At 71.1% G+C, this 227,911-nt stretch carries 209 protein-coding genes, 3 tRNA genes and 1 pseudogene (2 of these 213 running past the window's edge); 91 read left to right on the top strand and 122 right to left on the bottom strand.

All coding sequences use genetic code 11. The features are described 5' to 3' along the window. From murJ to trxA, 6 genes are all read left to right on the top strand, one after another. Positions 1-512: the end of a murein biosynthesis integral membrane protein MurJ gene (gene murJ / locus IE264_RS07640; protein WP_032755855.1), read on the top strand. 1,654 nt of this gene lie to the left of the window's left edge; only the last 512 of its 2,166 coding nucleotides appear in the window; its start codon lies beyond the left edge, outside the window; the stop codon is at positions 510-512. A 129-nt stretch (positions 513-641) separates the two neighbouring features. Continuing rightward, a complete protein-coding gene (locus IE264_RS07635; protein WP_015609852.1) occupies positions 642-2,387 on the top strand; it encodes a protein kinase family protein in 1,746 nt (581 codons plus the stop codon). Positions 2,388-2,488: 101 nt separating this feature from the next. Continuing rightward, positions 2,489-3,205: an RNA polymerase sigma factor SigM gene (gene sigM, locus IE264_RS07630; protein ID WP_032755857.1), complete on the top strand. Its 717-nt coding sequence runs from the start codon at positions 2,489-2,491 to the stop codon at positions 3,203-3,205. Next, positions 3,202-4,185, top strand: coding sequence for an anti-sigma factor family protein (locus tag IE264_RS07625; protein ID WP_032755859.1), 984 nt, complete (start codon positions 3,202-3,204; stop codon positions 4,183-4,185). The genes sigM and IE264_RS07625 overlap by 4 nt, the downstream gene beginning before the upstream one ends. Positions 4,186-4,299: 114 nt before the next feature. Then, a complete protein-coding gene (gene trxB, locus IE264_RS07620; RefSeq protein ID WP_032755861.1) occupies positions 4,300-5,271 on the top strand; it encodes a thioredoxin-disulfide reductase in 972 nt (323 codons plus the stop codon). Positions 5,272-5,315: 44 nt separating this feature from the next. Beyond that, positions 5,316-5,648 carry a thioredoxin gene (gene trxA / locus IE264_RS07615; RefSeq protein ID WP_015609848.1) on the top strand — a complete coding sequence of 111 codons (333 nt, stop codon included), beginning with the start codon at positions 5,316-5,318 and terminating at the stop codon, positions 5,646-5,648. 83 nt (positions 5,649-5,731) lie between these two features. Here the strand turns inward: trxA and IE264_RS07610 are convergent, their stop codons facing one another. From IE264_RS07610 to rpmH, 9 genes are all read right to left on the bottom strand, one after another. After that, on the bottom strand, positions 5,732-6,349 hold the full coding sequence (locus tag IE264_RS07610) for a GNAT family N-acetyltransferase (protein WP_015609847.1): 618 nt from the start codon (positions 6,347-6,349) through the stop codon (positions 5,732-5,734). A 320-nt stretch (positions 6,350-6,669) separates the two neighbouring features. Next, positions 6,670-7,749 carry a ParB/RepB/Spo0J family partition protein gene (locus IE264_RS07605; protein WP_015609846.1) on the bottom strand — a complete coding sequence of 360 codons (1,080 nt, stop codon included), beginning with the start codon at positions 7,747-7,749 and terminating at the stop codon, positions 6,670-6,672. Then, on the bottom strand, positions 7,749-8,822 hold the full coding sequence (locus tag IE264_RS07600) for a ParA family protein (protein WP_078618698.1): 1,074 nt from the start codon (positions 8,820-8,822) through the stop codon (positions 7,749-7,751). The genes IE264_RS07605 and IE264_RS07600 overlap by 1 nt, the downstream gene beginning before the upstream one ends. A gap of 317 nt (positions 8,823-9,139) precedes the next feature. Continuing rightward, the gene (gene rsmG, locus IE264_RS07595; RefSeq protein ID WP_015609844.1) at positions 9,140-9,856 is read right to left on the bottom strand and encodes a 16S rRNA (guanine(527)-N(7))-methyltransferase RsmG; all 717 of its coding nucleotides are present in this window, start codon (positions 9,854-9,856) and stop codon (positions 9,140-9,142) included. A 109-nt stretch (positions 9,857-9,965) separates the two neighbouring features. Further along, complete coding sequence (locus tag IE264_RS07590; protein ID WP_015609843.1) at positions 9,966-10,478, bottom strand: Jag family protein; 513 nt, start codon at positions 10,476-10,478, stop codon at positions 9,966-9,968. Positions 10,479-10,492: 14 nt separating this feature from the next. Beyond that, complete coding sequence (yidC, locus tag IE264_RS07585; RefSeq protein WP_031122537.1) at positions 10,493-11,752, bottom strand: membrane protein insertase YidC; 1,260 nt, start codon at positions 11,750-11,752, stop codon at positions 10,493-10,495. Between the two features lie 3 nt (positions 11,753-11,755). Further along, complete coding sequence (gene yidD / locus IE264_RS07580; protein ID WP_015609841.1) at positions 11,756-12,115, bottom strand: membrane protein insertion efficiency factor YidD; 360 nt, start codon at positions 12,113-12,115, stop codon at positions 11,756-11,758. Then, entirely contained in the window at positions 12,112-12,483 is a 372-nt protein-coding gene (rnpA, locus tag IE264_RS07575) for a ribonuclease P protein component (protein ID WP_007447378.1), read from the bottom strand. The genes yidD and rnpA overlap by 4 nt, the downstream gene beginning before the upstream one ends. 19 nt (positions 12,484-12,502) lie before the next feature. Further along, on the bottom strand, positions 12,503-12,640 hold the full coding sequence (gene rpmH / locus IE264_RS07570) for a 50S ribosomal protein L34 (RefSeq protein ID WP_003967884.1): 138 nt from the start codon (positions 12,638-12,640) through the stop codon (positions 12,503-12,505). Positions 12,641-13,021: 381 nt separating this feature from the next. Here rpmH and dnaA point away from each other — a divergent pair, with 381 nt between their 5' ends. The 9 genes from dnaA (at position 13,022) to IE264_RS07525 (ending at position 25,789) form a co-directional block, all read left to right on the top strand. After that, positions 13,022-14,845, top strand: coding sequence for a chromosomal replication initiator protein DnaA (gene dnaA, locus IE264_RS07565; protein ID WP_078657412.1), 1,824 nt, complete (start codon positions 13,022-13,024; stop codon positions 14,843-14,845). Positions 14,846-15,761: 916 nt separating this feature from the next. Further along, positions 15,762-16,892 (top strand): DNA polymerase III subunit beta, encoded by a 1,131-nt coding sequence (dnaN, locus tag IE264_RS07560; RefSeq protein ID WP_015609839.1) that lies wholly within the window; start codon positions 15,762-15,764, stop codon positions 16,890-16,892. 170 nt (positions 16,893-17,062) lie between these two features. Next, positions 17,063-17,947 carry a phosphogluconate dehydrogenase (NAD(+)-dependent, decarboxylating) gene (gnd, locus tag IE264_RS07555; RefSeq protein ID WP_015609838.1) on the top strand — a complete coding sequence of 295 codons (885 nt, stop codon included), beginning with the start codon at positions 17,063-17,065 and terminating at the stop codon, positions 17,945-17,947. Between the two features lie 65 nt (positions 17,948-18,012). Next, positions 18,013-19,143, top strand: coding sequence for a DNA replication/repair protein RecF (gene recF, locus IE264_RS07550; RefSeq protein ID WP_015609837.1), 1,131 nt, complete (start codon positions 18,013-18,015; stop codon positions 19,141-19,143). Then, positions 19,140-19,778: a DciA family protein gene (locus IE264_RS07545; RefSeq protein WP_229887435.1), complete on the top strand. Its 639-nt coding sequence runs from the start codon at positions 19,140-19,142 to the stop codon at positions 19,776-19,778. Before recF ends, IE264_RS07545 begins: the two co-directional genes overlap by 4 nt. Before the next feature lie 419 nt (positions 19,779-20,197). After that, positions 20,198-22,267 (top strand): DNA topoisomerase (ATP-hydrolyzing) subunit B, encoded by a 2,070-nt coding sequence (gyrB, locus tag IE264_RS07540; protein ID WP_032755867.1) that lies wholly within the window; start codon positions 20,198-20,200, stop codon positions 22,265-22,267. A 47-nt stretch (positions 22,268-22,314) separates the two neighbouring features. Beyond that, positions 22,315-24,954 carry a DNA gyrase subunit A gene (gyrA, locus tag IE264_RS07535; RefSeq protein WP_015609834.1) on the top strand — a complete coding sequence of 880 codons (2,640 nt, stop codon included), beginning with the start codon at positions 22,315-22,317 and terminating at the stop codon, positions 24,952-24,954. A gap of 93 nt (positions 24,955-25,047) precedes the next feature. Further along, the gene (locus IE264_RS07530) at positions 25,048-25,644 is read left to right on the top strand and encodes a DUF3566 domain-containing protein (protein ID WP_015609833.1); all 597 of its coding nucleotides are present in this window, start codon (positions 25,048-25,050) and stop codon (positions 25,642-25,644) included. Positions 25,645-25,715: 71 nt separating this feature from the next. After that, positions 25,716-25,789 (top strand) — tRNA-Ile (locus IE264_RS07525). Positions 25,790-25,842: 53 nt separating this feature from the next. Here the strand turns inward: IE264_RS07525 and IE264_RS07520 are convergent. Then, positions 25,843-26,541, bottom strand: a complete 699-nt coding sequence (locus IE264_RS07520; RefSeq protein WP_032755869.1) for a DUF4352 domain-containing protein — start codon at positions 26,539-26,541, stop codon at positions 25,843-25,845. Between the two features lie 166 nt (positions 26,542-26,707). Further along, a complete protein-coding gene (locus tag IE264_RS07515) occupies positions 26,708-27,070 on the bottom strand; it encodes a DUF6344 domain-containing protein (RefSeq protein WP_015609817.1) in 363 nt (120 codons plus the stop codon). Positions 27,071-27,361: 291 nt separating this feature from the next. Between IE264_RS07515 and IE264_RS37870 the strand changes: the two genes are divergently transcribed. Together IE264_RS37870 and IE264_RS07510 are read left to right on the top strand one after the other, a co-directional pair. After that, positions 27,362-27,496 carry a DLW-39 family protein gene (locus IE264_RS37870; protein WP_003958712.1) on the top strand — a complete coding sequence of 45 codons (135 nt, stop codon included), beginning with the start codon at positions 27,362-27,364 and terminating at the stop codon, positions 27,494-27,496. Between the two features lie 384 nt (positions 27,497-27,880). Then, complete coding sequence (locus IE264_RS07510; RefSeq protein ID WP_015609816.1) at positions 27,881-29,197, top strand: hypothetical protein; 1,317 nt, start codon at positions 27,881-27,883, stop codon at positions 29,195-29,197. Between the two features lie 15 nt (positions 29,198-29,212). Here the strand turns inward: IE264_RS07510 and IE264_RS07505 are convergent, their stop codons facing one another. Both IE264_RS07505 and IE264_RS07500 read right to left on the bottom strand, forming a co-directional pair. After that, positions 29,213-30,646, bottom strand: coding sequence for a serine/threonine protein kinase (locus tag IE264_RS07505; RefSeq protein WP_032755871.1), 1,434 nt, complete (start codon positions 30,644-30,646; stop codon positions 29,213-29,215). A 121-nt stretch (positions 30,647-30,767) separates the two neighbouring features. Beyond that, positions 30,768-31,316 carry a helix-turn-helix domain-containing protein gene (locus IE264_RS07500; RefSeq protein ID WP_015609814.1) on the bottom strand — a complete coding sequence of 183 codons (549 nt, stop codon included), beginning with the start codon at positions 31,314-31,316 and terminating at the stop codon, positions 30,768-30,770. A gap of 180 nt (positions 31,317-31,496) precedes the next feature. Here IE264_RS07500 and IE264_RS07495 point away from each other — a divergent pair. Continuing rightward, positions 31,497-31,569 (top strand) — tRNA-Ala (locus IE264_RS07495). Here the strand turns inward: IE264_RS07495 and IE264_RS07490 are convergent. After that, positions 31,543-32,052, bottom strand: a complete 510-nt coding sequence (locus IE264_RS07490; protein WP_078657413.1) for an MMPL family transporter — start codon at positions 32,050-32,052, stop codon at positions 31,543-31,545. The two genes, IE264_RS07495 and IE264_RS07490, sit on opposite strands and share 27 nt — an antisense overlap. A 368-nt stretch (positions 32,053-32,420) precedes the next feature. Between IE264_RS07490 and IE264_RS07485 the strand changes: the two genes are divergently transcribed. Further along, positions 32,421-33,011 carry a TetR/AcrR family transcriptional regulator gene (locus tag IE264_RS07485; RefSeq protein WP_032755873.1) on the top strand — a complete coding sequence of 197 codons (591 nt, stop codon included), beginning with the start codon at positions 32,421-32,423 and terminating at the stop codon, positions 33,009-33,011. Between the two features lie 282 nt (positions 33,012-33,293). Beyond that, positions 33,294-33,512 (top strand): hypothetical protein, encoded by a 219-nt coding sequence (locus IE264_RS07480; protein ID WP_032755875.1) that lies wholly within the window; start codon positions 33,294-33,296, stop codon positions 33,510-33,512. Positions 33,513-33,793: 281 nt separating this feature from the next. Here the strand turns inward: IE264_RS07480 and IE264_RS07475 are convergent, their stop codons facing one another. Next, entirely contained in the window at positions 33,794-34,291 is a 498-nt protein-coding gene (locus IE264_RS07475) for a DUF3515 family protein (protein ID WP_051821775.1), read from the bottom strand. A gap of 218 nt (positions 34,292-34,509) precedes the next feature. Continuing rightward, positions 34,510-35,220: a DUF5324 family protein gene (locus IE264_RS07470; RefSeq protein ID WP_190167597.1), complete on the bottom strand. Its 711-nt coding sequence runs from the start codon at positions 35,218-35,220 to the stop codon at positions 34,510-34,512. Positions 35,221-35,517: 297 nt separating this feature from the next. Between IE264_RS07470 and IE264_RS07465 the strand changes: the two genes are divergently transcribed. Both IE264_RS07465 and IE264_RS07460 read left to right on the top strand, forming a co-directional pair. Further along, entirely contained in the window at positions 35,518-36,045 is a 528-nt protein-coding gene (locus IE264_RS07465) for a peptidylprolyl isomerase (RefSeq protein ID WP_031122520.1), read from the top strand. 146 nt (positions 36,046-36,191) lie between these two features. Beyond that, the gene (locus IE264_RS07460; RefSeq protein ID WP_032755876.1) at positions 36,192-37,097 is read left to right on the top strand and encodes a rhomboid family intramembrane serine protease; all 906 of its coding nucleotides are present in this window, start codon (positions 36,192-36,194) and stop codon (positions 37,095-37,097) included. A gap of 316 nt (positions 37,098-37,413) precedes the next feature. On the opposite strand, the gene crgA is transcribed toward IE264_RS07460, so the two are convergent. Then, complete coding sequence (gene crgA / locus IE264_RS07455; protein ID WP_015609807.1) at positions 37,414-37,668, bottom strand: cell division protein CrgA; 255 nt, start codon at positions 37,666-37,668, stop codon at positions 37,414-37,416. A 143-nt stretch (positions 37,669-37,811) separates the two neighbouring features. Between crgA and IE264_RS07450 the strand changes: the two genes are divergently transcribed. The 6 genes from IE264_RS07450 (at position 37,812) to IE264_RS07425 (ending at position 42,301) form a co-directional block, all read left to right on the top strand. After that, a complete protein-coding gene (locus IE264_RS07450) occupies positions 37,812-38,579 on the top strand; it encodes a DUF881 domain-containing protein (protein WP_015609806.1) in 768 nt (255 codons plus the stop codon). Positions 38,580-38,628: 49 nt separating this feature from the next. Further along, on the top strand, positions 38,629-39,321 hold the full coding sequence (locus IE264_RS07445; RefSeq protein ID WP_032755878.1) for a class E sortase: 693 nt from the start codon (positions 38,629-38,631) through the stop codon (positions 39,319-39,321). Positions 39,322-39,410: 89 nt separating this feature from the next. Then, positions 39,411-39,599: a hypothetical protein gene (locus IE264_RS07440; RefSeq protein ID WP_015609804.1), complete on the top strand. Its 189-nt coding sequence runs from the start codon at positions 39,411-39,413 to the stop codon at positions 39,597-39,599. Continuing rightward, entirely contained in the window at positions 39,596-40,234 is a 639-nt protein-coding gene (locus IE264_RS07435; protein ID WP_015609803.1) for an aminodeoxychorismate/anthranilate synthase component II, read from the top strand. Before IE264_RS07440 ends, IE264_RS07435 begins: the two co-directional genes overlap by 4 nt. Next, positions 40,231-41,544 carry a class E sortase gene (locus IE264_RS07430; protein WP_032755879.1) on the top strand — a complete coding sequence of 438 codons (1,314 nt, stop codon included), beginning with the start codon at positions 40,231-40,233 and terminating at the stop codon, positions 41,542-41,544. Before IE264_RS07435 ends, IE264_RS07430 begins: the two co-directional genes overlap by 4 nt. Positions 41,545-41,569: 25 nt before the next feature. Next, entirely contained in the window at positions 41,570-42,301 is a 732-nt protein-coding gene (locus IE264_RS07425; RefSeq protein WP_015609801.1) for a class E sortase, read from the top strand. A 116-nt stretch (positions 42,302-42,417) separates the two neighbouring features. Here the strand turns inward: IE264_RS07425 and pknB are convergent, their stop codons facing one another. The 6 genes from pknB to IE264_RS07395 form a co-directional block, all read right to left on the bottom strand. After that, positions 42,418-44,412, bottom strand: coding sequence for a Stk1 family PASTA domain-containing Ser/Thr kinase (gene pknB / locus IE264_RS07420; protein WP_032755881.1), 1,995 nt, complete (start codon positions 44,410-44,412; stop codon positions 42,418-42,420). Between the two features lie 173 nt (positions 44,413-44,585). Continuing rightward, the gene (locus tag IE264_RS07415) at positions 44,586-46,043 is read right to left on the bottom strand and encodes a peptidoglycan D,D-transpeptidase FtsI family protein (RefSeq protein ID WP_015609799.1); all 1,458 of its coding nucleotides are present in this window, start codon (positions 46,041-46,043) and stop codon (positions 44,586-44,588) included. Then, on the bottom strand, positions 46,040-47,440 hold the full coding sequence (locus IE264_RS07410) for an FtsW/RodA/SpoVE family cell cycle protein (RefSeq protein ID WP_015609798.1): 1,401 nt from the start codon (positions 47,438-47,440) through the stop codon (positions 46,040-46,042). Before IE264_RS07410 ends, IE264_RS07415 begins: the two co-directional genes overlap by 4 nt. 22 nt (positions 47,441-47,462) lie before the next feature. Continuing rightward, positions 47,463-48,914, bottom strand: a complete 1,452-nt coding sequence (locus tag IE264_RS07405) for a Stp1/IreP family PP2C-type Ser/Thr phosphatase (protein WP_032755882.1) — start codon at positions 48,912-48,914, stop codon at positions 47,463-47,465. Positions 48,915-49,049: 135 nt separating this feature from the next. Next, on the bottom strand, positions 49,050-49,568 hold the full coding sequence (locus tag IE264_RS07400; protein ID WP_015609796.1) for an FHA domain-containing protein FhaB/FipA: 519 nt from the start codon (positions 49,566-49,568) through the stop codon (positions 49,050-49,052). Between the two features lie 10 nt (positions 49,569-49,578). Continuing rightward, the gene (locus tag IE264_RS07395; protein WP_031122512.1) at positions 49,579-50,445 is read right to left on the bottom strand and encodes an FHA domain-containing protein; all 867 of its coding nucleotides are present in this window, start codon (positions 50,443-50,445) and stop codon (positions 49,579-49,581) included. A gap of 319 nt (positions 50,446-50,764) precedes the next feature. Here IE264_RS07395 and IE264_RS07390 point away from each other — a divergent pair. Next, positions 50,765-50,847, top strand: a tRNA-Leu gene (locus tag IE264_RS07390). Between the two features lie 316 nt (positions 50,848-51,163). Beyond that, on the top strand, positions 51,164-51,982 hold the full coding sequence (locus IE264_RS07385; protein WP_015609794.1) for a ScbR family autoregulator-binding transcription factor: 819 nt from the start codon (positions 51,164-51,166) through the stop codon (positions 51,980-51,982). A 133-nt stretch (positions 51,983-52,115) separates the two neighbouring features. On the opposite strand, the gene IE264_RS07380 is transcribed toward IE264_RS07385, so the two are convergent. Continuing rightward, positions 52,116-52,727 carry an FMN-dependent NADH-azoreductase gene (locus IE264_RS07380; protein ID WP_032755883.1) on the bottom strand — a complete coding sequence of 204 codons (612 nt, stop codon included), beginning with the start codon at positions 52,725-52,727 and terminating at the stop codon, positions 52,116-52,118. A 135-nt stretch (positions 52,728-52,862) separates the two neighbouring features. Between IE264_RS07380 and IE264_RS07375 the strand changes: the two genes are divergently transcribed. The 4 genes from IE264_RS07375 to IE264_RS07360 all read left to right on the top strand — a co-directional run bounded on the left by IE264_RS07375 (position 52,863) and on the right by IE264_RS07360 (position 56,268). Continuing rightward, positions 52,863-53,216: a winged helix-turn-helix transcriptional regulator gene (locus IE264_RS07375; RefSeq protein WP_015609792.1), complete on the top strand. Its 354-nt coding sequence runs from the start codon at positions 52,863-52,865 to the stop codon at positions 53,214-53,216. A gap of 120 nt (positions 53,217-53,336) precedes the next feature. Further along, complete coding sequence (locus IE264_RS07370; protein WP_078657414.1) at positions 53,337-54,845, top strand: DUF2252 domain-containing protein; 1,509 nt, start codon at positions 53,337-53,339, stop codon at positions 54,843-54,845. Between the two features lie 99 nt (positions 54,846-54,944). Further along, positions 54,945-55,877, top strand: a complete 933-nt coding sequence (locus IE264_RS07365) for a J domain-containing protein (RefSeq protein WP_032755884.1) — start codon at positions 54,945-54,947, stop codon at positions 55,875-55,877. Between the two features lie 46 nt (positions 55,878-55,923). Continuing rightward, positions 55,924-56,268, top strand: coding sequence for a rhodanese-like domain-containing protein (locus IE264_RS07360; protein WP_015609789.1), 345 nt, complete (start codon positions 55,924-55,926; stop codon positions 56,266-56,268). A gap of 68 nt (positions 56,269-56,336) precedes the next feature. On the opposite strand, the gene IE264_RS07355 is transcribed toward IE264_RS07360, so the two are convergent. The 6 genes from IE264_RS07355 to paaA all read right to left on the bottom strand — a co-directional run bounded on the left by IE264_RS07355 (position 56,337) and on the right by paaA (position 61,197). Then, on the bottom strand, positions 56,337-57,485 hold the full coding sequence (locus IE264_RS07355; protein ID WP_032755886.1) for an acyl-CoA dehydrogenase family protein: 1,149 nt from the start codon (positions 57,483-57,485) through the stop codon (positions 56,337-56,339). Positions 57,486-57,576: 91 nt separating this feature from the next. Continuing rightward, positions 57,577-58,635 carry a 2Fe-2S iron-sulfur cluster-binding protein gene (locus IE264_RS07350; protein ID WP_032755887.1) on the bottom strand — a complete coding sequence of 353 codons (1,059 nt, stop codon included), beginning with the start codon at positions 58,633-58,635 and terminating at the stop codon, positions 57,577-57,579. After that, positions 58,636-59,133 (bottom strand): 1,2-phenylacetyl-CoA epoxidase subunit PaaD, encoded by a 498-nt coding sequence (paaD, locus tag IE264_RS07345; RefSeq protein ID WP_032755888.1) that lies wholly within the window; start codon positions 59,131-59,133, stop codon positions 58,636-58,638. It abuts the gene before it with no gap. Then, positions 59,127-59,843 (bottom strand): 1,2-phenylacetyl-CoA epoxidase subunit PaaC, encoded by a 717-nt coding sequence (gene paaC, locus IE264_RS07340; protein WP_032755889.1) that lies wholly within the window; start codon positions 59,841-59,843, stop codon positions 59,127-59,129. Before paaC ends, paaD begins: the two co-directional genes overlap by 7 nt. Further along, positions 59,840-60,130, bottom strand: a complete 291-nt coding sequence (gene paaB, locus IE264_RS07335) for a 1,2-phenylacetyl-CoA epoxidase subunit PaaB (RefSeq protein ID WP_015609784.1) — start codon at positions 60,128-60,130, stop codon at positions 59,840-59,842. Before paaB ends, paaC begins: the two co-directional genes overlap by 4 nt. Then, positions 60,127-61,197 (bottom strand): 1,2-phenylacetyl-CoA epoxidase subunit PaaA, encoded by a 1,071-nt coding sequence (gene paaA / locus IE264_RS07330; RefSeq protein WP_032755890.1) that lies wholly within the window; start codon positions 61,195-61,197, stop codon positions 60,127-60,129. Before paaA ends, paaB begins: the two co-directional genes overlap by 4 nt. Positions 61,198-61,312: 115 nt before the next feature. On the opposite strand from paaA, the gene IE264_RS07325 reads away from it, so the two are divergent. Genes IE264_RS07325 through IE264_RS07315 form a run of 3 tightly spaced genes read left to right on the top strand, consistent with a single transcriptional unit; the run spans position 61,313 to position 64,166 of the window. Next, a complete protein-coding gene (locus tag IE264_RS07325) occupies positions 61,313-62,131 on the top strand; it encodes a DUF5819 family protein (RefSeq protein WP_180288949.1) in 819 nt (272 codons plus the stop codon). Continuing rightward, a complete protein-coding gene (locus IE264_RS07320; protein ID WP_032755892.1) occupies positions 62,128-63,480 on the top strand; it encodes an HTTM domain-containing protein in 1,353 nt (450 codons plus the stop codon). The genes IE264_RS07325 and IE264_RS07320 overlap by 4 nt, the downstream gene beginning before the upstream one ends. Further along, positions 63,477-64,166, top strand: coding sequence for a TrmH family RNA methyltransferase (locus IE264_RS07315; RefSeq protein ID WP_015609780.1), 690 nt, complete (start codon positions 63,477-63,479; stop codon positions 64,164-64,166). Before IE264_RS07320 ends, IE264_RS07315 begins: the two co-directional genes overlap by 4 nt. On the opposite strand, the gene paaN is transcribed toward IE264_RS07315, so the two are convergent. Beyond that, positions 64,167-65,867, bottom strand: a complete 1,701-nt coding sequence (paaN, locus tag IE264_RS07310; protein WP_032755894.1) for a phenylacetic acid degradation protein PaaN — start codon at positions 65,865-65,867, stop codon at positions 64,167-64,169. A gap of 156 nt (positions 65,868-66,023) precedes the next feature. Here paaN and IE264_RS07305 point away from each other — a divergent pair, with 156 nt between their 5' ends. Continuing rightward, positions 66,024-66,629 (top strand): TetR/AcrR family transcriptional regulator, encoded by a 606-nt coding sequence (locus tag IE264_RS07305; RefSeq protein ID WP_015609778.1) that lies wholly within the window; start codon positions 66,024-66,026, stop codon positions 66,627-66,629. Positions 66,630-66,683: 54 nt separating this feature from the next. Here IE264_RS07305 and IE264_RS07300 read toward each other — a convergent pair whose 3' ends face one another. After that, a complete protein-coding gene (locus IE264_RS07300; RefSeq protein WP_078657415.1) occupies positions 66,684-67,265 on the bottom strand; it encodes an Lrp/AsnC family transcriptional regulator in 582 nt (193 codons plus the stop codon). 239 nt (positions 67,266-67,504) lie between these two features. Between IE264_RS07300 and pdhA (IE264_RS07295) the strand changes: the two genes are divergently transcribed. The 7 genes from pdhA (IE264_RS07295) (at position 67,505) to IE264_RS07265 (ending at position 75,751) form a co-directional block, all read left to right on the top strand. Continuing rightward, on the top strand, positions 67,505-68,662 hold the full coding sequence (pdhA, locus tag IE264_RS07295; protein WP_032755896.1) for a pyruvate dehydrogenase (acetyl-transferring) E1 component subunit alpha: 1,158 nt from the start codon (positions 67,505-67,507) through the stop codon (positions 68,660-68,662). After that, complete coding sequence (locus IE264_RS07290; RefSeq protein ID WP_015609775.1) at positions 68,659-69,690, top strand: alpha-ketoacid dehydrogenase subunit beta; 1,032 nt, start codon at positions 68,659-68,661, stop codon at positions 69,688-69,690. The genes pdhA (IE264_RS07295) and IE264_RS07290 overlap by 4 nt, the downstream gene beginning before the upstream one ends. Continuing rightward, positions 69,690-71,129 (top strand): dihydrolipoamide acetyltransferase family protein, encoded by a 1,440-nt coding sequence (locus tag IE264_RS07285; RefSeq protein WP_032756183.1) that lies wholly within the window; start codon positions 69,690-69,692, stop codon positions 71,127-71,129. Before IE264_RS07290 ends, IE264_RS07285 begins: the two co-directional genes overlap by 1 nt. A 92-nt stretch (positions 71,130-71,221) precedes the next feature. Then, a complete protein-coding gene (locus tag IE264_RS07280; protein WP_032755899.1) occupies positions 71,222-72,121 on the top strand; it encodes an NTP transferase domain-containing protein in 900 nt (299 codons plus the stop codon). Further along, positions 72,118-73,557: a molybdopterin molybdotransferase MoeA gene (locus tag IE264_RS07275; RefSeq protein ID WP_051821777.1), complete on the top strand. Its 1,440-nt coding sequence runs from the start codon at positions 72,118-72,120 to the stop codon at positions 73,555-73,557. Before IE264_RS07280 ends, IE264_RS07275 begins: the two co-directional genes overlap by 4 nt. Then, on the top strand, positions 73,515-74,666 hold the full coding sequence (locus IE264_RS07270; protein ID WP_032755900.1) for a potassium channel family protein: 1,152 nt from the start codon (positions 73,515-73,517) through the stop codon (positions 74,664-74,666). The genes IE264_RS07275 and IE264_RS07270 overlap by 43 nt, the downstream gene beginning before the upstream one ends. A gap of 98 nt (positions 74,667-74,764) precedes the next feature. After that, a complete protein-coding gene (locus IE264_RS07265) occupies positions 74,765-75,751 on the top strand; it encodes an NAD(P)H-quinone oxidoreductase (RefSeq protein WP_015609770.1) in 987 nt (328 codons plus the stop codon). A gap of 81 nt (positions 75,752-75,832) precedes the next feature. Here the strand turns inward: IE264_RS07265 and IE264_RS07260 are convergent, their stop codons facing one another. From IE264_RS07260 to IE264_RS07235, 6 genes are all read right to left on the bottom strand, one after another. After that, positions 75,833-76,381: a bacterial proteasome activator family protein gene (locus IE264_RS07260; RefSeq protein ID WP_078618696.1), complete on the bottom strand. Its 549-nt coding sequence runs from the start codon at positions 76,379-76,381 to the stop codon at positions 75,833-75,835. 121 nt (positions 76,382-76,502) lie between these two features. Then, positions 76,503-79,361, bottom strand: a complete 2,859-nt coding sequence (locus IE264_RS07255) for an FtsX-like permease family protein (RefSeq protein WP_015609768.1) — start codon at positions 79,359-79,361, stop codon at positions 76,503-76,505. Next, positions 79,358-80,167 carry an ABC transporter ATP-binding protein gene (locus IE264_RS07250; protein WP_015609767.1) on the bottom strand — a complete coding sequence of 270 codons (810 nt, stop codon included), beginning with the start codon at positions 80,165-80,167 and terminating at the stop codon, positions 79,358-79,360. The genes IE264_RS07255 and IE264_RS07250 overlap by 4 nt, the downstream gene beginning before the upstream one ends. Before the next feature lie 110 nt (positions 80,168-80,277). Continuing rightward, positions 80,278-80,901: a PadR family transcriptional regulator gene (locus IE264_RS07245; protein ID WP_015609766.1), complete on the bottom strand. Its 624-nt coding sequence runs from the start codon at positions 80,899-80,901 to the stop codon at positions 80,278-80,280. 68 nt (positions 80,902-80,969) lie between these two features. Then, the gene (locus IE264_RS07240; protein ID WP_032755905.1) at positions 80,970-81,677 is read right to left on the bottom strand and encodes a hypothetical protein; all 708 of its coding nucleotides are present in this window, start codon (positions 81,675-81,677) and stop codon (positions 80,970-80,972) included. Between the two features lie 241 nt (positions 81,678-81,918). Continuing rightward, entirely contained in the window at positions 81,919-83,571 is a 1,653-nt protein-coding gene (locus IE264_RS07235; RefSeq protein ID WP_015609764.1) for a protein kinase domain-containing protein, read from the bottom strand. A gap of 338 nt (positions 83,572-83,909) precedes the next feature. Between IE264_RS07235 and IE264_RS07230 the strand changes: the two genes are divergently transcribed. Beyond that, the gene (locus IE264_RS07230) at positions 83,910-85,502 is read left to right on the top strand and encodes a protein kinase domain-containing protein (RefSeq protein ID WP_015609763.1); all 1,593 of its coding nucleotides are present in this window, start codon (positions 83,910-83,912) and stop codon (positions 85,500-85,502) included. 48 nt (positions 85,503-85,550) lie between these two features. Here the strand turns inward: IE264_RS07230 and IE264_RS07225 are convergent, their stop codons facing one another. From IE264_RS07225 to IE264_RS07215, 3 genes are all read right to left on the bottom strand, one after another. Beyond that, the gene (locus IE264_RS07225) at positions 85,551-86,582 is read right to left on the bottom strand and encodes a phosphotransferase enzyme family protein (protein ID WP_032755907.1); all 1,032 of its coding nucleotides are present in this window, start codon (positions 86,580-86,582) and stop codon (positions 85,551-85,553) included. 63 nt (positions 86,583-86,645) lie between these two features. Then, entirely contained in the window at positions 86,646-87,092 is a 447-nt protein-coding gene (locus IE264_RS07220; RefSeq protein WP_032755909.1) for a pyridoxamine 5'-phosphate oxidase family protein, read from the bottom strand. An 89-nt stretch (positions 87,093-87,181) separates the two neighbouring features. After that, positions 87,182-87,841 carry a response regulator gene (locus IE264_RS07215; RefSeq protein ID WP_015609760.1) on the bottom strand — a complete coding sequence of 220 codons (660 nt, stop codon included), beginning with the start codon at positions 87,839-87,841 and terminating at the stop codon, positions 87,182-87,184. A gap of 348 nt (positions 87,842-88,189) precedes the next feature. Here IE264_RS07215 and pdhA (IE264_RS07210) point away from each other — a divergent pair, with 348 nt between their 5' ends. From pdhA (IE264_RS07210) to IE264_RS07200, 3 genes are read left to right on the top strand one after another with little or no spacing between them, the layout of a single operon-like run. Further along, on the top strand, positions 88,190-89,350 hold the full coding sequence (gene pdhA / locus IE264_RS07210) for a pyruvate dehydrogenase (acetyl-transferring) E1 component subunit alpha (RefSeq protein ID WP_015609759.1): 1,161 nt from the start codon (positions 88,190-88,192) through the stop codon (positions 89,348-89,350). Between the two features lie 2 nt (positions 89,351-89,352). Continuing rightward, positions 89,353-90,333, top strand: a complete 981-nt coding sequence (locus IE264_RS07205; RefSeq protein ID WP_032755911.1) for an alpha-ketoacid dehydrogenase subunit beta — start codon at positions 89,353-89,355, stop codon at positions 90,331-90,333. Between the two features lie 13 nt (positions 90,334-90,346). Beyond that, entirely contained in the window at positions 90,347-91,762 is a 1,416-nt protein-coding gene (locus IE264_RS07200; RefSeq protein ID WP_032755913.1) for a dihydrolipoamide acetyltransferase family protein, read from the top strand. A 115-nt stretch (positions 91,763-91,877) separates the two neighbouring features. On the opposite strand, the gene IE264_RS07195 is transcribed toward IE264_RS07200, so the two are convergent. The 3 genes from IE264_RS07195 to IE264_RS07185 all read right to left on the bottom strand — a co-directional run bounded on the left by IE264_RS07195 (position 91,878) and on the right by IE264_RS07185 (position 94,717). Beyond that, positions 91,878-92,777 (bottom strand): D-alanyl-D-alanine carboxypeptidase family protein, encoded by a 900-nt coding sequence (locus tag IE264_RS07195; RefSeq protein ID WP_032755915.1) that lies wholly within the window; start codon positions 92,775-92,777, stop codon positions 91,878-91,880. 151 nt (positions 92,778-92,928) lie between these two features. Beyond that, the gene (locus tag IE264_RS07190; protein ID WP_078657416.1) at positions 92,929-93,390 is read right to left on the bottom strand and encodes a hypothetical protein; all 462 of its coding nucleotides are present in this window, start codon (positions 93,388-93,390) and stop codon (positions 92,929-92,931) included. Between the two features lie 16 nt (positions 93,391-93,406). Next, positions 93,407-94,717 carry an AAA family ATPase gene (locus tag IE264_RS07185; RefSeq protein WP_032756187.1) on the bottom strand — a complete coding sequence of 437 codons (1,311 nt, stop codon included), beginning with the start codon at positions 94,715-94,717 and terminating at the stop codon, positions 93,407-93,409. Positions 94,718-94,852: 135 nt separating this feature from the next. Here IE264_RS07185 and IE264_RS07180 point away from each other — a divergent pair, with 135 nt between their 5' ends. Further along, the gene (locus IE264_RS07180) at positions 94,853-95,536 is read left to right on the top strand and encodes a GntR family transcriptional regulator (RefSeq protein WP_032756189.1); all 684 of its coding nucleotides are present in this window, start codon (positions 94,853-94,855) and stop codon (positions 95,534-95,536) included. Further along, positions 95,533-96,843 (top strand): MFS transporter, encoded by a 1,311-nt coding sequence (locus IE264_RS07175; protein WP_032755919.1) that lies wholly within the window; start codon positions 95,533-95,535, stop codon positions 96,841-96,843. Before IE264_RS07180 ends, IE264_RS07175 begins: the two co-directional genes overlap by 4 nt. Before the next feature lie 68 nt (positions 96,844-96,911). Here the strand turns inward: IE264_RS07175 and IE264_RS07170 are convergent, their stop codons facing one another. Beyond that, the gene (locus tag IE264_RS07170; protein ID WP_015609751.1) at positions 96,912-97,736 is read right to left on the bottom strand and encodes a maleylpyruvate isomerase family mycothiol-dependent enzyme; all 825 of its coding nucleotides are present in this window, start codon (positions 97,734-97,736) and stop codon (positions 96,912-96,914) included. A 211-nt stretch (positions 97,737-97,947) separates the two neighbouring features. Between IE264_RS07170 and IE264_RS07165 the strand changes: the two genes are divergently transcribed. Both IE264_RS07165 and IE264_RS07160 read left to right on the top strand, forming a co-directional pair. Continuing rightward, on the top strand, positions 97,948-98,739 hold the full coding sequence (locus IE264_RS07165) for a carbon-nitrogen family hydrolase (RefSeq protein WP_032755920.1): 792 nt from the start codon (positions 97,948-97,950) through the stop codon (positions 98,737-98,739). Positions 98,740-98,797: 58 nt separating this feature from the next. After that, complete coding sequence (locus IE264_RS07160) at positions 98,798-99,193, top strand: hypothetical protein (RefSeq protein WP_032755921.1); 396 nt, start codon at positions 98,798-98,800, stop codon at positions 99,191-99,193. A 51-nt stretch (positions 99,194-99,244) separates the two neighbouring features. On the opposite strand, the gene IE264_RS07155 is transcribed toward IE264_RS07160, so the two are convergent. Next, positions 99,245-99,736, bottom strand: coding sequence for an LURP-one-related/scramblase family protein (locus IE264_RS07155; RefSeq protein WP_015609748.1), 492 nt, complete (start codon positions 99,734-99,736; stop codon positions 99,245-99,247). Positions 99,737-99,800: 64 nt separating this feature from the next. On the opposite strand from IE264_RS07155, the gene IE264_RS07150 reads away from it, so the two are divergent. After that, positions 99,801-101,618: an NHL domain-containing thioredoxin family protein gene (locus tag IE264_RS07150; RefSeq protein ID WP_032755922.1), complete on the top strand. Its 1,818-nt coding sequence runs from the start codon at positions 99,801-99,803 to the stop codon at positions 101,616-101,618. A 27-nt stretch (positions 101,619-101,645) separates the two neighbouring features. Here IE264_RS07150 and IE264_RS07145 read toward each other — a convergent pair whose 3' ends face one another. From IE264_RS07145 to IE264_RS07120, 6 genes are all read right to left on the bottom strand, one after another. After that, the gene (locus IE264_RS07145; protein ID WP_032755923.1) at positions 101,646-102,356 is read right to left on the bottom strand and encodes a DUF4232 domain-containing protein; all 711 of its coding nucleotides are present in this window, start codon (positions 102,354-102,356) and stop codon (positions 101,646-101,648) included. A 167-nt stretch (positions 102,357-102,523) separates the two neighbouring features. Next, positions 102,524-105,370, bottom strand: a complete 2,847-nt coding sequence (locus IE264_RS07140; protein WP_032755924.1) for an AfsR/SARP family transcriptional regulator — start codon at positions 105,368-105,370, stop codon at positions 102,524-102,526. 168 nt (positions 105,371-105,538) lie between these two features. Beyond that, positions 105,539-105,760, bottom strand: a complete 222-nt coding sequence (locus IE264_RS07135; RefSeq protein ID WP_015609744.1) for a DUF6458 family protein — start codon at positions 105,758-105,760, stop codon at positions 105,539-105,541. Positions 105,761-105,861: 101 nt separating this feature from the next. Then, complete coding sequence (locus tag IE264_RS07130) at positions 105,862-107,160, bottom strand: M18 family aminopeptidase (RefSeq protein ID WP_032756191.1); 1,299 nt, start codon at positions 107,158-107,160, stop codon at positions 105,862-105,864. A gap of 64 nt (positions 107,161-107,224) precedes the next feature. Then, positions 107,225-107,839, bottom strand: coding sequence for a Uma2 family endonuclease (locus IE264_RS07125; RefSeq protein WP_373301907.1), 615 nt, complete (start codon positions 107,837-107,839; stop codon positions 107,225-107,227). Between the two features lie 121 nt (positions 107,840-107,960). Next, complete coding sequence (locus IE264_RS07120) at positions 107,961-109,787, bottom strand: acyl-CoA dehydrogenase (RefSeq protein WP_032755926.1); 1,827 nt, start codon at positions 109,785-109,787, stop codon at positions 107,961-107,963. Between the two features lie 183 nt (positions 109,788-109,970). Between IE264_RS07120 and IE264_RS07115 the strand changes: the two genes are divergently transcribed. The 3 genes and pseudogenes from IE264_RS07115 to IE264_RS07105 all read left to right on the top strand — a co-directional run bounded on the left by IE264_RS07115 (position 109,971) and on the right by IE264_RS07105 (position 112,604). Continuing rightward, positions 109,971-110,429: an SseB family protein gene (locus IE264_RS07115; RefSeq protein WP_015609740.1), complete on the top strand. Its 459-nt coding sequence runs from the start codon at positions 109,971-109,973 to the stop codon at positions 110,427-110,429. A 184-nt stretch (positions 110,430-110,613) separates the two neighbouring features. Next, positions 110,614-111,382 (top strand): annotated as a pseudogene (locus tag IE264_RS07110) (pirin family protein). Between the two features lie 88 nt (positions 111,383-111,470). Further along, complete coding sequence (locus IE264_RS07105; protein ID WP_032755927.1) at positions 111,471-112,604, top strand: AI-2E family transporter; 1,134 nt, start codon at positions 111,471-111,473, stop codon at positions 112,602-112,604. Positions 112,605-112,661: 57 nt separating this feature from the next. Here IE264_RS07105 and IE264_RS07100 read toward each other — a convergent pair whose 3' ends face one another. After that, positions 112,662-114,767, bottom strand: a complete 2,106-nt coding sequence (locus tag IE264_RS07100) for an ATP-binding SpoIIE family protein phosphatase (RefSeq protein WP_032755928.1) — start codon at positions 114,765-114,767, stop codon at positions 112,662-112,664. Positions 114,768-114,930: 163 nt separating this feature from the next. On the opposite strand from IE264_RS07100, the gene aspS reads away from it, so the two are divergent. Further along, positions 114,931-116,730 (top strand): aspartate--tRNA ligase, encoded by a 1,800-nt coding sequence (aspS, locus tag IE264_RS07095; RefSeq protein WP_015609736.1) that lies wholly within the window; start codon positions 114,931-114,933, stop codon positions 116,728-116,730. A 237-nt stretch (positions 116,731-116,967) separates the two neighbouring features. Beyond that, a complete protein-coding gene (locus IE264_RS07090) occupies positions 116,968-117,759 on the top strand; it encodes a L,D-transpeptidase family protein (RefSeq protein ID WP_032755929.1) in 792 nt (263 codons plus the stop codon). Between the two features lie 71 nt (positions 117,760-117,830). Here IE264_RS07090 and metG read toward each other — a convergent pair whose 3' ends face one another. Then, positions 117,831-119,444, bottom strand: coding sequence for a methionine--tRNA ligase (gene metG / locus IE264_RS07085; protein ID WP_015609734.1), 1,614 nt, complete (start codon positions 119,442-119,444; stop codon positions 117,831-117,833). Between the two features lie 183 nt (positions 119,445-119,627). On the opposite strand from metG, the gene IE264_RS07080 reads away from it, so the two are divergent. Continuing rightward, positions 119,628-120,281, top strand: coding sequence for a response regulator transcription factor (locus IE264_RS07080; protein ID WP_032756193.1), 654 nt, complete (start codon positions 119,628-119,630; stop codon positions 120,279-120,281). Continuing rightward, on the top strand, positions 120,278-121,603 hold the full coding sequence (locus IE264_RS07075; protein ID WP_015609732.1) for a sensor histidine kinase: 1,326 nt from the start codon (positions 120,278-120,280) through the stop codon (positions 121,601-121,603). The genes IE264_RS07080 and IE264_RS07075 overlap by 4 nt, the downstream gene beginning before the upstream one ends. Here the strand turns inward: IE264_RS07075 and IE264_RS07070 are convergent. Beyond that, positions 121,537-123,126 carry a VWA domain-containing protein gene (locus IE264_RS07070; RefSeq protein WP_078657417.1) on the bottom strand — a complete coding sequence of 530 codons (1,590 nt, stop codon included), beginning with the start codon at positions 123,124-123,126 and terminating at the stop codon, positions 121,537-121,539. The genes IE264_RS07075 and IE264_RS07070 overlap by 67 nt on opposite strands. A gap of 305 nt (positions 123,127-123,431) precedes the next feature. Between IE264_RS07070 and IE264_RS07065 the strand changes: the two genes are divergently transcribed. Together IE264_RS07065 and IE264_RS07060 are read left to right on the top strand one after the other, a co-directional pair. Continuing rightward, positions 123,432-125,495, top strand: coding sequence for a PhoX family protein (locus IE264_RS07065; RefSeq protein WP_015609730.1), 2,064 nt, complete (start codon positions 123,432-123,434; stop codon positions 125,493-125,495). Positions 125,496-125,560: 65 nt separating this feature from the next. After that, a complete protein-coding gene (locus tag IE264_RS07060) occupies positions 125,561-125,962 on the top strand; it encodes an RNA-binding S4 domain-containing protein (RefSeq protein ID WP_015609729.1) in 402 nt (133 codons plus the stop codon). A gap of 74 nt (positions 125,963-126,036) precedes the next feature. On the opposite strand, the gene IE264_RS07055 is transcribed toward IE264_RS07060, so the two are convergent. Further along, positions 126,037-126,951 (bottom strand): hypothetical protein, encoded by a 915-nt coding sequence (locus tag IE264_RS07055; protein ID WP_051821778.1) that lies wholly within the window; start codon positions 126,949-126,951, stop codon positions 126,037-126,039. A gap of 130 nt (positions 126,952-127,081) precedes the next feature. On the opposite strand from IE264_RS07055, the gene IE264_RS07050 reads away from it, so the two are divergent. The 4 genes from IE264_RS07050 (at position 127,082) to IE264_RS07035 (ending at position 130,164) form a co-directional block, all read left to right on the top strand. Beyond that, positions 127,082-127,489, top strand: a complete 408-nt coding sequence (locus IE264_RS07050; protein WP_015609727.1) for a hypothetical protein — start codon at positions 127,082-127,084, stop codon at positions 127,487-127,489. Positions 127,490-127,599: 110 nt separating this feature from the next. After that, positions 127,600-128,259 (top strand): NADPH-dependent FMN reductase, encoded by a 660-nt coding sequence (locus IE264_RS07045; protein ID WP_229887432.1) that lies wholly within the window; start codon positions 127,600-127,602, stop codon positions 128,257-128,259. Positions 128,260-128,338: 79 nt separating this feature from the next. Continuing rightward, the gene (locus IE264_RS07040) at positions 128,339-129,310 is read left to right on the top strand and encodes an ATP-binding cassette domain-containing protein (RefSeq protein WP_015609725.1); all 972 of its coding nucleotides are present in this window, start codon (positions 128,339-128,341) and stop codon (positions 129,308-129,310) included. Next, entirely contained in the window at positions 129,307-130,164 is an 858-nt protein-coding gene (locus IE264_RS07035) for an ABC transporter permease (protein ID WP_032755933.1), read from the top strand. The genes IE264_RS07040 and IE264_RS07035 overlap by 4 nt, the downstream gene beginning before the upstream one ends. Before the next feature lie 65 nt (positions 130,165-130,229). Here IE264_RS07035 and IE264_RS07030 read toward each other — a convergent pair whose 3' ends face one another. The 5 genes from IE264_RS07030 to IE264_RS07010 all read right to left on the bottom strand — a co-directional run bounded on the left by IE264_RS07030 (position 130,230) and on the right by IE264_RS07010 (position 136,639). Further along, positions 130,230-133,598: an ATP-binding protein gene (locus tag IE264_RS07030; protein WP_032755935.1), complete on the bottom strand. Its 3,369-nt coding sequence runs from the start codon at positions 133,596-133,598 to the stop codon at positions 130,230-130,232. A 94-nt stretch (positions 133,599-133,692) separates the two neighbouring features. Continuing rightward, the gene (locus IE264_RS07025; protein WP_015609722.1) at positions 133,693-134,115 is read right to left on the bottom strand and encodes a universal stress protein; all 423 of its coding nucleotides are present in this window, start codon (positions 134,113-134,115) and stop codon (positions 133,693-133,695) included. A gap of 142 nt (positions 134,116-134,257) precedes the next feature. After that, complete coding sequence (locus IE264_RS07020) at positions 134,258-134,917, bottom strand: FMN reductase (protein WP_015609721.1); 660 nt, start codon at positions 134,915-134,917, stop codon at positions 134,258-134,260. A 5-nt stretch (positions 134,918-134,922) separates the two neighbouring features. Beyond that, a complete protein-coding gene (locus tag IE264_RS07015; RefSeq protein ID WP_032755937.1) occupies positions 134,923-136,035 on the bottom strand; it encodes an LLM class flavin-dependent oxidoreductase in 1,113 nt (370 codons plus the stop codon). Positions 136,036-136,204: 169 nt separating this feature from the next. Beyond that, a complete protein-coding gene (locus IE264_RS07010) occupies positions 136,205-136,639 on the bottom strand; it encodes an alkyl sulfatase C-terminal domain-containing protein (RefSeq protein WP_032755939.1) in 435 nt (144 codons plus the stop codon). 173 nt (positions 136,640-136,812) lie between these two features. On the opposite strand from IE264_RS07010, the gene IE264_RS07005 reads away from it, so the two are divergent. Next, complete coding sequence (locus tag IE264_RS07005; protein ID WP_164711287.1) at positions 136,813-136,953, top strand: DUF6126 family protein; 141 nt, start codon at positions 136,813-136,815, stop codon at positions 136,951-136,953. A gap of 272 nt (positions 136,954-137,225) precedes the next feature. Further along, positions 137,226-138,326, top strand: coding sequence for a tryptophan--tRNA ligase (trpS, locus tag IE264_RS07000; protein WP_032755942.1), 1,101 nt, complete (start codon positions 137,226-137,228; stop codon positions 138,324-138,326). Positions 138,327-138,342: 16 nt separating this feature from the next. Here the strand turns inward: trpS and IE264_RS06995 are convergent, their stop codons facing one another. The 4 genes from IE264_RS06995 to IE264_RS06980 all read right to left on the bottom strand — a co-directional run bounded on the left by IE264_RS06995 (position 138,343) and on the right by IE264_RS06980 (position 148,720). After that, entirely contained in the window at positions 138,343-140,349 is a 2,007-nt protein-coding gene (locus IE264_RS06995; RefSeq protein WP_078657418.1) for an NAD-binding protein, read from the bottom strand. Between the two features lie 30 nt (positions 140,350-140,379). Continuing rightward, positions 140,380-145,389, bottom strand: coding sequence for a DNA repair ATPase (locus IE264_RS06990; protein ID WP_032755948.1), 5,010 nt, complete (start codon positions 145,387-145,389; stop codon positions 140,380-140,382). 284 nt (positions 145,390-145,673) lie between these two features. Then, entirely contained in the window at positions 145,674-147,809 is a 2,136-nt protein-coding gene (locus tag IE264_RS06985) for a flotillin family protein (protein ID WP_032755950.1), read from the bottom strand. A 236-nt stretch (positions 147,810-148,045) separates the two neighbouring features. After that, the gene (locus tag IE264_RS06980) at positions 148,046-148,720 is read right to left on the bottom strand and encodes a hypothetical protein (RefSeq protein ID WP_032755953.1); all 675 of its coding nucleotides are present in this window, start codon (positions 148,718-148,720) and stop codon (positions 148,046-148,048) included. 443 nt (positions 148,721-149,163) lie between these two features. Here IE264_RS06980 and IE264_RS06975 point away from each other — a divergent pair, with 443 nt between their 5' ends. Further along, the gene (locus tag IE264_RS06975) at positions 149,164-150,237 is read left to right on the top strand and encodes a PucR family transcriptional regulator (RefSeq protein ID WP_031122441.1); all 1,074 of its coding nucleotides are present in this window, start codon (positions 149,164-149,166) and stop codon (positions 150,235-150,237) included. Between the two features lie 30 nt (positions 150,238-150,267). On the opposite strand, the gene IE264_RS06970 is transcribed toward IE264_RS06975, so the two are convergent. From IE264_RS06970 to IE264_RS06925, 10 genes are all read right to left on the bottom strand, one after another. Then, a complete protein-coding gene (locus IE264_RS06970; protein WP_015609711.1) occupies positions 150,268-150,723 on the bottom strand; it encodes a tellurite resistance TerB family protein in 456 nt (151 codons plus the stop codon). A 215-nt stretch (positions 150,724-150,938) separates the two neighbouring features. Further along, a complete protein-coding gene (locus IE264_RS06965) occupies positions 150,939-152,216 on the bottom strand; it encodes a cation:proton antiporter (protein ID WP_032755956.1) in 1,278 nt (425 codons plus the stop codon). Between the two features lie 2 nt (positions 152,217-152,218). Continuing rightward, positions 152,219-152,689, bottom strand: a complete 471-nt coding sequence (locus IE264_RS06960; RefSeq protein WP_015609709.1) for a cation:proton antiporter regulatory subunit — start codon at positions 152,687-152,689, stop codon at positions 152,219-152,221. Positions 152,690-152,993: 304 nt separating this feature from the next. Continuing rightward, positions 152,994-153,551 (bottom strand): hypothetical protein, encoded by a 558-nt coding sequence (locus IE264_RS06955; RefSeq protein WP_032755958.1) that lies wholly within the window; start codon positions 153,549-153,551, stop codon positions 152,994-152,996. Positions 153,552-153,751: 200 nt separating this feature from the next. After that, the gene (locus IE264_RS06950) at positions 153,752-154,084 is read right to left on the bottom strand and encodes a hypothetical protein (protein WP_032756201.1); all 333 of its coding nucleotides are present in this window, start codon (positions 154,082-154,084) and stop codon (positions 153,752-153,754) included. Positions 154,085-154,298: 214 nt separating this feature from the next. Beyond that, a complete protein-coding gene (locus IE264_RS06945; protein WP_032755960.1) occupies positions 154,299-154,844 on the bottom strand; it encodes a flavoprotein in 546 nt (181 codons plus the stop codon). After that, positions 154,841-155,293, bottom strand: coding sequence for an NUDIX hydrolase (locus tag IE264_RS06940; RefSeq protein ID WP_032755962.1), 453 nt, complete (start codon positions 155,291-155,293; stop codon positions 154,841-154,843). Before IE264_RS06940 ends, IE264_RS06945 begins: the two co-directional genes overlap by 4 nt. Positions 155,294-155,376: 83 nt before the next feature. Further along, on the bottom strand, positions 155,377-156,291 hold the full coding sequence (locus tag IE264_RS06935) for a hypothetical protein (protein WP_032755965.1): 915 nt from the start codon (positions 156,289-156,291) through the stop codon (positions 155,377-155,379). A 72-nt stretch (positions 156,292-156,363) separates the two neighbouring features. Continuing rightward, complete coding sequence (locus tag IE264_RS06930) at positions 156,364-157,146, bottom strand: aldo/keto reductase (protein WP_032755967.1); 783 nt, start codon at positions 157,144-157,146, stop codon at positions 156,364-156,366. A gap of 55 nt (positions 157,147-157,201) precedes the next feature. Further along, entirely contained in the window at positions 157,202-157,399 is a 198-nt protein-coding gene (locus tag IE264_RS06925; protein ID WP_032755969.1) for a hypothetical protein, read from the bottom strand. Between the two features lie 184 nt (positions 157,400-157,583). Between IE264_RS06925 and IE264_RS06920 the strand changes: the two genes are divergently transcribed. After that, on the top strand, positions 157,584-158,318 hold the full coding sequence (locus IE264_RS06920; RefSeq protein WP_032756202.1) for a DUF6879 family protein: 735 nt from the start codon (positions 157,584-157,586) through the stop codon (positions 158,316-158,318). Positions 158,319-158,345: 27 nt separating this feature from the next. Continuing rightward, positions 158,346-159,188 carry a helix-turn-helix domain-containing protein gene (locus IE264_RS06915; RefSeq protein ID WP_032755972.1) on the top strand — a complete coding sequence of 281 codons (843 nt, stop codon included), beginning with the start codon at positions 158,346-158,348 and terminating at the stop codon, positions 159,186-159,188. A 228-nt stretch (positions 159,189-159,416) separates the two neighbouring features. On the opposite strand, the gene IE264_RS06910 is transcribed toward IE264_RS06915, so the two are convergent. From IE264_RS06910 to IE264_RS06900, 3 genes are all read right to left on the bottom strand, one after another. Beyond that, positions 159,417-161,954, bottom strand: a complete 2,538-nt coding sequence (locus IE264_RS06910) for an ATP-dependent nuclease (RefSeq protein WP_078657419.1) — start codon at positions 161,952-161,954, stop codon at positions 159,417-159,419. Further along, positions 161,954-162,562 (bottom strand): hypothetical protein, encoded by a 609-nt coding sequence (locus IE264_RS06905; RefSeq protein ID WP_032755974.1) that lies wholly within the window; start codon positions 162,560-162,562, stop codon positions 161,954-161,956. Before IE264_RS06905 ends, IE264_RS06910 begins: the two co-directional genes overlap by 1 nt. Positions 162,563-162,922: 360 nt before the next feature. Next, the gene (locus IE264_RS06900) at positions 162,923-163,357 is read right to left on the bottom strand and encodes a pentapeptide repeat-containing protein (protein WP_032755976.1); all 435 of its coding nucleotides are present in this window, start codon (positions 163,355-163,357) and stop codon (positions 162,923-162,925) included. 279 nt (positions 163,358-163,636) lie between these two features. Between IE264_RS06900 and IE264_RS06895 the strand changes: the two genes are divergently transcribed. After that, a complete protein-coding gene (locus IE264_RS06895; RefSeq protein WP_032755978.1) occupies positions 163,637-164,683 on the top strand; it encodes a hypothetical protein in 1,047 nt (348 codons plus the stop codon). Positions 164,684-164,714: 31 nt separating this feature from the next. Here IE264_RS06895 and IE264_RS06890 read toward each other — a convergent pair whose 3' ends face one another. The 4 genes from IE264_RS06890 to IE264_RS06875 all read right to left on the bottom strand — a co-directional run bounded on the left by IE264_RS06890 (position 164,715) and on the right by IE264_RS06875 (position 168,094). Next, on the bottom strand, positions 164,715-165,263 hold the full coding sequence (locus IE264_RS06890) for a DinB family protein (protein ID WP_078657420.1): 549 nt from the start codon (positions 165,261-165,263) through the stop codon (positions 164,715-164,717). Between the two features lie 124 nt (positions 165,264-165,387). Next, positions 165,388-166,827: a flotillin family protein gene (locus IE264_RS06885; RefSeq protein WP_015609696.1), complete on the bottom strand. Its 1,440-nt coding sequence runs from the start codon at positions 166,825-166,827 to the stop codon at positions 165,388-165,390. A 161-nt stretch (positions 166,828-166,988) separates the two neighbouring features. Continuing rightward, entirely contained in the window at positions 166,989-167,498 is a 510-nt protein-coding gene (locus IE264_RS06880; RefSeq protein WP_031122431.1) for an NfeD C-terminal domain-containing protein, read from the bottom strand. Positions 167,499-167,602: 104 nt separating this feature from the next. Next, positions 167,603-168,094 carry a peroxiredoxin gene (locus IE264_RS06875; protein ID WP_032755980.1) on the bottom strand — a complete coding sequence of 164 codons (492 nt, stop codon included), beginning with the start codon at positions 168,092-168,094 and terminating at the stop codon, positions 167,603-167,605. A gap of 186 nt (positions 168,095-168,280) precedes the next feature. Here IE264_RS06875 and IE264_RS06870 point away from each other — a divergent pair, with 186 nt between their 5' ends. Together IE264_RS06870 and IE264_RS06865 are read left to right on the top strand one after the other, a co-directional pair. Beyond that, complete coding sequence (locus tag IE264_RS06870) at positions 168,281-169,027, top strand: serine aminopeptidase domain-containing protein (RefSeq protein ID WP_032755981.1); 747 nt, start codon at positions 168,281-168,283, stop codon at positions 169,025-169,027. A gap of 214 nt (positions 169,028-169,241) precedes the next feature. After that, a complete protein-coding gene (locus IE264_RS06865) occupies positions 169,242-170,942 on the top strand; it encodes a SpoIIE family protein phosphatase (protein WP_106973091.1) in 1,701 nt (566 codons plus the stop codon). A 6-nt stretch (positions 170,943-170,948) separates the two neighbouring features. Here IE264_RS06865 and IE264_RS06860 read toward each other — a convergent pair whose 3' ends face one another. From IE264_RS06860 to IE264_RS06850, 3 genes are all read right to left on the bottom strand, one after another. Then, positions 170,949-171,809 carry a GNAT family N-acetyltransferase gene (locus tag IE264_RS06860; protein WP_032755984.1) on the bottom strand — a complete coding sequence of 287 codons (861 nt, stop codon included), beginning with the start codon at positions 171,807-171,809 and terminating at the stop codon, positions 170,949-170,951. Positions 171,810-171,916: 107 nt separating this feature from the next. Then, entirely contained in the window at positions 171,917-172,168 is a 252-nt protein-coding gene (locus tag IE264_RS06855) for a hypothetical protein (RefSeq protein ID WP_015609690.1), read from the bottom strand. 113 nt (positions 172,169-172,281) lie between these two features. Next, the gene (locus IE264_RS06850; RefSeq protein WP_032755987.1) at positions 172,282-173,757 is read right to left on the bottom strand and encodes a hypothetical protein; all 1,476 of its coding nucleotides are present in this window, start codon (positions 173,755-173,757) and stop codon (positions 172,282-172,284) included. Positions 173,758-173,953: 196 nt separating this feature from the next. Between IE264_RS06850 and IE264_RS06845 the strand changes: the two genes are divergently transcribed. Then, a complete protein-coding gene (locus tag IE264_RS06845) occupies positions 173,954-175,255 on the top strand; it encodes a molybdopterin-dependent oxidoreductase (RefSeq protein WP_032755990.1) in 1,302 nt (433 codons plus the stop codon). A gap of 415 nt (positions 175,256-175,670) precedes the next feature. Here the strand turns inward: IE264_RS06845 and IE264_RS06840 are convergent, their stop codons facing one another. Genes IE264_RS06840 through IE264_RS06830 form a run of 3 tightly spaced genes read right to left on the bottom strand, consistent with a single transcriptional unit; the run spans position 175,671 to position 178,044 of the window. Next, positions 175,671-176,579 carry a class I SAM-dependent methyltransferase gene (locus tag IE264_RS06840; protein ID WP_190167596.1) on the bottom strand — a complete coding sequence of 303 codons (909 nt, stop codon included), beginning with the start codon at positions 176,577-176,579 and terminating at the stop codon, positions 175,671-175,673. Then, the gene (locus IE264_RS06835; protein ID WP_051821779.1) at positions 176,576-177,274 is read right to left on the bottom strand and encodes a TIGR04282 family arsenosugar biosynthesis glycosyltransferase; all 699 of its coding nucleotides are present in this window, start codon (positions 177,272-177,274) and stop codon (positions 176,576-176,578) included. Before IE264_RS06835 ends, IE264_RS06840 begins: the two co-directional genes overlap by 4 nt. Continuing rightward, entirely contained in the window at positions 177,271-178,044 is a 774-nt protein-coding gene (locus IE264_RS06830; protein ID WP_032755995.1) for a glycosyltransferase family 2 protein, read from the bottom strand. The genes IE264_RS06835 and IE264_RS06830 overlap by 4 nt, the downstream gene beginning before the upstream one ends. Before the next feature lie 125 nt (positions 178,045-178,169). Here IE264_RS06830 and IE264_RS06825 point away from each other — a divergent pair, with 125 nt between their 5' ends. The 3 genes from IE264_RS06825 to IE264_RS06815 all read left to right on the top strand — a co-directional run bounded on the left by IE264_RS06825 (position 178,170) and on the right by IE264_RS06815 (position 181,844). After that, on the top strand, positions 178,170-179,069 hold the full coding sequence (locus IE264_RS06825) for a response regulator transcription factor (RefSeq protein ID WP_078657428.1): 900 nt from the start codon (positions 178,170-178,172) through the stop codon (positions 179,067-179,069). Then, positions 179,062-180,168, top strand: coding sequence for a sensor histidine kinase (locus IE264_RS06820; protein WP_015609682.1), 1,107 nt, complete (start codon positions 179,062-179,064; stop codon positions 180,166-180,168). Before IE264_RS06825 ends, IE264_RS06820 begins: the two co-directional genes overlap by 8 nt. A 158-nt stretch (positions 180,169-180,326) precedes the next feature. After that, complete coding sequence (locus IE264_RS06815) at positions 180,327-181,844, top strand: ParB/Srx family N-terminal domain-containing protein (protein WP_032755999.1); 1,518 nt, start codon at positions 180,327-180,329, stop codon at positions 181,842-181,844. A gap of 197 nt (positions 181,845-182,041) precedes the next feature. On the opposite strand, the gene IE264_RS06810 is transcribed toward IE264_RS06815, so the two are convergent. The 5 genes from IE264_RS06810 to IE264_RS06790 all read right to left on the bottom strand — a co-directional run bounded on the left by IE264_RS06810 (position 182,042) and on the right by IE264_RS06790 (position 186,518). After that, positions 182,042-183,151 carry an NAD-dependent epimerase/dehydratase family protein gene (locus IE264_RS06810; RefSeq protein WP_032756213.1) on the bottom strand — a complete coding sequence of 370 codons (1,110 nt, stop codon included), beginning with the start codon at positions 183,149-183,151 and terminating at the stop codon, positions 182,042-182,044. A 133-nt stretch (positions 183,152-183,284) separates the two neighbouring features. Next, on the bottom strand, positions 183,285-183,908 hold the full coding sequence (locus IE264_RS06805; protein WP_032756001.1) for a hypothetical protein: 624 nt from the start codon (positions 183,906-183,908) through the stop codon (positions 183,285-183,287). Then, positions 183,905-185,173 (bottom strand): MAB_1171c family putative transporter, encoded by a 1,269-nt coding sequence (locus tag IE264_RS06800; RefSeq protein WP_032756004.1) that lies wholly within the window; start codon positions 185,171-185,173, stop codon positions 183,905-183,907. The genes IE264_RS06805 and IE264_RS06800 overlap by 4 nt, the downstream gene beginning before the upstream one ends. 132 nt (positions 185,174-185,305) lie before the next feature. Continuing rightward, complete coding sequence (locus IE264_RS06795) at positions 185,306-185,893, bottom strand: toxin (protein ID WP_032756007.1); 588 nt, start codon at positions 185,891-185,893, stop codon at positions 185,306-185,308. 10 nt (positions 185,894-185,903) lie between these two features. Then, complete coding sequence (locus IE264_RS06790) at positions 185,904-186,518, bottom strand: hypothetical protein (RefSeq protein WP_190167595.1); 615 nt, start codon at positions 186,516-186,518, stop codon at positions 185,904-185,906. Between the two features lie 415 nt (positions 186,519-186,933). Here IE264_RS06790 and IE264_RS06785 point away from each other — a divergent pair, with 415 nt between their 5' ends. The 5 genes from IE264_RS06785 to IE264_RS06765 all read left to right on the top strand — a co-directional run bounded on the left by IE264_RS06785 (position 186,934) and on the right by IE264_RS06765 (position 190,289). Further along, complete coding sequence (locus IE264_RS06785; RefSeq protein ID WP_031122413.1) at positions 186,934-187,260, top strand: MerR family transcriptional regulator; 327 nt, start codon at positions 186,934-186,936, stop codon at positions 187,258-187,260. A 311-nt stretch (positions 187,261-187,571) separates the two neighbouring features. Continuing rightward, complete coding sequence (locus IE264_RS06780; protein ID WP_015609674.1) at positions 187,572-187,775, top strand: cold-shock protein; 204 nt, start codon at positions 187,572-187,574, stop codon at positions 187,773-187,775. Positions 187,776-188,023: 248 nt separating this feature from the next. Further along, on the top strand, positions 188,024-189,592 hold the full coding sequence (locus IE264_RS06775) for a DEAD/DEAH box helicase (protein ID WP_015609673.1): 1,569 nt from the start codon (positions 188,024-188,026) through the stop codon (positions 189,590-189,592). An 87-nt stretch (positions 189,593-189,679) separates the two neighbouring features. After that, positions 189,680-190,021: an SCO5918 family protein gene (locus IE264_RS06770; protein WP_015609672.1), complete on the top strand. Its 342-nt coding sequence runs from the start codon at positions 189,680-189,682 to the stop codon at positions 190,019-190,021. 64 nt (positions 190,022-190,085) lie between these two features. Further along, positions 190,086-190,289 carry a hypothetical protein gene (locus IE264_RS06765; RefSeq protein ID WP_015609671.1) on the top strand — a complete coding sequence of 68 codons (204 nt, stop codon included), beginning with the start codon at positions 190,086-190,088 and terminating at the stop codon, positions 190,287-190,289. A gap of 52 nt (positions 190,290-190,341) precedes the next feature. Here the strand turns inward: IE264_RS06765 and IE264_RS06760 are convergent, their stop codons facing one another. Next, positions 190,342-191,427, bottom strand: coding sequence for an acyltransferase family protein (locus tag IE264_RS06760; protein ID WP_032756013.1), 1,086 nt, complete (start codon positions 191,425-191,427; stop codon positions 190,342-190,344). Between the two features lie 9 nt (positions 191,428-191,436). Beyond that, positions 191,437-193,758 (bottom strand): MMPL family transporter, encoded by a 2,322-nt coding sequence (locus tag IE264_RS06755; protein WP_032756016.1) that lies wholly within the window; start codon positions 193,756-193,758, stop codon positions 191,437-191,439. Between the two features lie 218 nt (positions 193,759-193,976). On the opposite strand from IE264_RS06755, the gene IE264_RS06750 reads away from it, so the two are divergent. Both IE264_RS06750 and IE264_RS06745 read left to right on the top strand, forming a co-directional pair. Next, positions 193,977-195,539 (top strand): alpha/beta hydrolase, encoded by a 1,563-nt coding sequence (locus tag IE264_RS06750; RefSeq protein WP_180288945.1) that lies wholly within the window; start codon positions 193,977-193,979, stop codon positions 195,537-195,539. Between the two features lie 37 nt (positions 195,540-195,576). Further along, the gene (locus IE264_RS06745) at positions 195,577-196,803 is read left to right on the top strand and encodes a cation:proton antiporter (protein ID WP_032756022.1); all 1,227 of its coding nucleotides are present in this window, start codon (positions 195,577-195,579) and stop codon (positions 196,801-196,803) included. Between the two features lie 31 nt (positions 196,804-196,834). Here the strand turns inward: IE264_RS06745 and IE264_RS06740 are convergent, their stop codons facing one another. Further along, positions 196,835-197,263 (bottom strand): universal stress protein, encoded by a 429-nt coding sequence (locus IE264_RS06740; RefSeq protein WP_015609666.1) that lies wholly within the window; start codon positions 197,261-197,263, stop codon positions 196,835-196,837. A gap of 1 nt (position 197,264) precedes the next feature. Continuing rightward, complete coding sequence (locus IE264_RS06735) at positions 197,265-198,767, bottom strand: APC family permease (RefSeq protein WP_032756025.1); 1,503 nt, start codon at positions 198,765-198,767, stop codon at positions 197,265-197,267. A gap of 171 nt (positions 198,768-198,938) precedes the next feature. Here IE264_RS06735 and IE264_RS06730 point away from each other — a divergent pair, with 171 nt between their 5' ends. Continuing rightward, a complete protein-coding gene (locus tag IE264_RS06730; protein WP_032756028.1) occupies positions 198,939-199,709 on the top strand; it encodes a peptidoglycan recognition protein family protein in 771 nt (256 codons plus the stop codon). Between the two features lie 15 nt (positions 199,710-199,724). Here IE264_RS06730 and IE264_RS06725 read toward each other — a convergent pair whose 3' ends face one another. The 12 genes from IE264_RS06725 to IE264_RS06670 all read right to left on the bottom strand — a co-directional run bounded on the left by IE264_RS06725 (position 199,725) and on the right by IE264_RS06670 (position 210,401). Then, complete coding sequence (locus IE264_RS06725) at positions 199,725-200,090, bottom strand: PH domain-containing protein (RefSeq protein WP_015609663.1); 366 nt, start codon at positions 200,088-200,090, stop codon at positions 199,725-199,727. 99 nt (positions 200,091-200,189) lie between these two features. Further along, positions 200,190-202,133 carry an ABC transporter permease gene (locus tag IE264_RS06720; protein ID WP_015609662.1) on the bottom strand — a complete coding sequence of 648 codons (1,944 nt, stop codon included), beginning with the start codon at positions 202,131-202,133 and terminating at the stop codon, positions 200,190-200,192. Between the two features lie 82 nt (positions 202,134-202,215). Beyond that, positions 202,216-203,034, bottom strand: a complete 819-nt coding sequence (gene modA, locus IE264_RS06715) for a molybdate ABC transporter substrate-binding protein (protein ID WP_032756031.1) — start codon at positions 203,032-203,034, stop codon at positions 202,216-202,218. A gap of 131 nt (positions 203,035-203,165) precedes the next feature. Further along, positions 203,166-203,561, bottom strand: coding sequence for a TOBE domain-containing protein (locus IE264_RS06710; protein WP_031122401.1), 396 nt, complete (start codon positions 203,559-203,561; stop codon positions 203,166-203,168). A gap of 177 nt (positions 203,562-203,738) precedes the next feature. Then, positions 203,739-204,536, bottom strand: coding sequence for a VOC family protein (locus tag IE264_RS06705; RefSeq protein ID WP_032756035.1), 798 nt, complete (start codon positions 204,534-204,536; stop codon positions 203,739-203,741). A gap of 83 nt (positions 204,537-204,619) precedes the next feature. Beyond that, positions 204,620-204,829 carry a hypothetical protein gene (locus IE264_RS06700; RefSeq protein ID WP_015609659.1) on the bottom strand — a complete coding sequence of 70 codons (210 nt, stop codon included), beginning with the start codon at positions 204,827-204,829 and terminating at the stop codon, positions 204,620-204,622. 73 nt (positions 204,830-204,902) lie between these two features. Then, positions 204,903-205,889: a TerC family protein gene (locus IE264_RS06695; protein WP_015609658.1), complete on the bottom strand. Its 987-nt coding sequence runs from the start codon at positions 205,887-205,889 to the stop codon at positions 204,903-204,905. 373 nt (positions 205,890-206,262) lie between these two features. Beyond that, positions 206,263-207,672 carry a cytochrome P450 family protein gene (locus IE264_RS06690; RefSeq protein ID WP_078657421.1) on the bottom strand — a complete coding sequence of 470 codons (1,410 nt, stop codon included), beginning with the start codon at positions 207,670-207,672 and terminating at the stop codon, positions 206,263-206,265. 126 nt (positions 207,673-207,798) lie between these two features. Then, complete coding sequence (locus IE264_RS06685) at positions 207,799-208,389, bottom strand: GTP-binding protein (protein ID WP_015609656.1); 591 nt, start codon at positions 208,387-208,389, stop codon at positions 207,799-207,801. Next, positions 208,364-208,738, bottom strand: a complete 375-nt coding sequence (locus tag IE264_RS06680) for a DUF742 domain-containing protein (protein WP_015609655.1) — start codon at positions 208,736-208,738, stop codon at positions 208,364-208,366. The genes IE264_RS06685 and IE264_RS06680 overlap by 26 nt, the downstream gene beginning before the upstream one ends. Continuing rightward, positions 208,735-209,139 (bottom strand): roadblock/LC7 domain-containing protein, encoded by a 405-nt coding sequence (locus tag IE264_RS06675; protein WP_015609654.1) that lies wholly within the window; start codon positions 209,137-209,139, stop codon positions 208,735-208,737. The genes IE264_RS06680 and IE264_RS06675 overlap by 4 nt, the downstream gene beginning before the upstream one ends. After that, the gene (locus tag IE264_RS06670) at positions 209,136-210,401 is read right to left on the bottom strand and encodes an ATP-binding protein (protein WP_032756039.1); all 1,266 of its coding nucleotides are present in this window, start codon (positions 210,399-210,401) and stop codon (positions 209,136-209,138) included. Before IE264_RS06670 ends, IE264_RS06675 begins: the two co-directional genes overlap by 4 nt. 400 nt (positions 210,402-210,801) lie before the next feature. Here IE264_RS06670 and IE264_RS06665 point away from each other — a divergent pair, with 400 nt between their 5' ends. After that, a complete protein-coding gene (locus IE264_RS06665; RefSeq protein ID WP_032756042.1) occupies positions 210,802-211,407 on the top strand; it encodes a TlpA family protein disulfide reductase in 606 nt (201 codons plus the stop codon). A gap of 49 nt (positions 211,408-211,456) precedes the next feature. Here IE264_RS06665 and IE264_RS06660 read toward each other — a convergent pair whose 3' ends face one another. Then, positions 211,457-212,581: a LacI family DNA-binding transcriptional regulator gene (locus tag IE264_RS06660; RefSeq protein ID WP_032756045.1), complete on the bottom strand. Its 1,125-nt coding sequence runs from the start codon at positions 212,579-212,581 to the stop codon at positions 211,457-211,459. 135 nt (positions 212,582-212,716) lie between these two features. On the opposite strand from IE264_RS06660, the gene IE264_RS06655 reads away from it, so the two are divergent. Together IE264_RS06655 and IE264_RS06650 are read left to right on the top strand one after the other, a co-directional pair. After that, on the top strand, positions 212,717-213,658 hold the full coding sequence (locus tag IE264_RS06655; RefSeq protein WP_015609650.1) for a carbon-nitrogen hydrolase: 942 nt from the start codon (positions 212,717-212,719) through the stop codon (positions 213,656-213,658). Between the two features lie 150 nt (positions 213,659-213,808). Then, positions 213,809-214,747, top strand: coding sequence for an oxidoreductase (locus IE264_RS06650; RefSeq protein WP_015609649.1), 939 nt, complete (start codon positions 213,809-213,811; stop codon positions 214,745-214,747). 113 nt (positions 214,748-214,860) lie between these two features. On the opposite strand, the gene IE264_RS06645 is transcribed toward IE264_RS06650, so the two are convergent. Both IE264_RS06645 and IE264_RS06640 read right to left on the bottom strand, forming a co-directional pair. Beyond that, positions 214,861-215,613, bottom strand: coding sequence for a permease prefix domain 1-containing protein (locus IE264_RS06645; RefSeq protein WP_032756048.1), 753 nt, complete (start codon positions 215,611-215,613; stop codon positions 214,861-214,863). Continuing rightward, complete coding sequence (locus IE264_RS06640) at positions 215,610-215,957, bottom strand: PadR family transcriptional regulator (protein ID WP_015609647.1); 348 nt, start codon at positions 215,955-215,957, stop codon at positions 215,610-215,612. Before IE264_RS06640 ends, IE264_RS06645 begins: the two co-directional genes overlap by 4 nt. Before the next feature lie 147 nt (positions 215,958-216,104). Between IE264_RS06640 and IE264_RS06635 the strand changes: the two genes are divergently transcribed. Further along, positions 216,105-216,611 (top strand): membrane protein, encoded by a 507-nt coding sequence (locus tag IE264_RS06635; protein ID WP_032756051.1) that lies wholly within the window; start codon positions 216,105-216,107, stop codon positions 216,609-216,611. 36 nt (positions 216,612-216,647) lie between these two features. On the opposite strand, the gene IE264_RS06630 is transcribed toward IE264_RS06635, so the two are convergent. The 10 genes from IE264_RS06630 to IE264_RS06585 form a co-directional block, all read right to left on the bottom strand. After that, positions 216,648-217,964, bottom strand: coding sequence for an LLM class flavin-dependent oxidoreductase (locus IE264_RS06630; RefSeq protein ID WP_051821782.1), 1,317 nt, complete (start codon positions 217,962-217,964; stop codon positions 216,648-216,650). Next, on the bottom strand, positions 217,961-219,370 hold the full coding sequence (locus IE264_RS06625; RefSeq protein ID WP_032756053.1) for an NtaA/DmoA family FMN-dependent monooxygenase: 1,410 nt from the start codon (positions 219,368-219,370) through the stop codon (positions 217,961-217,963). The genes IE264_RS06630 and IE264_RS06625 overlap by 4 nt, the downstream gene beginning before the upstream one ends. A 132-nt stretch (positions 219,371-219,502) precedes the next feature. After that, positions 219,503-220,453, bottom strand: coding sequence for a fumarylacetoacetate (FAA) hydrolase (locus IE264_RS06620; protein ID WP_032756056.1), 951 nt, complete (start codon positions 220,451-220,453; stop codon positions 219,503-219,505). A 61-nt stretch (positions 220,454-220,514) separates the two neighbouring features. Beyond that, positions 220,515-221,813: a pyridoxal phosphate-dependent aminotransferase gene (locus IE264_RS06615; RefSeq protein WP_032756058.1), complete on the bottom strand. Its 1,299-nt coding sequence runs from the start codon at positions 221,811-221,813 to the stop codon at positions 220,515-220,517. 41 nt (positions 221,814-221,854) lie between these two features. After that, a complete protein-coding gene (locus IE264_RS06610) occupies positions 221,855-223,672 on the bottom strand; it encodes an AMP-binding protein (protein WP_032756063.1) in 1,818 nt (605 codons plus the stop codon). After that, positions 223,672-224,802: a Glu/Leu/Phe/Val dehydrogenase dimerization domain-containing protein gene (locus tag IE264_RS06605; protein WP_032756066.1), complete on the bottom strand. Its 1,131-nt coding sequence runs from the start codon at positions 224,800-224,802 to the stop codon at positions 223,672-223,674. Before IE264_RS06605 ends, IE264_RS06610 begins: the two co-directional genes overlap by 1 nt. 53 nt (positions 224,803-224,855) lie before the next feature. Further along, positions 224,856-225,419, bottom strand: a complete 564-nt coding sequence (locus IE264_RS06600) for a type 1 glutamine amidotransferase (RefSeq protein ID WP_015609639.1) — start codon at positions 225,417-225,419, stop codon at positions 224,856-224,858. After that, the gene (locus IE264_RS06595; RefSeq protein WP_032756073.1) at positions 225,416-226,246 is read right to left on the bottom strand and encodes an amino acid kinase family protein; all 831 of its coding nucleotides are present in this window, start codon (positions 226,244-226,246) and stop codon (positions 225,416-225,418) included. The genes IE264_RS06600 and IE264_RS06595 overlap by 4 nt, the downstream gene beginning before the upstream one ends. Continuing rightward, positions 226,243-227,298 carry an N-acetyl-gamma-glutamyl-phosphate reductase gene (argC, locus tag IE264_RS06590; RefSeq protein ID WP_015609637.1) on the bottom strand — a complete coding sequence of 352 codons (1,056 nt, stop codon included), beginning with the start codon at positions 227,296-227,298 and terminating at the stop codon, positions 226,243-226,245. Before argC ends, IE264_RS06595 begins: the two co-directional genes overlap by 4 nt. Then, on the bottom strand, positions 227,295-227,911 hold the 3' portion of the coding sequence (locus IE264_RS06585) for an ATP-grasp domain-containing protein (protein ID WP_015609636.1). The gene runs 238 nt beyond the window's last position; 617 of the gene's 855 nt are visible here — the last part of the coding sequence; the start codon falls outside the window, past its right edge — the gene reads right to left on this strand; it ends in the stop codon at positions 227,295-227,297. Before IE264_RS06585 ends, argC begins: the two co-directional genes overlap by 4 nt.

The raw sequence follows: 227,911 nt of genomic DNA, 5'->3' as shown, positions 1-227,911 counted from the left end.
TCCTGATGGCGTTCGCCCTCGGCCTGATCCCGTACTCCGTGCAGTACGTCGTGCTCCGCGGCTTCTACGCGTACGAGGACACCCGCACCCCCTTCTACAACACGGTCATCGTGGCCGCCGTCAACGCAGCGGCCTCCGCCCTCTGCTACGTCGTACTGCCCGCCCGCTGGGCCGTCGTCGGCATGGCCTTCTCCTACGGTCTGGCCTACGCGGTCGGCGTCGGCGTCGCCTGGCGCCGGCTGCGCAACCGTCTCGGCGGCGACCTGGACGGGGCGCACATCGTGCGGACCTACGCCCGGCTCTGCATGGCTGCCGTGCCGGCGGCCATCATCGGTGGCGGCGTCGGATTCGCGATCCTCGAACTTCTCGGCACCGGCGCTCTCGGATCGCTGGCCGCGCTGATCTGTGGCGGCATCCTTCTCCTGGGCATCTTCTTCGTTGCGGCGAAGAAGATGCGCATCGAAGAGGTCAACGGCCTGGTCGGCATGGTCCGTGGACGGCTCGGTCGCTGAATGAGCGCACGGCCGCACAACCATCGCCGGACGCCGCGTGTCGTGGATAGCGCCGGAGTGTGGGCACAATTGGCGTGACTGTGGCGAGCTGGCTGGCATCGCGCAACGGATGGGGAGGCAGGAACGACGGTGGCGGAACGTAGCACGGCTGCCGTCGACGTGGCCGACAACGGCGGCAACGAGCCGCTGGCCGCCAAGGCGGACGAGGCCACGAACGACGGAACGGCGCAAGCCGAGGACACCGAGGGCGCGAGCCCCGAGAAGCCCGAGAACCCCAAGGGTCAAGACGGCGGGCGGGCACGTTCCGAGGCCGTTCCGGCGACCCCTGATGTGCACAGCGGACACAAACTGGCCGGGCGTTACCGGCTGGAGGAGTGCGTCACCCGTCTGGACGGCTTCAGCAGCTGGCGGGCGGTCGACGAGAAACTGCGTCGCGCGGTCGGCGTTCACCTGCTGCCCGCGAACCACCCCCGGGCCCGCTCCGTACTGGCCGCGGCCCGGTCGTCCGCCCTGCTCGGCGACCCCCGCTTCGTCCAGGTCCTGGACGCCGTCGAGGAGGACGATCTCGTCTACGTCGTCCACGAATGGCTCCCCGACGCCACCGAGCTCACCGCTCTGCTGGCCGCCGGACCGATGGACGCCCACGACGCCTACCAGCTCGTCAGCCAGCTCTCCCACGCGATGGCAGCGGCCCACCGCGAGGGCCTGACGCACCTTCGCCTCACCCCCGGCGCCGTACTGCGCAGCTCCACCGGCCAGTACCGGATCCGCGGCCTCGCGGTGAACGCCGCCCTGCGCGGCATCGCCTCCGAACGCCCCCTGCGTCAGGACACCGAGGCGATCGGCGCACTCCTGTACGCGGCGCTGACCAAGCGCTGGCCGTACGAGAGCGACGCGTACGGCCTCTCCGGACTGCCCAAGGGCATGGGGCTCATCGCCCCGGACCAGGTCCGCGCCGGCGTCCACCGCGGCCTCTCCGAACTCGCGATGCGTGCGCTCGCCAACGACGGGGCCACCGCCTCACGGCAGGAACCGCCGTGCACGACCCCGGACGAGCTGGCGAAGGCGGTCGCCGCCATGCCGCGCGTCCTGCCGCCGGAGCCGACATTCGCCGCCCAGCCCGTCTACCAGCAGCCCGGCTACCAGCGGACGACGTATCAGCAGGGCACCTACGGACGGCCGTCCACCCACCCGTCGTCCGTGCCCCAGCCGGTGCTGGCCGCCCCTCCGGCGCCCCTCCAGAGCCGTACCGGGCGGGTACTCAAGTGGAGCGTCTCGGCGCTCCTCATCGCCGCCCTCGGTCTCGGCAGCTGGCAGCTCGCGGAGACCCTGCTGGACCAGCGCAAGGGCTCCGACGACACCGGAGTCACCGAGACGACCGACGACGAGAAGGAACCGGCACCCGCCCCGCCCAAGCCGCTGACCATCGCGGAGGCCACCGAGTTCATGCCGGACGGTTCGGGGATCCAGCCGGGGGACGTACCGAACGCCATCGACGACGACTCCTCCACGGCGTGGGTCACCCACCGCTACCGGGGCTTCCCCAACTTCGGCAACCTCCCCCAGCGCAGGCAGGGCAGCGGGATCATCGTCGACCTGGGGAAGGTCCAGGACGTCCGCGCCATCGATGTGGACATGTACCGCAGCGGTCAGACGACCGCGGTGTTCGCCGCGGGGCCGAACGCCTCGTCACCCTCCTCGTCGGCGGACTTCCCCCAGCGGATCGTCGAGAAGAAGGTCGCGGGGAAGACGCTCAAGGAAGAGCTGGAGAAGCCCGTCCGGACGCGCTACGTCCTGATCCACATCACGGAGCTGCCCGCGGACGGCACCGGCGGCTATCGCGGCGGGATCGCCGACATCTCCGTACTCGGCTGACCGGGGGCCGGTGCGGAGACTCCGCACCGGCCCCTGATCACCGGGCGCGCGGCCCGTTAATGTGGCACCTGACATCGGATCCGGTTCGGAGGGGGAGCACGGTGGATTCCGTTCCACCCGAGGCACCGAGCGACTCGGACCTGCTCGCCCTCCATGTGGCGGGCGCCACCGACGCCTTCGGTGAGCTCGTACGCCGCCACCGCGACCGGCTGTGGGCCGTGGCGCTGCGTACCCTCGGGGACAGGGAAGAGGCTGCGGACGCCGTCCAGGACGCCCTCGTCTCCGCCTTCCGGGCCGCCCACACCTTCCGCGGCCAGTCCGCCGTCACGACCTGGCTGCACCGCATCACCGTCAACGCCTGCCTCGACCGGGTCCGCAAGGCCGCCTCCCGCAAGACGTCACCGGTGGACGACGCGGACCGGCTCGACCAGCTCCTGGAACCCCACGAGTCGGCCGAGGCCCCCGCCGAACGGCAGGACCTGCACCGCCAGCTCTTCGCCGCCCTGGCCACCCTCCCCGCCGAACAGCGCGCGGCCCTCGTCCTGGTCGACATGCAGGGCTACCCCGTGGCGGAGGCCGCCAGCATCCTGGACGTACCCACCGGCACCGTGAAGAGCCGGTGCGCGCGGGGACGGGCGAGACTCGCGCCCCTGGTCCGGCACCTGCGCGCCGGGGACGGGAACGAGGGCCCCGACGGGGAGAGCCGCACCACCGGAAGGAACCGGACGCCCGGGACATCCGTCCCACCGGCGTCAGGACCGAAGGACGCAGGAGCGAGCGACGCTGCCGCTGCGAAGGGAGGAGGTGGACGCCCGTGACATCCGCGACCGACACGGCTCAGCACCCGGAGGTCTCCGAGATCTCCGATCTTGCCGAGGGGCTGCTCACCGCCTCCCGGGCGGCAGAGGTCCGCCGCCATCTCTCGGAGTGCGAGCTGTGCGCAGAGGTACGGGACTCCCTGGAGGAGATCCGCGGGCTGCTCGGCACCCTGCCCGACCCCGAGCCGATGCCCGAGGACATCGCCGCCCGCATCGACGCGGCCCTCGCCGCCGAGGCCCGTTCAGATGCCGGCGCCGGTGAACCTGCCGACGCCTCCGGGGCCGCCGCTGTTTCACGCGATGCCGATGTTTCACGTGAAACAGAGAACGTGGAGACCAGCGACGCGTCCTCCGTGACGCCCCGCACCGGCTCCTCCCCGGGCCGCCCGGCCGGCCGGCCCCAGGGCGCCACCGGGCCCGGCCGTCGCACCGCCCGGCGCCGCCGCCGGGCGGTGATCCTGGGCACCGCGTGCGGCGCCGCACTCATCGGTATGAGCGTCCTCTTCCTCCAGAACCTCTCGTCGTCCCAGAACGCGTCGGACGCATCGGCCGACCGGGCAGTCAGCGCCTCCGAGAGCGGGGCACACAGCTACTCCCAGGACACGCTCGAAGCCGAGGTCCAGGGTCTCCTGGCCGGCGGAGCGAGCACGGAGAAGTACGACGAACAAAAGCAGTCACCGAGCACGGACGAGCGAGCCGTCCCCGAAGCGGAGACTCCCGACACCACCACCTCCAGGAACCCGCTGAGCGCGCCCGCCGTCGACGTACCCCCGTGCGTGCAGCAGGCGACCGGCCGCACCACACCGGCCCTCGCCCTCGACGAGGGGACCTACCAGGGGACGGATGCCTTCCTCGTCGTCCTCCCGCATCCGAGCGATCCCACCCGCGTACAGGCCTATGTGGTCGCCGCCTCCTGCGTGGACACCGCTCCCGGGTCAACCGGTCGGCTGCTGCTCACAGAGGCCTACGACCGCCCCTGAGGACCGCTACGGCACAGCGGGAATGCATCACCCGTAGGATCCGTTGGGTGGGGTGAGAGTCGTTGAACCGACCCCGTAGGCAGTAGGCAGTCTGCAGAGACGAGGAAGAAACCCGTGAGCGACGTCCGTAATGTGATCATCATCGGCTCCGGACCGGCCGGGTACACCGCCGCGCTGTACACCGCCCGCGCTTCACTGAGCCCGCTGGTCTTCGAGGGCGCGGTCACGGCCGGCGGTGCGCTGATGAACACCACCGACGTGGAGAACTTCCCCGGCTTCCAGGACGGCATCATGGGCCCCGAGCTCATGGACAACATGCGGGCCCAGGCCGAGCGCTTCGGCGCCGAGCTGGTCCCCGACGATGTCGTCGCCGTCGACCTCACCGGTGACATCAAGACCGTCACCGACACGGCAGGCACCGTGCACCGCGCCAAGGCCGTCATCGTGACGACCGGATCCCAGCACCGCAAGCTCGGCCTGCCCAACGAGGACGCCCTCTCCGGACGCGGCGTCTCCTGGTGCGCCACCTGTGACGGCTTCTTCTTCAAGGACCACGACATCGCCGTGATCGGCGGCGGAGACACCGCGATGGAGGAGGCGACCTTCCTCTCCCGCTTCGCCAAGTCGGTCACGATCGTCCACCGCCGCGACACCCTGCGCGCCTCCAAGGCGATGCAGGACCGGGCCTTCGCCGACCCGAAGATCAAGTTCGCCTGGGACAGCGAGGTCGCCGAGGTCAAGGGCGAGCAGAAGCTCTCGGGCCTGACCCTGCGGAACACCAAGACCGGTGAGACCTCCGAGCTCCCCGTGACCGGTCTCTTCATCGCCGTCGGACACGACCCGCGCACCGAGCTCTTCAAGGGCCAGCTGGAGCTCGACGACGAGGGGTACCTGAAGGTCGAGGCGCCCTCCACCCGGACCAACCTGACCGGTGTCTTCGGCGCCGGAGACGTGGTCGACCACACCTACCGACAGGCCATCACCGCTGCGGGCACCGGCTGCTCCGCGGCTCTGGATGCCGAGCGCTTCCTCGCCGCACTGGCCGACGTGGAGCCCGCCGAGCCGGAGAAGACCCCGGCAGTCTGAACTTCTCCACCGCACTCCCACCCCGAGAGACTAAGGAGGCCGCCGTGGCCGGCGACCTGAAGCACGTTACGGACGACACCTTCGACGAGGTCGTCCTCAAGAGCGAGAAGCCTGTTCTGGTCGACTTCTGGGCTGCCTGGTGCGGCCCGTGCCGCCAGATCGCCCCCTCCCTGGAGGCCATCGCGGCAGAGCACGGCGACCAGATCGAGATCGTCAAGCTCAACATCGACGAGAACCCGGCCACCGCCGCCAAGTACGGCGTGATGTCCATCCCGACCCTGAACGTCTACCAGGGCGGCGAGGTCGCCAAGACCATCGTCGGTGCCAAGCCGAAGGCCGCGATCCTCCGCGACCTCGAAGGCTTCATCACCAAGTAGCGGCGCCCCGGCGCGATGTTTCACGTGAAACGGGCCCACCCCCGCACCGGGGGTGGGCCCGTTCTCGTAACGGCCGACTCCGGTCAGAGCGGGCGTAGCACCGGTTCCTTCTGCACTGCTCCCAGGAGCCGGTCGAGAGCCATCTCGACGTCCTCCTTCCAGGAGAGCGTCGTCCGCAGTTCCAGTCTCAGCCGCGGGTACCGGGGATGGGGCCGCACGGTCTTGAATCCGACCGCCAGCAGGTGGTCCGCCGGGAGCACACAGCCGAACTCCTCCGCACGGGCGTCCCCGAACGCCTCGATCGCCTTGAAGCCCCGGCGCAGTACGTCCTTGGCCACCGTCTGCACCATGACGCGGCCGAGTCCCTGGCCCTGGTACCCCGGAACGATCAACCCGGTGATGAGCTGAACGGCGTCGGGGGAGACCGGGCTCGTGGGGAATGCCGTCGAACGCGGGACGTAAGCCGGCGGTGCATAGAGAACGAACCCCACGGCGACATCGTCCACGTAGACCACCCGGCCGCAGGAGCCCCACTCAAGGAGCACCGCGGAGATCCAGGCTTCCTTCTCCAGCTCCGGCTTGCCCGCCTTTACCGCGGCTTCCCCGCTGACCGGGTCAAGCTCCCAGAAGACGCACGCACGGCAGCGCTCGGGGAGATCCTCAAGGTTGTCCAAGGTGAGCGGTACAAGCCGACGCCCCATGGCGGCGATTCCTCACTTCCCTCACCCGCCGCATCGCGTGCGGCCGCCAGCGCGTTCCGTTCGTGGAACAGACTGCCGACGAATCCCCCGACGGCTCCCAGGCCCAGCCCGACCGTCACCAGCCGGCTGCGGCTCACTGTTCGCAAGGTCCCCGCCCTCCTCCGAGGTCGATCACCGTGAAAGCGCCATCCCAGATCGCATCGTATCCACCCAGAGGTGATGCGGATACCGAGAGCGGGCAAAGGGCGGGCCGTGTTCCGGTAACCACCGGACACGGCCCGCCCTTTGCGCGGTCCCCACAAGCGGGGGCCCGGGGGAACTCAGCTCTCGTCGTCCTCGTCGGCCGTCTCGGAGAGCCGGCGCTCCAGCACCTTTCCCTCGCCCGGGGCGAGGGAGCCGAGAATCCGCTCCAGATCCTCCATCGAGGCGAACTCGACGGTGATCTTTCCCTTCTTCTGGCCCAGGTCGACCTTCACCCGGGTCTCGAAGCGGTCGGAGAGCCGGGTTGCCAGGTCGGTCAGCGCGGGGGAGAGCCGCCCACCGGCCCGGGGGCCCTTCGGCTTCGGCGAGCTCGTGGGACGCGAACCCATGAGCGTCACGATCTCCTCGACCGCGCGCACGGACAGACCTTCCGCCACAATGCGGTGCGCGAGCCGGTCCTGCTCCTCGGAGTCGTCCACCGACAGCAGGGCCCGGGCGTGACCGGCCGAGAGAACACCTGCGGCCACCCGGCGCTGCACCGGCGGCGAGAGCCGCAGGAGCCGCAGTGTGTTGGACACCTGGGGCCGGGACCGCCCGATCCGGTCGGCCAGCTGGTCATGGGTGCACTTGAAGTCCTTGAGAAGCTGGTCGTACGCAGCAGCCTCTTCCAGCGGGTTCAGCTGAGCCCGGTGGAGGTTCTCCAGCAGTGCGTCCAGAAGGAGCTTCTCGTCGTCCGTGGCCCGGACGATGGTTGGAATCCGCTCCAGGCCCGCTTCGCGGCAGGCCCGCAGACGACGCTCACCCATGATGAGCTCGTAGCGGTCCGCCCCCACCTTGCGTACAACGACCGGCTGGAGAAGGCCTACCTCCTTGATGGAGGTGACCAGCTCGGCCAGAGCGTCCTCGTCGAACACCTCACGCGGCTGGCGCGGGTTCGGCGTGATCGAACCGATGGGCAGCTCGGCGAAGTACGCACCGGACGCCCCCGCCTCCTGGTCCGGCGCGGACGCCGGCTCCGGCACCACCGGGGACGACGGGAGCGCGGTCACCTTCGCGGCCGCCACGCCCCGCTCCGCCGTCAGAACCGGACCCCCGCCGGGCGCCGAGATACCTCCGGGCGCCGGCACCTGCTTCTCCTGGGGAGCGGCGGGGATCAGCGCACCGAGCCCACGCCCCAGCCCTCTACGTCGCTCACTCACTACATGCCCTCCGAAACGTTCTGCTGGCTGATCTGCGTGCTCGTGTGGGCGTGCTGGGCCTCGTAGTGCACCCCGACACCCCGCAGGGCGATCTCCCGGGCGGCTTCGAGGTAGGAGAGCGAGCCGCTGGATCCGGGATCGTAGGTCAGCACCGTCTGCCCGTAGCTCGGTGCCTCGGAGATACGCACGGACCGCGGGATGCTCGTCCGCAGCACTTCCTTGCCGAAGTGGGTACGGACCTCCTCGGCGACCTGGGAGGCGAGCCTGGTCCTGCCGTCGTACATCGTCAACAGGATCGTCGAGACGTGCAGATCGGGGTTCAAGTGGCCCCGCACCAGGTCGACGTTCCGCAGCAGCTGTCCCAGGCCCTCCAGCGCGTAGTACTCGCACTGGATGGGGATCAGCACCTCGGCCCCGGCCACCATCGCGTTCACCGTGAGCAGGCCGAGGGAGGGCGGGCAGTCGATGAGGATGTAGTCCAGCGGCTGCTCGTAAGCCTGGATGGCCCGCTGAAGCCGGCTCTCCCGCGCCACCAGCGACACGAGCTCGATCTCCGCACCGGCGAGATCGATGGTGGCGGGGGCGCAGAAGAGACCTTCGACGTCCGGGACGGGCTGAACCACTTCGGAGAGCGGGCGGCTCTCCACCAGGACGTCATAGATCGAGGGGACATCGGAGTGGTGATCGATGCCCAGGGCCGTGGAGGCATTGCCCTGGGGGTCGAGGTCGACCACCAGGACACGCGCGCCGTGCAGGGCCAGCGAAGCAGCGAGGTTGACCGTCGTGGTCGTCTTGCCGACCCCGCCCTTCTGGTTGGCCACCACCATGACGCGGGTCCGGTCAGGGCGAGGCAGCCCCTCACCGGCGCGACCGAGGGCCTCGACCGCCAGCTGGGCAGCACGACCGATGGGTGTGTCGTCCATCGGCGGCGGTGTTTCACGTGAAACACCCTCCCCCATGGACTCGGTTCGGGGACCGGGGACCGGATCGGTCATCGGTCCCGCGATGTTGGCGTCGGACCGCAACGATTCACTCTCCTCGACTACAGGCTCGCAATGAGCAGAGCCTGCCATGCTTTCGGGGTCGTGAACCAGCGAGGCCCGCTGTTCTGTGGATGAATCCGCGCGTGTGGACAACTCGGTAACCCGTACGGGCTTCCGATCGCGCGGTGTGGCAGCCGCACGACCGCGGCCGATGATTCCCTGCAGCAGAGAGCGACGTTTCACGTGAAACACGATGCCCTCGCCGGGCAACTACCAGGCCACGACACTCCGCAGGGGGTACAGATGGCTACTTTTCCGGTATTTCCCTGCTAGACGGCAGAGATCACCTGGAAGTAGCCATGACGGATCGCTCCCCGCCGGGTCGTCGCCACTCCACAGGTCGCCCCTCAGCGACGCCGACGGGTGCGCCCCGTGCGGGCGGCCTTGGCCTTCTTTGCGGCGAACCTCACACCGCCCGGGCTCTCGCCCACCACCACACGCACCACCGTGGCCAGCGGATCGACCACGCCCTCACCGACATGGAGCACCTCGGCCTCCAGCACACCCAGCTTGCTGAGTGCGGCCTTGGCGCCGTTGATCTCCTCTTCGGCGGTGTCACCCTTCAGCGCGAGCATCTCCCCGTAGGGACGCAGCAGGGGCACACCCCAGCCCGCCAGCCGGTCCAGCGGCGCCACGGCCCGGGCGGTCACCACATGGACGGGCTGGAGCGTCCCGAGGACCTCCTCGGCCCTCCCACGCACCACCGTCACATGGTCCAGACCCAGCAGTTCGACGACCTCCTGAAGGAAGTTCGTCCGGCGCAGGAGCGGCTCCAGCAGAGTGATCTTGAGGTCGGGGCGCACCAGGGCCAGTGGGATGCCGGGCAGGCCTGCGCCCGAGCCCACATCGCAGACCGTGACGCCTTCCGGCACCACCTCGGAGAGCACCGCGCAGTTCAGCAGGTGGCGCTCCCACAGCCGCGGCACCTCGCGCGGTCCGATCAGGCCACGCTTCACCCCGGCATCGGCGAGCAGCTCCGCGTACCGGACAGCCTCCGGGAAGAGCTCTCCGAATACCGCCCGCGCCTCTTCAGGTGCCTGGGGGAGCTCTGCAGCGTCCGTCACGGGGACCGTCCTTCCGTACCGCACTAGCGCACTGTGGGTGGCTGACTATCAGGCTGACAAAGATCGGCCCCGCCTGCGAACAGACGGGGCCGACAGTACAAGGATCCGGTCAGGCCGGGAGAACGACGACGAAGCGCTGCGGCTCCTCGCCCTCCGACTCGCTCCGGAGACCGGCTGCGGCGATCGCGTCGTGCACGACCTTGCGCTCGAACGGCGTCATCGGGTCCAGCTTGACCGGCTGGCCCGAGGTCTTGACGTCGTTGGCGGCCTTGGCACCCAGCTCGGCGAGGATCTCGCGCTTCTTGGCCCGGAAGCCGCCGATATCCAGCATCAGCCGGCTGCGGTCGCCGGTCTCCCGGTGAACCGCCAGCCGGGTCAGCTCCTGGAGCGCCTCCAGCACCTCACCGTCGCGGCCCACGAGCTTCTGGAGTTCACGCGGAGAGTCGCTGATGATCGAGACCGCGGCCCGGTCCGCCTCGACGTCCATGTCGATGTCGCCGTCGAGATCGGCGATGTCGAGCAGGCCTTCGAGGTAGTCGGCTGCGATCTCCCCCTCCTGCTCCAGGCGGGTCAGGGTGTCGCTGCCCTCAGCGGCGGCCGTGGAGGTGGTGCCTTCCGTCACGGGTGGACTCCTTCTTACTTCTTGGACGGGTGCTTGGGCCGCTGCGGGCCCTTGCGCTGTCCGGACTTGGCTTGGCGTGAGGAGCCGGAGGCGGGCTTGCCCGCCGACGTCGGCTTGTCGTCCTGCGATGCGTCCCGCTTCTCCAGCGAGGTCTTGGAGCCGGCCTCGGGCTCGTCCTTGGCCGCACCGGAGGCGGTGGCAGCCGTCTGGCGCTTCGCCTTGGTCTGGCGCTTGGGCTGCTGGCGCTTGGGAGCCGCGCCGCCCTCGGCTTCGATGACGGCCGTCTCGCTCTTCTGGACGGTGCCGTCCTCCTGAGCCGCGAGCCCCTTCTTGCTCAGCCCGGTGATGAACTTGCGCTCGATGTCGTTGCGGTCGGGGCCCTTGGCCACGATCGCCTTGACGGTCCTGCGCTGCGTCCGGCCACGGACCTGCCCGCGGGAGTCCACGGTCTTGAGCACCCGCTGGAGGTAGGCGTCCTGCGCCTTGCTGCCCGGCGTCGGGTTCTGGTTGATCACGTACATCTGCTGACCCATGGTCCAGACGTTGGTGGTCAGCCAGTAGACGAGGACACCGACGGGGAAGTTGACGCCCATCACGGCGAAGATGACCGGGAAGATGTACATCAGCATCTTCTGCTGCTGCATGTACGGGGTCTTCACCGTCAGGTCGACGTTCTTCGTCATCAGCTGGCGCTGGGTGAAGAACTGCGAGGCCGACATCAGCACGATCATGACGGCGGTGACGACCCGGACGTCCAGCAGCGTGGCGTCCAGCGAGGTGAGCTTGTCGACGCTGTCGGTGAACTTCGCGGCCAGCGGCGCGCCGAAGATGTGGGCCTGACGGGCGCTGTCGAGCAGGTCCTGGTTGATCGCGCCGATCTTCTTGCCCGAGGCGATGGACGACAGCACGTGGTACAGGGCGAAGAAGAACGGGGACTGCGCCAGGATGGGAAGGCACGAGGAGAGCGGGTTGGTGCCCGTCTCCTTGTACAGCTTCATCATCTCTTCGGACTGACGCTGCTTGTCGTTCTTGTAGCGCTCCTGGATCGCCTTCATCTTCGGCTGGAGCACCTGCATGTTGCGGGTCGACTTGATCTGCTTCACGAAGAGCGGGATCAGGCAGATCCGGATCAGCACCACCAGGGACACGATGGACAGGCCCCAGGCCCACCCGGAGTCATCGCCGAACAGCGCTCCGTAGACCTTGTGGAACTGGACGATGACCCACGAGACGGGCGTGGTGATAAAGCTGAACAGACTGGCAATCGTGTCCACTAATCAGGCTCCTTGAGCATTGGGCGAGGTCTCTGTGGCCGGGCTCGGAGGTTCGGAGACCGACCCCCCGGACGGCACATCAGCGGCGGGCTCCCCGCCCTTGCCACCGCGCAGGCCGTTGCGCAGCAGCTCGTGCCACCGCGGACGCTTGCGTGGTGGGACATGGTCCACACCGCCGGGTGACCACGGATTGCATCGCAGGATGCGCCAGGCGGTCAGCGCTGTTCCCTTGATCGCACCGTGCCGGTCGATAGCCGTATATCCATAGTGGGAACACGACGGGTAGTAACGGCAGACAGGCCCGAGGAGTGGGCTGATCGTCCACTGGTAAAGCTTGATGAGGGCAAGCAGCGGGTACTTCATCTCGCGCCCCCTCCTAGCAACCGCTGAAGGGCGGCATCCAGGTCTCGGGCCAGCTGTGCATGGTCGGCGTCGCCCGCACCGGGCAACGCTCGTACGACAACAAGGCTACCGGGGGGCAGCTGCGCCAGCCGGTCGCGGACCAGATGGCGAAGCTTCCGCTTCACCGCGGTGCGGACGACCGCGCCTCCCACTGCTTTGCTGACAACGAAACCCGCACGCGGCGGGGGAACAGTCTCCCCAGTCACGTGCGGGTCCGTGTCACCGCTGCGTAGATGGACGACGAGCAGCGGACGTCCGGCTCGACGTCCTCGTCGTACCGCGGTCGCGAAGTCCTCGCGCCGCCTCAGCCGATTCTCGGTAGGCAGCACGTCATGGACCTGTTAGCGATCAGGCGGACAGGCTGCTGCGGCCCTTGCCGCGACGGTTCGCGAGGATCGCACGGCCGGCACGGGTACGCATGCGCAGACGGAAGCCGTGGGTCTTGGCACGACGGCGGTTGTTCGGCTGGAAGGTGCGCTTGCTCACTCGGGGGCTCCAGAAATGATTCGTGTCTTGGCGGGACATCGCCTGGCTGTCACCGTGCGCCCACGAGGAACTCGCGTAAACGCCTTAGTGCACCGCTTCACAATCACAGATCGTGATCTTTGCCCATCGGAGGCAGGCGGCAGCAGCCATCGACAACTCGACCTGGTCACGGTACGCGCGGCTACGCCATCCGGTCAAACCGGCTCCGAGCGACCCCCCATTGTGCACAGCCTGTGGACAACAACTTGAACCGCGCGGCCCGGCCTGACTACCGTGGCTGAACTCCGGTTCTTTTCCTTCCCGACTGCCGGGCCTCACCCATCCCGACCCATCCCGTCCCGAGAACCACACATTCGTGGGACATGCGAGAGAGCGTGCCTTGTGGCTGACGTACCTGCCGATCTTGCCGCAGTGTGGCCACGCGTGCTGGAGCAACTCCTCGGGGAGGGCCAGCAGGGCATCGAGCCGAAGGACAAGCAGTGGATCGAGCGCTGCCAGCCGCTGGCACTCGTCGCCGACACCGCCCTCCTGGCCGTCCCCAATGAATGGGGCAAGCGCGTGCTGGAGGGCCGGCTCGCGCCGCTCATCAGCGAGACGCTGACCCGGGAGTGCGGGCGACCCATCCGGATCGCGATCACCGTCGACGACTCCGCGGGCGAGCCGCCCTCCCCGCCGACACCCCCGATGCACCAGAGCCAGCAGGGCCACCGCTACCAGGGCCAGCCGCGCGAGGACGCCCACAACGACGGGTACGACGGATACGGTCACCGGCCCTCCGACGACGGCATGCCGACGGCCCGCCCCGCCTACCCCGACTACCAGCAGCAGCGCCCCGAGCCGGGCGCCTGGCCGCGCACCCAGGAGGACCTCTCCTGGCAGCAGCCGCGGCACGGGGGGTACCAGGACCGGGAGCAGCCCTCCTCCGAGAGCTACCGCGAGAGCGAGCCGTACCGCGGCGAGCAGTCCGCCGAGCAGTGGCGCGAGCCGTACAGCACCGGGCGGCCCCAGCACGACTACCGCTCGCAGCCGCCCGAGCGCCAGGGGTACGAGCAGCAGCGCGACCGGCACGACCAGCAGCACCGCCAGGGCGGCCCCGGCCCCGGGCGCACCGGCGGCTCGGTCCCCGGTCCGATGGGCGCCCAGCCGGCGCCCGCGCCGGGACCCGGTGAACCGCACGCCCGGCTGAACCCCAAGTACCTCTTCGACACCTTCGTCATCGGCGCCTCCAACCGGTTCGCGCACGCCGCAGCCGTCGCCGTCGCCGAGGCTCCCGCGAAGGCCTACAACCCCCTCTTCATCTACGGGGAGTCGGGGCTCGGCAAGACCCACCTGCTGCACGCCATCGGGCACTACGCGCGCAGCCTCTACCCGGGGACCCGGGTGCGGTACGTGAGCTCGGAGGAGTTCACCAACGAGTTCATCAACTCGATCCGCGACGGCAAGGGCGACACCTTCCGCAAGCGGTACCGCGATGTCGACATCCTCCTGGTCGACGACATCCAGTTCCTGGCGAGCAAGGAGTCGACGCAGGAGGAGTTCTTCCACACCTTCAATACGCTGCACAACGCGAACAAGCAGATCGTGCTCTCCTCGGACCGGCCGCCCAAGCAGCTGGTGACGCTGGAGGACCGGCTGCGCAACCGCTTCGAGTGGGGCCTGACCACCGACGTCCAGCCGCCCGAGCTGGAGACCCGGATCGCCATCCTCCGTAAGAAGGCGGTGCAGGAGCAGCTGAACGCGCCCCCGGAGGTCCTGGAGTTCATCGCCTCGCGGATCTCGCGCAACATCCGTGAGCTGGAGGGCGCCCTGATCCGGGTGACGGCCTTCGCCTCCCTCAACCGGCAGCCGGTGGACCTCGGGCTGACCGAGATCGTGCTCAAGGACCTGATCCCGGGCGGTGAGGAGTCGGCGCCGGAGATCACCGCGCCGGCCATCATGGCGGCCACCGCGGACTACTTCGGCCTCACGGTGGAGGACCTCTGCGGATCGTCCCGCAGCCGGGTCCTGGTGACGGCGCGCCAGATCGCCATGTATCTGTGCCGGGAGCTCACCGATCTCTCGCTGCCGAAGATCGGCGCCCAGTTCGGCGGCCGCGACCATACGACGGTGATGCACGCGGACCGGAAGATCCGGGCGCTGATGGCGGAGCGCCGCTCCATCTACAACCAGGTCACCGAGCTCACCAACCGCATCAAGAACGGCTGACGCCCACCTCTCGAGCCGTCACAGGGCTCCTCAGCGCGCTCGTAGGGCGCCTCGCAACGACCTCCCGCGGTCCGCGTGAGGCGCCTTTCGTCGTCCCTGCGGTCGTTCCCCGGGCTCTGCCGGCGGCCTCCGGCACCCTGCGCTGTTCGAATAGCCGCTGTTCAGAGGCCCTTCTCCACAGATGTGCGGGAAATCTTCCGTCCACAGCCTGGGGACCGGAAAGTTGTCCATATTGCGTCCACAGGGCGAGCTGCCGATACTCCATCAGGCCAGGTCACGTGGTTGGGGATTTGTGGTCAACCGTGATCCACAGCCTGTGGACAGAATTTTCGTCCACAGGGGGCCCTCGCAGTTGTCCACCGTCGGCCCACAGGCTGGACGGTGTTGTCCCCAGCTTCACCCGGCTTCTCCACACCTCTGTCCACTGTTCGGCAACACGACACCCGCTCTCACCGCCCGGAGTGAAAGGCGTCACACCGAGGTGCCCGAGTGGGCTGTGGGGAACGTGGGTAAAGCTGGGGACAGGGCTGGGGAGAAGTGACCCCCTCCTGTGCATCGGGTGTGCAGAACTTCCGCCCGTCCACAGAAAGCCCCGGTTGTCCACTGGTGCCACCCACAGGGTCGGTGGACAAAAAACAGGCACTGACCTGCGCAAACGACGTTATCCACGGTTTCCACAGGGCCTACTACTACTACCACTCAGAGTTAGCTAGGAATCCGCTTCGAAGTGGGGCCTGTGTACAACTCGACCGGCGACCGCCTCGCACCGTTCTGCTCGACTTGACCCCGAGCAGCAACGACTGTCGGTGCTGTGCGTCAGACTGGACCCCGGAGCCACCCCAGCCGTCGGCAGGGAGCTCCGGTCCAGACGACGAAGGCCAGCAGGGCGAGCGAGCAACAGCAGGAGGCGGTTCCGGTGAAGATCCGGGTGGAGCGCGATGTACTCGCGGAGGCGGTGGCCTGGGTGGCCCGCAGCCTCCCGGCCCGTCCGCCGGCGCCCGTTCTCGCGGGCCTTCTGCTGAAGGCCGAGGACGGAGCCCTCTCCTTCTCCAGCTTCGACTACGAGGTCTCGGCCAAGGTCTCCGTGGACGCGGAGGTCGATGAGGACGGCACGGTGCTCGTCTCCGGCCGGCTGCTCGCAGACATCTGCCGCGCCCTGCCGAACCGCCCGGTGGAGATCTCCACCGACGGTGTGCGGGCCACGGTGGTCTGCGGCTCCTCGCGCTTCACCCTCCACACACTGCCTGTGGAGGAGTACCCGGCGCTGCCGCAGATGCCGACCGCCACGGGCACCGTCCCCGGTGAGGTCTTCGCATCGGCCGCCGCCCAGGTCGCCATCGCCGCGGGCCGCGACGACACGCTGCCCGTGCTGACCGGTGTGCGCATCGAGATCGAGGGCGACACCGTCACCCTCGCCTCCACCGACCGCTACCGCTTCGCGGTCCGCGAGTTCCTCTGGAAGCCGGAGGACCCGGAGGCCTCCGCGGTCGCCCTGGTGCCCGCCAAGACCCTCCTGGACACCGCCAAGGCACTCACCAGCGGTGACACGGTCACCCTGGCGCTCTCGGGCTCCGGTGCCGGTGAGGGGCTGATCGGTTTCGAGGGCGCGGGACGCACGACGACCACGCGTCTGCTCGAAGGCGACCTGCCGAAGTACCGCACGCTCTTCCCCACCGAGTTCAACTCGGTCGCGGTCATCGAGACGGCCCCCTTCGTCGAGGCCGTCAAGCGTGTGGCCCTGGTCGCCGAGCGCAACACCCCCGTCCGGCTCAGCTTCGAGCAGGGCGTGCTGATCCTGGAGGCCGGTTCCAGCGACGACGCACAGGCTGTGGAGCGCGTCGACGCGGTGCTGGAGGGTGACGACATCTCGATCGCCTTCAACCCGACGTTCCTGCTGGACGGGCTGAGCGCGATCGACTCCCCGGTCGCCCAGCTCTCCTTCACCACGTCCACCAAGCCCGCGCTGCTCAGCGGGCGCCCGGCTGTGGACGCCGAGGCGGACGACGCGTACAAGTACCTGATCATGCCGGTGCGCCTCTCCGGCTGATCCGGCCGGCCGCCCGCCGCCCGTAGCGGCCGGGGCGGCACCTTCACAGCGGTTTCGGTGGGCCCGTTCGGCGCGGAGCGGGCCCACCGCCCTGTCGCCGGCCGGGCGTAGGCTCGGTCCCGGGCGGAAAACGCCCCGACGCTATCGCCACGACGCTTAAGGAATCTCTGATGGAGCTCGGTCTCGTCGGCCTCGGCAAGATGGGCGGCAACATGCGCGAGCGCATCCGCCGCGCAGGCCACACCGTCATCGGTTACGACCGCAACCCGGATGTCGCCGATGTCCACAGTCTCGAAGAGCTTGTGGGCAAGCTGAAGGGCCCCCGGGTCGTCTGGGTCATGGTCCCGGCCGGTGCCGCGACCCAGTCCACGATCGACGAGCTCGCCGCCCTGCTCTCGCCCGGCGACGTCGTCGTCGACGGCGGGAACTCGCGCTGGACCGACGACGAGAAGCACGCCGTCGAGCTGGGCATCAAGGACATCGGCTTCGTCGACTGCGGAGTCTCCGGCGGCGTCTGGGGCCTGGAGAACGGCTACGCCCTGATGTACGGCGGCACCGAGGAGAACGTGGCGAAGGTCCAGCCGGTCTTCGACGCGCTCAAGCCCGAGGGCGACTTCGGCTCCGTCCACGCGGGCAAGGTCGGCGCCGGCCACTTCGCGAAGATGGTCCACAACGGCATCGAGTACGCCATGATGCAGGCCTACGCCGAGGGCTGGGAGCTGCTGGAGAAGGTCGACTCCGTCACCGACGTGCGTGAGGTCTTCCGCTCCTGGCAGGAGGGCACGGTCATCCGTTCCTGGCTGCTCGACCTCGCGGTCAACGCGCTCGACGACGACGAGCACCTGGAGAAGCTCCGGGGCTTCGCCGCCGACTCGGGCGAGGGCCGCTGGACTGTGGAGGCCGCGATCGACAACGCGGTGCCGCTGCCCGCGATCACCGCTTCCCTGTTCGCGCGGTTCGCCTCGCGCCAGGACGACTCGCCGCAGATGAAGATGATCGCCGCGCTGCGCAACCAGTTCGGCGGCCACGCGGTCGAGTCCAAGACCGAGAACTGATCGGAACGCCGGCCGCGCGCCGGCGTCACACACCTGCGAAGCACTGTCGCGAGAGGTCGGCCACCATGCACGTCACCCATCTCTCGCTGGCCGACTTCCGCTCGTACGCCCGGGTCGAGGTTCCTCTCGGCCCGGGCGTCACCGCGTTCGTGGGGCCCAACGGGCAGGGCAAGACCAATCTCGTCGAGGCGGTCGGCTATCTCGCCACCCTCGGCAGCCACCGGGTCTCCTCGGACGCCCCCCTGGTGCGGATGGGCGCCGAGCGGGCCGTGATCCGGGCGGCGGTGACCCAGGGCGAACGCTCGCAGCTGATCGAGCTGGAACTCAACCCCGGCCGCGCCAACCGGGCCCGTATCAACCGGTCCTCGCAGGTCAGACCGCGTGACGTGCTCGGGATCGTACGCACTGTGCTGTTCGCGCCGGAGGACCTGGCGCTGGTCAAGGGCGACCCAGGTGAGCGGCGGCGGTTCCTGGACGAGCTGATCACCGCCCGTTCGCCCCGGATGGCCGGGGTCCGCTCCGACTACGAGCGGGTGCTCAAGCAGCGCAACACCCTGCTGAAGTCCGCCGCCATGGCCCGCCGGCACGGCGGCCGGTCCCTGGACCTGTCCACCCTCGACGTCTGGGACGAGCACCTGGGCCGGGTCGGTGCCGAGCTGCTCGCGCAGCGCCTGGACCTGATCGCCACGCTCCAGCCGCTGGCCGACAAGGCGTACGGGGACGTGGCGCCGGGCGGCGGCCCCGTAACGCTGGAGTACCGCAGCTCGGTGGGCGAGGACATCGATCCCGGGCGCACCCGCGAGGAGCTGTACGAGCAGTTGACCGCGGCGCTCGTCGGGGTCCGCAAGCAGGAGATCGAGCGCGGGGTGACGCTGGTGGGCCCGCACCGGGACGATCTGGTGCTCGGCCTGCGGTCCATGCCCGCGAAGGGGTACGCGAGCCACGGGGAGTCCTGGAGTTACGCGCTGGCGCTGCGGCTGGCCAGTTACGAGCTGCTGCGCGCCGAGGGCAACGAGCCGGTGCTGGTCCTGGACGACGTCTTCGCCGAGCTGGACGCCCGTCGCCGGGAGCGGCTGGCGGAGCTGGTGGCCCCGGGCGAGCAGGTGCTGGTGACGGCCGCGGTGGCGGAGGACGTCCCGGGCGTGCTGGCGGGGGCGCGGTACACGGTGTCGGCGGGCGAGGTGGAGCGGGTATGACCGGCCGGAGCAGGAAGCCGGGGGGCGCGGGCGCCTCCCCCGCGGAGGGAACGTCCGGGCCTGCGGCCGCTGCCGGGGGCGCCGGAGCGGCCGGTACGCCGGCGGCTGCCGGGAGCCCGGCCCCGCCTGAGGTGGCCGGGGTCGATCTCGCCCGGGTCGCGCTGCGGGCCGCGAAGGAGCAGGCGCGGGCGCGGGGTGCGGCGGCCCAGCAGAAGAAGCAGGCGAGGCGGGGCGGCGGGCTGCGTTCCGGGGCCCGCTCGGACGGCCGTGATCCGCAGCCGCTGGGCTCCGCGATCAACCGGCTGATCACCGAGCGCGGCTGGGAGACCCCGGCCGCGGTGGGCGGTGTGATGGGGCGGTGGCCGCAGATCGTGGGGGACGATCTGGCCAACCACTGCGTGCCGCTGCGCTACGACGAGGACCCGGCCGCGCGGGTGCTCACTGTGAGCTGCGACTCCACGGCGTGGGCGACGCAGCTGCGGCTGCTGGCCCCTCAGCTGGTGGCCCGGCTCAACGCGGATCTGGGTCAGGGCACCGTACGGATGATCAAGGTGGTCGGTCCGGGGGGCCCGGAGCGCCGGTTCGGGCCGCTGCGGGCGCCCGGCAGCAAGGGGCCCGGCGACACCTACGGCTGAGGCCCTGCTGTCTCCCGGCCGGTGATCGGTCAGCCGCTTCTCGTCCCTGAGCTGCGCTTTTGGCTGAAAATTGTCGTGTCCCTGATGCTCATCGGGGCTGCGCCGGGGGGTTCGGAGCTCCCGGTTCGCCGGGGTTCGTACCGGCGGAAACCGGGGGGTGCGGCCGGAGCGTCCCTCACCGTAGCGGGAGGTTGACAGGCCGAAGCGCTCAATGCCCGTCAGGGCCCCTTGGGGCCCCTCCCTGAATATGGGGAGTCGTCAACCGCCGATTCAGGGCGGCACATGCGTACTGAGGTACCGGCAAACCCCCATTCATGTCAGTGCTACCGGTAGACTGGTGAGTAATCCCGCTACTGAGGCGGGAGTCGTCGATACAAGCCGAACGACGCAGCCGCTCCCGCCTTTCCGGAAGACGGCCTGTGCTGTGCCAGAAAGGGCGCTTCGTGGCCGATTCCGGCAACCCCAACGAGAACATCCCGTCCACAGCCGGTGGGCACGGCGAGGTCACCGCCTCGTACGACGCCAGCGCGATCACCGTGCTGGAAGGGCTGGACGCGGTCCGCAAGCGACCCGGTATGTACATCGGCTCGACCGGTGAGCGCGGTCTGCACCACCTCGTGCAGGAGGTCGTCGACAACTCGGTCGACGAGGCGATGGCGGGCCACGCGGACACCATCGACGTCACGATCCTCGCCGACGGCGGGGTGCGCGTGATCGACAACGGCCGTGGCATCCCGGTCGGCATCGTGCCGTCCGAGGGCAAGCCGGCCGTCGAGGTCGTGCTGACCGTGCTGCACGCGGGCGGAAAGTTCGGCGGCGGCGGTTACGCCGTCTCCGGCGGTCTGCACGGCGTCGGCGTCTCCGTCGTCAACGCCCTGTCCACCCGGGTCGCCGTCGAGGTCAGGACGGACGGCTACCGCTGGACCCAGGACTACAAGCTCGGTGTCCCGACCGCGCCGCTGGCCCAGCACGAGGCCACCGAGGAGACCGGCACGTCGGTCACCTTCTGGGCCGACGGGGACATCTTCGAGACCACCGAGTACAGCTTCGAGACCCTCTCGCGCCGCTTCCAGGAGATGGCGTTCCTCAACAAGGGCCTCACCCTCAAGCTGACCGACGAGCGCGAGTCGGCGAAGGCCACGGCCGGCGCGGACAGCGCGGAGGCCGTCGAGGTTCCCGAGGAGGGGACGACCCGGTCGGTCACGTACCACTACGAGAACGGCATCGTCGACTTCGTCAAGTACCTCAACTCCCGCAAGGGCGATGTCATCCACCAGTCGGTGATCGACATCGAGGCCGAGGACAAGGACCGCCTCCTCTCGGCCGAGATCGCCATGCAGTGGAACACGCAGTACACCGAGGGGGTCTACTCCTTCGCCAACGCGATCCACACGCATGAGGGCGGTACGCACGAGGAGGGCTTCCGTGCGGCGCTGACCTCCCTGGTCAACCGGTACGCGCGCGACAAGAAGCTGCTGCGCGAGAAGGACGACAACCTCACCGGCGAGGACGTACGCGAGGGCCTCACCGCGATCATCTCGGTGAAGCTGGGCGAGCCGCAGTTCGAGGGCCAGACGAAGACCAAGCTGGGCAACACGGAGGCCAAGACCTTCGTGCAGAAGGTCGTCCACGAGCAGCTGACGGACTGGTTCGACCGGAACCCGAACGAGGCCGCCGACATCATCCGCAAGGGCATCGCCGCCTCGACCGCCCGTGTGGCGGCCCGCAAGGCGCGCGACCTGACGCGGCGCAAGGGGCTCCTGGAGAGCGCCTCGCTGCCCGGCAAGCTGAGCGACTGCCAGTCGAACGACCCCACCAAGTGCGAGATCTTCATCGTCGAGGGTGACTCCGCCGGTGGTTCGGCCAAGTCCGGCCGCAACCCGATGTACCAGGCGATCCTGCCCATCCGCGGCAAGATCCTGAACGTCGAGAAGGCCCGGATCGACAAGATCCTGCAGAACACCGAGGTCCAGGCGCTGATCTCGGCCTTCGGCACCGGGGTCCACGAGGACTTCGACATCGAGAAGCTCCGCTATCACAAGATCATTCTGATGGCGGACGCCGACGTCGACGGCCAGCACATCAACACCCTGCTGCTCACCTTCCTCTTCCGCTTCATGCGGCCGCTGGTGGAGCAGGGCAACGTCTACCTCTCGCGCCCGCCGCTCTACAAGATCAAGTGGGGCCGGGACGACTTCGAGTACGCGTACTCGGACCGGGAGCGCGACGCGCTCGTGGCGCTCGGCAAGCAGAACGGCAAGCGGATCAAGGAAGACTCGATCCAGCGCTTCAAGGGCCTCGGCGAGATGAACGCCGAGGAGCTCCGGATCACCACGATGGACATCGACCACCGGGTCCTCGGCCAGGTCACGCTGGACGACGCGGCGCAGGCCGACGACCTGTTCTCGGTGCTCATGGGTGAGGACGTCGAGGCGCGGCGCTCGTTCATCCAGCGCAATGCCAAGGACGTCCGCTTCCTCGACATCTGAGTCGGCCGTACCAGCGACGCCGCAGCTCGAAAGGACTTTGACCAGCAATGGCCGACGAGAACACCCCTGTGACACCTGAACCCGCGACGCCCGAGGAAGTCACCGTCCCCGGTGTGGGCATGCGTGTCGAGCCCGTCGGGCTCGAGACGGAGATGCAGCGCTCCTACCTCGACTACGCGATGTCCGTCATCGTCTCGCGTGCGCTGCCCGACGTACGGGACGGCCTCAAGCCCGTCCACCGCCGGGTGCTGTACGCGATGTACGACGGCGGCTACCGCCCCGAGAAGGGGTTCTACAAGTGCGCCCGCGTCGTCGGTGACGTCATGGGTACGTACCACCCGCACGGCGACTCCTCCATCTACGACGCCCTGGTGCGCCTCGCGCAGCACTGGTCGATGCGCATGCCGCTGGTGGACTCCAACGGCAACTTCGGTTCCCCGGGCAACGACCCGGCCGCCGCCATGCGGTACACCGAGTGCAAGATGATCCCCCTCTCCATGGAGATGGTCCGGGACATCGACGAGGAGACCGTCAACTTCCAGGACAACTACGACGGCCGCAACCAGGAGCCGACGGTCCTGCCGGCGCGCTTCCCGAACCTGCTGGTCAACGGCTCCGCGGGGATCGCGGTCGGCATGGCGACCAACATCCCGCCGCACAACCTGCGCGAGGTCGCCGCCGGTGCCCAGTGGTACCTGGAGCACCCTGAGGCCTCGCACGAGGAGCTGCTGGACGCGCTGATGGAGCGCATCAAGGGCCCCGACTTCCCGACCGGCGCGCTGGTCGTGGGCCGCAAGGGCATCGAGGAGGCGTACCGCACCGGCCGTGGCTCCATCACGATGCGCGCGGTCGTCGCGGTCGAGGAGATCCAGGGCCGTCAGTGCCTGGTCGTCACGGAGCTTCCGTACCAGACCAACCCCGACAACCTCGCGCAGAAGATCGCCGACCTGGTCAAGGACGGCAAGGTCGGCGGGATCGCGGACGTCCGGGACGAGACCTCCTCGCGTACGGGTCAGCGCCTGGTCGTCGTGCTCAAGCGCGACGCGGTCGCCAAGGTCGTCCTGAACAACCTGTACAAGCACACCGACCTCCAGTCGAACTTCGGCGCCAACATGCTGGCGCTCGTCGACGGGGTGCCGCGCACGCTGTCGATCGACGCGTTCATCCGCCACTGGGTGACGCACCAGATCGAGGTCATCGTCCGGCGCACCAGGTTCCGGCTGCGCAAGGCGGAGGAACGGGCGCACATCCTGCGCGGCCTCCTGAAGGCCCTGGACGCCATCGATGAGGTCATCGCCCTCATCCGGCGCTCCAACACCGTGGAGATCGCGCGTGAGGGCCTGATGGGCCTGCTGGAGATCGACGAGATCCAGGCCAACGCGATCCTGGAGATGCAGCTGCGCCGGCTGGCCGCGCTGGAGCACCAGAAGATCACCGCCGAGCACGACGAGCTCCAGGCGAAGATCAACGAGTACAACGCGATCCTGGCCTCGCCCGAGCGGCAGCGCCAGATCGTCAGCGAGGAGCTGGCGGCGATCGTCGAGAAGTTCGGCGACGACCGGCGCTCCAAGCTGGTGCCCTTCGACGGTGACATGTCCATCGAGGACCTGATCGCCGAGGAGGACATCGTCGTCACGATCTCCCGCAGCGGTTATGTGAAGCGCACGAAGACGGACGACTACCGCTCGCAGAAGCGCGGCGGCAAGGGCGTGCGCGGGACGAAGCTCAGGGAAGACGACATCGTCGACCACTTCTTCGTATCGACGACGCACCACTGGCTGCTGTTCTTCACGAACAAGGGCCGCGTCTACCGGGCGAAGGCGTACGAGCTCCCGGACGCCGGCCGGGACGCGCGCGGCCAGCACGTCGCCAACCTGCTGGCCTTCCAGCCGGACGAGAAGATCGCCCAGATCCTGGCGATCCGCGACTACGAGGCCGTGCCGTACCTGATCCTGGCGACGAAGGGCGGTCTCGTGAAGAAGACCGCGCTGAAGGACTACGACTCGCCCCGCTCGGGCGGTGTCATCGCGATCAACCTGCGCGAGATGCCGGACGGCGGTGACGACGAGCTGATCGGTGCCGAGCTGGTGTCGGCCGAGGACGACCTGCTGCTCATCAGCAGGAAGGCGCAGTCGATCAGGTTCACCGCGACGGACGACGCGCTGCGCCCGATGGGCCGTGCCACGTCGGGTGTGAAGGGCATGAGTTTCCGTGAGGGAGACGAACTGCTCTCGATGAATGTCGTCCGGCCCGGTACGTTCGTGTTCACCGCAACCGACGGCGGGTACGCCAAGCGCACCCCCGTCGACGAGTACCGCGTCCAGGGTCGTGGCGGCCTCGGTATCAAGGCTGCCAAGATCGTGGAGGACCGGGGCTCGCTCGTCGGTGCGCTGGTGGTCGAGGAGACGGACGAGATCCTCGCCATCACGCTCGGCGGTGGTGTGATTCGTACGCGAGTCAATGAAGTCAGGGAGACGGGCCGTGACACCATGGGCGTCCAACTGATCAATCTGGGCAAGCGGGATGCCGTCGTCGGCATCGCGCGCAATGCCGAGGCCGGTCGTGAGGCGGAAGAGGTCGATGGGGCCGATGATGCTGATGGCGAGACGGCCGAGGTCCACGCCGAGAGCGTGGTAGAGGGCACTGTCGAGGGCACGGAGCCTTCGACCGGGGAGCACGAGGAGTAGAGCGTGAGTGGAGCCACGGGCGCCGGTTCGGCCGCTTCCGGAGCAGGAGCGAACGGTGCCCGTGGCCCTGCCACGGACTCCCAAGGGGGCACTGTGACAGACACACGAGGGCCTCAGCCCCAGTACGAGGGTTACGCGACCGGGCCGCTGCCCGGCGAGCGTGAGCCCGCACCGGGGCCGTCGGGGCCGTACCACCCGCCTCAGGCGTACCCGTCGCCGGCGGGTGGCACCCAGGGCGGCGGCACGCTCGGCGGTGCGCAGGGCGTGGGCGGCGCCCAGGCGACGCGCAAGCCGCGCACGGGGGCGCGGACCACTCCGCGTACCCGCAAGGCCCGTCTGCGGGTGGCCAAGGCCGACCCGTGGTCGGTGATGAAGGTCAGCTTCCTGCTGTCGATCGCCCTGGGCATCTGCACGGTGGTGGCGGCGGCGGTCCTGTGGATGGTGATGGACGCGATGGGCGTCTTCTCCACCGTGGGCGGCACGATCAGCGAGGCCACCGGCTCGAACGAGAGCAACGGCTTCGATCTGCAGTCGTTCCTCTCGCTGCCGCGCGTGCTCATCTTCACCTCGGTCATCGCCGTGATCGACGTGGTGCTGGCCACCGCGCTGGCGACGCTGGGCGCCTTCATCTACAACCTGTCGGCGGGCTTCGTGGGCGGCGTCGAGCTCACGCTGGCCGAGGACGAGTAGCGCGCCGAGTATCGATTTTGGGACTGGCCCCGACGTGCGCTAATCTTCAGAAGTCAGCGCGACAGCGCGGCGGGGCTATAGCTCAGTTGGTTAGAGCGCATCCCTGATAAGGATGAGGCCACAGGTTCAAATCCTGTTAGCCCCACAGAACGAAGACCCCCAGTCATCAGTGGCTGGGGGTCTTCGCGTTGCGGGAAGTCAGTCCGTGGGGGTGAGCTGGACGAGGTAGCCGGGTTCGACTCCGTTGATGGTCTCCAGCAGGTGGGCGGACGCAACCCAGAGTGTGGTGGGCTTGTCTCCGGCCGGGATCTGGAAGATGCCGTGTTCGGGGCCCTTGCTTCCGGGATTGATACCGGATGACGGATCGGCCTCACCCTGGTCGGACCGGTACTCCTCGTAAGCCTTCGCGAGATCGTTGTCGCTCTGCGTCGGGCTGTACGCGGTGTCGTCGACGTTGAGGGTGGCCGCTCCGTCCGCGCTCCAGTACGCCTCGCCCTTTCCGGTGTTCAGCACCTCCATGGTGACCACGCAGAACTGCTTGCCGTCCTCGGGCGTGGGAGTGGGCGACGGCACGGTCACGGAGTCGGCCGCGTGCGCGAGGACTTTCGGGTCCAGGGGTTCGCCGCACCGGACCTCGTCCACGGTCACCTCGAACTCGTCCAGCTTGGGCGTGTCCGTGTAGCCGATGGTCAGCGTGAACGGCTCCCCGACCCCGGGCCTGCCGAGGATCTCCGCGCCCGGCGGGGCGCCGGCGTCGGGGCTGCTGGTCGCCACCGCAGCCGGTACGGCGCCGGCCGGACCCGATGCCGTGCCCGTGGTGGCCGAGGAGCAGGCCGTGAGGGTGAGGAGCGCGACGGCTGTGCCGAAGGCCGCGAAGGTACTGCCACGAGAACTCATCGAAGGGTCCTTTCGGCGGTGCGCCGGTCCCTTCCATGGTCGTCCGGCTTGCTGCGGGCCGCTCGTCGGCGGTCTTTGGCGCCGTACGGAAGGGCCCCGGGCGCACGGGAAGGGCCCCCGGCCGGTGTGTACCGACCAGGGGCCCCGGAGTGCGGTGGCGCCGGGATCAGGGGGGCGGTGCCGGGGAGTCGCCTTCCGGGGCTGTGTGGTGGGGGCCGGAGGTGCGGGCGGTTGTCGGGTCGGCCGACAGGTGGCGGGTGGCCGGGGAGGAGCCGTGGGCCTCGGCCCGGATGCGCTGCTTCATCGTGGGCGGCAGGGCCCGGTCACGCGGAAGGGTCCATCGGACCGAGGGAGCGAGTGGAGTTGCCGCGGTGGCACCCGTGTGCTCCTGGGTCGTGGCGCTCGGCTGCGTGGCGTTCGTGGCGTTCGTGGCGCTCGCCGTGGCGGTGGCGAGGCCCAGCGACGCCAGCAGGGCGAAGAAGGCGGTGATGAAGGCGGTCCAGATGCTCTTGGGCTTGAAGGTGCTCATGGCCCCTCGCTTTCGGGTGGTCCGGTTGCTGACTTCTCCGATCATGTGGATCCGGGCCGCGTTTTCCGGGATCGACGCCCCCGCTGCGCCGATCTTCGGATTAACACCACTCGTATGGTGCAACCGGGCCTGACGGGCCGTCCGGAACGGGTTACGGGGGTCGATGCGGGCCCCGTCGGAGTGCCGGTGGCGGGCCGCTTTTGGGTTCCAGGCAGGTCACCGATCGGTATCGGCCGGTGTGTATAGTCGGCGGCTGAAGGCCCCTATTCCAAGGAAAGACGAGGTCGCGCGGTGAAGAAGCTTCTCCTGGTCGCACTGGCTGCCATCGGCGGGCTCCTCGTGTACCGCCAGATCCAGGCGGATCGCGCCGAGCAGGACCTGTGGACGGAGGCGACCGACTCCGTGCCCGCAGGTTCGGGTGTGTGAGACGGCACAGTCTGTTACGAAGCCCCGGTCGCCGAGCGGCCGGGGCTTCGTGCTGTCCGGGGCCCCGGATCCGTCGTGCTGTTGCTGGACCGTGACGCCTCGACCTTGAGTTCACCTCAGCAAATTAGTAGCTTGCTGAAGCAAATGGGCTTGGGTCAGGGTCGACGGCGAGGGCGGGAACGCGGACAAGAAGGGTAATCCGGCTGCGGCCGGAGACAGCAGCGGCAGGGGCGGGGCAGGATGGACCGGCATTGCGGTCGCTGCCGGAGCGGGCGGCCCCGGTCATCGTGGCCGGGGGCTCCCCTTCGTACGCAGCCGTCGCAGGGCGGTCATGCGGACGACGAGGGGAAGCGCGTGAAGAGGCAGCGCAACAGGGGCCGGGCGATGGCGGTGGCACTCGCCGCGATGTGCGCGGTGGTGGCGCCGGCGGTGCCGGCGCACGCGGCCGGCCCGCCGGCGTACGCCTTCGCCCCCGACGCGAAGAAGGTGCAGGGCGCGGAGCGCAACGCCGAGGCGTCCGTCCTGGCGGCGGGGGCGGTGTACCGCAGCTCCATCGAGGCGGGCGAGAAGCTCTACTACCGGGTGGTCCTCGACAGTGCCACCGACGCCTATGTCTCGGCGGTCGCGGTGCCCAAGAGCGAGGGCTCGGTGGCGTACGGGGACGGCATCACCGTCAGCATCCGGGACCTCAACGACTCCCAGTGCAGCTCGAACCGGACCACCTTCGGCTCGGGCGAGACCCCCCGGCCGATCTCGGCGTACGCCCACCGGACCGTCGGCAGGGGTGCGAGCACCACCTGCCAGGGGGCCGGGAAGTACGACGTCCTGGTCGAGCGCGAGAGCAAGGACACCTCCAGTCCCGAGGCCTGGGACCTGGAGCTGCGCTTCGAACAGGAGCCCGGGCTGAAGGCCGGCGGGCCCACGGAGACCACCGCGCCGAAGGACTGGCCCTCCAGCACGCCCGCCCCGCCCACGGCCGAGCCGGAGAAGCGTACGGGCGGCAGCAGTTACTACGACGCCACCAGCCTGGAGACCGGCGAGTGGATCGACGCCATCGCCCCGGGGCAGACCCGCTTCTACCGGGTTCCGGTCGACTGGGGCCAGCAGATCTACGCCTCCGCCGTGCTCAGCAACACCACCGGCGACACGACCGAGTTCATCGGCAACGCGCTCACCCTGTCGCTGGACAACCCCGCCCAGGGGCACATCGCGGACACGTCCCTCTCGTACTCCGGAAAGTCCGCGAGTACGGCGCTGAAGCCGCTGCCGCCGGTGGCGTACCGCAACCGGTACGACTACAGCTCCCAGGTCAACACCCTGCGCTTCGCCGGGTGGTACTACCTGTCGGTGACGCTCAGCCCGAAGGTCGCCGAGAGCTACGGCAAGGACCCGATCGTGCTGACGATGTCGGTCCAGGTGAAGAACAAGGCCGGTGCGTCGCCGTACGAGGGCGACCCCGGGATCTTCGCCGTCACCGACAAGGACAAGGAGCTGGCCGAGAGCGGCGACAGCGCTCCGAAGGCCGCGAAGAGCGCGACCATGCAGGTGGTCGCGGCGGGCGCGTTCGGGGCGGGCGCCGTGCTGGTGCTCGGCCTCGGCGCCTGGACGCTGCTGGCCCGCCGCCGCGCGGCCGCCGCGGGCGGTCCCGGTCAGGACCACCACCAGCCGCCGCTCGGGGGGCCGCCGCAGCAGGGCTGGTGACGGCCCCGCCGCCCGTCACATCTGGGTCAGCGCCCAGATACCGACCGCGAAACAGATCAGCGCCACCACCAGCACCGGGACCGCCACCTTCGGGGGCGGTCCCGGCCGCGTCTGCCGTACGGGGGTGGGGGCGTGCCAGGTGCTGCCGCCCTGCACCGGCGTGGGGGCGGCATGGGCTGCGACGGGCTGGTGTTGCTGGTGCTGCTGCTGCTGCTGGGAGGTGTAGGGGCGGGTGGCCGAAGCGTCGTGCGGTACGCCGGAGGTCGGTGCCTGGGAGGGGTCGAGGGCTCCGGCGGCGTACGGGGAGGGGGCTGCGGGCTGGGTCGGCAGCGGGGCCGGGGGCGGCGTGGGCTGGTGGAACTGGGATTGCGGGTGGGGCTGGTGTTGCTGCTGGGGTGGGGGTGCCAGGTGGAAGCTGCCGGTCTCCGACATGGAGACGGGAGGCGGCGGGGGTACGGACGGCTCCTGGGCGGGCGACTGGGAGGGCTGGGCCGCCTGGGGCGTGTGGGGTGTCTGAGAGGCCTGCGAGGTCTGTGAGGCGTGAGGGGCCTGGGGCGGCTGAGGGGCCGTTACGGGGCCGTCCGGGCCGAACCCCGGGGGCAGCGGCCCGATTTGGTCGAACACCTCCACCGGCTCTTCGTCCGGCCCGGCCTCGGGCAGCATCTCGACCGCCGCGGTCAGCGCCTTGCGCGCCCCCGTCGCCGTACGGAACCGGGCCTGCGGGTCGGGCTGCAGCAGCCCGGCGAGAACCTGCCAGAGCGGCTCCGGGATGCCTTCGGGAGCGCCCGGGGTGCCGTGGGCGGCGAAGTGCTCCACCAGCGCCTGGGAGTCGGGCTTCTGGCCCTGGAGGAGGTAGAGGGCGACCAGGCCGACCGCGAAGAGGTCCGCGGGGAAGTCGGGCTCGGCGCCCATCATCTGCTCGGGGGCGAAGTAACCCGGCGTGCCCACCACGTAGTTGGTCTCGGTCAGCCGGGGCTCGCCCTTGCGCATCGAGATGCCGAAGTCGGAGAGGCGCAGATGGGGGCGGCCCGTTCCGGTCGCCTGCATCAGGATGTTGGCCGGCTTGATGTCGCGGTGGACCACCCCTTCGGCGTGCACCGTGGAGAGGCCGGAGAGCAGCTGGTCGAGCAGGAGGCAGACGAAGCGCGGCGGCAACGGGCCGTAGTCGCCTATGACATGGGCGAGCGAGCCGCCGCTCACCAGCTCCATGGTGAACAGGACCTTGTCGTCGTCGGCGGCCCAGCTGGCCGGGGCCAGGACATGCGGGTGCTCGATGCGCAGCGCCTGCTCGCGGACGAAGCGCAGCAGCGTGTGCGCGTCGCTCTGCTGGAGCACCTTGGCCGCCACGTACCTGCGGCGCCGGTGGTCCCAGGCCCGCCAGACGGCGCCGACCCCACCCCGTCCGATCGGATCGATCAGCTCGTACCGACCAGCGAATACCTCACCCATTGCGCTGCGCCCGCTCCCCGTTCCCGTTGTTGCCGCGGCTCCTGCGGGGACCAGGGGCCCCGGCTGTGTGCGAGGCCCTGGTTCCGTCGTCGTACGGCCGTGCCGTCGTGATCCCGATCCGCTAGCTCTGGTGTCCCTCGTAGTGCGCGACCGCGTCCGCGGTGCGGCCCGCTCCGTACACCCGGAGGAACTCTGCCAGTTCCGGGTGGGTCGGGGCGAGGGCGTCGGCGGCATCGATGATGTCGCCGGCCGCCGCGACCGACCTCAGCAGGGACTGGATCTCGCGCACCACGCGGCGGACGGTGGGAGCGCCGCCGGTCGAGGTGGTCTGGCCGGTGCCGGTCAGGACGGACCCGCCCTGCGACTTCTTGATCTCCTCCATCCGGTCGGTGGCCTCGCCCGCGCTGACGCTGCCGTCCGCGACCTGGCTCGACAGCTCCTGAAGCGCCTGCACGCGCTGGACGACCGCGGGGTTCCCGATCTTGGCCCGCTGGCCGCTCATCAGCTGGGAGAGCATGGGGGCGGACAGCCCGAGAACCGCGGCGAGCCGGGCCTGATTCAGGCCGAGATCATCGATCAGCCGACGGAAGAGCGCTCCCAACGGCTCCCCGTACCAACTGCGCTGAAGCTCTCTGGCTCTTGCCGTCGCCTCTTGCTGCGCTGCGTCCATGGCGTCTCCCCTTCGCTGCGGCTTCGCTGCTGCGAACCTCGTCCAGCATCTTACGGAGAGTGGTCGCCCACCGGGAGTCCCTATCCTTTTGCAGGATTGGGGGGAGCACCCGGTACTCTGGTCTGCGACGGTGGCTGTGGCACGGACGTGTTCGGCGCTGTCCTTGTTTGCTGTGTTTTCGGGGCCTTAGCTCAGTTGGTAGAGCGCTGCCTTTGCAAGGCAGATGTCAGGAGTTCGAATCTCCTAGGCTCCACATCAAGAGACCCCCTCCGACCTGTGAGAACTCAGGCTGGAGGGGGTCTCTGCGTGTCCCCGGGGTGGACCGGAGATCACGGTTTCGTTGCGGATCGGCGCTGCCTGCCGGCGCCGTTCCCGGGCCGAGGACGAACACCATCGCCCTGAAGGTTGCGGGGATGGGGCCGCTGTCGGCGACCGTCAGCGCGCCCGGTGGGGTGGCACGGTGAGCGGTGGCCAGGCCGAGGCCGAGCGCGGTGGTGAGGTTGGTGGCGAAGACGGACACCGAGGTGAACTGCGCCACGACCACCAGGATGGCCGGCGATCCCACGACCGAGACACCCGCGACGGCCAGGGGCAGAAGCGCCGCGGCACCGGAGCGGAAGACCAGGATGAGCAGAAGCAAAGGGGTCGGGACAGCGGTCGAATCGGCTGGCAGGAGGTCCTTCTCGACGCTCTCACCGGCCTGCCTGTTGAACTCGGCGTAACCGCTGGACTTCACCTCAAGCTGCCCTGCTCGCCCGTGACCTCAGGGCGATTTCCTCGGCGGTCTTCGCACGTCGATTGGGCGCGGAATTCCGTCGACAGACACTGCTGGAGATGGCTCGCCCGGGAGCTGCATCAAATAGCCGGTCGAATACGGGTGTCAAAGGGCTTGTGCGGATCCGGCGGTGAATTGGCCGTTCGGAGCGGGGGAGAAAGAGTCTGCAGCGGGTTCGGATGAGGACCGTCGGCCGTACCCGCGCGCGGGAGTTGTACGGGCCGGCTCTCGACAGCGGACCAACCGGTGGCCGATACCGGTGAAACGACTCCGACCGGGCGAGACGGTGATGTGTGACAGAGCGCCGCGGCAGGGCTAGACTTAGTCATATGACTAACTCGGTCGATCGGCCAGCCTCGTCACGTGGCCAACGGCGGCGCGAGCAGCTGGTCGACGCCGGCGTGGAGCTGCTGGCGGAGGTCGGCTGGCCCGGCGTGACCACGCGGTCCGTCGCCGAGCGCGCCAACGCCAACCTCGGCCTGATCCACTACTACTGGGGCGGGCTGCCGGGGCTGAAGACGGCCATCGCCCGCCAGGCCGGTGAGCATGCCTTCGACCCGGTGACCGAGGGGCTCAGCAGGACCACGACGGTGGAAGAGGCGCACGCCAAGCTGATCGAGCTGCTGTCCACCCCGCACGACGGCAGGACCGCCCGGCTGACGGTCGAACTGATCGCCGGAGCGGTCCGTGAGCCGCTTCTGGGCGAGGTGCTGCGGGAGGCGCTCGCCGAGACCAGGGACCGGCTGCGTCTGTGGATCAAGAAGGTCCACCCGGATGCGCCGGACGGCAGCGAGACCGTCCTGATCGCCCTCCTCGACGGCATGCTGCTGCACCGGATGCTCGACCCCGACCTGGACAACGGTGAAGCGATCTCAGCCCTGTCGCAGTTCCTGCCGGGCCGTCCCCCCGGGGGCGGATAGGCCCCGGAGACGCGGTCCCGGCGGTCCGGTACATTCCCCGGCCGGGCCGCCGCCCCTCCCCTTGTCGCACTTTCCCCTGCTGCCCGGAGGTTCCACAGTGGAAGCGGCCAAGCCGAGCTGGGCCTTTGGCGCCGGTGCCACCCGCGCCGAGAAGGGACTCGCCTACGCGGTCCCCCTCTTCGGCATCTGCGCGCTGGTGGTCGGTGGGCACGGTCTCGTCCGGGCGGCACCTGGCAGTGGGGGCTGCTCTGGTACGGCTGGGCCCTGGTCGGAGCGGTCGTCGTGGACCGGGCGGAGGAGCGGCTGAAACGGCCGGTCGCCCTCGGCTGTGTCGTCACCCGGATCATGGTGGCGGCCTATGTCGACTCCCCTCCGGGGCTCGAGTGGCTGCCGGCCGTTCTGCTGCTGAAGCTCGTCCTCGCCCATGGGGTGCCGGAGCGTCTCGGCCGGCCCGCCGCCGCAGTCGTGCCGACAGGCGAATCGCGGGACGATGTAGCGTGAAAGTGGATGAGCGTACGCCGTTCGGGTGTCAGATGACGGGCGCCCTGCGGACAACTTGCGTGCATTCGCTTTTTGCTGGGGCGGTATTCCGGCATGGGGGACCAAAGCTAATGCTTCGTCATCTGTTTTCTTCGCTTCGGGGAATCAGCTGCCGGACGGCGTGCGCTCACCCCAACGAGAGTTGGAGCAGTTGCTCACGCGCCATCCGTTGCGAGAGCGGTTCTGCGAACAGCTCCTTCACGTTCACCCTGTAGGGGCGGAGCGCGACGGTGGTCCGGTGGTCACGGAGGCGGCGGGACGTCATCCATGCCGACGCACTTCGTGTACGTCTTCACGGGCTCGACCAGCGCGGACAGGGCGACCAGGACGTCGTCCACGGCGACGACCTCGTCGGAGACCAAGGCCTCCACGGCCGGATCGCGGCCGTAGGTGACGACGACCTTCCCGCCGTCCTTCGAGCGGTCCTCGCGGGAGACCCAGTCCACGCCGTCGACGGTCGCGCACGGGTCGAGGGTCGGGACGGGCAGCTCGACGCCGCAGCGCAGCACGATCGCGCTGTCGCCCCAGACCGCGACCCCGGGTCGGTCGGTGAACGTCAGCTCCTGCCCGCCGAGGCGGTCCGGGTAGCGGTCGGCGAGCTTCCCGCAGGCCGCGTCCCCGGCGTGCGGGGCGGCCGTGACGCCCTCCCCCGGGGAGTCCGCGCACGACGCCAGGACGCCGGCGGTCAGGACGACGGCCACCGCGAGGACGGCCGTCCGCGCCCGGGAGACTCGCACCACAGCAGGACCTTTCGGGGAGAGAGGGGACGGACAGGGGACTATCCGGAGCCTAACCAACGCCCGTTCTGCCGAGGCGCGGGGGACCGGCGGCGGGCCCGGGCAACGAGAACGCCGGTCCGCCACAGACCCGTGAAGGTCTGTGGCGGACCGGCGTTCTCTCCTGCTGTCTGCTGTCTGCTGTCTGCTGCCGGCGTTACGGGCTCCGGGGCCGACTGCCCTCAGGGGCGGTCGTCGAGGCCCGGGGTGTCCCCGTCCGCCTCGGCCTGCTTGGCCTTGACCTCAGGGTCGAGCACGGCCTGCCCGCTGCCGTCGACCGAGCTCAGCGGCGACCGCTCGTCGCCGACCTCGGTGGCGACGGGCGGCTCGACCAGCCAGTCCGGGTTGGCCTGCTTGTCCCACCAGCGCCAGGCGGCATAGGCGCCACCGGCGAGGACACCCAGCACCAGGAGCCCCTTGGTCGCCCGGCCGGCCTTGGCCCGCCGCTCGTGCTTCCTGGCCAGCTTCTGGATCTCCTTGGCCGTGACGTTGCTCCGCAGCGCGGCCAGCGCGGCGGCGCTCCGGGCGGTCGCCTGCTCGGCGACCGGCACGGCCACCGCCCTGGCGTGCTCGACGCGCGGTGCGGTGTAGTCGGCGGCGGTCCGGGCGGCCTTCCGGGTCGAGTGCGCCGCACGCTGCGCGGCCTCGTCGACCTTCGGCGGCACATGGGTCAGGGCCTGTTCGAGACGCGGTGCGAGATGGGACTCGTACTGGACACGGGCCTGCTTGGCGGCCTTCGTCACCTTGGGCGCGAGCTGGACACGGGCCTCGTGCGCATAGTGTGCAGCCTGCTTCTTGGCCGTGTCGGCGTACGGCGCCACCACTTCCGCGGCGTGCTGCGCGCTGTCCCTGGCCGAGTCGGTTGCGGCGCGCACGCTGTCGATGCGGGTCACGGGATCCTCCTCCTTGGTGGCGGGTAGGTACTCCGCCTTTCCGCCCAATTCGAAATCATGCCTGTCACGGCCATGACCGGCACTCGGGACGGGCATCCGGGTCATGATCGCTGTCTCCGTCAAAACGGTACAAGCCGGTAAAACCGTGCAAGTGAAGTGTGCCGACGACAATGCCATGGTTTGGCGGTGAACGCGCCGTTCCGCCAGGCATCCGGCCGTACATTTCCCGGTACGTGGGAGGATTCGGCCGACGTCAGCGAAGGATTGACGTCAGCGAAGGATGAGGGAAGGCAGATCGTGGCCGAGCAGCTTTACGCCACCTTGAAGACCAGCCAGGGCGACATCGAGATCCGGCTTCTGCCGAACCACGCCCCCAAGACGGTCAGGAACTTCGTCGAGCTGGCCACCGGACAGCGCGAGTGGACCAACCCCGAGAACGGCGAGAAGTCCACGGACCGGCTGTACGACGGCACCGTCTTCCACCGCGTCATCAGCGGCTTCATGATCCAGGGCGGCGACCCGCTGGGCAACGGCACCGGTGGTCCGGGCTACAAGTTCGCCGACGAGTTCCACCCCGATCTCGCCTTCACCCAGCCCTATCTGCTGGCCATGGCCAACGCGGGCCCGGGGACCAACGGCTCGCAGTTCTTCCTGACGGTCTCGCCCACCGCCTGGCTGACCGGCAAGCACACCATCTTCGGCGAGGTCGCCGACGAGGCGGGCCGCAAGGTGGTCGACGCCATCGCGGCCACCCCGACCAACCCGCGTACCGACCGCCCCGTGCAGGACGTGGTCATCGAGTCGGTCGTCGTCGAGACCCGCTGACCCGGCTGTTCCGGCCGCCCCCGGCCGCTCACGCCCGGAGCGCCGGGAACCAACCGCCCTGCCCGTCCGTACTGTTACATAGCGGACCAGCGGGGCGGCCGTGTGTGCGGCGCCCGGAGGCGAGACGCGAGAGGCAGGCCGGGCCGATGGACCAGCAGCCGCCGACCGACCGGGGCGGACCGGAGAGCGGTGAGGCCGTGCCGACCTGCTACCGGCACCCCGGCCGGGAGACCGGGATCAGCTGCACGCGCTGCGAGCGGCCGATCTGCACCGAGTGCATGGTCAGCGCCTCCGTCGGCTTCCAGTGCCCCGACTGCGTACGCCAGGGCTCGGGCACCGGCCACCACCCCTCCGCGAGCACCCCCCGCACGCTGGCCGGCGGCACCCTGGCCGCCGATCCGCGGCTGGTCACCAAGATCCTGCTCGGCATCAATCTCGCGGTCTTCATCCTGGTCAAGGTCGCGCCCGAGTCCCTCCTCGACGACCTGGTGCTGCTCGGCCGGGCCTGGGACCCGACACCGCCGCCGGGTTCGGTCGAAGGCGTCGCCGAGGGCCAGTGGTACCGCCTGGTGACCTCGATGTTCCTGCACCAGGAGGTGTGGCACATCGGGTTCAACATGCTGGGTCTGTGGTGGCTGGGCGGACCGCTGGAGGCCGCGCTCGGCCGCGTCCGCTATCTCTCGCTCTATCTGCTGTCGGGCCTCGCGGGCAACGCCCTGATGTACCTGATCGCCGCGCCGAATCAGCCCTCGCTCGGCGCGTCCGGTGCGGTCTTCGGCCTGTTCGGTGCCACCGCCGTCCTGATGCGCCGGATGAACTACGACATGCGTCCGGTGCTGGTGCTGCTGGCGATCAACCTGGTCTTCACCTTCACCATGGGCGGGATCGCGTGGGAGGCGCATGTGGGCGGCCTCGTCGCGGGCGCCCTGATCGCGGTCGGGATGGTGCACGCACCGCGTGAGCGGCGTACGGCGGTGCAGGCCGGGACCTGTGCGCTGGTGCTGCTGGCGTGCGTCGCGGTCATCGTCGCGCGCACGATGTCCCTGAGCTGAGCGGCCCGGGAAGTGCTCTCTGCCCCCAGGGCAAACCCCAGTTGTCCACAGTGAGGCCACGCCCTTGTGCATGGCAAGGGGAACATCTGTGCCCACCGTCGCTGAGCTGGGTTTTTCCGTGGTAGCACACAGTGCAGCCCCCCTCTGGCGAGGGAGGCTGCAGTCACACCGGCGTCAACTTGCGCGGAAGTTATCCACAGATCGTCTGACCTTTTCCCCCGACTGTGGATAACTCTGTGGGTAACTCAGGGCAAGGCTTGCGCGAGGGCGGGCCGAGCGGGGGGAGCCACTTCCACCGTGTGCGGAGCGGGAGGAGCTACTTCCACTGGGTGGAGACGGCGAAGCCACCGGCGATGAAGCCGAAGCCCACGACGATGTTCCAGTTGCCCAGGGCGTCGATCGGCAGATCGCCCTCGGTCACGTAGAACACGACGATCCAGGCCAGCCCGATGAGGAACAGGGCCAGCATCACCGGAGCGACCCAGCTGCGGTTGGTCAGCTTTATCGTCGTTGCCTGCTTCGCCGAGGGCGGCGTGAAATCGGCCTTCTTGCGGATACGTGACTTCGGCACGAGGGACTCTCCTGTCGATGCGCTGCGTGACCGCGCAGGGATCTGTGGCGGGCGCCGGGGCGGGGGGTGCCAGGGGGAATGCTGCCTCCCCCGGGCGTCCGTTAGCGTAGTGCTTCCATGGCGCCCGATGAGATAAGGGTACGTTGAGCAATTCTGCCGACTCCCCCGAAGGCCCGGTCCGGCACACCTCCGCGTGGGCGGTCCGGGGGCTCACCGCTGCTGTTTTCGCCCTGGCCGGACTGATCTTCGTCACCAGCGCCAACACGGCCAAGGGCACCAATCTGCGCAGTGACTCCTCCCTGCTCAAGCTCTCCGACCTGATCAAGGAGCGCAGCGAGAACAACGCGGAGCTGAACGACGCGGTCGCCACCGCCCGCACGGACGTCGACGCGCTCGCCCAGCGCGACGACGGCTCCACCGAGGCCGAGGACGCCAAGCTGAAGGCGCTGGAGAAGGCGGCCGGCACCACGAAGATCACCGGCGACGCCGTCAGCGTCACCCTCAACGACGCGCCCCCGGACGCCACCGCCAACCCCGGCTACCCCGAGCCCCAGCCCAACGACCTGGTCATCCACCAGCAGGACCTCCAGGCCGTGGTGAACGCCCTCTGGCAGGGCGGGGCGCGCGGGATCCAGGTGATGGACCAGCGGCTGATCTCCACCAGCGCGGTCCGGTGCGTCGGCAACACCCTGATCCTCCAGGGCCGGGTCTACTCCCCGCCGTACAAGGTCACCGCCGTCGGCGACCCCGGCAAGCTCAAGCAGGCGCTCAACAACTCCACGGCGATCCAGAACTACCAGCTGTACGTGAAGGCGTACGGGCTCGGCTGGAAAGTCGACGAGGACGACGCGGTGACTCTTCCCGGCTACTCGGGCACAGTGGATCTCCACTACGCGAAGCCTGTGGAGTGAGCCCGAGCTGATCCCCCGGGGAGGCCGTCCGGTGCCGTCACCACTGTCGGTGCGATCGTTACGACTGGTCGTCCGAACGTTCAGCGAACTGTGCATCACCGTGGGCACCCTGATCGTCCTGTTCGTCGCCTACGTCCTGCTGTGGACGGGCGTCAAGGCCGCCGACGCGGCCGACGACGGGATCGCGACGCTCAACAGCCGGTGGGCCCGGCAGCCCGCGGCGCCCTCCGCCGGAGCTCCGTCGGCCCCCTCCGCCTCCCCGTCCCCGTACCGCGACGGAAAGCCGTTCGCGACCATGCGTATCCCCCGCTTCGGCTCCGGCTGGGAGTGGCCCGTCCTGGAGAACACCGAGGCCAGGACCTTGCAGAAGGGCCTCGGCCACTACAGCGGGACCGCCCGGCCGGGGGAGAGCGGCAACTTCGCGGTGGCCGGACACCGCCGGACGTACGGAGACCCCTTCAAGGACTTCCCGAAGCTGCGCCCCGGGGACGCGGTGATCGTCAACGACGGCACGACCTGGTTCACGTACCGCATCGCCAAGGAGCCCTACCGGACCGTGCCCACCGACACGGCCGTCGTCGACCCCGTCCCCCGCCGCTCCGGCTTCGAGGGGCCCGGCCGCTATCTGACCCTCACCACCTGCGAGCCCGAGTGGGGCAGCAGCCACCGGCTGATCGCCTGGGCGCACCTGGACGCGACCCGGCCGGTGAGCGAGGGGAAGCCGCCGGACCTTACCGGCTGACCCGGGCCCGGCCGGGGTTTTCCACAGGCTGACCCACTCTCCGGCCGCGGCACTCTAGTCTGGTGCGGGTACCGAATGGAGGGGTCAGCATGTACGGCTGGATCTGGCGGCATCTGCCGGGCAACGCATGGGTGCGGAGCGTCATCGCACTCCTGCTGGTTCTCGCGGTCGTCTACGCGCTGTTCCAGTACGTCTTCCCCTGGGCGGAGCCGCTGCTCCCGTTCGGTGATGTGACCGTCGACGGCGCGAGCGCCGGTGGGGCAGGAGCCGGGCAGTGAGCGCACGCATCCTCGTCGTGGACAACTACGACAGCTTCGTCTTCAACCTCGTCCAGTACCTCTACCAGCTCGGCGCCGAGTGCGAGGTGCTGCGCAACGACGAGGTGACCACCGCCCACGCCCAGGACGGCTTCGACGGCGTCCTGCTCTCCCCCGGCCCCGGCACGCCCGAGCAGGCCGGGGTCTGCGTCGAGATGGTGCGCCACTGCGCGGACACCGGCGTCCCGGTCTTCGGCGTCTGCCTGGGCATGCAGTCCATGGCCGTCGCGTACGGCGGGGTCGTCGACCGGGCCCCCGAGCTGCTGCACGGCAAGACCTCGCTCGTGGACCACGAGGGCAAGGGCGTCTTCGCCGGGCTGCCCTCCCCCTTCACCGCGACCCGCTACCACTCGCTCGCCGCCGAACCGGCCGCGCTGCCACCGGAGCTGGAGGTGACGGCCCGCACGGCGGACGGCATCATCATGGGGCTCCGCCACCGGGACCGGGCCGTGGAGGGCGTGCAGTTCCACCCCGAGTCGGTGCTCACCGAGCACGGCCACCTGATGCTCGCCAACTGGCTGGAGCAGTGCGGCGACCAGGGGGCCGTCGCGCGGTCGGCGGGTCTCGCGCCGGTGGTGGGCAAGGCCGCCGCGTGACCGCACCCCGCCCCGAGGACGACACCGGACTTCAGGGCCCGTACGAGCAAGGGGCGTACGGGGCCGACGGGGCGTTCGTGGCGGCGGTGGAGGGTCTCGCGGATCCGCTCAACGACCCGCTGCCGGAGCAGCACACCTCCCCGTGGTTCCGGAGCGACACCGCCCAGGACGACACGGGCACCGGTGTGAGCCAGGACGCCGCGCCGGTGGACGGGGCCCGGCCCCAGGCGTACGGGGGCCCTGAGCAGCCGCAGGGGGCCCCGGACGAGTGGTACGACCCCGAGGGGTACCAACGGGACTGGTACGGCGCCCAGCAGGCCCCTGCGCCTGTTCCCGCGGCTGTTCCCGCGCCCGCTCCGGACCCCGGGCCCCGTCGCGTAACGGTGACACCGCCCGTTCCCGACGAGACCCTGGGGCTGCGGACCGCGGACACCAGGCGAATAGTGGCGGAGCCGCACGGCCGCTCCGGGCCGCCCGAAGGACCCGCGCCGACCGAACCGGTCACCGGAGGACGTGCCGAGCGGCGCCGGGCGGCCAAGGGGCGCGGCCGCCGTCCCGCCCCGGCGTCCGCAGCGGCCGCCACACCCGCCGCACCGCTGTCCCGGATGGAGGCGCGGCGCGCGGCGAAGGCCGCCAAGGACAGTCCGGCCGTGGTCGCCAGCCGGGTCGTCGGCGAGGTCTTCATCTCGCTGGGCGTCCTGATGCTGCTGTTCGTCACCTACCAGCTCTGGTGGACCAACGTCAGGGCCGAGCAGATCGCCGGCCGGGAGACGGACAAGATCCAGGAGGAGTGGGCCAAGGGGGCGGGCAAGCCAGGGGTGTTCGCGCCCGGCCAGGGCTTCGCGATCATGCACATCCCCAAGCTGGACGTCGTCGTCCCGATCGCCGAGGGCATCAACAAGGAGAAGGTCCTGGACCGGGGCATGCTCGGCCACTACGGCGAGGGCAAGCTGAAGACGGCGATGCCCGAGGACAAGCAGGGCAACTTCGCGGTGGCGGGCCACCGCAACACCCACGGGGAGCCGTTCCGCTACGTCAACACGCTCACCCCCGGCGACCCGATCGTCGTCGAGACGAGGGACGCGTACTACACGTACGAGATGACCAGCGTCCTGCCGCAGACCTCGCCGTCCAACATCTCGGTGATCGAACCCGTCCCGGTCGGATCCGGGTTCGACAAGCCGGGCCGGTACCTCACGCTGACGACCTGCACCCCGGAGTTCACGAGTACCTACCGGCTGATCGTCTGGGGCAAGATGGTCGACGAACGGCCGCGCAGCGAGGGAAAGCCCAAAGCGCTCGTGGGCTGAACATCATCACGACAGGGGCGGTGCGGTGGCAGCGAGGACCGAGCACGACGAGCGGACCGACGCGTCCACGCCCCCGGCACCCCGCCCCGGCAACAGGCACCCCATCGCCACCGCCGTCAGCGTCTTCGGCGAGCTGCTGATCACCGCGGGCCTGGTGCTCGCGCTCTTCGTCGCGTACTCCCTGTGGTGGACCAACGTGCTCGCCGACCGGGAGGCCGACAAGCAGGGCGACACGGTCCGCAGCAAGTGGGCGGACGGTCCGGGTGCCCTGGACACCAAGGACGGCATCGGCTTCCTGCACGTCCCCGCCATGAAGAACGGCGAGGTGCTGGTCAAGAAGGGCACCGACCCCAAGACACTCAACAACGGCATCGCGGGCTACTACACCGACCCGGTCCCCTCCGCCCTCCCCTGGGACGACGAGGGCAACTTCACGCTGGCCGCGCACCGGGACGGGCACGGCGCCAAGTTCCACAACATCGACAAGCTGAAGAACGGTGACGCGGTCGTCTTCGAGACCAAGGACACCTGGTACGTCTACAAGGTCTACAAGTCGCTCCCCGAGACCTCGAAGTTCAACGTCGATGTGATCCAGCCGGTCCCGGAGGAGTCGGGCGCGGAGAAGCCCGGCCGCTACATCACGCTGACGACCTGCACCCCGGTCTACACGTCGAAGTACCGGTACATCGTCTGGGGCGAGCTGGAGCGTACGGAGAAGGTCGACAAGGACCGTACGAAGCCGGTGGAGCTGCTCTAGCCGCGCCGTCCTCCCCGCGAACACGCGAACACGCGAACACAGCAGGTACGGCGAAGGCCCCGGTCACCATCCACGGTGACCGGGGCCTTCTCCGTACGTCGTGCCTGCTGCGGGCGTTACCTGCCCGACGGGCCTCCGAAGAGGCCGCCGCCGCCCTGGTCCCCGCCGCCGCCCGGGGTGGCGAAGATGTTGACCGCCGAGTTCTTGTCCACGGTCTCACCGACCCCCGGCTGCACGACGGCCACGACGGCGTTGTCGTCCTGCGACCCCTGGATGTTGCCGACCGTCAGGCCCGCCTCCTGGAGCTTCGCCTTGGCCTCGCCGAGCGTCAGGCCCTGGATCTGCGGGACCTGGGTCTTCTCCGGCTCCGGCGGCTCCGCCGGGCCCTTGGAGACCTTGAGGACGATCTGCGCGTCCTTGGCGTGCTTGCCGGGCTGCGGGGTCTGCTCGACGACCGTGTCCTTCGGCTGCTCGCTGTCGATGTCGGTCCGCGAGATGTTCGTGAAGCCGATGCCCCGCAGCTGCTGTTCCGCGGCCGCGAAGGTGCGGGTGCGCATGTCGGGCAGGTCCAGAGCCTCCTTCTTGGCGACCGTGATGGTCACCTCGGAGCCGTCCTCCGCCTCGGTGCCGCCGTCCGGCTTCTGCTTGATCACCGTGCCTTCGGCCTTCTCGGACTCGACCGCGGTCACGTTGACCGTGAAGCCCTTGTCCTCCAGGGCCTTGCGGGCACCGTCCTCGGACTTCTCCAGGACATCGGGCACCTCGATCTTCGGCGCACCGGAGGAGACCATGACCGTGACGGTCCCGTTCTCGTCCATCGTGCCGTCCTTCGGGGTCTGCGAGCAGATGTCGTCCTTCTCCTGCTGCTCGCACGGCTCCTCACCGCCTACCTTGACGACGACCCCCGCGCGTTCCGCGAGCTGTTCCGCCTCCTGGACGGTGGAGCCGACCAGGTTCGGCACGGGGACCTGGCCGTCGTCGCCGGTGTCGCTGAACACGACCCGGCCGATCAGGATCGCACCGATCAGCACCAGGATCCCCGCGACGACCAGCAGGATCGTCGAGGTGTTGCTCTTCTTCTGCGGCTGGCGCCGCCGGCTCGCGCGGTCGTCGTAGCCGTAGCCGCCGTCGTCCGGGTTGACCGGCGGCAGCATCGACGTCTGCGCGTTGTTCGGGTCGGTCGGGTGCAGGGCGGTGGTGGGCTGGTCGGCGTTGTAGCCGTCGTAGCCCCCGTACCCCACGGCGCCCATCGCCGCTGCGGCCGCGACCGGCCGGCCGTCGAGGCAGGCCTCGATGTCGGCCCGCATCTCGTCGGCGGACTGGTAGCGGTAGTCCGGGTCCTTGGTGAGCGCCTTCAGCACGATCGCGTCCATCTCGGGCGTGATCTCGGGGTCGAAGTTGCTCGGCGGCTGCGGCTCCTCGCGGACGTGCTGGTAGGCCACGGCGACGGGCGAGTCCCCGACGAACGGGGGCCGGACCGCGAGCAGCTCGTAGAGCAGACAGCCGGTGGAGTACAGGTCGGAGCGCGCGTCGACCTGCTCGCCCTTGGCCTGCTCCGGGGAGAGGTACTGGGCGGTGCCGATGACCGCTGCGGTCTGCGTCATGGTCATGCCGGAGTCGCCCATGGCGCGGGCGATGCCGAAGTCCATGACCTTGACCTGGCCGTTGCGCGTCAGCATGACGTTGGCCGGCTTGATGTCGCGGTGGACGATCTGGGCGCGGTGCGAGTACTCCAGCGCCTGCAGGATGCCGACCGTCATCTCCAGCGTGCGCTCGGGCAGCAGCCGGCGGCCCGAGTGCAGGAGCTCCCGCAGGGTCGACCCGTCGACGTACTCCATCACGATGTACGGGATGGAGACCCCGTCGACGTAGTCCTCGCCGGTGTCGTAGACGGCGACGATCGCGGGGTGGTTGAGCGAGGCGGCCGACTGGGCCTCACGGCGGAACCGGGCCTGGAAGGACGGGTCACGGGCCAGGTCGGCCCGGAGCGTCTTCACAGCTACGGTGCGGCCGAGCCGGGTGTCGTGGGCGAGGTAGACCTCGGCCATGCCACCACGGCCGAGCACCGAGCCCAGCTCGTACCGGCCGCCGAGGCGACGCGGCTCTTCCATAACTGTTCCAGCCCTCTCCGTCAGTCCTGACCGCACCCGTGTGTGTGGTCCGGCGGTGCGCTGTTCGCGCATACGCTACCGGGCACGCGGCAGGTGATCAGCCCGCACCCGGCAAGCCGATATCCGACCGGTATGCGATGTCCGGTATGGACGGGCGACCGCCGTGACGGGTCTCACTGCTTGCTGTCGATGACCGCCTTCATCACATCGCGCGCGATCGGAGCGGCCAGCCCGCCACCGGAGATGTCGTCCCGGTTGGCGTTGCCGTCCTCGACCACGACGGCGACGGCGACCGGGGAGCCGTTGTCGGTCTTCGCGTACGAGATGAACCAGGCGTAGGGCTTCTCGCTGTTGTTCAGACCGTGCTGGGCGGTACCGGTCTTGCCGCCCACTGTGACGCCGGGGATCTGTGCCCTGGTTCCCGTGCCGTCCTTGACGACGGTCTCCATCATCTGCTGGACCTTCTGGGCGTTCTCGCCGGACAGCGCCCGGCTGAGCTCCTCGGGTTCGGCGGTGTAGACGTCGTCCAGGTTGGGGGCCTGGCGCTTGGCGACCATGTACGGCTGCATCAGCTTGCCGTCGTTGGCGATCGCGGAGGCCACCATGGCCATCTGGAGCGGGGTGGTCCGGTTGGACGCCTGGCCGATGCCGGCCATCGCGTTCTGCGGCTTGTTGTCCTCGGGGTAGATGCTCGCGTCGGCGCGGACGGGGGTGAAGACTTCCTTGTTGAAGCCGAACTTGTCCGTCTGCTCGATCATCTTCTTGTTGCCGAGGTCGTCGCTCATCTTCCCGAAGACGGAGTTGCACGACACCCGCAGGGCCTCGCGCAGCGACGCGTTCTCGCAGGGGATGTTGCCCTCGTTCTGCAGCGGGACGGTCGTCTGCGGCAGCGTCCAGGGCAGCGGCGACTCCGTCTTGGCGTCGATGTCGTCGTAGAGCCCGTTCTCCAGGGCGGCGGCGGCGGTGACGACCTTGAAGGTGGAGCCCGGCGGATAGGTCTCGCGCAATGCCCGGTTGAGCATCGGCTTGTCCTTGTCCTTCAGGAGCTTCTCCCGGGCCGCGGAGTCCTTGTCGGAGTTGCCCGCGAAGACCGAGGGGTCGTACGAGGGGGTGCTCGCCAGCGCGAGGATGGCACCGGTCTGCGGGTCGAGGGCGACGACGGCGCCCTTCTTGTCCCCGAGCCCCTTGAAGGCGGCCTTCTGGGCGGCCCCGTTGAGGGTGGTGACGACGTTGCCGCCCTGCTTCTTCTCCCCGGTGAACATCGACAGGGTGCGGTTGAAGAAGAGCTGGTCGTCGTTGCCGGTGAGGATGCCGTCCTCGAGGTTCTCCAGCTGCGAGGAGTCGAAGGCCTGCGAGGAGTAGCCGGTCACGGGGGCCCACAGGGGGCCGTCCTTCCAGACCCGCTTGTACCGGAAGTCGCTGCCGTTGGCCTCGACGGACCCGGTGACGGCCTTGCCGTCCACGATGATGTTGCCGCGCTCGTGGGCGTACCGCTCGATGCGGATACGGCGGTTCTCGGCGCGGTTGGTCAGCTCGTCGGCGCGGACGTACTGGATCCAGTTGTCCCGGAGGAGCAGGGCGAGCATCAGCAGGCCGCAGAAGATCGCGACGCGGCGCAGGGGCTTGTTCACGGACGGACCACCTGCGTCATTTCGGCATCGGTCGAGGGTGCGGGCGCCGGTGCGGGACGGCGGGCGGTGTCACTGATCCGGATCAGGATGCCGATCAGGGCCCAGTTGGCGATGACCGACGAACCACCGGCCGCGAGGAACGGCATCGTCATACCGGTGAGCGGGATGAGGCCCATCACACCGCCGGCGACGACGAAGACCTGGATGGCGAAGGCGCCGGAGAGCCCGATGGCCAGCAGCTTGCCGAACGGGTCGCGGGCGGCCAGGGCGGTGCGCACACCGCGCTCGACGATCAGCCCGTACAGCAGGAGGAACGCCATCACCCCGGCGAGCCCGAGCTCCTCGCCGACGGTGGCGAGGATGAAGTCGGTGTTGGCCGCGAAGAGGATCAGGTCGGAGTGGCCCTGGCCGAGCCCGGTCCCGAGCGTGCCGCCGGAGCCGAAGGACATCAGCACCTGGGCCATCTGCTCACTGGCCGGGTGCGTTCCCCAGCCGGCGAACGGGTCGAGCCAGGCGGTGACACGGTCCTGCACGTGCGGCTCGAACGAGGCCACACCGACGGCGCCCACGGCCGACATGACCAGACCGAAGACGATCCAGCTGGTGCGTTCGGTGGCCACGTAGAGCATGACGACGAACATGCCGAAGAAGAGCAGCGAGGTACCCAGGTCGGTCTCGAAGACGAGGATCAGGATCGACATGGCCCAGATGGCCAGGATCGGACCGAGGTCGCGTCCGCGGGGCAGGTACATGCCCATGAAGCGGCGGCTGGCCAGTGCCAGGGCGTCCCGCTTCACCATCAGGTAGCCGGAGAAGAACACCGCGATGACGATCTTCGCGAACTCACCGGGCTGGATGGATCCGATCCCGGGGATGGTGATCCAGATCTTCGCGCCGAACTGGGCCGGGAAGAACATCGGCAGGATCAGCAGGACCAGCGCCACCACCATGGAGATGTAGGTGTAGCGCTGGAGGATGCGGTGGTCCTTCAGCAGGAGCAGCACTCCCACGAAGAGCGCGACCCCCATCGCCGAGAAGATCAGCTGCTTGGAGGCGGCGGGCGCGAAGCTGGGGTGGGCGAGCAGCCGCTCCGACTGGTCGAGGCGCCAGATGAGCGCCAGGCCCAGGCCGTTGAGCAGGGTGGCCAGGGGCAGCAGCAGCGGGTCGGCGTACTTGGCGAACCTGCGCACCACGAGGTGGGCGACGCCGCCGAGCAGGGCGAGCCCCGCTCCGTAACCGAGCATGCCGGAGGGCAGTTCGCCGTTGAGGGCGAGGCCCACGTTGGCGTAGGCGAACACCGAGATGGCGACGGCGAAGATGACCAGCGCCAGCTCGGTGTTGCGGCGGCTCGGTGCGTCGATCGCGCCGATGGTGGTCGTGTTGGTGACAACGCTCATGGTGCTGAAGGCCCCCTACGGCTTACTGCTTACCGCACTGCGGGACCAGCTTCTTCTCTTCCTCCGAGAGGCTGGGGCCGGGAGTGGGAGTCGCTTTGGTCGGCTTGGTCCCCGCGGTGGGCGGAGTGGCGGAAGTCTCGGCCTCGGTCTCGGCCGCGCGGCGCTGCGCGTCCTTCTTGCAGGCGGAGGCCTGGGCGGCGAGTTCGTCGACCTTCTTGCGGGCGTCGGTGATGCTGCCCTCGGCGATCGTGGCCTCGACCTGCTTGCGCTGGTACGGCGGCAGGTACTTGAGCTCGATCTCGGGGTGGTTCTTCTCGACCTCGGAGAGCGAGATCCAGGCGAGGTCCTGGCTGATGCCGCGGAACAGCGCCACGTTCTCGTTCTGCGCGCCGACGTAGAACTGGGTCTGCGTCCAGCGGTAGCCGCCGTAGAGGCCACCGCCGATCACGGCCAGCGCCAGCACGGTGAAGACGGAACGCTTGAGCCATTTACGGCCGCCGCGCGGCTTGGCCAGGTCGTCGTCGGTGTAGGAGTCGTACGAACCGTCCGGCATGGAGCCGTAGCCGGCGTCGCCGCTGCCGGGCGGGCCGAAGCCGCCCTGCGGGGCCGGGGCGGGACGGCCGAGCCCGGCCGCGCGCCCGGCGGGGGTCTGCATGGCCCCGCCGTCGCTCAGCTGGGCCGCCTGGTTCTCCGCGACCGCGCCGACGACGACCGGGGTGTCGTTGAGCCGGCCGGCCAGGGTGTCGTTGTTGTCGACGTCCAGGACGTCGGCCACGATGCAGGTGATGTTGTCGGGGCCACCGCCGCGCAGAGCCAGCTGGATGAGCTCCTGGATGGTCTCCTGCGGGCCCTGGTAGCTGGCCAGGGTCTCTTCCATCGTCTGGTGGGAGACCACGCCGGAGAGGCCGTCGGAGCAGATCAGATAGCGGTCACCGGCGCGGACCTCGCGGATGGAGAGGTCCGGCTCGACATGGTCGCCGCTGCCCAGTGCCCGCATCAGCAGGGAGCGCTGCGGGTGGGTGGTGGCCTCTTCCTCGGTGATGCGGCCCTCGTCGACGAGGCGCTGCACCCAGGTGTGGTCCTGGGTGATCTGCGTCAGGACGCCGTCGCGCAGCAGATATGCGCGGGAGTCGCCGACGTGCACCAGGCCGAGGCGCTGGCCGGTCCAGAGCAGGGCGGTGAGCGTGGTGCCCATGCCCTCCAGCTGGGGGTCCTCCTCGACCATGACGCGCAGCTGGTCGTTGGCCTGCTGCACCGCCGTGGCGAGCGAGGTGAGGATGTCCGAGCCCGGTACGTCGTCGTCGAGCTGGACGAGCGTGGAGATCACCTCGGAGCTGGCGACCTCACCGGCCGCCTGGCCGCCCATGCCGTCGGCGATGGCGAGAAGGCGCGGGCCGGCATAGCCGGAGTCCTCGTTCCCCTCCCGGATCATGCCCTTGTGCGATCCGGCGGCGAAGCGCAGGGACAGACTCATGCGCACCTGCCCGGTCGACGCCGCGTCGGGGTACAGCCTGTCTGGAGCCACACTGCCCACCCTCCGGTCGGGAACCGGGCGGCGTCCGTCGTCCAGGCCGCCGCGGCTCGCTCGCTCCGCTCGCTCATTGTCGTACTACTTCCGCAGCTCGATGACGGTCTTGCCGATACGGATCGGCGCGCCCAGCGGAACAGGCGTCGGGGTGGTGAGCCGGGTCCGTTCCAGATACGTGCCGTTGGTGGACCCGAGATCCTCAACGATCCACTGTCCGTCCCGGTCCGGATAGATCCTGGCATGCCTGCTGGACGCGTAGTCGTCGTCCAGCACGATCGTTGAATCGTGGGCCCGGCCCAGCGTGATGGTCTGGCCCTGGAGCGCGACCGTGGTGCCCGTGAGGGTGCCTTCGGAGACGACCAGTTTGGTGGGTGCCCCGCGGCGCTGGCGCCCGGGCTGCTGGCGCTGCTGGGGCGGCGCCGCTTGTTGTTGTTGGCGGCCCTGCTGCGGGCGCGCTTCGGCGGCAGTGCGGCGTGAGCCGCGCTGCGTGACGCGCGTTCCGAACAGGTCGCTGCGGATGACCTGGACGGCCACGATGACGAACAGCCACAGAACAGCCAGGAAACCTAGCCGCATGACCGTCAGGGTCAGCTCTGACATTGCCCCCGCTTCACCCTTCGGCTTGCCGGTAAACGATGGTGGTGCTGCCCACGACGATCCGCGAGCCGTCGCGGAGCGTAGCGCGGGTGGTGTGCTGCCCGTCCACCACGATGCCGTTGGTGGACCCGAGATCCTGGATCGTCGAGGGCGTTCCGGTCCGGATCTCACAGTGCCGGCGCGATACGCCGGGGTCGTCGATCCGCACGTCGGCGTCGGTGGATCGTCCCATCACCAACGTCGGGCGGGAAATCTGGTGGCGGGTGCCGTTGATCTCGATCCAGCGCCGCACCTGGGCGTCCGGCAGCGCGCCGGGCCCGGCCGGCGGGCGCCGGTCGCTCGTGGGGGCCGCGGGCCGTCCGCCGCCCGGCGGCGGGGCCGCGGGCATCGGCGGAGGTGCTGCCGGGGGGTAGCCGTAGCCGCCGGGCGCCTGCGGAGCGGCGGGCCGCCCGGGGGCGGGCCGCTGGGGCTGGCCGTGCTGTCCCGGCTGGTCGGACTGTGACGAACTCGACGCCAGGGTGCGGCTGCGCACCCGGTAGAGACCGGTGTCGAGGTCGTCGGCCTTCTCCAGGTGGACCTTGATCGGTCCCATGAAGGTGTAGCGCTGCTGCTTGGCGTAGTCGCGCACCAGGCCGGACAGCTCGTCGCCCAGCTGGCCCGAGTACGGGCTGAGCCGCTCGTAGTCGGGAGTGCTGAGTTCGACGATGAAGTCGTTGGGGACGACGGTCCGCTCGCGGTTCCAGATCGTCGCGTTGTTGTCGCACTCCCGCTGGAGTGCTCCCGCGATCTCCACCGGCTGCACCTCGGACTTGAAGACCTTGGCGAAGGTGCCGTTGACCAGCCCTTCGAGGCGCTGCTCGAAACGCTTCATGACCCCCATGGGGCACCTCCTCCGGTGTCATCGTCCCTGTACTGCTTACTGATCGTATCCACGCGTCGGGAAATCGGCTGGTTCCCCTTCTCTGCCCTGTGGATGAGTGTCACCCCTCACACGGATCGTAGAGGTGGCCTCCTCACAGTGTCCCGCACACGCGATGCTCTCTGGAGGAGTGGGGGCGATGGCTCCGCGTTCCCGTTTCCCCTCCAGGGATCGGCAAAACAACGGATGTGAATCCACCCTGTCCACCGTGCTAATCTTCCGGATGTCGCCAGGGGAACGCACCGAACAAACGGTGGGAGAGCCTGGAAACACCACTCTTGCGCGAGTGGCGGAACGGCAGACGCGCTGGCTTCAGGTGCCAGTGTCCTTAGGGACGTGGGGGTTCAAATCCCCCCTCGCGCACAACGAGCGGTTGCTTGCAACTGTTCATGTTGATTCGAGAGAACCCCCGCTTCGGAGAGATCCGGAGCGGGGGTTCTTCGTTGTTCCGTCGGCTGTGTCGGCGGGGCGGCGGAAGGGTAAACAGGCAGCGCGGTCGGTATGTCCCGTCGGAGGACGAGACGGTCGTCGGGGCCTCTCCGGTGCGGTTGCTGGAGCGGTTTCCGGACAGACCGATGGTCTGTGGGGCGGCATGCATGCATACGCTGACCGCAGAGGCTGGATCGACGGCTGCTCGGCAGTGAAGGGCTGAGCGCACAGAACGTCCCGGAGGCAGGAAATGGCGAAGCAGGCTCGCGCGGTGCAGACGTGGCGGTCGATCGTGGATGCCGCGGCGAGTGTCTTCGACGACTACGGCTACGAGCGCGCCGCCATCTCGGAGATCCTCCGCCGCGCCAAGGTGACCAAGGGGGCGCTGTACTTCCACTTCGCGTCCAAGGAGGCCATCGCCCAGGCGATCATGGACGAGCAGACCTCCACGGTCGAGTTCGCCCAGGAGGGATCGCCGCTCCAGTCGCTGGTGGACGGCGGCCAGCAGTTCGCCTTCGCCCTGCGCCACAACGCGATGGCGCGTGCCGGTACCCGCCTCTCCATCGAAGGCGTCTTCCTCGGCGGGCCGCACCCCTGGGGCGACTGGATCGATGCGACGGCCCGGATGCTGGAGCTGGGCAAGGAGCGGGGCGAGGTGCTGCCCCATGTCGATCCGATGGTGTCCGCCAAGGTCATCGTGGCTTCGTTCACGGGTATCCAGCTGATATCGGAAGCCGACTCCGGGCGTGCCGATCTGCGGGAGCAGGTGGCCGAGATGTGGCGCCACCTCCTGCCGTCGATCGCCCACCCCGGTGTCATCGCCCACATCAAGCCCGAGGGCCGGGTGGATCTCGCGGCCCAGGCGCGTGAGATGGCGGAGCAGGCGGAGCGTGAGGCCCGGGAGATCGCCGCTGCGGCGGAGGCGGCCCGTGGGTCCGCGGCAGCCGGTCCGCGGAACGGCGGGGGCGGCCAGCGCGGCGGGACCGGTCGCGGTACGCGGGACCAGGCCGAGGAGGAAGGTGCCGACGAACCTGCCGGGGCCGGTGCGACGGCCGGCGGACGGATCTGACCGGAGGCTGTGTTTCGTTTCACGTGAAACGTCCGGTTGGTGATCACCCGGTGGAAGACATGGCAGGGCCGCGGAACTCGATCGAGTTCCGCGGCCCTGTTTTCTTTCTTCCGTTGTGGTGCTGCCCGTCGGGTCAGGCGGCGAGGCGGGAGGCGAGAGCCTTCGCCTTCTCCCGGGCCTCGTCGAACGCCTTGGCACGGGAGGCCTCGGCGAGCGGGATCAGCTCGGCCATCGTCGGCTGCGAGTGGGCGAGGGTCAGCTCCGGAACGATGAAGTCCACCTCGGCGGAGAACATGCTCGTGAGCAGCTTCTCCAAGTAATTCTGGACAAATTCGAAGCCCTCGCGCGGCGTGCCGGGAGCGTACGAGCCGCCGCGGCTGGCGACGACGGTCACCGGGGTCCCGGCCACGGGGGAGTCCGGCCCCGCGTTGTGCCCGACGATGATCACCTGGTCCAGCCAGGCCTTGAGGGTCGAGGGGATCGTGAAGTTGTACATCGGCGCACCGATCAGGACGGCGTCCGCCGCTGCCAGCTCCTCCGCGAGCTCCCGGCGCAGCGGGTCGTCGGCGCCCGCCACCACTGCCGCCGCGTCCAGGTGGGGCAGCGGGTCGGCGGCGAGGTCGCGACGGACGACGGTGCCGTCCGGATTCTGCTCGAGCCAGGCCTGGACGAACGCGGCGGTGACGTCGCGGGACGCGGAGCCCTGGGGAAGGACGGCGGAGTCGAGGTGCAGAAGCGTGGCCATGGGGATCTCCACAGAGAGCGAAGGGGACGGGGCGGCGCCGGATGCCCGAGCGCTGCCCCTTTCCGTACGTAACTACTAATAGCATAGTCCCTTACTTTTCATAAGTGCCCTACTCCGGCGCAGTACTCTAGGGGTATGGCAGATCACAGCGAGCAGACCTGTCGGCGGGTCGATGTGGGCATCAGCCGTGTCTTCGAACTGTTCGGCAAGCGCTGGACCGGGCCGATCGTCTCGGTGCTGCTGCAGAGGCCGGTGCACTTCGCGGAGTTGCGCCGCGCGATTCCCGGGATCAGCGAGCGCATGCTCTCGGACCGGCTGGCCGAGCTCGGGGCGGCCGGTCTGGTGATCCGGGAGGTCGACGAGGGGCCGCCGCTGCGCGTCGCGTACCGCCTCACCGAGGCCGGTGCCGCGATGGAGCCGGCGCTCAAGGAGCTCGGGCAGTGGGCGGACACGTATCTCGCGGAACCGGAGCCGGGTACCGGCTGCTGATCTGCTGCTGGGCCGTCGAGGGTCGCTCCGGAGTTGTCCACAGGGGCGGACGGCCGCGGGGGAACGGCGGTACGGTCTTGCTCGGTCCGAGAGCCGACGAGGTGGGGGAGGCGACGCTCCATGGGCGTCAACGAAGGTACGGGCGTTGGCGGAGGCGTGAGTCCCGTCGGAGGCGTGAGTCCCGGCGAGGGAGCGGCGCCGGAGCAGCGGGCGTCCGGGGCGGAGCAGAGGGGGTCCGGGGCGGACGGCCGTATACCCGTCGTGCCCGGGTTCGCCCGGCGCGGGGAGGCGGGTTCCGCCAAGGACGCGGGCAAGGCGCTCCGCGACCGGGTTCCGCGTTCCGCGCACGGTTCGCTGGTCCTGCCGTCGGGCCGCCCCGACGCGGTGCGGGCCGTCGAGGAGTCCAACCGGGGCCGGGTGCCGGGGCTGGCGCCGATCCGGGTGGGACGGATGGCCGCTTCGCCCTTCGCCTTCCTGCGCGGCTCTGCCGGGCTGATGGCCCACGACCTGACGGGGACCCCCGTCACCGGCGTGGGGGCCCAGCTCTGCGGTGACGCCCATGCCGCCAACTTCGGCCTCTACGGCGACGCCCGGGGCAACCTGGTCATCGATCTCAACGACTTCGACGAGACCGTCTTCGGTCCCTGGGAGTGGGACCTCAAGCGGCTCGCGACCTCGCTCGTCCTGGCGGGCCGGGCCGCCGGGGCGGATGAGGACACCTGCCGCAAGGGCGCCTTCGACACCGTCGGCGCCTACCGGCGCACGATGCGGCTGCTGGCGCGACTGCCCGCGCTCGACGCCTGGAACGCCATCGCGGACGAGGAGCTCGTCTCGCACACGGACGCCCGCGATCTGGTCGGCACCCTGGAGAAGGTCTCGGAGAAGGCCCGCAGGAACACCAGTGCCCGGTTCGCCGCCCGGTCCACGGAGGACTGCCTCGACGGCGGCCGGCGCTTCGTCGACGCCCTGCCGGTGCTGCGCCGGGTGCCGGACGCCGAGGCCGCGGCGGTCGCGGCCGGGCTCGCCGGCTATCTCTCCACGGTGTCCGAGGACCGGGTGCCGCTGCTGGCGCGGTACGCGATCCATGACGTGGCGTTCCGGGTGGTCGGCACCGGCAGCGTCGGGACCCGGTCGTACGTGGTGCTGCTGCTGGACCACCGCGGGGAGCCGCTGGTCCTCCAGGTGAAGGAGGCGCGTCCCTCGGCGCTGGCGCCCCACCTGCCGGACGTCGGCTTCGATGTGCCCCAGGAGGGGCACGAGGGCCGCCGCGTGGTGCTCGGCCAGAAGCGGATGCAGGTCGTCAGCGACATCCTGCTCGGCTGGACGGATGTGGACGGCAGGCCGTACCAGGTGCGCCAGTTCAGGAACCGCAAGGGCAGCGTGGATCCTGCCGCGCTCACCGTCGAACAGGTCGACGACTACGGCCGGATGACCGGCGCCCTGCTGGCCCGCGCGCACTCCCACAGCGCCGACCCCCGTCTGCTCGCCGGCTACTGCGGCAAGAACGACGAGCTCGACGCGGCGGTGGCCGACTTCGCGGTGACGTACGCCGACCGTACGGAGGCGGACCACGCGGAGCTGGAGCGGGCGATCAAGACGGGCAGGGTGGCCGCCGAGCGCGGTATATGAGGGGCCACGGGCCCGGTAGGCCGCCTCACCGGGCCCGGGAGGCCGCTCCACCGGGCCCGGGCGGTACAGGGCGTGCGGCCGTGGCCATACGCTGGACGGGTGACCCACGAAGCCGCCGGGGTGCCTCCCACCCGGAACGATGATGACCGGCAGGACAACGACCGGCCCGCCGAGCCGCAGACCGTGCCGGAGACGCAGGACGCGCCGGCCTCTCCGGCGGGGGATGCCGGGGAGGCCGGAGCCCCGCAGGACGCCGCGCCGCGCCCCGAGGCGCGGCTGGCCAAGGCCGTGCAGGTCGCCGAGCAGGCGCTGATCGAGTTCGAGATCGCGGTGGAGACCTTCCGGGTGGAGGTCGAGAACTTCTCCCGGCTGCACCACCAGAAGCTCGGCCCGATGTACGCGCGCCTCGACGAGCTGGACGCGCAGATCGCCGAGGCGCGGGCCGCGAGGACCGGTGACCCCGAGGACCTGCGCAAGGCCAAGGAGGCGCGGGACATCGTCATGCCGATGCCCGGCGTCGACGAGCTCTTCCACGACTGGATGGACTCCGACGGGCTCTCCCCCGAGGCGTCCGCCATGCTCACCGAGCAGCCGGTGCGGCCGCCGAAGCGGGTCAGGCCCAGTGAGGAGGCCCGCAAGCTCTACCGGGAGCTGGCCCGCAAGGCCCACCCGGACCTGGCCCAGGACGAGCCGGAGCGGGAGCGCCGGGACGAGTTCATCACCCGGGTGAACGCCGCCTACGGGCGCGGCGACATCGAGCTGCTCAAGGAGCTGGCGGCGGAGTGGGCTGCGGGCCCGGTCCAGCCGCTCTCGCCGCTGAGCGAGAGCGAGGAGCTCTACGCCCGCCTGGAGTGGCTCAGCAGGCGCAAGGAGCTGCTCACGGTGCTCGCGGGCGAGCTGGAGGAGAGCGCGATCGGCTCCATGCTCCGGATGGCCCCGGACGACCCGGACCAGCTGCTGGCGGACATCGGGGACCAGTTGCTGGGCGAGGTGGCCAAGCGTGAGGCCGAGCTCGCGGAGATGGTGCAGTAGCGTTCCCGGTGACTCTGCCGCGTCACTACGAGAGAAGGCATGACCCATGAATTTCGCCCCGCTGCCCTCGGTGGACGTCGCGGAGGTGCCGTCGGACGGCCTGATCCTGGACGTCCGCGAGAACGACGAGTGGGCGGCAGGCCATGTCGAAGGTGCGCTGCACATTCCGATGAGCGACTTCGTGGGCCGGTTCGGTGAGCTGACCGAGGCCGCCGGGGACGGCCGGCGCGTCCATGTGATGTGCCGGGTCGGCGGCCGGTCCGCCCAGGTCACGCAGTACCTGGTCCAGCAGGGGATCGACGCCGTGAACATCGACGGCGGCATGCTCTCCTGGGACGGGGCCGGGCGCCCGATGGTTACGGAGAACGGGGCCTCGGCCTTCGTGCTCTGAGGCTCACCGGCCTGTCTCCGCCCGCCCCGGCCCGTCTCCGCTGGGTCGTCGCTCTCCGCCCGGCCGGGTCAGCTCAGCGGGTGGGCGGCCAGCAGGTCGCCCAGCGCCTCCTCGTGGGCCGCCGCCGGGCCGAGGGAGAGCTCGATCTGCTTCGCCCAGGCGTGGAAGCGGTGCAGCGGATAGTCGGTGTCCGCGCCGAAGCCGCCGTGCAGGTGCTGGGCGGTCTGCACGATGCGGCGCACCCCGTCGGAGGCCCAGATCTTCGCCACGGCGATGTCGCCCGCGGCCGGCAAGGGGCCCCCGGCATCGGTGGAGATCCGCCAGGCGGCCTGCCAGAGCGTCACCTCCATCGCCCGCAGGTCGATGTACCGGTCGGCGGCCTGCACCGCCACCGCCTGGAACGTGGCGACGGGGAACCCGAACTGCTCGCGTTTTCCGGTGTATTCGGCGGTCATCGCGAGCACCCGCTCGCCAAGCCCGAGCGCCAGCGCGCAGGTTCCCGTGGTGAGCAGGGCCCGCAGCCGGTCCCAGGCACCGGGCGCGTCGATCAGTTCATGCGCTTCCACGCGTACGGAGTCGAGCCGGACCTCCGCCAGCCGTTCGCCGCTGGTGGAGACCTGGTCCGCGAGGGTGACCCCCTCGCGGGTGGGGTCCACGAGGGCCAGTACGGCCCGGCCCTCGCCGGTGTGGGCGGGCACCGCGATCAGGTCGGCCACCTGCGCCCAGGGGACCGCCGACTGCACGCCGTCCAGCACCCAGCCCGAAGGAGCGGCCCCGGAGCCCTCCGGCCGTGCGGTGACGGCGAGTTCGGCCGGGTCGTGGCCGGTGCGCCCGTTGGCCCCGGCGGTCAGGATCAGCTCGCCCCTGGCGGCGCGGGGCAGCAGCTCCGCCGCGAGGGTGCTCTCCCCGTACCGCTCGACGGCCATCGCCACCGCGCAGCTCTCCAGCAGCGGGACCCTGGCCAGGACCTTGGCCGACTCGCGCAGGACCAGGCAGAGCGCGACCGGGTCGAGCCCGGCGCCCCCGTACTCCTCGGAGAGTGTGAGGCCGAGCAGGTCCGAGCTCGCGAGTTCGCCCCACAGCCGGCGGTCGATGTCCTCGGCCACGGCGCCCGGGGTCAGGGCGGGGCTGGGCACGCTGTCGGGCGCGACGCCGGAGAAGACCGCCCGGGCCGCCTCCACGGCTGCCTGCTGTTCCTCGGTGAAGGTGAAGTCCACTGTTCCGGCCTCCCGTTGGCGGTCCCTGGCGGGCCGTCAAGATAGAACAGGTTCTAGGAGAAGGGAACAGGTTCCACGGGAGGGAACAGCCTCAGCGGTCGAAGTCCAGCTCCACCTCCGGGGTGAGCGGATGCGACTGGCAGGCCAGCACGAAGCCCGCGTCCGTCTCCTCCGGTTCCAGTGCGAAGTTCCGTTCCATCCGGACCTCCCCCGAGACGAGGAACGCCCGACAGGTCCCGCAGACCCCGCCCTTGCAGGCGTACGGAGCGTCCGAGCGGCTCCGCAACACCGTCTCCAGCAGCGATTCCGTCTCCTTCACGGGCCAGCTGCCCGAGCGGCCGTGCAGGGTGGCCGTCAGGGTGGAGTCGGAGGGGGCGGCGACCTTGACCACCGTGACGTCGGACGGGCCGTCGTCGACGTGGAAGATCTCCTGGTGGACCCGGGTCCGGTCGACGCCGAGCGCGCGCAGGGCGCTCTCCGTCCCCCGTACGAGCCCCAACGGCCCGCACAGGAACCAGCCGTCCACGTCCGCCACCGGAAGCACCGCGGGCAGCAGTGAGGTGAGCCGCTCGGTGTCCAGGCGGCCGGAGGGGAGCCCGGCCGACTGCTCCTCCCGGGAGAGCGCGGTGATCAGCTGGAAGCGGTCCGGGTAGCGGTCCTTGAGGTCCGCCACCTCGTCCAGGAACATCGTGGAGGCCGCCGTGCGGTCGCTGCGGATCAGACAGAACCGCGCCTTCTCCTCCTGGGCCAGGAGCGTGGCCGCCATCGACAGCACCGGCGTGATCCCGCTGCCGCCGACCACCGCCGCGAAGAGACCGGGACGCGGCTTCAGGACGAACCGGCCCATCGGAGGCATGGCCTCCACCTGGTCCCCGACGGACAGCTCCTTCAGGGCGTAGGTGGAGAACGCCCCGCCCTCGACCCCGCGGATGCCGACCCGCACGACCGGTGCGGCGGGCTGCTCGGCGGCCGGTGCGCAGATCGAGTAGGAGCGGCGGATCTCCTTGCCGTCCACGCTGTAGCGCACGTTCAGATGCTGGCCGGGGGTGTGGCGGAAGGTCTCGCGCAGCTCGGCCGGCACGGCGAAGGTGACGGCCACCGCATCGTCCGTGATCCGTTCGATCGCGCTGACCCGGAGCGGATGGAACATCTACAACTCCTTGAAGTGGTCGAACGGCTCACGGCAGGCGACGCAGCGGCGCAGGGCCTTGCACGCCGTGGAGGAGAACCGGCTGAGCAGCTCGGTGTCCGTGGAGCCGCAGTGCGGGCAGCGCACCGAGAGCGTCAGGGGCACGGGGCCGCCGTCGGCGCTGTGGGCGCGCGGGGGCGCTATGCCGAACTCGGCCAGCTTGCGGCGCCCTTCGGCGCTGATGTCGTCGGTCGACCAGGCCGGTGCGAGCACCGTGACCACGGAGACCTCCGGCACGCCGTGGTCGTGCAGCACCCGCTCGATGTCGGCGGACATGGTCTCGATCGCCGGGCAGCCGGTGTACGTCGGGGTGAGCCGCACGGTCACCCGGCCCGGGGCCTCCACGTCCACGCCCCGCAGGACGCCGAGCTCGGCCAGGGTCAGCACCGGCAGCTCGGGGTCCGGGACGGAACCGGCGAGGGAGCGCAGCTCCGCCTCCAGGGGGGTGTCGGTCACCATGACGCCCCCGGGTGGCTGCGGTGCAGGTGCTGCATCTCGGCGAGCATCCGGCCGAACGGCTCGGTGTGGAGGCCCTGCCGCCCCGCGCCCGCCGCCCAGGCCCCGGCCCGAGGCCCGGTCGGCAGTGTCAGCGTGGCCCGCTCCACGGTGCCGGTGACGGCGGCGAGCCAGGTGCGCTCCAGCTCCTGCCGGTCGAGGCCGGAGCCGGTGTCGTCCAGCCCTTCGACCGGCTGGAACATCTCTCCGGTGAAGCGCCAGAGCGCCTCCAGGCCGGCCTGCATCCGCTGATGGCTCTCGGCGGTGCCGTCCCCGAGCCGCAGGACCCACTGCTCGGCGTGGTCGCGGTGGTAGGCGACCTCCTTGACGGCCTTCGCCGCGAGGTCCGCGAACTCGCCGCCCCCGACCGCCAGCCGCTCGTACAGCAGGTGCTGGTAGACGGAGAAGTAGAGCTGCCGGGCGATGGTGTGGGCGAAGTCCCCGTTCGGCTGCTCGACCAGCTGGAGGTTGCGGAAGGCCCGCTCCTCGCGGAGGTAGGCCAGCTCGTCCTCGTCACCGACGAGGGAGAGCAGCACCCGCGCCTGCCCCAGGAGGTCCAGCGCGATGTTGGCGAGGGCCACGTCCTCCTCCAGGACGGGGGCGTGGCCCGCCCACTCCCCCAGCCGGTGCGAGAGCACCAGCGCGTCGTCGCCGAGGGCGAGGGCCGCGCTCACAGGTGCTTCACCCCGTCCGGGATCTCGTAGAAGGTCGGGTGGCGGTAGGGCTTGTCGCCGGCCGGCTCGAAGAACGAGTCCTTCTCGTCGGGGGAGGAGGCGGTGATCTGCGTGGAGGGGACGACCCAGATGGAGACGCCTTCGGAGCGCCGGGTGTAGAGGTCGCGCGCGTTGCGCAGGGCCATCTCGGCGTCGGGCGCGTGGAGGCTGCCCGCGTGGGTGTGGGAGAGCCCGCGCCGGGAGCGCACGAACACCTCCCACAGCGGCCAGTCGGTCGAGCTGCTCATGCCGTCTCCTCCACGTGCGGTGCCTGCTGTGCGTGCTGGGTCTGCTGTACGGGCGGGGTGGTGTGCTTGGCGGCGTACGCGGCGGCCGCGTCCCGGACCCAGGCGCCCTCTTCGTGGGCCTTGCGCCGCTGGGTGATCCGCTGCTCGTTGCACGGGCCGTTGCCCTTGAGGACCTCCTGGAACTCCGTCCAGTCGATCGCGCCGAAGTCGTGCTGTCCGCGCTCCTCGTTCCACCGGATGTCGGGGTCCGGCAGGGTGAGGCCCAGCGCCTCGGCCTGGGGCACGCAGATGTCCACGAAGCGCTGCCGCAGCTCGTCGTTGGAGTGGCGCTTGATCTTCCAGGCCATCGACTGCTCGGAATGGGACGACGCGTCATCGGGCGGGCCGAACATCATCAGGGACGGCCACCACCAGCGGTCCACCGCGTCCTGGGCCATCGCGTGCTGGGCCTCGGTGCCGCGGCTGAGGGCGAGCAGCAGCTCGTAACCCTGGCGCTGGTGGAAGGACTCCTCCTTGCAGATGCGGACCATCGCGCGGGCGTAGGGCCCGTAGGAGCAGCGGCAGAGCGGCACCTGGTTGGTGATGGCCGCGCCGTCCACCAGCCAGCCGATCGCGCCGACATCGGCCCAGGTCAGGGTGGGGTAGTTGAAGATCGACGAATAGCGCTGGCGACCGGCGTGGAGCTTGTCGAGCAGCTCCTCGCGGCTGGTGCCCAGCGTCTCGGCCGCGCTGTAGAGATACAGGCCGTGTCCGGCCTCGTCCTGCACCTTGGCCATCAGGATCGCCTTGCGGCGCAGCGAGGGCGCGCGGGTGATCCAGTTGGCCTCGGGCTGCATGCCGATGATTTCCGAGTGGGCGTGCTGGGCCATCTGGCGGACCAGAGTGGCGCGATAGGCCTCGGGCATCCAGTCGCGCGGCTCGATGCGGTCGTCGGCCGCCACGGCCGCGTCGAAGGCCGCGAGGCGTGCCGCGTCCGCCGGGTCCCCGGCCGTGCCCGCCACCGTCCCTGTCGCTTTCGCCGTGCCTGAGGTGCTCTGCGTCTTCTGGTCCGCAGTCACTGCCGCCATCCCGGGCTCCCTACCGACCGATCGTTCGGTTCATTGACTTCAATGGTCGGTCGGAGGCCCGTAGGGTGTCAACCCTGTGGATAACCGAGTGGTGATCGATCGTGAGCGGGGCGGGATGGATGCGGACCACGACGGGAGCTCCGGGCGCGGGGATTCCGGCAGCGTGCACGAGGACGTCCGGCCGCAGGCCGTGAGCCCCGGGCGGGCCGGACCGGACACTCCGGCGCCCGAAGCGGAGGCTCCGGTACCCGCTCCCGGTCCCCCCGGGACCGGTGCGGGCATAGCCGGGCTGTCGTTCGGCTACCAGGTCGTCGCCGCCCTGGCGCTCTCCCTCATCGGGCTCCTGGCCTGCGCACAGGTGGCGATGGTCTTCCTCCACGTCGCCCCGTCCAACACGCTGTCCAAGCAGCACGGGAAGACGGTCGACGACTGGATCTACCCGGAGTTCGAGCAGAACTGGAAGCTCTTCGCTCCCAACCCGCTCCAGCAGAACATCGCCGTACACGTCCGGGCCGAGGTCTCCGGGGCGGACGGGCTCCGCACCACCGACTGGATCAGCCTCACCGAAGCGGACGCCGAAGCGATACGCGGCAGCCTCTTCCCCAGCCATGTGAACCAGAACGAGCTCCGCCGGGGCTGGGACTTCTACGTGAACTCGCACGACAACCAGGACAAGCCCAACGGCCTGCGCGGCGAACTCTCCGAGCGGTACGTCCGGCGCATCGCGATGCTGCGGCTGAGCGAACGCGACCTGGGCGGCACGGTCGAACGCATCCAGATGAGGTCGGCCACCAGCCTGATCGCCCCGCCCTCGTGGGCCCCCGAGAAGGCCGACACCCGCCCCGCCCACCGCGTCCTGCCCTGGTGGAACGTGACCCCCGACGACCTGCCTGCCCCGCGTGACGCGGCGCGCGGCGAGGAGGGGGACAAGTGACCACCACCCCGCCCACCGCACCACCGGCCGGCCGGCCCGCCCATGCCCCGGACCCCGGCACCCCGGACCGGATCGCCGCCGCCGGAGCGGCTCTGGCCCGCGCCCTCCAGCGGATCACCGCCTGTGCCCTCGGCCCGTACCAGAGCGCCGTCATCCGGATCGGCTTCGCCGCCACCTATCTGTTCTTCCTGCTGCGCGAGCTGCCGCACCGCCATGAGCTGTACGGCCCCGACAGCCCGTGGCACTGGGACCTGGCCCGTCGGCTCACCGCCGGGAACGACGCCTTCTCCGTCCTCCTCTGGTCGGACAGCACCCTCTGGTTCGAGGCGGTGTACGCGCTCACCGTGCTCTCCGCCGCCGCCCTGCTCCTGGGGTGGCGCACCCGGACCATGTCGGTCCTCTTCATGGTCGGTGTGCTCTCCGTACAGAACCGCAGCGTCTTCATGGGCGACGGCGGCGACAACGTCATCCACCTGATGGCGATCTACCTCGTGCTGACGCGCTGCGCCCAGGTCTGGTCGCTGGACGCCCGGCGCGCCGCCCGCGACGCGGAGCGCGGCGCGGCGGGCCTGCCGCCCCGGCGGGACGTCGTGGGCCCGGTGCTCTGGGCGGTCCTCGGCCCGGTCCTGCTGGGCGCCACGCTGATGGACGGCCTCGGCGGGACCTGGTGGTTCCCGGTCCTGCTGTGGATCCTCTGGCTCTCCGCCGCCGCCTGGTGGGCCGCCGAGCGCTACGCGCCGCGCGGGCAGCAGCGGGCCCTGCTCGATGTGCTGGCCAACCTCGTCCACAACGCCACGCTCGTCGTGATCATGGTCGAGGTCTGCCTGATCTACGCGACCGCCGGCTGGTACAAGATCCAGGGCTCGCGCTGGCAGGACGGCACCGCGCTCTTCTACCCGCTCAAGCTCGACTACTTCACCCCGTGGCCCGCCCTCTCCGACGTGCTCGCCTCCAGCGGGCTGATGGTGATGGTGCTGACGTACGCGACGGTCATCGTCCAGGTCGCGTTCCCGTTCACCCTGTTCAACCGGCGGATCAAGAACGTCCTGCTGGTCATGATGATCGGCGAGCACGCCGGGATCGCCCTGCTGCTCGGGCTGCCGTTCTTCTCGATGGCGATGATCGCGGCGGACGCGGTGTTCCTGCCGACGGTCTTCCTCGTGTGGCTGGGCGGCCGGGCCGCGCTGGGCCGGCAGCGGCTGCTCGGGTGGCTGCCGCGGCGGTCGCGCTCCCCTGAGGCCGGCGGCCCGCAGCAGGTGCCCACCGCACGCTCGGCGCCGGAGGAACGCGGCGGTACGGGGGAGGCCCCGCCGCACGGCTCAAGTGGGGGCCATACGCTCGTCGGGTGAGCAGCGAGACCGGCAGTACCCCAGAGCCCCCGTCCGAGCCCCTCCAGTACGACGACGGCTACGGCCAGGAGATCGGCGTCGGGCCGCACCCGCTGCCCTGGCCCGAGGGCGAGCGCTACGACCCCGAGCTGCTCGCCCTCGGCGACCGGCGCAACGTCGGTGACGCGTACCGCTACTGGACGCGGGAGGCGATCGTCGCCGATCTCGACCTGCGGCGGCACGACTTCCATGTGGCCGTGGAGAACTGGGGCCACGACTTCAACATCGGCTCGGTGGTGCGGACCGCCAACGCCTTCCTGGCGAAGGAGATCCACATCGTGGGCCGACGGCGCTGGAACCGGCGCGGCGCCATGGTCACCGACCGCTACCAGCATGTGCGCCACCACCCGGACACGGCGGACCTGACCGCGTGGGCGGCGGCCGAGGGGCTGCCGATCATCGGGATCGACAACCTCCCCGGCGCCGTACCGCTGGAGCGGACCGAGCTGCCGCGCCGGTGTGTGCTGCTGTTCGGGCAGGAGGGGCCGGGCCTGACCGAGGAGGCGCGCAAGCACGCCTCGATGGTGTGCTCGATCGCCCAGTTCGGCTCGACCCGGTCCATCAACGCGGGGGCCGCGGCGGCGATCGCGATGCACGCGTGGGTGCAGCGCTACGCCGATGTCCCCGACCCCCGGGACGCCCGCTAGCTACGCCTGGCGGCGCACCTCGACCACCCGGAAGCGGTTGGCGACGAAGGCCGCGTCGCACAGGGCCGCGTTCGCGGCCGGGTTGCCGCCCGAACCGTGGAAGTCGGAGAAGGCTGCCGTCTGGTTGACGTAGACCCCGCCGGTCAGGTTCAGCGAGAGCTGGGCCGACTCGTCCAGGCAGACGTCCTCGATCGCCCGCTCCACCTCGGCGGAGGTGGTGTAGGCGCCGACCGTCATCGCGCCCTTCTCGCGGATCGTGCGGCGGAGCAGCTCCAGGGCGGCGGACGTCGACTCGACCGCCACGGCGAAGGAGACCGGGCCGAAGCACTCCGAGAGGTAGGCCGCGTCCTCGTCGGTCTTGGTGCCGTCCAGCTTGACGACGACCGGCGTACGGACGACGGCGTCGGGGAATTCGGCGTTGGCGACCGTACGCGAGTCCAGGGCCACCTCGCCCAGCTCACCGGCAGCCTCCACCCGGGCCTTGACGTCCGGGTTGACCAGCGCGCCGAGCAGGGCGGCCGCGCGGGCGTCGTCGCCGAGGAGTCCGGTGACGGCCGCCGCGATGTCGTTGACCACGTCGTCGTAGGACTTGGCGCCGTCGTCCGTGGTGATGCCGTCCCGGGGGATCAGCAGGTTCTGCGGGGTGGTGCACATCTGGCCGCTGTAGAGCGAGAGGGAGAACGCCAGGTTGGCGAGCATGCCCCGGTAGTCGTCGGTGGAGTCGACGACGATCGTGTTGACCCCGGCCTTCTCCGTGTAGACCTGTGCCTGGCGGGCGTTGGCCTCCAGCCAGTCGCCGAAGGCGGTGGAGCCGGTGTAGTCGATGATCCGGATCTCGGGGCGGACCGCGAGGGTCTTGGCGATGCCCTCGCCCGGCCGCTCGGCGGCGAGCGCGACCAGGTTGGGGTCGAAGCCCGCCTCGGCCAGCACCTCACGGGAGATCCTGACGGTGAGCGCCAGCGGCAGCACGGCCCTGGGGTGCGGCTTCACCAGCACCGGGTTGCCCGTGGCGAGCGAGGCGAAGAGGCCCGGGTAGCCGTTCCAGGTGGGGAAGGTGTTGCAGCCGATGAGCAGCGAGATCCCGCGGCCGGTCGTGGTGAACGACTTCGTCAGCTTCAGCGGATCGCGCTTGCCCTGCGGCTTCGACCAGTCCGCGGTCTCCGGCGTGCGGACCTGCTCCTGATAGGCGTACGCGACGGCTTCCAGACCGCGGTCCTGGGCGTGCGGGCCGCCCGCCTGGAACGCCATCATGAAGGCCTGGCCGCTCGTGTGCATCACGGCGTGGGCCAGCTCATGGGTGCGGGCGCTGATCCGCGCCAGGATCTCCAGACAGACCAGGGCCCGGGTCTCGGGACCCGCCGCCCGCCAGGCGCTCGTGCCCGCCTGCATCGCCGGGAGCAGGACGTCCACGTCGGCGTGCGGATACTCCACGCCGAGCTCCGGCCCGTACGGCGAGGTCTCCCCGCCCGTCCAGCCGTCGGTGCCGGGCTGTCCGAGGTCGAGCCGGGTGTTCAGCACCGCGTCGAAAGCGGCCTTGCCCTCGGCCGCTCCGAGACTGCCCGGGGCGCCGCCCTCCCCGTACGCCTTCGGGTGCTCGGGGTGCGGCGACCAGTACGCGCGCGTACCGATCGTGTCGAGGGCCTGGTCGAGCGTGGGCCGGTGGGTCTCGGACAGCTGCTGGGGGGTGAGCGCGGCGGCCATGGCGGACCAACTCCTCATCGAGCCGGGCGGGGACGTACGGACGGAGTTAGAGTAACCGAACGATCGGTCGGGACAAGGGGCCCCGGCGAACCTGTGGATAACTTCAGTGGTCCCCGCCTGCGCGGGGACGATCCCTCATGGGGGAGGATCGCGGACATGACCACGGCCAAGCGGGACACGTACACCCCGGAGACTCTGCTCACCGTCGCTGTTCGTGTCTTCAACGAGCGCGGCTACGACGGCACCTCCATGGAGCATCTCTCCAGGGCAGCGGGCATTTCCAAGTCCTCCATCTACCACCATGTGGCGGGCAAGGAGGAGCTGCTGCGCCGGGCCGTGAGCCGGGCGCTCGACGGGCTCTTCGCCATCCTCGACGAGCCGGGGGCGGTGCGCGGGCGCGCGGTCGAGCGGGTCGAGTACGTCACGCGCCGGACCGTCGACGTGCTGATGGCGGAGGTCCCCTACGTCACGCTGCTGCTGCGGGTGCGCGGCAACACGAAGACCGAGCGCTGGGCGCTGGAGCGGCGGCGCGAGTTCGACCAGCGGGTGGCCGAGCTGCTGAAGGCCGCGGTCGCCGACGGCGATCTCCGGGCCGATGTGGACATACGGCTCGCCACCCGGCTGCTCTTCGGCATGGTCAACTCGCTGGTCGAGTGGTACCGGCCGCAGCCGGGCGGCTTCCCGGGGGAGGAGCAGCTCGCCGACACCGTCGTCCAGCTCGCCTTCGAGGGCATGCGGGCGAACGGCGACCGCGGCCGCTGAGCCCGCACCGGCCCGGTCCGCATGATCAGGTCGGCCCGGTCGGGTCGGCCCGGGTCAGGCCAGCTCCGTCGGGCGGTCCGGGCGCGGGCCCAGGTCCGTCTCCTCGAAGACCAGCAGGGTGCGCGTCGAGAGCACCTCGGGGATCGACTGGATCCGGGTGAGGACCAGCTCGCGCAGCGCCCGGTTGTCCGGCGTGTGCACCAGCAGCAGGACATCGAAGTCGCCGCTGACCAGCGCGATGTGCGTGGCACCGGGCAGCGCCTGGAGCTGCTCGCGCACGGTGCGCCAGGAGTTCTGCACGATCTTGAGCGTGATGTACGCCGATGCGCCCTGGCCGGCCCGCTCGTGGTCGACCCGCGCACCGAAGCCGCGGATCACCCCGTCCTCCACCAGCCGGTTGATCCGGGCGTAGGCGTTGGCGCGCGAGACATGGACCCGCTCGGCCACCGACCGTATCGAGGCGCGGCCGTCCGTCTGGAGGATGCGCAGGATGTCGCGGTCGATGGCGTCCAGGGGGCGCGCGGGCGGGGGCGCGGGGGGCGTCGGGCCCGGTGACGGGGGCGGCGTTGACGGCGTGGCCGCGGGCGTGACCTGGCCGGGATCCTCGCCCCTGTCGGCCATTTGTTCAGCTGCCATCAGCCCGCGCCTCCCTGTTATGGACGACCTGCCTCTATCTCAGGCTGTGGAGAACCGTTTGTCCACAGGCTGAAGGTGCCTGTAGCCAAAATGCGCTCGCGACCGAACAATCGGTAGGTGAGGCACACCACACCGGTGCCTCGCCCGACCCGCGACACCCTCGCGACATCTCTTGCCATCACCACACATATCGACACCCTCGATCTCTCGATCTCCATCGATGCCTGGAGGTGCTTTCCATGACGGTCCAAGAGCTGCCCGGCGCGGCCGCCTACCGGCCCACGCCGCCCCCGGCCTGGAAGCCGATCACCGACCCCGCCCCGCTGCTCCCGGACCCGGAGCCCTACCGGGTGCTCGGTACGGACGCGGTCGCCGACGTCGACCCCGAGCTGCTGCTCCGGCTCCACGCCGAGCTGGTCCGCGGCCGGCGGTACAACACGCAGGCCACCGCGCTGACCAAGCAGGGCCGTCTGGCGGTCTACCCGTCGAGCACCGGCCAGGAGGCGTGCGAGATCGCCGCCGCCCTGGTGCTTGAGGAGCGGGACTGGCTGTTCCCCAGCTACCGGGACACCCTGGCCGCCGTGGCGCGCGGGCTCGACCCGGTCGAGGCGCTGACCCTGCTGCGCGGGGACCGGCACACCGGCTACGACCCGCGTGAGCACCGCATCGCCCCGCTCTGCACCCCGCTCGCCACCCAGCTGCCGCACGCGGTGGGTCTGGCCCACGCGGCCCGCCTCAAGGGGGACGACGTCGTCGCCCTCGCCATGGTCGGCGACGGCGGCACCAGCGAGGGCGACTTCCACGAAGCGCTGAACTTCGCGGCCGTCTGGAAGGCCCCGGTGGTCTTCCTCGTGCAGAACAACGGCTTCGCCATCTCCGTCCCCCTGGCCAAGCAGACCGCCGCTCCCTCCCTCGCCCACAAGGCCGTGGGGTACGGGATGCCGGGCCGGCTGGTCGACGGCAACGACGCGGCCGCCGTGCACCAGGTGCTCAGCGAGGCCGTGGCACGGGCCAGGCGGGGCGAGGGCCCGACGCTGGTCGAGGCAGTCACCTACCGCATGGAAGCCCACACCAACGCCGACGACGCCACCCGCTACCGGGTCGACAGCGAGGTCGAGGCCTGGCGGGCGCACGACCCGGTCCAGCTCCTCGAGCGCGAGCTGACCGGCCGCGGGCTGCTCGACGACGAGGGCATCGAGCGGGCCCGGGAGGCCGCCGAGCGCATGGCCGCCGCACTCCGCGACCGGATGAACGCCGATCCGGAGCTGGCGCCGATGGACCTGTTCACCCATGTCTACGCCGAGCAGACCAGCCAGCTCCGGGAGCAGGCAGCCGCCCTCCGCGCCGAGCTGGACGCGGAGCAGGACCACGAGCACAGCGCGGAGGAAAGCCGATGACCACCGCGGCGACGAAAGCCGGCGGACGTACGGCGAAGACGAAACCGGCCACCATGGCGCAGGCCCTCGGGCGCGCCCTGCGCGACTCGATGGCCGAGGACCCCACCGTGCACGTGCTCGGCGAGGACGTCGGCACCCTGGGCGGGGTCTTCCGGATCACCGACGGGCTGGCCAAGGAGTTCGGCGACGACCGGTGCACCGACACCCCGCTGGCCGAGGCGGGTATCCTCGGGGCGGCCGTCGGCATGGCGATGTACGGGCTGCGGCCCGTGGTGGAGATGCAGTTCGACGCCTTCGCCTACCCGGCGTTCGAGCAGCTGATCAGCCATGTCGCCAAGATGCGCAACCGCACCGGAGGAGCAATGCCGCTCCCCATCACCGTGCGCGTGCCCTACGGCGGCGGGATCGGCGGGGTCGAGCACCACAGCGACTCCTCCGAGGCGTACTACATGGCCACGCCGGGCCTGCACGTCGTCACACCGGCCACGGTGGACGACGCGTACGGCCTGCTGCGGGCCTCCATCGCCTCCGACGACCCGGTGGTCTTCCTGGAGCCCAAGCGGCTCTACTGGTCCAAGGCCGACTGGTCGCCCGAGGCCCCGGCCGCGGTCGAGCCGATCGGCAGGGCAGTGGTCCGCCGCCCCGGGCGCAGCGCCACGCTGATCACGTACGGGCCCTCCCTGCCGGTCTGTATGGAGGCCGCCGAGGCGGCCGTCGCGGAGGGCTGGGACCTCGAAGTCGTGGACCTGCGTTCGCTGGTGCCGTTCGACGACGAGACGGTCGCCGCCTCGGTGCGGCGCACCGGCCGCGCGGTCGTCGTCCACGAGTCCCCCGGTTTCGGTGGCCCCGGCGGCGAGATCGCGGCCCGGATCACCGAGCGGTGCTTCCACCACCTGGAGGCCCCGGTACTGCGCGTGGCCGGGTTCGACATCCCTTACCCGCCGCCCATGCTGGAGCGGCACCATCTGCCGGGAGTCGACCGGGTGCTCGACGCGGTCGCGCGGTTGCAGTGGGAGGCGGACAGCTGATGGCCCAGGTGCTCGAATTCAAGCTGCCGGACCTCGGTGAGGGCCTCACCGAGGCGGAGATCGTCCGCTGGCTGGTGGAGGTCGGCGATGTCGTCGCCATCGACCAGCCCGTCGTCGAGGTCGAGACGGCCAAGGCGATGGTGGAGGTCCCCTGCCCCTACGGGGGTGTGGTGACCGCGCGCTTCGGCGAGGAGGGTTCCGAACTCCCGGTCGGTGCGCCGCTGCTGACGGTCGCCGTGGGGGCGACGGACGCGTCTTCCTCCGGGAGTGACGGGGCCGCCGCCGAGGAGCCTTCCGGTGGGTCCGGGAACGTGCTCGTGGGGTACGGGACCGGCGCGCCGGCCGCCCGGCGCCGGCGCATCCGGCCGGAGCGGGTCGGAGCCACTGCTGCGACCGCGACCGCTCCAGCGTCTGCACCTGCGCCTGTGCCCGCTGCGGCTTCCGCCCTCGCTCCCGCGCCGGTTCCGGTCGGTGAGGTGAACGGCCAGGCGAACGGCCAAGTGAACGGTCGTCAGGGGCCCGTGGCCGTGGTCTCCCCGCTCGTACGCCGACTGGCTCGGCAGCACGACATCGATCTGCGGCGGCTGACGGGGTCGGGCCCCGACGGCCTGATCCTGCGGGCCGACGTCGATTCCGCGATCCGGCACGCGGGGGAGGCGACCGAGGCGGAGGCGCGTCCGGCTGCCGAGCCCGTCGCGGCGGAGGCCCCCACGTTCCACGGGGGCGCGGCGGCACCGGCCGCCGAGCGGATTCCGCTGCGGGGGGTGCGCGGGGCGGTCGCCGACAAGCTGTCGCGCAGCCGGAGCGAGATCCCGGACGCCACCTGCTGGGTGGACGCGGACGCCACCGAGCTGATGGTCGCCCGCGCCGCGATGAATGCCGCGTCGGGTCCGTCCGGCGGGCCCAGGGTGTCGGTCCTGGCACTCCTGGCGAGGATCTGCACGGCGGCCCTGGCCCGGTACCCCGAGCTCAACTCCACCGTGGACACGGCCGCGCGGGAGATCGTGCGCCTGCCCGGCGTGCACCTCGGGTTCGCCGCCCAGACGGAGCGGGGCCTCGTCGTGCCGGTCGTCCGGGACGCGCACACCCGCAACGCCGAGTCGATCGGGGCCGAGATCGCCCGGCTGACCGAGCTGGCACGGACCGGGAAGCTCAGCCCGGCCCAGCTGACCGGCGGCACGTTCACGCTGAACAACTACGGGGTGTTCGGGGTCGACGGTTCGACGCCGATCATCAACCACCCCGAAGCGGCGATGCTCGGCGTCGGCCGGATCATGCCCAAGCCCTGGGTGCACAACGGTGAGCTGGCCGTACGTCAGGTCGTCCAGCTCTCGCTCACCTTCGACCACCGGGTGTGCGACGGCGGAACTGCCGGGGGATTCCTCCGTTACGTGGCCGACTGCGTGGAGCAGCCGGCGGTGCTGCTGCGCACCCTGTAGAGCTGCCGTCACGCGTACGTGCCCCTTCCGGACTGGCCTCTTCGGCCACCCCGGAGGGGGCGTCGGCCCCAGGCGCCGCCCATACTCGACGTATGACCGCCTACGACGTGATCGTCCTGGCCGGCGGGGCCGCCAAGCGGCTCGGCGGCGCCGACAAGCCGGCTGTGCGGGTCGGCGGCCGCGCGCTGCTCGACCGGGTGCTGGCAGCCTGCTCCGGTGCGGGCGCCACCGTCGTGGTGGGCGGCCGCAGGCCCACCTCACGGCCGGTCACCTGGACCCGCGAAGTCCCTCAGGGCGGCGGCCCGTTGGCCGCGCTCGGAGCGGGGGTGCGGCTGACGGCGGCGGAGCGGGTGCTCGTCCTCTCCGCCGATCTTCCGTTCCTCGGGCCGACGACGGTCGACGCGCTGCTCGTCGCCGCCGGTGCGGACGGCCGGGAGGGCGCGCTCTGCACCGACCCCGACGGCCGCGACCAGCCGCTCGTCGCCGTCTACCGCTCGGAGCCGCTCCGCCGTGAGCTGGCCCTTCTCGCCACCGAGCACGGCGGCCTCGCCGGTCTGCCGCTCCGGCTGCTGACCGGGGAACTGGACCTGGCCCGGGTCGATGCGGGGCCGCACGCCGCGTTCGACTGCGACACCTGGGACGACATCGCCGCAGCCCGGGCCCGGATCAGGGAGCATGGGGCCGTGCTGGACGAATGGATCACCTCGGTCAAGAACGAACTGGGAATCGAACTCGACGTCGACACCGATGTCCTGCTCGACCTCGCCCGCGACGCCGCGCACGGGGTCGCGCGGCCCGCCGCACCGCTCACGACCTTCCTGGTCGGGTACGCGGCGGCCAGGGCGAGCGCCGACGCCGGGCCGGAGGAAGCGGCGGCGGCGGTCGCCGAGGCCGCTCGCAAGGCCACCGCGCTCGCCCTGCGCTGGGAGGCCGAGGGCGCGGCGAAGGGGACCGGGCCGGATGCGGGCGGCGAACAGGCCGGGACGCCATGACCGGCGACGACGCCGAAGAGCTGGCCGTCGAACAGGCGCTGGCGCTGGTCGGGGGCCGGAACCGGGCGCGTAACCGAGCTGACGATCAGGCGGGCGATCAGGTGCCACGCAACCAGAACCGCAGCGAGCACCAGGACCGCAGAGAGCACCAGGACCCCACCCCGCACCCAACTCCCCCGGTCCCCGTCTCCCCCACCCCGGACCTCCTCTGGGACCGCGCGCGGGCCGTAGCCGCGCGGGCCGGGCGGGGCGGGCCGCTCGCCGTGGTCCGGCTGCCGCTCGACCGAGCCCTGGGCCATGTACTCGCCGAACCGCTCGCCGCCCTCACCGACCTGCCGTCCTTCGACACCTCCGCCATGGACGGCTGGGCCGTCGCCGGGCCGGGCCCCTGGACGTACGAGGAGGGCGTGAGCCTGCTCGCGGGGGTCGGGGAGAGCCCCACCGCCACCCGCCTTCCCGACGGCACCGCCGTACGGATCGCCACCGGAGCCCGCACCCCCGCCGACACCACCGCGGTCATCCGCAGCGAGCACGCCCAGGTCGACGAGGCCAGGGCGCTGGTCTCCACCCGGCGGCCCGTCGTCACCGGCCAGGACATCCGCCCCCGGGGCCAGGAGTGCCGCTCGGGCGACCGGTTGGTCCCGGCCGGCACGGTCGTCACCCCTGCGGTGCTCGGGCTCGCCGCGGCCGCCGGGTACGACGCCCTGCCCGCCGTCCCCCGCCCCCGCGTCGACGTCCTCGTACTCGGCGACGAACTCCTCGCCGCGGGCCTCCCGCACGACGGCCTGATCCGTGACGCCCTCGGCCCCATGCTCGGCCCCTGGCTGCGGGCCCTGGGCGCCGAGGTCTCCGGCCCCCGCCGCCTCGGGGACGACGCGGAGGCCCTGCGTGAGGCCCTCACCTCCTCCGACGCCGACCTGATCGTCACCACCGGCGGGACCGCCTCGGGCCCGGTCGACCATGTGCACCCGGTCCTGGCCGCCCTCGGCGCCGAGCTGCTCGTGGACGGTGTCGCCGTACGCCCCGGCCACCCCATGCTGCTGGCGCGGCTCTCCCCGGACGGGCCCCACCTGGTCGGGCTGCCCGGCAACCCGCTCGCCGCCGTATCGGGGCTGCTGACGCTCGCCGAACCGCTCCTCGCGGGGCTCGCGGGCCGCCCGGCCCAGGACGCGTACCGGGCGCTCGTCCACGCCGACGTGCCCGGACATCCGCACGACACCCGCCTCGTCCCCGTGGTCCACCGCGCGGGCCGTGCGGGCGGCCGGGACCATGTGGCGCCCCTGCGGTACAACGGCCCGGCCATGCTGCGCGGGATCGCCGCGGCGGACGGACTGGCTGTCGTACCGGCCGGCGGGGTACGGTCCGGCACCGAGGTGGAGATTCTGGATCTCCCATGGGCCCCGGCGACGCCGTGGACGGAAGGGTGTTTCACGTGAAACTTCCCGGCCAGGACGCGATGGCCAGGCGGGCCGACGAACATGTCGTACCGACGCGGGTGATGCTCCCCCGCCGGGTCACCCACGGTCCGGCGCGGCAGGTCGGCAAACGGCTGCTGATGGCGCTGCTCGTGCTGGCCGCGACGGTGCTGATCGTCTGGCTCGACCGGGCGGGCTACAACGACAACGCCGACGGCGAGGTCGATCTGCTGGACGCGGTCTACTACGCCACGGTCACCCTCTCCACCACCGGGTACGGCGACATCACCCCGTACAGCGCCGGAGCCCGGCTGATCAACGTGGTGCTCGTGACACCGCTGCGTGTGATGTTCCTGATCATCCTGGTCGGCACCACTCTTGAGGTCCTCACGGAACGGACCCGCGAGGACTTCCGGCTGAAGCGTTGGAGAGCCAACTTGCGTGACCACACCGTCGTCGTCGGCTTCGGCACCAAGGGCCGTTCGGCGATCCAGACACTCTGCGCCACCGGCCTGTCGAAGGAGCAGATCGTCATCGTCGATCCGGCTTCCAAGGTGATCGAGGTCGCCAACGCCGAGGGCTTCACCGGCGTACTCGGCGACGCGACCCGCAGCGATGTGCTGCTGCGGGCCGAGCTCCAGAAGGCGCGTCAGATCATCATCGCCACCCAGCGCGACGACACCGCCGTGCTGGTCGCGCTGACCGCGCGTCAGCTGAACCGCGGGGCGAAGATCGTGGCGGCGGTCCGCGAGGAGGAGAACGCTCCGCTGCTGCGGCAGTCCGGTGCCGACGCGGTGATCACCAGTGCGAGTGCCGCCGGACGGCTGCTCGGTCTCTCCGTCCTCAGCCCGAGCGCGGGCACGGTGATGGAGGACCTGATCCAGCAGGGCAGTGGCCTCGATCTCGTCGAACGGCCGGTGATAAAGGCCGAGGTGGGCAAGAGCGTCCGGGAGACCGACGACCTGGTCGTCAGTGTGCTGCGCGGGCACCGGCTGCTCGGTTACGACGATCCGGCGGCCAGCCCGTTGCAGCTGACGGACCGGGTCATCACCATCGTGCGGGCCACCCCGCCCCCCGGCTCCGGCCCGTCCGGCCCCTCCCTGCCCCACCTGCCGCACCACCGCCCCTGATCCGGGAAGCCGCGCGGCCCCGCTGACCCCGGGGAGCCGCGCGGAAAGCCGCCCCTGAAGCCACGCGGGCGGGCAGCGACGGGAGTAGCCTCGCGGCCATGCATGCGATCACGATCCCCGAACCCGGTGGCCCCGAGGCGCTCGTCTGGGCCGAGGTGCCCGATCCCGTACCCGGCGACGGCGAGGTCCTCGTCGAGGTCGTCTCCAGCGCCGTCAACCGTGCCGATGTCCTCCAGCGGCAGGGCTTCTACGACCCGCCGCCCGGTGCGTCCCCCTACCCAGGTCTGGAGTGCGCGGGCCGGATCGCGGCGATCGGTCCCGGCGTGACCGGCTGGGCGGTCGGCGACGCCGTGTGCGCGCTGCTGTCGGGCGGCGGATACGCGGAGAAGGTCGCCGTACCGGTGGGCCAGCTCCTCCCCGTACCGGACGGCGTCGATCTGGCGGCGGCGGCCGCGCTGCCCGAGGTGACCGCGACCGTCTGGTCGAACGTCTTCATGGTCGCCCACCTGCGCCCCGGTGAGACCCTCCTCGTCCACGGCGGTTCCAGCGGTATCGGCACGATGGCGATCCAGCTGGCGAAGGCGGTCGGCGCCCGGGTGGCGGTCACGGCGGGCAGCCCGCAGAAGCTCGCCGAGTGCGCGGCGCTCGGCGCCGACATCCTCATCGACTACCGCGAGCAGGACTTCGTGGCGGAGCTGGAGAAGGCGACCGACGGGGCGGGGGCGGATGTCATCCTGGACATCGTCGGCGCCAAGTACCTGGACCGGAACGTGAAGGCGCTCGCCGTCAACGGCCGCCTGGCGATCATCGGCCTCCAGGGCGGTGCGAAGGGCGAGCTGAACCTCGGTGCCCTGCTGACCAAGCGGGCCGCCGTCACCGCGACCTCCCTGCGGGGCCGCCCGCTCGGCGAGAAGGCCGCCATCATCGCCGCCGTACGCGAGCATGTGTGGCCGCTGATCGCCGACGGGGTGGTCCGGCCCGTGGTGGACCGTACGGTGCCCATGGAGGACGCCGCCGAGGCGCACCGCGTGCTCGAGTCCAGCTCCCACATCGGCAAGGTGCTGCTGGTCGCGCCGGGCGCGTGAGCAGGGAGAACGTACACAGCGGGGCCCGGCACACACCGTGATGTGTGCCGGGCCCCGCCGGTTCGCTGCGGTCGGATACGGCTACAGGTACGGGCCCGAACGGATCGGACCGTGCGGGTCCCCGCCGCCTTCCTCGTCCTCGTGGGTCATCCCGGGCGGCAGTGCGCGGCGCATCTGCTCCAGCTGTGCGCGGGCCGCCATCTGCTGGGCGAACAGCGCCGTCTGGATGCCGTGGAAGAGGCCCTCCAGCCAGCCCACCAGCTGAGCCTGCGCGATCCGCAGCTCGGCCTCGGAGGGCACCGACTCCTCGGTGAACGGCAGCGAGAGCCGCTCCAGCTCCTCCACCAGCTCCGGCGCGAGGCCGTCCTCCAGCTCCTTGACGGAGCTGGCGTGGATCTCCTTGAGCCGCACCCGGCTCGCCTCGTCGAGAGGAGCCGCCCTGACCTCCTCCAGAAGCTGCTTGATCATGCTGCCGATGCGCATGACTTTCGCGGGCTGTTCGACCATTTCCGTCACCGGGACCTCGCGCGACTCGTCGTCACTGGCACCGCCGCCGATAGCCATTCCGTCCTGGCCCACTACAAGGACCTGCGGGTGCTCCTGCGACCGGTCATTCCTCGGCATTTCCATGCCGCCATTGTCTCGCACACGTGCCGTACACCACGTTGGTGCCCCCGGAAACGGATGATCCACCGTCTCCGGGGGCACCGGAAGCCTCATCGGGGGCACCGGAAGGGTCCAGGGGATGCGGCTACCCCGCGCGTCGGGCCAGCTTCAGCCGGGAGCTGGTGAGTGCGGCGGCGAGCAGCCCGGCCAGCACCGGGACGACCACGGCCAGCAGGGCGATCGTCTCCCAGGGCAGCACGATCGGGGTGTACGCCGACTCCATCGGATCCGCCCGCATGTCCGCCAGGGCTTCGCGCAGGTCGGTCAGGCGCAGCGCGACCGCGGGCACGATCCCCGCCGCCGTCCCCAGCAGCACCCCGGTCAGAGCGACGACCAGGCACTGGAAGCCGGTGAGCGAGCGCCGTACGCCCGGGGGCGCGCCCACCGCGCTGAGCGTGGTGAGGTCGGCCTCCGCGTCGGCCTTGGAGAGACCGGTCGTGATGGCCGCGGCGCCCAGGGTCACGACACCGGCGAAGAGGGCGAGGATCAGCAGGACCGCCTCGTCGTCCCCCTGCCGCTCGGGGTTCGCCGTCATCACGTACGCGCGGTTGCCTGCCTGCTCGATCGCCGCGTCGGCCCCCTGCCGCTCGGCGTCCGTCGGCTCGCGGTTGAGGGTGTAGATGCTGCCGTACTCCTCGGAGTGCAGGCCGAGCCGGTCCGCGGTCCGCTGCGGCATGACCATCCGGATGCCCGGGGTCGACGCGTAGCGGTCCGGGGCGACGTACACCTTCAGCCGGTCCGTGGTGGTGCGGGCCTTGCCGGGGTGCAGGGCGCGCATTTTCTTGTCGCGCTCGTTGTAGGTGTGGACGGCCTTGAGGGTGACCTCGCCGTCCTTCGCGTACGCCGAGTTGAGCAGGACGGGTGTGCCCTCCGCGAGGGCCTTCGCCGCCGCCGGGTCGTCGAGCTTCACGTACGAGGTGAGCAGGGCCGCGTCCCCGATGACGATCTTGTTCTCGTCGGTGCCGAACGCGACCATGGTGGAGCTCTCGTCCACGCAGGCGGGGGAGTTCATCAGCCGCTTGTGCTCGTCGGCCGAGATCCGCAGGGCGAGCTCCTTGGCGCCCTTGCCCTTCAGGGGGCAGGAGTGGGCCTTTCCGGTGGGCTTGACGATGTCGAGGGTCCCGCAGCCGTTCTCCTCCTCGTAGTACACCGAGCAGTCGCTGCCCGCCCAGAGCCGCCCGAGGTCGGTGCGCCCGCCGCTGACGGGGTAGTTCTGCTCGACGGCGGCCCGTGCGCGGGGCAGATCGGCCTTCTTGGTGGTGTCGAAGGTCATCAGCGCCGCGGTGCCCGCGGTGAGGTTGGGCTGGTGGTCGTAGTCGTTCTCGGCGGCGCTGCTGCTGGTGTACGTGGCGATGGCGACGCTGCCCGCGACGGCCGCCATCACGGCGGCGACGGCGGGGGCGGTACGGCCCCGGTTGCGGGCCGCGTCGCGCAGGGCGATGCGGGGCGTCAGCGGCAGCCGGCGGCCGAGCCGGCCGAGGAAGCCGACGATCACCGGGATGCAGCCGAGGAGGCCCAGTTCGGCGAGGACGGAACCGCCCGCGACCAGGGTGGTGTTGCCGCTGACACCTCCGTACACCGCGACGGCGATGCCGCCCGCGAGCACGACGGAGCCGACGATCGGCAGCACCCGGGAGCTGCGGCGGGTGCCGCGGTGCCCGGTGAGCGACTCCAGGATCGACTGGCGGCCCGCCACGATCGCCGGGGCGAGTGCGGCGAGGACACCGGTGACCAGGCCGAGTACGGCGATGGCGAGGATCTCCCAGGGCCGGACGGTCAGTTCGCCGAAGCGGTTGCCGGTGAAGTCCTCGATCATCGGGCGGAACAGAACGGTGAGACCGAACCCGGCCCCGACCCCGGCGACGGCGCCGACCCCGCCGAGCACCGCACCGCCCGCGAGCACCACGGCCCGGACCTGGCCCCGGGTGCCGCCGCACGAACCGACCAGGCCCAGCTGCCGGCGCGAACGGCGGGCGCCCACGGCGAACGCCGGACCGGCCAGCAGCACGATCTCCAGTACGGCCATGGCGGCCACGGTGAGGGCGGCCGCGGTCAGCTCCGCGTTGTCGGTCTCCCAGCCCTGCATGTGCGCGGCCATGGGGACCTCGGAGTCCGGCGGCGGGTCCAGGGCGACCTGACGGGCCCGTACCACCACGCCCTTCTCATTGGCGGCGAGCACGTCCTGCCAGGTCACGCCCGCTCCGGGCGGGCCCTGGACCAGCCACTGCAGGTTGCTCACCTGGGGTGGCAGGATCTCCTTGTCGCCGTCCGAGGTCTTCTGCCACGGGGCGATGACCGCGCCGGGCACGGCGAACAGGGACCTCGCCTCCAGCTCGGCGGGCAGCTCCACCGCACCGGTGAGGGTGTAGACCTGCTCGGGGCCGCGCACGGTGACGCGGTCGCCGATGGAGAGCCCGGACGCCTCGATGAAGGCCTCGGTCGCCGCGATCTCGTCCTTGGCCCGCGGGTAGGCGCCGTCGGTCAGCTCGACCCGGCCGCGCAGCAGCGGGTCCGCGACGCTCAGTTCGGTGATCTGGGTGTCGGTGATGCCGTGGCGGGTCGTCACGGAGGCGGGTACGGACTGCTCGGTGAGGTGGCGCGATCCCTTCGGGAAGGTCGCCGGTACGTCGACGGGCTTCCGCTCGTCGTCGGGGAACGTCTCCGGGGCGTCCTCGGGCGTCTGCCACATGATGCCGTCGGGCATCTGTTCCAGCCGGACCGGGCCCATCCCCTGATCCGTGAAGAGGGCGTCGGCCGCTCCCAGGTCCGCCGTCAGCTCCTCCGCCAGGGTGGGCAGGGCGCTGCGGTACGTCAGGTCGGCGGCGGTCACACCGAGGACCGGCAGGGCGATCATCGCGACGACGAGGGCGCTGCGGCCCTTGGCCCGCACCGCGTCGCGTCTGGCTATGCGGAGGGCGGCGCGCCATCCGGAGAAGAGGCTCACTTGGCGGCCCCGGCGGATCCGGAGGTGCCGGCCGCTCCCGTGGCTCCCGCCGCGAGCAGCGATTCGGCCCCGGTGGTCAGCGTCTGGTCGACGATCGAACCGTCGCGGAGGAAGACGACCCGGTCGGCCCAGGCCGCGTACCGGGGCTCATGGGTCACCATCACCCCGGCCGCGCCCTGGTCGCAGCGGGTGCGCAGCAGGGCGAGGACGGCCTCGCCGGTCTCGGAGTCGAGCGCTCCGGTCGGCTCGTCGGCGAGGACGAGGCGCCGGTCGCCGACGAGGGCGCGGGCGATGGCGACGCGCTGCTGCTGGCCGCCGGACATCTCGTCGGGGAAGCGGTCGGCTATCTCGGTCAGCTTCATCTCGGCCAGTGCGGCGAGGGCTTCCTTGCGGGCCTTGCGCACGGAGACGCCGTCGAGTTCGCGGGGGAGCGCGATGTTCTCGGCGGCGGTCAGGGCGGGGATGAGGTTGTAGTCCTGGAAGACGTACCCGACGCTGCGGCGGCGCAGGGCGGCGACGCCCTTGCGGCCGAGGGAGGCGATGTCCTGGCCCTCGATGACGACCTGGCCGCTGGTGGCGTTGTCGAGCCCGCCGGCCAGGGTCAGCAGGGTGGACTTGCCGGAGCCGGAGGGCCCCATCACGGCGACCAGCTCACCCGGGTAAACCGAGAGGCTGATCCCGCGCAGGGCGTGCACCTCGGCGATGCCGGAGCCGTGGGTACGGGTCAGCGCCCGCAGTTCGAGTACGGGGTCGCCTGCGGGTGTCCCGGGGGACGGCGGCGGCGGTGTGGCGGCGGGCAGGGACATGGTGGGTGGTTCCCCCTAGACGGAAACGCGCTGGTCATGGAGTGCGGAACAGGAAACGCGCGGGCTCGGCGGCGGGCTTTTGTGCGTGCGGCCGGGGACGGCAGGCGGGCTCAGCGGCGGGCCTTCGTGCGGCCGGTCAGGGACCGGGCCGGGCCCCGGGTGGCCGCCGGGCCGGGCTCGGCCGAGGGGTCGGTGGCGGCGGCTTCGGCGAGGCGGACGAGCCGCGACTCGCAGTGGTCGAGCCAGCGGGCCTCGGCCTCCGCCTGGAAGATCAGCTGCTCCACCACGAGGAGCCAGGCGACCTCGTCCCGGTTGGCCGGGACATCGGTGAGGGCCTGGGCCTTGAGCCGGGTGTAGTCCTGCATGGCCTTGAGGGTGTGGTGGCGCTGGGACTGGATGACATCACGGATGTCGACACCCGGTGCCCCCACGGCCATGGCGAGCTTGATGGCCAGTTCGTCGCGGGGCGGGCTGGTGCGGTCCACCGGGGTCCCGAACCAGCTGCGCAGCTCGGCCCGGCCGTCGTCGGTGATCGCGTAGAGGTCGTGCCCGGCCTCGTCGGCCCCCTCCTGCACGACCATGCCGTCGCGCTCCAGGCGGCCCAGCGTCGTATAGACCTGGCCGACGTTCAGGGGCCAGGTGGAGCCGGTGCGCGACTCGAACTCGGTGCGGAGCTGGGAGCCGTAACGGGGCCCCCGCTCCAGGAGGGCCAGTAGCCCGTGGCGGATCGACATACTGAGTATGTATACCGAGTATGTTGCTTCTGGCAAGTCACTGCGGTGGCACCGCTACGGGGAATCCGTCAGTTCACGCGGCGCAAACGGAACGCGAGGAACGCGAGCCCGAGACCCACCAGGGCGATGCCCGTACCGAGCGAGACCTGCTGCACCTGCCGTACGGCGGCGGCGTCCAGGGCACGGGTGGCCTGAGCCCCGGTCTCGCTGAACTCCTCGGGCGGCACGGTGGATTCCGGCAGGCCCACGGCGCTCTGCTCCGGCTCGTCCGGCGGTTCCGGCTCGTCCGGTGTCTCGGCCCGCGCCAGCTCCAGCGGGGTCAGCGACCGCCCGGGACGCACCTTCCCGGCCCCGGCCTCGCGCCCGGCCAGCGGTGCGGTCGACCCCGACACCTCGACGGAAGCGGAACGGCTGGGAGAGGGCGAGGCGGAGGACGCGGGGGCCTCGGCGCCGTCCCCGTACACGAAGTCGGCGGAGGGGCTGCCACCCGGCTCCCCGGCCCCGGAGCTGAGGGCGCCGGACGGGAGGGGTAGGGCCGACGGGCCCACGGACTCCGCGGAGGAAGGGGGGGAGGAGCCGGCGCCCGACGGCAGGGGCGGCGTGGCGGCGGGGCTCGGCGTCCCGGAGGGCGTGGCGCTCACGGAGGGCCCGGCGGACGCCGGTGACGCGTGGGCGGTCCCGCCCAGCGGCCCCGACGGCCCCAGCGCCGCGCCGGCTGCCACCAGCAGACAGACCGCGCACCTCGACGACCACACGGCCGGAAGTCCTGGAGCCATGAGATCAGCGTCACATGGGCTCTTGCATCCGGCATCCCGGACGGGTCAGGAGGAGATATCCGGCCATCCGGGGTCGACTACCGACCCGTAAGGGAGATCAACTGCCCCATAAATGATCAGAGAATCCGCACCTTGATCAGAAGCGATCACCGCGACCGACCGGCCGGAACGGCGGACCAGGCAGGTGCCGCGCACCCCGGAGGGACCCCGGACGGCCCCCGGTCGGCCGCCCCGGCCCCGTTCAGGAAGGCCGGCCCGTGGAGACCTTCAGCTCGAAGTGGGCACCCTGCTCGGCGACGGCCGCACCCGAGGACGGGAACTGCCCGACGACCTGGCCCTCCGCGTACGTGTTGCCGGGCTCCTCGATCTCCTTGATCGTCCAGCCGGCGGCCGCCGCGCAGGCCTTGGCCGAGAGGATGTCCTTGTAGACGAAGTTGGGCGCCTGGACCTTCTGCGGGTCGTCGGAGTCCTCAAGGGCGTCCGTGCACTTGGTGCTCTTCATCGTCCGGTTCCGCTCCGGCGGCCGGTAGCCCTCGTCCGTCGAGGTCTCGCTGGTCCCCGGGTCGCCGCCCTTGCCCGCCTCGTCGTCCTTGCCGCCCCCCTGGAGGGCGAGCGCGGTGATGAGGCCGCCGACGGCGAGCAGCGCGACGACGATCGAGCCGACGATGACCGGCATGTTCCGCTGGGAGGAACCGCCGCCCGTGGTGCCGACGGCCGTCTGGTGCTGCGGGTTGATCGTGTACGGCGGCGGGGTCTGGTGGGCGAGCGGGCCCGGCGTCGGGTAGCTCTGGGCCGCCTGCGGGTACCCGTAGCCCGGCGCGGGCGTCGGGGCCGGCTGGTTGTACGGGCCCGGGTGCTGCGGCTGCTGGTGCGGGTGCGGCTGGTACGGGGTCTGCACGCTCTGCGGCGCGGGGGTGGCCTGGTCGACGGGCGGGAACACCGCCGAGCCGACGCCCGCACCGCTGTTGGCGGGACCGCCCCCGGCGACGATCGCCGGCGCGCCGGTCCGGCCCCCGGAGGCGTTCAGCACCCGCGCGATCTCGTCCCGCATCGCGGCGGCGCTCGGGAAGCGCTCGTTCGGGTTCTTCTTCAGGGCGCGGGCGACGAGCGCGTCCATCGCCGGGGTGACCGACCGGTTGATGCTGGACGGCGCGACCGGCTCCTCCTGCACATGCGCGTACGCGATGGCGAGCGGGGAGTCCGCGTCGAACGGGATCCGGCCGGTGAGCAGCTGGAAGAGCATGATGCCGACCGAGTACAGGTCGGAGCGGGCGTCGACACCGCGGCCGAGGGCCTGTTCGGGGGAGAGGTACTGCGGGGTGCCGACGACCATGCCGGTCTGCGTCATCGAGGTGACACCGGACTGCATGGCGCGGGCGATGCCGAAGTCCATGACCTTCACGATGCCGCGCTTGGTCATCATGACGTTGCCGGGCTTGATGTCGCGGTGGACCAGGCCCATCTCGTGGCTGGTCTCCAGTGCGGCGAGCACGTCCGCCGTCACCTTGAGCGCCTTGTCGGCGGGCATCGCGCCGTACTGCCGGATGTCGGCGGCCAGCACCGAGCCGAGCGGCTGCCCCTCGACGTACTCCATGACGATGTACGGCATCAGCGCGCCGCCGAGCTCGTCCTCGCCGGTGTCGAAGACCGAGACGATGTTGGTGTGCTGGAGCTTGGCGACGGCCTGCGCCTCGCGCCGGAACCGCTCGCGGAACGACTGCTCGCGCCCGAGCTCGGTGTGCAGGGTCTTGATCGCGACCTGGCGGTCGAGTGCGGAGTCGTAGGCCAGGTATACGGACGCCATCCCGCCTTCGCCGAGCAGGTCGCGCAGCTGGTAGCGGCCGCCTGCCACTGCCCCGCCCGCGTAGCGGCCCTGTGCGCCGTCCTGGCTCATGACTTGCATCCCCCTCGGCGGCGCACCGTGCACACGCGATGTTTCTGTATGACGTGGTCGCGTGCGACGCGGTTCCGTTCGACGCGATTACGCGCCAAGTCTGCCCGAGGGGTCCGACACGTCAAGCCGGGTGCCCGTTCCGTGACCCTACGCACAAGAAGCGTCTCGGAAGCGTTACGGGAAACACGGTGGATCGGCAGGGAGGGCGCGCCGTCCGGTCGGATGATCCGTCCGGTGCGGAACCTGGGTGTCCGGTGGAGGCTGTAGCGTGACGTGGCAATGCAGCAAGGCACCGTGAGAACCCGCGGACGCGCGGACAGATACGACGGCGAGGACTGATGGCACCCGATTCCGAAGCAAACGGCGGCGGAGTTTCGGATGGCTCCGACGCCTGGGGTGTCGGCGGCGTCGTCGGTGACGGACGCTACCGGATGACCTACCGGCTCGGCCGGGGCGGCATGGCAGAGGTGTACGCGGCGGAGGACGTCCGGCTCGGACGTACGGTCGCGGTCAAGCTGCTCCGCTCCGACCTGGCCGAGGACCCGGTCTCCAAGGCCCGCTTCACGCGTGAGGCGCAGTCCGTCGCCGGCCTCAACCACCATGCGATCGTCGCCGTGTACGACTCCGGCGAGGACGTCGTGGGCGGCCAGACCGTCCCGTACATCGTGATGGAGCTGGTCGAGGGCCGCACCATCCGCGACCTCCTACTGACCGCCGAGGCGCCCCCGCCCGAGCAGGCGCTGATCATCGTCTCGGGGGTGCTGGAGGCGCTGGCCTACTCGCACCAGCACGGCATCGTGCACCGGGACATCAAGCCCGCCAACGTGATCATCACGGACTCCGGCGCGGTCAAGGTGATGGACTTCGGCATCGCGCGGGCGCTGCACGGCGCCCAGTCGACGATGACCCAGACCGGCATGGTCATGGGCACGCCGCAGTACCTCTCCCCCGAGCAGGCGCTCGGCAAGGCCGTCGACCACCGCTCCGACCTGTACGCCACGGGCTGCCTGCTCTACGAACTGCTCGCGCTGCGGCCCCCGTTCACCGGTGAGACCCCGCTCTCGGTGGTCTACCAGCACGTCCAGGACATCCCGGTGCAGCCGTCCGAGGTCTCGGACGTGGTGCCTCCGGAGCTGGACGGGATGGTGATGCGCTCGCTGGCGAAGGACCCGGACGACCGGTTCCAGAGCGCCGAGGAGATGCGCGGCCTGGTCCAGTACAGCCTGCAGATGCTCCAGGTGCAGGGCGGCCACACCGGTACGTGGAACACCGGCCCGGTCGCGCACCACGAGGGCGGCCGGACCCCGCCGCACGGGATGACGGGCTCCACGCGGGCGATGGGTCACCCGGTGCACGGGGACACCTCGCAGGGCCCGATCCTGCCCCCGCTCAACCCGGACGACGGCGGCTACGACGGCGGACGGAGTGCCGGTGGCCGGCGCGGCAAGATGTGGCTCTTCGTGGTGCTCGCCCTGGTGGCGATCGGCGCCGGAGTGGCCTTCGCCCTCAACGCGGCGCAGGACAACGGCAAGGAGAAGAAGCCGGTCACGCCGTCCACCTCGGTGAGCTCCTCCGAGGAGGAGCCCTCGGAGGAGCCGTCCGAGGAGGAGTCCGAGGAGCCGGAGCAGCCGAGCGACCCGACGGGCGGTCAGACCCAGCCCAACCCGCCGCCGTACACCCCGCCCCCGACGGCCACCCAGCCCTCGCTCACCCCGTCCCCGACCCCGTCGGACAACACGGACGCCGGGACGACGGACGGCAACACCAACGAGGGCACCAGCGGTGAACCGAGCGGCGACCCCACCGACCCGACCACCGACCCGGGCACGCCGGGCGGACCCGGCGGCGGGGAGCCCGCCGGAGGAGCCGGTGGCGGCGACGACGGAGGCACGGGGACGACCCCCGGCGCCTCCGCGGGCCTGACCCCGTAGGGGCCGCGTCGCCATAGAGCGCACGCGTCACCTTCTTAGGGGCACGCGTCACTCCGTGAAGGCCGCGCACACCGCCTCGTACTCACGGGTCCACCACACCGCCAGGGCCGACACCGCAGGGAACTGCGGGTCGGCCCTTCGGTCGTCCAGGCGGTAGCGCCAGCGGAGTATCCAGAAGTCGTTGAGCCGCTCCCACCACACCCGGTGCACGGCGGCGGCCAGTTCGGCCCCTGCCGCCCCCGCCGCACGCCGGTACGCGCGGGCGTACGCCCGTACCTTCGCCAGGTCCAGCTCCCCGCCCGGCTGCACGAAGAAGATGGCCGCCGCCCGGACCGCCTCCTCGGCGCGCGGCTGCACCCCCAGCCGGTCCCAGTCCACGATGGCGACCGGATCGGCGCCCCGGTAGAGCAGGTTGAGCGGGTGGAAGTCCCCGTGCACCCACCCGGTGGCGGGCCCGTCCGGCGTCGGGGGCCGGCGGTGAGCGTGCCGTTCCAGCAGCGCCCGGCGCTCCACGAGGCGGTGCACGGCGAGTTCGTCGAACGCGTCGCGGGGGCTGTCCCGGGGGCGCTGCCCGCGCGCCACGGCCAGCAGTTCGTCGATCAGCGCGAAGGTGTCGGCGGCGTGCGGACTGCCGTAACCGGCCGGTAAGGGCCCGTCGGACGGCTCGGGTTCACCGTCCGCCGGCATGACCTGCTCAAGAGCGGTGTGTACGGCTCCGAGGAGCGTCCCGAGACGCCGGGACTGGTGGGGGGTGAGCTGGGATCCGACCCGGTGCAGGCCGTCGACCCAGGGGTGCAGGGCGTAGCAGCGGTCACCGATCACGGTGACCGTGGTGCCCTCCGCGTCCGTCAGGGGCGGGACGACGGGCACGCCGAGGGAGGCCAGGCGCTGGGTGGCGCGGTGCTGGCGCACGATCGTGGCGCGTTCACCGGTGGCGTCGTCGATGTGCTTCTTGTCGAGATGGTGCTTGAGGAAGTAGGAGCCGCGGGTGGTGGACACGCGGTATCCGTGGTTCAGCAGGCCCTTGGTGATCGGCTCGCAGGCGAGCGGTTCTCCCACGTTTGGGTAGCGGCGCAGCACCTCGCCGACCGGAGGAACTGGTGGGCGGGTTACATATGAGCGCGGCACTTACCAAATGGTAGATCACGCTACGTGGCGGACAAGCTGACTTGCGCCGAAGTCCAGAGTGTGCTCTGTGACGAAGTGCGGATCGACCCGGAGATAGGCCGGAGCGAAGGGTTCCCCGTTGGCGCTGACGGGGGCGGCTCCGAAGAGTTCTGCCTGCTCGGGGCAGGGGTGGACGATCTCGGCGGGCCCGGTGAACTGCACCGACCACAGGTCGTCGCCCTCATCGGCCGAGGCGGCGTTGTAGTTGTCCGCCCCATAGGCGACGACGCTCCCGTCGCACGCCTCGTGGTAGCCGAAACCGCTGTGCATCCGCAGCAGGATCCGGCCGTCGCTCACGATGTGCCGGGCCACCGCCAGGAACGGCAGGGCCCGCATGCTGGTGGCGAGACGGCCGTACGGGACCCGGCCGAGCAGCTCGATCGGCGAGACCGGCGCGGGCGCGGGGGATTCGTCGGAGGGCATACGGTCCACTGTCCGGCACACGTAGGGGCCGGGTAAGAGTCCCCGGCCCCGGGTGGCCCGGGACCAAAGTCCCTCAGGCCCTCCTCAGGTCAGCGGCGCTCGGCCTGGAGCCGCGCGACGTACGCGGCCGCCTGCGAGCGGCGCTCCATGCCCAGCTTGGACAGCAGGCTGGAGACGTAGTTCTTGATCGTCTTCTCGGCGAGGTGCAGCCGCTCCCCGATGACCCGGTTGGTCAGCCCCTCCCCGATCAGGTCCAGGATCTTGCGCTCCTGCTCGGTCAGCCCGGAGAGCTTGTCGTCGCCCTTGGCGGTGCCGCCGTCGCGCAGCCGTTCCAGTACCCGGGCGGTCGCCACCGGGTCCAGCAGGGATTTCCCGGCGGCGACGTCCCGTACGGCATTGAGCAGTTCATTGCCCCGGATCGCCTTCAGTACATATCCCGACGCGCCGGCCATGATCGCGTCGAAAAGGGCCTCGTCATCGGCGTACGAGGTGAGCATCAGGCATTTGATGTTCTCGTCCAGCGAACGGACCTCGCGGCACACCTCCACGCCACTGCCGTCGGGCAGCCGGACGTCGAGCACCGCCACATCGGGGCGCGTCGCCGGGATCCTGACCAGCGCGTCGGCGGCCGTGCCCGCCTCGCCGACCACCTCGATGTCGGGCTCGGAGGCCAGCAGCTCATGGACGCCACGCCGGACGACCTCGTGATCGTCGAGCAGAAATACCGTGATTTTTCCATCTTCGCGCACGATCGCAGTCTCACATACTCGCCTCCGCTCCGCTCTTCCCTGCCGCTGATCCGCGGGATAACGTGCCGTTGTTCCGGCGGCCTGCAAGGCTGTTACCAGTGCTGTGACCAGCAGAGCTTCGCGATTTTTTCGATTTACTTGGAAATCCAAGCAAAATCGCAGGTCAGATAGGGTTTCGCAGTTATGCGATGCACTGGGTAACGTGCCTATGACAGGGCGCTCGCCGGGGCACCTGTCACGCCTGTATCCCGGCCGAGAAGCACCCACCCCGTGCACGGGTCCGGACACAGGCGAGCCGCACTGGTTCCCGGCAGACCCCGGGGGCCGGACCGACGGAGGAGCACGCACGTGACCGTGGAGAGCACTGCCGCCGCGCGTAAACCGCGACGCGCCAGTAAGCGGACCAGCGCCGCGAAGACGCCACAGAGTTCCGAGCCCCAGCTCGTGCAGCTGCTGACGCCCGAGGGCGAGCGTGTCGAGCACCCGGACTACAGCATCGACCTGAGCGCGGACGAGCTGCGCGGTCTGTACCGGGACATGGTTCTGACCCGCCGCTTCGACGCCGAGGCGACCGCACTGCAGCGCCAGGGGGAGCTGGGCCTGTGGGCCTCGCTGCTCGGCCAGGAGGCCGCGCAGATCGGCAGCGGCCGGGCGCTGCGCGACGACGACTACGTCTTCCCGACCTACCGCGAGCACGGCGTGGCCTGGTGCCGCGGGGTCGACCCCACCAACCTGCTGGGCATGTTCCGCGGGGTGAACCATGGTGGCTGGGACCCGACGACCAACAACTTCCACCTGTACACGATCGTCATCGGCTCGCAGACCCTGCACGCCACCGGCTACGCCATGGGCGTCGCCAAGGACGGCGCGGACTCGGCCGTGGTCGCGTACTTCGGTGACGGCGCCTCCAGCCAGGGCGACGTGGCCGAGGCGTTCACCTTCTCCGCGGTCTACAACGCCCCGGTCGTGTTCTTCTGCCAGAACAACCAGTGGGCCATCTCCGAGCCCACCGAGCGCCAGACCCGCGTGCCGCTCTACCAGCGCGCGCAGGGTTACGGCTTCCCCGGCGTCCGGGTCGACGGCAACGACGTACTCGCCTGTCTGGCCGTGACCCGCTCCGCCCTGGAGCGCGCCCGCCGCGGCGAGGGCCCGACCCTGGTCGAGGCGTTCACGTACCGCATGGGCGCCCACACCACCTCCGACGACCCGACGAAGTACCGGGCCGACGACGAGCGGGCCGCGTGGGAGGCCAAGGACCCGATCCTGCGGCTGCGCACGTACCTGGAGAAGGAGAAGCTCGCCGACGAGGCGTTCTTCACCGAGCTGGAGACGGAGAGCGAGACCCTCGGCAAGCGCGTACGCGAGGTGGTGCGGGCGATGCCCGACCCGGAGCCGATCTCCTTGTTCGAGCACGGCTACGCCGACGGCAACTCCCTCGTCGACGAGGAGCGTGCCCAGTTCGCCGCCTACCAGGCATCGTTCGCAGACTCCGCCGAGGAGGGCAAGTAGCCATGGCCGTGGAAAAGATGTCCATCGCGAAAGCGCTCAACGAGTCGCTGCGGCTGGCCCTCGAGACCGACCCCAAGGTCCTCATCATGGGTGAGGACGTCGGAAAGCTCGGCGGTGTCTTCCGCATCACCGACGGCCTCCAGAAGGACTTCGGCGAGGACCGGGTGATCGACACCCCGCTCGCCGAGTCCGGCATCGTCGGCACCGCGATCGGCCTGGCCCTGCGCGGCTACCGCCCGATCGTGGAGATCCAGTTCGACGGCTTCGTCTTCCCCGCGTACGACCAGATCGTCACGCAGCTCGCGAAGATGCACGCCCGCGCGCTCGGCAAGATCAAGCTGCCGGTCGTCGTCCGTATCCCGTACGGCGGTGGCATCGGCGCGGTCGAGCACCACAGCGAGTCCCCCGAGGCGCTCTTCGCCCATGTGGCGGGGCTGAAGGTGGTCTCGCCGTCCAACGCGAGCGACGCCTACTGGATGATGCAGCAGGCCGTCCAGAGCGACGACCCGATCATCTTCTTCGAGCCCAAGCGGCGCTACTGGGACAAGGGCGAGGTCGACACCGAGTCCATCCCCGGCCCGCTGCACAAGGCGGTACGCGTCCGGGAGGGCAGCGACCTCACGCTCGTCGCGTACGGCCCGATGGTGAAGGTCTGCCTGGAAGCGGCCGCGGCCGCCCAGGAGGAGGGCAAGTCGGTCGAGGTCCTGGACCTGCGCTCGATGTCCCCCATCGACTTCGACGCCATCCAGACGTCGGTCGAGAAGACCGGCCGGCTCGTGGTCGTCCACGAGGCGCCCGTCTTCTACGGCTCCGGCGCGGAGATCGCCGCCCGCATCACCGAGCGCAGCTTCTACCACCTCGAAGCGCCGGTGCTCAGGGTCGGCGGCTACCACGTGCCCTACCCGCCGGCCCGGCTGGAGGACGAGTACCTGCCGGGTCTGGACCGGGTGCTCGACGCCGTCGACCGCTCGCTTGCGTACTGAGGAGAGAGGGGTCGTGACGACGATGACGCAAACGTCCGCTCGCTTCCGCGAGTTCAAGATGCCCGACGTGGGCGAGGGGCTCACCGAGGCCGAGATCCTCAAGTGGTTCGTCCAGCCCGGTGACACGGTCACCGACGGCCAGGTCGTCTGTGAGGTCGAGACGGCGAAGGCGGCGGTGGAGCTGCCGATCCCGTTCGACGGTGTGGTGCACGAGCTGCGGTTCGCCGAAGGTACGACGGTCGACGTCGGCGAGGTGATCATCACGGTGGATGTGGCGCCGGGGAGCGAGGACGCCCCCGCTCCGGCCGCTGCTCCCGCCCAGGAGCCGGTCGAGGCCGCCCCCGCCGAGGAGCCGAAGGGCCGGACGCCGGTCCTGGTCGGCTACGGGGTCGCCGAGTCCTCCACCAAGCGCCGCCCGCGCAAGGGGGCCGCTCCGGAGGCCGCCGCGGTCGCGGCGGCGGTCCAGGCGGAGCTGAACGGGCACGGTTCCGCGGCTCCCGTGGCCGATGCTCCTCCGGTCGGCCGCCCGCTGGCCAAGCCGCCGGTACGGAAGCTCGCCAAGGACCTGGGGATCGACCTGGCGACGGTGGTGCCGACCGGCAAGGACGGCATCATCACCCGCGAGGACGTGCACGCGGCGGCGGCTCCGGCTGCTCCGGCTGCGGCGCCTGAGGTCGCTGAGCCGGTCGCGGTGAGTGTCCCCGTGACCCCGGCCACGGTCGGCTCGGCTCGCGAGACCCGCATCCCGGTCAAGGGGGTCCGCAAGGCGATCGCGCAGGCGATGGTCGGATCGGCCTTCACCGCGCCGCACGTCACCGAGTTCGTGACGGTCGACGTGACGCGCACGATGAAGCTGGTGGCGGAGCTCAAGGAGGACAAGGAGATGGCGGGGGTGCGGGTCAACCCGCTCCTGATCATCGCCAAGGCCCTCCTGGTCGCGATCAAGCGGAACCCCGAGGTCAACGCGGCCTGGGACGAGGCCAACCAGGAGATCGTGCAGAAGCACTACGTGAACCTGGGGATCGCGGCGGCCACCCCGCGCGGCCTGATCGTGCCGAACATCAAGGACGCGCACGACAAGACGCTGCCGCAGCTCGCGGCGGCCCTGGGCGAGCTGGTCGCCACGGCGAGGGACGGCAAGACGTCCCCGGCGGCGATGGCGGGCGGCACGGTGACCATCACCAACGTCGGCGTCTTCGGCGTCGACACGGGCACCCCGATCCTGAACCCCGGCGAGTCCGCGATCCTGGCGGTCGGCGCGATCAAGCTCCAGCCGTGGGTGCACAAGGGCAAGGTGAAGCCGCGTCAGGTCACCACGCTGGCGCTCTCCTTCGACCACCGCCTGGTCGACGGCGAGCTGGGCTCCAAGGTGCTGGCCGATGTGGCGGCGATCCTGGAGCAGCCGAAGCGCCTGATCACCTGGGCGTGACCGCGTCTCCCGGCCGGCCGGGCGTCGATCGGTAGGACGCGATCGCCGGAAAGCGAAGGGGCCCGGCCCGCACACATCGTGCGGGCCGGGCCCCTTGCTCGTACGCGCGGGTGGGCTACTTCTTGAACCCGTAGTCCATGAGCTTCTTCGCGTCGGCCGTGCGGTTCGCCTCGGAGGACGAGGTGAGCACCGTACCGATGACGGTCTTGCCCTTGCGCGTCGCCGCGAAGACCAGGCAGTACTTGGCGGTCGGGCCGGAGCCCGTCTTCACGCCGATCGCTCCGCTGTAGCTGCTGAGCATCTTGTTGGTGTTGGTCCACGCCATGTTGCGGTAGCCACCGCTCTTGGTCGTGACCTTCTGCTTCGTCGACTTCGTCTTGACGATCGAGCGGAAGGTGGAGTTCTTCATGGCCTTGTTGGCGATGACCGTCAGGTCACGGGGGGTCGAGTAGTTGTTCCCGCCCCCTATGCCGTCGAACGAGTCGAAGCGGGTGTTCTTCAGCTTGAGGCTCTTCGCCGTGGAGTTCATCTTGCCGATGAACGACTTCACGCGGGCCGCACGGGTCTTGCCGGCGCCGAACTTGTCGGCCAGGGCGTACGCCGCGTCGCAGCCGGACGGGAGCATCAGGCCGTAGAGGAGCTGGCCCACGGTGACCTTGTCGCCGACGATGAGCCGGGCGGACGAGGCGTTCTTCGAGACGATGTAGTCGCTGTACGCCTTCTGGATGGTGACCTTGCTCTTGAGGTTCACGTTCTTCTGCGACAGCACCACGAGTGCGGTCATGATCTTCGTGGTGGAGCCGGTGGAGCGGCGGGTGTCCGCGGCCTTGCTGTAAAGGGCCTTGCCGGTGCCGCTGTTCATCACGAAGCCGCCCTTGGCGACGATCTTCGGAACCGGCGGCGCGGCGGCCTGTGCCGTCGAGGCGAAGGCGCCGCTCGCGAGCACCGCACCCGCGGTGAGTGCCACGGTGCTCATGATGGTGACGCGATTGATGCGCTTGATCCCGATTTTCAACTGAACGCTCCAAATGCCCCTGATATGCGGCCACATAAGGGTGCCGCTCGGTGGTGAGACTCCTGAGGCGGGTGAATGGATGTGTTCCCGAACGGGTGAATTTGCGCAGACTTGACCTTGGCCGCCCCAGTGGTAGTGGCGGCGGCTCAGCTCAGGCGTAGGAGGAAAGCAGTTCGTCCAGCGTCCAGATCGTGGCCCGTACCCCGGACGTACGCGCGAGATAGCGGTCCCGCTCGATGAGGATGTTGAGGTCGCCGCAGCCGAGCCGGTTGCAGGCGTGCTCGATCAGGCTGCTGCCCGTGCTGCCGCCGTCCACGAGTGCCTGGAGGTGGGCTGCGTCCCACTCGACCTCATTGAGCGCCCAGGGGGCCTTACCTTCGATCACCGTGGTCAGTACGCCGGAGAGCCGTTCCGCGCAGGACCGGCGAGCCCGGCCGTCCGAGACCTGGGCGATGTGATTGCCCGTTTCGATGATCGCGGTGACCGGCAGCAGAAGATCGGTCTCCCGCCGTTCGCGTTTACTCTTCAGCTCATCGATCACCTGCTTGCGGTCCTGGCACTTGCCGGGGACCTCCAGCAGATTGCACAGGACCGACGTGTCGACGAATTCCACCCCCCGAGCCACAGGATCACCCGATCCCGAGGAGCCGGTCGAATTCGGCGTAGTCCTGTCCGCCGCGCTCTTCCCGCATCAGCCGGCCGTGGGTCACCACATCACCCAGCGGGCCCGCTCCCATCGCCGTGGCGTAGCCGTTTAGCTCGGTGAGCCTTGTCAGGAGGCTGGTGCCCGTCGCGCGGTCCCGGGAGCAGACGATGACGCCCTGATGGTCATCGCCGCTGAGGGCGGAGAGCAGTGCGGGGCTGTGGGTGGTGATCAGGACGCGAGTCGTGCTCTCGGCAGCCGCTCCTCGGACGAGTCGCAGGACCTCCGCGGCCTGGGAGGGGTGCAGCCCATTCTCCAACTCCTCGATGACCAAGGTCAGGGAGCGGTCAACTCCGAAGATCACTGTCGGCCCCAGCTCCAACCCGTCGCCCCCGGTCAGCAGAGACGTCGTGATCGCGAGGAACCTGAGCATGCCGTCACTCATCTCGCGGGCGGGAGTCACCCCCAAGGCGCCCTCATCAAGCGCGAGCATGACGTCTCCCAGCTCCGACCTCGTGACAAGCAGGCGTTCGATGTCGTGATCCACCAGTCCGCGGAGGAGGTCGACAAGGTTGCCGAAGAGCTCGGGGTCGTGGCGCTGGACGCGGCCGATTGCTGCTGAAAGGTTCTCGGCCGTCCTGCGTAGGTGAATGTCGCGGGCTGGCACGTATTGCCGCATGAGATGCGGCACCGGGTCCAGGTGGAACGCGCCAGTGAGCGCGCTCAGGACGGCAGCGCCCGCCCAGAGGGCGTGAATTTCGCCCTCGCTGTCTCCGCCGACGCGCATCGCCAGTTGCGCCGTCAGAAGCCGGTCGTTGAGGAACAGAGCACTGGGGTTGCGGCCAGGCTTCCCGTTGTGCCAGGCAGCACCGATATGGTGCCTGCGCTGACTCGGCTCTCCGCTGATGAGCAGCGGCTTGATGCCTGTGGCTGTGGGGCCGGTCAGCCGCTCTTCGAGGATACGGACTTCCGGTTCTACCTGAATGGTCACGTCGAGTGTGATGGGGCCGCCCTCCGTGCTGACCGTGCAGCCCAGCGAGAACCGGTCCGAACCGTGCGGCACGCACCCGCTCAGCCCGCCCCGCACCGGTCCCGCAGCGCTGCGTCGGCTTTCCAGGGCCTCGCTGATGTCGTCCCCGCGCGCCAGCCGGGAGAGGACTTCCAGCCCGTCCAGTGCGTTCGACTTGCCGCTGCTGTTGCGTCCGATCAGGACGGTCAGGGGCGCCAAGGGGAGCACCGCACCGTGGAAGCTCTTGAACGCGGTGAGACGTACCTCTTCGATGGCGTGACCTGTCACTTGCTCAACGTAGCGCACGCTACGCAGACCATGTAGCGCACGCTGCGAAGCACGCCTTCGACGCAGGAAACCGGTCACGGTCCAGAATCCGGACGCGGCTCCTCCATGCGTGCATGTTGTATCTATGCTGTGCGCATGCCTGCCGCACCCTCCGCTCCCGCCCGGTCGCCCCACACCTCTCTCAAGCGGCCGCCCGCCGCCGAGCGCGTCTACACGCACATCAAGGAGGCGGTCCTGGACCGTCGTTACGAGGGCGGGACGCTGCTCACCGAGGGGGGTCTCGCGGACGCGGTAGGGGTGTCGCGTACGCCCGTACGGGAGGCGCTGCTGCGGCTGGAGGTCGAGGGGCTGATCAAGCTCTACCCGAAGAAGGGCGCCCTCGTGCTCGCCGTCTCCGCGCAGGAGATCAAGGACGTGGTGGAGACCCGGCTGCTGGTGGAGGAGTTCGCGGCGCGTAAAGCCGTGCCCGCGTCGCCCCAGTTGATCGCGCGGCTCGAACAGTTCCTGGAGGAGCAGCGGCAGCTGGCGGAGGTCGGGGATCTGGCGGCGGTGGCCGTGAAGGACCGCTGTTTCCACGCCGAGATCGTGAAGCACGCGGGCAACGAGATCCTCTCGCGCCTCTACGACCAGCTGCGGGACCGTCAGTTGCGGATGGGCGTCGCGGTGATGGAGGCGCACCCGGGCAGGATCGAGGCCAACATCACCGAGCACGGTGAGCTGCTGGAGGCGATCCGGGCCGGGGACGCGGAGGGTGCCGCGCAGGTCGTGCGGCGCCATGTCGGCCGGGTGCGGGTGCTGGTCCGGGGTGAGGACCGGTGAGTTCGGCCGCCGCCCCCACGCTCTCGCTGCCCGGTGACCCGCCCGGGGGCCGGCGCGCCGCCTGGGTCTGGGGGATCGGCGTCGCGGTCTACTTCGTCGCGATCATCTTCCGTACGAGCCTGGGTGTGGCCGGCCTCGACGCCGCCGACCGGTTCGACGTCAACGCGTCGGCCCTGTCGACGTTCTCCATCCTCCAGCTCCTCGTCTACGCGGGCATGCAGATACCCGTGGGGCTGATGGTCGACCGGCTCGGCACCAAGCGGGTCCTCACCATCGGGGCCGTCCTGTTCACGGTCGGACAGCTCGGCTTCGCGCTCTCCCCCTCGTACGGCATGGCGCTGGCCGCCCGCGCCCTGCTCGGCTGCGGCGACGCGATGACGTTCATCAGCGTGCTGCGGCTCGGCAGCCGCTGGTTCCCCGCCCGGCGCGGCCCGCTGATCGGCCAGGTCGCCGCGCTGTTCGGGATGGCGGGCAACCTCGTCTCGACGCTCTTCATCGCGCGGGCGCTGCACAGCTTCGGCTGGACCACGACCTTCGCCGGCAGCGCGGGGGCGGGTGTGGTCGTGCTCGTTCTGCTGCTGCTCTTCCTCAAGGACCACCCCGAGGGGCACGAGCCGCCGCCCGCCGAGCACGCGGGCGGCGCGTACGTCCGCAAGCAGATCGCCGCCGCCTGGCGGGAGCCGGGGACCCGGCTCGGGATGTGGGTGCACTTCACCACCCAGTTCCCGGCGATGGTGTTCCTGCTGCTCTGGGGGATGCCGTTTCTCGTGGAGGCCCAGGGGCTCAGCCGGGGGACGGCGGGCACGCTGCTCACCCTGGTGGTGCTCTCCAACATGGTGGTGGGGCTCGTCTACGGGCAGGTCATCGCCCGCCACCACGAGGCACGGACCCCCATCGCCCTGGGCACGGTCGCGACGACCGCCCTTCTCTGGGCCTGCGCGATCTTCTATCCCGCCGATCACACGCCGATGTGGCTGCTGACCGTCCTGTGCGTGGTGCTGGGCGCCTGCGGGCCCGCCTCGATGGTCGGCTTCGACTTCGCCCGGCCGGCCAATCCACCGGAGCGTCAGGGCACCGCGTCGGGGATCGTCAACATGGGCGGGTTCATCGCCTCCATGACGACGCTGTTCGCCGTCGGGGTGCTGCTGGACGCGACGGGCGGCAACTACCGGGCCGCCTTCGCCTCGGTCTTCGTCCTGGAGGCGCTCGGCGTCACCCAGATCCTGCGGCTGCGCCGCCGCGCGGCGCTCAGGGAACGCGACCACCATGTGGTGAGCCGGGTGGAGGCCGTGCACGTACCCGCGTAACCCGTGCGGCTATGTGCTCGGCGGCGCGCCCGCCCATCCGTGGAGTACGGGGCGGGCGCCGCCGAGAGCTACGGGGTGACGGCGAAGTGGTCCAGGATCGCGGTGGCCAGCTCCTGGTCGCCCTCGGCCTTGATCCGGTCGGCGACTGCGGTGTGGCGGACCCGGCCGCAGGCGAGGCGTACGTACGTCTCCCAGTCCATCGAGAGGGTCACGGCCGGGCCCAGCGAGGGGGAGCCGTCGATCGAACCGCGGCCGTCGGCGTCGACCCGTACCGTCCGCAGGAACTCCACCGGGCCGTGCACGTCCAGCACCACCGCCGAGTTGGCCGGGGCGCCCGCGTCCTTCGCTACCACCTTCGGCAGCGCGCTGAGCAGGGCGTCCCGGGTGATGTGGGCGCCGGGGGAGTCCAGGTTGCCCGGCTGGCCGAGCGTCGCCCGCAGGTCCTGCTCGTGCACCCAGACGTCGAAGGCCCGCATGTTGTGCGCCACTTCGAGGGTCTGCTCGGCGCCCAGGGGCGCGCGGACCATCGTCTCCGGGGCACGGGACTCGTTGCGGAGCTGCCGGGCACGGCGGATGAGCACGTACTCCAGCTCGGACGTCATCTCGGGCGCGGTGTGGTGGCGCCGGACGTCGACCTGCATCTCCATGTACCGGGTGAAGTCGTTCTGTACGTGGTAGAGGTCGCGCGGCAGCGTGTGGATCGGGCGCGGGTCGCCGAGCATCTCGCACTCCATGCCGATGACGTGCGACACGATGTCCCGCACCGACCATCCGGGGCACGGCGTACGGCGGTTCCACTCCCCCTCCGCGAGTGGCTTGACCAGGTCGGCTATCGCTTCGATGGAGTGAGTCGCGGAGTCGGCGTAGGTCTGGAGGCTGGGATGGACGGTCACGGGACCCCTCGGCGGTTCTTCGGTGCATGGGCTGGAGAGCAGGGAGTGCCGGCGGGCGGGCCGGCACGGACGACGCTGTCGTGGGCTGCGGGCTGCGGGCTACGTGGAGGTTCAGTCGCCTAAGTTACGCTGCGAGCAGGCACCCCGGCAGTGCTTTCGTGTGACGATCGTAGGCCCGTGTTGACGGCTCGAATGCCAGGACGGTGGTAGTGTGCGCGCCTCCCTCATCCAGATCGCAGTAGACCCGGACGAATCCGTCGAGGCCCGGCGGCAGCGAGCGGCCTCCCTGGTGGTCGCCCAGCGCGGCTCCGACCTGGTCGTCCTGCCCGAGCTCTGGCCGGTCGGGGCGTTCGCCTACACCGTGTTCGAGGAGGAGGCCGAGCCGCTCCGGGGCCCCACCCACGAGGTGATGGCGAAGGCGGCCGCCGAGGCCGGGGTCTGGCTGCACGCGGGCTCCTTCGTCGAGCGCGCGCCGGACGGCACCCTCTACAACACCACGCTCGTCTTCGCACCGGACGGCGGGCGCTCGGCGGTCTACCGAAAGATCCACCGCTTCGGCTTCGACAAGGGCGAGGCGGTGATGATGGGCGCGGGCGAGGAGCTGGTGACCGTCGCCCTGCCGCAGACCACCCTGGGCCTGGCCACCTGTTACGACCTGCGCTTCCCGGAGCAGTTCCGCGGGCTCGTCGACGCGGGCGCCGAGACGCTCGTCGTGGCGGCCGGCTGGCCCGAGCGCCGCCGCGCGCACTGGACGCTCCTCGCACAGGCCCGGGCCGTTGAGAACCAGGCGTACGTCCTCGCCGTCGGCACGGCCGGCACCCACGCCGACATCCCGCAGGCCGGGCACAGCATCGTCGTCGACCCGTGGGGCGAGATCCTCGCCGAGGCCGGGTCGGACGAGGAGATCCTGACCGTGGAGTTCGACCCGGCGAAGGTGGGCGCGACCAGGGAGCAGTTCCCGGCGCTGAAGGACCGCCGCCTGGGACTCGCGCCGCCCAGCTGAGGGTCCCCGCTGAGGGCTGCCCCGCACGGGGCCGGGGTGCCTGCCTACAGTGAGCGCCATGGCTGAACCGGGCAGTGCCGACTCGACATTGCTCCGTGGCACGGCGATCTTCGCCGCCGCTGTCACGGTGGTCCTCTACCTCTTCGGCCTCCTCCTCGTCGGCGTTGCGCTCAGCGAGGCCGAGTCGGGGGCGGACTCGACGCCCATGCACCAGTGCCGCGACGCGGGCGACCTGCCTCAGAACGTACAGGTGGACGCGCGCCAGGTGCAGTTCCTGCCGCTGCGCGTCCTGTGCCGCACCCCCGACGGCAGGGAGTTCACCAGCGGGGACGTCCCGCCCTGGCTCAACCCCACCCTGGCGGTCTCCTTCGCGGCCACCGTCGCCCTTACGGCAGCCGCCTTCGTACAGGCGGACCGACGGGCGGCAGCGCGCCAGGCGTCGGCACGTTCCTGAACCCCACGCTGTTTCACGTGAAACAACGAACTCCCGAGCGAGGGCGGGTGCTCAGCCCTCGTTCTCCTTGTCCGCCAGCACGATCACACACATCGACACGGCGATCAGCAGCGCGATGTCCGCGTCCTCCCGCACCACGTCGATGCCGTACGTGTCCCGGATCGTCAGCCAGCGCCGCGAGACCTGGGCCAGCAGCTCACCGTCGTACTCGATGGCGAACTCGCGGTCCAGGATCTTGCCGCTGACGTCGATCTCCGTCCCGTCCACCAGGGTCACCCGGTAGTGGTTGCGGAGCAGTGAGAGCCGCTTGCGCTTGACCTTGGCCAGCTCCTCGCCGCCGCGCTCGATCAGCATGGTGTCGCGCAGGCTCATCAGCTTCTGGCGCAGCTCGACCAGCACCCGGCCGTCGGCGTCCTTCAGCTCGAAGGTGTCGCGCAGCCGCATGGCCTTGCCGTCGACCAGGAAGACCTTGCGGCCCTCGGTGTCCTCGATCCAGTAGTCGTCACCGATGGCGAACAGGCGCTCACGCACGAGAAGTCTCATGCGACACAGGTTCCCCCGGGCCCCGGCGGAATGCGTGCAGGTGGGGGCGGTGTTGACTTGTGGCATGGCAACACGTGCACGCGTCCGCGCCCCCGAACTCATCGGCAAGGGCGGCTGGCTCAATACAGGCGACCGGCAGTACACCCTCTCCGAACTGCGAGGACGCATCGTCATCCTCGATTTCTGGACGTTCTGCTGTGTGAACTGCCTGCATGTCCTGGATGAGCTGCGGGAGCTGGAGGAGAAGCACCGCGACACCGTGGTGATCATCGGGGTCCACTCGCCGAAGTTCGTCCACGAGGCCGAGCACCAGGCCGTCGTCGACGCCGTCGAGCGGTACGAGGTCCACCACCCGGTGCTCGACGACCCCGAGCTGGCCACCTGGAAGCAGTACGCCGTCCGGGCCTGGCCGACGCTCGTCGTCATCGACCCCGAGGGCTATGTCGTCGCCCAGCACGCGGGCGAGGGCCACGCGCACGCCATCGAGAAGCTGGTGGAGGAGCTGGAGGCCGAGCACGGGGCCAAGGGCACGCTCCGCCGGGGCGACGGCCCCTACGTGGCGCCCGAGCCCGTCGCCACGCATCTGCGCTTCCCGGGCAAGGCGCTGCTCCTGCCCGACGGCGGCTTCCTCGTCTCCGACACCACCCGGCACCGCCTGGTCGAGCTGGACGAGGACGGCGAGACCGTACGGCGGCACTTCGGCACGGGCGAGCGGGGGCTGAGCGACGGCGGGCCGGACGAGGCCCGGTTCAGCGAGCCGCAGGGGCTCGCCGTGCTGCCCGACGGCCGTATCGCCGTCGCGGACACCGTCAACCACGCGATCCGCGCCCTGGACCTCACGACCGGCGTGACCAGCACCCTCGCCGGGACCGGCCGCCAGTGGTGGCAGGGGACCCCGACCAGCGGTCCGGCCCGCGAGGTGGACCTCTCCTCGCCGTGGGACCTGGCCTGGTTCGGCGACCGGCTCTGGATCGCCATGGCGGGCGTGCACCAGCTGTGGACGTACGACCCCGAGGACCAGTCCGTACGCGTCGCCGCCGGGACCACCAACGAGGGCCTGGTCGACGGACCGGCCGCCGAGGCCTGGTTCGCCCAGCCGTCCGGGCTCGCGGTCTCCGCCGACGGCGAGCGGCTCTGGATCGCCGACTCCGAGACCTCCGCCCTGCGCTGGGTCGACCGGGACGAGCACGTGCACACCGCCGTCGGCACCGGCCTCTTCGACTTCGGCCACCGCGACGGGGCGGCCTCCCAGGCGCTGCTCCAGCACCCGATCGGCGTGACCGCGCTGCCCGACGGGTCCGTGGCGATCTCGGACACGTACAACCACGCCCTGCGCCGCTACGACCCCGCGACCGACGAGGTCACCACGCTGGCCACCGACGTCCGCGAGCCCAGCGACGCGGTGCTGGTCGACGGGGACCTGGTCGTCGTCGAGTCCGCCCGCCACCGCCTCACCCGCCTGCGGCTGCCCGAGGAGGCCGTGCGCGTCGCCGAGCAGGCACACCGCACCCGGCGCGCCGCGACCGAGATCGCCCCGGGCACCCTCCGCCTCGATGTGGTCTTCCAGGCGCCGGCGGGCCAGAAGCTGGACACCCGGTACGGGCCGTCCACCCGGCTGCTGGTCTCCGCCACCCCGCCCGAGCTGCTCGCCGAGGGCTCCGGCGCGGGCACGGACCTCGGGCGCGACCTGGTCCTCGCGGACGGGGTCACCGAGGGCGTGCTGCACGTCTCCGCGATGGCGGCGTCCTGCGACGACGACCCGGCCAACGAGTACCCGGCCTGCCATGTCCACCAGCAGGACTGGGGCGTCCCCGTCCGCGTGACCGCTGAGGGAACGCCCCGGCTGCCGCTGGTGCTGGCAGGGATGGACAGCCCTTCCTGAGGGCTGGTGGCCCGTGGCGCCGACGGCTCAGAACTCGTCGGCGCCGTTGCGCAGCTCGGTGGTCCAGTAGCCGGTGGCCCACTTCTGCGGGTTGACGGCGAGGCCCTCGGGGGCGGGGGACTTCACGACCGCCGCCCCGCCCCCGTTGGCCTTCAGCGTCACCGTGAACTCCTGCACCGTCTCGGTGCTCTCCTTCCGGCCGCCCTCGGACATGCGCACCGCGGCATAGGCGGACTGACCGGGCTCCAGGATCACCGGGACCGCCGGCCTGCTCTTGGCGACGGGCGGGACGACGCCCCGCGCGTTGTCCAGGAAGTGGATGTGCGGGTACTCCTTCATCTCGCAGCCGGCGCCGGAGGTGTTCTTCGCGGTCAGCGTGAGGTGGGTGTAGGGCGGGCCGTCCTGGCGCTCGGCGGTGATCTGGAGGCCCTGCGCGGTGCAGAGGGGGGCGGAGGCACCCGAAGTGCCGCCGGAGGAAGAGGCGGACCCGGTGGTGCCGGAGCCCTTGGCCGTGCCGACGGCCTGCTCGGTGCCGCCGGACCCGGTGGTCCCGGTTTCCTGCGCGTCGTCGGTGGCCTTCTCCGACCCGGGCTGCGCTGCGACCGTCGCGCCGGCGCTCACCGCCGGACCGGCGGACTTGGTGCCGGTGTCGTTGTCACCGCAGGCGGTGAGGGTGAGGGCCAGGACCGCGGTGGTCGTGGCGGCCAGGACGGTGCTGCGGTTGCGGAACGTACGCACGGAGGCTCCCCCGGGAGTGGTGGTGGGACGGACGCCCGGTCGAGACGACCGCCCCGGGTTGCTGACAGGGATGACTCTGCCCGCCGCCGCTCACGTATCGCTGACGTCCGGCTGACGTCCGGGTGGCTCGCGTACCGGGTGGTGTCCCGGCCCGCTGCGCTCGGCGCTCAGCCCTCGCCGGAGAGCCGTCGCAGCGCCTCTTCGTGCCGTCGCCGGTGGTCGGCCCGTGCCGTCACGCGCAGCAGCGGTCCCAGCGCCCGTACGGCCCCCTCGTCGTACCCGGCGCGCTCCGCCTCCGTCGCCGCCCGGTCCAGCAGCCGTATACCCTCGTCCTCCTCGCCGAGCGCGACGCGGGCCTCGCCGCTGACGGCCAGCAGCAGGGTCCGGCGGGCCACCTCCTCGTGCTCGGGTCCCAGGTCGAGCGCCGTCCGGGCGGACGCCAGGGCGTCCTCGGGGCGTCCCGCGGTGAGCTGCATCCGGGCGAGGTGCTGGAGGGCGAGCATCTCGGTGTGCCGGTCCCCCTCCGTACGGGCCAGCTCGACGGCCTGTGCGCACCCTTCCTGTGCCGTGTCCAGCTCACCCAGTTCGGCCTGGACGACCGCCAGATTGATCAGCGCGGTCGCCTCCCCCAGCGGGTCGCCGGCCTGGCGGGCGAGCAGGGGCGAGCGCTCCAGGAGGGCGGCGGCCTCGCCGGTCCGGCCCTCCTCCGTCAGCACCCAGCCCAGCAGGGTGAGCACCCGCGATTCGGCGTACGCGTCCTTACCCGCGCGCGCCGAGTCGAGCGCCAGCTCCAGCAGCGGGGACCAGCTGTCCCGGGCCCGCCACACCACCTGCGGCCACTGGAGCAGGATGATCCGCCACGCCCGGTCGTCGAGTCCCGCGGCCCGGGCGGCGACGGCGGCCAGCGCCAGGTCGTCCCGCTCGGCGGCCAGCCAGCGCATCGCGGCCGTACGGTCGGCGAAGTCCCGTACGGCAGAGGGGCGACGGTAGTCGTCCGGCAGGACGAAGCAGGGCTCGCCGCCGGGCTCCGCGGTGTCGGCGACGACCAGGGCGGTGGCGATGTAGTGGTCGAGTACGCGGGCCAGCGCCTCGGACGCGGCGGCCGGGTCGAGCCCGCGGGCGTACAGGCGCACCAGGTCGTGCAGCACCCAGTGCCCGGGCGCGGTCTCGGTGACGAGGTGGGCCGCGGCCAGCCGTTCCAGCGCGGCGGTGGCGGTGACCGGGTCCGTCCCGGCCAGCGCGGCGGCCGTGTACAGGTCGAAGTGGCCGCCGGGATGGTGGCCGAGCCGGGCGAACTGGTGGACCGCTTCGGGCGGCAGGTGCTGGACGGTCAGCCGCAGGGCGGCTGCGACCCCGGTGTCGTCCACGTCGAGGTAGGCCAGCCGGGAGCGCTCGTCGGCCAGTTCGTCGGCCAGCGCGGCGAGCGTCCAGCGCGGGCGTCCGGCCAGCCGGGCGGCGGTGACGCGCAGGGCGAGCGGCAGTCCGCCGCAGAGCTCGGCGAGCCGGCGGGCCGCCACGGGTTCGGCGTGGACCCGCTCCTCGCCGAGCACCCCGGCGAACAGGGCCGTCCCGTCGTGGGGTTCGAGGGTGTCGAGCGGGACGGGCCGGGCAGCGTCCGAGGCGATCAGCCCTTCCAGCCGGTGGCGGCTGGTGACCAGCGTGACGCAGTCGCTGCCGCCCGGGAGCAGCGGCCGGACGGTGGCGGAGTCGCGGGCGTTGTCGAGGATCACCAGCAGCCGGCGCCGATCCGTCAGCGACCGGAAGAGCGCGGCCGCGGCCTGGACGGACTCCGGGACCCGGCGCGGTGCGACACCGAGCGCGAGCAGGAACTCCCGCAGTACGTCGATGAGCGCGGCCTCCCCGGCCTCGCTGAACCCGCGCAGGTCGGCGAAGAGCCGCCCGTCCGGGAAGAGCGCGGGGCTTCGGTGCGCCCACTGGAGGGCCAGCGCGGTCTTGCCCACCCCGGCAGGGCCGGTGACCAGACAGACGGGTGCCTCGCCCGCCGCCGCCCGGGTGAGCGCGGCCAGTTCGGGCCCGCGCCCGTGGAAGCCGCGGGGGGCGCGGGGGAGGAGGTCGGTGGCAGCGTCGTCGACCGCGGTGAGGGCTGCTGTGTTGCCGGACCTGGCGGCGGGAGCGGGACCGGGGCTGGGACGGGGATCGGTATTGCGTACGGGGGCGGCCTGGTCGGGTACGGCCGTGGGCGCCGCCCCGGGCCGGGGCCCGGTGGCGCTCACGGGCTCCGGGACGCCTCCGTCCCCGGGCTCGGCAGGTCCCGGTTCCCCCCGCAGGATCAGCGCGTACGCGTCGGCGAGTCCGGGGCCCGGGTCGACGCCCAGCTCGTCCGCGAGCAGCCGCCGGGTGCGGTGGAAGCGGTCCAGGGCCTCCGACTGGCGTCCCACCCGGTACAGGGCCAGCATCAGCGCCGCCGCGAGCGACTCCCGCAGCGGGTGCGCCGCCGTCTCCGCCGCCAGCAGGGCCGCCGCGCGGTGGTGTTCGCCCAGCGCTCCGTACGTGCGGGCCAGGTGCTCGACCGTCGCCAGCCGCGACTCCTCCAGCGAGTGCGCGGCCGCCCTGAGGGGTGGACCGGTGAGGGCGCCGCTGAGCGCGGGGCCCTGCCACAGGGACAGGGCCTCCTTGAGCATCAGGACCGTGTCGGCGGGGGAGCGTTGCTCCCGCGCCAGCATCAGCAGTTCCTCGAACCGCTGCGAGTCCAGCAGGGTCTCCGGCAACCGCAGGACGTACGCGTCGCCGACGGTGGCCAGTTCCACTCCGTACGCCTCCGCGTCCGCGCCCACCAGGAGGGTACGGAGACGGGAGACGTGCCCTTGGATCACGCTACGGGCGTGCAGCGGGGGTTCGTCGTCCCACAGGGAGTCCGTCAGCCTGCCGACGGTGACCGGGGTGTTGGGGGACAGCAGGAGCGCGGCCAGCAGGCTGCGCCGTTTCGCGGGTCCGAGCGGCAGGGGACCGGTGAGCGTTTCGACAGAGACCGTGCCGAGCAGCCGGAACTCCACGAGCGGCTCCCCTTCCGGGCGGGACGCGCCCGCGGTGGGGGCGCGGGATCCGTTCCAGAATATCGGGGCCGCCAGGCGCCGGACGCCGGGGTCACGCCTGGTAGGCGCCGGTTTTCGGCCGTCGGACGGGCCGGGCTCTCGCCTCTGTCGCCCGGCCGCGGCCGCCGGTCAGTGGTAGCGCTGCTGGTCGTCCTGGACGACCGTGGTGGTGGGCGGCACGACCATGCGCCGACGGCGCGCGATGCTCATGTAGACGAAGACCCCGATGAGGCCGACGAGCATCATGATCCAGCCGACCAGGTCGACATTGACGGTGTCCACCTTCCAGTCGGTCGCGAACGCCAGAATCGCGCCACCACCGATCAGGAGAATGCATCCTCCGAGTCCCATGAATCCCGCCTCCTTGACGATCCGGTGAATCCGGACCGGTGTACGGGTCGGGTACCCGGCCGGACAACAACCATGTCCGGGGCGCTCGTTGAGCGTGGGTGTCAGTCCGTCAGGAACGCCGTGAGCGCGTTCGCCAGCAGATACGGGTCGTCCGCCCCGCAGAGTTCACGGGCGCTGTGCATGGAGAGGATCGCGACCCCGATGTCCACGGTCTGGATGCCGTGCCGGGCGGCGGTGATCGGGCCGATCGTCGTGCCGCAGGGCATCGAGTTGTTGGAGACGAACGTCTGCCACGGCACGCCCGCCTTCTCGCAGGCGGCGGCGAACACCGCCCGGCCGCTGCCGTCGGTGGCGTACCGCATGTTGACGTTGACCTTGAGGATCGGCCCGCCGTTGGCGACCGGGTGGTGCGTCGGGTCGTGCCGCTCGGCGTAGTTGGGGTGCACGGCGTGGCCGGTGTCGGAGGAGAGGCAGACCGTTCCTGCGAAGGCGCGGGCGCGGTCCTCGTACGTACCGCCCCGGGCGAAGACCGAGCGCTCCAGGACCGTGCCCAGGAGCGGCCCGTCGGCCCCGGTGTCGGACTGCGAGCCGTTCTCCTCGTGGTCGAAGGCGGCAAGTACGGGGATGTACGGGAGCTCCTCGTCCGGCTGTCCGGCGACGGCGGCCAGGGCGGCGGTCGCGGCGTGCACGGACAGGAGGTTGTCCATCCTGGGCCCGGCGACCAGCTCCCGGTCGCGGCCCAGGTAGGACGGCGGCTCGATGGCGTGCGGCATGAGGTCCCAGCCGGTGACGTCCTCGGGGTCGACGCCGGCCTCTTCGGCGACGAAGCGGATCAGGTCGCCCTCCTCCACGTCCCCGAGCCCCCAGATCGGCTGCATGTGGCGCTGCCGGTCGAGCTTGAGGCCGTCGGTGTTGGCCGACCGGTCCAGGTGCACGGCCAGCTGCGGCACCCGCAGCAGCGCCCGGTCGATGTTGACCAGCCGGTGGGTGCCGTCCCGCAGCGAGATCCGCCCCGCGAGGCCCAGGTCCCGGTCGAGCCAGGTGTTCAGCAGCGTGCCGCCGTAGATCTCGACGGCGATCTGGCGCCAGCCGTGGGATCCGGTGTCGGGCAGCGGCTTCACCCGCAGGTTCGGGGAGTCGGTGTGCGCGCCGACGATCCGGAACGGGGTGTGCGCGGTCGCGCCCTCCGGGACGTACCAGGCGATGATCGCTCCGCCGCGGAGCACGTACTTCCCGCCGGCGGTCGCGTCCCAGGCGGCGGTCTCCTCGACCTGGCGGAATCCGGCCACCTGAAGCCGGGCGGCCGCGTTGGCCACGGCGTGGTACGGGGACGGGCTCGCCGCCAGGAAGGACATCAGATCATCGGTGTGCGCACGGTCGAACCGGTGGCGAGAACTCATGGTCTTCACTGTATCGAGGGACCCGCGTCCGCTATCCGGTGACCGTCGCGGTGCTCCCCGGGGGCTACAGCTCGTCGATCGCGGCCAGGTCGATGTCGATGTCGTACGGGGCGGAGAGCTTGAGGCGGTCGTGGTGGACGCCGGTGGAGACGTAGGTCTTGTTGACCGGGTCGAGCTCGTAGGTGATGACCATGGGGCGATCGTTCTCGCCGGTCATCTCGACGAGCCAGAAGTGCTTGATGCCCGCCGCCGCGTACTTGTGCGGCTTGGTGTCCCGGTCGCGGTCCTCGGAGTCGGGGGAGACGACTTCTACGGCGAGGAGGACGTCGGCGGCCTGGTAGCGGGTGGTGCGCTGGTCGCCGTCGGCGGCTGCGGTCACCACGAGGAGGTCGGGCTCCGGGGCATTGCGCTTGCCGAGCACGACGGCCATCTCGCGACGCACGCGCAGGTCGTTCGGGACGTGCTGTCGCAGCCCCTGCTCCAGCAGATACATGGCCAGCGTGTGGAACTTCCGCTGCGGACTCACGAAAACCAGGCTCCCGTCGATCAGCTCTGTGTGCGGCGGGAGGTCGTCAAGCGTGAAGAAATCGTCCACGGTGTAGCCGTCCGGTGGCGGGACCGGCCACCCGGGGTTGGCGCGCCGCTGCTGCGACGCTTCGGACTGTGCCTCGGCGGTCATGGTTCCTCCCATGGAAGGGATCCTGGCCCGTGCACTCAGCGTACCCAGCTGATACGACAGCGCCGCCACCCGAACGAATTCCGGATGGCGGCGCGTGTTGACGAAACAGACGAGCGATTCCTTAGAACGCGGCCTCGTCCAGCTCCATCAGGGAGTTGTCGACGTTCTCGGCGAGCGCGCGCTCGGCCGAGACGCCCGGGAGGATGTTCGCGGCGAAGAACTTCGCGGCGGCGATCTTGCCCTGGTAGAAGGCGACGTCCTTGGCGGAGGCGGAGGGCAGCTTCTCGGCCGCCACGGTCGCGCCCTTGAGGAGCAGGTAGCCGACGACGACATCGCCGGAGGCCATCAGCAGGCGGGTGGTGTTGAGGCCCACCTTGTAGATGTTCTTGACGTCCTCGCCGGTCGCGGTGAGGTCGGTGATCATCGTGCCGACGATCGCCTCCAGGTCCACGGCCGCCTTGGCGAGCGAGTCCAGCGCGGGGGCCAGCTCCTCGTTGCCCTGGGCGCCCGCGAGGAACTTCTTGATCTCCTCGGAGAGCGTGTTGAGCGAGACGCCCTGGTCGCGGACGATCTTCCGGAAGAAGAAGTCCTGGCCCTGGATGGCCGTCGTGCCCTCGTAGAGGGTGTCGATCTTGGCGTCCCGGATGTACTGCTCGACCGGGTACTCCTGGAGGTACCCGGAGCCGCCGAACGTCTGGAGCGACTGCGCCAGCTGCTCGTAGGACTTCTCGGAGCCGTACCCCTTCACGATCGGCAGCAGGAGGTCGTTGAGGCCGTTGAGCGCCTTGGCGTCCTCGCCCGCGGCCTCCTTCTCCTGGATCGCGTCCTGGACGGTGGCCGTGTACAGCACGAGGGAGCGCATGCCCTCGGCGTACGCCTTCTGCGTCATGAGCGAGCGGCGCACGTCGGGGTGGTGCGTGATGGTGACCTTGGGCGCCGTCTTGTCCATGAACTGCGAGAGGTCCGTGCCCTGGACGCGCTCCTTGGCGTACTCCAGCGCGTTCAGGTAGCCCGTGGAGAGGGTGGCGATGGCCTTCGTGCCGACCATCATGCGGGCGAACTCGATGATGCGGAACATCTGGCGGATGCCGTCGTGCTTGTCGCCGATCAGCCAGCCCTTGGCGGGGTGGCGGTCGCCGAAGGTCATCTCGCAGGTGTTGGAGGCCTTGAGGCCCATCTTGTGCTCGACGTTCGTCGCGTACACGCCGTTGCGCTCGCCCAGCTCACCGGTGGTCCAGTCGAAGTGGTACTTCGGGACCAGGAAGAGGGAGAGGCCCTTGGTGCCGGGGCCCGCGCCCTCGGGGCGCGCCAGCACGTAGTGGAGGATGTTCTCGGACATGTCGTGCTCGCCCGAGGTGATGAAGCGCTTCACACCCTCGATGTGCCAGGAGCCGTCCTCCTGCTGCACGGCCTTCGTCCGCCCGGCGCCGACGTCGGAGCCGGCGTCCGGCTCGGTCAGCACCATCGTCGAGCCCCACTGCTTCTCGACGGCGATCTCCGCGACCTTCTTCTGCTCCTCGGTGCCCTCCTCGAAGAGGATGCCCGCGAACGCGGGACCGGAGGAGTACATCCACACGGCCGGGTTCGCACCCAGCAGCAGCTCCGCGTAGCCCCAGATCAGGGAGCGGGGCGCGGTGGTGCCACCGATCTCCTCGGGCAGGCCCAGGCGCCAGTACTCCGAGTCCATGAAGGACTGGTACGACTTCCTGAAGCTCTCCGGGACCGGCGCGGTGTTGGTCTCCGGGTCGAAGACCGGCGGGTTGCGGTCGGCGTCGGCGAAGGAGTCGGCGAGCTCGTTCTCCGCGAGGCGGACGACCTCGCCGAGGATGCTCTTCGCGGTGTCGACGTCCATCTCCGCGAACGGACCGGTGCCGTACAGCTTGTCGCGCCCGAGGACCTCGAAGAGGTTGAACTCGATGTCGCGGAGATTCGACTTGTAGTGCCCCATGGGAAGGCTCCGTAATCAATAGCAGTGGCGCGCAGCGCCCCGGGGAGTGATGCGGGTCGGGCGACAGGCAGGCGTGGGGACAGGCAGACGCGGGTGTATCAGCTGACCTCTACGATGATGCTACCCGTCAGTAATAAGGCGCAACCCCTCAAGCCGTAGATGTGTCCGATTACTCTTTGCAGCATGTACGGCTACGACCAGAACCCTGGTGCTCAGCAGCAGATGGGTCAGATGGGCCAGATGGGTGGCGGCTACGGCGAGCAGCCGCTGTATCCCGAGCCCTCCCCGCCCTCCCTGGCCGACGCGGTACGGGCCTTCACCACCGGCTCCCTCTCCGCCGAGGACTTCCAGCAGATCTTCGCCACGTCGAAGGTCTACTGCCCGCGCGGTGACAACCCCGGCTTCCTGGCGCTGCACAACACGCAGCAGCCCGTGATCCCGATGTTCACCACGCTCAAGGAGCTGCGGCTCTACGCGGGCAAGGAGTCCAAGTACTTCGTGATCACCGGCGCCGAGGTGATCGACCTGCTGCCCACGGGGTACGGCTTCGTCCTGGACATGGAGGGCGATCACCGGATGGTCTTCGACGCCAAGGCGGTCGAGCAGATGGTCGACTTCGCGATGCGCCGCATGTACGGGTAGTCGCGCGCCGGTGGGTCGCTGACCTGCGGTTTCGTATTTTTTGGCTAGGGCCTGCGCCGGGATCGGCGCGGGCCCTTTCCGCTGCCGGGAGCGCCTCGGGGCGCACCGGGAATGCCGCACGCCTTGCAGGATGTTCACCATTCAACTAAATTGATTCCAGAAGACTCGCCCGGAGGTGGCTCCCATGCCCGCAGTGACCGTCGAAAACCCGTTGACCCTGCCCAAGGTGGCCGCTTCGGGTGACGCCGTGGCCCGCGGTCACGTACCTGATCGACGGCACCTTCATCCACCAGGACTCCAACGGTGGCGGCGGCACCATCGAGAACGGCGACACCCAGTGGATGACCGCCGGGTCGGGGCTGCTGCACATCGAGGCGCCGCCGGAGTCGCTCGTGCTGTCCGGCGGGCTCTTCCACGGCCTCCAGCTCTGGGTGAACCTGCCCAAGGCCGACAAGATGATGAACCCGCGCTACCAGGACATCCGCGGCGGCGAGGTGCAGCTCCTCGCCTCCCCGGACGGCGGTGCGCTGCTCCGGGTCATCGCCGGTGAGCTCGACGGTCACCAGGGTCCCGGCATCACCCACACCCCGATCACGATGATCCACGCCACCGTCCGGCCCGGCGCCGAGGTGACCCTGCCCTGGCGCGAGGACTTCAACGGCCTCGCGTACGTCCTGGCCGGGCGCGGCACGGTCGGCGAGGAGCGCCGGCCGATCCGCCTCGGGCAGACCGCGGTGTTCGGCAGCGGCGGTTCGCTGACCGTCCGCGCGGACGAGAAGCAGGACGGGAACACCCCGGACCTGGAGATCGTCCTCCTCGGCGGCCGTCCGATCCGGGAGCCGATGGCCCACTACGGACCGTTCGTGATGAACAGTCAGGCCGAGCTGAAGCAGGCCTTCGAGGACTTCCAGGCCGGCCGCCTCGGCACGGTCCCGGCGGTCCACGGCATGTGACACGTGAGGGCCGTCATGCCTGACGGGCCGTCACTCGTACGGTGGCGGCGGGCGGGCCCGCCGGCGTACACCGTGATCGGGTGGGAGGGTGCCTGCTTCCAAGCCCCTCCTGCCCGACGGCGCCCGCCGCGCCGCCGCCTGGTGCGGCGTCGTCCTGCTGGTGGCGGGGGTCGCCGCCGTCGCGATCTGGCTGGTCGTCGCCCTCAAGACCGCGGTCACGCCGGTGCTGCTCGCCCTCCTCGGCACCGCGCTGCTGGGCCCCGTGCACCGCTGGCTCATCGCCCGCAGGCTCAACCGGTCGCTGGCCGCCGGGCTGACCTGTGCGGCGCTCGTCGCGGTGGTGGGCGGGGCCGGGTACATCGTGGTCACCGCCCTCGTCGACTCCGGCGACCAGATCGTCCGCTCCCTGAAGGACGCCGGGCAGTGGGTCGTCGACCACCTCGACATCGGCGGCAACACCGATGTCGACAGCCTCGCCGACAACGCCAGGAACCTGGTCGAGAAGTTCGGCGCGAGCGCCGCGGGGGGCCTGCTCAGCGGTATCAGCCTGGTCGGCACGCTGGTGGCGACCAGTGTGCTGGCTCTCCTGCTGACCTTCTTCTTCCTGCGGGACTCCGACCGGGCGGTGGACCTCGCGCACGCGGTGGCCCCGCGCGGCACCGGCGATCTGGTGGAGGCGATGGGGCGCCGGGCGTTCGAGGCCGTCGAGGGCTTCATGCGCGGCACCACGTTCATCGCCCTGATCGACGCCGTGTGCATCACGGTGGGCCTGCTGATCCTGGATGTGCCGGGGGCGGTGGGGCTGGGCGCGCTGGTCTTCGTCGGCGCCTACATCCCGTACCTCGGGGCCTTCCTCTCCGGCGCCGTCGCCGTCCTGGTCGCACTGGCCGACCGGGGGTTCGTGATCGCGCTGTGGGCGCTGGGGGTGGTCCTCGCGGTCCAGGTGCTGGAGGGGCATGTGCTCCAGCCGGTGATCCAGAGCCGTACGGTGCAGATGCACCCCGCGATGATCATGATCGCGCTGACGGCGGGAGCGAGCGTCGCCGGCCTGATGGGCATGCTGCTCGCCGTCCCGATGTGCGCGGCAGCCTTCGGTGTACTGGGCGAACTACGCCGCCGCTCCGGGGGTGGCGGCGCTGCCGGCCCGTCCGGGCGCGATCCCGGCCCACCCGGCGGCCACCCCAGCCCGTCCGGGGACAATCCCAGCCCGTCCGGCGTTTGAGGACGGAACCCTCCCGAGGGAGACCCCGCACGCCCGGAGCCCCCGCACCACCCGTGCCTAACCCCCCGCCCCACCCCCCTCGTACAGCTCGAACCAGATCGACTTCCCCTCCCCCCGCGGATCCACCCCCCACGCATCCGCCAGCATCTCCATCAGCACCAGCCCCCGCCCGCTGGAAGCCATCTCCCCCGGCCGCCGCTTGTGCGGCAGCTCGTCGCTCGCGTCGGCCACCTCCACCCGCAGCCGCCGCTCCCCCCGCTCCCCGGAGACCTCCGCCGCCATCAGCGCGTCGCCGTCCGTGTGGACCAGCACGTTGGTGGCCATCTCCGAGACCATCAGGACCGCCGAGTCGACCTGCTCGGGGTCCTTCCAGTCGTGCAGCAGCTCCCGGACGAGCTGCCGGCCCACCGAGATCCGCTCGGGCTCGGCCTGCGCGATCGTCATGACGCTGCGGCGCATCGGCGTCTGCGGCGCCCGCGCTCTCTCCCGCCGCAGCACCAGCACCGCGATGTCGTCCTCGCGGCGGTCCGCGAGCGGCCCGGTCGTGTAGTGCGAGGTCGGCCCGTGCACGGCCTGGACCAGGGCGTCGGCCATCTGCTCCAGGTCCTCGGTGGGCTCCTCCAGGACCGGCTGCAGCCGGGCCCAGCCGGTGGCCATGTCGTGGCCGCCGGTCTCGATGAGGCCGTCCGTGCAGAACATGATCGTCTCGGCGGGTTCCAGGACGACCCGGGTGGTGGGGTAGTCGGAGTCCGTCTCGATCCCGAGCGGCAGCCCGCCCGCCGTCTGCCGGATGACCGCGGTGCCGTCTGCGCTCACCACCACCGGGTCGGGATGGCCCGCGCGGGCGATGTCCAGCGTCCCGGTCTCCGGGTCCACCTCCGCGTACAGGCAGGTCGCGAAGCGCGGCGCCGAGGGCTCGTCGTCGCCCGCCACGCCCTCGTACGCGTCCGTCAGCCCGGAGAGGAAGCGCGAGGCCCGGGAGAGCACGGCGTCCGGGCGGTGCCCCTCGGAGGCGTACGCGCGCAGGGCGATGCGGAGCTGGCCCATCAGCCCGGCGGCCCGTACGTCATGGCCCTGGACGTCGCCGATGACCAGGGCGATCCGGCCGTTCGGCAGCGGGATCATGTCGTACCAGTCGCCGCCCACCTGGAGCCCGCCGCCGGTCGGTACGTACCGCGCCGCGACCGTCATACCGGGGATGTCCGGCCCCAGCGTCGGCATCATCGAGCGCTGGAGGCCGAGTGAGAGCTCCCGCTCGGTCTCCGCGACCCCGGCCCGGGCCAGCGCCTGGGCGAGCATCCGGGCGACCGTGGAGAGCACCGCGCGCTCGTCGGGCGAGAACCCCACCGGGTGCTGGAACCCGGCCATCCAGGCGCCCATCGTGCGGCCGGAGGAGACCAGCGGCAGATACGCCCAGGACTGCCGCCCGAAGCGCCGGGCGAGCGGCCAGGTGGCGGGGTAGCGGCGGCGGTACTCCTCGGGGGAGGGGAGGTAGATCGCGCGGCCGGTGCGGACGACCTCGGCGGCCGGGTAGTCGGTGTCCAGGGGCATGTCGGTGAAGGGGTCCTCTTCGGCCGTGCTCTGCCCGTGGTGCCCGATGATCGTCAGCCGCTCCCCGGCCGAGCCGAAGACCGCGAGCCCGTCCGGGGAGAAGCCGGGCATGGAGAGGGACGCGGCGACCCGCAGCACCTCCTCCGTGGACCGGGCCTCGGCCAGCGCCCGCCCGGCGTCCAGCAGGAACGCCTCCCGGGACCTGCGCCAGTCCCCCGTGATCGGCGTGTGGGGGCCGGACGACCCCAGCTGCGGTTCGGCGACCTCCTGGAGCGTGCCGATGAGCACGTAGTTCTCCCGGTCCCCGTCCGTCGCGACGACCGGCTTGGAGCGGCTGCGTACGGTACGCAGCACCTTTCCCCGCTCGTCCACGATCCGCAGCCGGGCCTCGGCCAGGGTGCCCTCGGCGACGGCCAGGTTCACGACGCCGTAGATCTCGTTCCAGTCGACCGGGTGGAAACGGGAGCGCACCGCCGCCTCCCGGTAGCTGCCGGGCTCGGCGGGCAGGCCGAGCAGCCGGGCCGCCTCCGCGTCGAGCGTGACCGTGCCGGCTGCGTTGTCCCAGCGCCACAGGCCGGTCGCGATCGCGGCCAGGACTTCCTCGGTGCGCATTGCCCCACTTTAGGAAGATGTGCTCTCCGTACGCCACCGAGGGGGCGCCGACTGCGGGCCCGGGGCGGGAGCGGGCGGTAAAGGGAAATGAAGGGGCCCGGCCCCGGGCGGTAGCCTGGGGTGGCTCATTCCACCCCCAACCGCGAAGACTGGATGAACGACGATGCATCGGTACAGGTCCCACACCTGCGGCGAGCTCCGCGCCTCTGACGTCGGCACCGACGTCCGGCTGAGCGGCTGGCTGCACAATCGCCGAGACCTGGGTGGCATCCTCTTCATCGATCTGCGCGACCACTACGGTCTGGTGCAGCTCGTCGCCCGCCCCGGCACCCCCGCCAACGACGCCCTGGCGAAGCTGACCAAGGAGACCGTCGTCCGGATCGACGGCAAGGTCTCCGCGCGCGGCGCCGACAACGTCAACCCGGAGCTGCCGACCGGTGAGATCGAGATCGAGGTCACCGAGGTCGAGGTGCTCGGCGAGGCCGGCCCGCTGCCCTTCACGATCAACACCGAGGACGGCGTCAACGAGGAGCGGCGCCTGGAGTACCGCTTCCTCGACCTGCGCCGTGAGCGCATGCACCGCAACATCCTGCTGCGCTCGGCCGTGATCGCCTCCATCCGCTCCAAGATGGTGGCCCTCGGCTTCAACGAGATGGCGACCCCGATCCTCACCGCGACCTCCCCCGAGGGCGCCCGCGACTTCGTCGTCCCGTCCCGCCTGAACCCCGGCAAGTTCTACGCGCTGCCGCAGGCCCCGCAGCAGTTCAAGCAGCTGCTGATGATCTCGGGCTTCGACCGCTACTTCCAGATCGCGCCCTGCTTCCGCGACGAGGACGCCCGTGCGGACCGTTCGCCGGGCGAGTTCTACCAGCTCGACGTCGAGATGTCGTTCGTCGAGCAGGAGGACGTCTTCCAGCCGATCGAGAAGCTGATGACCGAGCTCTTCACCGAGTTCGGCAAGGGCCGCGAGGTTACCTCGCCGTTCCCGCGCATCCCGTTCCGCGAGTCGATGCTGAAGTACGGCAACGACAAGCCGGACCTGCGCGCCAAGCTGGAGCTCGTCGACATCTCGGACGTCTTCGCCGACTCCGGGTTCAAGGCGTTCGCCGGCAAGCACGTCCGTGCGCTGCCCGTCCCGGACACCGCGGGCCAGTCCCGCAAGTTCTTCGACGGCCTCGGTGAGTACGCCGTCGAGCACGGCGCCAAGGGCCTGGCCTGGGTGCGTGTGGGCGAGGACGGCACGCTGGCGGGACCGATCGCCAAGTTCCTCACCGAGACCGACATCAAGACGCTCACCGAGCGCCTCTCGCTGGTCCCGGGCCACGCCGTCTTCTTCGGCGCGGGCGAGTTCGACGAGGTCTCCAAGATCATGTCGGTCGTCCGGGTCGAGGCCGCCAAGCGCGCCGGCCACTTCGAGGAGGGCGTCTTCCGGTTCTGCTGGATCGTCGACTTCCCGATGTACGAGAAGGACGAGGAGACCGGGAAGATCGACTTCTCGCACAACCCCTTCTCGATGCCCCAGGGCGGCCTGGCCGACCTGGAGGAGAAGGACCCGCTCGACATCCTGGCCTGGCAGTACGACATCGTCTGCAACGGCATCGAGCTGTCCTCGGGCGCCATCCGTAACCACGAGCCCGAGCTGATGCTCAAGGCCTTCGAGATCGCCGGTTACGACCGCGAGACCGTCGAGCACGAGTTCGCGGGCATGCTCCGCGCGTTCCGCCTCGGCGCCCCGCCGCACGGTGGCATCGCCCCGGGTGTCGACCGCATCGTGATGCTGCTGGCCGACGAGCCCAACATCCGCGAGACGATCGCCTTCCCGCTCAACGGCAACGCCCAGGACCTGATGATGGGCGCGCCGACCGAGCTGGACGAGTCCCGGCTGCGCGAGCTGAACATCCAGCTGCGGAAGCCGGTCGCCGCGAAGGGTGCGGGCGCGTCGGAGAAGCCCGCCGACAAGTAGTCCGTACGGTCCCGCTCTGCGGATGTTTCACGTGAAACAGCCCCCGATCACCCGATCGGGGGCTGTTTCGTTGCGTGGGCAGGAGGGCCCCCGACGGCCGGGCGACGCGGTACAGCCGGATGGCCCCGGTTCGGGTTCGGCCGAGCCGGGTCCGGCAAAGACTGGCACCGAGACACCCCTCTCGCACCGCGTGCCGCCCCGCCACGCCGTCCGTCGTCACCCGAGGAGCCCGCCACCGTGTCCGTCCCGCGCCGCCCGCACGCCCTGCTCACCGCACCGCTCCTCGTCCTGGCCCTGCTGCTCACCGGCTGCGCATCCGGCACCGCGCCCGCGAAGGCTCCCGTCGCCGCCCCGGGGCAGGGCGCCGCGGGCCCGGAGTCCGACGCCGCCTCCGTACTCCGGGAGCCGGCCGAAGCGGAGCCGGCGCCGAGCCCCGCGGAGATCCCGGGCCTGGGGCCGCTGACCCGGGCGCAGATCCCCGAGGAGGCCCGCCAGGCGTTCGTCGTCACCGGGGAGGACGAGGACGCCAACCGGTCCAGCGCGGTCCTGTACAGCCGCGAGGACCCGGCGGAGGGGTGGGCGCCGGCAGCCGGTCCGTGGGACGCCCACAACGGCATGGAGGGCTGGACCGACCACCACGTGGCGGGCGACCTGAGGTCCCCCAGGGGCGTCTACACCCTCACCGACGCGGGCGGCCGCCTCCCCGACCCGGGCGCCCTGCTCCCGTACGACGAGCACCCCCGGTTCGCGGTGGACGGCGAGGGGTTCTTCGGGGAGCCCCTGGAAGGCTCCTTCGACTACGTCGTCGCGATCAACTACAACCGCACGGAGGGCGTGACCCCGCTGGACCGCACCCGCCCCCTCGGCCTCGAACGCGGCGGCGGCATCTGGATCCACGTCGACCACGGCGGCCCCACCCAGGGCTGCGTCTCCATCCCGGAGGAGCGCATGGAGGAACTCCTGCGCACCCTGGACCCGGCGATGAACCCGGTGATCGTGATGGGGGACGCGGAGACGCTGGGACTCTGACCCTGCGCCGTACGCCAGGAGCCCGGGACCATGAACGGTGTCCCGGGCTCCTCGTGTGCGTACGGCGGTGGCTACGCCGGCTTCTCCTCCAGGCGCGGGAACAGCACCGCGCCCTTCGTCACCGTCGCGCCGGCGGGCAGGATGCCCCAGGTGCCCGCGTCCTGGACCTTCTGGTCGGCCAGGGCGCCCAGGGACTCCTCGGCGCCCAGGGACTCCCACAGGCTCTGCGAGGTCACCGGCATCACGGAGTTGAGCAGGACCGCGACCCCGCGCAGGGCCTCGGCGGCCGTGTAGAGGATGGTCGCCAGGCGGGCCTGGCCCTCGGGAGTGGTGTCCTTGGCCACCTTCCACGGCTCCTGCTCCGTGATGTAGCCGTTGACCTGCTTCACGAAGTCGAAGATCGCCAGGATGCCGGACTGGAAGTCCAGCTCCTCGCCGATCTTCTGGTCGGCCGTGGCGACGGCCTTCGCCAGGCCCTCCTGCACGGCCCGCTCGGCGTCACCGGCGGCCGTGGCCTCCGGCAGCGCCCCGCTGAAGTACTTGCCGACCATGGCTGCCACGCGCGAGGCGAGGTTGCCGTAGTCGTTGGCCAGCTCGGAGGTGTAGCGGGCTGAGAAGTCCTCCCAGGAGAACGAGCCGTCGCTGCCGTACGCGATGGCCCGCAGGAAGTACCAGCGGTACGCGTCCACGCCGAAGTGCGAGGTCAGGTCCTGCGGCTTGATGCCGGTCAGGTTCGACTTGGACATCTTCTCGCCGCCGACCATCAGCCAGCCGTTGGCGACGACCTTGCCGGGGAGCGGCAGGCCCTGCGCCATCAGCATCGCGGGCCAGATCACCGTGTGGAAGCGGAGGATGTCCTTGCCGATCAGGTGCACGTCCGCCGGGAACGTACCGTCGAACTTCTCCTGGTTGGCGCCGTAGCCCACGGCCGTCGCGTAGTTGAGGAGCGCGTCGATCCACACGTAGATGACGTGCTTGTCGTCCCACGGCACCGGGACGCCCCAGTCGAAGGTCGAGCGCGAGATCGACAGGTCCTGGAGGCCCTGCTCGACGAAGTTCACGATCTCGTTGCGCGCCGACTCGGGCTGGATGAAGCCCGGGTTCGCCGCGTAGAACTCCAGCAGCTTCGGGCCGTACTCGCTGAGCTTGAAGAAGTAGTTCTCCTCCTTGAGGAGCTCCACCGGCTTCTTGTGGATCGGGCAGAGCTTCTGACCGGCGAACTCGCCCTCGCCGTCGATCAGATCGCCGGGGAGCTTGTACTCCTCGCAGCCCACGCAGTACGGGCCTTCGTACCCGCCCTTGTAGATCTCGCCCTTGTCGTACAGGTCCTGCACGAACTCCTGCACACGGTCGGTGTGCCGCTTCTCCGTCGTCCGGATGAAGTCGTCGTTGGCGATGTTCAGATGCTCCCAGAGGGGCTTCCACGCCTCCTCGACGAGCTTGTCGCACCAAGCCTGCGGAGTGACGTTGTTCGCCTCGGCCGTGCGCATGATCTTCTGACCGTGCTCGTCCGTGCCGGTGAGGTACCACACCTTCTCGCCGCGCTGGCGGTGCCAGCGCGTGAGCACGTCGCCTGCGACGGTCGTGTAGGCGTGGCCCAGGTGAGGAGCGTCGTTGACGTAGTAAATGGGGGTCGAGACGTAGTACGCCGTCGCCCCCTGCTTCTCGGATCCAGTGGCCGCCATGGTCGAAATCCTAACGGTCGGTTGAAGATCCACTCACATCGATAAAGCGGGCACCGTGGGTGGGCCGTGGGTGGCCCCGCGGGTGGAGAGCTTTGCGAAACATCCCGCCCTGTAATGGTTCCCCCAGGAAAGTCGCATCCTGGGAGGGAGCGGACAAGCGTGCACGAGGCAAGGGACATCACCATGCGGGTACTGGTCGCCGAGGACGAGGAGATCCTCGCGGAACTGGTCGCGACCGGGCTGCGCCGGGCCGGCTTCGCGGTCGACACCGTCTACAGCGGGGACGCCGCCCTCGCCTACCTCGGGCTGCACGACTACGACGTCGTCGTGCTCGACCGCGATCTCCCCCGCGTCCACGGCGACGACGTGGCCCGCCGGCTGGTCGCCTCCGGCTCCCGCACCCGGATCCTGATGCTGACCGCCTCCGGCGCCATGGAGGACCGGGTCGCCGGGCTCGACCTCGGAGCCGACGACTACGTCAGCAAACCGTTCGAGTTCCCCGAGCTGGTCTCCCGGGTCCGCGCCCTGCGCCGCCGCAGCGCCAGACCCGTACCGCCCCAGCTGGAGCGGTACGGCATCCGGCTCGACACCGTACGGCGCTCCGCCCTCCGCGACGGCCGGGAGCTGGATCTCTCCCCCAAGGAGTTCACCGTGCTGCAGCTGCTCCTGGAGGCCGACGGCGGGACGGTCAGCGCCGAGGAGCTGCTGGAGCGGGCCTGGGACGCCAACGCCGACCCGTTCACCGGTGCCGTACGGGTCTGCATGAGCAAACTCCGCGCCAAGCTCGGTGAGCCCGCGCTGATCCGTACCGTCCAGGGCGTCGGGTACGCCCTGTGAAGCCGTCGACCGGTTCGTGGGCGGGCTCCCGGCTGCGGCGCCTGGTGGACGCCTCGAAGCTGCCGCACTCCACGATCCGCACCCGCATCGCCCTCGTGTACGGCGGGGTCTTCCTGGTCCTCGGCACCGCCCTGCTCGCCACCGTCAACGTGGCCTCCCGCGCCGGTACGGACTCCGAGGCGCGCGCCATCGCCTCCTCCGCCGTCGTCGTTCCGCCCGGGTATCCCGTCAACGGACCGTTCATCGCCCGCAGCTCGGTCGGCGCCCCCACCCTCTACGAACTGACCGACAACGTCAGTGACGCGGCGAGCAAGCAGCACATGTACTGGTCGATCGCCGCGCTCCTCGTCATGACGGCGGGCGCGGTCGGCGTGGGCTGGTGGATCGCGGGCCGGGTGCTGCGGCCCGTGCACGCGATGACGGCGAAGGCCCGCAGGCTCTCGGAGCGCACGCTGCACGAGCGGATCGCCTCCAGCGGCCCCGACGACGAGCTGAAGGAGCTGGGCGAGACGCTGGACGCGCTGCTGGCCCGGCTGGAGAAGGCGTTCGACAGCCAGCGCAGGTTCATCGCGAACGCCTCGCACGAGCTGCGGACCCCGCTCGCCACCCAGCGCGCTGCGATCCAGGTGGGCCTGGACGACCCGACGCCCGAGGACCTCATTCGCACCCGGCAGACGCTGCTGGACACCAACCGGCGCAGCGAGCGGCTCATAGAGGGGCTGCTCGTGCTGGCCCGCAGCGAACGGGGGCTGGCCGCCGACGAGCGCGAGGACGTCCGGTTCGACCGGGTGGTGCGCGAGGAGACGGCCCGGTATCCGGGGGTGCGGCGGGGCAGCGGGCGGAGTCCGGCCGTGACCGTCGAGGTGGCGCCCTGTCCCGTGCGCGGCAACCGGCTGCTGCTGTCCCAGCTGGTGTCGAACCTGCTGGCCAACGCGGTGACGTACAACGTGCCGGGCGGGTCGGTGGACATCTCGCTGACCGGCGACGGCGCTCTGGTGGTGCGCAACACCGGCCCGGTGGTCTCCGAGGCCGACATCGCGGGGTTCTTCGAGCCGTTCCGGCGGGGCGAGGGCCGCGACCGGATGGGGCCGGGGTCCGGCCTCGGACTGTCGATCGTGCGGTCCATCGCGGTGGCCCACGGCGGTACGGTCACGGCGGTACCGGGCCCGGAGGGCGGCGGTCTCGCCGTGACCGTACGGCTGCCGGTCGATCAGCTCTCGGCCGGTCGGCTCTCGACAGGTCAGCTCTCGGCCGGTCAGGCCTCGGTACGGGCCTCGCGTGCCGCGGTCCAGGCCGGCAGCCCGGCGAGGATCTCCCGGTAGAGCTCGGCGTCCGCGATCTCGCGCGGGGCCGGGCCCGCGTGGAAGAAGGCGGCGTTGGGGGCGTCCAGCTTCCGCAGGAAGTCGAAGCCCTTCGCGTCCTGCTCGCCGAAGGCGACGAACTGGAAGAACAGCGGCAGCCGTGCCGCGTCCGCCAGCGCCTGGCGGGCGAGCTGCTTGGCGTCCGGCGGGCCGTCCGTCTGGAAGATCACCAGAGCCGGTCCGGTCTCCTGCGACTTCTCGTGGTGCGCCACGATCTCCTCGACCGCGCGGTGGTAGTTCGTCCGGCCCAGACGCCCCAGACCCGCGTTCAGCTCGTCGACGCGGCCCTCGTGGGCGGCCAGCTCGATCGTCCCGGTGCCGTCGATGTCGGTCGAGAAGAAGACGACGGACACGGTGGCGTCGGCGTCCAGGTGCGCGGCGAGCGCCACGGCACGGTCGCCCAGGTGCTGGGCGCTGCCGTCCTTGTAGAACGGCCGCATGGAGCCCGAGCGGTCGAGCACCAGGTAGACGCGGGCGCGGAGCCCGGCCAGCCCGTGTTCCTTGAGCGCCGCCTGCGCCGCCTTGTACGGGGCGACGAGCTGGGGGGCGCGCGAGGTGACGCGGGCGAGGGTGGTGGCGGGCTTGGCGGCGGGGGCTGCCGTTTCGGGGGCTGCCGCCGCGGAGTCTGCGGTGGTGGGTGCTGTGGTTGCGGCCGCTTCGGTGACCTCGGTGGGGGCTGAGGTCTTGGGGGCGGGCGCTGCTTCCGCTTCCGGCTCCGGCTGGGCGTCCGGCTCGGCGGTCGCCGCTGCGGGGGCGGTCTCGGGCTCGGACGCAGGCTCCGGCTCGGCCTCCGGCGCGGGCTCGGCCTTGGCCGCCGCGACCGGCTCCGCATCCGGGTCGGCAGCCGGGGTGGGCTCCGGCGCCGGCTCAGGGGCGGGCTCCGGCGCGGGATCCAGGTCGAAGTCGATCGTGATCGGGGCCGGCTCTGCGGTCGGCTCGGGGGCCGTTTCCACGGCCGGGGCCGGCGCGGGCTCCTCGGCCTTCACGGGCTCAGCGACGGGCTCCTCCGCCTTGACCGGCTCGGCAACGGTCTCGGCGACCGGCTCGGCCACGGGTTCGGTATCGGTCTCGGCGACCGGTTCGGCCACGGTCTCCGCGACCGGCTCCGCCACGGCCTCGACCTTCGGCTCCGCGTCCGGGCCCGAGCCCTGTGCGGGGACGGTCGGCGAGGAAGTCGCCGGGGCGGTGGCCGCCTTGTCGAAGGCCGCGGCCACCAGATCCGCCGCACCGGCGTCACGCTCGGTGGCGTTCGAGGACTCGGAAGCGGCCGAAGAAGGCGAAGAAGGCGAAGAAGAAGGTGTTGAGGGCGAAGCCGGGGCCGGGATCGACGCCTTGGCCTCCGTCACGGACACGGCCGCCGAAGTGGTCTCCCGCTCCGGCTCCGTGGACGGGGTGCGCTCGGCCTGGGGCGGGACGGTGGCCGTGGTCGGCTCGTCCTGCTCCGTGCGGCCGAACACCTTACGCAGCAAGCTCCGAATGCCCATGGGCGAGGCCTTTCGCATGAGTTGGGTGCGGGGAATGTCCGACCTGGGTGATTTCATCCCTGGCCAGGACGGATACGTAAGGTTAGCGGCCGGATCCGGCCGTTCGCCGGTCCGGCCCACCCCTGCGCCAACCGAGCCGAAACCGATCCCGGACCGAGTCCGGGGCGGCGTCCGGGGCGGTGTTCACGTACGGCTCCAAGGGAACAGCGGTGGCCCGGACTTCACCCGCCGTTCACCGGGAGTCCCTCGGACCGCGTGGGGGTGCACCTAGCGTCACGCACGACACACCGACGGAGGGAATCCACGTGCGTAATCTGCTGCCGCTCATCAGCTCCCACCCGGGCGGGCGTTCCTCGCTGACCTGCCGCTTCCGCTGTGGGGACGCCTGCTTCAAGGAGACCCCGAACACCAGCGACAACGAGTACGCGGGCGACATCATCGCCCGTGCCGTCTCGCGCCGCTCGATGATGCGTGCAGCCGCCGTCGTGACGGTCGCCGCCGCAGCCGGAACGGCCGCGCTGACCGGCCCCAACGCCCCCCAGGCGGAGGCCGTCGCGCTTGCCGGGCACGGCCACGAACCGCCCCGTAAACCGGCCCCGTCCGGCGCCCGGGGCCTGCGGTTCTCGCCGGTCGCGCCCAATAAGAACGACAAGGTCACCATCCCCGACGGGTACAGCCAGAACGTGGTGATCCGCTGGGGCGAACCGATCCTGCGCGGGGCGCCCGCCTTCAACCCGGACAAGCAGTCCGCCAAGGCGCAGGCGGGCCAGTTCGGTTACAACAACGACTTCCTCTCGCTCCTCCCGCTCCGCGGTGAGCGCGGCCGTCAGGTACTGGTCGCCAACCATGAGTACACGGACGAGATCCTCATGTTCCGCGGCTACGATCCGGCCAACCCCACGCGCGAGCAGGTGGAGATCGCCTGGGCCGCGCACGGACTCTCCGTGGTCGTCGTCCAGGAGGAGCACCGCACCGGCAAGCTGGGCCCGGTCAGCCGTCACCCTCTCAACCGCCGGCTCACCGCCACGAGTGAATTCCGGGTCACCGGACCGGCCGCGGGAAGCCCTCTGCTGCGTACGTCCGCCGACCGCACCGGCCGCAAGGTGCTCGGGACCCTCAACAACTGCGCGGGCGGCACGACTCCGTGGGGCACCACGCTGCACGGCGAGGAGAACTTCAACCAGTACTTCGCCAACGGCAACACCGACATGCACAAGCGGTACGGGATCGGCACCGGCGCCACCGAGCGCAAGTGGGAGCGGTTCGACCGGCGGTTCGACCTGGCGAAGGAGCCCAACGAGGCCAACCGCTTCGGCTGGGTCGTCGAACTCGACCCGTACGACCCGGACTCCACCCCGCGCAAGCGGACCGCGCTGGGCCGGTTCAAGCACGAGGCGGCCCAGCCCCGGCTGACCTCGGACGGGCGCCCGGTCGTCTACATGGGAGACGACGAGAAGTTCGACTACCTCTACAAGTTCGTCTCCAGCAAGCGGATGAAGAAGGGCACCTCGCGCGCTGCCCGCGAGCACAACCTGACGCTGCTGGACGAGGGCACGCTGTACGTCGCGAAGCTGACCGGCGACTCCCCGGCCGCCGAGATCGACGGCACCGGCAAGCTGCCCACCGACGGCGAGTTCGACGGCAGCGGCGTCTGGATCCCGCTGGCCACCGGCACCACCTCGCACGTGCCCGGCATGACCGCCGACGAGGTGTACGTCTACACGCGGCTGGCCGGTGACAAGGTCGGCGCCACCAAGATGGACCGGCCCGAGGACGTCGAGCCCTCGCCGCGCACCGGCCGGGTCTACGTGGCGCTCACCAACAACTCCGACCGCGGCAAGGAGGGCAAGGCCGGGGCGGACGAGGCCAACCCGCGCAACGCCAACAAGCACGGGCAGATCCTGGAGCTCGCGGAGAACTGGGACGACCCGGCGGGCGACGGGTTCGCCTGGCGGCTCTTCCTCGTCGCGGGCGACCCGAACGACCCCGCGACGTACTTCTCCGGCTTCCCCAAGGAGAGCGTCAGCCCCATCTCCTGCCCGGACAACGTGGCGTTCGACGACCACGGCAACCTGTGGATCTCCACGGACGGCAACCAGCTCGGTTCGCACGACGGCCTCTTCGGCGTCGCGACCCACGGCGACCGGCGCGGTGAGCTCAAGCAGTTCCTGACGGTCCCGACCGGTGCGGAGACCTGTGGTCCCGTCATCCAGGACCGCCGTGTCCTGGTCGCCGTCCAGCACCCGGGCGAGGTCGACGGAGCCTCGGTGGAGAAGCCGGCGAGTATCTGGCCCGACGGACCCGGGAAGATCGTCCGCCCGTCCGTCGTCGCGGTCTGGCGCAAGGACGGACGCGACATCGGGGTGTGAGGTCCGGCGGGCGGGCGGACTTATTGCCGCCCGCCCACCACCCGGTCCGCATTACAGTCGGACCCATGGTTTCCGGTGACGCGCCGCAGGCGGAGGGAAGCGTCCGGGTCGACGTGTGGATCTGGTCGGTCCGGCTGACGAAGACCCGTGCCCAGGCGGCCGCCGCCTGCCGGGCCGGGCATGTGAAGGTCGGTGGTGAGCGGGCCAAGCCCGCCCAGGCCGTCCGCGTCGGCGACGAGGTGCGGCTCAGGCACGCGGGGCGGGACCGGGTGGTGGTCGTCTCGAAGATCGTGAAGAAGCGGGTCGGGCCGCCGGTGGCCGTCGAGTGCTTCGTCGACAACAGTCCGCCCCCGCCGCCGCGCGAGCTCGCGATCCAGGTCCCGGTACGGGACCGGGGTACGGGCCGTCCGACCAAGCGCGACCGTCGCGAGATGGAACGCCTCCAGGGGCGCCCGCCGGAGCTCTGAGCCGTCCGGCGGTCCTCCGTACGGGTTCTGTCCCGTTGTTTCACGTGAAACGTCGGGCCGGTCACCCCGGCGGTCTACCCCCGCCCGGCCCTCCGGCGCCCCAGCACCACCCGGGCCACCACCGCCCCCACCAGCAGGACCGCGCCGACCGCCAGCACCGCCCACACCGTGGTCCGCAGTGAGGCGGTGAGGGCGTCGACCACCGCGGCCGCCGCGTCCCGGTCGCTGCCCGGCACCTCGTCCAGCACCCGGCTCCGGCCGACCGCCACCAGGATCCGCAGCACGATCGCGCCGAGGACGAACCCGGCGCCGACGGCCGCCGTGGCCGTCAGGGCGGCCCGGAGCCCGCCCCGTACCGTCGCGATGCCCACCACCAGGACGAGCAGGACCAGCGTGGCGACGGCCGGCCAGATGCTGCAGTAGCGCAGCCAGTGGAACGAGTCCCTGAGGGAGTCCGCACGGTCGGCGCCGATCACCGTGATCTCCGTCCGCTGAACGGGAATCTGATCCGTGAACGGTACCCCCTGGCTCACCAGATCCTGCTTGACCTGCTCGATCACCGGTGCCAGATCGATGATGACCGCCTCGCCGCTGTCGCCGTCCAGCGCGGCGGTCACGGCCTCGTGGGCGGTCCGGTTCGCGGTGTCCCAGGCGGTGCGGAAGGCCTCGGTGGAGGTGAAGGACCGTACGGCCTCGTGCAGGAAGTCCCGGACCGTGTCCTGGAGCGGGCCGAGGTCGATCTGCCGCATCGCCTCGTCGGTGATGAGGTCCGTGACGGTGCTCTGCACCGCCGGGTCGGAGGAGAGCGGGGAGACGGCGGCGACATACCGGTCGGTGTCGTCGATCTCCAGGTCGACCCAGGCGGAGAGCGCGCTGAACGGCACCAGGACGGCGAGCAGGACGAGCAGGACGGCCGAGAGGGCCACCGAGGTCGCCGAGATCGCCGAGGCCTTCGAGGGCTTCGAGGTCGCCGGGGGTGAGGTCCGCACCCCTCCAGGGAATCCCCTGCGGAGCCGGACCGCTCCAGGCCGTACGCCGTTCGAGTTGCCGGGCCGCGTGGGCGGGTGTGCTCTGGAGGAACGGGGGCGCGCGACGGGGCGACGGAAGGAGCTGTCCGCGATGGTCACACACGCAGCCATGCCCGGCCGGAAGGGGGCCCGCGCGCACGCACGGCCCCGCAGTCTCACTCCGCTCGCCGTGGCGCTGCCTCTGGCGCTCGGCATCATCTACGGGTTCTACGCCGCGTTCATCCGCCGGGACGGCGGCCCCAGCACCGGCGGGCAGGTCGTCCTGGGCCTCGTCTCCGGTGCGGCGCTGGCGGCTCTCTGCTTCGCGCTGGGCCGGATCCAGCGGTCACTGCCGCACGGGCTGCGGGCGGTGGCGTACGGCGCCCTGACCGCCTGCGCGATCGGCTTCCTGGTGAGCCTGACGGATACCGGCGTGGTGCGGTCGACCGTGCTGGGGCTGGTGGTCGGCGTGGGTGTCTTCCTGACCACGTTCTACTTCTTCTACTCGCGGGAGCGCTGACCGAGGCTTCTTCTGCTCGCGGCCGCCAGATTGCATCTGGCGGCCGCGCCCCGCCGTCTGGCGCCCTAAGGGTGAGGAAGCCGGAGAGGGAGCGGGAGGAGGAGCGAACGATGACGGACGACGCGGAGACCGGCGAGACCGGCGATATCGGAGAGGCCGACGAGACCGGAGAAGCCAGGGAGACCGGGCAGGCCGGTGGCAGCGGTGACGGCGGGGACCCGCTGCGGGTCGCGGTGATCATCGGCAGCACGCGCGAAGGGCGGATCGGCGACGCGGTCGGCCGCTGGTTCGTGGAGCGGGCTCGGGTACGGGGCGAGCTCGACCTCGTCGTGCTGGACCTCGCGGAGTTCGACTTCCCCGTGCACTACCCGGAGCGGGCGACGGAGCAGATGACGGAGTTCGCCGGGGCGATCGGGAAGGCCGAGGCCTTCGTCGTGGTCACCCCGGAGTACAACCGCTCCTTCCCGGCCTCCCTCAAGCAGGCCATCGACTTCGCGTACGACGAATGGCAGACCAAACCGGTCGGCTTCGTGAGCTACGGCCACGGCTCCTCCGGGCTGTACGCGGTGGAACAGCTGCGCTCGGTCTTCACGGAGCTGCACACGGTGACCCTGCGCAACGGGGTCGCCCTCGACTTCCTGCACACGCCGCTGGAGGACCGCGCCGGGGCCTGCGCGCGGGACCGGGCGGTGCGGCTGATGCTCGACCAGCTCGGATGGTGGGGCTGGGCCCTGCGCGAGGCGCGGGCGGTCCGCCCCTACGTCTCCTGACACCCGCCCCCGCGCGCTCCGCACCCTGATCTGCACCCGCCCCCCCGAACATCGACGACGACGTACAAGGAATGGATTCATGAGTACTGAACTGGCCATCGAGACCACGGGGCTGGTGAAGGTCTTCGGTGAGAACCGCGCGGTGGACGGCGTCGACCTCGCTGTCCCGACCGGCACCGTCTACGGGGTCCTCGGACCCAACGGCGCCGGGAAGACCACCACCGTACGGATGCTCGCGACGCTGCTGCGCCCGGACGCCGGATCCGCCCGGGTGTTCGGCAAGGACGTGGTGAAGGAAGCCGACGCCGTCCGCAGCCGGGTCAGTCTCACCGGGCAGTACGCCTCGGTGGACGAGGACCTGACCGGCAGCGAGAACCTCATCCTGCTCGCTCGGCTCCTCGGGCACTCCAAGCCGGCGGCCCGCGACCGGGCGGCCCAGCTGCTCGAAGGGTTCGGGCTGACCGAGGCGGCGGGCAAGCAGGTGAAGAACTACTCGGGAGGCATGCGGCGCCGCATCGACATCGCCGCCTCCATCCTCAACACCCCCGACCTGCTCTTCCTGGACGAGCCGACCACCGGGCTCGACCCGCGCAGCCGCAACCAGGTCTGGGACATCGTGCGCGCGGTCGTCGGGCACGGCACCACGGTCCTGCTGACCACGCAGTATCTGGACGAGGCCGACCAGCTGGCCTCCCGGATCGCCGTGATCGACCACGGCCGGGTGATCGCCGAGGGCACCAAGGGCGAGCTCAAGGCCTCCGTCGGTTCCGGGACCGTTCACCTGCGGCTGCGCGATGCCGCCCAGCGGCCCGAGGCCGAGCGGGTGCTCTCCCTCGCGCTGGACGCCACGGTCCAGCTGGACGCGGACCCGGTGGCGCTGACCGCCCGGATCGACGCGCACGGATCCGACCGGGGCGCGGCGGAACAGGCTGCCCGGGCCCTGGCCGAGCTGGCCCGGTCCGGCATCACGGTCGACAACTTCTCGCTGGGACAGCCCAGCCTCGACGAGGTCTTCCTCGCCCTCACGGACAAGAAGGGAGTGGCGGCATGAGCACCGCGACCACCAAGACGGAGCTCGAGGGCGTCGAGCTCGCCGCGCCGGACGCGGAGCGCCTCTCGGCCCTCCTGGTCGGCCTGGAGCGGCCGCCGAGGCCCAGCGCGCTGTCGGCCTCGCTCACCTTCGGCTGGCGCGCCATGCTGAAGATCAAGCATGTGCCGGAACAGCTCTTCGATGTGACGGCCTTCCCGATCATGCTGGTCCTGATGTACACGTACCTCTTCGGAGGGGCGCTGGCCGGCTCCACGCAGGAGTACATCCAGTTCCTGCTGCCCGGCATCCTGGTCATGAGCGTCGTGATGATCACGATGTACACGGGTGTCTCGGTCAACACCGACATCACCAAGGGCGTCTTCGACCGGTTCCGTACGCTGCCGATCTGGCGGCCCGCACCGATGGTCGGCTATCTCCTCGGCGACGTCCTGCGCTATGTCCTGGCCTCGGCGGTGATGCTCACCGTCGGCATGATCATCGGGTTCCGGCCGGACGGCGGAGTGCTCGGGGTGCTGGCGGGGGTGGCCCTGCTGCTGGTCTTCGCGTTCGCGTTCTCGTGGATCTGGACCATGTTCGGGCTGCTGCTGCGCACGGAGAAGTCCGTGATGGGCGTCAGCATGATGGTGATCTTCCCGCTCACCTTCCTCAGCAACGTCTTCGTCGACCCGAAGACGATGCCGGGCTGGCTGCAGGCCTTTGTGAACAACAGCCCGATCACCCACCTGGCCACGGCGGTACGCGAGCTGATGGCGGGCAACTGGCCCGCGTCCGCCCTCGCCTGGTCGCTGGGGTGGGCCGGATTGATCATGGTGGTCTTCGGCGCCGTGACGATGCGGCTCTACAACCGGAAGTGACGAAACGGAAGTGACCTACCGGCTGTGACTCCCTGATCGTGACCCGGTGCCGCATCGGCGCCGGGTCACAGCTGCCAGTCGGGGGCGTGGCCGGGGCGGTAGGCGCAGGTGGTGCCCGTGGTCACGGACTCCCGCAGGTGCGCCGCCAGTTCGGGGTGCAGGGAGTCCAGCTTGCGCAGGGTGTCGCGGATGCGGGCGGTGACCGTCTTGCGGGCCCGCTCGGTCCGGTCGTCCAGGCGGCGGCTCCGGCCGCCCAGCCCCGCCGCGGTGCGCAGCTGGTCGAGGAGGGCCTGCCGCTCCCGGTCGTACGCCTCGACCTGCTGGGTGTCGCCCCGTGCCGCCGCGCGGTCTATCTCGGCGTCCAGCCGGTCCAGATGGTCCTTGTACCGGCGCTTGGCCTCCTCGTCGAGCACCGGATCGCCGCCCAGCTGCCCGGCGGCGATCACGACGCTCCCACCCTCGGGGGCGAGCAGTTGCACTGCCGGTACGTCGGCACCGGGGAGCCCCAGCAGGGTGTGCAGGTCCCGCAGGCCCTTGGTGTCCGGGACGTGGACGGTCCGCCCGTCCCAGCGCAACTGCCATACGGCCCCGTCGCGGCGGAACTCGGCGGCTGCCGGGGTGGGGGCGGCGACGGGAACAGGGGCGGGAGCGGGGGAGCCGATGGTGGTTCCGTGGTCGGAGGCCGACGGGGGTGTGCGGAGGGCGGTCGCTGCGGAGGCCAGGTGGTGCAGGCCCAACTCGGCAGCCTCCCGCTCCACTTCGGTGAGTAGACCGCGGGCCCGGCCGGTGTCGCCCGGCTCCGCGCGGGCGAGGAGCGAGCGGGCCAGGTGCAGCCGGGTGCGTACGGCCCAGGGGCGGGCGCGGAGGCGGTCCGCGGAGGCTGCGGCCTCGGTGAGCGTGGCCACCGCCGTGTCCCGGTCGTCGCGGGCGGCGGCGAGCATCCCGAGCCAGAGGTCGACGGGGCCGCCGATGTCGCACCCGTACAGCGAGACGACCCACTGGCCCGTGTAGGGGGTGAGCTCGTCCTCGGCGAGAGTGATCAGGCGCCGGTCGCCGGTGGTCGCGGCCGTCTGGGCCAGCAGCCGGAGCCAGAGCGGCATGAACGCCCGCGGATAGGGGGCCGGGCGGTCCGACTGCTCCGCGATCAGGCGGAGTGCCGGGGCCGCGTCGCCCTGCTCGACCGCGGTGAGCGCCTCCAGCAGCCCGGGGTAGGGATACCGGGCGCCCGGCAGCGCGGCCAGGACCTTCTCGGCCTCCGCGAAGCGCCCCCGGAGCAGGTGCAGGGACCAGTGCAGATGGCACCCCATGAAGCCGAACGCCTCGTGGTCCTCGCCCTCCATGCCGAGGGCCTCACCGTTGAGCGCGTCGGCCGCCTCGGTGAACCGGCCCTGGAGGGAGGCGATCAGGCTGCCGTCGACGGCGACGGCCAGCGCGAACCGGGGCAGCTCCGAGCGCTCGGCGGCCCGGATGAACGTGCGGTACTGGTCGATGAAGGCCGGGTCGCCGAGCTCCAGCAGGGCCACCCACCGCATGGAGGTGGCGTGCAGCTCCATGTCCAGGTTCTGGGTGCGCCGGCCGACGACGGCCATCTCGTCGGTCAGCCCGAGCCGCTCCACCGCCGAGCCGAGACCCCACACGGAGTCGTGGCGCGCCCAGAGGGAGAAGGCGAGGGCCTCGTCGTCCGAGCCGCTGCGGGCCAGGGCCATGATGTGGATGGCCAGCTCCTGCGCGAGCCGGTCGGCGGAGAGGCTGTCCTGCCCGTCCTTGCCGGTGACCTTGCGGTGGGCCTCCCCCAGGAATGTCACCATGAACGCCCCGCCGCCGCCCAGAGTGCCCCGGCGGTACAGGGTGATCGCCACCCGGGCCAGCAGCTCGGGATCGTCCAGCTCCCGTGCCAGGTCGACCGCCCGGTCAAGCAGCCGGTCCCCCTCGGCGGTCTCCCCGGAGTGCCGCAGCTGTTCGCCGAGGTCGAGGCAGATGAGCGCGGCCCGGCGGTGGTCGGGCACCGCCACCCGCCCGGGCGACGCCCCGTTCGGCCCGCCCGGCATACCGGCAGCCACCTCACCCGTCCCGTCCGGCATCCCGGCGACCTCCGAGCCCGCCTCCCCCGACGCCAGCGCGAGGGCCCGGCGGTAGTGGCCGATGGCCTCTTCGTCGGCCAGGCGCCCCGAGGCGTCCCGGGCGGCGGTGAGCAGCAGGTCGATCCGGCGGTCGCGCTCCAGCTCCTCCCCGGCGAGGTGGGCGTGGCGGGCGAGGTCCCCGGGCCGCACCGCGTCGCCGAGGCCGCCGTGCGCGTCCAGCGCCCGTACGGCGGCGGCGTGACGGCGGCGGGTGTCCGCGTCACCGAGGGAGGCGTACAGCGTCTCGCGCAGCAGGTCGTGGGCGAAGGCGTAACTCCCGGAGGGGCGCGGGACGACGACCCGGGCGACGATCGCCGACTCCAGCAGCCGCTCCACCTGGGGGACCGGGGAACCGTGCACCACGGCCAGGACCTGCCGGCGGAACTCCCGGCCGAGCACGGCGGCGGCGGTCAGCAGCGAGACGACCGCGTCCGGCAGCAGGCTCAACCGCTGCCGGACCGCCTCCCGGACCCCGGGCGGAATGGTGGAGACGGGGCTTCCGCTGTGCCAGAGCCGGGCCGTCTGCTCGACGAAGAACGGGTTGCCGCCGGTGCGCCGGTGGACCTCGTCGACCAGCTGCGGCGCGGGCTCGCGGCCCGTCGTCACGGCCATCAGCGCCCCCACCTCGTCGCGGCCCAGACCGGTCAGCGTGAGGGTGGCCGAGGCGCGTGAGACGAGGGGCAGGATCAGCTGCTGGAGGGGGTGGCCGGGGGCCTCCACCTCGACGTCCCGGTAGGTGCCGATGAGCAGCAGCCGCTCGAACCAGGCGTGCTGGGCGGCGAATTCGAGCAGGCGGAGCGAGGCCGGGTCGGCGCTGTGGAGGTCGTCCAGGACCACCACCAGCGGGCGGCTCTGGGAGACGGTGACGAGGGCCGTGGTCACCGCGTCGTACAGCCCGAAGGCCTCGGCGCCGTCCGCCGAGGCCCCGGACGCGTTGTCCCCGTCCGCCTCTCCCGTACTCGGTCCGGCGGCCTTGCCGTCGTTCGCCGGGTCGCCGAGGAGGATGCCGAGCCGCCCGTCCGCCGCCTCCTGGGCCGCCGCCCACTCCGCCGCGGTGGCGGAGCGGCGCAGGCCGCGCAGCACCTGCACCCAGGGCCAGTAACCGGGGGTGCTGTCGGAGTCCCAGCAGGAACCGCCGACCACCAGCGCCCCGCGCCGCCGCGCCTCGTGCGCGGCGTCGGTGACGAGGGTGGTCTTGCCGATCCCGGCCTCGCCCGTGACCAGCACGAGACCGCCGTGGCTGTCCGTGGCCCGGACGATCTCCGAGCGCAGGACGCCTGCGGGATGGTCACGCCCGAACAGAGCAGGGGTCATGACCACACGATAGGAGGCACCACTGACAACGGCTCCCTCCGGCGGAGAAACCCCCGGTGCGGGCGCGGGCCTCGATGCGGCCGAGGGAAACCCCTCAGTCGCGCACCACCGTCACCGGGCACGGAGCGTGCTGCGTGACGTGGAGGCTGACCGAGCCGAGCAGCGTCGCCTTGAGGCCGCTGCGGCCGCGGGCGCCCACGACGAGCAGGCTGGCGCCCTTGGCCCGGTCCAGCAGGGCCTGGGCGGGGTTGCCGATGACCACGATCTTGCTGATCGCGGCCGCTCCCGCCGCACCGAGGGCCTCCTCCAGCGCCTCGTTCAGGGAGACGGTGGCCAGCGCCTGCGGGTCGAAGTCCTCCGGCAGGCCCGGCATCATCGACGCCCAGCTGGTCGCGGGGTACTCCCAGCTGTTCACGGCCTCCACCGAGTCACCGGTCAGCTCGGCCTGGCGTACGGCCCAGTGCAGTGCCTTGATCGAGGGATCGGACCCGTCCACACCCACGACGATCCTGCCCATATCTGCCTCCAGCTCGGTGCGGCTCGGAACAGGATGCGTTGCCGCATCCACTTTCACTGTAATCACATCGGATCATCCAAAACGGGCAATACGGCCGGTCCGGGCCGGTCCGGCCGTATCGTCCGTTCTCCGTCCCGTCGGCTCAGTCCAGCCGCAGGTCCGCGAGCTGCTGCTCGAAGGGGACGACCGCGTCCTCCCCGTCGTCCAGTCCCGGTGCCCGCGAGGCGCCGGAGACCGTGCGGCCAAGGACCGCGGAGGCCAGCTCGCCGCCCGCGCGGCGGATCCGGGACGGCAGGCCCTCGGTGTACTCGTCGCCCGAGGAGCCCCAGTCCTCCGACGCCGCGTAGACGGAGGTGGGCACGGTGACGGCCCGCAGGTAGGCGAAGAGCGGCCGCAGCGCGTGCTCCAGGACGAGCGAGTGCCGGGCCGTGCCGCCCGTCGCGGCGATCACGACGGGCTTGCCGGTCAGCGCGGTGTTGTCGATCAGGTCGAAGAACGACTTGAACAGACCGCTGTACGAGGCGGTGAACACGGGTGTCACGGCGATCAGCCCGTCCGCCTCCGTCACCGCGTCGATCGCCTCCCGCAGCGTGGCCGAGGGGAAGCCGCTGAGCAGGTGGTGGGCGATGTCCACGGCGAGGTCACGGAGTTCGACGACCTGGACCTCGACGTTCCGGTCCTGCTCGGCGGCGAGGCGCTCGCGGGTGGCGGCGGCCAGCCGGTCGGCCAGCAGCCGGGTGGAGGACGGCTGGCTCAGCCCGGCCGAGACGGCGACGATGCGCAGCGGTGTGGTGGCGAACATCGCGGTCAGACCTCCTTCTTGTCCGTCGTGAGGGCGGTACGGGCGGTGCGGACGGCGGCGACCGCCGGGTGGACGGGCGCGGAATCCGGCACACCGGCCGGCCGCAGGTTGGCGAACTCCTTGCGCAGGACGGGCACGACCTCCTCGCCGAGGATGTCGAGCTGCTCCAGGACCGTCTTCAGCGGGAGCCCCGCGTGGTCCATCAGGAACAGCTGCCGCTGGTAGTCGCCCACCGCGTCCCGGAACGTCAGCGTCCGCTCGATGACCTCCTGCGGGGAGCCGACGGTCAGCGGGGTCTCGCGGGTGAACTCCTCCAGGGACGGGCCGTGGCCGTAGACCGGCGCGTTGTCGAAGTACGGGCGGAACTCCCGTACCGCGTCCTGCGAGTTCTTGCGCATGAACACCTGGCCGCCGAGCCCCACGATGGCCTGTTCGGCGGTGCCGTGACCGTAGTGGGCGTAGCGGCGCCGGTAGAGGGAGACCATTTTCTTGGTGTGCTCCATCGGCCAGAAGATGTTGTTGTGGAAGAACCCGTCACCGTAATAGGCGGCCTGTTCGGCGATCTCCGGCGAGCGGATGGAGCCGTGCCAGACGAACGGCGGGACGCCGTCCAGCGGGCGCGGGGTCGCGGTGAAGGACTGCAGCGGGGTACGGAACTTGCCCTCCCAGTCCACGACGTCCTCGCGCCACAGCTTGTGCAGCAGGGCGTAGTTCTCGATGGCCATCGGGATGCCCTGGCGGATGTCCTTGCCGAACCAGGGGTAGACCGGTCCGGTGTTGCCCCGGCCCATCATCAGGTCGACGCGGCCGTCCGCGAGGTGCTGGAGGGTGGCGTAGTCCTCGGCGATCTTCACCGGGTCGTTGGTGGTGATCAGGGTGGTGGACGTGGACAGGATCAGGTTCTCGGTGCGGGCGGCGATGTAGCCGAGCGTCGTCGTCGGGGAGGACGGGACGAACGGCGGGTTGTGGTGCTCGCCGGTCGCGAAGACGTCCAGGCCGACCTCTTCGGCCTTCTGCGCGATGGCCAGGGTCGCCTTGATCCGCTCGTTCTCGGTCGGCGTCCGGCCGGTGGTCGGGTCGGTGGTGACGTCCCCGACGGTGAAGATCCCGAACTGCATGGCGCCCGCCTCCTGTGATGGTCCGCGTGGTCGGTGTGGCCCTGGCGAGGCGGCCCTTGAGGGCCGGCCTTGCGAGGAATTGGTTGAACGTTGAACTACACCCTACAACGGGACGCCCCCGCGACCTATTCCCCCGCCTCGGCCACCTCCCTGACCAGGGGATTCACCATTACGGCGTCACAATCGGGAATGATTTGTCCGGCTCCGCGAGCACCGCGAAGAGGTCGCCGAGCAGGGACGCGTCACCGCTCTGCTCGATCCCGTCGAGTCCACCGCCCGCCAGGACGGAGAGCAGCTGCGGTTTGGTGAGGGTGAGGGTCAGCCCCGCCGGCGCCCGGGAGCCGCCCCGGTCCACTCCGTCCACCTGGTCCGTCCGGTCGGCGCTGCGGTGGGTGAGGGCCCCGTTGTGCAGCGTGAGCCGGTGCCGGGACTGGGCCGGTCCGGTCACGACGAGGTCGATCACCAGCTCCCTGTCCCAGGCGCGCGGCCCGTCGACCCGTACGGCGAGCGAGTCGATCAGCTGCTTTCCCGGTTCGAGTGCGGTGATGAACCCGCGGTCGGCGTTCGCGAAGTCGGTCGTGTCGTCGAACGGAAGGTTGCTCATGAAAGCTCAGTAGAGCCGAAGGTGCCTAACGGTGCATTTCGCCACATTCCCTCTGGGGCGGTCCAGGCTCGGCGTACGCTGTGGGGGCTGCCCGGCCACGGTTTCACGTGAAACACGGTGCTCCACGGTTCCGGGGTGACGGGTGCGGAAGCAGCGGAGGAGAGAAGCGGATCATGAGCGGGAGTGACAGCGACAGCGAGAGCTGGAAGGCGCGGGGCGTCGCCCTGCGCGTCTTCGTCTACATCTTCGCGACGCACCTCTTCGCGGGCTTCATCTGGATCCTCTTCTACGTGGGCGATCACGCGCACAAGTAGCGGCCGCGGCCACCTGCCCTCGCCGTTCTATTCACCCGGCGCCAAGCCCATGGCCGGTACAGTGACCGTATGACCTCCGTACCGTGCCGAAACTGGTGGCGCTCCTCTTAAGGAGCGGCCGCAGCACCTGTCTGCACGGAACCCAGGGCCGTTCACCATGGACGGCCCTTTTCGCTGCCTTCTCATAGGTGCGATGTACGGGAACGGGGCACCGAACCCCCACCGCTCGGGCCGTCCTCCACGCACCCATGACCCGCGAGGAGACCCCACCCATGACCGCAGCCATCTCCACCACCGCAGCCACCGTCACTACCGCAGCCACTGCCATCACCACCGCACCCACCCTCGCCGAGCTCCGCAGCGCCGAGCTGGAGCGCCACCTCGTCCAGGACCCCGGCCGCTTCCGGGTCCTCACCGGCGACCGCCCCACCGGCCCTCTCCACCTCGGCCACTACTTCGGCACCCTGAACAACCGGGTCCGCCTCCAGAACCTCGGCGTGGACGTCTTCGTCCTGATCGCCGACTACCAGGTCCTCACCGACCGGGACACCGCCGAGCGGCTGGGGGAGTACACCGACGGGCTGCTCCTGGACTACCTGGCCCTCGGTATCGACCCGGCCCGGTCCACCGTCTTCAACCACAGTGCCGTCCCCGCGCTCAACCAGCTCCTGCTGCCCTTCCTCAGCCTCGTCTCCGTCGCGGAGCTGGGCCGCAACCCCACGGTCAAGGACGAGATCGCGCACTCCCGGCAGTCGGCGGTCAGCGGGCTGATGTACACCTACCCGGTCCACCAGGCCGCCGACATCCTCTTCTGCAAGGGCAACGTGGTCCCGGTCGGCCAGGACCAGCTGCCCCACCTCGAACTCACCCGGACGGTCGCCCGCCGCTTCAACGAGCGGTACGGGAACGTCTTCCCGGAACCGGACGCCCTGCTGTCCGCCGCGCCCCTGCTGCTCGGCACCGACGGCACCAAGATGAGCAAGAGCCGCGCCAACTCCGTGCCGCTCGGCGCCACCGCCGACGAGACCGCCCGCCTCATCAAGGGCGCCACCACGGACGCCGACCGGTACATCACCTACGACCCCGACGCCCGCCCCGGCGTCTCCTCCCTGGTCCTGCTGGCCGCCCTCTGCCTGGAGCGGGACCCGCACGAGGTCGCGGCGGAGATCGGCGCCGGCGGAGCCGCCGCCCTCAAGCGGACGGTGACCGACGCGGTCAACAGCCACCTGGCCCCCGTCCGGGCGCGCCGGGCGGAGTACGCGGCGGACCTCACGTACGTACGGTCCGTCCTGCGCGCGGGCAACGAGCGGGCGAACGCGGTCGCGGAGGCCACCCTGGAGGAGGTGCGGGAGGCGATGGGCACGATCCGGTAGAGGTCCGGACCCGGCCCTACTGCCGCGGCAGCACCGACCGTTGCCGCCGCAGCAGTTCCGCCAGCCCCCGCCGGGTGGCGGCGATCACCACCCGGTCCTGGGCGCGCAGCACGTACCCGGGGTGCAGGTCCCAGACCAGGCCGGAGGGCGGCTGCGCACCGCCGTCCAGGGGGTACGGGGGGAGGGCCGCGAGGTCGGGGTTGCGGTCGGCGGGCGGGGTCGCGTCGATGGCCAGGACCCGCCACGAGCTCGCCTGGAACGCCTGCTGCACCGTGCGGCCCTCCAGCTGTGGGTGGCCCGCCACCTCCAGGGCGGCGAAGAGCATGACCTTCCGCTCGACCGGGACCGCCCCGAGGATCTGGCGGCCCATCATGGCGACCGCGAAGGAGGGTGCGGCCAGGTGGGAGACCGAGCGGGAGCGGGTCAGGGCCTGGGGGTGCGCGGTGCGCAGGGTGCGGTAGACGGCGGTGGCGAACTCGTCGTCGTACAGCCGCAGCGCCACCCTCAGGTCCGGCTTCACCGACCGGGCGTACAGCGTCGCCTCCAGGTTCGTCGTGTCGATGCTGGTGAGCGCGAGGAGGGCGTGGGCGCGGCGGATCTTGGCCGCTTCGAGGACGCCTTCCTGCGTGACGTCACCCAGGACGGTCGGCACGTGCATGGAGCGGGCCAGCGGGATGCCCCGCGCGTCGGGGTCCTCCTCCACGACGACCACGGGGATGTCGAGCTCGCGGAGGCGTACGAGGACGCGCGTACCGATCTTGCCGAGCCCCAGCAGCACCACGTGCCCCGACAGACCGCGCGGCGGGCGGCGCAGCGAGGAAGCGGTGCGCAGGGTGCCGAACGCCTCCAGGACGGCGGCGATCAGCAGCGGGAGCAGGAGCAGCCCGGCGATGCCGGAGAGGAGCTGGATGATCTGCCGGGCCGCCGGTGCGTCCTCCGCCGGGTCGTTCATGCCCAGCAGGTCGAGCAGGGTGAGGTAGGTGGAGTGGACCGCCGTGTCCTTGGTGGTCAGGAGCGAGGCGACCACCAGGGAGAGCGCGGCGACCGCGACGCCGAGGGCCGACCAGCGCAGCCGGCGCGAGAAGACCTGGGAGAGCGGCGCGCCCCGGCCTCCCATCCGGGTCGCGGGGCGGTCGGGGGCGGCCCGGCTGATCGCCTCCAGGACGACGGTCCCGCGTCCTTCCGCCGCCGCCACGGTCTCCTCGCTGGGCAGGAGTTCGGGCCCCTCGTCGCCGCTGCTGTCCGAACCTTCGGCCCCCGCCGGGTCGTTGGTGGTGGAGGAGAGCAGTGCGAGGGTGCACAGCCCCGGGTCGAGCGTCTCGCCGGGGCGGGGCGGCGGGCGTTCGGCCGCGCGCAGGAGCAGCCCCTCCGCCTGGATGATCTTGCTGCTGCCGGTGAGAGCGGTGGCGGCGAGGGCGGGGGCGGCGGTGTCGGCGTCGGAGAGGACGGTGGTGGAGGCGTCGAGCAGCGCCGGGTCGATGCCGGGCATGGCGACGGCGGCCGCCTGGTCGAGCAGCTCCTCCAGGTGCTGCCCGAGCTTGCGGTTGTAGAGCCGGATCACCAGCCGCAGACGGGGGTTGAGGCGGCGGGCGGTCAGGGCGGCGCGGATGTTGCGCTCGTCGTCGTCGTAGACGAGGGCGAGGGCGGCCGCCCGGTCGACGCCCGCCTCCTCCAGTACGTCGTCGGAGGGCTCTGGCGCCTCCATGATCCGGACGGCCTCGACCCCGGCGTTGGTGTCGTTGCCGCCGTTCCCCGCGGCGGCGGTGCGGTTCATCGCCGCCGACATCCGGCCGAACAGGGCCGCCGCGCGCCCCCGTTGGGTCAGCGGTGTCTCGGGGCTGTTGGCGTCGCGGCCGGGCGGCAGGAGCAGGGTGACCCGTTCCCCGTAGACGAAGCGCAGCTCCACGGCGAGCCTGCGTGCCAGCGCGTCGTCGCCGCAGACGATCATGTGGCCGGTGGCCGGCGGACGCCCTGGCTGCGGTCGTCCCGGCTGCTGAGGAAGTGGGGGCACGAAACCCAGCATGCCGTGATCCTTCCGGCTCGGTCTTCCCGGTCAGTGTGGAATGTTTGTGATCTTCGCACGGTGGTTCGGGAACCCTGGCCGGTTCTGGTCCCCCGGTGGCTGGTTCACCGCGCCGGCCGGGCCTGCCAGCAGGTGACGGGGGTCCGCGGCCCGCTGGATCGCCGTCTCGACCGCCGCGATCCGGTCCGCGAGCAGCCCCAGGGCGGCCACGGCTCGGGTCATCGGGTCGCCGTCCGGGCCGCCGAGTGCCTGCGTACGGACGTAGGAGGCGGTGATCGCCGCCCAGCGCTCGGCCTGTTCGGCGGTGAGCGTGCCCCGCAGGGCGGCCAGCTTGAGCAGGTTGGCCTCGGCGCCCGTGGTGAGCGTCTGGGCCTCGCCCGCGTAGTGGTCGTCGACGACGGCGGAGAGCTCGGCGTCGTTCATGACGGGCACGATCCGCTCCGCGATCTTGTTCATGTTGCGGTACGAACCCTGGAGCCGGAACGGCGGCTCCGTGCGCGTCGCGTCCGTCTGCGCGGCCGAGGCGATGTACGCCGCGTTCACCGCGAGGACGGTGTCCCGGGCGGTCAGCAGATGCCGCAGCACGGCCAGTACGGCGTCCAGCTCCACTGCCGAGTAGGGGTGTTCCAGGTGCTCGGCGTGGGCCGCCGGGTCGCTGCCGCCCGCCAGCCGCACCAGCAGCGCCAGGTCGTCGCGCGAGCGGGCGGCCAGCGGGGCGAGGACCGGGTTGGCGGTCAGCGCGTTCTCCACGAAGCTCAGCGCGAAGACGTCGTCCCGGCCGCTGAGCACCTCGCCGAGGTTCCAGACGTCGGCCCGGTTGGCCAGCATGTCCGGGATCCGGAACTGCTCGCCGGACTCCGTGTACGGGTTGCCCGCCATGCAGACCGCGAACCGCTTGCCCCGCAGGTCGTAGCTGCGCGGCTCGCCGTCCCGTACGCCTTCGATACGGCGGGTGGCGTCGCACAACGGGATGAACTTCTGCAGGAGTTCGGGCGAGGTGTGCTGGATGTCGTCCAGGTACAGCAGCGTGTTGTTGCCCGCCTCCAACGCGAAGTTGATTTTCTCGATCTCCTGCCGGGCGGTCGCGCTCGGCGCCTGGGCGGGGTCGAGCGAGGTGACGTCGTGTCCCAGGTTCGGCCCGCTGATCTTGACGAGGACCATCCCGAGCCGGTCCGCGACGTACTCCATGAGCGTCGTCTTGCCGTACCCCGGCGGCGAGACGAGCAGGAGCAGGCCCTGCGAGTCGGTACGCCGGTCGGCGTCGGCGGTGCCGAGCTGCTTGGCGAGGCTGTCACCGATCAGCGGCAGGTACACCTCGTCGAGCAGCCGGTTGCGGACGAACGCCGACATCACGCGCGGCCGGTGGTCGTCCAGCCGCAGCCGCCCGCGCTCCGCGGCCACCAGGGAGGTGCGCAGCCGCTGGTAGGCCCGGAAGGCGGGCACGGCATGCGTCCGGAACTCCCCCGTACGGGCAAGGAGTTCATCGATCCGTACGGTGAGGGTTCCGCCGCTCCCGACGCGCGGGTGGTCGCCGAGGAGGCCCTCCACCCGCTCCGTGAGCGGCGCCTCGCACCCGTACCGCTCCAGCTCCGGGCAGAGCTCCACCGCGACGGCCTCCGCCAGGTCGCCGGGGTCCGTGCCGGCGCCGGTGGCCTCCGCGTACGGGGTGAGCCAGCCCTCCACGAGCTGCCTGCGGGCGGCCAGGTCACCGCCGAGAGCGGCGAGGTCGTCCGCGTACGCGTCGGGGCCGGCCGCCCGGTGGAAGGCGTCCAGGAACGCGCGGATCGAGGCGCCCCCGACGAACCCGGCGGGCCCGGTGGTCAGCTCCTCGAAGAGGTACGCGGCGACGGCGTCGGCCGGCGCACCGGACCCGAACCCGCCGATGGCGGCGGCCCATTCCTCCTGGAGCACGGCGATGGCCGGGGCGAGCCCGAAGGTGTCGCGGGCGCGGGCCAGGGAGGCTGCGCGCCGGGTCCAGGACGTGCGCAGCGCCTCGTCGGTGCCGTACGCCCAGAAGAGCTGGGCCGCCGCCCGGGCGGCGGGCTCGTGGCGCAGAAGCCCCGCCTCCGCGTACAGGCGCAGCAGGGCGCGCAGGATGGCGGTGGCGTCCTCGTCGTGGACGCCCCGGGTGTACCCCTCGTCGTACGCCTCGGCCGCCGACTCCCGCACGAGCAGGGCGAGTTCGTTGTCGGCCAGGACGGCGAGACGTTCGGCGCCCTGCTCGGCCAGGAGGCGGGCGGCCAGGTGCTCGCCCCGGTAGACGGCCGCCGACTCCGAGGGGAGCAGCTGTTCCCAGTACGGGCGGGTCGCCTCGAAGGCCGGGTCGGTGACCGGCGCCCGGTAGTCCGTCCCGGTCAGCGCGAAGGCAAGGCGCTCACCGGCCGGCACCAGCGTCAGGTCGAACGGCTGGGTGTTCACCGCGAACCGGTGGCGCCCCAGCTTGATGACCGACCCGCCGTCCGCGTACAGCTCGCTGCGGTCGCGCAGGGCCCGCCCGGCCTCCTGGCGGGCCGCCTTCAGCCGCCCGTCCAGCTCCTCCGCCCGTACGGGATCGCCCAGTTCGCGCAGCTCGTCGGCGGTCCGGCGGACCTTGGCGACCATCGGGTCGGAGGCGAAGTAGGTGTGCACGGCGTCGAGGTCGTCGAGCGCGGCGAGCCGCCGGCCGATGGTCTCCAGCACCCGCTGCGCCGACCCGGCGAGCCGCTCGGCCCGCCGCGCCCGCTCGTCCTGGAGCGTCTGCTTACGGGCCGAGAAAGCCTCGTACACCTCGCTCCGGCGCCCGGCCAGCTCGGCGAGGAAGTCGTCGAACTCCGCGAACCGCGACTCCAGGTTCTCCAACTGCAGCATTAGCCGGGCCAGTTGGTCGTCACAGGCCTCCGGCGATTCGGCGGCGGCCAGCGCCCCCGTGACCGCCTGCCCGAGCAGCGCGAACTCGGCGGCGAACTCGGCCCGCCCCTCCTTCGACAGCAGCTCCCGCCGCCGCGCGTCGAGCGTGGCGCGGGCGCGGTTGGCCCCGCCCAGCACCTCCGCGATCCGCTCCAGGATCGACGTACGCACGGTGGCGTCACCGATCTCAAGACCGGCCACCACGTCCGTGACGGTGGCCAGCCCGTCCGTCATCACGGCCAGCCGGTCGGTCACGGCCGAGGCGTCCCGTACGGTCGCCGGCGCACCCGCGTCGGCGACCAGCCCCGCGATGTCCTCGTGGTACCCGTCGAAGGCATCTTCACGGGCGAGGAACGACACGGCCCGCTGGGCGGCCGACGCGATGTCGTCCTCGGTCCGGGCGGACAGCTCCGCGATCCGCTCGCCATCGGCGTACCGCATCTCGCCGATCGTCGCCAAGTGCCCGTGCGCCTGGCGCAGTTCGGTCAGCCGCTCCACCCACGCGGCGGCCGACCCCGGCACCTCCCCGCGTACGCGCCGCACCAGCGCGGTGATGCGGGTGGAGGTCTCCTCCAGCGCGTCGGCCGCGCGCCGGGTCAGCTCCTGTACGGCGGTGAACTCGGCCAGTACCTGCTGGGCGGTGGCCCGCAGCTCCCCCAACGGCTCTGCGAGCGAACCCAGTTCGGGATCCGACAGCCAGTGGTACCGGTCCTGGGCCCGCCCGCAGTCGGCGGCGAGCTGCCCGTACACGGCGGTCGTCGGCGTCATGTCCCGTACGCCGTGCGCGAGCGCGAGGCAGTCGGAGATCCCGCGTACGAGGTCGGCGTTGCCGGTCCGGGCGAGCGGCCCGGTCCCGGCCGGGCGGGAGGCGGCGTAGGTGTCGGAGACGTACGGCGTCTGCCAGCGCTGCAACGGGTGCACGCGCGCCGGCCCGTCCGGGCTGTCCCGCAGCAGGACCAACGTGCCGTCGTCCAGAAGCGCGTGGCCACGTCCGGTGAGCGGGGTGGCGACCTCCTGGCGGATCAGGTTGTAGGGAAGCAGAAGACTCCGCACGCCGTCACGGGAGCGGAAGACATAGAGCACGTCCTCCCCGTTGGGCGAGCGCACCGCGCCCTCGAAGACCGGCTCGGCCAGCTCCTCGGCGGTGTCGAAGGTCTTCGCGGTGCCGGTGGTGAGGTAGTAGCCGCCGGGGAAGATGATCCCCTGGTCCTCGGGGAGCCGGTGGCAGGCGGGACCGATGGAGTCGAGGCGCTGCACGGTGGAGAGCAGCGAGTTGAAGACGAGATGCCGCCAGGCCGTCTCCTTGTACGGCCGCACGCGCAGCAACACCAGCGGTCCGACCTCGGCATACTCGACGTCGGCGTCGGCCAGCGACTGCAGCGGCTCCTCGACGGGCTCCTCGTAGATCCCGTCCGGCGACTCGGTGTCGTCGGTGACCTTGACGGTGAGCGTCCCGCCGAGCGTGTCCACGAAGAGCCCGCCGCCCTTGCCGATGGCGATGTGCGGGTGGCGCCCCGGGACGTGGGCCTCACGCCCCGCGACGGTCCACTCGAAGTCGTGGGAGGGCGGGAAGGCATGATCGCGCTCGCCCTGCGCGTCGAGGAACGCCCCCGCCGACCCGTCCGCCCCGAGGGCCCACCGGAGCACCCGGATGTCCTCGGCGTTCTCCCCGGTACGGAAGACGGCGATCAGCTTGCCGTTGACGCGGCGCAGGCGCAGGAGGCGGGCGTCGCGGAAGTAGCGGTGGAGCGAGGAGAACTCGCGCCGGAAGCCGTCGTCCTCGAGGAGGGTGGGCGTGCCGTCAGGGGCCCCCTCGGCCTCGGCATCCCGCACCAGGAGTACGTCGTCGACCCCGGCCTCACCACGGGCCCCCGGCCCCCGCTCGAAGCCGAAGAGCAACTGCCCGCCGACGGCGACGAGGTCGCGGGGGACGGAGGCGTGCTCGGTGCGGACCTGTTCGGTGGCGAGCAGCCGCAACTCGGTCGACCCGAACTCCTCGGTCCGCCGCACGTTGAGCGCCTCGGCCCGCCGCACGAGCTCCCCGGCCTGCGCGGAGAGCCGCCGCCGCAGCACCTCATAGGCACCGGCATCCACATCGCCCTCCGGGCCCTGGGGCGCGGTGGCGGCGGCGGTGGCGGTGATGTCGCGGTCCATGCGTACGGCTCCCTAGATGTTCGTCTGTTCAGCGCCTGCGGCACCCACCCAGCCCGTCCGGCGTTTGAGGACGGAACCGGTGGGGCGGTGGGCGGCCCCTCGGCGTGCGGGCCAGGCCCAGGTGATCCCAGCCCGTGAGGCGCCCACCCCCGTGGGGCACCCCACTCGGCCGACCCGGCCCCTCCGGCCGAGGGTTCCGTCCTCAAACGCCGGACGGGCTGACAACGGCCCGCCCCCCCCCGGGCCTGAGAAGGGCCCGGCCCCTCCGGCCGAGGGTTCCGTCCTCAAACGGCGGACGGGCTGGGAGGGGCCCCGGCCCCGTTCAGAGACACAACCGCAGGAGCCACCTTCGTACCGCCGCCCCCCGAACCCACCGGCAGATCCGCCAGCCCCAGCTCCTTCGCCGCCGCCAGCAACTGCTCGACCTGCCCCGAAGCCGCCCCCGACGACCCCATCAGCCGCATCAGCAGCGCCGACACCGTCAGGTTCTGCACATCCCCCGTGGAGACCGACCCCAGCACCCGGCTGAGGTCGTCCGTGAACGAGGACGAGCCGTCCAGCCACGGCCCCGCCAGCGCCTGCGCGGTCTGCGAGTTCTCCACGAACCCGTCCACCGCCTTGCCGAGCGAGATCGACGAGACCAGCCGGTCGAAGAAGACCGAGTCCCCGCCGACGATGTCGATGTCGGCGTTCTCCAGCCCGGTCGCGAGAACCGTCGCCTGCGCCTCGGCAACCTGTCGCTGCACCTCAAGACCGGCCAGCCGGATCTCCTTCTCGGCGTCGAGCCGCAGCCGGTACTCCTCGTGCCCGCGCGACGCGTCGTCGAGCGCCGCCATCGCGGCCGCCTTCTCCGTCAGCCCCGCGGCCTCCGCCTTCAGCTTCTCGCCGATGACCGCCGCGTCCGCGGACGCCTGGGCCTGTGTGCCCTCCGCCGTGGCGAGCGCCTTGAGCCGCGCCCCCTCGGCCTCGGCCCTCAGCCGCGCCGACGTGGCCTCGGCCTCGGCGAGACCGGCCTTCTCGGTGACGTCCGCCTCGGCCTCCCGGACCTGTACGGCGGCGAGACCGGGCGCGGCCGTCTCGGCCTGGATGCCCTCCGCGAGCCGCAGCTTGGCCTGCGCGTCCAGGTCCGCGGTCTTGAGCCGCGCCTCGGCGAGCGTGAGCTGCTCGGCCGCCAGGTGCGTGGAGGCCGCCTCCGCAGCCTCGGCCGCCTTGATGTCCTTGACCAGCTTCTCCTGGGCCTCCGCCTCGGCGGCGATGATGACCGACTTACGGGCACGCTCCGCGTCCTCGACGGCGCGCAGGGTCAGGATCGACTCCTCCTGCTCGGCGACCGTACGGTCGACCGCGATCCGCTCCCGGATGACGTCGGCGACCTCGCGGCGCTCGGCCTCGACCTCCTTGGTGGCGGCGATCCGGTTCAGCTCGGTCTCGCGCTCGCGCCCGATGACCTCCAGCATCCGGTCCTTCTCGATGCGCTCGCTCTCGACGGCGATGACGCGCTCACGGTTCTTCTGCGCGACGGCGATCTCCCGCGCCTGGTTCTCGCGCTGGATGCCGAGCTGCTCCTCGGTCTTGATGAACGCGCTCTGCGAACCGAGCCGCTCCTCCTCCTGCACCCGGGCGGTGGCCGCCTCCTCACGGGCCCGCAGCACCTCGACCTCGCGGCGCTGCTTGATCTCGGCCTCGGCCTGCCGGCGCTCCAGCTCCAGGATGGTCTCGCGGGCGTCGACGTTCTGGCGGGTGATCTCCTTCTGCTCGGTGCGCTGGAACTCGTTGGTGCGCACGTGCTCGATCGCCGTCAGTTCGGTGATCTTCCGGATGCCCTGGGCGTCGAGGATGTTGGCGCCGTCGAGCTGCGACATCGGGGTCTGCTCAAGGAAGTCGATCGCGGCGTCGTCGAGGTGGTAGCCGTTCAGGTCGGTCCCGATGACCTGGATGATCCGGTCCCGGAACTCCTCGCGCTTGGTGTAGAGGTCGACGAAGTCGAGCTGCTTGCCGACGGTCTTGAGGGCTTCGGAGAACTTCGCGGCGAAGAACTCCTGGATGGCGACCTTGTCGCTCGCCCGCCCCGTACCGATGGCCTGGGCGACCTTGATGACGTCCTCGACGGTCTTGTTGACCCGGACGAAGAAGGTGATCTGGATGTCGGCGCGGATGTTGTCCTGGCAGATCAGCCCCTCGCGCCCGGCGCGGTGGATCTCGATCTTCTTCACCGAGATGTCCATCGTCTCGGCCTTGTGGAGCACGGGCAGGACGACGGCACCGGTGAAGGTGACGTCGACCTTCTTGGTCTTGGAGATGATCAGCGCCTTGCCCTGCTCGACCTTGCGGAACAGCCGGGTGATGACGAAGGCGATGGCGACGACGATGAGCAGGACAACGGCGATGAGTACGCCGATGCCCAAGGAGATGGCATCCATGAGAGTCCTTGGCGGCTGGAGGGTAAGGAAAGGAAGAAGGAGGACGCACGCGAAGCGGCAGGAGTGATCAGCCCCGAGGCAGACAAGCCACAGCCACAGGTCAGGCCCAGTCCCAGGCAGAACCACACGGCCACACGGCCACACGGCCACACAGCCACACGGCTGGCAGTGGCACGCACGGCTCGGGCACACACCCCACCGGGCACGCACCCGCAGGGGCACACACCCCGCCCGGGTCAGCCGTTCATGTTCTCCGGCAGCCCGCCCGGTTTCGCCTCGGGACCCGGGTCGAGGGCCGCGTCGTACGGCGACACCCAGAAGAACTCGCCCTCTTCGTCGTACGCGTAGAGGAGTCCCGTGCTGCCCGAGACGAGGAGCTCCTCGGCGTGCAGCTCGGCGAGTCGAGGGGCCCGGGGGGCCTGGCGGACCTGGACGATGGCCGTCGAACCGTCGGCCGATGCGACTTCCGCCTGGCCGAACGAGGCGCTGACGGAGCCGGTGCGGACCGTGCACACGCGTCCGACGAAGTCCTTGCGCGATGGCGGAGGTTCCGCCGGGAAGTACCGGCGGAAGAGGTGTGCGAGGAGGCGGACGGTTCCCCAGGCGAGGAACAGCGATCCGGCGAGTACGGCGATGGCGAGCACTGCCCGGAGGGCACCGGTGGCCGGGACCTGGTGCAGCAGAACCGTTCCGGTCAGGCTGCCGAACCAGGCGACGACGACGAGCAGTGATACGGAGACGGTGACGGGTACCCCGCCGAAGCCGACCGTGCCGGGGTCGAGGTCCGAGTCGAAGGAGTGCTGGTCGGCGGCGCCGGCGAGCACCAGCAGCCAGAAGCAGACGACGACCACGAGTGCCGCGCCGAAGATGACGGCGGGGAATCCGAGTGCCGCGTTCAGGAACTCGTCCATCGGTCCCGCCCCCTCTGCGGTTCTGCGCGCCGGCCCTGCGGCGGGGCGCGATCTTCTACCGGTACGGGGGAGCGGTGTCGAGCTCACACGGCGACTGGCCCGGCATGCTTGGCATCCGGTCCGGTGGTGGCGGGGCCCGGCGCTGCGGCGCTGCGAACCGCGCCGCAGCAACCGGGTCGTTCCCCTCAGGTGCCCCCGTCGAATCCCGAATCCCCCGTGGATCCCCCGTGGATTGTCCGGTAGGGCCCCTGTTTTTCCCCCGTGTCCCCCGTGCTTCCCCGTGTGTTCCCCCGTTGTGTTGCTGACCTGATCCTGTCATCCGGACCCCACCCACCGCATTGCCGGACTCCGGCAATCTTTACGCTTTCCTGATGCCGGGCACCGGCACCGCCCGGCGCGCGTTGGGGAAATGACAGGACTGTTGCAAGGCTGAAGGAGTGTGCATGGCCGAGCCCACGATTCCGCAGGAAATGCTGGGTAACTATGCCCATATTCTGGGCGAAGTCGCCACCACCGGCCGTCGTTTGACACGTAACGAGCTGGAGATGCGCCGGGCGCTGGGCCGGGAGGCGGCCGACGCGGGGCATCAGCTGCGTGCGCTGGTGACGATGCATCTGGCACAGACACGGGAAGCCTGGCCACGGGCGGCTGCCGGAAACAGCCCTGCCGTGGCCGACGCGGTGCTGGCCGCGGTGGAGCAGGCGGTCGACGCGTTCGCCGAGGGGTTCGAGCGGGCGCAGCGCCTGACCGTACGCCGGGAGGAGGCGGCACGCCGCGAGTTCATCGACGATCTCCTGTACGGGCGCAGCGACTTGGTCCGCCTCGCGGAGCGGGCCACCCGCTTCGGCCTGCGGCTCTCCCGGGCGCACGCGGTCGCGGTGGCGTCGGGCCCGGAGGCGTACACGGAGACGGACGCGGTGCCGCGGAGTGTGGAGGCGGCGCTGCTGGCCCGGTTCAGCGGCCGCAAGATCCTGCTGACGACGAAGGACGGGCGGATCGTCTGCATCGCGCCCGGCAGCCAGCCCGACGTCCTGCGCTACTTCGCCAAGCAGTCGCACGCGGCGACGGACGGCGGCCAGGTCGCGGTGGGCCGCCCGCACAAGGGTCCTGGCGGGGTGGTCCACTCGTACGACGAGGCGCTCGAAGCCCTGGACCTGGCGGAGCGGATGGGGATGGACGACCCCGTGCTGTACGCCTCGGACCTCCTGGTCTACCCGGTGCTGACCCGGGACCGGCAGGCGATGGCGGATCTGGTGCGCAGCGAGCTGGGCCCGCTCCAGAAGGCGCGGGGCGGCGCGGAGCCGCTGCTGAGGACGCTGGCGGTCTACTTCGACGCGGGCTGCGTGGCAGCGGAGACGGCCCGCCGCCTGGCGCTGAGCGTACGGGCGCTGACGTACCGCCTGGAACGCATCCACCAGCTCACCGGCTCCGACCCGGCGGACCCGATGCACCGGTACAGCCTGCAGACGGCGGTGATCGGCGCACGCCTGCTGGACTGGCCGGCCAAGGAGCTGTGAGGCGCCCCGGCCGGCCGGTAGTTCGCGTTCCTACAGGTCGAACTCGTGCGGCGGCAGGTCCAGGGCGAAGCACGCCTCGCGCACGACTGCCTGCTCCGTCTTGTCGAAGTCACCGTCGGCGCCGCCGATGATGATGCCGATCTGGATGACGGCACGCGCCTCGGCGGGCTTCTTCTTCGCCTTGGCGATCTCCTGGAGCACGCTGACCTTGCCGAAGGCGAAGTCGGCGGTGAGCTTGTTGACGTAGTCGTTGAAGCGCCGCTGCAGGTCGTCCGCGGGGAAGTTCTGCAGGACGTCGTTGCTGGCGATGAGCGCGGCGACGCGCTGCCGCTCGGACGGGTCGATGGTGCCGTCGGCGGCGGCGACCAGAGCACACATGGCCATGCTCGCGTCGCGGAACGCTCCGGACTTCAGGTCGTTCTTCTTCGCTTCCAGCTGCGTCTGCATAGACGAAGCGGATTCCTTGATCCGATCCCACAGGGCCATGACATCTCCATACGTTGCGGTGCAATGCCGGAACAAAAGAAAACTCTACAGACGTGTAGAAGTTAGCAGGGAGGGCGGCCCCCCACCCTGCGTTCACGGGGTCGGCCCGGTGCACGGGAGCGAGTTCCGGACAGCACAACGGCCGGTCCGGGCAGCCGTGGTGGCGGCGGCCCGAACCGGCCGGAGGAACCGGAGGAAGGCGTACGTCAGGTCGGTCAGTCGCCGCGCGCCTCGCCCGCGGGCTCCGGGGTGAGGTCGTCGTGGTCGCCGAGGCGGCGCTCGGGCGCGGACTTCGACACCTCCTGCACCGCGGCACCGCCCTGGTCCGGCTTGTCGCCGTCGCGCAGGGCCTGGATCTTCTCGGCGATGGGCTGCGTCCACCGGGCGGTGAGCGGGCCGACGATGACGAGGATCAGGACGTACGCGGTGGCCAGCGGCCCGATGCGCGGCTCGGTGGCCACGGCCAGACCGGCGATGACGATGGAGAACTCACCGCGCGCCACGAGCGTGCCGCCCGCACGCCAGCGCCCGCGCGAACCGATGCCGGCGCGGCGGGCCGCGTACCAGCCGGTGAAGATCTTGGTGAGGACCGTGACGACGGCCAGCAGGGCGGCGGGCAGCAGCACCGGCGGGATGTCGGCCGGGTTGGTGGAGAGCCCGAAGAAGACGAAGAACACGGCGGCGAACAGGTCGCGCAGCGGTGTGAGCAGCTTGCGGGCACCCTCGGCGACCTCACCGGAGAGGGCGATGCCGACGAGGAACGCGCCGACGGCCGCGGACACCTGGAGCTGCTGGGCGACACCGGCGACGAGCACGGTGAGGCCGAGGACGACCAGGAGCAGCATCTCCGGGTTGTCGGAGGAGACCGCGCGGCTGATGAGTCGGCCGTGGCGCAGGGCCAGGTACAGCACGAAGCCGACGGTGCCGAGCGCGATGAGCAGGGCGAGGCTGCCGCCCGCGAGGCTGACACCGGCGAGCATGGCGGTGAGCAGCGGCAGGTACACCGCCATCGCCAGGTCCTCCATGACGAGGACGCCGAGGATGACCGGGGTTTCGCGGTTGCCGAGCCGCCCGAGGTCGGTCATGACCTTCGCGATCACGCCGGACGAGGAGATCCAGGTGACTCCGGCGAGCGCGACGGCGCCGACGGGACCCCAGCCGAGGATGAGCGCGGCGACGGCACCGGGCGTCGCGTTGAGAACGAAGTCGACGGCCCCGGACGGATACTGCGTCTTGAGGCTGGTCACCAACTCCGAGGCGCTGTACTCCAACCCCAGCAGGAGCAGCAGCAGGATGACGCCGATCTCGGCGCCGACCATGGTGAACTCTTCGCTGGCGTCGAGCGGGATGAGCCCGCCGTGGCCGAAAGCGAGCCCTGCGAGCAGGTACAGGGGGATCGGCGAGAGCCCTATCCGCCCGGCGACCCGCCCGATGAGCCCGAGCCCGAGAATGACGGCGCCCAGTTCCACCAGCAATGCAGTCGTGTCATGCACGGTCAGCCCTCCGCAATGATCTCGGAGAGCGCGTCGACGCCCTCACGCGTACCCACGGCGACGAGCGTGTCCCCGATGGCGAGTCGAAAGTTCGGTTCCGGCGACGGGTGGGCGCTGTGCGTACGCAGCACCGCCACGATTGAGGCCCCGGTCCGGGTCCGCGCCCGCGTCTCCCCCAACAGCCGCCCGCCGTAAGGGGAACGGGACCCGAGCGGGATGTGCTCGGTGACGAGGTCGATGCCCTCGGTCCGTACGGCGTCGATGGGGGCGGGGTCGATGAGGTGGGCCAGCGCGGTGGCCTCGGCCGTCGTCAGGGGCACGGACAACCGGCACGAATCTGGGTCGTCCTGTTCGTAGAACCCGATGAACCGCCGACCGTCGTGGTGGACGACGACGGAGATGTGCTGCCCCGTCTCGGTGGTGAAGTCGTACTGAGCACCCACTCCGGGCAATGACGTGCGACGGGTTCCCATGACTTCCTCCCGAGACGTGCGTCGGTGCGACGGCGCACTTGGTGATCTCTTTATCCGGCCATTACCTTATCGGTAGGCCTGAAGCGGTCCATCTGCCCCGGCGCCGCGCGGGAATCGCCCCGAGGCCCGGAGGTCCGGACAACGGTGACGCGCCAACTCCCGCCCTTCGCCCTCTCGCGCCACCGCCGGAACGGTTGCGGACTGGCGCAACGGTTCCGGCGGAGGCGAGGGAGCGGACCAGCTCGGCGCGGGATACTCCTCGTCGCCGGCTCGGGTTACGGGCGGATCGGTACTTCCCGTCGACTCAGTACTTCCCGTCGACCGGAATCCAGCCGGACCACGTCTCGGGCTGGTAGAACTTCCCGGTGTCGCCGTCGTAGCGGAAGACCCGCAGGCGTACGTTGCCGGTCTCGCGGTAGTCCTTGTTGCAGGTCGCCCAGGTGTTCACGCCGAGCTTGTTGATGCAGACCTCGGCGGCCCGCCCGTAGTCGGTGTAGACGCCGACGGCCGCGGACATGCCGTCCTTCTGGGTGTCGCCCGCCCAGACGATGTCGCCGTTGTGCTGGAAACACCCCTTGGAGCCGTAGGCGGCGGTGGAACCGAGGCAGGTGTTCGCCGCCGGAGCAGCCTTGGCCGCCGCTGCTGCCGAGAAGGGGGCACCCGCCTCGGGCTCCAGGGAGGGGGCGTCCGCCCCGGCAACCGGAGCGAGGCCTTCGACGATCTTCACGCCGGCCGGCATCTGTACTTCCTGGAGGCTGTCCGCCGCTTCGTCGGCCACCGCGGGAGCCGCCATGAGAGCTGAGAACGCAAGTGCTGAGACACCAGCGACAACGCTCACCTTTATGCGCCAGTTTTCACGCATATTTCACTACCCCCGCACCTGACTCCTGTTTAGGAGTCACCCATTGTTGAATGTGAACAGGATGTGAGGCTATGGGATCTCCGCGCGCGGGGGAAGTTTCCGGGTCCGGAACACACAGCAGGAGGGGCGGGCACCCTGGGGCGCCCGCCCCTCCTGCTGCTGGGACGCTGCGTAAGACCTACTGCGGCTCTACTGATGACCTACTGCGCGTCGGGCGCCTCGGCGGCCGGCTCCCCGACGCTGCTCTCGGCGAACGAGAGGTCGAGAGCGCACTCCGCCGGGATCTCCTCGGCAGAGGCAGCACACACGGAGGAGTCCCGCGCGCTCTGCCCGTCCATCTGGGGTGGCCCTGCCTGGCGCTTCCCCGTCTCGATCTTCCCCGCCATGCCCTCCAGGGGGACGGCCTCGGTCGACGAGGCGGGCCCGGCGGGCCGGGTGCTCTCGGAACCGTCAGGCGAGGAGGAGCAGGCGGTGGCGCCTGCGGCGGCGCACAGGACGAGTGCGGCAGAGGCCGCGACGGTGCGAAAACGCATGAAGATCCCCCTACGCGGACGCTCGGACACCCGAGACACCAATCGATCCACCGTGCCACAGAGCACGGCACAGAAGGCGCGGAAATTGTGAAGAAGCCGAGCCATTGCGCGGCTGCTGGTCAGGCCAACACACCTTATACAGAGGGCTGGTGAGCAATAGGTACCGCGACAAGTCATTCCGGTGGCCCGGCGTATTCCGGCTGAAATCCCACCCCTACCTCAGGGGATCGAGCAACTCCAGCGCCTCCTCCCAGCGGAACTGCCCCGCCCCGCCACCGGCCTTGGGGTGATGGGGCTCGTAGGAGCCGACCAGGATCCCCATCTCCCGCAGCCGCCGCAGACTTTCGGCGTACGCGGGGTGGGCCGCCTGGGCGGAGTTGACGTACGGCAGCACGGCCGTGGGGATGCCGAACCCGTACGACTCGCACAGAATGCCCAGGGCCAGGGTGTCCGAAATACCCGCCGCCCACTTGTTGACCGTGTTGAAGGTGGCCGGTACGACGGCGATGGCGTCCGGATCCGGCAGCGGCCGAGGCTCCCCGGGAACCCGCCAGGCGGACCGGATCGGGTACCCGGTCTGCGCTTCGACGGCCGCCGCATCGATGAAGCCGAGCCCCTGCGGGGTGGCGACGACCCCCACTTCCCACCCGCGCTCCTGTGCCGCCGCGATGAGCCGCCCGACATCACGGGCAATACCGGCCGCGCAGACGACGACGTACAGAAAGGGCTTCGCGGCCTGCTGTGCGGGCTGTTCGCTCACGCGGGGCTCCCGGATGACGACGACTGAAGGGTGAGGGTCCCGTCACCCAGGGCATCCCGGAGGACGTGAGCGATCTCCTCAGGCTTCAGGTCGATGCCGTCGAGCCCCTCCACGGTCAGCGGGATCTCCTCCAGCGCGTATGCGCCGCGGCCCTCGGCGCTGAACTCGGGACCGGTGCGGTCAGCGAAGGACCAGGTCGCGATACGGGCGAGGTAGAAGAGCTGACGCTCGTCGTCGGATTCCATCGTGTGGAGGAGGCGGACGATGTCGGCCTTCCCCGCGATCTCCTCGTGGATCTCCCGGTGGAGGGCGGCCTCCCGGGACTCGTCGCTGGGTTCGACGCCGCCGCCGGGCAGGACCCAGTAGTCGGGGATGCCGGGCTTGGTGCGGCGGATGACCAGCATCGTGTCGTCGTCGGTGACGAGGACGGCACGGACTCGTTCGTTCATGCGCTCTGTCTCCTTACTTAGTGGACGGTCTCAGTGCAGCAGTCAGCGGCCATCGAGGTGGACGGCGCCGGGCAGGATCATGCTCAGGCAGGACTTCGAGGTTCCGTACGCGACGAGGTCGGACCGGCCTTGCAGCGGGCAGGGCTGAAGACTTCCCCGGCCCGCTCCCGCAGTGCGGGGACGAGTTCCGGATGGTCTCCTCGTTCCGCGCTCTGCAGAAGTTCGGTGATGACCACCAGCTCCGCGAAGCGCCCGGCCTCGCTCGCGAGGATGTCGGAGAGCTCCCTCCGTACGCGTTCCGCGATCTCCGGCACCGCGAGGCTGTAGGCGTGCAGCAGGGCGGCGTCGTAGCCGGCCGGGGCCGCGCCCCAGCCTTCCCAGTCCAGGATGCTCAGTCCGGGCCCTGCGAGATTGGCCCAGTGCAGGTCGCCGTGCGCGGTGGACCATGCGGGGGGAGCCGTGGGCACCGGCACGCCGAGGAAGGCGAGGTACTTCGGCATGGCCCGGTCCAGATATGCCTGACTTACGGCTGTGCGCTCGGTGCGTACGGTGGAGAGGCAGACGAGGGCCGTACGCAGGCCGCTCCACCAGGTCGCCGTCAGGCGGGGCACCTCGGTGAGCACCGGGCTGGGGGAGACGGCCCCGCCGGTGACGAAGTCGTAGAGCTCCGCCCGGTAGGTGTCCTCCCCCTCCGCCCACTGCCGTACGAGGTGCAGACGAGGACGCGGCACGCGCAGGGGCACCAGCCGCTCGGCGTCCTCCGGCCCGGTCCACAGCTTGCCACCCGCCTTCTCCACCGGGCTGTGGACGACGCGCAGCCACCCGGGCCCGTACGGACCGATGGCCGGACCACCGAGGGTGCGCCCCCGCCACCCCCACGCTTCGCGCGTCCCTCCGGGCACCTGGGAGGAGGGGACAGCTCCGAGGGCGGCGCCCGCCACGGCACGGGCTGCCCGCATACGGTCGACGACCACGGGGTCGTCAGGTTCCGAGAACATGGATGACCTTTCTCAGGTGCGCCGGCGGCGGCAGCAGGACGGACGCCGTCGGGCTGTTGGGGACCACCGCCTTCACTCCCACCCGCCGAGCGTGACCGCGCGCACGATGTTCGAGAGGTGGCGAGGGCTTCCCGTGCCGGGGATGGGGGCAATGTGGGGCCCCAGGCCGAGCAGCCAGGAGAGCGGGGTGTAGACGTCTCCGTCGTGTGCGGCGCTTCCGGCGGCAAGAGGCCGGTAGGGCACGTACGGGACGTCGTGTTCGCGGCAGAGTTCCTGCACCGGGTCGTAACGGTCATGGATATTGAGGACGTTCTGCACGGCTGCGATGTCGATCTCCCCTTGCCAACGGCGGAAGTCCTCGCCGCTGATCTTCGACAGGCCGATGTGCCCGATCTTCCCCTCCTCCTGGAGAGCCTGGAGCGTGCCGATCTGATCTTCGACGGGCACCTCCCAGTCGATGCGGTGCAGATAGCAGAGCTCCAGTCGCTCCACGCCCAGCCGACGGAGACTCGCCTCCACAGAGGCGCGGAGGTACGCGGGGTGGCCGAGAGGCATCCAGACGTCGGGGGCCGGGCGCACGACACCGACCTTCGTCGCGATCAACAGCTCGTCCGGGTAAGGGTGCAGAGCCTCCTTGATCAGGTGCTCGACGGTGTGCGGGCCGTAGGCGTCGGCCGTGTCGATGTGCGTGATGCCGTGCTGATGGACGGCCTGCCGGAGCAGGCTGACGGCTCGGGGACGATCCTCCGGGTCGCCCCAGCCACCGGGCCCGGTCAGGCGCAGGGTGCCGAGGCCGAGGCGGGAGACGGTCTTTCCGGCGATCTCGATCGTTCCGGCCGGGGGGTTGTCGGTCATGCGAGGGGCCCCTTCAGCCACAGACCAGCCCTCAGCGTCCGTCCCGCAGCCCCGGTCATCGGTGCCGCCGGCTGTGGTGGCGCCCGATTTCCACGTTGGTGTCCGTGACCTTCGACCAGTCGCCGATCGTGCCTGCCTCGGACCGTTGCCTGACCAGCGCGTCGCACACGTCGCAGTTCTTGAAGGGCTTTGGCGGTACGGGAGGGTTCACCACGTACAACGGTGGAGCCATCGTCGTCTTCACATCGTTCATGGGCAGTCACGCTAGAAAGCGGAGGGTAGTGGCTCGCTGCCATGTTCTCGAATGTTCTCGCACATAGGCGGAATGTTCCTGATTGTTCTCTTGTGCTGTCATGAATCTGTACTGAGAGGGAGAGCCTCCGGCCATGCTGTCTATCGACGGAAACATGTGTGACGGGGAAAGGGACGTGGGGACGATGGCTCGGAACCTTCGCTTCAACGGAACAGGATCAGGCGGGGGCGGATGCCCCTCCGTACACGAGGACTTGGACAGTGGCGAGGTGGTTGTTCACGGCCCACCACTCACAGATCCCGAGGACATTGCCCAGCTCCAGCATCTGAACGAGGGCGAGGTGCCCATCGTCGTGCCGCGTGATCTGCTGGTGGACTTCGCTCCCAAGACCAGAACCCCTCGCATCGTCGACCTGGACGCGTTCGGCAAGCTGTTCACCACGTTCGAGCACACGGCCTGGCGACTGGAGACGCGCCGTAGGTTCGCGTCCGATGAAGCCACCGACACGTACGCCCAGTTTCTATCGGGGCAACCGGTCGAGTGGGACTACGAGGACGATTGGTGCCGGAACGTACGGGCGCAGTCCGCGCAGGGGAAGAGGTTCGAACGGGTCAGGGTCGTTGACAGTCCACCGACGCCCGGGCAGCTGTATCTGCTCGACAATGCGCGCCGCAACTGTGCTGTCGGGGAGGACATCCGCAATCTGTGGCGCACCGACGCCCAGCGGCTGCGGCTTCCCGCCGCAGACTTCTGGATCTTCGACTCACGGCTCGTGGCCCTCCTCAACTTCGACGCGGACGACCACCTCGTTGACGTCGAGCTGATCACCGAGCCGGCCGCGGTGAACCGGTACGCACAAGCACGGGACGCCGCCTGGCACTTCGCGATCCGATACGACGCCTTCGCGGCGAACCTCTGACCCGACTGAACAGTTAGCGTGTGACCGGTGAGCACAGATTTTCAGAAGGCGCGGGACGCCCTCGGGGCGCGGCTTCGGGAGCTTCGTACGACGGGTCCCGCAGGTCGGCTCACCGGTCCACAACTGGCCGAACGGCTTGGCTGGCCCCACTCCAAGATCTACAAACTGGAGAACGGCCGGCAGACCGCGACCGCCACCGACCTCCAGGCTTGGGCGGAAGCGACGGGTCAACCCGATGCCGCACCCGAACTGCACTCGCGCCTCCGCGGGCTTGAATCCCACGTGCGGTCCTGGCGACGACAGCTCGCCACGGGACACCGCCCGGTACAGGACGCGATCACTGTGGAGCACGCTCGGACCGCCACCCTGTGCATCTGGGAGAACAGCCTCATACCGGGGATGGTGCAGACTCCGGACTACGCCCGTGCGGTCTTCACCCGGCACGCTCAGCTGATGCGCTCCCCGAAGGACACCGAGGAGGCTGTACGGGCGCGGGTGCAGCGCCAGGAAGCCCTGTACGACTCCCGCAAGCGGCACCGGATCCTCATGTGGGAGGGAGCTATGCGGGCCCTCGTGTGTTCGCCCGCCGTGCTGGCCGCCCAACTCGACCGGCTCGCGAGCCTGACCGGTCTTGACACCGTGGAACTGGGAATCGTCCCCTTTGCCGCACCGCTGAAGATCCATCCGGCGAACGGATTCTGGATCTACGACGACCGGCTGGTCATCGCTGAGGACTGGCACGCGGAACTATGGATCGATGACACCGACAGCATCGCCGTCTACCAGCGCACGTGGAATCTCCTACGTGAATCAGCTGTCTTCGGTACTGAGGCCCAACGAGTCATTTCCCACGTGCAGCGCGCCGGTTAGGTAAATTCCTTGTACGAGGTGAACTGCCTCTCGGTGGAGGCGTCCTCGACCTGACCGAGCCGGTCGCTCCACCAGCGCAGGGAGGCCTTGCCCGGGCGAATTAGCTCGTCGCAAGAGGGGAAGGAGCCCGGTGCCTGGGGCGGTCCTCTCCACAGCTTTGGCTACCTCCCTGGCCGCGGTTCCGGCAGGACACCGGCCATGCCCGCTCCATCGCCTACCGAGGCGCGGCTATTCTGATCCGAAAAAGCTCCCAAGGATCAGATCGAACTCGCAAACTGGAGAAAGGACATCACTCGTGATCGCCCCTCGAAGAGCGTCAGCATTGCGATGCTCGTCACAGAACGTCTGAGCTGCGGTCAGTTTGTCACCCGTGACAGATTCCGGATAATAATCTTCGATCGCTCCGCGTTCTAGCACGTAGATTTTTTCGTCACGCAAGGACGAGATGAGACTTGCCTTTGCTTCTCCGATTTCCCTGCTCGGGGGATTCTTTACCAGCTCCGCCCTCACATCGCGAGTGACGGCACGGTGGAAGAATTCATCTACCGCCTTCCTCAGGTCTTCCCATTCACAGCCACCGGCTGAGAAGAGTTCGCCAGCTCGGGTAGCGTCCCGCCATAGGTCCTTCATTGCAGGTGCGTCGCGCAGTTTCCGGGCCACGTTGCTTGAAATGTCAGTCTCGCCGCGCCGACTCCTGACGATGGTATCCCCCACCGCTTCCATCAGGATCTTTTGCTTGGATGCACAGGCATCACTTGCTCCAAGCTTATTGAATCCCTCAACTAGTGCGTCTAGGTCCGCTAGAACCGCGACCGCCACACCAAATTTCTCAAAGAACCCTCTATACCGTGCAATGCTGGACTTTCCATTAACTTTAGCGATGGCCACCGAGCGCTTACCGAAATCCCAGTCCGGATTCAGAGTCCGAGCAATATGGGGAACGAGGATGTGATCACTATCTCCTTCCACTAGGAGCACCTTGTCCGAGAAAAACGCGGCATCGTTATTCTCTTGGCGGATCATCTGAAATTGATCCTTGGCCTTTAGATGTGACAGGTCAATCGGATAGGCAACTGCAGAGGGTGGGGAGGTGGACCTATCCTTCGCGATCTTCACGAATGTCCCGGTTGCCTGCGGGCTGTAAAAGGACGTCGAGTGAGTGCTAACCAGCACGTGGTGATCCTGAGAAAATACGCGAAGAGCTTCAAATAGCTGCTTTTGAGCCCGCGGGTGCAAAAAGAGCTCAGGCTCCTCGAACAGCAGGAGGTAGGGCCTCGACTTTGCCGTCGCCGAGCGATCACGCATGGCAGTCCTAAGCTCGGCGTACGTCCGAAGAATCGCGAAGGTGACGGATCGGCGAAGACCATCCCCCTTGCTCTTGAACGTGCCCCTGACGCCATCATCGACTGTAATCGTCGCATTAGACAGAACACTCTTGAGATCCGGTGGGGGGATCTCAATGCTAACTCGGGTATCAGGGAAGGCTGCCTGCAGATTACCCTCGACGAGTTGCTCGATGTTTCTCACCTCATCGAGTCGCCTGTCGTTGACGCCACCTTCGGGGAGTGCCTCAACATTTAGATAGCCGCGCAACTTTCCGAACAGCTCGTCAACGTCGGCCAACTGCGGCTTGATCTGCTCAACTAGTATGCTTAGCAACTTTCCGAATGAAGCACTTTCAGAAGTCTTGAGGTCATCGGATAGCTCCTTTACTGCGGGAATGTAGATGACCTCCGGAAGTAGGGCCTGGATAGACTTCTCCATCCCGGTCGGCAGATCCACATCACCCTTAGTTCGCTCGGATTGATGGAGGGAATTTGCGAGGGCGGCAATCGCCTCTTTGACATCCTTCTGAGTCGGCTTCGGAGGTAAAATATCCCTCAAATCAGGGAATGCGTAAACCGCGCTCTCTTTAAGTTCCTCGCCCCGCTTTCCGGCGACCATCTCTTGAACGGAGGAAGGCCAGTACTTCTTATTGATGGGAACATCATCAACTTGCCTCAGGAGTCCTTTTCCTGGTGCGTCGTAGACGCGTGAAAGCGTCAGCCTCCCGCCGTTGGCAACCTTCTCGATCCTGCCCCTGTGTTCCTCGGCAAGTCGCGCCAAGTCCTCATCTTTAATCTCATCGAGAGTTACTTCGATACGCAGCGGATTTCCGGCGTCATAGAAATCTGAATCCTTCAAAATTGGCCCACTGAAGAAGATGTCCAACGCTTGCAAGATGGAGGACTTACCCGCGTTGTTCTCGCCGATAATGCAGCCGAAGGGTGATACCGGAAGGCTCAAGTCGCGAAGGCCGCGATAGTTTTGTACTCTTACATTGGAAATAAGCACAGAAGTCCTCTTGGTCCCTCTATCCCGAAGCCCTTGGCTTTGGGATGGTTTGGCATCTGAACAGCCTAGAACCACGGGGTGCGTGTGGGTGGTGCTTTTCCTGAGATTGGTGGTCCGATCGCTGAGCAACCGCGCGAGCTCCGCGACCGGCCTGTGCGGTGGGGCTTGTAGCTGACCGGCGTTCTGCCAAACCTGTGCCAGATGGGGCGATAGGTGGTGGTCAACCGTGGCATCCTCAGGCTGTCCATCTACCCATCCGGGCGACTGTCTCTGCAGGTAGGTCAGGGAGCAGCAGGGCTCGCGGGCACTGGGTTGGAAGCGACCTCTCGTGTCGATGGGCGTGTTACTGATCGTTTCAATATGAGCTGGTGGGGCGCTGGCCTCGGGGTGCTCTGTAGGTGAGCCGCTATGAATGCTCACCGACCGGTGCATTACCGTCCCAGCGCGGTCTGCGTGTCGACTGCCGCGAGCACAATGTCAGCTAGTTCGGCGGCGCACTGACCTCCACCCGCGTCGATGCGAGCCAGGCCAAGCCTGTCGATGGCCTCGATCATCAGGGCCTGGTAGCGCTCCGTGCGGGCCAGGAACTTGTCCATCAGGACCCGTTCCTCGTCTGTGGCTGCTTCGTAGCAGCCCGCAGAATGAACGCGGGCGCGTACTAGGGAGTCGTCGGTGGTGAGCCACACGGCGGCCGTGTGCGGGACTTGTAGCCTCGCGACGCGCGCAGGCCAGAGTGCCGACCCCTCCAGGACCAGGCCCGTGCTGCCGCTGTCTTCGGCCGCACGGGCCGTGATCAGCTCTTCGATCCGGGGCCAGAGCCGATCGTAGTGGTCGAAGACAGACGTGATCAGTTCGTTCACGGTAAGTGATCCGTAGTGCTCAGCGACATGCGCCGGCACCTCCCAATCCGAGGTTCTCCAGGGTCGCCCAGGATGCCTGGCCAGCGCGTCAGTACTCAGGCACTCGAACCCGAATTCTTCCGCAACCTCTTGGGCGATGGTCGACTTCCCGACGTTCGACGTCCCGCCGATCAGAACCACTCGTACATCACGCACACCGACGACCCTACTGATCCTTCTGGGACGGTGCCTGCAGTCGGCGGAGACAGATGATGCAGCCCGACGTTCCTGTCGCGGCGGCAGGAACGGAGCTATGCGGTCCCAGAGTTCATCCGGGACAAGATCGGCAGACACCCGCCAAACCCTGCCCGCGAAGATCGCCAGGGCTAGCCGCCACGCCGATCTCATTCTGAAACGATCAGTTGGTCGGGTCGCCTTAGCGGTCAAGTCGGGGGCAATCCGCAGGGGCCACCTTTAGCAGAGCAGCAGCGTGCCGTCGACATCCAGGAGGATGGGGCCGCTGTTGCCCCTGGAGCATGGGGAGTTGGGCGGGCGTCAGTCCTACGCGCTCCGCGTGGGCCCCGGCGGCCAGCCGATGACTGCGTCCGCCTGGACGTTGCGCAGTGACGTTCCCTCGAAGCGGGCGCCCGTGATGTCCGTCGGGCCCAGGCGGGGGATGCCCGTGTTGACGCTGCTGAGTCGGGCGCCCGTCAGGTCGGTGTCGCGGAGGTCGGCGTCGCGGAGGTCGCAGCCGGCCAGGACCGCGCCGCGCAGGGAGGCTCCGCGGAGGTCTGCGCCGCTGAAGTCGCAGAACTTGAACCAACAGCCTTCCAGCGTCGCGTAGCGCAGGTCCGCCCCCGCGAACGAGCAGCGCGCGAAGCGCAGTTGGTTCGTGCGGGCCGAGGCAAGGTTCTGGTGGGTGAAGTCCTCGCCGCTTACGGCCGCATAGCGGTGGAGCTCGGAAAGGCGTTGGCGCGCGGTCAGTGGCGTGGTCATGGGGGTCAGCGTCTCAGCCGTGCTGGTGGTCGGCGTCGAGATTACGACAACTTGACAGTTCAACAGACGGCCGTGCGTGAGGCGATCACGTTCCCCTGGAGGGGGAATTGAGGCTGTCTCGGGCTGATTTGGGCATCGACGCCCTCTTGCCTGCTGTACGGTGATCGTGTCATCACGTTCTGTGTGCATGTCTTGCGTGCGCATGGGGCGGCCCCCGGTGGTGTTACAGCACCTAGCCGAGGGCCTTCACCCAACTAGTGGAGACAGAGGTCCACCGGGATGCTTTGGCATGCTATCGCGCCGGTTCGGCGTTACACGAAGGCCTCGCACGATGTTGTGCGTCATCCGCGTCTGTGCAGTGACGCGAAGATCCTGCTGTTGTACGTGCAGGGGTTGCCCGATGAGCAGACGCATCTGGCTCTGTCCGAGCATGCTCGGAAGTTGGGTATCAAGGGGCGTGCGTTTCAGCGGGCCAAGGAGCAGCTCATTGTGAATGGGTTTGTTCATGAGCGGCGGGTTTCCGGGGAGCGGGGGTTGTGGGTCACCCAGCAGCTCTTCTCCAATGTGCCGTTGAGCGATGCTGATGCTCTTGGTGTGTGGCGGGAGGCCGGTGTGGGCGGCGACCCGTCTCCGGGTGCGCACTTTCCGGCCGTCGGCCGGCCGGGTCCTCGGACCGTCGGTCGTCAACTACCGGTAGGGGAAGAACGGGAGAAGAACTCATCCCACCCACCCACCGAACCCCCGCACGTGAGCGAAGCTTTGGTGGAGCTTTCGCCTGAAGAGGCCGAGGCTGAGCGGGTGTTGTTGTCCCTGCGGCACGTGGACCGGCAGCTGCGGCTCGGGGTTGCTGAAGCGCGTGAGCTTGTGAGGCTGGCTGTCGAGTGGTTGCGGCGCGGGGTGTCGGGCTCGGAGCTTCGGCGGGTGTTGAGCGGTGGCCTGCCGTCTGAGGGGGTGCGGTCCGCTGTGGGGTTTCTGGGGCATCGGCTCGTGAAGAAGATGCCTGAAGTGCCCGAGATCGAGCGGCAGCCGTTGTCCGCCGCGCCTGTTGTTGTTCCTCCGTACGTTCCGGCTCCCCTAGTGACCTGCCAGGGGCCCGGGACCGAGCATGTCTTCCGGGCCATGGCGGGGGAGACCGAGTGTCCCGACTGTCAGCAGGCTGCCGCCTGGGCCCGGTGGGCCGAGCGCCGGGCCGCTGATCTGGGAGTTGATCTCGCCGAGGACGCCGCGAAGGCCGTGGAAGATGGGCGGGATCCGGGAGGGTGGCGCGGGAGACTCGCCGCTGCCGCTGGGGCTACCGGGGCGGCCGGGGCGCCCGGCGGTCAGTAGGCCGGGGGCCTGCCACCCTGCGCCCCGCTCGTCAGCCCCGGGCAGCCGCTCGCTGCAGGCGGAGTTGGCCGATTTCCGCAACGTTCTTCATCAGTTCGGCGTTCACCCACGCGATCATGTGGGCCACCGTGTGCTGCGGGTCCTTCGGCCAGGGGAACGGGGCCGTGGCGTCCAGGTCGGTGGTGGTGAGGCCGGCCAGTGCCGTCAGCCAGTCCTTCCGCAGGGCGCGCAGCCACTCGACGGTCGGCTTGCCCGCGCCGGGCCAGGTGATGTTGCTCCGCTCCCGGGGTGTCCTCCCCTGGGCGTGGTCCGCGGCCACGCTCCACCACCAGCCCATGTGCCAGCTCAGCCAGGCGATGTTGGGTACGGGTACGGGGTCGGGCTCCGTGTCCGCCCAGTCCGGTGTCCATGTCCCGTCGGCGGACCGGCGTACCGTCCAGCAGTTCGCGGCGGGCTCCCACAGGAAGTCGTCGGGCTCGATCCGCTCCAAGTGGTACTCGAACAGCGACCACGTCAGGTCGAACTGCCAGCGGAGGAGGTCGAGCGCGGGGACGTAGGGAGTGGGCGGGGAGATCGTCACCGTACGAACCTTGCACAGCGATGCGGGTGGTGAGAAGCGGTTTTGTGCTGCGGACGCGCCTGTGCCCGGCGACGGGAGAGATGTATGTCGCCGGGCACTGGCAGCGGAGCTGATACGGAAGGCGTCAGCCCGTGATCTCGATCTTGCCGTTGTCCTTGTCGTGCTTCTCGGGCGAGGAGGCCGAGCCGGACGTGCCCGTGCGGTCCTTCAGGTTCTGGAGCAGGGAGGCGACGTCGACGCCGGTCGTGGAGCTGAGCAGCTCCATGCCCTGGGCGACGTTGTCGGTGACCGTGCGGGCCAGCTGGCTTGCGCCGTCCGTCGAGATGACCGTCAGCTTGTCGATGGCGCTCAGCGGCTCGGAGGCCTTCGCGACGACGTCCGGGAGGACCTCGACCAGCATCTGGAGGACGGCCGCGTCGCCGTATCGGGCGAACGCGTCGGCCTTCTTCTGCATGGCCTCGGCCTCGGCCGCACCCTTGGCGGCGATCGCCGCGGCGTCCGCCTCACCCTCGATGCGCACCGCGTCGGCCAGTGCCGAACGGTGGAGCTTCTCACCCTGACCGGTCAGGCGCGAGCGCTCCGCGTCCGCCTCGGCCTCCTTGACCTGGGCGATACGGCGGGCCTCCGCCTCCTGCTCCGCCTGGTAGCGGGCGGCGTCGGCGGGCTTACGGACCTTGGTGTCCAGCTCGCGGTCGGTCAGCGCCGCCTGGCGCTCGGCGACCTTCTCCTGCTCCATGAGGACTTCCTGCTGACGCGCGGCCTCGGCGAGCGGACCGGCTGCGTTGGCCTTGGCGGCCGCGGCTTCGGTCTCGGCCTTGATCTCGGCCTGCTTCAGGTAGTACGTCCGCTCGGCGATGGCGATCTCCTCGGCCGCCTTCAGCCGGGCCTGCTCCGATGCGCGCCTGGCGATCGCCTCGGCGATGTCCGCCTCCTGCTTGGCGCGGGCGGCCTCCGGACGGCCGAGGTCCTCCAGGTAGGAGCCCTCGGTGGTGATGTCCTGGATCTGGAAGGCGTCCAGGATCAGGCCCTGGCCGGAGAGGCTGGCCTCGGCCTCCTCGGCGACCTGACCGGCGAACGCGGCGCGGTCGCGGATGATGTCCTCGACCGACATGCGGCCGACGATCGCGCGGAGCGCTCCGGAGAGCACTTCCTGGGTGAAGCCGACGATGCCGTTCTGCTGCTGCAGGAAGCGCTGGGCGGCGGCGCGGATGGCGTCCTCGCTGCCCCCGACCTTGACGATCGCGACGCCTTCGAGGTTCGACTTCACGCCGCGCAGGGTGACCGCGCCGCGGACGGCGATCGGGATGTGCCGGCTGGAGAGGTCCAGGGTGAACTTCTGCTGGACGAACGGCACGACGAAGACACCGCCACCGACGACGACCTTCTGGCCGCTGTTGTCGATGCTGGTGAGGCCGGTGACCGGATCGGTCGACTTCTTGCCGCGGCGGCCGGTGATGATGAAGGCCTCGCTGGGCCCGGCGACCTTGTACCGCGTGATGACGACCAGGCCGAGCAGGACGAGGAGTACGACGATGCCGATGACGGCGATGACAACTGGACTCATGAGAGGTGTCCCCCCTGCCTCCCGGGTGGGGGACGGCAGATTGTTGTGGTGCGAGGTGCTGGTGGGGTGGGTGGGCGGATGAGGATGCGGTGTGGTGCTGCGAAGAAATGCGGTGTGGTGCTGCAGAGAAGGTGGTGGGGAGCGGCGCCGGTCCTGCGTGGTCAGCGCTCGACCGGGCGTACGGCGACCGAGGTGGTCGACAGCTCCGCTTCCACCCAGATCTCGGTGCCGCGGACGACGGGCGTCGGGGACTTGGCCGCGTACTTGACGGGCGTACCCGCCAGCCGCAGCATCACCTCGCCGTAGCCGTCGGCCGGGATGGCCGTCACGACCGTCCCGGACGTGCCGACCAGGTCGCCGCCGCGCGGTGTGGCGGAGGTCTGGTCCCGCATCAGGGCCTGGCTGAACTTCCAGGTCAGCCAGGCCGCGACGACTCCGGCCGCGATGCCGACGACGGTGGCCACGAACGTCCCGGCACCCGTGGTGCCGAGCATGATCGCCCCGCCGAAGCCGAGCATCGAGACGAAACCGGCGATCACCGGGAGCGAGAGCAGTCCGTCGAAGAGCCCGTCGAGCACACCGTCGAGCATCCCTTCGAGGACGCCGCCGAAGATCAGGGAAAGGGCCAGCAGGACGATTCCCGCAATGCCGAGACCGAGAAAGAAGGTCACGTGATCACTCCCCTGATTTTCGACTTCCCCCGGGTAATTCCGTCGAACTGACTGGATGGTCCCATAGGGGGGCGGTTCGGGTCACTGCCGGAACCCGGCAATCTTTACGCGGTTTTGATGCCGGACAACTGATCGGCAAGGGTGGAAAGTGACTGGAAGGTGGCGCCCAGCAGCGCGACGTGCTTCCAGCGCAGGACGCCGTCCGGGCCGATGAGGAAGACCGCCCGCCGTACGCCGATGCCGGGGGCGGCGACCCCGTACGCCTTGGCGATCTCCCGGCCCTCGTCGGCCAGCAGCGGCATCCGGAGCCCGTAGGTGCGGGCGAACGACTCATGGCTGTCCACACCCTGTGGACTGATTCCCCAGACCTCCGCGTCGAGCCCCTCGAAGGTCTCCATGCCCGAGGAGTACGAGCACAGCTGCTTCGTGCAGACGCTGGTGTTGTCCCCGGGGTAGAACGCCAGCACCAGGGCCCGGCCGCGGGCGGCGGAGAGCGCGTAGTCGCCGCGTTCGAAGGTGTCCCCGGGCACGGACAGGACACCGCCCGGGAGCGTGAAGTCCGGTGCCGGGCTGCCGAGGGGAGGTCCTGCCGCCATGAGGTCTCCTTCTTGTGCGTTCGTGGCGCGTACTTGTGGTTCGTGGCGCTTACACGGATGCGCCCGTGCCCGTACAGTGAACGGCACTTTCCGCCTGATGACACGTTCGGCCCATCCGGAACGGGTTCCGCACCGAATACGGAGGGAGCGGGCCCACCCGTCCCGCACCCGGCTCTGGAGGTACGCGTGGCCCAACGACCGCCGTCGGCAGCGGTTCTCGTCCTGCACGGGGGCCACGAGAACGGTACGGAACCGCCGCCCCCCGGCCTCCTGAACCTCCCCGGCGTCCGCATGCGGCCCTTCGTCCGCGCCCTGCGCCGGGCCACCCGTGCGCCCGGGGGCGGTGAGGACGGTACGGAGGTCCTCGTACGGCAGGTGCGTTACGTCCACCGGGGGTGGAACGGGCCCCGTGCCGACGCCCTCCACGACGCCCTGGCCGCGCTCGACGCCCTCGGCGAGGAGGCCGGAGACGTACCGGTGGTCCTCCTCGGCCACTCCATGGGCGCCCGCGCCGCCCTGCGCGCCGCCGGTCACCCCCTCGTACGCGGGGTCGTCGGCCTCGCCCCCTGGTGCCCGCCGGGCGACCCGGTGACCCAGCTCGCGGGCCGTGACGTCGTCCTGGTGCACAGCAACCGGGACCGGATGACCAGCCCCCAGGCCACCCAGTCCCTCACCGCACGGGCCCGCCGGGCCGGCGCCCGTACCTGCATGATCACCGTCCGGGGCGGCGACCACGCGATGATCCGCCGCGCCCCGGCCTGGCACCACCTCACGACCGGCCTGGTCACCGGGTTGCTGGGAACCGGCAGCCTGCCGGGGCCGGTCACCGCCGCCCTCGGCCTGCCGCCGACCGCCGAGCCCACCGAGGGCACCCTCGACCTCGACCGGCTGCGCGCCGAGCGCGGCGCGGCCGGACTCCAGCCGAGCCCCTGACGCCTCCGGCCTGGCCGTAGCCCAGCTCCTGACCCCTCCGGCCCGGCCGCACCCGCCGTCCTGCGGATGCGGTGCCGGAAGCGGCCGCCCACGATGGAGACCCGGAGGCCGGTCCGCGGCGACGGAGTTCCGGGAGCCGACCCTCGGCGATGGAGTCCGAGGGCCGATCTACGGCGGAGGAGAAACCTTGCAGGCCGAAGCGTGCGGCGACGGTATGCCGTCGTCCTTCGACCCCCCGACCGTGGCCGCCCTCCTCGACGGGAACCCCGCCGGAGTGGCCGTGCTCGACGCGCACCTCCGCTACACCTACGTCAACCCGGCCCTCGAACGGCTCAACGGCCTCCCCGCCGGCTCCCACCTGGGCCGTACCTTCTCCGAGGTGCTGCCCGAACTCCGCGGTCAGGCGGCCGTCCTGCGTGGCGTCCTGCGCGACGGGGAGCCCCGCGAGCAGACGATCAGCGGCCGGACCTGGGCCGCGGCCTCCGTCGACCCGCGGTTCTGGCGCGCCACCTACCACCGGCTGGACACCGGCGGGGACGTCTGCGGGCTGATGGTGATCGTCGTCGAGATCAGCGACATCGCCCGGCAGCGGGCCGAGCTGGAGGAGGCGCGTGGCCATGTGGCACTGCTCTCCACCGCCGCCGTCCGGATCGGCACCACGCTCGACATGGACACCACCTGCCGGGAGCTCGCCGACTTCGTCGTGCCCGCCTTCGCCGACGTGGCAGCCGTCGACGTCTTCCCGCCCCGGGTGGGCCACCCCGTACGCCGTGCCGACCCCGGTGTCCTGCGGCTGCGGCGGTCCGCGCTGCGGGGCGAGGGGCCGCTCGACGAGCAGGTGCAGCGGTTCGGACACCCGGGGGAGTACGTCGACTTCGCGGCGGACTCCGCGGTGACCCGGTGCCTGGCCGAGAACGAGCCGGTCCTCGACGACTGGGCCGATCACCGCCGCGGCCGCTCCGCCTTCACCTCGGACCGGATCACCGCCTCCCAGGCCCTCGGCCTGCGCGAGGCGCTCGTCGTCCCGCTCACCGCACGCGGCCGGCCGCTCGGCACCCTCAGCCTCGTCCGGGCCGACGGCTCGCCCGCCTTCACCGACCAGGACGTGGTCGTCGCCCGGGAACTCGCGGGCCGGGCCGCCGTCGACCTCGACCATGCCCGCCGCTACGACCACGAGCACAGCATCGCCCGCGAGCTCCAGGCCTCCCTGCTCTCCGAGCCCCGCGGCCCCCACCCGCACGTGGAGATCGCCACCCGGTACCTGCCGGCGGACCGGGGCGTCCTGGTCGGCGGCGACTGGTTCGACGTCGTACCGCTCCGGGACGGCCGCCACCTCAAGGCCATGGGCGACGTGATGGGCCACGGTGTGGAGGCGGCGGTGGCGATGAGCCACTACCGCTCGCTGCTGCGGCTGCTGGCGGGCGACGACCTGCCCCCGCACCGGATCCTGGAGCAGCTCGACGAGATGGTCGAGCGGTCGGGCCTGGACCGGGCGGCGACCTGCCTGCTGGCCGTCGTGGACCGGTTCGGCGGGGTGTGCGAGGTGGCCAGCGCGGGCCATCTGCCCCCGGTGTTCATCGACCCGGGGGAGGCCGGGGCCCGCATCGTTCCGGTGGAGACCGGGCCGCCGCTGGGCACCGGCTTCGGCGGCTACCGGACCACCTCCGTGCCCTGCGGCCCGGGGACGGTGCTGTTCATGTACACCGACGGTCTGGTGGAGCGCCGGGGCGAGGACATCGACGTGTCGGTGGGGCGGCTGGCCTCGCTGACCCTGCCGCGCACCGGGACACTCGAGGACCTTCTCGACCAGGTGCTCGACCGGTTCGGCGGGGACGCGGAGGACGACATCGCGGTGCTGGCCTCCCGTATCAAGGAGGGGCCGCCGGTGCTGCGGCGGCCCGGCGGCGGGACGTAGGGAACCTCAGCCCAGCTCCAGGCTGGTGATGCCGTAGTACCCGCCCCGGTCGATCACCGGCTCGGGGCCCGTGTACATCCGGGCCGTGTCGAACGACGGTGTCAGGCCCAGCTCACCGGCGAGCCGGACGGCCGCCGGATTGATGTCGGGGACGTCGACGGCCACCGGCCGGTCCGGCGCGGTCGCCGCGAGCGCGCTCACGAGCGCCGCCGCCACCTGCGGGGACGCGGCATAGAGGGGGCCGATACGGGAGGCCGCCCGGCAGGCGCGCAGCACCGCGAGGCCCTGGAGCTCCCCGTCGCGCACCGCCGCCAGGGCGGTGCGGCCGGTGGCCGTGATCCAGGCCGCGAGGAAGCCGTCCCTGGCCGTCGGGAAGAACCGCCGGTCGTACGCGGCGAGCCGGGCGAAGGGCACGGACCGGGCGTCGACGAGGGCGGTGCCCGGGGGCGGCGCGATGTCCGTCGGCGGGGTGCCCTCGTACCTCGCGTTGCTCCAGCAGGTGACGAAGCCGGAGCGGCGGTAGTTGTCCTGCTGCGCGGGCACCCCGTCCAGCCCGATCGTGCGGCCGGAGAGCCGGGCCGTCCCCGCCTGCCAGGTGCGGAGCCCGTAGCCCTGGCCGCGCAGATGGGGGCGGGTCAGGTAGAAACCCAGGAAGCCGTGGCCGGGGCCGTACCGCACGACGGAGACGGAGGTGACCGGTACGCCGTCGAGGCGGCCGATCAGGAATCCGCCGGGGTCGGTCGGGAAGAAGACCCCGCCGTCGGTGAGGCCGGGGTTCCAGCCCTCTTCATGGGCCCATTCGCCCACCGTCACGATGTCCTCGGCGCTGGCCGCGGTGATCTCGAAATCTTCGACAGGGTTCGGCACGGCACAGTCGTACCCAGGGCGGGGGCGGTTCAGTGATCAGGGGTTACGCCGTTGGGGTGATCGCTGGGTGATCGCTGTCGGGGTGGCGCCCCGGTGCTCCTTGGCGCTCACGCCGTCTCCGGGCCGTTCTCCCGGCGCCGGCCGCGCAGCTGCCGCAGGACCAGGGCGGCCGAGGTGATCAGCGGCAGCATCCCCGCCACCGCGTCGGCGGTGTTCAGCTTGTCGTGCGAGCCCTTGGCCCGGCGCACCTGCTTCGATGCCCTGATGACGGCGAGCGCGCTGCTGCCCAGGCTCAGCGCGAGCCCCACCTTGCTGCCGCGCAGGCCCTTGGCGGGCGCGGAGCGGTTCTTCTTCGCCATCGGAGGTACCTCCAGGTGTTGCGGGGCGGTCCGAACTCCGGACGCGTAGCCCGTCCCACGTAACCGGGCCCGCCCCGCCCCCGCAAACGGACCCGTCCTCCGCGACCGGCCGTTCACCACCCCGTCCAGAGCAGGTGGTTGATCAGCAGCGCCGGGACCACCGACGCGACCAGCCAGTACCGCGCGGTCCGGGCGGGCAGCAGGGCGGCGGCGGGGAGCAGCCACAGCAGGAACGGCTGCCAGATGCGCTCGGTCTCCGCCTTGCTCATCCCGGAGAGGTCGGCGGCGAGCAGCGCCACCAGCGCCGCCAGGACGAGCAGCGCCAGCCGCCGGGCGGGGGCGCGCGTTGCCGTGTTCCCCGTACGCGGTGCCGTGTCTCCCGTACGGAGCGCCCGTACGGCCCCGAAGGCGTACGACGCGCTCCGGCGCACTCCGGCGACGGCGGCCAGGCCCGACGCGAGGACGGCACAGGCGAGGTTGGCCCAGACCCAGTACGCGTACGGGCGGATGCCGCCCGCGCCCTGGTAGTAGCGCTCGACCAGCAGGTGGTACGCGGTCCACCAGTGGAAGCCGGCGAGGGTGAAGGCGGCCGGGACCACCAGCGCGCCGAGCAGGAACGGGACCACCGGGCGGGCCGTCCGGGCGAGCACAAGGACCATGAGCAGGACGGTGGCCATCAGCCCCAGCCCGTAACTGAGGTAGCAGGTCCACCCGAACAGCAGGCCCCCGCCCACCGCGGCGGCGGCCGGGAAGCGGACCCGGCGCGTCGCCGCCAGCGCGAGCAGCGCCACCGACCAGGCGGCGACGGCGGCGAAGTACCCGTCGGCGGAGACCCCCGCCCAAACGGCCGCCGGGGCGAGGACGAGGAAGGGTGCCGCCCGCCGGGCCAGGTGCTCACCGGCCAGGACGCGCACGGTGATCAGGGCGGCCAGCACCGCCGAACTGCCCACGACGACGCACCAGACGGCGGCCCACGCGCCCCCGCCGAGCCCGATGCGGTCCAGCCAGACGAACGTCAGGGTCGCGCCCGGCGGGTGCCCGGCGACATGGGCGGGCCAGTTGCCGGGCTCGCCGATCACGATGTGGTTCGTGAAGTCGCGCAGGGTGGCGGGGATGTCGTCGAAGCGGTCGATGACCCGCAGGTACTCGTGCTTGGTGGTGAGGCGCCGCTCCACGCCCCGGTACCAGCCGTCGATCAGCGCCATCGAGAAGACCCAGGCGGTGGACCCGGCCCAGGCCGCCCCGAGGAGCCCGCGCCAGGGCAGCCGGGCGGCGAGCGGTGGCCCGTACGCGACGACGAGGACGGCCATCGTCAGCGCGGCCGGGGTGCCGGGGCCCAGGTGGGGGTCCCAGGAGGCCAGGAGGGGTGGCCACTGGGCGCGCAGGGTGCCGTTCCGGTTCTGGATGGCGTGGCCGACCAGGATCGCGGCGGTGACGAGGAGGACCCCCGCGGCGGCGGCGATCAGGTCGAGCCGGCGTGCGCGGCCGCTTTCGGGGCCCTCGGGGCCGGTACGCGGGTCCGGGGCGTCCGGGCGGCCGGGCCCCGTTCCCTCGGCGGCTTCCGTGCGGGGGGTGTGTTCGGTCTTCACGCTGGCACGCTATGCACGCCGGGGCGCGTTCCGGCGGTACGGCGGGGCCGCGTCACCGAACCGTCAGATCCGGCGCGCCCGAGGTGAGTCCGGGGCGCGTCCGGGGCGCGGACACCACAAGCCCGGGACCGACGTCAGAATTTCGTCAGGAGTCGCAGCCGCCTCCGAGCGGTGTCACCGGCTTAGCGTCGGGCCCATGCCCGAACGCCGCCGGATCGCCTCCCTCCCCGACCGTCTTCCCGATCGCCTCACCGCCCTCCGCACGCCCGCCGACCCCGGCTTCTGGCGCAGCCCGGTGCGCGGAGTGCGCTTCACCGCCGTGCTCGGTCTCGTCCTCCTCGTCGGGCTCACCCTGCTGTTCGTCACCGGCCTGCTCTCGTACGCCGCGTACAACCCGGACCTGGACCCGGTCAACGACAAGACCCCGGACAAGGGGCTGCTGGGCTTCTACCTGTTCGCCTGGCCGACCGGACCGCACTGGCTCTACCGGCTGACGCAGGGGCTGCACGTCACGGTCGGCATCGTGCTCGTACCCGTGCTGCTGGCGAAGCTCTGGTCGGTGATCCCGCGCCTGTTCGCGCTGCCGCCCGCCCGGTCGGTGGGCCACGCCCTGGAGCGGATCTCGCTGCTGCTCCTCGTGGGCGGGGCGCTGTTCGAGTTCCTCACCGGGCTGCTCAACATCCAGCTGGACTACCTCTTCCCGGGGTCCTTCTACACCCTGCACTTCTACGGGGCGTGGGTCTTCCTCGCCGGATTCGTCGCCCATGTGGCGCTGAAGTTGCCGCAGGCCGTACGGGTGTTGCGGTCCGGCATCCCGCGCGGCGAGCCGGACACCCCCGCCGCCCCCGACCCCCTCGCCGCCCCCGACCCGCTGCCCGCCACCCTCTCCCGGCGCGGCGCCCTCGCCATGGTGGGGGCCGGGTCCCTGCTCCTGCTGATCACCTCGGCCGGGCGCAGCTTCGACGGACCGCTGCGCCGCATCGCGCTCCTCACCCCGCGCGGCGGTACGGAACAGGGTCCTGGCCCGAACGCCTTCCAGGTCAACAAGACGGCCGCCGCCGTCCGGATCACCCCCGCCGACACCGGCGAGCGCTGGCGGCTGACGGTACGGGGGCCGGCCGGCGAACTCCGTTTCTCCCGGGCCGAGCTGCTGGCGATGGAGCAGCACAGCGCGGCGCTCCCGATCGCCTGCGTGGAGGGCTGGTCGACCTCGGACCAGCTCTGGCGCGGGGTGCGGCTGTCGGACCTGGCGGCGCTCGCCGGATACCCGGACAGCCCGCCGGACGTGTTCGTGGAGTCGTTGCAGCGCAGCGGCTCGTTCCGGAAGGCCGCGCTGCGCGACAACCAGGTCCGCGACGGCCGCTCGCTGCTCGCGCTGGAGGTCAACGGCGCCCCGCTGTCGCCCGACCACGGCTACCCGGCCCGGATCATCGTGCCCGCCGCGCCCGGGGTGCTGAACACCAAATGGGTCGAGACCCTGACGTTCGGAGAGCTCTGATGTCCACGAGAGCGGTGCCGCCCGTGCCCGCCGGCGCACCCAGCCCGTCGCGCCCGTCCCGCCCGTCCCGCTTCTCCCCGCGCCGGTGGTACGGGGAGGGCCCCCTCCATCTCCTCCTGCTGGCGGCCACCTTCTGCCTGGCCGGATACGCGGGCGTACGCCTCCTGGACGGCGACACCCTCGGCGTACTGCTCTGGTTCGCCGGGTCGGCGCTGCTGCACGATCTGGTGCTGCTCCCGGTGTACGCGGGGGCCGACCGGGCTCTGCGCGCGGCGCTGGGACCGCGGCGAGCCCTGGTCAACTTCGTCCGCGTACCGGTGTTCCTCTCCGGGCTGCTCCTGCTGATCTGGTTCCCGCTGATCACCCGGCGGACCGAGCGGCGGTACGTGGCCGCCTCCGGCACCTCACCGGACCTCTACCTCTCCCACTGGCTGCTGATCACGGGGGCGTTGTTCGCGCTCTCCGCGCTCTGGCTGCTGGTCCGCGCGCTCCGGTCCCGTACGGGAGGACGGGGGCGGCGCAGGGAGACGAAGGCCCGGCCCTCCGCGCTCCACTGATCGGCCGGACGCCAGCCGCACGCGTCCGCGTACCGCAGGAGCGCCGGGGTGCCGATCCGGGCCCAGGGGAACGGCCGGTCCGCCGGGCCCGGCGCGGCCTTCTCCGCCGGTGTGCGCAGGCCGTCGTCCAGGCGGACCTGGACGCGTTCGTCGATGTCGAGCGGCGAGGTCTCCGCGATCAGCAGCCCGCCGGTGGAGAGGAGTTCGGCCGCCCGGTCCAGCAGGGCGGCCGGGTCGCCGCCGATGCCGATGTTGCCGTCGACGAGCAGCACGGTGCCCCAACGGCCCTCCCCCGGCAGCGGATCGAAGACGCTGCGGAGCAGGGCGGAGCCGCCGATGCGCCGGGTGCGGGCCACCGCCGCCTCGCTGACGTCGATGCCGAGCGCGCGGTGGCCCAGCGCGCTCAGCTCCGCGACGAGCCGCCCCGGCCCGCAGCCGATGTCCAGCACCGGGCCCTCGCACCGGTGCAGGGCCGAGAGGTCGGCGGAGCCCGCGTCGGAGCACCAGCGTTCGACCTCCAGGGGCAGCAGCCAGCCGTCGCTGCGTCGGAGGAAGAGCGGTCCGTGTCCGTTGCGCAGGGCGTTGGCGTACGGGTCGGTGCCCCAGGGGGCGGTACGGGCTTCCGCGCCCAGGCCGGGTTCGGTTTCGGGGCCGACGTCCAGGGTGTCGGTGGTCTCCCGGGAAGTGGGTGCGTCCGGAGCGTCGGTGGTCTCCCGGGACTCCTGTGTGGCCGTCCCGGACGAGGACGGGGGCAGCGTCGTACTCATCGGACCCCCACCCCGGTCAGCCGGCCGAGCACCGCGGCGAACCGGCCGTCGGGAGCCTCGGCCGCGACCCGGTGGGCGTCGGCCGCCGTGTCCACGTCGAGCAGGACCGGCAGGTCCCGTACCCGCAGACCGGCCTCCACCAGCCGGCGCCGCTGCACCGCACCGGTCTCCGGGACGGACATGGGCACCCCGCGCAGCAGGGCGGGATCGGGTTGCGCGAGGCCCAGGGCCCAGAAGCCGCCGTCCTCGGCGGGGCCGAACCAGGCGTCGCAGCGCTCCCAGGCGTCCGGGGCGAGGGCGGGGGCGAGGAGGGCCGGGGTGATCTGCGGGGTGTCCATGCCGACCAGGAGGGCCGGCCCGGTACACCCGCCGAAGGCCGCCGCGAGCCGCTCGTCCAGTCCGCCCGCGCTCTGCGGGACCACCTCGATGCCCGGCGGCACCCAGGGGCCCGGCCGCCCGTCGAGGACGAGGACGCGCCGCCGGCCGGGGAGGGCGAGCACGGTCCGCAAGGTGTCCGCCAGGGCGGCGGCGGCGAGCTCGGCGGCCTCGGCGTGGGAGAAGGGCGGACAGAGCCGGGTCTTGACCCGGCCGGGCACCGGTTCCTTCGCGATGACCAGCAAATCCGTGGGTCCGTCGGGACCACTGGGTCCGTACGCGACGGGCCCGGCGGGTCCACTGTTTCCGTACGCGCTCATCGGGCGGCCCCCGTTCCGGTCGGGGCGGCCGAGGCGGGGGCACGGTCGGCCGGTGCGTCCGCCGGTGGTTCGCGCAGGACCCCGCGCATGTCGCGCACCGCGTGCCAGGTGCCCCGCCAGGTGCCGGTCACCTTCGACTTCCCGGTGCGCGGCCGGTAGGGGACATCGCTCTCCGCGACTCGCAGCCCGGCGTCCGAGGCCCGCACCACCATCTGGAGCGGGTAGCCGCTGCGCCGGTCGGTGAGGTCCAGGGCCAGCAGGTCGCTGCGGCGGGCCGCCCGCAGCGGGCCGAGGTCGTGCAGGCGCAGCCCCGTACGGCGGCGGAGCATCCGGGCGAGCGCCAGGTTTCCCGCGCGCGCGTGCGGGGGCCAGGCGCCCCGGCCCTCGGGGCGGCGGCGGCCGAGCAGCAGATCGCACTCACCGTCCGCGATCCGCCGGACGAACCCGGCCAGCAGCGCGGGGTCCAGTGAGCCGTCGCAGTCGCAGAAGCAGACGAACTCGGCCTCGGCGGCGAGCAGTCCGGCATGGCAGGCCGCACCGAACCCGCGCCGCTCCTCGGTGACGACGCTCGCGCCGAGGGAGCGGGCGATCTCGGCCGACCCGTCGGTCGAGCCGTTGTCGACGACGATCGCGCGCCAGCCGTCGGGAATCCGGTCGAGCACCCAGGGCAGGGCGCCCGCCTCGTCGAGGCAGGGCAGGACGACGTCGGCCTTCGGAATGGCTGATTGCGGAGGGACGGCTTCCGGGTGAAGGGCAGAGGAATCGGTCACCCGCCTCACCCTACGGAGACAACTCCGGCATTCCGGTCTTCAGGTTCTTACGAAACATGGACGTCGGCCGGATGGCGGCGGGCTCCTCCCCCGGCGCGCCGGAGAGCGGTGCGAAGGTGGACGCCATGGAGAACTCCCCGTCCGCCCCGCCCCACGCACCCGCCACCGAAGGCAGGCGCGGCCGGGTCCTCGTCGTGGACGACGACCCGACCGTGGCCGAGGTCGTCGTCGGCTATCTGCACCGTGCCGGGTACGCCGTCGAGCGGGCCGGGGACGGGCCCGCAGCCCTGGAACGGTTCGCGGCGGCCCGGCCCGACCTCGTCGTCCTGGACCTGATGCTGCCCGCCATGGACGGGTTCGAGGTCTGCCGCCGGATGCGCGCGCACGGGCCGGTCCCGGTCATCATGCTCACCGCACGCGGTGACGAGGAGGACCGCATCCTCGGCCTGGAGACCGGGGCCGACGACTACGTCACCAAGCCGTTCAGCCCGCGTGAACTGGTCCTGCGGGTCGAGTCCGTGCTGCGCCGCGCCGGTGCCGGGACGCCCGCCGCCGAAGAGGCCCGACCGCTGTCGGGCGCCGGACTGTGCCTGGACCCGGTGGCTCGCAGCGCTTCCCGCGGAGGGGCCGGACTCGCCCTGACCCTGCGGGAGTTCGACCTGCTCGCCTTCCTTCTCCGGCATCCCGGGCGGGCGTTCGGCCGGGAGGAGCTGATGCGGGAGGTCTGGGGCTGGGACTTCGGCGACCTGTCCACGGTCACTGTCCACATCCGCAGGCTGCGCGGCAAGGTCGAACAGGACCCGGCACGGCCCCGGTTGATCCGTACGGTGTGGGGGGTGGGGTACCGCCTGGACCTCCCGGGCGACGGGGAGGCCGGGGAGGCCGGGGAGGCCGGGGAGACTGCGGGGGCCACGGGGGCCACGGGGGCCCCTGAGTCCCCTGAGGCCACGAGGGCCATAGAGGCCTCTGAGGCCCCTGAGGCTCCTGGGACCACCGACCATACGGCGGGAGCACCCCGTGCGTGACCTCCTCCTCATCGCGCTGTTCGCCTTCCTCGGTGCGGCCGCCGCCGGACTGCTCGGCGCGCTCGTCCTGCGGCTCCTGCGCCACCGGTCGCTCGTGGTCTCGATGAGCGTCGTCGCCGGCGTGGCCGTCGCCGCGATGCTCGCCGGGACGCTGACGGTGGCGTGGGCGATGTTCCTGTCCTCGCACGACCTGTACGTCGTGACGACCGTCGTCGCCATGGCCGCCGTGGTCTCCCTGGTCACCGCCGTACTGCTGGGCCGCTGGGTCGCGGCCCGCAGCAGGGAACTGACCCTGGCCGCGCGGTCGTTCGGCGACGGCGGCACCTTCGCGCCGCCCGCCGGGCAGCCCACCGCCGAGCTGGCCGCGCTCACCCGCGAGCTGGCCGCCACCAGCGCCAAGCTGGACAGCTCACGCGAGCGCGAACGGGCCCTGGAGACCTCGCGGCGCGAGCTCGTCGCCTGGATCTCGCACGATCTGCGCACACCGCTGGCGGGCCTGCGGGCCATGGCCGAGGCGCTGGAGGACGGCATGGCCCCCGACTCCGGGCGCTATCTGCGGCAGATACGGACGGAGGTGGAGCGCATGAACGGGATGGTCGGCGACCTCTTCGAACTCTCCCGCATCCACGCCGGTTCCCTCACCCTCGCCCCGGCCCGGATCTCCCTCTACGACCTGGTCGACGACGCGCTGGCCGGGGCCGGCCCGCTGGCGCGCGAGCGCGGGGTGCGGCTGGTGGGCGACCGGATCGAGGAGGTGCCGGTGGAGGTGGACGGCAAGGAGATGAGCCGGGTGCTGGGCAACCTCCTGATCAACGCCATCCGCCGCACCCCGGCGGACGGCACGGTGGCGCTGTCCGCGCACCGCTCGGACGGCGGGGTCGTCCTGTCGGTGACCGACGGCTGCGGAGGCATCCCGGAGGAGGACCTGCCCCGGGTCTTCGACACCGGCTGGCGCGGCAGCCATGCCCGTACGCCCCCGGCCGGCGCGGGACTCGGCCTGGCCATCGTGCGCGGCATCGTGGAGGCCCACGCCGGGCGCGCCGAGGTCCGCAACGTCCAGGGCGGCTGCTGCTTCTCGGTCACGCTCCCGGCGGTGTGAGGGCCCGGGCCGACCGGTCCCCCCACTGCGGCATGACAGCGTCACCGCCCGTTCACACCACGTCCGTACGGGCGTCGCCGCGCCTTGCGATCGTCCCCACGGAAGAACGCGTGTACGGAATCACGTGCACGAGATCCGTGTGTACGGAGAGGACGTCCATGAACAGATCGAGTACCGGCCTGCCCCGGCGCGGGGCCCGGCTGCTGGCCGCAGTACTGGCCGCGGGCACGGTCGTCGTCGGCGCGTCCACCGGGGCGGTCGCGGCGGGCCCCGGTGGCGCGGGCGGTTCGGGGGCGTGCGCCGGGAGCGGGCCGCTGCCGCGCAGCTGTGCGCAGCCGGGCGATCTGATCGGCGTCACCCTGGGCGAACTCCACCCGACGCAGGCCGTGCTCGGCTTCGACCAGGTCTTCTACAAGCTGGGCCGCTACGGCAGCGACCGGGACGAGGCGGCGGGCGGCTTCAACAAGCGCTTCGACGACTGGTGCGAGACCAACGGCCAGGGCGAGGCGGCCTCGGTGAGCCCCGGCGCCCACCTGGACGACCCGGCGAGCTTCTCCTGCACGGTGCCGCTCGGCCAGGAGACCGCGAAGTCGATCGCCCCGATGAAGACGGCCGTGGTCGGGCCGGGCGGGAAGCTGTACCTCACCGACGGACACCACACGCTGACGTCCTTCCTGGAGGGCCCCGACGGCTCCACCCGGCTGCCGATCCGCCTCCGCGTCACCGACAACTTCAGCTCCCTCTCCACCACAGCCTTCTGGCAGCGGATGACCGCCGAGAAGAAGGTCTGGCTGCGCGACGAGAACAACAAGCCCTTGGGCGTCGACCAGTTGCCGGACCGCCTGGGGATCACGAACTTCCGCGACGACCCGTACCGCAGCCTCGTCTACTTCACGCGGGACATCGGTTACGAAGTCCCGGACGGGGCGACGGAGTTCCTGGAGTTCTCCTGGGGCTCCTGGCTGCGCGGGGAGCACGACGCGGCCGCGTACGACCTCACCTCCCCCGGCCCGTACCTCGACCTGGTCAAGAGCGCCTCGAAGTCCATGGCCGCGCTCGCCCCGGACGCGGTCGTCGACGACGGGAAGACCGCTGCCCAGCTGGGCCGGATCGCGGAGTGGAACGGCGGGAAGAAGGAGACGGGCGGGGAGTTCGCCAAGTTGGGCAAGCCGCTGACGGACCCCAAGCCGGGCAAGCTCGCCGAGGCGCTCGACTACAAGGCCCGGGTGGAGCCCGTCCCCGCCTGCACCACGAAGATCACCGGTACGCGCAACGGGCCGCTGACCGTCACCGGCGGTGTCACCTGCGTCGACCGCGCTGCCCTGCGCGGCCCGGTCACCGTCCGCGCCGGTGCGGCCCTCGTCCTGACCGGCTCCACGCTGGAGGGCCCGCTCCAGGCCGACCGCGCCGCCGCGATCCACGTGTGCGGCTCCGGCATCACCGGGCCCCTGGCCATCAGCCGGACCACCGGACCCGTCCGGCTGGGCGGCCCCGGCTGCACCGCCAACTCCGTCACCGGGGCCGTCGTCCTGACCGGCAACACCGGAGGCGTCCTGCTCGCCGCCAACAGGATCACGGGCCCCGTGGCGTGCTCCGGCAACCTGCCGGCCCCGGACACCACGGGCCGCAACAACGAGGTCCGCGGCCCGCGCACGGGGCAGTGCGCCGGAGTGTGAGCCCCGGAGCTACGGGCTACGGCGCGCGCCTCAGCCCGCAGCCCCGCAGCCACGCGCTACGGCCGCGCCTCAGCCCGTAGCCCCGCAGCGCGAGCGGTCCGGCGCCTCAGCCCGCAACGCCGTAGTCCCGTAGTCCCGTAGTCCCGTAGTCCCGTAGTCCCGTAGTCCCGCAGTCCCGCAGTCCCGCAGTCCGAGCATTAGGGCGCCTCAGCCCCCACGGGCTGGGGCGCCGCCCCTTCGACCTGAGCCGCTCCCGCTCCCCGCAGCCCAGCCCGCGCGAACTCCGCCATCCCCTCCGCGAAGCCGACCCCCGGCCGCCACCCCAGCTCCTCGCGCAGCCGCCGCGAGTCCGCCGTGACATGGCGTACGTCGCCGAGGCGGTACTCCCCGGTCACCACCGGCTCCGGCCCGCCGTGCGCGGCGGCCAGCGCGGTGGCCATCTCGCCGATGGTGTGCGGCTCCCCGCTGCCCGTGTTGTACGCGGTGAAGGAGGCGGGCCGGCGCTCCCGGACCGCCTCCAGGGCCACCGCGTTGGCCGCGGCGACATCGCGGACGTGGACGAAGTCGCGGCGCTGGCGCCCGTCCTCGTAGACCCGGGGCGCCTCCCCGCGCGCCAGGGCCGAGCGGAAGAACGAGGCGACCCCGGCGTACGGGGTGTCGCGCGGCATCCCCGGCCCGTACACGTTGTGGTAGCGCAGCGACACCGCCCGGCCCCCCGTGGCCCGCGCCCACGCGGCGGCCAGGTGCTCCTGGGCGAGTTTGGTGGTCGCGTACACGTTGCGCGGGTCGGCGGGCGCGTCCTCGGAGACCAGGCCCGGCACCAACTCCGCACCGCAGTCGGGGCAGTGGGGCTCGAAGCTCCCCGCCCGCAGTCCGGCCTCCGCGCGCGGGCCGGGGCGGACCGTGCCGTGGCGCGGGCAGTCGTAGCGGCCCTCGCCGTAGACGACCATCGACCCGGCCAGTACGAGATCCCGCACCCCGGCGGCGGCCATCTCCGCCAGCAGCACCGCCGTACCGAGGTCGTTGCACCCCACGTACAGCGGCGCGTCCGCGAAGTCCTTGCCCAGCCCCACCATCGCCGCCTGGTGGCAGACCGCGTCCACCCCGGCGAGCGCGCCCGCCACCGCCTCCCGGTCCCGGACATCCCCGACGACCAGGTGGGCCCCGGGGACCTCGGGGGCCGTGGCACCGGGGTGCGCCGAGGGCAGCAACGCGTCGAGCACCACGCTCTCGTGCCCGGCCGCGGTGAGTGCGGCGACGACATGTGACCCGATGAACCCGGCTCCGCCGGTGACCAGTACGCGCATGGCGGCCACGCTAGGGGCCGGGCGGCCACCGGGCGGTGCGCGGCGCACGCGTGTCACGGGACCGTAAGGTCCGCCCACGCGGCCGCGCCCGCCCGGCGCCGGGCGCACGGGAGGTCGTACGGCACGGGAACGCTCAGCCGAACGCGTACGCCACCGTCGTCGCCGCCCCCAGCGCCGCACCGGCCACGGTCTGGGCGACCGTGTGGTAGCCGAGGGCCACCCGTGACCAGCAGACGGCCAGGGTCAGCGCGTACGCGGCCAGCCACCACGGGGAGTGCACGACCGCGAGCAGGGCCACGACCGCCGAGGCCACCGCCGAGTCGACCGAGATCTTCCACACCGTGTTGACGGCCAGCAGCCCGATCGTCATCACCCAGAGCGCGAGCATCGCGACGAGGATGCCGTGCGGCGCGTCGCCGAGGACCATCACCACCGAACCGGTACCGATCGAGCCGAGGATGACGAAGAAGATCGGCGCCCGCTTCGTACGGTCGACGACATGGCGGTCGCCCCAGGTACCGCGCCCGCGCTCCCACTCGATGTACCCCGCAGGGATCAGCCCGGCGCAGAGCGCCCCGAGGAACCCCCAGAGCAGCCCGGTCCAGTCGCCGGCCGCGGCGAGCCCGAGGCCGAGCATCCCGGCGAGCAGGGCGTTGCGGGGCTGGAGTACGTCGGTGACCGTGCGCGCGACGGAGGTGCGGGTGGTGTCTTCGGGCGTGGTGGCGGTGGCGGTGTCTTCGGGTGTGGTGCTGCTCACGAGGTCCGCTCCGTCTGCTTTTCCGTGGCGGTGGCCGTGGCCAGCACCTCGCGGGCGCGCTCCACCGTGACCGTCCGGTACGCGGCGGCGACCCGCTCCAGCCGGGCCACCTCGCCGTCCTGGTCGGCGGCCTGCTGGGCCGTCACCTCGGCGGCGGGACCGGCGGGGGCGCCGGACTCCTTGGCCAGCAGGGCGGCCTTGATCCAGTACGCGTCGCCGAGCGCCGCCGCCCGGTGGGCATCGGCGGCGTCCCGGGCGGCGGCCTCCGCCGCGGCCGAGGCCAGCCCGTCGGGGACGTAGTGGCGCAGCTTCTCGGCCGCGTCCGCGATGTCGGCGGCCCAGCGGTCGATCCGCAGGTCGGCCGGGGCGTTGAACCGGGTCAGCTCCCGGGTGAGGGAGGCGGGCGGGTCGAAGGGCTGGTCGGGGAAGGACGCCATCAGCTCGTACCAGAGGGCGTGCAGCCGGACCTGGGCCCGCCACAGCCGCACCCGGCGTGCGCCGGTGCTGAAGGCGGGGACCGAGGCCCCGAGGGCGAAGAACGCGAAGAGGACCAGCTGCGCCGCCTCGGTCACCTGGTCGAAGCGGAGGGCGAACGCCTCGCTCGGCTCGTCCACCACGCTGACCCAGAGGAACAGGGTCCGGCTGACGGTGTAGCCGACGCCGATGAACATCGCGAACGTCATCATCCCGAGCCCGATGCGCAGATGGCGCCGTCGGGCGTCGGCGGTGGCCAGCGCCCACTGGAAGGCGCAGACGGCGGAGGCGGCGCCGAGGAAGAGGTAGAAGACGCTCATGTAGAGCGTGGCGCCCCACTCGCCCGCGTGGTTGGAGACGAAGCGGTCCGAGGGGACGGAGCGGTCGACCACGGTGAAGAACAGGACGGTCAGCAGGATCAGCGTCGCCACCGAGGCCTTCGCCGCGACCTGCTGGACGAGCCGGGCGAACCGTACGTGGCGGGGGACTGCGCCCGCCTCCGGGTAGCTGCCGTAGATGGCGACGATGTAGCTGAGGATGGCCAGAATCGCCACCGTCGCGGTGTAGTGCTTGATGAGGACGGCGAGGTCGGTGACGGCACTGTTGTTGAGCCCGGTGCGCACCGCCTCGGTCTTCGTCCACAGGGCGACGGCGAATCCGGCGTAACAGCCCCACAGGGCCCGCCGTCTGCGGTCCTCCTCATCTCCCCACAGGGCAGCGGGCATACGCCACAGGGCAACGGCTGTCATCAGGCCGGCTATCAGGTATCCGGCGAGATCGAGGGGGGTCACAGCGGTCTCGTCCTCGGGTGTCGGGTGGTCGGGCGCGGGGGAGGTGCTTGCGGTGGTGATGGTGCTTGGGGTGGTGATCGTGGTGGCGGTGGGGCGGTGGCACGTGTCAGCTGTCGTTCCACCCGTGCGGTGTCACGCGTCGTCCGGCCGTCTCCGGGGGAACAGCCCGCGACGGCGGTGGGCCACCGGGCGGGAGAGGGAGTCGGTCAGCCGCCCCACCATGTCATCGGTGGTGAGGTCCCGCGCCATCCGGGGGATCAGGGAGGCACCGAATTCGGCCATGCGTTCGTCGTGGGTGGCGTACTGCGCGCGGGCCTGGACGGTGGAGCCGCCGGAGGTGAAGGACTCGGCGGCCTCGGGGGAGATCATCCGGGCGATCAGCGAGGTGTCGAAGACCGGGAGCAGCGTGCGCAGTTGCTCCGCGTCGAGGGTCGTCCCGTGGTCGAACCACTCGTGGCACAGCTCGTGCAGGATGACGTGCTCGGTCTGGTAGACGGTCGGCCTGCGGCGGTAGAGGACGAGGCTGGTGGTGTCCGCCTTCAGACGCAGTCCGCAGGCGGCGTTGACGCGGGCGAGCCGGTCCGGCATCTCGTGCAGCCGGATGGTGCGGCCGCGCGCCGCCTCCATGTTGGCGACCAGACCGGTCAGTGAGAACGGAGCCGGGATGGGCAGGTCGGCGAGCTGTGCCTCGCACTCTTTGCGCAGCTTCCGCAGGGACATGACACCGACGCTACGCTTCCGGACCGTCCGGGCGGTGGTTCACGCCCCCATCGGCCGCACTCTCCCCGCCTCGCGAGGTCTCCCGAGTGGTCTCCCGGGCCCCCCGCGATGTCTCCTCCGGGGTCTCCCGCGCGGCGTCCTCCAGCAGGGAGAGCGCGAACCGGAGCAGCTCCGGCGGGAGCCCGTCGTCGTCCAGTCCGCGGCCCGCCACCCCGCTGATCTCCCCGGTCCGCCGCTTGGCCAGGAACTGGAGCCCCGCGACGACGTCGTCGACGACCTCGGACTCCTCCTTGAAGAACCGCCAGTCCACGCCGAACCCGAGCCCGAGGGCCTTGAGGATCTCCTCCGAGGGCTGGGTGACCTTGCCGGCGAGGATGTTGGAGAAGTAGCTGTGCGAGAGGGATCCGCCGCGCTCCCGCACCAGCTCCGAGAAGAACCGGCCCGAGATCTTCTGGCCGGGGAAGGTCTTCTCGACCATGTACTCGACTTTTTCCCGCAGCGAGTTCAGCGGGGGAGGGCCGGCCGTCTCGGGTGGTTCGTTCCGTTCCGCACCGGGTTCGTCACCGTCGTCCATGGCCATCCGGGCCTCCACGCTCACCTCGGAGTCGGAACTGAGCTTGCGCAAACACTCTACGTCACTGTTAACTCGAAAAAACACGGGCAGGGGACCACGAGGGGAGTCCCTTGCCCGTGATGATCGAGGCGCCCGAACCGGTCCGCTAGCCAGGGCCGGGCAGGCCCGGAACCGGTGCCGGACAGGGGTGTAGCCCTTCACGACGGGGGATGCGTGAAGGGCTACGCGTGCATTATGGCCCCGCGGTCCGCCCGACGACAACTGACCAGTCGGTCAGTTCCAGTGGCGCGTCGGCCACCGCCCGCCCGCCGGTGGCCGAAACCTGTTCCGGCCGCGATAGACATGACCTTCCCGGCCGATTAGGATTTCTTGTGCAGTCAGGTGAAACAGCGGTACGCAGCAGAGGGGCACCCCGCAGGTGTACGGCGCCCCGGGCCCTCGGTCATGCGTGACAGAAGAGGTGCAGATGCCCCCGGAGACCCCCTCGCACGCCATCGATCGGCTCGACGACGACGACTACCCCGCCTACACGATGGGGCGCGCCGCCGAGATGATCGGGGCGACGCCGGGTTTCCTGCGGGCGATCGGTGAGGCCCGGCTGATCACGCCGCTGCGGTCCGAGGGCGGTCACCGCCGCTACTCCCGCTACCAGTTGCGCATCGCCGCCCGCGCCCGCGAGCTCGTCGACGCCGGCACGCCCGTCGAGGCCGCCTGCCGCATCGTCATCCTGGAGGACCAGCTCGAAGAGGCGCTCCGCCTCAACGAGGAGCTGCGGGGCCGCACGGCCCGCTGACCGCGGCCGGGAACATATCTGCATTCGCCAGCACAGAATTTCACGCAATGCGCGATGAGGCTTTTTCTACCGCCGTTTTGTTCCGCCATGCCGAGTGATATTTGGTTCATCCTCTCCCGGTGCTGCCGTGCTACTGTTGATCTCAGTTGCAGTTGTGGTTCCCAAAAACTTCAAGTGCATCAGCCGACTCGATGTCGGTAGATGCACTTTTGTATTTCCGGTGTTCTTCCGGACGGGGTAATCATCGCGGCGACGTGGGGTCCGCACAGTGTGGGCCCACGGGCACTGCCCCTCCCCTAAGGAGATATGACATGGCTACTGGCACCGTGAAGTGGTTCAACGCGGAAAAGGGCTTCGGCTTCATCGAGCAGGACGGCGGCGGCGCTGACGTCTTCGCCCACTACTCCAACATCGCCGCCTCCGGCTTCCGCGAGCTGCAGGAGGGCCAGAAGGTGAACTTCGACGTCACGCAGGGCCAGAAGGGCCCGCAGGCCGAGAACATCACCCCCGCCTGATCGCTCAGGTAGTACTGCGCAGCTGGGGCCCGCACCTTGGGGTGCGGGCCCCGGCTCGTTGTCGTTTCCGGGATCCGCCGAGTGCGCGTCCCCTGCCGAAGCCGCGTCCGGTGCACTGATTCCCGGCGGCCGGGTTTCGCTATTTTTTTGTCATTTCATCGGCTCGTTCTTGCGATTCTGGGTGCCGTTCACGGCCGCTTCCCGAAAAAGAATCCCTCGATACGTGCCCCATCGAGGAAAGGTTCTGCATGAACCGCGAACGCACGCCCCGCTCGAACGACCGATTCGCCCGCACCCGCTCCGGCGGCCCCTCCGGCGCCCGCTCCGGCGGCGCCCCCCGCTACTCCGGTGGCGGCGAGCGCCGCGCCGCCGGGTTCGGTGGCGGCCCCAAGCGCTCCGGCGGCGGTGGCCGCCGCAGCTCCGCGCTGAAGGGCGAGTTCGCCCTGCCGGTGACCATCACCCCGGCCCTGCCCGCCGCCGAGACCTTCGGCGAGCTGGAGATGCCCGCCACGCTCAAGGCGGCGCTCGTCGCCGAGGGCATGACGGTCCCGTTCCCGATCCAGGCGGCCACCCTGCCGAACTCGCTGGCCGGCCGTGACGTCCTCGGCCGCGGCCGCACCGGCTCGGGCAAGACCCTCGCCTTCGGCCTGGCGCTGCTGGCCCGTACCGAGGGCCGCCGCGCCGACGCCAAGCGCCCGCTCGCCCTGGTGCTCGTCCCCACCCGGGAGCTGGCCCAGCAGGTCACCGACGCGCTCACCCCGTACGCCCGCTCGCTCAAGCTCCGTATCGCCACCGTCGTGGGCGGCATGTCCATCGGCCGGCAGGCCAGTGCGCTGCGCGGCGGCGCCGAAGTCGTCGTCGCCACCCCGGGCCGGCTCAAGGACCTCATCGAGCGCGGCGACTGCCGGCTGGACCGGGTCACCATCACCGTCCTCGACGAGGCCGACCAGATGGCCGACATGGGCTTCATGCCGCAGGTCACCGAGCTGCTCGACCAGGTCAACCCGGAGGGGCAGCGGATGCTCTTCTCCGCGACGCTCGACCGCAACGTCGACCTGCTCGTCAAGCGCTACCTGCACGACCCGGTCGTCCACTCCGTCGACCCGGCCGCCGGTGCCGTCACGACGATGGAGCACCACGTGCTCTACGTCCAGGGCGCCGACAAGTACGCCACCACCACGGAGATCGCCGCCCGCGAGGGGCGCGTGATCATGTTCCTGGACACCAAGCACGCGGTGGACAAGCTCACCGACCACCTGCTGCACAGCGGGGTCCGGGCGGCCGCGCTGCACGGCGGCAAGTCCCAGCCCCAGCGCACCCGCACCCTGGAGCGGTTCAAGACCGGGCACGTCACGGTCCTCGTCGCCACGAACGTCGCGGCCCGCGGCATCCACGTGGACAACCTGGACCTCGTCGTCAACGTCGACCCGCCCAGCGACCACAAGGACTACCTGCACCGCGGCGGCCGTACCGCCCGCGCCGGGGAGTCCGGCAGCGTCGTCACGCTGGTGCTGCCCAACCAGCGCCGCGAGATGACCCGGCTGATGGCCGACGCCGGGATCACCCCGCAGATCGCCCAGGTCCGCTCCGGCGAGGCCGAGCTCAGCCGGATCACCGGCGCACAGACGCCCTCGGGCGTCCCGGTGGTCATCACCTCCCCGCCCAAGGAGCGTTCCGGCCGCAGCGCCGGCGGCGCGTTCATGGGCCGCGGCACCAAGCGCGGCGGCGGGGCCCCGGCCCGTCGCGGCCGTCCGGGTGTGCCGACGCCGGAGGCGCGTGCGGCCGCCGCGCTGCGCCGGTCCACCCGCGCCGCGTAGCCCGCGCGGGGCGGCGGTCCGCCGCCGCCCTCCCCGTACGGCTCCGCCGTGCGGCCTCCCGAGCCACTCGACCCCTGTTGAGGACCCATGCGCTGTGTCATCGCCCGCTTCCCCTTCGATCTGTTCAAGAACGAGGTGGAGGACTCGATGAAGGGCATCAAGCCCGAACCCGTCACCGGTGACGCGGTGGTCATCAGCCGCCGCGTCTACCCGGTCAAGCAGGTCGGCGAGGTGATCACCCGGCAGGACCGGCGTGACTTCTCCTCCGCCGAGGTCGTCCGGGCGCTCTCCAAGCTCGGCTTCACCTGCCGTACCGCGGAGACGGCCGTCGCCCCGGCCGCCGCTGCCGCCCGCACCCCGCTGGAGACCGCCTCCGCGCTGCTGGGTACCCCGGCAGCCGCCGAGGAGCGCTCAGGCGACTCTCTGTAACAAGTGGCCGGACGCCCGGCGTCGGTGCCCTTCACGGGGCCCGGGCCGGGCGAAGATCCACAGCATGAAGAGGAAGCTGACCGCGTTAGGCGTGACGGTGGTGGCGGCCGTACTGCCCGCCACCGCCGCCCATGCCGACGAGACGCACACGGATGCCCACAACGGCCCGCAGGTGGCCCTGATCGCGACGGGCCAGATCGACGATCCGCTGGAGGACGTCCTGGAGCACGTCACGGTCATCGGCCGGACCGTCATCCTGGATCAGTGACCCGCTCCGCCGCCCGGGCCCTTCGGCCCTGAGCCGCCCGCCCCTCGACCCGTCAAGGCGTCCGAGCGGCCGGCGGCTTCTGCTTTGCCCACTCCAGCCGGGGCTCCAGCAGCGGGCGCAGCAGGCTCCGTACATACGGGGTGCACAGCAGGGTCACCACGACCGCCGCGCCCACGGTGACGGTGACCGTGCCCAGCGTGGTGTCGAAGAACGGGTGCTCGTAGAAGCCCCCGTAGCGCAGGCCCCGGACGACGAAGCCGTGCAGCAGGTACCCGTACAGCGTGCACTTGCCGAGCGCCGTCATCCAGCTGTGGCCCTTGGGCACCCAGGCCAGGAAGCACGCGCCGAGCACGACGGCCGCCACGAACAGCAGGAGCGTCGCCGTCGGGCCGGTCCACTCGGCGCTCTCCATCTCCAGGGTGCTGTTCTTCCGGAAGAACCACGAGGTCGAGGTCCGGGGCACCAGCCAGTACGCCACCAGCAGCCCGAGCACGAAGACCGGTACGGAGACGACGCGTACCCACGTACGCCGTACGAAGGCGAAGTGCTGCGGGCCCAGCCGCAGGCCCAGCACGTAGAACGGCAGGAACTGCAGGGTGCGCTGGACCGGCAGGGCCCCGTCGGCGGCCGGTGAGACGGTCGCCACGGCGGCGATGGCGAGGGCGACCAGCACCGGGGCGCGGACCGTCTGCCAGACCGGGGTGGAGAGCCGCCAGAAGAAGAGGGCGGGCAGGAACCACAGCAGCCAGTAGGGGGAGAGCAGGGACAGGTGGTAGTCCGGGTCCTCCACGAGCCGCTGGAAGACCGTGTAGAGGACCTCGAAGATGAGGTACGGCACCAGCAGGCTGGTGATCAGCTTCCACACCCGGTCCGGCCGCAGCTCGAAGCCCCGGGAGAAGTAGCCCGCGATCAGGATGAACACCGGCATGTGGAAGGTGTAGATCAGCGTGTACGCGGCTTCCACCAGCCGGCCGCTGGGCAGCGGCTCCCACGCGTGACCGATCGCCACCAGCACGATCGCCAGGTACTTCGCGTTGTCGAAGAAGTGGTCCCGGCCGACGGCAGTCGGCTTGCCGGTCTCCGGGACGGCGGCAGCCGCTGTGGGATGCGGCTGCTCGGAGGTGAGGGGGGAGGGCATCCTGACACCCTAGGGGGCGGAGGCGTTCCTTCCGCCAGTTGTGTCCTCCGTCACTTCCACCGGAGGCTTTCCGGACGGCTGGGCGCCTCCCTCGGCGTCCAGGTGCGGCAGGATCCGGTCCAGCGGGCGCGGGATCCACCAGGCGGCCCGGCCCAGCAGGGTCATCACCGCCGGGACCAGCAGCAGCCGTACGACGGTGGCGTCGATGAGCACGCTGGCGGCCAGCCCGAGGCCCAGCATCTTCACCACGATGTTGTCGCTGATCACGAACGCGGCGAAGACGCTCACCATGATCAGCGCCGCGCAGGTGATGACCCGGGCGGTGATCTCCAGCGCGTGCGCCACGCTCGCCCGCGCGTCGCCGGTGCGCAGCCAGGCCTCGTGGATGCGGGAGAGCAGGAAGATCTCGTAGTCCATGCTCAGCCCGAAGACGATGGCGAACATCATCATCGGGACGTAGCTCTCGATCGGGACCTTCCCCGACACCCCCAGCGCCGGGCCGCCCCAGCCCCACTGGAAGACCGCCACCACGACCCCGTACGAGGCGGCGATCGACAGGACGTTGAGCACGGCCGCCTTCACCGCGACGAGCAGGCCCCGGAAGACGGCCAGGATCACCAGGAAGGCCAGGGCCACGACGACCGCGATGATCAGCGGCAGCCGGCTGGAGACGATGTCCAGGAAGTCGACCTGGGCGGCCGTCGTACCGGTGACGTAGGTGTCGGCGGCGGTGCCGGAGACGGCCTGCGGCAGGACGTCGTCGGTGAGCCGGTTGGTCAGGGAGGTGGTCCGCTCGTCCTGCGGGGCGGCCACCGAGTAGGCGGTGGCGGTCAGCACGTCGCCGTCCGACGTGGCGGTCAGCGGGGTGATCACGGCCGCGTCCGGAACGTTCGTCAGTGCCTTCTGAGCCTGGTCGGCGAGGGCGGAACGGTCGGACGAAGGCACCTTGCTCTGGTCGATGACCAGGGTCAGCGGGTCGTTGGAGCCGGGGCCGAAGGCGCTGGACATCAGGTCGAAGGCGCGCCGGTCGGTGAACGACTTCGGATCGGCGCCGTCGCCGATGTGGCCGAGCTGGATGAAGAAGACGGGGAAGGAGAGGACGGCCAGCAGGACCACTCCGCCGGCCAGGAACCACCACGGCCGCCGCTCCACCCGCTGCGCGTACCGGTGCCAGCCGCCGGCCTCCGCGCTCTCCGTCGCCGGTACGGTCTCGGCCACCGGTTTCCGCACGTGCACCCGGTCGATGTGGCGGCCGATGAGACCGAGGATCGCCGGTACGAGGGTGAGGGCGCCGATCACCGCGGTGACGACGGTGACCGCCGCGGCCAGGCCCAGCTTGCCGATGAACCCGATCCCGGAGACCCACAGCCCCGACAGCGCGATGATCACCGTGCAGCCGGAGAGCAGCACCGCGTGGCCGCTGGTGGCGGCGGCGTTCCCGGCGGCGGTCACCGGGTCCTGGCCGTCGACCAGGTTCTGCCGGTGCCGGGTGACCAGGAAGAGGGCGTAGTCGATGCCGACGCCGATACCGATCATCGTGGCGAGCGTCGGGGAGACGGTCGCGAAGGTCGCGGCGGCGGCCAGCAGGCCGAGCAGCGCGAGCCCGCACAGGGCGCAGACCAGGGCGGTGACCAGCGGCAGCACGGCGGCGATGAGACTGCCGAAGCCGATGAGCAGGACCACGATCGCCACCCCGAAGCCGATCGCCTCGCTGGTGCGGTCGCTCGGTTCGGGCCGGGCCAGTTCGCCGAGCGGTCCGCCGTACTCCACCTCCACCCCGGCCGAGCGCAGCGGCTGGACCGCCTTGTCGACCCCGTCGAGGTAGGACGGGTCCAGGGTGGAGGGCTGCACGCTGAAGCGGACGGTGATGTAGGCGGTCTTCTGGTCGGTGGAGAGCGGCCCGGTGTTGGGGTCGGGCGGCGGGGGCGGGGCGGAACCGGACGACGGCAGCGGGCTCTGCGCGGAGAGCACGTCGGGCAGCTTCTGGAGGTCGGCGACGGCCGTGGCGACCTGGTCGGAGACCGAGGTGAGCGGCTTGTCGGCGTCGTGCAGCACCACTTGGGCGCTGTAGCCGCCCGCCTGGGGCGCGTGCGCCTTCAGGACGTCGAGGCCGTCCTGCGACTGGGTGCCGGGGAGCGAGAAGTCGTCGGAGTAGTCCCCGCCGTAGGCGTGCTGGAGGACCTGGAGCCCGGCGAGCGCGGCCACCCACAGCACGAGGACGGTCACGAAGTGCCGGGCGCACCACTCGCCGGTGCGGCGCAGCGCTCCCGGGCGGCGGCGCGGGGCGGCGTCCCGGCCGGTGCGGGCCTGTGAGGCCGGTGACGACGGCATGCGGCTCCCTGTCCTGTGCGCTCTGTACTGCGCCGGTTTCGCTGCCCTGGTTCGCTGCCCTGGTTTCGCATTCAAAGGCCCCCCTCGGCCCCCGGCACCCCGGAGCGGGGGAACGGGTGACGGGTGCGTCCCGCAGGGCGGGTCCGGGGGGTGGCCCCACCTTCCGTTCACCGGCCTTCCGGATGGGCAGCCGGGGCCGGGTCAACCAGGCTTGTCCCATGACGAATTGGACCCGCAAGGCGCTCCTGCGCACCCTCTCCGCGACCGCCGTGGCCGCCACGCTGGCCGCCGCCGTGGCACCTGCCGATGTGTCGCCCGCCGCGCACAGCCGCCCGGCGGGACCCGTCGCGGCCCCGCTCGCCTGGCACCCCTGCGAGCCGCCCGGCGGGGTGGTGGTCCCGGCCGGGCAGGAGTGCGCCGAGCTGCGGGTCCCGCTGGACTACGGCGACCCCGGCGGCCCGACGGTCGCGGTGGGCGTCACCCGGCTGCGCACCGACCGGCCTGACGCCCGGCGCGGCACACTGTTCGTGATCCCCGGCGGGCCCGGCTCCTCCGGGGTGCAGCGCCTGGCGCAGAAGGGCGAGGCGCTGCGGGCGGCGACCGCGGGGGCGTACGACCTGGTCAGCCTGGACCCACGTGGGGTCGGCTCCTCCACCCGGGCGAACTGCCGGATCCCCGAGGCCGACCGGCACCTGATGACGCTGCGGTCCTGGCCCGCCCCGGACGGCTCGATCGCCGCCAACACCGAGCGCTCCCGCCGCACCGCCGAGCTCTGCGCCCGCAACGGCGGCCCGGTGCTGCGCTCCTTCACCACGGGGAACGAGGTCCGTGACCTGGACCGGCTGCGCGGCGCGCTGGGCGAGCGGAAGGTGTCCATCTGGGGTTCTTCGTACGGGAGTTATGTCGGCGCCGTCTACGCGCAGGAGCACCCCGGCCGCGTCGACCGCCTGGTCCTGGACAGCACCGGCGACCCGGACCCGGGCCGGGTCGCGTACGGCTGGCTGGCGAACATGGCGCCCGGCGCCGCCGAGCGCTTCCCCGACTTCGCGGCGTGGGCGACGGACCCGGCCCGGGAGGCGGAAGGGCTGCGGCTGGCCCGCCGCCCCGGGGACGTACAGCCGCTGTTCCTCGCCCTGGCGCGGCAGTTGGACCGGCACCCGAAGGTGTCGGACGTGCCGGGAACCCCGCTCACCGGGAACATGCTGCGGCAGGCGCTCCAGAACGCCCTGTACAGCGATGCGGCGTTCGCCCCGCTGGCCCGGCTGGTGAAGGCGGCTCAGGACCCGCAGGGCCGCCCGTCGCTGACCCCGGACCTCGCGCGGCCGATGCCGGACGAGGACGCGTCGCTGATGGTCGCGGCGATCTGCAACGACGTGCGCTGGCCGGGGCCGGCCACCGGGTACGCCCGCCGGGTCGCCGCCGACCGGGCGCGGTATCCGCTGACGGCCGGGATGCCCGCCAACATCACGCCGTGCGCCTTCTGGAAGCACGACGAGGAGCCGCGGCCCACCCGGATATCCGACGAGGGCCCGTCGAACGTCCTGATGATCCAGAGCCTGCGCGACCCCTCCACCCCGTACGCGGGGGCGCTGAAGATGCGGTCGGCGCTCGGTGCGCGGGCCAGGATGGTCACCGTCGAGCGGGGCGGCCACGGGATGTATCTGGGCAACGGCAACGCCTGCGGGGACCGGGTGGTCAGCGACTTCCTGGTGACCGGGAAGCGGCCCGGCCGGGACACCCACTGCCCGAACCGACCGGGTGTCACCGGCGGGGTGTCATAACGGCTGATTCCGGGGTGTTCCTTGCTATACACGAGCGATGGAGCACCCCGGGACCCTCGTCCTGATCATGGCCCTGGCGGTTCTCGCCCCGCTGCTCGGCTACGCGACCGGGCGGTGGCTCTCCGTCCCCGTCGTCATCTTCGAGATCGTGCTCGGCATCCTGGTGGGACCCGATGTGCTCGGCTGGGCCCACCACGACCAGGTCATCGATACCCTGTCCGACCTCGGCCTCTCCATGCTGATCTTCCTGGCGGGGTACGAGATCCGGTTCGCCGAGGTCCGCGGCTCCACCCTGCGCCGGGCCGGCGGCGCCTGGATCCTCTCGTTCGTCGCCGGGCTCGGTGTCGCCCTGCTCCTCAGCGGCGCGGACGTGGCGAAGAGCCTGGTGATCGGTACCGCGCTCACCAGTACGGCGCTGGGCGCGGTGCTGCCGATCCTGCGGGACTCGGGGCGGCTGGAGGGGCGGTTCGGGTCGGTGGTGATGGCGTTCGGGGCGGTCGGCGAGTTCGGGCCGATCGTGGCGATGGCCCTGCTGTTCAGCGGGCGGAGTCCCGGGGCGGCGAGCGTGGTCCTGGCGGCGTTCGCCGCCATCACGGTGGGCGCGGTGTTCTGGGCGATGCGGCCGAGGCCCCCGTGGTTCGCCCGGATCATCGCCATGACCCTGCACAGCAGCGGTCAGTTCGCCGTCCGCTTCGTGATGCTGCTGCTCGCCGGGATGCTGGGCCTCGCCCATGTCTTCGGCCTGGACACCCTGCTCGGCGCGTTCGCCGCCGGGATGCTGACCCGGCTGGTCCTCCAGGGGGCGGTGCCCGAGCGCAGCGGGGAGATCCTGGGGCGGATCGAGGCCATCGGCTTCGGCTTCCTGGTCCCGTTCTTCTACATCGTCACGGGCATCGACTTCGACCTCGCGGCGCTCCTGGACGGCGGCCGCCCGCTGCTGCTCCTGCCGGTCTTCCTGCTGCTGTTCCTGCTGGTGCGGGGCGTACCGGCGTATCTCCTGGCCCCGCGTGACCTGACCGGGCGCGCTCCGCGGTCCGCGCTCGCGCTGTTCGCGTCGACCTGTCTGCCCCTGGTGGTCGCGATCACGGCGATCGGCCTGGACGAGAAGGTGATCGGTGCGGGCGAGGCCGCCGCGCTGGTCGCCGCCGCGATGGTGTCGGTGCTGACGTTCCCCCTGCTGGCCTTCCGGCTGCTGCGCCGGGAGGCGGGAGGCAAGGGGGCGGGTGCCCCGGACCGTGCGGCGGAGAGCGGGGAGGCGTGGTGAGGTCCCGTCCTTCCTAAGGTGTGGCGTCCTCCTAAGGCGTGCCGTCCTCCGTCGGGACGCACAGGACCGGGATCGGGGACATGTGCAGCAGCTTGTGCGGGGTCGAGCCGAGCAGGGCCCCGCGCATCGGGCTCTCGCCCCAGGTGCCGACCACGATGACCCGGGCCCCGTGCCGTTCGGCGGCCTCCAGGAGGGCCTGTGCGGGGCTTTCGTCCAGCACCTCCACACTCGCCGGTACGCCGGCCTCCTCGGCGGCCGTGAGTGCGTGCTCCAGGCCGGTGCGGCCGGCCTGCCGGATCGCGTCGTAGTGGCTGCGGTACTCGGCCCCGTCGCGCAGGCCCGGCGCGGCGGCGCCGTAGACGAGGACCAGCTCCTCGCCGTACGCCGCCGCCACCTCGATCGCGATGCGCAGGGCGCGGGCGGCGCCGGGGGACTCGTCGTAACCGAGGACGACCGACATCTCAGCGCTCCTTCCGGGCGGGGGCGTGCACCAGCTCCGGGTCGGCGACCGAGGGCCGCTCCTGCCAGAACACCGCGTCGCGCAGCCGCCACACCACCATCAGGACCACGCCGACCAGGGAGATCACGATGCCGATGACGAGCGGTGGGCCGAGCCCGAACCACGAGGTGCCGCTGTAGGAGTTGGCCGGGTCGGACATGTCGATGACCGACCGCACCAGCAGCCAGGCCAGCAGCCCGGCGCCGACCACCGGGCCGAGGCCGATGAGGAGGAAGTTGCGCACGCTCTCGGTCAGGTGGCGCCGGTAGTAGACCGCGCAGGCCACCCCGGTGAGCGCGTAGTAGAAGGCGATCAGCAGGGAGAGCGCGGTGAGCGAGTCGAAGAGGGCGTTGGTGGAGATCTGGTTGACGATCAGGTACCAGGCGATGGCGATACCGGCGACCCACCAGGTGCTGACGTCGGGGGTGCGGAACCGGGGGCTGATGTGCCCGAAGTGCTGGGGCAGCGCCTGGCGGCGGGCCATCGACAGGGCGGTCCGGGACGCCGGGATGATCGTGGTCTGGGTGGAGGCGATCGCGGAGGTGGCGACGGCGAGCAGCAGGATCCAGTCCCAGCCGCCCAGCACGTCCCCGGCGAGCTGGGCGAAGATGAACTCCTCCTCGCCCGCGTTCTCGGCGAGGAACGCCGTCCCCGCGAAGGCGACGACCGCGATGGCGACCGACAGGTAGGTCACCAGGAGCACCACCGTGGACCACAGGCCGGCCCGGCCCGGGGCGCTCGCCGAGTCCTCGGTCTCCTCGGTGAGGTTGACCGCCGACTCCCAGCCCCAGTAGATGAACACCCCCAGCAGCAGCCCGCCGGTCAGCGCCGCCCCGCCCGCGCCGAACGGGTCCAGCCAGCTGAAGGAGGGTTCGATCGAGTCGAAGCCGGTCGTGCCCGCGTACACCCGGTAGAGCGCCACCACGACGAAGACCAGCAGGAACGCGATCTGGAGGAGGATCAGCACGTTCTGCACCTTGGCGGACAGCTCGGTGCCGATCACGCAGAGCGCGGTCATCACGATGATCAGGAGGACGGTGAGCAGCTGGCGTACGAAGTCGTTCTCGACCCAGCCGTCCAGACCCACCGCCAGCAGGGTGAAGCTCACCGCCACATCGGCCAGCGAACCGACCACCAGGACGCCGGTCATGGTGATTGCCCAGCCGCCCAGCCACCCCGCCCACGGGCCCATCGCCCGGGTCACCCAGGAGAACGTCGTACCGCAGTCCTGGTCGACCTTGTTGAGGTAGTAGAACGCCGAGGCGATCAGCAGCATCGGGACGAAGGAGGCGAACATGACGCCCGGGGCGTAGATCCCCACCAGGGCGACGATCGGGCCGATCACGGCGGCCAGCGAGTAGGCAGGGGAGGTCGCGTTGAGGCCGATGACGAGGGCGTCGACGAACCCGATGGCGTTCGGCTTGAGGCCGACCGCCGGTTCGTCCTGCACACGGTCGTGGGCCATGGTTCCTCGATCCGGGCGGGCTCCCCCGCAGGGCGCGGCGGATGATCCGGATCTCATCGTAAGAACACCCGTCCCGGTGCGCATTCCGGATGAAATGCCCTCACCGGGCCGGGGTCACCCGAACGGCCCGCTCCCCTGCGAAGGACGAGGTCGGGGCGCAGGGTGGACTCCATGTGGTCCCGCCGAATCGTCCTGGGCACCCTGTCGCTGCTCCTGGTCCTCCTGGTGTTCCAGGACGGCCCGGCGCGCGACGGGCAGCGGCGTGAACTGGCCACCGGGCCGAGGCCGCCGCGCGGACTGCCGCAGCCCGCCGTCGTGGGCCGCCAGGAGTGGCGGGCCGACGAGGGCCTGGTCCGGGAGCGCCCGCAGTACACGGGTGCGGCGAAGGCGGTCTTCATCCACCACACCGGCAACCCCAACGACTACGACTGCGCGGACGCCCCCGAGCTGATCCGGGCGGTCCAGGCCGACCATGTGGAGAAGGACGGCTGGGACGACATCGGCTACAACTTCCTCGTCGACCGCTGCGGCACCATCTACGAGGGCCGGGCGGGCGGCATCGGACGGTCGGTGCTCGGCGCCCACACCAAGGGGTTCAACGCGGACACGGTCGGCATCGCGGCGATCGGCACCTTCGGCGAGGGGACCGAGGTGCCGAAGCCGATGATGGACGCGCTGGTGGAGCTGACCGCCTGGAAGCTGCGGCCGGGCGTCGACCCGCTCGCCACGGTCGAGCTGGTCTCGTCGAACGCGGAGAGCCGTTTCGACGAGGGCCAGGTGGCCCGGCTGAACGTCATCTCGGGCCACCGCGACAGCTATGAGACCCGCTGCCCGGGTGATGTGCTGTACGGGCTGCTGCCCGAGCTGCGGGAGCGCGTGGCCCGGCTGCGCGCCTCCGCCCCGGGGCACGCGGCGAACTCGCGGCTGCGCCCGTACTTCTGAACCACCGTCGCCGGGCTACCGCGCCACGAACTGCGTGAGTATCGCCTGCACCTCGTAGATGTCGACGCCCTTCGTGAACGTCTTCTGGAGCGGGGTGGGGCTGCCGGAGATCCAGATCTTCAGCTCGGCGTCCAGGTCGAACGTCCCGGCCGTCTCCACCGCGAAGTGCGTGATGCTGCGGTACGGCACGGAGTGGTACTCGGTCTTCTTGCCGGTGATGCCCTGCTTGTCGACGAGGATCAGCCGGCGGTCCGTGAACAGGATCGTGTCGCGGATCAGCAGGAACGCGGCGTGCACCTGCTCGCCCTGGCCGAGGAGCCGGTCGTAGTCCTGCTGGGCGGTGGCCGGGTTGATCGTGTGCGCGTTGCCGAACAGTGCCATGGATGCCCCGTCTCTCGGATCTGTCGTACATGAGTACGCGTACGGCAGTTGTCTGGTTCCCGCTGGGGCCCGCGCCATGCTTTCGGGGGACGGAGCGGGTCAGAGCGGGACCACCGTCACCTCGGTCGCCTTCACGCCTGTCCAGACCTGCGTGCCGTCCGCGATGCGCAGCTCGGCCGCCGCCTGCGGGGTGATCTCCGCGACCAGGTCCGGGGCCCGGTCGGAGGTGATCAGCAGCCGCAGCCGGCTGCCGCCCGAGGTGATCTCGCGGACCGTGCCGGGCCAGACGTTGCGGGGGGATCCGGTGGGCTTCTCGCGGTGTACGGAGACGGCTTCGGGGGCGATGACCGCGAGGGCCTCCGTGCCCGGCGCGAGGGGCTCGGCGACCACGAGGTGGCCGCCGCCCGCCAGCTCCAGGCCGTCGGCGGTGGCGGTGCCGGGCCAGGCGTTGCGGCCGAGCATCCGGGCCACCCAGGGGGAGCGGGGGTGGCGGGTCACCTCGGAGGGCGGCTCGTCCTGGAGGACCCGGCCGTCGTCCAGGACGAGGACCCGGTCGGCCAGGGAGACCGCCTCGACTGGGTCGTGCGTGACGATCAGGCAGACCCCGCCGAACTCCGCGAGGTGGCGGCGGAGGGTGTGCCGGACGTGGGCCCGGGTCGTCTGGTCGAGGGCGGCGAGCGGTTCGTCCAGCAGCAGGAGGCGCGGGCGGGCCGCCAGCGCGCGGGCCAGGGCGACACGTTGGGCCTGGCCGCCGGAGAGCTGGCCGGGCTTGCGGTGGGCCAGGTGGCCGACGCCGAGCCGGTCCAGCCAGGACTGCGCCTCGCGCCGGGCCTCCGCGCGGGGGACGCCATGGGTGCGGAGCCCGTACGCCGTGTTGGACAGGGCGCTCAGGTGCGGGAAGAGCGCCCCGTCCTGGGGGACCCAGGCGACGCCCCGGCGGTGCGGGGGGAGAGCCGTCACATCGGTGTCGCCCAGGCGCAGTCGGGCGTGGGCGCGCGGGGTGAGGCCGAGGAGGGCGCGCAGGAGGGTGGTCTTGCCCGCGCCGTTGGGGCCGACGACCGCGATGGTGGTGCCGGGGTCGGCGGCCAGGGCGAGGCGGGTGAAGCCGGTGACGTCGGCGTGCAGGGGCCAGCGCTCCTGGGGGGCCTTCTCCCGTACGTACGCGGGTGGCTCGGGCAGGACGTCCGGTCCCGTCGGCTCCTCGGGACGCGGGGCGGACCGGTCGCGGTGGTCGCCGGGGGTGCCGGTCCAGCGGCCGCGCAGCGCGATGAGCACGATCATGGCGATCGCCAGGAGCAGCAGCGACACCGAGGTGGCGGCCTCCGGCGACTCCTGGAGCAGCAGATAGACCTGGAGCGGCAGGGTCTGCGTGGTGCCGGGGAGGTTCCCGGCGAAGGTGATGGTGGCGCCGAACTCACCGAGCGCCCGCGCCCAGGTGAGGGCTGCTCCGGCGATCAGCCCGGGGGCGACCATCGGCAGGGTCACGGTGAGGAACACCCGTACCGGAGAGGCTCCGAGGGATGCGGCGGTCTCCTCGTACCGGGGCCGCAGTCCGCCGAGCGCGCCCTCCAGCGAGATCACCAGGAACGGCATCGCGACGAACGTGGCCGCCAGCACCGCCCCCGAGGTGTGGAAGGGGAGCGTGATCCCGAAGGTGTCCTCCAGCCACGGGCCGAGCAGCCCGCGCCGCCCGAAGGCCAGCAGCAGCGCGACCCCGCCGACCGTGGGCGGCAGCACCATCGGCAGCAGCACCAGCGAGCGGACGAACGCCTTGCCGGGGAAGGGCACCCGGGCCAGCAGCCAGGCCAGCGGCACCCCGAACAGCAGGGAGAGGCCGAGTGCCCAGAGGGAGACGAGGAGGGAGAGCCGGAGCGCCTGCGTGGTGGGCTCGGCGGTGAGGTGCGTACCGAGCTCGCCCCAGGAGGTACGGGCCAGGATGCCGACGAGCGGCAGCATCAGGAACGCCACGGCCAGCAGCGCGGGCACCGTCAGCAGGAGCGGGGCGCGGGCCCCGGGCGTACGGCGGAGTGCTGGACGTTTCATGGTGACCTCGTCGGGCGGCTGGCGGGAGGTGCGGGACCCGGCAGGCCCGTCGGACGGGACGGACCTGCCGGGAGCGGTGCGGTTACGGCTGCTGGAAGCCTGCGCCCTGGAGGATCTTCTGCGCGGCGGGCGTGGAGAGCCAGGCCACGAACGCGGCGGCGGCCTCACTGTGCTTGGACGCCTTCAGGCTGGCGGCCGGGTAGGAGGCGACGGCGTTCTCCGCGTCCGGGATGTCGATCGCGTCGACCTTGTCGGTGGCCGTCTCGGCGTCCGTCTTGTAGACGAGCCCCGCGTCCGCCTCGCCGAGCTCGACCTTGCTGAGGACCGCGCGGACGTTGGGCTCCTGGGAGACCGGCTTCACCTCGATCTTCTGCGCGTCGAGGATCTGCTTGCTGTAGCGGCCCACCGGCACCTCGGGGGCGGCCAGGACGACCTTCAGCTCGGTGTCGGAGAGGTCCTTGAGGTTCTCGACCTTCTCCGGGTTGCCCTCGCCGACGGCGATGACGAGACGGTTCTTGGCGATGACCGTCGGGGTGCCGGTCTCGCCGGTGAGGCCGTCCATCGTCTTGGTGTCGGCGGTGACCAGGGCGTCGGCGGGGGCGCCCTGCTTGACCTGGGCGGCCAGCTCCTGGGAGCCCGCGAAGGAGAACGTGACCTTCGTGCCCGGGTTCTCCTTCTCGTACGCCGCTCCCGCCTCCTTGAAGACGTCGGTCAGCGAGGCGGCGGCCAGCACGGTCAGGTCCGCCTTCGGGGCGCCCGACGCGGAGTTCGACGGCTTGGCGCCGGCGGCGCTGTCCTTGTCCGCGCCGGAGTCGTCGTTGCCGCAGGCGGCGAGCGGGACGAGGAGGGCGGTCGTCAGGACGGCGGCAGCGGCACGCCGGCGGGTGATCAGGAGAGACATGAGGGCGGGACTCCTTGGCTGCGAGCCCGGTCGGCGGGGTGCCGTCCGGGCGGGGACGAGTTCGCGCGGGGCGCGGAGAAGGGTGGTGCGGGCAGCACTCGGCCCCCGGCCGTGGGTGGTTCCGGCCGGGTTCAGGTGCGGTCGATGTGCACGCTGGTCGACTTCACGCGGGCGGTCGCCTGCATGCCGACCTCAAGGCCCAGCTCCTCGACGGCCTCCCGGGTCAGGAGCGAGACGAGCCGGTGCGGGCCCGCCTGGATCTCCACCTGGGCGGCGACATCGCCGAGCTTCACCGCGGTGACGATGCCCGGGAAGGCGTTGCGCGCCGAGGTGTAGGGGGTCTCCTCCTCGCCCGCGGCGCCCTGGCCGACCTCGATCGAGAAGGCGGCCAGCGCACGGCCGTCGATCAGCCGGCGGCCGGCCTCGTCGCGATGGGTCGCGACCCGGCCGGCGTCCGCCCAGCGTCGGGCGGTGTCGGGGCTGACCCCGAGGAGCCGTGCTGCCTGACCGATTGTGTAGGACTGCATGCGCAACACGCTAGGCCAATTCAGCTCGCATTTACCATTCTCCGGACGATTGCCCATCGCAGATGCGAGGTTCTCGGAGAATCGTACGGAGGGGCTCTCCGGTCAGGCCGGGGTGCGGGGCTCCCCGGTCAGCCCTGTGCGCCGGGCTCGCTCGGCCCGGCGCACAGGGCTCGTCGCTCAGGCCGGGCTCGTCGCCGGCATCTCGCCCTCCGTCTTCGACACGTCGATCACGGTGAACGACGCGCCCTGCGGGTCGGAGAGCGCCGCGAACCGGCCGAAGGGGCTGTCCATCGGGCCGAACCGCAGCACCCCGCCCCGCTCGGTCGCCTTCGCCACCGCCGCGTCGCAGTCCGGTACGGCGAAGTACACGTTCAGGTACGCGGGCACCTCGGGCGGGAAGTCGTCGCCCATCGCCATCCGGCCGAGCACCGTCTCCCCCTGGACGTCGTACATCCCGAAGTCCATCGACTCGTCGTCGAACTTCCGTACCGTGTACGGGAAGACGGCGGGGAAGAACGTGTCCGCGGCCTTCGGGTCCCGGGTGAAGACCTCGCCCCAGCAGTAGCCGCCGGGCACGCCCATCTCCGTCTCGAACCCGTCGTGGGTGTCGGCCTGCCACACCCCGAAGACCGCGCCGCCGGGGTCGCGGGCCAGCAGCATCGTGCCGAACTCGCCGACCTGCATCGGCTCCATCAGCACCTCGCCGCCGCCCGCGCGGACCTTCTCGCCGGTGGCGGCAGCGTCCGGCGAGGCCAGATACAGGCACCACGCGGACGGGGCGTCCGTGCCCGGCATCGGCGGGCACACGGCAGCCGCTCGCTTTCCGTTCGCGTACGCCGTCGTGTAGCCGCCGTACTCCGGTGAACTCTCGCCGAACGTCCAGCCGAGCACATCACCGTAGAAGCTCTTGGCGCCCTCCAGGTCGGCGAACGTGGCGTCCGCCCAGCACGGGGTGCCTTCGGGTTGTACAGCCATGGCAGAGACCCTCTTCCGGTCCTGGTCCTCGCCGCCCGGGCCCGGTCTTCACCCCGGCGGCACCGCACCCCCTGCCAGCCACGCTAGTCAGCCGTACGGCGGTCCGCGCGCCGGGAGTGCCGCTCCTCGGCGGCGTGATCCGCGCAGTCGGGGTTCTCGCAGGGGCCGGGGCGCCAGACCGGGACGAAGATGCCGAGGGTCTTGCGGCGCTGGATCTCGGAGGGGACGGGATGCTTGCAGGTCGGGCACATGAAAGCGGCCCGCTGCTGGGTCTCACGCTTTTTACTGGCCATTTACCAACGATAGGCCGGGCATCGCGACAGGGAAACTTTTTCCCTTCGCTTTGCCCGGCCATTACCCGCTCGGTTACTCCGCGGGCTTATCTTCAGATGGCTCCTCCGCACCGTTCCCGGCGTCCTTGTCCGGCGCTGGCCTTCTGATACTGAGCACGACCGAAGCCGTCAGGATGACCACGATCACCGCCAGGCTGACCGGCGAGGGAATCTCCGGAATGGAGGTGCTGATCATCTTGTGCGATGCCTGAAGAACGAGCTTGACCGCGATGAAGGCCAGAATGACCGCGAGGCCCGTGCTCAGGTAGTGGAAACGGTCCAGCAGCCCCGCCAGCAGGAAGTACAGGGCCCGGAGCCCCAGAATGGCGAACGCGTTGCTGGTGTAGACGATGAAGGCGTCGTCGCTGACCGCCAGCACGGCGGGCACGCTGTCGACGGCGAAGAGCAGGTCGGCCGCCTCGATCGCGGCGACCACCGCGAGCAGCGGTGTGGCGACCCGCTTCCCCTCCTCCTTGATGATGAAGTGCGTCCCCGCGTACTCGTCCCGGACCGGCATGATCTTCCGCAGCATGCGCACCGCGAAACTCTTGCCCGGGTCGAAGTTGTCCTCGTCGTCCTTGAGGATTTTGTACGCGCTCCAGAAAAGGATCGCGGCGAAGAGGAACAGCACGAAGGTGAAGCGGTTCACCACCGCGACGCCGGCCGTCAGGAAGATCGCGCGGAACACCAGAGCGCCGATGACGCCGAAGAACAGCACCCGGTGCTGATATTCCCGGGGCACCTTGAAATAGGCGAAGATCAGCGCGAAGACGAAGAGGTTGTCGACCGAGAGGCTCTTCTCCAGGAGCCAGGCCGTCGTGTATTCCGTCCCCGCGGTCGTCCCCAGGACGAAGAAGACCACACCGCCGAAGATGAGCGCGAGGCTCACCCACAGCACGCTCCACCAGGCAGCTTCCTTGAAGCCGATGACATGCGCGTTTCGGTGGGCAAGCAAGTCGACTGTGAGGGAGACGACCACCGTTACGGCGAACGCCACCCAGAGCCATACCGGTACATCCACGCCCGAGACCTCCCCAGTTGATTGTTACGAGTGTGACGTGTCGGGCGCAGGAGTGCGAGGGGGTGTGCGCCGACCGGTTGCCGCGACCGCGGCCATCGGCTCCGCGTCCAGGTACGGCGGATCCGCCATCCGGGTTGCGGTCGCACAGGAGTTGAGCAGGGCTTTCGTCACCTGCGGGGCGGCCTCGGGGCGGCGCGGGACGGGCCTCGTCCGGGCGTCCACGGGCTGGTCCAATTCCGCCCCGGACCGTCGGCGGCCCGATCGCCGCCCCGATCGCCTTGCCCTGCACCCGGACGACAGTGACGGCCCGGTCGCACGCTCGTTCTCGTATGCGAATTGTCGGACGAATGAATCATGCACGCAAGGGTGTGAATCAGACGCGGAAGACGTCCAGGAACGAACTCCACCAGCCCTTGGGCTTCTTGGCCGGCTCCGCAGCGTGACGAGGTGCCGCGCCCGGCTGGGGTGCCACGTTCCGGTACGGGTCGGGCAGCTGCGCCGAGGTCTGCGCCGGCGGCTGGGCCCCGGTCGTGGTACGGCGGGCGGCGGTCGGGGTGAACCGTACGGGCAGCGCGATCATGGCCCGGTGGAAGGGGCCCGGACGCCAGCCGATGCCGGAGGCCGGAACGGCCAGCGAGAGGTCGGGCACGGTGTTGAGGATCTTCTCGATCGCGGTCAGCGCGATGAGCGTCGCCGGCGACTTGGCCGGGCAGACGTGCGGCCCCGCGCCCCAGGCGAGGTGGGCCCCCTTGCTCAGGGTCTGGCGGGCGTCGGTGAGGGACGGGTCGGTGTTCGCGGCAGCGAAGCTGATCAGTACCGGGGTCTCCGCCTTCAGCGTCACCCCGTCCAGCTCGACGTCCCGCACCGGGTAGTGCGTCGCGTAGTTGGCGATCGGCGGGTTGTTCCACAGGACGTCGTCCAGCGCGTCCTCGACGAGCATCCCCGAGCCGCGCCGCTCCGGCGCGCCCGGCTGGTCCCCGGCGAGCATCAGCAGCAGCGCGTTGGCGATGAGGTTGCGCTCCGGCTCCACGCCGGCGCCCATCAGCATCACCAGCTGGTCCTTCAGCTCCTCGTCCCGCAGCCCCGCCGGGTGCTGGATCAGCCAGGAGGTGATGTCCTCACCGGGCTGGCGGCGCTTGAGCGCGACCAGCTCCATCAGGCACTCCGTCAGCTCCGCGTTGGCGCGCAGCACGTCCTCGCCGTCGAAGATGGCCGACATCGAGCGGGTCAGCCGGTCGCCGATGTCGCCGGGGCAGCCGAAGAGCTGGTTGAACAGCAGCAGCGGCAGGAGCTTGGCGTACTCGTTGAGCAGGTCGGCGGTGCCGCGCTCGATGAACTGGTCGATCAGGTAGTCGGCGATCCGCTCGACGTCCCGGCTGAGCCGGCTGCTGTTGAGCCGCGCCAGCGACTCGGTGACCGCCTTGCGCAGCCGCAGGTGCTCCGCGCCGTCGGTGAACAGGCAGTTGGGCCGGTACGCCATCATCGGCAGCACCGGGCTGTCCATCGGTACGGCGCCCTCGCGCAGCGCCGCCCAGCGCCGCGAGTCCCGGGCGAACAGCGCCGGGTTCTGGAGCACCCGCAGCGCCGCCTCGTGCTGCACGATCAGCGTGGCGTCCACCCCGGGCGCCAGCTCGATCGGCGCGGCGGGCCCGTGCGCCCGGAACGCGTCGTACACGCGGTGCGGATCGGCGGCGAACTCCGGTCCGTACAGCGAGGTCTGCTTCTGGTGCATGGGGCACCCGGCGGGGGCGCTGTACGGGGTGGCTCCCGGCGACGGGTCCATGGCGGCTTCCTCGGTGTGGTCGCGGTCGGTGGGATCGCGGTCGGTGGGGTCGCGGGGCCCGGTCGGCCCCGGATTCGGATGCGGGATACGTGGGGGGTGCGTCCGGCTGCGCGGGCCGGGCCGTACTCAGGCCGCGTGCGTCAGGAGGTGACGTACGAGCGTGATCAGGGCCTGCGCGGAGGACTTCTGGTCCCGGGCGTCGCAGTAGACGATCGGCGTGGACGGCAGCAGGTCGAGCGCCTCGCGCAGTTCGTCCTCGGCGTGCTGGGAGTACGGGTCGAAGCTGTTGACGGCGACCGCGTACTCCAGCCCGTACGTCTCGACCAGATCGATCACCGGGAAGGTGTCGGCCAGCCGCGCCGGGTCGACCAGGAGCAGCGCGCCGAGCGAACCGCGCGCCATGTCCTCCCACAGCTCCACGAACCGCTGCTGCCCCGGCGTACCGAACAGGTACAGCACCAGCTCGTCGCTGAGGGTGAGGCGCCCGAAGTCCAGGGCGACCGTGGTCGTCTTCTTGTCGGGCGCCCCGCGCAGATCGTCGACCTGGGCGGCGGCCTGGGTCATCCGCTCCTCGGTCCGCAGCGGGGTGATCTCGGAGAGCGTGCCGATCAGGGTCGTCTTGCCCACGGCGAAGTGCCCGACGACGAGGATCTTCGCCGCGCGCTGGACCGCGTCCGGCACATAGATGCTCTCAGCCGAACCGGACTTGGAGTCCATGCAACACCTCTTCGAGGATCTTTCTGTCGACGAGCTGGGCGGGCGGCGGCGCCTTGCGGCGCAGCAGATGTCCCTGCTGGTTTAAGTCCTGGAGCAGCAGCCGGGCCACCCCGACCGGCAGCCCCAGGTGGCCGGCGACCTCGGCCACCGACAGATAGCCGCCGGAACACAGCTCCCAGATCGCCTTGACCTCGGGGCTGGGGCTGGGCGGCGGCTGCCGGTCGGGGGCGAGGGTGACCAGCGTGACGAGGGAGAGGTCCTCCGCGTCGGGCAGCCCCCGTCCCCCGGTGATGACATAGGACCGGACGAACCCGCTGCTGACGCTGGACTCCTCGCCCGGCGCCGTCATATCTCGCTGCCCGCGTTCTCGCGGGGCGGCGTGGTCATCGCCTTCCCCAGCGCGGTGACCTGCTGCTGCATACGGAAGGACATCGCCTCCATGTCCACGTCCGCGGCGGCGGTGGCGGCGAGGTAGGCGCCGGTGCCCGCGGCGATGAGGAAGATCCAGCCGTCCTCGTACTCCAGGAGCGTCTGCCGCCAGCGGCCCGGGTTGCGGGTGCCGATGAAGGGGGCGACGGCCCGGCTGAGGGACTGCATGGAGCTCATGGCCGCGGCGACGGTCTCCGCGTCGTCCCGGCCGATCTCACTGGAGTTGGCGAGCAGCAGTCCGTCGGCGGATACGAGGATCGCGTGCCGGGCTCCGGGTACCTGGAGCACATCGTTGAGTACCCAGGTCAGATCGGGGTTCACTGGATCTCGGATCCTTCCGTGGTCGTCGTCGTGTCCCGCCCGGAGCGGGTGCCGCGCTGGAACGCGCCCAGGCGGGAGGCGGTCTCCTCGTTGCTGCGGACCGGCTGCGGCGCGGCCGGGGGCACGGCGGAGACCGGGCTCTTGCGACGACGCTTCGGCAGCCCGCCGGAGGTGGTGGTGATCTGGGCGAGCTGCTGCGTGGCGGTGTCCGGACGCCGGTCCGCCGGCGGGAAGAGCGGGGTGGGCGCCGGTGCGGGCGCCTGCTGCCACCGGTCGGGCTGCGCGGCCTCCGGCTCCTGCTGGGTGCCGTAGGCGTCGTACGTCTCCGGCGCCTCGGCCGGTGCGGCGGGCTGCGGCACCTCCGTGGTGAGCAGTTCGTCGGGGATCAGTACCACCGCGCGTACGCCTCCATAGGGGGAAACGGAGTCCACCGAGACCCGGAACCCGTAGCGGGCGGCGAGCATCCCGGAGACGGCGAACCCGAACTGCGGCGGGATGCCCAGGCTGGAGACGCTGATCGCCGCCTGGGGCGAGAGGAGGGCCGCCGCGCGGTCCTTCTCCTCCTGTCCCATGCCCAGTCCCGCGTCGTCGACGATGAGGCAGACGCCCGTGGGCACGGCCTGGATGTTGATCTCCACCGGGGTGCCGGGGGCGGAGTAGTTGGTGGCGTTGGCGAGCAGCTCGGCGAGGACCACCGCGACCGGTTCGACGGCCCGGCTGACGACCGAGAAGTTCACCTGGCCGTTGACCCGGACCCGGTCGAAGTGGCGGATACGGCCCTGGGCGCTGCGGGCCACGTCGAAGACGGATGCCACGGTCTCGCGCCGGCCGAGCCAGCCGCCGCAGAGCACCGCGATGCCCTGGGCGCGCCGCCCGAACTGGCTGTTGGCGTGGTCCATGGCCATCAGGTCGGCGAGGATCCCGGGGTCGTCGCCGTACTTGCGCTGGGCCTTCTCGATCACGACCTGCTGCTCGTCGGCGAGGCCCTGGAGGGTGCGGACGGCGGCCTTGAGGACGGCTTTGGTCTCCTCCTCGGCGTCCTTGCGGACCTCGGCGAGCTCGGAGGCCTGCCGTTGGAGGAGCCCGTTGTGGACGACGAGGAGCTCGTCCCGCTGACGCAGGAGCGTGTCACGCTCCCCGTTCAGCTCGGTGTTGCGTCTGCGCAGTTTGATGTTGGTCGCGCGAGCCCGCAGAACGGCACCCACAGCGACCAGTGCTACGACAACCAGCGCCCAGATGACGGGGCCCTGTGGAAATGTCATGAGACTCACTTCAAGTGCCATGGCTGGAAACGGCTTGACACCCCGTCAGGCGGCACGCAGCCAGGGCTCGTTCGCCACGACCGTGCGCCGCTTCGGGAGGTGCCCCTCCGAAGGTGGGGCCGAGGAATTCATTCCTCCCGGAATGCCCCCATACGCCATCAGCCCACTGGAAGTAAGATGATCTTATCATCGGCCGCACAGTGAAATGTCAAGCTCACCACGCCAGTTGCCACTCGACGCAGAACGTTCACATTGCGGAGACGTGGAGGAGGGGGCTCCGGTCCGACTCCCTTTGCCGGTTGGGGTGTTCGGGGCGGGGGTGGGGCGGGGTGTTCGGTCGCTGGTGGGGGCTGCGCCCCGGCCGGTCCCGCCGCCGGTGGCGTTGCCATACTGGGCGCCCATGAAGAGGCCCTCCCGAGCGGCGATCCTGACAGCGGCGGTCGCCACCGCTCTAGCCGGCTGCGCCGCCCCCGAAGAGCCGTTGCGTACGCACCAGTCCTTGCCGGAGCAGCCCCTCTTCAGGAGCATCCGGCCCGCCGACCGCCCCGACGCCCCCGCCTTCTCCGGCACCTCCCTGGCGGGCAAGCCCCTCAGCCTCGCCGGCCACCGGGGTGAGGTCGTCGTCGTCAACGCCTGGGCCTCCTGGTGCGGCCCGTGCCGGGCGGAGGCCCCCGCCCTCAATCGCATACAACGCAAGCTGGGCGACCGGGGCGTGCGGGTGATGGGCATCAACAACGACACGGAACTGGGCGCCGCCCGCGCCTTCGAGGGCGACTACGCCCTCGGCTACCCCAGCCTGCACGACCCCTCCGGCAAGCAGTTCTTCAAGCTGCCCAAGGGCCTGGTCAACACCCAGGGGCTCCCCTTCACCGTCTTCGTCGATCGCGCGGGCAAGCTCGCCGGGGCGGTCTCGGGCGGGGTGTCGGAGGAGGACCTGGACGCGATTCTGGGGGCCCTGCTGAAGGAGAAGGCCGGGGCGGGCCAGGCGGTGGAGGCGCTGGGCTGATGGGCGGTCAGCCGAGTGGGGGCGGTGCAGGCGCTGGGCTGATGTGAGGTCAGCAGGGCGGGGCGGTGGAGGCGCGCGTCTCCAGTGCCCAGGCGTGGCGGCGGACGGTGTCGGGGGCGGTGCGGCCCGCCAGGATGTCGCAGAGCAGCTCGGCGCAGGCGCGCCCGTACGCGGCGGGGCGCAGGTCGACCGCTGTGACGGGCGGCTCTGCGGAGCGGGTGGCGGTGCCGTCGACGCAGGACGCGACGAGGAGGGGGGTACGGGGGTGGGCCCCGGCCTCCCCTGTGCGGCCCGAGGTGGTGCTTCCGGCCGTAGGGTCCGAGGTGGTGCTTCCGGTCGTACGGCCCGAGGTGGTGCTTCCGGTCGTGCGGTCCGAGACCGTGCCGACCGTGCGGCCCGCCGTCGCCGCCGCGCGCAGGACGCCCGGTGCCGCGCCGTCCGGGGCGCAGATCACCGCGTCCACCGCCGGGTCCGTGCGGAGCAGGGCCAGCGTGGTCTCCTCGGCCTCCTGCGGGGTGGCGGCGAACGGCACCGTGCGCAGCGCCACGGCCACCCCGTGCTCCTGTCCCCAGGAGGCGGCGGTGGCCCGCAGGGCGGTGGCCCAGGCGGAGGTGCCGGCGGGGGCCAGGACGGCGGGGTGGCGGGCGCCGCGTTCGGTCACGTGGTCCAGGAGCGCGGTGAGCGAGGCGGCGTTGTCGCAGATCACGGCGCCGCTGGGGGTGGCGGCGGGCCCCAGGTAGCGCTCCCCGGTGACGACCGGGACGCCCGCGTCCAGCAGCCCCGGAACGGCGCTGTCGCCCACCTCGGGATCGATCACCAGCAGCCCGTCGACCCGCGAGGCGACCCGCCCGCTCGCGCCGCCCGCAGGGGCGAGGAGCACCACGTCGAGCCCTTCCTCCTGGGCGCGCGCGACGGCCCCGAAGGCGAGGTTCATGTAGTAGTCCAGCCGGGTCGCGGTCTGCGGCAGGTGCAGCCCGATGGCCCCGGTGCTGGAGCGGCGCAGCCGCCGGGCCGCGCTGTTGGGCCGGTAGCCGAGCTGCTCCGCCACCGCGCGGACCCGTTCCCTGGTCGCTTCGGCGACGCGTCCCGAGCCCTGGAGGGCGTCGGAGACGGTGCTCTTGGAGACCCCGGCGGCGCGGGCTACGTCGAGCAGGGTCACGGTCCGGGAGGTCACGGGGGTGAAGTCTAGACAGGGGCGGGGGAGAGGGTTGCCGGAACGTTCCGGCACGGTTAGATTCTCTGCGTGCCGGAACGTTCCGGCACCCTCCTCGCGCCCGCCCCGCCGGCCCCTCCCCCCCTGGAACTGGTCATGCGTCTGATCACCGCGTACAACCCGCCCGCCTCCCCGACCCGGACCCGCCCCGCCGAGCGCGCCCCCCTGCGCGTCGCAGCCGTACAGCAGCGGTGGCACCGCGATCCCGCCGAGCACCGCGCCGCGCTCCGGGAGGGCATCCGGCTCGCCGCCGCCGAGGGGGCGCGGGTGGTGTGCCTCCAGGAGCTGACGCTCTCGCCGTACTTCGCAGTCGTACGCCGGGCCGACCACCCCGCTCCGGCCGAGCCGGAGGAGCTGCTGACCGGCCCCACCTTCACCTTCGCCGCCGAGGCCGCCCGCGAGTACGGCCTCTACGTGCACGCCTCCCTGTACGAGAAGGCCCCGGGCCCCTCCGGTGACGACGGCCTCGGCTACAACACCGCGATCCTCGTCGCCCCCGACGGCACCCTCGCGCAGCGCACCCGCAAGACGCACATCCCGGTCACCGAGGGGTATTACGAGGACGACTGGTTCCGCCCCGGCCCTGCGGGTGACGACGCCTTCCCGCTGGTCACGGTCGACGAGGCCCGCTTCGGCCTGCCGACCTGCTGGGACCAGTGGTTCCCGGAGCTGGCGCGCGCCTACTCCCTGGCCGGTGCCGACGTCCTCGTCTACCCGACGGCCATCGGCTCGGAGCCCGGCTTCCCCGGCTTCGACTCCCAGCCGCTCTGGCAGAAGGTGATCACCGGCAACGCCATCGCCAACGCCACCTTCATGGTCGTGCCCAACCGCATCGGCGCCGAGAACGGGCTCACCTTCTACGGCAGCTCCTTCATCGTCGACCCGTACGGCCGCGTCCTGGCCCAGGCGCCCCGAGACGAGCCCGCCGTCCTGGTCGCCGACCTCGACCTCGACGCCCGCCGTGACTGGCTGGAGCTTTTCCCGTTCCTGACCACCCGCCGCCCGGACGCGTACGGCCCGCTCACGGCGACGGACTGAGCAGGGCGGGCGGGGCGCCCAGGGCCGGAGTCCGGTGGGCCTCAGGGCCGGAGTCCGGTGGGCCTCAGGGCCGGAGTCCGGTGGGCCTCAGGGCGGATCGGCGGGACAACCCCATGGCCCGGAGGCCCGCCGGGCGGAGATCATTCGGATATGACTTCCACGAGCTCCGCCCGCACCACAGCCCCGATCAACGCGGCCGCGTCCGGCCGCTGGACCCTCGGCGACCTGCCGGTCAGCCGCGTCGGCTTCGGCACGATGCGGCTGCCGCAGACCGGTGAGGCCCTCGTGCCGCACGCCGTCCCCCGCGACCGTGCCGCAGCGCTGGCCGTCCTGCGCAGGGCCGTCGATCTCGGGGTGAACCACATCGACACCGCCGCGTTCTACTTCTCCCCGCTGCGCTCCGCCAACGAGCTGATCAACAGCGCCCTCGCGCCCTACGCGGACGACCTCGTGATCACCACCAAGGTCGGTCCGGCCCGGGACCGGACGGGCGCGTGGGCCACCCATGCCCGCACCCCCGAGGCGCTGCGCGGCCAGGTCGAGGAGAACCTGCGCCAGCTCGGCCGCGACCACCTCGACGTGGTGAACCTCCGGATCGTCGGTACGGAGTCGATAGCCGAGCGTTTCGGCGCCCTGGCCGAGCTGCGCCGGGCCGGGCTCATCCGCCACCTGGGCCTCTCCAACGTCACCCCCGCCCACCTTGCCGAGGCCCGGGCCATCGCGCCGGTGGTCTGTGTCCAGAACCGGTACGGCATAGGCGTGCGGCCCGAGGACGACGCGTTCGTCCAGGACTGCGGGGCGCAGGGGATCGCGTTCGTGCCGTTCTACTCGATAGCCGCGGCCGGCGGACAGGGCGGCGCGATCGTGGCCGAGCCCGCCGAGGTGCTCGCCGTCGCGCAGGCGCACGGGGTGAGCCCGGCGCAGGTCCGGCTGGCGTGGACCTTGCACCGGGGGCCGCATGTGCTGGCCATCCCCGGCACCGGCGACCTCGGCCACCTGGCCGCCAACGTGGCCGCCGGAGCTCTGCGGCTGTCCGAGGACGAGCTGGCGCTTCTGGAGGGCCTGCACCGGAGCGCGGTGACGGGCTGACCGGCGATCCGGCGACCCGGCCGATCCGGCTGACTGGCCGATCCGGCGACCCGGTGGCCCGACCCGGCCCGGTGGCCCGACCGGTTCGGGGGCCCGGGACGCGGGGTTACGGGTCACATGGCGACGGGTGACCCCGACGGCAGTCGGGCGCATCGGCGGCAGGCGCGGGCCGAGCCGGCGACGAGTGCGTGGGAGGCCGCGGCCAGTGCGCAGGCCGCCGCCGTCAGCGGCCAGTTCTCGGCGAGGACCGACGCGGTGGCGAGGGCCAGGGTGGCCACGGCCATGGACACGCTCGCGGTGGTGCCCGTCCAGGCGACCGTGAGCGGCAGCCGGTGCGGGACGGGGAGGTGCCGGGCCAGGGTGCCGGTGGCGGCCAGGGTCGCGGCGGCGAGGATGACCGCCGCGCCCGCGACCGTGGCCAGGTGGGTGGCGAGCAGGTGCGCCGCGCGGAGCACCGCCGAATCCTGCGGGGCGCCCGTGTTCCGCACCAGGAACCAGCACGCCAGCAGGAAAGGGGCGCTGAGGGCGACGGCGCGGGCGGTGTGCCGGGCCTGGGCGATGGTCAGTTCACGCTGGAAGCTCCCGGCCAGCTCCCGCGCCGAGCCGAACTCCGCCACCGCCCGGTGGACCGCCCGCTCGTACGGCTCGCCCTCCCGCGTGTACGCCGCCACGGTCTCGGTGAGTCCGTCGCGGGCCTCCTCCACCAGGCGGGACTTGGCCCGGGCGGGGCCGCGAAGGAGGGCGTCCAGCTCGGTGACGTACTCCTCCACGAGGTCACCGCCACCGTCGCCGAGGCCCCCGGCGCGAGCGCGACCGTCAGTGTGATCGCGAGCGCGAGCGTCACCGCGCGGAGGCGTGCCGGTCATGCGCCCTGCCCGTGCGGGTGCGGTGCGACCGGGTTGAGGACCGAGCCGATCGCGGCGGTGAAGTCCTGCCAGGCCGTGCGCTCGTCCGCCAGGAAGCGGGCGCCCGCCTCCGTCAACGCGTAGCAGCGGCGCTTGCGCCGGCCCTCCGCCTCCCAGCTGCTGCGCAGCAGACCGAGCCGCTCCAGCCGGTTCAGCGCCGGGTAGATCGTGCCGGTCCGCAGTTCGAGCGCACCGCCGCTGCGCTGCTGGACCGCGGTGATGATCGCGTATCCGTGCAGCGGGGCCGGTTCGAGAACCGCCAGCAGGAGACCGTCCAGATGTCCGCGTACCGCATCCTGTCTCATGCGTAGGCAGGCTACACATGGCAGACCGTGCGTGCCAGTGATTCCGGTTAATAGGTAGGCAGGCTACCTATGAAGGGCCGGGGCGTGCTATTCCTGGGGCGCCGGCCAATGTGTTGGTAGCAAACCTATGACCTCGGAGGGACCCCCGTGACCAAGCTGCTGCTCTCGCTGCACGTTCTGGCGTCGATCCTGGCGGTCGGGCCGATCACGGTCGCGGCCTCGATGTTCCCCCGCTACGCCAAGCCGCCCGCGCCCGGCAGCGAGGGGCCGCACGACCACGACATGCGCACGGCCGCCTTCCTGCACAAGATCTGCCGGGGGTACGCGGTCGTCGGTATCGCCGTGCCCGTCCTCGGCTTCGCCACCGGGGCACAGATGGGGGTGCTGGGCGATGCCTGGCTGCTCGCGTCGATCGTGCTCACGGCGATCGCCGCCGCCCTGCTGATGGCCATGGTCCTGCCCGGACAGAGCGAGCTGCTCGCGGAGGGGCCGGGAGGCGACCCCGGTACGGAGGCGGGCGCGGGCGCTCCCACGGTGGCCGAGCGGCGGTCGGCGGCGGCGCGGCTCGCCATGACCACCGGGATATTCAACCTGCTCTGGGCGACGGTCGTCGTGCTGATGATCGTCCGCCCGGGATCGACGACGGGGGCCTGACCCGCGGGCCGGGCCCCCGGACGTCCGGGTCGTGCGTCAACCCGCCTTCGCGTAGCGGCTGGTGGGGCGGGCCAGGCCCAGGTGGCCGCGGAGCGTGGTGGACGCGTACTCCGTACGGAACACCCCGCGCCGCTGCAGCTCCGGGACCAGGCCCCGGGTGATCGCCGTGAGGTCGTGCGGCAGGGTGCCCGGGCGGAGGCGGAAGCCGTCCAGGCCGGTGGAGCGCCAGTCGAGCAGCAGGTCCGCCAGTTCGGCGGGGGTGCCGGTGAAGATCTCGGCGTCGGAGGCGAGTTCGGACCCGGCCACCTCGTCCAGACGGGCCTTGCGCCGGGCCGCCGCGCCCGGTTCGCCGTCCAGGAAGACGATGAGGTCGGCGAAGGTCCGCAGCGGGCGGTCGCTCACGTCCCGGCCGGTGCGCTCGACCGCTTCGGCGACCTGGGTGAGGATCGCCGCCGTGCCCGCCCTGTCGTGCGGGGTGATGGCCACGACGTCCGAGCTGAGCGCGGCGAACTCGTACGGCGTGGTCGCGTGCGCGAGGCTCACCACCAGCGGCTGGCCCTGGGGGGTGCGCGGGGTGATCGACGGGCCCTTCACGCTGAAGGTGCTGCCCTGGAAGTCGATGGCGTGGACCTTGTCGCGGTCGATGAAGCGGCCCGTCGCCGCGTCCCGTATCTCCGCGTCGTCCTCCCAGCTGTCCCAGAGCTGCCGTGCCGCCTCCACCACCTCGGCGCCTTCCGCGAAGAGGGCGCGCAGCGGCTGGGAGATCAGCTCCGAGTCGGCTACGTCGTCCTCGGTGAGCTGGGGTGTGGTGCGGCGGCCGAAGTGGGCGGCGTCCGAGGCCCGGGACGATATCTGCGGGCGCCAGCCGGCCCGGCCCTTGCTCGCGTGGTCGAGGGTGGCGATGCCGATGGCGAGGTGGAACGGTTCGGTGTGGGTGACGTTGGTGGTGGGGACCAGGCCGATGTGCGTGGTGAGCGGGGCGAGATGGGCGGCGAGCAGCACTGCGTCGATGCTGCCCCTGACCTGGTCGGTGCGGTCGTCAGGGAGGTGGAAGGCGGCGGACTGGAGGCCGAGGGCGTCCTCGATGGTGACGAAGTCGATCAGACCCCGCTCGGCCTCGGCGACCAGGTCGGCCCAGTACGCGGCGTCGAGCAGCTCACCGGGCCGGGCGCCCTCCTCGCGCCAGGCCGCAGGGTGCCAGCCCGCGCCGTCGAGCGCGACAGCCAGGTGCAGCGGGGCGGCCGCGCCGCCGGGGGTGCCGGAGGCGGCCGGGGTGGCCGTCGGGTCGGTGGCGCCGGGCGTGGCGCTCGGGGCGCCGGACGCGTCGTTCCGGGCGCCGGACGTGCCGGTCATGCGGAGGTCTCCTTCTTGTCGTGCCGGTCGCCCAGGGGCTGTCCGGGTCCGCCCCAGCCGGCCGGGCGGGGTGCGGCGGACAGGCCCAGGTGGTCCCGGAGCGTGGTGCCGGTGTAGTCGTCGCGGTGGACGCCCTTCTCCTGGAGGATCGGCACCACCCGGTCCACGAAGTCGTCCAGGCCGCCCGGGGTGAGGTGGGGCACGAGGACGAAGCCGTCGGCGCCCTCGGTCTGCACGTAGTCGTCGATGGCGTCGGCGACCGTCTGCGGGCTGCCGACGAACGTCTGGCGGCCGCCGACCTCGATGACCAGCTCCCGGATGGAGAAGTTCCGCTCCTCCGCGAGCTTGCGCCACTGGCGTGCCGTCTCGGCCCGGCCCTTGCGGAAGACGGAGTGCCCCTTCAGGAAGTGGGCCTCGTCCTCGGGCTCGATGTCGGGCAGCGGCCCGTCGGGGTCGTATGCGGACAGGTCGCGGCCCCAGACCGCCTCCAGGTGGGCGATCGCGGTCTGCGGGCTGACCAGCTCGCGGCTGATCTCCTCCGCGTACGCGGCGGCCTCCTCGTCGGTGTCGGCGACGACCGCGTTGGCGGTGGGGAGGATCAGCAGGTCCTCGGGGCTCCGGCCGTACGCGGCCAGGCGCCGCTTGACGTCCCGGTAGAAGTCCCGGGCCACGTCGATCCGGTTGTGCTTGCTGAAGATGACCTCGGCGTCGGACGCGGCGAACTCCCGGCCCGCGTCGGACTCGCCGGACTGGATGATCACCGGGTGGCCCTGCGGGCCGGACGGGGTGGTGAACCGGCCGGAGATGTCGAAGTGCTGGCCCCGGTGGGCGAAGCGGCCGGCCCCGGCGGCGGTGAACTCTCCCGTCGCCGCGTCGGCCTTCAGGTCTCCCTGACCCCAGCTGTCCCACAACTCCCGTGCCGTGGTGACGAATTCGGCCGCCCGGGTGTAACGGTCGGCCTCGGGGAGGAAGCCGCCCCGGCGGAAGTTCTCGCCGGTGAACGCGTCGTAGCTGGTGACCACGTTCCAGGCGGCCCGGCCGCCGCTGAGCCGGTCCAGGGTGGCGAACCGGCGCGCCACCTCGTACGGCTCGTTGAAGGTGGCGTTGACCGTGGCGGCGAGGCCCAGGTGCGAGGTGACGGCGGCCAGGGCGCTCAGCACGGTCAGGTTCTCCGGGCGTCCCGCGATGTCCAGGTCGTAGACCTGCCCCTTGTGCTCGCGCAGCCGCAGCCCTTCGGCAAGGAAGAAGAAGTCGAACTTGCCGCGTTCGATGGTCTGCGCGAGCCGGATGAAGGAGTCGATGGATATCTGGCTCTCGGAGCGCGGGTCCGACCAGACGGTCACATTGTGGATGCCGGGCAGCTGAGCTGCGAGATGCACCTGTTTTTTCCTGGTGGTGGCGGGCACGGTGCGGTCTCCTCCTGCGAAGTCCGGCGTTGTCGGGACGAGTTGGCGTGGTGAGTGGGTGTGGTGGCTCTCAGAGCGTGCCTGTGACCCGTGTCATCTGCACAGGTCGGCCGGGACTGCTTAACGAGGTGTTCATGCCGTTGCGACAGGCGCCGGGGCGGCGGCCGGGGTGGCGGACGGGGCCGGGGAGACGTACCGCACCCGGTTCTCGAAGGCGACCCCGTGGCTCTTCACGTCGATGGCGATGCCGTCGCCGTCGGCGATCCGGAACCCGTCGTGGAAGCTGGCCTCGTCGGCGCCCAGGAGCACGTAGTTGACCAGCCCTGGCCGCCGTACCGCCGGGAAGGTGAACAGGTGGTCCGCCATGTCCTGCACCCGGTAGTAGAGGGCGTCGTCGCCGCAGTCGAACGGGCCCTCCCAGGCGGTCGCGCCGTCCCGGACGATGGTGACCCGGCCGGTCACCGTGCGCGGCGGCGGGCCGAGGAAGAGCCACGGGGTGAGGGCGGTGTCGCACAGCTTGCAGTACGGGTTGTAGCCCGGGTCCTGGCGGTGCAGGCCGATGTCGCACAGGTCGTTGCCGAAGGTGTAACCGGCGTAGTGCGGGGTGCCGTCGGCGTCGTTGACGTAGACGAGGGCGACCTCCGGCTCCTCGATGAGGGCGACCGGCCGGGCGGGCACGTTCAGGTCCTCACCGGGCAGTTTCACCCAGTCGCCGAACCCCTTGAAGAACCACTTGGGCGGGGTGAACTCGCCGTCCTCCGGGGCGGTTTCGCCGCCCCACTTCTTCTTGTGCGTGCCCATGAAACCGCTCAGCAGGGCGTTGCCGGCGGCCTGCGGCAGCAGGGGCGGCAGCAGCCGCAGCTCCGGGTCCCCGGCGGTGACGACGACGGTCGCCGCACCCTCGGTGAGCGCGGCCCGCAGGGCCTCCTCGGAGCTGTGGCCGGCGATGAAGGCGGCGGCGACCTGGCCGTCCTCCACCCGGTACAGGGTCTGCTGCGCGCCGTCCTCGGGGCGGCCGAAGCCGACATGGCGTTCGCCGTTGTAGAGGGCCTCGAAGAGGACGGGGAGGTGGGAGTGGGGCATCGGTGACTCCTTGAGTACGTCGGTCAGTACGTCGGTCAGTACGTGGGTGGGTCGGGGTGGATCAGAGGTGCGGGGCGAGGGCGGGGACCGGCGCGCCCGTCAGGTCGGCCAGGACCTCGCCGACCCGGTCGACCGATCCCCGTATCCACGGCAGGGCGAGCGGGTCCGCCGCCTCCAGGGCCGCCGTGCGCTGCTCGTCGGTCTCGCCGTAGAAGTGGCTGGTCGCCGCGCGGATGCGCAGGGGGCGGCCGGGCTCCCCGAACGCGGTGGCGGGCAGGACGCCGACCCCGTACCGCTCCGAGAGCAGTGCGGCCAGCCCGTCGCCGCCGTGCACCCCGTGGTTCTCGGCCAGGTGCTCCCGCAGGGGCTCGAAGTCCGGGTAGAGGTAGCAGGTCGCGGCAACGGGAGCGAGCTCCGCGCCCACGGCGGTGAAGCGGGCGGCGACCGCGCGCACCACCTTCTCGTGCAGCCGCCGGCTCGCCGCGACGCGCTCGGTGACCTCCGGCGGCTCCCCGAACGCCCACGCGGCCGCCGTCTGCACCGGCGCGGGCGGACTCGACCAGATCTGGCTGGCCACCGCGACGAGCCGGGTGTGCAGGGCGCGCCCCAGCTCGCTGTCGGGCAGCCGGGCCACGCCCGTGCGCCAGCCGCCGAGCGCCAGGTTCTTGGTGAGCCCGGTGGTGACGACGGTCCGCTCGGGTGTGTGCAGCGCCGGGGAGACGGCCGGTTCGGAGCTGTCGTAGACCAGGTCGCAGTAGATCTCGTCGGAGACGATGACGAGGTCCAGCTCCCGGGCCGCCTGCGCCAGCCGCCGTACGGTGGCGGCCGGTGCGACCGTGCCGGTCGGGTTGTCCGGCACGGTCACGACCACCGCACGCGGGTTCTGCCCGGCGGCCCGCGCGTCGGCGACCGCCTCACGCAGCCGGTCCGGGTCCGGCACCCCGCCCTGTCCCGGCAGGATCGGTACGGGGATGGGGCGGGCCCCGACCAGCCGGGCCTGGGCCGCGTAGCTCACCCAGCTCGGCACCGGCACGATCACGTCCCCGCCGATGGCCAGGAGCAGGGCGAACAGCAGCGACTTGCTGCCGGGACCGGCCACGACGAGCCCCGGGTCGACGGCCAGGCCGCGCCGCTCCCAGTACCCGGCGACGGCGGTGCGCAGGGCGGGGCTCCCGGCGACGGAGCCGTACGCGTTCTCGTCGGCCGCTGCCGCGAGCCGGTCCCTGAGAGCCGGGAGTACGGGCAGGCCGATCTCCCCGCTGGCCATCGACAGGACCCGCTCCCCGGCCCGGCGCCGTCGGGCCAGGGCCTCGTCGGCGGCGAGGGTCGCCGACATGGTGACCGGTGTGGGTTCGGGCATGACAGCTCCAGCGATCGGTGGGTGCGGGGGTCGGACGGGGGTCAGGCGGGGGTGTTCGCGGCGTACCGCTCGCGCAGCTCGGCCTTGCGGACCTTGCCGGTCAGGGTCTTGGGGAGGGCGGGGACGAGTTCCACCCGGTCCGGCAGGAAGCGGGCGCCGTGGCCCGCCTCCGTGACCCGGGCCCGGACCTCGGCGAGTGTCGGACCCTCCCCGCCGCGGGGGACCACGACGGCGACGATGACGTTCCCGGCGGCGCTCCCGGCGGCGCTCCCGCCGGCGGACTCCAGCCCGACCAGTGCGGCCTCGGCGGCCTTCGGGTGGCTGCCGATCACCGCCTCCAGCTCCGTCATCGGCGCCACCTGCCCGTCCCGCAGCACCGCGTCCCGGGCCCGGCCGATGATGCGGATGCCGCCCCCGCCGTCGTCCCGGGCGAGGTCACCGGTGTCGAACCAGCCGTCCTCGTCCAGCTCGGCGGCGAACGCCTCGGGGCGCCGGTGGTACCCGAGCGCGATGGACGCACCGCGAATCTTGAGCCGCCCGACGGAGCCCTCGGGGCCGGCAGGGCCGGCAGGGCTTCCGGAGCCCAAAGAGCCCTCCGAGGAACCTTCGGAGCCCTCGCCGCCCGGGGATCCGTACGCCCCCGATATCTCGATCCGGGTCTCCATGGCGTCGATCGAACTGCCGTTGCTCCGCGCCGCCCAGCCCTCGGGGTCCTCGGGCCGGGTGGTGGTCACGGGGCCGGCCTCGGACATGCCCCACAAGGAGTGCGCGCGGGCGCCGAGCGTCTCGTGGACCTCGTCGGCCAGCTCCTTCAGGACCGGCGCCGAGCCGATCACCACATGCCGCAGCGTGCTGGTGTCGCGCCGCTCGGCCCGCTGGGACGCGGCCACATCGGCGAGGGTGGCGGGCGGCCCGTACAGCAGGGTCGCGCCGTACCGCTCCACCAGGTCCAGCAGCGCCTCGTTGCGGCGGACGTCCTGGAAGGCGACCGTGCCGCCCAGCATGACCCCGGCCAGGACGCCCTGGGCGAAGCCCGAGTAGTGGACCAGCGGCGTGGAGACCGCCGCCACCCAGCCGTTGCCGTCCCCGTCGCCGCCGTCCCCGCTTCCCGCCCCGAACGCGTCGACGTACCCGCGTACGGCCGCGTGCACCGTGTTCTGGCTGTGCAGGACGCCCTTAGACAGGCCGGTGGTGCCCGAGGTGAACAGCACCACGAACGGGTCGTCCGCGCCGAGCGCCAGTCCGTCCAGCCGGGCGGTGGCGCCCTCCTGCTCCTCCCGTTCCCGGGCCACGAAGTGCTCGTGGAAGGGGCGCGCACCCTCGGGCAGCGGCCCGTCCACCACCAGCACGTGCTCCAGCGTGGGGAGTTCGTCCTTGAGACGGGTGGCGATCTCCGCCAGCGGGGTGCCCGACCACTCGGGGAGGGTGATGCACACCCTGGCCGCCGTGAGGCCGAGGCGGTGACGCAGCTCCACCTCGGTGCAGATGGGCGAGATAGGGATGATGACCGCGCCGACCCGGATCGAGGCGAAGATCAGCGGCACCATCTCCCACCGGTTGGGCAGCTGTACGGCGACGAAGTCGCCCCGCTGCACGCCCAGTTCAAGCAGGGCCAGGGCGAACCGGTCGGTCAGCCGGTCCAGTTCGGCGTAGTCGAGCGTGTCGGTACGGGACTCCGCGACGCGCCGCCCCGCGATGGCCAGCCGGCGCGGGTGCTCCCGGGCCCGGCGGTGCAGGTCGTCGAGGAAGGTCTCGTCCCGCCACCAGCCCCGGCGGCGGTACTCGGCGGCGCGCGCCGCGGTAACGGTCGTGCCCCCGGAGGCCGTTCGCTCCCCGAGCGAGGTGACCGCCGTACTCATCAGCGCTCCTTCCGGCGGGCCGCGAGCAGCTCGGGCAGCGGGTTGCCCGCCCGCGAGGCCGCGATCTCCAGCAGGTCCCGGGTGTTCTGCCGGACCCGGTCACCGACCCAGTCGAAGACCCACGCCTTGCGCGCCTCCGCCTCCAGGTCGAACGGGACGACCCGGGTGACGGCCAGGGCGGCGGAGGCCGCGCCGCCGATGTTGGCGATCACGCCCGGGACGAGACCGGCCCCGGAGGCGGCCACCTTCTCCTTGGCCGCCGCGCTGGAGGCCAGGTTGGCGCCCTCGACCACCAGGCCGGCCCGCAGGCGGTGGGCGTTCTCGGCGTTGATCGCGTACTTCTGCGCGGCCAGGATCAGGATGTCCGCGTCCACGTCGAGCCAGGCGTCCGGCTCACCGGAGAGCTTCACGTCCTGCGGCAGCCGGGTGCGGTCGATGGCCCCGAACTGGTCGGTGCTGGCGACCAGTTCGGCCACCGGGAGCCGGTCCGCGCTGATCGTGCCCCGGACGTCCGCGACGCCCACGACGATGTGCCCGCGGTCCTCCAGGAACCGCGCCACCGCCCGGCCCACCGCGCCGAACCCCTGCACCACGACCCGGGCGGGCTCGGTGCGGCCGCTCGCCTCCAGGGCCGTGACCGCGGCGACCCCGACACCGTGGCCGGTGGCGTCGATCAGGGGCTCGTAGTACGTACGCCAGTCGATCGGCATGTCCGGGGCGCCGAGCCGGTAGCGGGGGTCGTACTTCGCCTCCTCGAAGAAGACGGCCCGGTCGGCGGGGGTGACGCCCATGTCGATGCCGAGGTGGATACCGCCGTGCAGGAGCGGCTTCACCGTGCGGCCGAAGGTGCGGAAGGTCTCCTCGCGGGCCACGCCTTCGGAGTTCGTACCGTCGGCGACGATCCCGGCCTTGGCACCGCCGATGCGCAGCCCCGCCAGGGTGAACTTCTCGGTCATGTCCCGGGCCAGGCCCGCGACTTCCTCCTCGGTGACCCCGGTGGTCATCCGGGTGCCGCCCATCGCCAGGCCGTCGACGAGCGTGTCGACGACCACCCATCCCTTGATGGTGCCGCCGCTGCCGTTGAGGTGGACGGTGAGGGCGGGGTCCTGCGGGTCTTCCAGAGCACTCATGGCGAAGTCCTTGTTCTGTCCGGATGTGTGAGGGGGGTCGAAGGGGGCTCGGGTCACTGGTAGAGCTGGGCGAAGCCGCGCAGGATCTCCAGGCCGTCCTTGCGGAACTCCAGGTGGGCCTGGGCGCCGTGGATCCGGCCGTCGTCCGAGCGCAGGAACTCCACGGGCGCGTGCTCGGAGCGGCCGATGGAGCGGTAACCCGCCGGGGCCTCCTGGAGGTAGAGGGTGTGCCGGTGGAAGACGGTGACCGTCGGCTTCACGTAGGTGAAGAGGGGTTCCTCCGTGTCGACCTGCACCTCGTAGCCGCCGACCCGCTGCGGCCCCTCCGCGAGACGTCCGCCGGCCGCGACGGCCAGGATCTGCATGCCGCCGCAGATGCCGAAGACCGGTACGTCCGCCGTGGTGACCAGGTCGATCAGGGGCTTGTAGAACTCGCTGTCGTACGCGCGCACCTTGGTGCCGCTGAGCACGATGGCCTGGTAGCGGCCGTCCACCCGGGCGGGGACGGACGAGGCGTCGACCGCCTCCGTGTCCGAACCCAGCTCCTCGAAGCGGGCGCGGAGTTGCTTGAGGGAGAGCGTTCCGTTGTTGACGACCAGGACGCGGGACCGGCTCATGCGTCAGCTCCTGATGTAGCGGCCCCGCCCGGAGCCTTCGTGATGAGCGTGCCGGTGGAGCCGGCCAGCAGGTCGCTCACGGCGGCGCTGCCGATGACGACCCGCTCGACGCCGTGCTCCAGGGCCTCGCCCGCGGCCCGCAGCTTCTTGCGCATGCCGCCCTTGGCGCCCTTGTCGCGGAAGGCCGCCGCGTCCTGCGCGCTGATCCGGCGGACCGGCTGGTCGTCGATCAGCAGATGGCCGACATCGGTGACCAGGACCAGGTCGGACGCGCCGGTGGCCCCGGCGATCGCGGCGGCGGCCCGGTCGGCGTCGGTGTTGACCTCCTGGCCCGCCGCGTTCCGGGCGAGCGGGGTGACGAGGTAGGCGTGGCCCGGCTGGAGGTTCTTGAGCGGGGCCGGGTCGACCCCGGTGATCGGGCCGACGAGGTTCTCCAGCTCCACGAGCTGCTTCTCCCGCCACCACCACCGCTCGCCCTCGCCCGCGCCGACCAGCCCGTCGCTGCCGAGCAGCCGCTCGGCGGTGATGCCGCGGCTCTCCAGCCGGGCGAGGACGTCCTCGGCCAGCACGGCGCTGACGGTCTTGATGTCGTCGATCACCTCGGGCGTGGTCCACCGGCTCTGGTTGCCGTACCGGTCGCGCAGGATCGCCGACGGCTCGCTGTAGCGGGCGTCGAGCTTCTTCAGCGGCTTGGACCAGCCGTGCACGAGGACCAGCGGGTGCTCCCGGCCGTGCCGGGCCAGGTCGTCCCACCAGGTGCCGTCGAGGTCGTCCAGGCAGCTGCCGCCGAGCTTCACCACCGTGGGGATGGCAGGTGATGCGCTCATGCCGGCATCACGGGCAGCTGCGTCAGCCCCGTCTCCTCCGGCAGGCCGAACCGCAGGTTCGTCACCTGCACGGCCTGGCCCGCGGCCCCCTTGACGAGGTTGTCGAGCGCGGCGAGGACGACGATCCGGCCGCCCTCCTCGTCCAGCAGCACCGTCACGTCGGCGTAGTTGGAGCCGAGGACGACCTGCGGGTCGGGCACCGGGATCAGCGTCTCGTCGTGCCGCCGCACCCGGACGAACGGGCGCCCCTTGTAGAAGCGGAGGTAGGCCCGGTTCAGCTCGCGCTGGTCCACCTTCTCGTCGGTGAACACGTACGAACTGGTCAGCAGTCCGCGTACGTTGGGGACGCCGTACGCCGACATGGACAGGTTCCCGATGGTGCCGGGCTTGCTCCGCTCCAGGAAGTCCCCGACCTCGGCGGCGTGCCGGTGCCCGGTCGGGGAGTACGGGGCGATGGCCCCGGCCCGGAACGGGTGCAGGTCGGAGGTGCGCAGCTGGACACCGCCGCCGCTGGACCCGCTCTTGCCGTCCACCACCACCGTCTTCAGGTCGAGCCCGAGGCCCAGGGTGAGCGGGGCCAGGCCCAGGGTGATCGCGGTGGCGTAGCAGCCGGGCAGCGAGATGAGTGCGGCGTCCTTCAACTGGTCGCCGATCAGCTCCGGTACGCCGTAGACGAAGCGGTCCGCCAGGTCGGTGCGCCGCTTGACCTTCGGGTACCAGCGGTCGTGCAGCTCCGGCGTACGGATGCGGAACGCGCCGCTGAGGTCGACGATCGCCGGGATGCGGTCGGCGAGCAGCGAGGACAGCTCGGCCGAGACCGGTGCGGGGGTGGCCAGGAAGAGGACGTCGACCTTGTCCACGACCTCCTCGGTGACCGGCTGCACGGTCAGGCCCTGCTCGAAGCGGAGGCCCGGGTGGAGCTCGGAGGGGCGGCGGCCGATGTTGGAGGAGCCGCCCAGGAAGGTCAGCTCCAGGTCGGGGTGCTGGGTGATGAGGCGGATGAGTTCGCCGCCGGCGAGCCCGGAGGCGCCGACGACTCCTGCACGGATCATGCGAGTAGCTCCTGCACATAACGGCCGATGGCCGAGGGGATGTCCGCTCCGGTGGCGGAGGCCACGGCCCGGAAGCCGGGGGCGTGGTTGACCTCGTTGACGACGTAGCCCTCGGGGGTGGCGAAGAGGTCGACCCCGTAGATCCCGGGCCCGAGCACGTCCACCACACCGTTGACGATCTTCAGGACGTCGGGGTCGTGGTCGACCGCGCGGTTCTTGTTGCCGAGGGCCGCGTTGTTGCGCCAGTCGCTGCCGCCGCTCTCGAACTCCGCGGCCCCGATCAGCTCCCGCCCGACGACCAGGCACCGCACCGAGCTGCCGCCGAGGTACGGCTCCACCACGCTGGCCTGCTCGAAGGCGTGGGCCAGGTCCTCGATGTAGTCGTAGACGGAGTGGGCGGTGTCGGCGTGCCGGATCAGCGTGACCCGCTTGCCCATCCCGCCGAAGACGGGCTTGAGGACGAGCGGCAGCGGCAGGTCCGCGAGCGCCTTGTCGAAGTCCTTGCGGGAGAGCACGAGCCGGTGGTCCGGCACCGGTACGCCCGCGGTCTGGAGCAGGGCGCGCAGGGCGGCCTTGTTCTCGCAGGCGTGGATGGCCCGGGCGGTGTTCAGCG

Source organism: Streptomyces microflavus, from assembly GCF_014650075.1.
Lineage (GTDB): Bacteria > Actinomycetota > Actinomycetes > Streptomycetales > Streptomycetaceae > Streptomyces > Streptomyces microflavus.
The sequence above is the reverse complement of the archived record's forward strand: the minus strand, read 5'-3'. Positions and strand labels throughout refer to the sequence as shown.

Bases quoted from the DNA above. Each gene is read 5' to 3' on its own strand.
- IE264_RS07230 (WP_015609763.1), top strand. From the start codon at position 83,910: ATGGCACCCGATTCCGAAGCAAACGGCGGCGGAGTTTCGGATGGCTCC.
- IE264_RS07125 (WP_373301907.1), bottom strand. From the start codon at position 107,839: ATGACCGCCGAGGCACAGTCCGAAGCGTCGCAGCAGCGGCGCGCCAAC.
- IE264_RS06645 (WP_032756048.1), bottom strand. From the start codon at position 215,613: ATGACCGGCACGCCTCCGCGCGGTGACGCTCGCGCTCGCGATCACACT.
- IE264_RS06810 (WP_032756213.1), bottom strand. From the start codon at position 183,151: ATGCGCGTACTGGTCACCGGCGGAGCCGGGTTCATCGGGTCACATGTC.
- IE264_RS06710 (WP_031122401.1), bottom strand. From the start codon at position 203,561: ATGCAGTCCTACACAATCGGTCAGGCAGCACGGCTCCTCGGGGTCAGC.
- IE264_RS07360 (WP_015609789.1), top strand. From the start codon at position 55,924: ATGAATTTCGCCCCGCTGCCCTCGGTGGACGTCGCGGAGGTGCCGTCG.
- IE264_RS07370 (WP_078657414.1), top strand. From the start codon at position 53,337: ATGGGCGTCAACGAAGGTACGGGCGTTGGCGGAGGCGTGAGTCCCGTC.
- gnd (WP_015609838.1), top strand. From the start codon at position 17,063: ATGGAGCTCGGTCTCGTCGGCCTCGGCAAGATGGGCGGCAACATGCGC.
- IE264_RS06925 (WP_032755969.1), bottom strand. From the start codon at position 157,399: ATGAACGATGTGAAGACGACGATGGCTCCACCGTTGTACGTGGTGAAC.
- IE264_RS06940 (WP_032755962.1), bottom strand. From the start codon at position 155,293: ATGAACGAACGAGTCCGTGCCGTCCTCGTCACCGACGACGACACGATG.
- paaN (WP_032755894.1), bottom strand. From the start codon at position 65,867: ATGGCCGCCGCGCTCACCCCCCAGCAGCTGTCCGAGACCCACCGGCCC.
- IE264_RS07235 (WP_015609764.1), bottom strand. From the start codon at position 83,571: ATGAGCCAGGACGGCGCACAGGGCCGCTACGCGGGCGGGGCAGTGGCA.
- IE264_RS06630 (WP_051821782.1), bottom strand. From the start codon at position 217,964: ATGACCGGCACGTCCGGCGCCCGGAACGACGCGTCCGGCGCCCCGAGC.
- IE264_RS06740 (WP_015609666.1), bottom strand. From the start codon at position 197,263: ATGTCGGTCGTCCTCGGTTACGACGAGTCCCCCGGCGCCGCCCGCGCC.
- IE264_RS07180 (WP_032756189.1), top strand. From the start codon at position 94,853: ATGCCTGCCGCACCCTCCGCTCCCGCCCGGTCGCCCCACACCTCTCTC.
- IE264_RS06760 (WP_032756013.1), bottom strand. From the start codon at position 191,427: ATGCCCTCCCCCCTCACCTCCGAGCAGCCGCATCCCACAGCGGCTGCC.
- IE264_RS07500 (WP_015609814.1), bottom strand. From the start codon at position 31,316: ATGGACGCAGCGCAGCAAGAGGCGACGGCAAGAGCCAGAGAGCTTCAG.
- IE264_RS06700 (WP_015609659.1), bottom strand. From the start codon at position 204,829: ATGGCCAGTAAAAAGCGTGAGACCCAGCAGCGGGCCGCTTTCATGTGC.
- IE264_RS07020 (WP_015609721.1), bottom strand. From the start codon at position 134,917: ATGTTCGCCACCACACCGCTGCGCATCGTCGCCGTCTCGGCCGGGCTG.
- IE264_RS07485 (WP_032755873.1), top strand. From the start codon at position 32,421: ATGACTAACTCGGTCGATCGGCCAGCCTCGTCACGTGGCCAACGGCGG.
- IE264_RS06855 (WP_015609690.1), bottom strand. From the start codon at position 172,168: ATGGCGAAGAAGAACCGCTCCGCGCCCGCCAAGGGCCTGCGCGGCAGC.
- IE264_RS06995 (WP_078657418.1), bottom strand. From the start codon at position 140,349: ATGCTGGGTTTCGTGCCCCCACTTCCTCAGCAGCCGGGACGACCGCAG.
- IE264_RS07045 (WP_229887432.1), top strand. From the start codon at position 127,600: ATGACGGACGACGCGGAGACCGGCGAGACCGGCGATATCGGAGAGGCC.
- IE264_RS07375 (WP_015609792.1), top strand. From the start codon at position 52,863: ATGGCAGATCACAGCGAGCAGACCTGTCGGCGGGTCGATGTGGGCATC.
- gyrA (WP_015609834.1), top strand. From the start codon at position 22,315: ATGGCCGACGAGAACACCCCTGTGACACCTGAACCCGCGACGCCCGAG.
- IE264_RS07240 (WP_032755905.1), bottom strand. From the start codon at position 81,677: ATGGCTCCAGGACTTCCGGCCGTGTGGTCGTCGAGGTGCGCGGTCTGT.
- IE264_RS07380 (WP_032755883.1), bottom strand. From the start codon at position 52,727: ATGGCCACGCTTCTGCACCTCGACTCCGCCGTCCTTCCCCAGGGCTCC.
- IE264_RS07290 (WP_015609775.1), top strand. From the start codon at position 68,659: ATGACCACCGCGGCGACGAAAGCCGGCGGACGTACGGCGAAGACGAAA.
- IE264_RS06775 (WP_015609673.1), top strand. From the start codon at position 188,024: ATGAACCGCGAACGCACGCCCCGCTCGAACGACCGATTCGCCCGCACC.
- IE264_RS06595 (WP_032756073.1), bottom strand. From the start codon at position 226,246: ATGAGCGCATCACCTGCCATCCCCACGGTGGTGAAGCTCGGCGGCAGC.
- IE264_RS06865 (WP_106973091.1), top strand. From the start codon at position 169,242: ATGCCGTCGTCCTTCGACCCCCCGACCGTGGCCGCCCTCCTCGACGGG.
- IE264_RS07285 (WP_032756183.1), top strand. From the start codon at position 69,690: ATGGCCCAGGTGCTCGAATTCAAGCTGCCGGACCTCGGTGAGGGCCTC.
- IE264_RS06670 (WP_032756039.1), bottom strand. From the start codon at position 210,401: ATGACATTTCCACAGGGCCCCGTCATCTGGGCGCTGGTTGTCGTAGCA.
- IE264_RS06685 (WP_015609656.1), bottom strand. From the start codon at position 208,389: ATGGACTCCAAGTCCGGTTCGGCTGAGAGCATCTATGTGCCGGACGCG.
- IE264_RS06845 (WP_032755990.1), top strand. From the start codon at position 173,954: ATGCCCGAACGCCGCCGGATCGCCTCCCTCCCCGACCGTCTTCCCGAT.
- IE264_RS07135 (WP_015609744.1), bottom strand. From the start codon at position 105,760: ATGGGACTCGGAGGATGCATTCTCCTGATCGGTGGTGGCGCGATTCTG.
- IE264_RS07100 (WP_032755928.1), bottom strand. From the start codon at position 114,767: ATGCGCACCGAGGAAGTCCTGGCCGCGATCGCGACCGGCCTGTGGCGC.
- pknB (WP_032755881.1), bottom strand. From the start codon at position 44,412: ATGGAAGAGCCGCGTCGCCTCGGCGGCCGGTACGAGCTGGGCTCGGTG.
- IE264_RS07010 (WP_032755939.1), bottom strand. From the start codon at position 136,639: ATGAGCAACCTTCCGTTCGACGACACGACCGACTTCGCGAACGCCGAC.
- IE264_RS07280 (WP_032755899.1), top strand. From the start codon at position 71,222: ATGACCGCCTACGACGTGATCGTCCTGGCCGGCGGGGCCGCCAAGCGG.
- IE264_RS06895 (WP_032755978.1), top strand. From the start codon at position 163,637: ATGCTTTGGCATGCTATCGCGCCGGTTCGGCGTTACACGAAGGCCTCG.
- IE264_RS07220 (WP_032755909.1), bottom strand. From the start codon at position 87,092: ATGCCCTCCGACGAATCCCCCGCGCCCGCGCCGGTCTCGCCGATCGAG.
- IE264_RS06765 (WP_015609671.1), top strand. From the start codon at position 190,086: ATGAAGAGGAAGCTGACCGCGTTAGGCGTGACGGTGGTGGCGGCCGTA.
- IE264_RS07350 (WP_032755887.1), bottom strand. From the start codon at position 58,635: ATGTTCCATCCGCTCCGGGTCAGCGCGATCGAACGGATCACGGACGAT.
- IE264_RS07060 (WP_015609729.1), top strand. From the start codon at position 125,561: ATGGTTTCCGGTGACGCGCCGCAGGCGGAGGGAAGCGTCCGGGTCGAC.
- IE264_RS07015 (WP_032755937.1), bottom strand. From the start codon at position 136,035: ATGCAGTTCGGGATCTTCACCGTCGGGGACGTCACCACCGACCCGACC.
- IE264_RS06985 (WP_032755950.1), bottom strand. From the start codon at position 147,809: ATGGATGCCATCTCCTTGGGCATCGGCGTACTCATCGCCGTTGTCCTG.
- IE264_RS06725 (WP_015609663.1), bottom strand. From the start codon at position 200,090: ATGGCACTGTTCGGCAACGCGCACACGATCAACCCGGCCACCGCCCAG.
- IE264_RS06755 (WP_032756016.1), bottom strand. From the start codon at position 193,758: ATGCCGTCGTCACCGGCCTCACAGGCCCGCACCGGCCGGGACGCCGCC.
- IE264_RS07520 (WP_032755869.1), bottom strand. From the start codon at position 26,541: ATGAGTTCTCGTGGCAGTACCTTCGCGGCCTTCGGCACAGCCGTCGCG.
- IE264_RS07265 (WP_015609770.1), top strand. From the start codon at position 74,765: ATGCATGCGATCACGATCCCCGAACCCGGTGGCCCCGAGGCGCTCGTC.
- IE264_RS06730 (WP_032756028.1), top strand. From the start codon at position 198,939: ATGTGGTCCCGCCGAATCGTCCTGGGCACCCTGTCGCTGCTCCTGGTC.
- recF (WP_015609837.1), top strand. From the start codon at position 18,013: ATGCACGTCACCCATCTCTCGCTGGCCGACTTCCGCTCGTACGCCCGG.
- IE264_RS06795 (WP_032756007.1), bottom strand. From the start codon at position 185,893: ATGTCCCTGCGGAAGCTGCGCAAAGAGTGCGAGGCACAGCTCGCCGAC.
- IE264_RS06955 (WP_032755958.1), bottom strand. From the start codon at position 153,551: ATGCGTGAAAACTGGCGCATAAAGGTGAGCGTTGTCGCTGGTGTCTCA.
- IE264_RS07050 (WP_015609727.1), top strand. From the start codon at position 127,082: ATGGTCACACACGCAGCCATGCCCGGCCGGAAGGGGGCCCGCGCGCAC.
- IE264_RS07510 (WP_015609816.1), top strand. From the start codon at position 27,881: ATGGCGGTGGCACTCGCCGCGATGTGCGCGGTGGTGGCGCCGGCGGTG.
- IE264_RS06750 (WP_180288945.1), top strand. From the start codon at position 193,977: ATGACGAATTGGACCCGCAAGGCGCTCCTGCGCACCCTCTCCGCGACC.
- IE264_RS06840 (WP_190167596.1), bottom strand. From the start codon at position 176,579: ATGAGTACGACGCTGCCCCCGTCCTCGTCCGGGACGGCCACACAGGAG.
- aspS (WP_015609736.1), top strand. From the start codon at position 114,931: ATGCATCGGTACAGGTCCCACACCTGCGGCGAGCTCCGCGCCTCTGAC.
- metG (WP_015609734.1), bottom strand. From the start codon at position 119,444: ATGGCGGCCACTGGATCCGAGAAGCAGGGGGCGACGGCGTACTACGTC.
- IE264_RS07505 (WP_032755871.1), bottom strand. From the start codon at position 30,646: ATGGGTGAGGTATTCGCTGGTCGGTACGAGCTGATCGATCCGATCGGA.
- paaA (WP_032755890.1), bottom strand. From the start codon at position 61,197: ATGGCGGCAGTGACTGCGGACCAGAAGACGCAGAGCACCTCAGGCACG.
- IE264_RS06935 (WP_032755965.1), bottom strand. From the start codon at position 156,291: ATGTTCTCGGAACCTGACGACCCCGTGGTCGTCGACCGTATGCGGGCA.
- IE264_RS06605 (WP_032756066.1), bottom strand. From the start codon at position 224,802: ATGAGTGCTCTGGAAGACCCGCAGGACCCCGCCCTCACCGTCCACCTC.
- IE264_RS07205 (WP_032755911.1), top strand. From the start codon at position 89,353: ATGGCCGTGGAAAAGATGTCCATCGCGAAAGCGCTCAACGAGTCGCTG.
- IE264_RS06690 (WP_078657421.1), bottom strand. From the start codon at position 207,672: ATGGACCCGTCGCCGGGAGCCACCCCGTACAGCGCCCCCGCCGGGTGC.
- IE264_RS07460 (WP_032755876.1), top strand. From the start codon at position 36,192: ATGGACCAGCAGCCGCCGACCGACCGGGGCGGACCGGAGAGCGGTGAG.
- IE264_RS06885 (WP_015609696.1), bottom strand. From the start codon at position 166,827: ATGAGTCCAGTTGTCATCGCCGTCATCGGCATCGTCGTACTCCTCGTC.
- paaB (WP_015609784.1), bottom strand. From the start codon at position 60,130: ATGAGCAGCTCGACCGACTGGCCGCTGTGGGAGGTGTTCGTGCGCTCC.
- IE264_RS07035 (WP_032755933.1), top strand. From the start codon at position 129,307: ATGAGCACCGCGACCACCAAGACGGAGCTCGAGGGCGTCGAGCTCGCC.
- IE264_RS07385 (WP_015609794.1), top strand. From the start codon at position 51,164: ATGGCGAAGCAGGCTCGCGCGGTGCAGACGTGGCGGTCGATCGTGGAT.
- IE264_RS06910 (WP_078657419.1), bottom strand. From the start codon at position 161,954: ATGCACCGGTCGGTGAGCATTCATAGCGGCTCACCTACAGAGCACCCC.
- IE264_RS06615 (WP_032756058.1), bottom strand. From the start codon at position 221,813: ATGCCCGAACCCACACCGGTCACCATGTCGGCGACCCTCGCCGCCGAC.
- IE264_RS06970 (WP_015609711.1), bottom strand. From the start codon at position 150,723: ATGGCCCTGTGGGATCGGATCAAGGAATCCGCTTCGTCTATGCAGACG.
- IE264_RS06705 (WP_032756035.1), bottom strand. From the start codon at position 204,536: ATGGCTGTACAACCCGAAGGCACCCCGTGCTGGGCGGACGCCACGTTC.
- IE264_RS07410 (WP_015609798.1), bottom strand. From the start codon at position 47,440: ATGAGCGTTGTCACCAACACGACCACCATCGGCGCGATCGACGCACCG.
- pdhA (WP_032755896.1), top strand. From the start codon at position 67,505: ATGACGGTCCAAGAGCTGCCCGGCGCGGCCGCCTACCGGCCCACGCCG.
- IE264_RS07245 (WP_015609766.1), bottom strand. From the start codon at position 80,901: ATGTCGATCCGCCACGGGCTACTGGCCCTCCTGGAGCGGGGGCCCCGT.
- IE264_RS07300 (WP_078657415.1), bottom strand. From the start codon at position 67,265: ATGGCAGCTGAACAAATGGCCGACAGGGGCGAGGATCCCGGCCAGGTC.
- IE264_RS07610 (WP_015609847.1), bottom strand. From the start codon at position 6,349: ATGGGGCGTCGGCTTGTACCGCTCACCTTGGACAACCTTGAGGATCTC.
- IE264_RS06875 (WP_032755980.1), bottom strand. From the start codon at position 168,094: ATGGCGGCAGGACCTCCCCTCGGCAGCCCGGCACCGGACTTCACGCTC.
- IE264_RS06745 (WP_032756022.1), top strand. From the start codon at position 195,577: ATGGAGCACCCCGGGACCCTCGTCCTGATCATGGCCCTGGCGGTTCTC.
- IE264_RS07260 (WP_078618696.1), bottom strand. From the start codon at position 76,381: ATGGAAATGCCGAGGAATGACCGGTCGCAGGAGCACCCGCAGGTCCTT.
- IE264_RS07440 (WP_015609804.1), top strand. From the start codon at position 39,411: ATGTACGGCTGGATCTGGCGGCATCTGCCGGGCAACGCATGGGTGCGG.
- IE264_RS06980 (WP_032755953.1), bottom strand. From the start codon at position 148,720: ATGGACGAGTTCCTGAACGCGGCACTCGGATTCCCCGCCGTCATCTTC.
- IE264_RS06770 (WP_015609672.1), top strand. From the start codon at position 189,680: ATGCGCTGTGTCATCGCCCGCTTCCCCTTCGATCTGTTCAAGAACGAG.
- IE264_RS07515 (WP_015609817.1), bottom strand. From the start codon at position 27,070: ATGAGCACCTTCAAGCCCAAGAGCATCTGGACCGCCTTCATCACCGCC.
- IE264_RS06975 (WP_031122441.1), top strand. From the start codon at position 149,164: ATGGCCGAGCCCACGATTCCGCAGGAAATGCTGGGTAACTATGCCCAT.
- IE264_RS07325 (WP_180288949.1), top strand. From the start codon at position 61,313: ATGGATGCGGACCACGACGGGAGCTCCGGGCGCGGGGATTCCGGCAGC.
- IE264_RS07395 (WP_031122512.1), bottom strand. From the start codon at position 50,445: ATGGGGGTCATGAAGCGTTTCGAGCAGCGCCTCGAAGGGCTGGTCAAC.
- IE264_RS06620 (WP_032756056.1), bottom strand. From the start codon at position 220,453: ATGCCCCACTCCCACCTCCCCGTCCTCTTCGAGGCCCTCTACAACGGC.
- IE264_RS07130 (WP_032756191.1), bottom strand. From the start codon at position 107,160: ATGAGTTCTCGCCACCGGTTCGACCGTGCGCACACCGATGATCTGATG.
- IE264_RS06930 (WP_032755967.1), bottom strand. From the start codon at position 157,146: ATGACCGACAACCCCCCGGCCGGAACGATCGAGATCGCCGGAAAGACC.
- IE264_RS07040 (WP_015609725.1), top strand. From the start codon at position 128,339: ATGAGTACTGAACTGGCCATCGAGACCACGGGGCTGGTGAAGGTCTTC.
- yidD (WP_015609841.1), bottom strand. From the start codon at position 12,115: ATGAAGTACCCGCTGCTTGCCCTCATCAAGCTTTACCAGTGGACGATC.
- argC (WP_015609637.1), bottom strand. From the start codon at position 227,298: ATGATCCGTGCAGGAGTCGTCGGCGCCTCCGGGCTCGCCGGCGGCGAA.
- IE264_RS07080 (WP_032756193.1), top strand. From the start codon at position 119,628: ATGCGGGTACTGGTCGCCGAGGACGAGGAGATCCTCGCGGAACTGGTC.
- IE264_RS06900 (WP_032755976.1), bottom strand. From the start codon at position 163,357: ATGACCACGCCACTGACCGCGCGCCAACGCCTTTCCGAGCTCCACCGC.
- IE264_RS07405 (WP_032755882.1), bottom strand. From the start codon at position 48,914: ATGAGTCTGTCCCTGCGCTTCGCCGCCGGATCGCACAAGGGCATGATC.
- IE264_RS06680 (WP_015609655.1), bottom strand. From the start codon at position 208,738: ATGACGGCGCCGGGCGAGGAGTCCAGCGTCAGCAGCGGGTTCGTCCGG.
- IE264_RS07545 (WP_229887435.1), top strand. From the start codon at position 19,140: ATGACCGGCCGGAGCAGGAAGCCGGGGGGCGCGGGCGCCTCCCCCGCG.
- IE264_RS07070 (WP_078657417.1), bottom strand. From the start codon at position 123,126: ATGGGCATTCGGAGCTTGCTGCGTAAGGTGTTCGGCCGCACGGAGCAG.
- IE264_RS07150 (WP_032755922.1), top strand. From the start codon at position 99,801: ATGGCAACACGTGCACGCGTCCGCGCCCCCGAACTCATCGGCAAGGGC.
- IE264_RS06920 (WP_032756202.1), top strand. From the start codon at position 157,584: ATGGCTCGGAACCTTCGCTTCAACGGAACAGGATCAGGCGGGGGCGGA.
- trpS (WP_032755942.1), top strand. From the start codon at position 137,226: ATGACCGCAGCCATCTCCACCACCGCAGCCACCGTCACTACCGCAGCC.
- IE264_RS06600 (WP_015609639.1), bottom strand. From the start codon at position 225,419: ATGAGCCGGTCCCGCGTCCTGGTCGTCAACAACGGAACGCTCTCCCTC.
- paaD (WP_032755888.1), bottom strand. From the start codon at position 59,133: ATGGTGACCGACACCCCCCTGGAGGCGGAGCTGCGCTCCCTCGCCGGT.
- IE264_RS06735 (WP_032756025.1), bottom strand. From the start codon at position 198,767: ATGGCCCACGACCGTGTGCAGGACGAACCGGCGGTCGGCCTCAAGCCG.
- IE264_RS06960 (WP_015609709.1), bottom strand. From the start codon at position 152,689: ATGGGAACCCGTCGCACGTCATTGCCCGGAGTGGGTGCTCAGTACGAC.
- IE264_RS07400 (WP_015609796.1), bottom strand. From the start codon at position 49,568: ATGTCAGAGCTGACCCTGACGGTCATGCGGCTAGGTTTCCTGGCTGTT.
- IE264_RS07155 (WP_015609748.1), bottom strand. From the start codon at position 99,736: ATGAGACTTCTCGTGCGTGAGCGCCTGTTCGCCATCGGTGACGACTAC.
- IE264_RS07270 (WP_032755900.1), top strand. From the start codon at position 73,515: ATGGGCCCCGGCGACGCCGTGGACGGAAGGGTGTTTCACGTGAAACTT.
- IE264_RS07250 (WP_015609767.1), bottom strand. From the start codon at position 80,167: ATGTCCCTGCCCGCCGCCACACCGCCGCCGCCGTCCCCCGGGACACCC.
- IE264_RS06640 (WP_015609647.1), bottom strand. From the start codon at position 215,957: ATGAGACAGGATGCGGTACGCGGACATCTGGACGGTCTCCTGCTGGCG.
- IE264_RS06785 (WP_031122413.1), top strand. From the start codon at position 186,934: ATGCCCCCGGAGACCCCCTCGCACGCCATCGATCGGCTCGACGACGAC.
- IE264_RS07160 (WP_032755921.1), top strand. From the start codon at position 98,798: ATGGCTGAACCGGGCAGTGCCGACTCGACATTGCTCCGTGGCACGGCG.
- IE264_RS06990 (WP_032755948.1), bottom strand. From the start codon at position 145,389: ATGGACCGCGACATCACCGCCACCGCCGCCGCCACCGCGCCCCAGGGC.
- IE264_RS06665 (WP_032756042.1), top strand. From the start codon at position 210,802: ATGAAGAGGCCCTCCCGAGCGGCGATCCTGACAGCGGCGGTCGCCACC.
- IE264_RS06780 (WP_015609674.1), top strand. From the start codon at position 187,572: ATGGCTACTGGCACCGTGAAGTGGTTCAACGCGGAAAAGGGCTTCGGC.
- IE264_RS07005 (WP_164711287.1), top strand. From the start codon at position 136,813: ATGAGCGGGAGTGACAGCGACAGCGAGAGCTGGAAGGCGCGGGGCGTC.
- IE264_RS07275 (WP_051821777.1), top strand. From the start codon at position 72,118: ATGACCGGCGACGACGCCGAAGAGCTGGCCGTCGAACAGGCGCTGGCG.
- IE264_RS07120 (WP_032755926.1), bottom strand. From the start codon at position 109,787: ATGGGGCACTACAAGTCGAATCTCCGCGACATCGAGTTCAACCTCTTC.
- IE264_RS06610 (WP_032756063.1), bottom strand. From the start codon at position 223,672: ATGAGTACGGCGGTCACCTCGCTCGGGGAGCGAACGGCCTCCGGGGGC.
- IE264_RS07025 (WP_015609722.1), bottom strand. From the start codon at position 134,115: ATGGGCAGGATCGTCGTGGGTGTGGACGGGTCCGATCCCTCGATCAAG.
- IE264_RS06650 (WP_015609649.1), top strand. From the start codon at position 213,809: ATGACTTCCACGAGCTCCGCCCGCACCACAGCCCCGATCAACGCGGCC.
- IE264_RS06815 (WP_032755999.1), top strand. From the start codon at position 180,327: ATGAACAGATCGAGTACCGGCCTGCCCCGGCGCGGGGCCCGGCTGCTG.
- modA (WP_032756031.1), bottom strand. From the start codon at position 203,034: ATGTCTCTCCTGATCACCCGCCGGCGTGCCGCTGCCGCCGTCCTGACG.
- IE264_RS07115 (WP_015609740.1), top strand. From the start codon at position 109,971: ATGTACGGCTACGACCAGAACCCTGGTGCTCAGCAGCAGATGGGTCAG.
- IE264_RS07030 (WP_032755935.1), bottom strand. From the start codon at position 133,598: ATGACCCCTGCTCTGTTCGGGCGTGACCATCCCGCAGGCGTCCTGCGC.
- IE264_RS07600 (WP_078618698.1), bottom strand. From the start codon at position 8,822: ATGGCAGGCTCTGCTCATTGCGAGCCTGTAGTCGAGGAGAGTGAATCG.
- IE264_RS06655 (WP_015609650.1), top strand. From the start codon at position 212,717: ATGCGTCTGATCACCGCGTACAACCCGCCCGCCTCCCCGACCCGGACC.
- IE264_RS06950 (WP_032756201.1), bottom strand. From the start codon at position 154,084: ATGCGTTTTCGCACCGTCGCGGCCTCTGCCGCACTCGTCCTGTGCGCC.
- IE264_RS06720 (WP_015609662.1), bottom strand. From the start codon at position 202,133: ATGAAACGTCCAGCACTCCGCCGTACGCCCGGGGCCCGCGCCCCGCTC.
- IE264_RS06825 (WP_078657428.1), top strand. From the start codon at position 178,170: ATGGAGAACTCCCCGTCCGCCCCGCCCCACGCACCCGCCACCGAAGGC.
- IE264_RS06835 (WP_051821779.1), bottom strand. From the start codon at position 177,274: ATGAGCGCGTACGGAAACAGTGGACCCGCCGGGCCCGTCGCGTACGGA.
- IE264_RS07305 (WP_015609778.1), top strand. From the start codon at position 66,024: ATGACCACGGCCAAGCGGGACACGTACACCCCGGAGACTCTGCTCACC.